Source organism: Lentzea cavernae (genome assembly GCF_014653695.1).
Classification (GTDB): Bacteria; Actinomycetota; Actinomycetes; order Mycobacteriales; family Pseudonocardiaceae; genus Lentzea; species Lentzea cavernae.
Window position 1 is genome coordinate 1 of the sequence record NZ_BNAR01000009.1, and the last position, 227,122, is coordinate 227,122.

General features: G+C 69.0%; 234 protein-coding genes, 6 tRNA genes and 1 other RNA gene (1 of these 241 cut by a window edge). 146 read left to right on the forward strand and 95 right to left on the reverse strand.

Annotation, left to right across the window (positions count from 1 at the left end; genetic code table 11):
* Positions 1–189 precede the first annotated feature (189 nt).
* On the reverse strand, positions 190–1,485 hold the full coding sequence (locus tag IE307_RS27055; RefSeq protein ID WP_191302201.1) for a D-arabinono-1,4-lactone oxidase: 1,296 nt from the start codon (positions 1,483–1,485) through the stop codon (positions 190–192).
* Positions 1,486–1,559: 74 nt separating this feature from the next.
* Here IE307_RS27055 and IE307_RS27060 point away from each other — a divergent pair, with 74 nt between their 5' ends.
* Positions 1,560–2,741 (forward strand): amino acid deaminase/aldolase, encoded by a 1,182-nt coding sequence (locus IE307_RS27060; protein ID WP_191302202.1) that lies wholly within the window; start codon positions 1,560–1,562, stop codon positions 2,739–2,741.
* Here IE307_RS27060 and IE307_RS27065 read toward each other — a convergent pair.
* Positions 2,738–3,382: a TetR/AcrR family transcriptional regulator gene (locus IE307_RS27065; RefSeq protein ID WP_373306042.1), complete on the reverse strand. Its 645-nt coding sequence runs from the start codon at positions 3,380–3,382 to the stop codon at positions 2,738–2,740. The genes IE307_RS27060 and IE307_RS27065 overlap by 4 nt on opposite strands.
* 82 nt (positions 3,383–3,464) lie before the next feature.
* On the opposite strand from IE307_RS27065, the gene IE307_RS27070 reads away from it, so the two are divergent.
* From IE307_RS27070 to IE307_RS27085, 4 genes are read left to right on the forward strand one after another with little or no spacing between them, the layout of a single operon-like run.
* A complete protein-coding gene (locus IE307_RS27070) occupies positions 3,465–4,712 on the forward strand; it encodes a GH1 family beta-glucosidase (RefSeq protein WP_191302203.1) in 1,248 nt (415 codons plus the stop codon).
* 40 nt (positions 4,713–4,752) lie between these two features.
* Positions 4,753–5,913, forward strand: a complete 1,161-nt coding sequence (locus IE307_RS27075) for an MFS transporter (protein ID WP_191302517.1) — start codon at positions 4,753–4,755, stop codon at positions 5,911–5,913.
* On the forward strand, positions 5,913–6,695 hold the full coding sequence (locus IE307_RS27080) for an SDR family NAD(P)-dependent oxidoreductase (RefSeq protein WP_191302204.1): 783 nt from the start codon (positions 5,913–5,915) through the stop codon (positions 6,693–6,695). Before IE307_RS27075 ends, IE307_RS27080 begins: the two co-directional genes overlap by 1 nt.
* Positions 6,696–6,735: 40 nt before the next feature.
* A complete protein-coding gene (locus IE307_RS27085; protein WP_191302205.1) occupies positions 6,736–6,981 on the forward strand; it encodes a three-helix bundle dimerization domain-containing protein in 246 nt (81 codons plus the stop codon).
* Between the two features lie 403 nt (positions 6,982–7,384).
* On the opposite strand, the gene IE307_RS46970 is transcribed toward IE307_RS27085, so the two are convergent.
* Both IE307_RS46970 and IE307_RS27090 read right to left on the reverse strand, forming a co-directional pair.
* Positions 7,385–7,744, reverse strand: coding sequence for a hypothetical protein (locus IE307_RS46970; protein ID WP_229905105.1), 360 nt, complete (start codon positions 7,742–7,744; stop codon positions 7,385–7,387).
* 13 nt (positions 7,745–7,757) lie between these two features.
* A complete protein-coding gene (locus tag IE307_RS27090; protein ID WP_229905106.1) occupies positions 7,758–8,033 on the reverse strand; it encodes a hypothetical protein in 276 nt (91 codons plus the stop codon).
* A gap of 207 nt (positions 8,034–8,240) precedes the next feature.
* Here IE307_RS27090 and IE307_RS27095 point away from each other — a divergent pair, with 207 nt between their 5' ends.
* Complete coding sequence (locus IE307_RS27095; protein WP_191302206.1) at positions 8,241–9,623, forward strand: helix-turn-helix domain-containing protein; 1,383 nt, start codon at positions 8,241–8,243, stop codon at positions 9,621–9,623.
* Between the two features lie 97 nt (positions 9,624–9,720).
* A complete protein-coding gene (locus IE307_RS27100) occupies positions 9,721–10,056 on the forward strand; it encodes a hypothetical protein (RefSeq protein ID WP_229905107.1) in 336 nt (111 codons plus the stop codon).
* A gap of 91 nt (positions 10,057–10,147) precedes the next feature.
* On the opposite strand, the gene IE307_RS27105 is transcribed toward IE307_RS27100, so the two are convergent.
* On the reverse strand, positions 10,148–10,867 hold the full coding sequence (locus IE307_RS27105) for an SDR family oxidoreductase (protein WP_191302207.1): 720 nt from the start codon (positions 10,865–10,867) through the stop codon (positions 10,148–10,150).
* Positions 10,868–10,954: 87 nt separating this feature from the next.
* Here IE307_RS27105 and IE307_RS27110 point away from each other — a divergent pair, with 87 nt between their 5' ends.
* Positions 10,955–11,797: a LysR family transcriptional regulator gene (locus tag IE307_RS27110; protein ID WP_191302208.1), complete on the forward strand. Its 843-nt coding sequence runs from the start codon at positions 10,955–10,957 to the stop codon at positions 11,795–11,797.
* On the opposite strand, the gene IE307_RS27115 is transcribed toward IE307_RS27110, so the two are convergent.
* Genes IE307_RS27115 through IE307_RS27130 form a run of 4 tightly spaced genes read right to left on the reverse strand, consistent with a single transcriptional unit; the run spans position 11,790 to position 14,634 of the window.
* Entirely contained in the window at positions 11,790–12,809 is a 1,020-nt protein-coding gene (locus IE307_RS27115; RefSeq protein WP_191302209.1) for a CopD family protein, read from the reverse strand. The genes IE307_RS27110 and IE307_RS27115 overlap by 8 nt on opposite strands.
* On the reverse strand, positions 12,806–13,336 hold the full coding sequence (locus tag IE307_RS27120; protein WP_191302210.1) for a copper resistance CopC family protein: 531 nt from the start codon (positions 13,334–13,336) through the stop codon (positions 12,806–12,808). Before IE307_RS27120 ends, IE307_RS27115 begins: the two co-directional genes overlap by 4 nt.
* Entirely contained in the window at positions 13,333–14,067 is a 735-nt protein-coding gene (locus IE307_RS27125; protein WP_191302211.1) for a YcnI family copper-binding membrane protein, read from the reverse strand. Before IE307_RS27125 ends, IE307_RS27120 begins: the two co-directional genes overlap by 4 nt.
* A 51-nt stretch (positions 14,068–14,118) precedes the next feature.
* Entirely contained in the window at positions 14,119–14,634 is a 516-nt protein-coding gene (locus tag IE307_RS27130; RefSeq protein WP_191302212.1) for a hypothetical protein, read from the reverse strand.
* A 59-nt stretch (positions 14,635–14,693) separates the two neighbouring features.
* Between IE307_RS27130 and IE307_RS27135 the strand changes: the two genes are divergently transcribed.
* Positions 14,694–16,343, forward strand: coding sequence for a BCCT family transporter (locus IE307_RS27135; protein ID WP_191302213.1), 1,650 nt, complete (start codon positions 14,694–14,696; stop codon positions 16,341–16,343).
* On the opposite strand, the gene IE307_RS27140 is transcribed toward IE307_RS27135, so the two are convergent.
* Positions 16,321–16,755: a DUF6474 family protein gene (locus IE307_RS27140; protein WP_191302214.1), complete on the reverse strand. Its 435-nt coding sequence runs from the start codon at positions 16,753–16,755 to the stop codon at positions 16,321–16,323. The two genes, IE307_RS27135 and IE307_RS27140, sit on opposite strands and share 23 nt — an antisense overlap.
* An 83-nt stretch (positions 16,756–16,838) precedes the next feature.
* Here IE307_RS27140 and IE307_RS27145 point away from each other — a divergent pair, with 83 nt between their 5' ends.
* Both IE307_RS27145 and IE307_RS27150 read left to right on the forward strand, forming a co-directional pair.
* A complete protein-coding gene (locus IE307_RS27145; RefSeq protein WP_191302215.1) occupies positions 16,839–18,482 on the forward strand; it encodes a TM0106 family RecB-like putative nuclease in 1,644 nt (547 codons plus the stop codon).
* Positions 18,483–18,495: 13 nt separating this feature from the next.
* Positions 18,496–20,124, forward strand: coding sequence for a cyclic nucleotide-binding domain-containing protein (locus IE307_RS27150; RefSeq protein ID WP_191302216.1), 1,629 nt, complete (start codon positions 18,496–18,498; stop codon positions 20,122–20,124).
* A gap of 28 nt (positions 20,125–20,152) precedes the next feature.
* Here the strand turns inward: IE307_RS27150 and IE307_RS27155 are convergent, their stop codons facing one another.
* The gene (locus tag IE307_RS27155; RefSeq protein ID WP_191302217.1) at positions 20,153–20,911 is read right to left on the reverse strand and encodes an SDR family NAD(P)-dependent oxidoreductase; all 759 of its coding nucleotides are present in this window, start codon (positions 20,909–20,911) and stop codon (positions 20,153–20,155) included.
* 336 nt (positions 20,912–21,247) lie between these two features.
* Here IE307_RS27155 and IE307_RS27160 point away from each other — a divergent pair, with 336 nt between their 5' ends.
* Complete coding sequence (locus IE307_RS27160; protein WP_191302218.1) at positions 21,248–23,029, forward strand: gamma-glutamyltransferase family protein; 1,782 nt, start codon at positions 21,248–21,250, stop codon at positions 23,027–23,029.
* On the opposite strand, the gene IE307_RS27165 is transcribed toward IE307_RS27160, so the two are convergent.
* From IE307_RS27165 to IE307_RS27175, 3 genes are all read right to left on the reverse strand, one after another.
* Positions 23,026–23,244 carry a hypothetical protein gene (locus tag IE307_RS27165; protein ID WP_191302219.1) on the reverse strand — a complete coding sequence of 73 codons (219 nt, stop codon included), beginning with the start codon at positions 23,242–23,244 and terminating at the stop codon, positions 23,026–23,028. The genes IE307_RS27160 and IE307_RS27165 overlap by 4 nt on opposite strands.
* 97 nt (positions 23,245–23,341) lie before the next feature.
* On the reverse strand, positions 23,342–23,686 hold the full coding sequence (locus tag IE307_RS27170) for a hypothetical protein (protein ID WP_191302220.1): 345 nt from the start codon (positions 23,684–23,686) through the stop codon (positions 23,342–23,344).
* A gap of 65 nt (positions 23,687–23,751) precedes the next feature.
* Positions 23,752–24,009 (reverse strand): hypothetical protein, encoded by a 258-nt coding sequence (locus IE307_RS27175; protein WP_191302221.1) that lies wholly within the window; start codon positions 24,007–24,009, stop codon positions 23,752–23,754.
* A gap of 73 nt (positions 24,010–24,082) precedes the next feature.
* Here IE307_RS27175 and IE307_RS27180 point away from each other — a divergent pair, with 73 nt between their 5' ends.
* Both IE307_RS27180 and IE307_RS27185 read left to right on the forward strand, forming a co-directional pair.
* On the forward strand, positions 24,083–24,895 hold the full coding sequence (locus IE307_RS27180; protein WP_268250410.1) for a helix-turn-helix domain-containing protein: 813 nt from the start codon (positions 24,083–24,085) through the stop codon (positions 24,893–24,895).
* Between the two features lie 2 nt (positions 24,896–24,897).
* Positions 24,898–25,077: a DUF397 domain-containing protein gene (locus IE307_RS27185; RefSeq protein WP_191302223.1), complete on the forward strand. Its 180-nt coding sequence runs from the start codon at positions 24,898–24,900 to the stop codon at positions 25,075–25,077.
* 120 nt (positions 25,078–25,197) lie between these two features.
* Here the strand turns inward: IE307_RS27185 and IE307_RS27190 are convergent, their stop codons facing one another.
* The 4 genes from IE307_RS27190 to IE307_RS27205 form a co-directional block, all read right to left on the reverse strand.
* Positions 25,198–25,572 carry a hypothetical protein gene (locus IE307_RS27190; RefSeq protein ID WP_191302224.1) on the reverse strand — a complete coding sequence of 125 codons (375 nt, stop codon included), beginning with the start codon at positions 25,570–25,572 and terminating at the stop codon, positions 25,198–25,200.
* Positions 25,573–25,911: 339 nt separating this feature from the next.
* A complete protein-coding gene (locus IE307_RS27195; protein ID WP_191302225.1) occupies positions 25,912–27,063 on the reverse strand; it encodes a methyltransferase domain-containing protein in 1,152 nt (383 codons plus the stop codon).
* Positions 27,060–29,768, reverse strand: coding sequence for a glycosyltransferase family 4 protein (locus IE307_RS27200; RefSeq protein WP_191302226.1), 2,709 nt, complete (start codon positions 29,766–29,768; stop codon positions 27,060–27,062). The genes IE307_RS27195 and IE307_RS27200 overlap by 4 nt, the downstream gene beginning before the upstream one ends.
* Positions 29,761–30,882 (reverse strand): SHOCT domain-containing protein, encoded by a 1,122-nt coding sequence (locus IE307_RS27205; protein ID WP_191302227.1) that lies wholly within the window; start codon positions 30,880–30,882, stop codon positions 29,761–29,763. Before IE307_RS27205 ends, IE307_RS27200 begins: the two co-directional genes overlap by 8 nt.
* A gap of 298 nt (positions 30,883–31,180) precedes the next feature.
* Here IE307_RS27205 and IE307_RS27210 point away from each other — a divergent pair, with 298 nt between their 5' ends.
* The 3 genes from IE307_RS27210 to IE307_RS27220 are packed head-to-tail and all read left to right on the forward strand — an operon-like array spanning position 31,181 to position 34,366.
* Complete coding sequence (locus IE307_RS27210) at positions 31,181–32,902, forward strand: hypothetical protein (protein ID WP_191302228.1); 1,722 nt, start codon at positions 31,181–31,183, stop codon at positions 32,900–32,902.
* 25 nt (positions 32,903–32,927) lie between these two features.
* Positions 32,928–33,896, forward strand: coding sequence for a hypothetical protein (locus tag IE307_RS27215; RefSeq protein ID WP_191302229.1), 969 nt, complete (start codon positions 32,928–32,930; stop codon positions 33,894–33,896).
* 20 nt (positions 33,897–33,916) lie between these two features.
* Positions 33,917–34,366: a hypothetical protein gene (locus tag IE307_RS27220; protein WP_191302230.1), complete on the forward strand. Its 450-nt coding sequence runs from the start codon at positions 33,917–33,919 to the stop codon at positions 34,364–34,366.
* Here IE307_RS27220 and IE307_RS27225 read toward each other — a convergent pair.
* Genes IE307_RS27225 through IE307_RS27240 form a run of 4 tightly spaced genes read right to left on the reverse strand, consistent with a single transcriptional unit; the run spans position 34,347 to position 38,628 of the window.
* Complete coding sequence (locus tag IE307_RS27225; protein WP_191302231.1) at positions 34,347–34,703, reverse strand: septal ring lytic transglycosylase RlpA family protein; 357 nt, start codon at positions 34,701–34,703, stop codon at positions 34,347–34,349. The genes IE307_RS27220 and IE307_RS27225 overlap by 20 nt on opposite strands.
* A gap of 45 nt (positions 34,704–34,748) precedes the next feature.
* Positions 34,749–35,141 (reverse strand): contact-dependent growth inhibition system immunity protein, encoded by a 393-nt coding sequence (locus IE307_RS27230; RefSeq protein WP_191302232.1) that lies wholly within the window; start codon positions 35,139–35,141, stop codon positions 34,749–34,751.
* A 28-nt stretch (positions 35,142–35,169) separates the two neighbouring features.
* On the reverse strand, positions 35,170–35,799 hold the full coding sequence (locus tag IE307_RS27235; RefSeq protein WP_191302233.1) for a hypothetical protein: 630 nt from the start codon (positions 35,797–35,799) through the stop codon (positions 35,170–35,172).
* Positions 35,800–35,838: 39 nt separating this feature from the next.
* Positions 35,839–38,628, reverse strand: coding sequence for an ATP-binding protein (locus IE307_RS27240; protein WP_191302234.1), 2,790 nt, complete (start codon positions 38,626–38,628; stop codon positions 35,839–35,841).
* 153 nt (positions 38,629–38,781) lie between these two features.
* Between IE307_RS27240 and IE307_RS27245 the strand changes: the two genes are divergently transcribed.
* Positions 38,782–39,732, forward strand: coding sequence for a cytochrome P450 (locus IE307_RS27245; protein WP_191302235.1), 951 nt, complete (start codon positions 38,782–38,784; stop codon positions 39,730–39,732).
* Here IE307_RS27245 and IE307_RS27250 read toward each other — a convergent pair.
* A complete protein-coding gene (locus IE307_RS27250) occupies positions 39,707–40,135 on the reverse strand; it encodes an OsmC family peroxiredoxin (protein ID WP_191302236.1) in 429 nt (142 codons plus the stop codon). The genes IE307_RS27245 and IE307_RS27250 overlap by 26 nt on opposite strands.
* A 176-nt stretch (positions 40,136–40,311) precedes the next feature.
* Here IE307_RS27250 and IE307_RS27255 point away from each other — a divergent pair, with 176 nt between their 5' ends.
* Entirely contained in the window at positions 40,312–41,166 is an 855-nt protein-coding gene (locus IE307_RS27255; protein WP_229905108.1) for a S66 peptidase family protein, read from the forward strand.
* Positions 41,167–41,212: 46 nt separating this feature from the next.
* On the opposite strand, the gene IE307_RS27260 is transcribed toward IE307_RS27255, so the two are convergent.
* Together IE307_RS27260 and IE307_RS27265 are read right to left on the reverse strand one after the other, a co-directional pair.
* Positions 41,213–41,285: transfer RNA gene (locus IE307_RS27260), tRNA-Gly, on the reverse strand.
* Positions 41,286–41,318: 33 nt separating this feature from the next.
* Positions 41,319–41,717: a DUF7674 family protein gene (locus tag IE307_RS27265; protein ID WP_191302238.1), complete on the reverse strand. Its 399-nt coding sequence runs from the start codon at positions 41,715–41,717 to the stop codon at positions 41,319–41,321.
* Between the two features lie 159 nt (positions 41,718–41,876).
* Here IE307_RS27265 and IE307_RS27270 point away from each other — a divergent pair, with 159 nt between their 5' ends.
* The 4 genes from IE307_RS27270 (at position 41,877) to IE307_RS27285 (ending at position 45,094) form a co-directional block, all read left to right on the forward strand.
* Positions 41,877–43,202 (forward strand): sigma-70 family RNA polymerase sigma factor, encoded by a 1,326-nt coding sequence (locus tag IE307_RS27270; protein WP_229905109.1) that lies wholly within the window; start codon positions 41,877–41,879, stop codon positions 43,200–43,202.
* A 94-nt stretch (positions 43,203–43,296) separates the two neighbouring features.
* Positions 43,297–43,734, forward strand: a complete 438-nt coding sequence (locus tag IE307_RS27275) for a DUF983 domain-containing protein (RefSeq protein WP_191302239.1) — start codon at positions 43,297–43,299, stop codon at positions 43,732–43,734.
* A gap of 15 nt (positions 43,735–43,749) precedes the next feature.
* The gene (locus IE307_RS27280) at positions 43,750–44,616 is read left to right on the forward strand and encodes an Fpg/Nei family DNA glycosylase (RefSeq protein WP_191302240.1); all 867 of its coding nucleotides are present in this window, start codon (positions 43,750–43,752) and stop codon (positions 44,614–44,616) included.
* Positions 44,617–44,650: 34 nt separating this feature from the next.
* The gene (locus IE307_RS27285; protein WP_191302241.1) at positions 44,651–45,094 is read left to right on the forward strand and encodes a hypothetical protein; all 444 of its coding nucleotides are present in this window, start codon (positions 44,651–44,653) and stop codon (positions 45,092–45,094) included.
* Here IE307_RS27285 and IE307_RS27290 read toward each other — a convergent pair.
* Genes IE307_RS27290 through IE307_RS27300 form a run of 3 tightly spaced genes read right to left on the reverse strand, consistent with a single transcriptional unit; the run spans position 45,091 to position 47,769 of the window.
* Positions 45,091–45,669: a LutC/YkgG family protein gene (locus IE307_RS27290; protein ID WP_191302242.1), complete on the reverse strand. Its 579-nt coding sequence runs from the start codon at positions 45,667–45,669 to the stop codon at positions 45,091–45,093. The genes IE307_RS27285 and IE307_RS27290 overlap by 4 nt on opposite strands.
* Positions 45,662–47,080, reverse strand: a complete 1,419-nt coding sequence (locus IE307_RS27295) for a LutB/LldF family L-lactate oxidation iron-sulfur protein (RefSeq protein ID WP_191302243.1) — start codon at positions 47,078–47,080, stop codon at positions 45,662–45,664. The genes IE307_RS27290 and IE307_RS27295 overlap by 8 nt, the downstream gene beginning before the upstream one ends.
* Positions 47,062–47,769, reverse strand: coding sequence for a (Fe-S)-binding protein (locus IE307_RS27300; RefSeq protein WP_191302519.1), 708 nt, complete (start codon positions 47,767–47,769; stop codon positions 47,062–47,064). Before IE307_RS27300 ends, IE307_RS27295 begins: the two co-directional genes overlap by 19 nt.
* Positions 47,770–47,880: 111 nt before the next feature.
* Between IE307_RS27300 and IE307_RS27305 the strand changes: the two genes are divergently transcribed.
* Together IE307_RS27305 and IE307_RS27310 are read left to right on the forward strand one after the other, a co-directional pair.
* Positions 47,881–49,143: a sensor histidine kinase gene (locus IE307_RS27305; RefSeq protein WP_191302244.1), complete on the forward strand. Its 1,263-nt coding sequence runs from the start codon at positions 47,881–47,883 to the stop codon at positions 49,141–49,143.
* Positions 49,144–49,247: 104 nt separating this feature from the next.
* Complete coding sequence (locus IE307_RS27310) at positions 49,248–49,586, forward strand: hypothetical protein (RefSeq protein ID WP_191302245.1); 339 nt, start codon at positions 49,248–49,250, stop codon at positions 49,584–49,586.
* A 254-nt stretch (positions 49,587–49,840) separates the two neighbouring features.
* On the opposite strand, the gene IE307_RS27315 is transcribed toward IE307_RS27310, so the two are convergent.
* Positions 49,841–50,008, reverse strand: a complete 168-nt coding sequence (locus IE307_RS27315) for a hypothetical protein (RefSeq protein ID WP_166048541.1) — start codon at positions 50,006–50,008, stop codon at positions 49,841–49,843.
* A gap of 98 nt (positions 50,009–50,106) precedes the next feature.
* Between IE307_RS27315 and IE307_RS27320 the strand changes: the two genes are divergently transcribed.
* The 13 genes from IE307_RS27320 (at position 50,107) to IE307_RS27380 (ending at position 61,124) form a co-directional block, all read left to right on the forward strand.
* The gene (locus IE307_RS27320) at positions 50,107–50,967 is read left to right on the forward strand and encodes a S49 family peptidase (RefSeq protein WP_191302246.1); all 861 of its coding nucleotides are present in this window, start codon (positions 50,107–50,109) and stop codon (positions 50,965–50,967) included.
* 63 nt (positions 50,968–51,030) lie between these two features.
* Positions 51,031–51,897, forward strand: coding sequence for a LytR/AlgR family response regulator transcription factor (locus IE307_RS27325; protein ID WP_191302247.1), 867 nt, complete (start codon positions 51,031–51,033; stop codon positions 51,895–51,897).
* Entirely contained in the window at positions 51,894–52,322 is a 429-nt protein-coding gene (locus IE307_RS27330; RefSeq protein WP_191302248.1) for a hypothetical protein, read from the forward strand. Before IE307_RS27325 ends, IE307_RS27330 begins: the two co-directional genes overlap by 4 nt.
* Before the next feature lies 1 nt (position 52,323).
* Entirely contained in the window at positions 52,324–54,123 is a 1,800-nt protein-coding gene (locus IE307_RS27335; protein WP_191302249.1) for a sodium/solute symporter, read from the forward strand.
* Positions 54,124–54,382: 259 nt separating this feature from the next.
* Entirely contained in the window at positions 54,383–54,733 is a 351-nt protein-coding gene (locus IE307_RS27340; RefSeq protein WP_191302250.1) for a DUF485 domain-containing protein, read from the forward strand.
* Positions 54,730–56,349, forward strand: coding sequence for a monocarboxylic acid transporter (locus tag IE307_RS27345; RefSeq protein WP_191302251.1), 1,620 nt, complete (start codon positions 54,730–54,732; stop codon positions 56,347–56,349). The genes IE307_RS27340 and IE307_RS27345 overlap by 4 nt, the downstream gene beginning before the upstream one ends.
* A gap of 116 nt (positions 56,350–56,465) precedes the next feature.
* Entirely contained in the window at positions 56,466–56,960 is a 495-nt protein-coding gene (locus IE307_RS27350) for a SigE family RNA polymerase sigma factor (protein ID WP_229905110.1), read from the forward strand.
* Positions 56,957–57,703 carry a hypothetical protein gene (locus IE307_RS27355; protein ID WP_191302253.1) on the forward strand — a complete coding sequence of 249 codons (747 nt, stop codon included), beginning with the start codon at positions 56,957–56,959 and terminating at the stop codon, positions 57,701–57,703. The genes IE307_RS27350 and IE307_RS27355 overlap by 4 nt, the downstream gene beginning before the upstream one ends.
* A gap of 59 nt (positions 57,704–57,762) precedes the next feature.
* The gene (locus IE307_RS27360) at positions 57,763–58,101 is read left to right on the forward strand and encodes a rhodanese-like domain-containing protein (protein ID WP_229905111.1); all 339 of its coding nucleotides are present in this window, start codon (positions 57,763–57,765) and stop codon (positions 58,099–58,101) included.
* 2 nt (positions 58,102–58,103) lie between these two features.
* The gene (locus IE307_RS27365; RefSeq protein ID WP_229905112.1) at positions 58,104–59,009 is read left to right on the forward strand and encodes a DUF4328 domain-containing protein; all 906 of its coding nucleotides are present in this window, start codon (positions 58,104–58,106) and stop codon (positions 59,007–59,009) included.
* Positions 59,010–59,071: 62 nt separating this feature from the next.
* Positions 59,072–59,887: a helix-turn-helix domain-containing protein gene (locus IE307_RS27370; RefSeq protein ID WP_191302254.1), complete on the forward strand. Its 816-nt coding sequence runs from the start codon at positions 59,072–59,074 to the stop codon at positions 59,885–59,887.
* Positions 59,884–60,087, forward strand: coding sequence for a DUF397 domain-containing protein (locus tag IE307_RS27375; protein ID WP_373306043.1), 204 nt, complete (start codon positions 59,884–59,886; stop codon positions 60,085–60,087). Before IE307_RS27370 ends, IE307_RS27375 begins: the two co-directional genes overlap by 4 nt.
* A 23-nt stretch (positions 60,088–60,110) precedes the next feature.
* The gene (locus IE307_RS27380; protein WP_191302255.1) at positions 60,111–61,124 is read left to right on the forward strand and encodes a glycerophosphodiester phosphodiesterase; all 1,014 of its coding nucleotides are present in this window, start codon (positions 60,111–60,113) and stop codon (positions 61,122–61,124) included.
* Here the strand turns inward: IE307_RS27380 and IE307_RS27385 are convergent.
* Complete coding sequence (locus tag IE307_RS27385; RefSeq protein ID WP_191302256.1) at positions 61,121–62,305, reverse strand: cytochrome P450; 1,185 nt, start codon at positions 62,303–62,305, stop codon at positions 61,121–61,123. The two genes, IE307_RS27380 and IE307_RS27385, sit on opposite strands and share 4 nt — an antisense overlap.
* A 90-nt stretch (positions 62,306–62,395) precedes the next feature.
* Between IE307_RS27385 and IE307_RS27390 the strand changes: the two genes are divergently transcribed.
* The 9 genes from IE307_RS27390 (at position 62,396) to IE307_RS27430 (ending at position 68,941) form a co-directional block, all read left to right on the forward strand.
* On the forward strand, positions 62,396–63,136 hold the full coding sequence (locus IE307_RS27390) for a glycerophosphodiester phosphodiesterase family protein (protein WP_229905113.1): 741 nt from the start codon (positions 62,396–62,398) through the stop codon (positions 63,134–63,136).
* Between the two features lie 28 nt (positions 63,137–63,164).
* Positions 63,165–64,100 (forward strand): DUF5926 family protein, encoded by a 936-nt coding sequence (locus tag IE307_RS27395; protein ID WP_191302258.1) that lies wholly within the window; start codon positions 63,165–63,167, stop codon positions 64,098–64,100.
* Between the two features lie 43 nt (positions 64,101–64,143).
* The gene (locus IE307_RS27400) at positions 64,144–64,482 is read left to right on the forward strand and encodes a DUF952 domain-containing protein (protein WP_191302259.1); all 339 of its coding nucleotides are present in this window, start codon (positions 64,144–64,146) and stop codon (positions 64,480–64,482) included.
* 85 nt (positions 64,483–64,567) lie between these two features.
* Positions 64,568–65,092 carry a SigE family RNA polymerase sigma factor gene (locus tag IE307_RS27405; RefSeq protein WP_268250417.1) on the forward strand — a complete coding sequence of 175 codons (525 nt, stop codon included), beginning with the start codon at positions 64,568–64,570 and terminating at the stop codon, positions 65,090–65,092.
* A 3-nt stretch (positions 65,093–65,095) separates the two neighbouring features.
* Positions 65,096–65,899 carry a hypothetical protein gene (locus IE307_RS27410; RefSeq protein WP_191302261.1) on the forward strand — a complete coding sequence of 268 codons (804 nt, stop codon included), beginning with the start codon at positions 65,096–65,098 and terminating at the stop codon, positions 65,897–65,899.
* Between the two features lie 180 nt (positions 65,900–66,079).
* Positions 66,080–66,628: a hypothetical protein gene (locus tag IE307_RS27415; RefSeq protein WP_191302262.1), complete on the forward strand. Its 549-nt coding sequence runs from the start codon at positions 66,080–66,082 to the stop codon at positions 66,626–66,628.
* An 88-nt stretch (positions 66,629–66,716) separates the two neighbouring features.
* A complete protein-coding gene (locus tag IE307_RS27420; RefSeq protein WP_191302263.1) occupies positions 66,717–67,295 on the forward strand; it encodes a hypothetical protein in 579 nt (192 codons plus the stop codon).
* Positions 67,296–67,400: 105 nt separating this feature from the next.
* Positions 67,401–67,808 (forward strand): YciI family protein, encoded by a 408-nt coding sequence (locus tag IE307_RS27425; protein WP_191302264.1) that lies wholly within the window; start codon positions 67,401–67,403, stop codon positions 67,806–67,808.
* Between the two features lie 2 nt (positions 67,809–67,810).
* The gene (locus IE307_RS27430) at positions 67,811–68,941 is read left to right on the forward strand and encodes an RNA polymerase sigma factor (RefSeq protein ID WP_191302265.1); all 1,131 of its coding nucleotides are present in this window, start codon (positions 67,811–67,813) and stop codon (positions 68,939–68,941) included.
* A 66-nt stretch (positions 68,942–69,007) separates the two neighbouring features.
* Here IE307_RS27430 and IE307_RS27435 read toward each other — a convergent pair whose 3' ends face one another.
* The 4 genes from IE307_RS27435 to IE307_RS27450 all read right to left on the reverse strand — a co-directional run bounded on the left by IE307_RS27435 (position 69,008) and on the right by IE307_RS27450 (position 72,557).
* Positions 69,008–69,568, reverse strand: coding sequence for a ferritin (locus IE307_RS27435; protein WP_191302266.1), 561 nt, complete (start codon positions 69,566–69,568; stop codon positions 69,008–69,010).
* A gap of 100 nt (positions 69,569–69,668) precedes the next feature.
* Positions 69,669–70,856 carry an arginine deiminase gene (locus IE307_RS27440; RefSeq protein ID WP_191302523.1) on the reverse strand — a complete coding sequence of 396 codons (1,188 nt, stop codon included), beginning with the start codon at positions 70,854–70,856 and terminating at the stop codon, positions 69,669–69,671.
* 147 nt (positions 70,857–71,003) lie between these two features.
* On the reverse strand, positions 71,004–71,702 hold the full coding sequence (locus IE307_RS27445) for a CPBP family intramembrane glutamic endopeptidase (protein WP_191302524.1): 699 nt from the start codon (positions 71,700–71,702) through the stop codon (positions 71,004–71,006).
* A gap of 90 nt (positions 71,703–71,792) precedes the next feature.
* On the reverse strand, positions 71,793–72,557 hold the full coding sequence (locus tag IE307_RS27450; RefSeq protein WP_191302267.1) for a DUF2470 domain-containing protein: 765 nt from the start codon (positions 72,555–72,557) through the stop codon (positions 71,793–71,795).
* A gap of 78 nt (positions 72,558–72,635) precedes the next feature.
* Here IE307_RS27450 and IE307_RS27455 point away from each other — a divergent pair, with 78 nt between their 5' ends.
* Together IE307_RS27455 and IE307_RS27460 are read left to right on the forward strand one after the other, a co-directional pair.
* Complete coding sequence (locus IE307_RS27455) at positions 72,636–73,100, forward strand: hypothetical protein (protein WP_229905114.1); 465 nt, start codon at positions 72,636–72,638, stop codon at positions 73,098–73,100.
* Positions 73,097–73,555 carry a hypothetical protein gene (locus tag IE307_RS27460; protein ID WP_191302268.1) on the forward strand — a complete coding sequence of 153 codons (459 nt, stop codon included), beginning with the start codon at positions 73,097–73,099 and terminating at the stop codon, positions 73,553–73,555. Before IE307_RS27455 ends, IE307_RS27460 begins: the two co-directional genes overlap by 4 nt.
* On the opposite strand, the gene IE307_RS27465 is transcribed toward IE307_RS27460, so the two are convergent.
* Both IE307_RS27465 and IE307_RS27470 read right to left on the reverse strand, forming a co-directional pair.
* Entirely contained in the window at positions 73,542–74,429 is an 888-nt protein-coding gene (locus IE307_RS27465; RefSeq protein WP_191302269.1) for an NAD-dependent epimerase/dehydratase family protein, read from the reverse strand. The two genes, IE307_RS27460 and IE307_RS27465, sit on opposite strands and share 14 nt — an antisense overlap.
* A 15-nt stretch (positions 74,430–74,444) precedes the next feature.
* The gene (locus IE307_RS27470; protein WP_191302270.1) at positions 74,445–75,290 is read right to left on the reverse strand and encodes an alpha/beta fold hydrolase; all 846 of its coding nucleotides are present in this window, start codon (positions 75,288–75,290) and stop codon (positions 74,445–74,447) included.
* A gap of 73 nt (positions 75,291–75,363) precedes the next feature.
* Here IE307_RS27470 and IE307_RS27475 point away from each other — a divergent pair, with 73 nt between their 5' ends.
* Entirely contained in the window at positions 75,364–75,813 is a 450-nt protein-coding gene (locus tag IE307_RS27475; RefSeq protein WP_229905115.1) for a MarR family winged helix-turn-helix transcriptional regulator, read from the forward strand.
* Here IE307_RS27475 and IE307_RS27480 read toward each other — a convergent pair.
* Genes IE307_RS27480 through IE307_RS27495 form a run of 4 tightly spaced genes read right to left on the reverse strand, consistent with a single transcriptional unit; the run spans position 75,810 to position 79,604 of the window.
* Entirely contained in the window at positions 75,810–76,952 is a 1,143-nt protein-coding gene (locus tag IE307_RS27480) for a VWA domain-containing protein (protein WP_191302271.1), read from the reverse strand. The genes IE307_RS27475 and IE307_RS27480 overlap by 4 nt on opposite strands.
* Entirely contained in the window at positions 76,949–77,581 is a 633-nt protein-coding gene (locus IE307_RS27485) for an IclR family transcriptional regulator (protein WP_191302272.1), read from the reverse strand. Before IE307_RS27485 ends, IE307_RS27480 begins: the two co-directional genes overlap by 4 nt.
* A complete protein-coding gene (locus IE307_RS27490; protein ID WP_191302273.1) occupies positions 77,581–78,744 on the reverse strand; it encodes a fumarylacetoacetate hydrolase family protein in 1,164 nt (387 codons plus the stop codon). The genes IE307_RS27485 and IE307_RS27490 overlap by 1 nt, the downstream gene beginning before the upstream one ends.
* Positions 78,741–79,604, reverse strand: coding sequence for a hypothetical protein (locus IE307_RS27495; protein WP_191302274.1), 864 nt, complete (start codon positions 79,602–79,604; stop codon positions 78,741–78,743). Before IE307_RS27495 ends, IE307_RS27490 begins: the two co-directional genes overlap by 4 nt.
* A 70-nt stretch (positions 79,605–79,674) precedes the next feature.
* Between IE307_RS27495 and IE307_RS27500 the strand changes: the two genes are divergently transcribed.
* From IE307_RS27500 to IE307_RS27525, 6 genes are all read left to right on the forward strand, one after another.
* A complete protein-coding gene (locus IE307_RS27500) occupies positions 79,675–80,847 on the forward strand; it encodes a homogentisate 1,2-dioxygenase (protein WP_191302275.1) in 1,173 nt (390 codons plus the stop codon).
* A gap of 33 nt (positions 80,848–80,880) precedes the next feature.
* Complete coding sequence (locus IE307_RS27505; RefSeq protein ID WP_191302276.1) at positions 80,881–82,044, forward strand: SWIM zinc finger family protein; 1,164 nt, start codon at positions 80,881–80,883, stop codon at positions 82,042–82,044.
* A 169-nt stretch (positions 82,045–82,213) separates the two neighbouring features.
* Entirely contained in the window at positions 82,214–83,644 is a 1,431-nt protein-coding gene (locus tag IE307_RS27510; RefSeq protein WP_191302277.1) for a DUF5691 domain-containing protein, read from the forward strand.
* Positions 83,641–84,726: an ATP-binding protein gene (locus tag IE307_RS27515; protein WP_229905116.1), complete on the forward strand. Its 1,086-nt coding sequence runs from the start codon at positions 83,641–83,643 to the stop codon at positions 84,724–84,726. Before IE307_RS27510 ends, IE307_RS27515 begins: the two co-directional genes overlap by 4 nt.
* Positions 84,719–86,899, forward strand: a complete 2,181-nt coding sequence (locus IE307_RS27520) for a DUF5682 family protein (protein ID WP_229905117.1) — start codon at positions 84,719–84,721, stop codon at positions 86,897–86,899. Before IE307_RS27515 ends, IE307_RS27520 begins: the two co-directional genes overlap by 8 nt.
* A complete protein-coding gene (locus tag IE307_RS27525) occupies positions 86,896–87,411 on the forward strand; it encodes a hypothetical protein (RefSeq protein WP_191302278.1) in 516 nt (171 codons plus the stop codon). The genes IE307_RS27520 and IE307_RS27525 overlap by 4 nt, the downstream gene beginning before the upstream one ends.
* A gap of 175 nt (positions 87,412–87,586) precedes the next feature.
* Here the strand turns inward: IE307_RS27525 and IE307_RS27530 are convergent, their stop codons facing one another.
* Positions 87,587–87,937, reverse strand: a complete 351-nt coding sequence (locus IE307_RS27530) for a cupin domain-containing protein (RefSeq protein ID WP_191302279.1) — start codon at positions 87,935–87,937, stop codon at positions 87,587–87,589.
* An 83-nt stretch (positions 87,938–88,020) separates the two neighbouring features.
* Between IE307_RS27530 and IE307_RS27535 the strand changes: the two genes are divergently transcribed.
* Positions 88,021–88,470 carry a MarR family winged helix-turn-helix transcriptional regulator gene (locus IE307_RS27535; RefSeq protein ID WP_191302280.1) on the forward strand — a complete coding sequence of 150 codons (450 nt, stop codon included), beginning with the start codon at positions 88,021–88,023 and terminating at the stop codon, positions 88,468–88,470.
* A 4-nt stretch (positions 88,471–88,474) separates the two neighbouring features.
* Here IE307_RS27535 and IE307_RS27540 read toward each other — a convergent pair whose 3' ends face one another.
* Complete coding sequence (locus IE307_RS27540) at positions 88,475–89,053, reverse strand: TMEM165/GDT1 family protein (RefSeq protein ID WP_191302529.1); 579 nt, start codon at positions 89,051–89,053, stop codon at positions 88,475–88,477.
* A gap of 328 nt (positions 89,054–89,381) precedes the next feature.
* Here IE307_RS27540 and IE307_RS27545 point away from each other — a divergent pair, with 328 nt between their 5' ends.
* The 4 genes from IE307_RS27545 to IE307_RS27560 are packed head-to-tail and all read left to right on the forward strand — an operon-like array spanning position 89,382 to position 95,925.
* Positions 89,382–90,836, forward strand: a complete 1,455-nt coding sequence (locus IE307_RS27545; protein ID WP_191302281.1) for a cytochrome ubiquinol oxidase subunit I — start codon at positions 89,382–89,384, stop codon at positions 90,834–90,836.
* A 12-nt stretch (positions 90,837–90,848) separates the two neighbouring features.
* Entirely contained in the window at positions 90,849–91,820 is a 972-nt protein-coding gene (gene cydB / locus IE307_RS27550; protein ID WP_191302282.1) for a cytochrome d ubiquinol oxidase subunit II, read from the forward strand.
* A complete protein-coding gene (cydD, locus tag IE307_RS47490) occupies positions 91,820–94,813 on the forward strand; it encodes a thiol reductant ABC exporter subunit CydD (RefSeq protein ID WP_191302283.1) in 2,994 nt (997 codons plus the stop codon). The genes cydB and cydD overlap by 1 nt, the downstream gene beginning before the upstream one ends.
* Positions 94,814–94,818: 5 nt before the next feature.
* Positions 94,819–95,925 (forward strand): GAF domain-containing sensor histidine kinase, encoded by a 1,107-nt coding sequence (locus tag IE307_RS27560; RefSeq protein ID WP_191302284.1) that lies wholly within the window; start codon positions 94,819–94,821, stop codon positions 95,923–95,925.
* On the opposite strand, the gene IE307_RS27565 is transcribed toward IE307_RS27560, so the two are convergent.
* Entirely contained in the window at positions 95,903–96,520 is a 618-nt protein-coding gene (locus IE307_RS27565) for a response regulator (RefSeq protein ID WP_191302285.1), read from the reverse strand. The two genes, IE307_RS27560 and IE307_RS27565, sit on opposite strands and share 23 nt — an antisense overlap.
* A gap of 61 nt (positions 96,521–96,581) precedes the next feature.
* Here IE307_RS27565 and IE307_RS27570 point away from each other — a divergent pair, with 61 nt between their 5' ends.
* On the forward strand, positions 96,582–97,076 hold the full coding sequence (locus IE307_RS27570) for a GNAT family N-acetyltransferase (RefSeq protein WP_191302286.1): 495 nt from the start codon (positions 96,582–96,584) through the stop codon (positions 97,074–97,076).
* 45 nt (positions 97,077–97,121) lie between these two features.
* Here the strand turns inward: IE307_RS27570 and IE307_RS27575 are convergent, their stop codons facing one another.
* On the reverse strand, positions 97,122–97,754 hold the full coding sequence (locus IE307_RS27575) for a macro domain-containing protein (protein ID WP_373306044.1): 633 nt from the start codon (positions 97,752–97,754) through the stop codon (positions 97,122–97,124).
* Positions 97,755–97,787: 33 nt separating this feature from the next.
* Between IE307_RS27575 and pheA the strand changes: the two genes are divergently transcribed.
* Together pheA and IE307_RS27585 are read left to right on the forward strand one after the other, a co-directional pair.
* Positions 97,788–98,678, forward strand: a complete 891-nt coding sequence (pheA, locus tag IE307_RS27580; RefSeq protein WP_191302287.1) for a prephenate dehydratase — start codon at positions 97,788–97,790, stop codon at positions 98,676–98,678.
* The gene (locus IE307_RS27585; protein WP_191302288.1) at positions 98,675–99,271 is read left to right on the forward strand and encodes a histidine phosphatase family protein; all 597 of its coding nucleotides are present in this window, start codon (positions 98,675–98,677) and stop codon (positions 99,269–99,271) included. Before pheA ends, IE307_RS27585 begins: the two co-directional genes overlap by 4 nt.
* On the opposite strand, the gene IE307_RS27590 is transcribed toward IE307_RS27585, so the two are convergent.
* The 3 genes from IE307_RS27590 to IE307_RS27600 form a co-directional block, all read right to left on the reverse strand.
* Entirely contained in the window at positions 99,268–99,528 is a 261-nt protein-coding gene (locus IE307_RS27590) for a hypothetical protein (protein ID WP_191302289.1), read from the reverse strand. The two genes, IE307_RS27585 and IE307_RS27590, sit on opposite strands and share 4 nt — an antisense overlap.
* Positions 99,529–99,616: 88 nt before the next feature.
* The gene (locus tag IE307_RS27595; protein WP_191302290.1) at positions 99,617–99,967 is read right to left on the reverse strand and encodes a metallopeptidase family protein; all 351 of its coding nucleotides are present in this window, start codon (positions 99,965–99,967) and stop codon (positions 99,617–99,619) included.
* Positions 99,964–100,989 (reverse strand): septum formation family protein, encoded by a 1,026-nt coding sequence (locus IE307_RS27600; RefSeq protein ID WP_191302291.1) that lies wholly within the window; start codon positions 100,987–100,989, stop codon positions 99,964–99,966. Before IE307_RS27600 ends, IE307_RS27595 begins: the two co-directional genes overlap by 4 nt.
* Before the next feature lie 194 nt (positions 100,990–101,183).
* Here IE307_RS27600 and IE307_RS27605 point away from each other — a divergent pair, with 194 nt between their 5' ends.
* The 3 genes from IE307_RS27605 to IE307_RS27615 are packed head-to-tail and all read left to right on the forward strand — an operon-like array spanning position 101,184 to position 103,512.
* Positions 101,184–101,864, forward strand: coding sequence for a hypothetical protein (locus IE307_RS27605; protein ID WP_308436406.1), 681 nt, complete (start codon positions 101,184–101,186; stop codon positions 101,862–101,864).
* Between the two features lie 6 nt (positions 101,865–101,870).
* On the forward strand, positions 101,871–103,034 hold the full coding sequence (locus tag IE307_RS27610) for a glutathionylspermidine synthase family protein (RefSeq protein ID WP_191302292.1): 1,164 nt from the start codon (positions 101,871–101,873) through the stop codon (positions 103,032–103,034).
* A gap of 22 nt (positions 103,035–103,056) precedes the next feature.
* The gene (locus tag IE307_RS27615; RefSeq protein WP_189156527.1) at positions 103,057–103,512 is read left to right on the forward strand and encodes a DUF350 domain-containing protein; all 456 of its coding nucleotides are present in this window, start codon (positions 103,057–103,059) and stop codon (positions 103,510–103,512) included.
* A 27-nt stretch (positions 103,513–103,539) separates the two neighbouring features.
* Here the strand turns inward: IE307_RS27615 and IE307_RS27620 are convergent, their stop codons facing one another.
* Positions 103,540–104,202, reverse strand: a complete 663-nt coding sequence (locus IE307_RS27620; protein WP_229905118.1) for a helix-turn-helix domain-containing protein — start codon at positions 104,200–104,202, stop codon at positions 103,540–103,542.
* A gap of 86 nt (positions 104,203–104,288) precedes the next feature.
* Here IE307_RS27620 and IE307_RS27625 point away from each other — a divergent pair, with 86 nt between their 5' ends.
* From IE307_RS27625 to IE307_RS27665, 9 genes are all read left to right on the forward strand, one after another.
* Entirely contained in the window at positions 104,289–105,116 is an 828-nt protein-coding gene (locus IE307_RS27625) for an NAD(P)H-binding protein (RefSeq protein ID WP_191302293.1), read from the forward strand.
* A gap of 33 nt (positions 105,117–105,149) precedes the next feature.
* A complete protein-coding gene (gene serS / locus IE307_RS27630) occupies positions 105,150–106,397 on the forward strand; it encodes a serine--tRNA ligase (RefSeq protein WP_191302294.1) in 1,248 nt (415 codons plus the stop codon).
* Between the two features lie 91 nt (positions 106,398–106,488).
* The gene (locus tag IE307_RS27635) at positions 106,489–107,859 is read left to right on the forward strand and encodes a hypothetical protein (protein ID WP_191302295.1); all 1,371 of its coding nucleotides are present in this window, start codon (positions 106,489–106,491) and stop codon (positions 107,857–107,859) included.
* 110 nt (positions 107,860–107,969) lie between these two features.
* Positions 107,970–108,668, forward strand: coding sequence for an acyl-ACP--UDP-N-acetylglucosamine O-acyltransferase family protein (locus tag IE307_RS27640; RefSeq protein WP_191302296.1), 699 nt, complete (start codon positions 107,970–107,972; stop codon positions 108,666–108,668).
* A gap of 32 nt (positions 108,669–108,700) precedes the next feature.
* Positions 108,701–108,940, forward strand: coding sequence for an acyl carrier protein (locus tag IE307_RS27645; RefSeq protein ID WP_191302297.1), 240 nt, complete (start codon positions 108,701–108,703; stop codon positions 108,938–108,940).
* A complete protein-coding gene (locus IE307_RS27650) occupies positions 108,933–109,667 on the forward strand; it encodes an SDR family NAD(P)-dependent oxidoreductase (RefSeq protein WP_191302298.1) in 735 nt (244 codons plus the stop codon). The genes IE307_RS27645 and IE307_RS27650 overlap by 8 nt, the downstream gene beginning before the upstream one ends.
* On the forward strand, positions 109,664–111,037 hold the full coding sequence (locus tag IE307_RS27655) for an AMP-binding protein (protein WP_191302299.1): 1,374 nt from the start codon (positions 109,664–109,666) through the stop codon (positions 111,035–111,037). The genes IE307_RS27650 and IE307_RS27655 overlap by 4 nt, the downstream gene beginning before the upstream one ends.
* Complete coding sequence (locus IE307_RS27660; protein WP_191302300.1) at positions 111,034–112,089, forward strand: LuxE/PaaK family acyltransferase; 1,056 nt, start codon at positions 111,034–111,036, stop codon at positions 112,087–112,089. The genes IE307_RS27655 and IE307_RS27660 overlap by 4 nt, the downstream gene beginning before the upstream one ends.
* Complete coding sequence (locus IE307_RS27665; protein ID WP_191302301.1) at positions 112,086–113,312, forward strand: acyl-CoA reductase; 1,227 nt, start codon at positions 112,086–112,088, stop codon at positions 113,310–113,312. The genes IE307_RS27660 and IE307_RS27665 overlap by 4 nt, the downstream gene beginning before the upstream one ends.
* 66 nt (positions 113,313–113,378) lie before the next feature.
* Here IE307_RS27665 and lhgD read toward each other — a convergent pair whose 3' ends face one another.
* Both lhgD and IE307_RS27675 read right to left on the reverse strand, forming a co-directional pair.
* The gene (gene lhgD / locus IE307_RS27670) at positions 113,379–114,551 is read right to left on the reverse strand and encodes an L-2-hydroxyglutarate dehydrogenase (protein ID WP_191302302.1); all 1,173 of its coding nucleotides are present in this window, start codon (positions 114,549–114,551) and stop codon (positions 113,379–113,381) included.
* A 118-nt stretch (positions 114,552–114,669) separates the two neighbouring features.
* Entirely contained in the window at positions 114,670–115,416 is a 747-nt protein-coding gene (locus IE307_RS27675; protein WP_191302303.1) for a glycosyltransferase, read from the reverse strand.
* A 191-nt stretch (positions 115,417–115,607) separates the two neighbouring features.
* Here IE307_RS27675 and IE307_RS27680 point away from each other — a divergent pair, with 191 nt between their 5' ends.
* Both IE307_RS27680 and IE307_RS27685 read left to right on the forward strand, forming a co-directional pair.
* On the forward strand, positions 115,608–117,797 hold the full coding sequence (locus IE307_RS27680) for a putative glycosyltransferase family protein (RefSeq protein ID WP_191302304.1): 2,190 nt from the start codon (positions 115,608–115,610) through the stop codon (positions 117,795–117,797).
* A 136-nt stretch (positions 117,798–117,933) separates the two neighbouring features.
* Entirely contained in the window at positions 117,934–120,171 is a 2,238-nt protein-coding gene (locus IE307_RS27685; RefSeq protein WP_191302305.1) for an alpha-N-acetylglucosaminidase, read from the forward strand.
* Between the two features lie 55 nt (positions 120,172–120,226).
* Here IE307_RS27685 and IE307_RS27690 read toward each other — a convergent pair whose 3' ends face one another.
* Together IE307_RS27690 and IE307_RS27695 are read right to left on the reverse strand one after the other, a co-directional pair.
* Positions 120,227–121,198, reverse strand: coding sequence for a Gfo/Idh/MocA family protein (locus IE307_RS27690; RefSeq protein ID WP_191302306.1), 972 nt, complete (start codon positions 121,196–121,198; stop codon positions 120,227–120,229).
* Positions 121,195–122,292: a DegT/DnrJ/EryC1/StrS family aminotransferase gene (locus tag IE307_RS27695; RefSeq protein WP_191302307.1), complete on the reverse strand. Its 1,098-nt coding sequence runs from the start codon at positions 122,290–122,292 to the stop codon at positions 121,195–121,197. The genes IE307_RS27690 and IE307_RS27695 overlap by 4 nt, the downstream gene beginning before the upstream one ends.
* A gap of 226 nt (positions 122,293–122,518) precedes the next feature.
* On the opposite strand from IE307_RS27695, the gene IE307_RS27700 reads away from it, so the two are divergent.
* Positions 122,519–123,532 (forward strand): lysylphosphatidylglycerol synthase transmembrane domain-containing protein, encoded by a 1,014-nt coding sequence (locus IE307_RS27700; RefSeq protein ID WP_191302308.1) that lies wholly within the window; start codon positions 122,519–122,521, stop codon positions 123,530–123,532.
* A gap of 4 nt (positions 123,533–123,536) precedes the next feature.
* Here IE307_RS27700 and IE307_RS27705 read toward each other — a convergent pair whose 3' ends face one another.
* Entirely contained in the window at positions 123,537–124,340 is an 804-nt protein-coding gene (locus IE307_RS27705) for an HAD family hydrolase (protein ID WP_191302309.1), read from the reverse strand.
* A gap of 66 nt (positions 124,341–124,406) precedes the next feature.
* On the opposite strand from IE307_RS27705, the gene IE307_RS27710 reads away from it, so the two are divergent.
* From IE307_RS27710 to IE307_RS27720, 3 genes are all read left to right on the forward strand, one after another.
* A complete protein-coding gene (locus IE307_RS27710) occupies positions 124,407–125,312 on the forward strand; it encodes an LLM class flavin-dependent oxidoreductase (protein ID WP_191302310.1) in 906 nt (301 codons plus the stop codon).
* 95 nt (positions 125,313–125,407) lie between these two features.
* Positions 125,408–126,592, forward strand: a complete 1,185-nt coding sequence (gene glf, locus IE307_RS27715; RefSeq protein WP_191302311.1) for a UDP-galactopyranose mutase — start codon at positions 125,408–125,410, stop codon at positions 126,590–126,592.
* 170 nt (positions 126,593–126,762) lie between these two features.
* Positions 126,763–128,667, forward strand: a complete 1,905-nt coding sequence (locus tag IE307_RS27720; RefSeq protein WP_268250411.1) for a glycosyltransferase — start codon at positions 126,763–126,765, stop codon at positions 128,665–128,667.
* A 54-nt stretch (positions 128,668–128,721) separates the two neighbouring features.
* Here the strand turns inward: IE307_RS27720 and IE307_RS27725 are convergent, their stop codons facing one another.
* The 8 genes from IE307_RS27725 to IE307_RS27760 form a co-directional block, all read right to left on the reverse strand.
* A complete protein-coding gene (locus IE307_RS27725) occupies positions 128,722–129,534 on the reverse strand; it encodes a carbohydrate ABC transporter permease (RefSeq protein WP_191302312.1) in 813 nt (270 codons plus the stop codon).
* A complete protein-coding gene (locus IE307_RS27730) occupies positions 129,531–130,409 on the reverse strand; it encodes a carbohydrate ABC transporter permease (RefSeq protein ID WP_191302313.1) in 879 nt (292 codons plus the stop codon). The genes IE307_RS27725 and IE307_RS27730 overlap by 4 nt, the downstream gene beginning before the upstream one ends.
* The gene (locus IE307_RS27735) at positions 130,406–131,635 is read right to left on the reverse strand and encodes an ABC transporter substrate-binding protein (RefSeq protein ID WP_191302314.1); all 1,230 of its coding nucleotides are present in this window, start codon (positions 131,633–131,635) and stop codon (positions 130,406–130,408) included. Before IE307_RS27735 ends, IE307_RS27730 begins: the two co-directional genes overlap by 4 nt.
* 99 nt (positions 131,636–131,734) lie before the next feature.
* Positions 131,735–132,637, reverse strand: coding sequence for a galactofuranosyltransferase GlfT1 (gene glfT1, locus IE307_RS27740; RefSeq protein WP_229905119.1), 903 nt, complete (start codon positions 132,635–132,637; stop codon positions 131,735–131,737).
* A 3-nt stretch (positions 132,638–132,640) separates the two neighbouring features.
* A complete protein-coding gene (wzt, locus tag IE307_RS27745; RefSeq protein ID WP_191302315.1) occupies positions 132,641–133,462 on the reverse strand; it encodes a galactan export ABC transporter ATP-binding subunit Wzt/RfbE in 822 nt (273 codons plus the stop codon).
* Positions 133,463–133,479: 17 nt separating this feature from the next.
* Positions 133,480–134,394, reverse strand: a complete 915-nt coding sequence (gene wzm, locus IE307_RS27750; RefSeq protein ID WP_191302316.1) for a galactan export ABC transporter permease subunit Wzm/RfbD — start codon at positions 134,392–134,394, stop codon at positions 133,480–133,482.
* Positions 134,395–134,453: 59 nt separating this feature from the next.
* Positions 134,454–135,305: a class I SAM-dependent methyltransferase gene (locus IE307_RS27755; RefSeq protein ID WP_191302317.1), complete on the reverse strand. Its 852-nt coding sequence runs from the start codon at positions 135,303–135,305 to the stop codon at positions 134,454–134,456.
* A 66-nt stretch (positions 135,306–135,371) separates the two neighbouring features.
* Positions 135,372–135,848, reverse strand: coding sequence for a bacterial proteasome activator family protein (locus IE307_RS27760; RefSeq protein WP_229905158.1), 477 nt, complete (start codon positions 135,846–135,848; stop codon positions 135,372–135,374).
* 92 nt (positions 135,849–135,940) lie between these two features.
* Between IE307_RS27760 and IE307_RS27765 the strand changes: the two genes are divergently transcribed.
* Together IE307_RS27765 and IE307_RS27770 are read left to right on the forward strand one after the other, a co-directional pair.
* Complete coding sequence (locus tag IE307_RS27765; protein ID WP_191302318.1) at positions 135,941–137,140, forward strand: cysteine desulfurase-like protein; 1,200 nt, start codon at positions 135,941–135,943, stop codon at positions 137,138–137,140.
* 20 nt (positions 137,141–137,160) lie between these two features.
* Positions 137,161–137,805 (forward strand): class I SAM-dependent methyltransferase, encoded by a 645-nt coding sequence (locus IE307_RS27770; RefSeq protein ID WP_191302319.1) that lies wholly within the window; start codon positions 137,161–137,163, stop codon positions 137,803–137,805.
* Here IE307_RS27770 and IE307_RS27775 read toward each other — a convergent pair.
* A complete protein-coding gene (locus tag IE307_RS27775; protein WP_191302320.1) occupies positions 137,789–138,754 on the reverse strand; it encodes an NAD(P)H-quinone oxidoreductase in 966 nt (321 codons plus the stop codon). The two genes, IE307_RS27770 and IE307_RS27775, sit on opposite strands and share 17 nt — an antisense overlap.
* Positions 138,755–138,799: 45 nt before the next feature.
* Here IE307_RS27775 and IE307_RS27780 point away from each other — a divergent pair, with 45 nt between their 5' ends.
* The 4 genes from IE307_RS27780 to IE307_RS27795 all read left to right on the forward strand — a co-directional run bounded on the left by IE307_RS27780 (position 138,800) and on the right by IE307_RS27795 (position 143,142).
* Complete coding sequence (locus tag IE307_RS27780; protein ID WP_191302321.1) at positions 138,800–139,432, forward strand: GNAT family N-acetyltransferase; 633 nt, start codon at positions 138,800–138,802, stop codon at positions 139,430–139,432.
* An 80-nt stretch (positions 139,433–139,512) separates the two neighbouring features.
* Positions 139,513–141,024 carry a M28 family metallopeptidase gene (locus IE307_RS27785; RefSeq protein WP_191302322.1) on the forward strand — a complete coding sequence of 504 codons (1,512 nt, stop codon included), beginning with the start codon at positions 139,513–139,515 and terminating at the stop codon, positions 141,022–141,024.
* A 706-nt stretch (positions 141,025–141,730) separates the two neighbouring features.
* On the forward strand, positions 141,731–142,759 hold the full coding sequence (locus IE307_RS27790; RefSeq protein ID WP_191302323.1) for a DUF6414 family protein: 1,029 nt from the start codon (positions 141,731–141,733) through the stop codon (positions 142,757–142,759).
* Between the two features lie 32 nt (positions 142,760–142,791).
* Positions 142,792–143,142 (forward strand): tyrosine-type recombinase/integrase, encoded by a 351-nt coding sequence (locus tag IE307_RS27795; RefSeq protein ID WP_229905120.1) that lies wholly within the window; start codon positions 142,792–142,794, stop codon positions 143,140–143,142.
* A 27-nt stretch (positions 143,143–143,169) separates the two neighbouring features.
* On the opposite strand, the gene IE307_RS27800 is transcribed toward IE307_RS27795, so the two are convergent.
* The 3 genes from IE307_RS27800 to IE307_RS27810 all read right to left on the reverse strand — a co-directional run bounded on the left by IE307_RS27800 (position 143,170) and on the right by IE307_RS27810 (position 146,143).
* Positions 143,170–144,252, reverse strand: coding sequence for a toll/interleukin-1 receptor domain-containing protein (locus tag IE307_RS27800; protein ID WP_191302324.1), 1,083 nt, complete (start codon positions 144,250–144,252; stop codon positions 143,170–143,172).
* A 515-nt stretch (positions 144,253–144,767) separates the two neighbouring features.
* On the reverse strand, positions 144,768–145,139 hold the full coding sequence (locus IE307_RS27805; protein ID WP_229905121.1) for a hypothetical protein: 372 nt from the start codon (positions 145,137–145,139) through the stop codon (positions 144,768–144,770).
* Positions 145,140–145,294: 155 nt separating this feature from the next.
* Positions 145,295–146,143, reverse strand: coding sequence for a GntR family transcriptional regulator (locus tag IE307_RS27810; RefSeq protein ID WP_191302326.1), 849 nt, complete (start codon positions 146,141–146,143; stop codon positions 145,295–145,297).
* A gap of 581 nt (positions 146,144–146,724) precedes the next feature.
* Between IE307_RS27810 and IE307_RS27815 the strand changes: the two genes are divergently transcribed.
* From IE307_RS27815 to IE307_RS27870, 12 genes are all read left to right on the forward strand, one after another.
* Positions 146,725–147,042, forward strand: a complete 318-nt coding sequence (locus IE307_RS27815; protein ID WP_191302327.1) for a hypothetical protein — start codon at positions 146,725–146,727, stop codon at positions 147,040–147,042.
* Positions 147,039–147,494 carry a DUF3307 domain-containing protein gene (locus IE307_RS27820; protein WP_191302328.1) on the forward strand — a complete coding sequence of 152 codons (456 nt, stop codon included), beginning with the start codon at positions 147,039–147,041 and terminating at the stop codon, positions 147,492–147,494. The genes IE307_RS27815 and IE307_RS27820 overlap by 4 nt, the downstream gene beginning before the upstream one ends.
* 23 nt (positions 147,495–147,517) lie before the next feature.
* Positions 147,518–147,922, forward strand: coding sequence for an RRQRL motif-containing zinc-binding protein (locus IE307_RS27825; RefSeq protein ID WP_229905122.1), 405 nt, complete (start codon positions 147,518–147,520; stop codon positions 147,920–147,922).
* A gap of 112 nt (positions 147,923–148,034) precedes the next feature.
* Positions 148,035–148,877, forward strand: coding sequence for a DUF4097 family beta strand repeat-containing protein (locus IE307_RS27830; RefSeq protein ID WP_191302329.1), 843 nt, complete (start codon positions 148,035–148,037; stop codon positions 148,875–148,877).
* A 6-nt stretch (positions 148,878–148,883) separates the two neighbouring features.
* Positions 148,884–149,054 (forward strand): hypothetical protein, encoded by a 171-nt coding sequence (locus tag IE307_RS27835; protein WP_191302330.1) that lies wholly within the window; start codon positions 148,884–148,886, stop codon positions 149,052–149,054.
* Between the two features lie 19 nt (positions 149,055–149,073).
* On the forward strand, positions 149,074–149,226 hold the full coding sequence (locus tag IE307_RS27840) for a hypothetical protein (protein WP_191302331.1): 153 nt from the start codon (positions 149,074–149,076) through the stop codon (positions 149,224–149,226).
* Positions 149,227–149,413: 187 nt separating this feature from the next.
* The gene (locus IE307_RS27845) at positions 149,414–150,169 is read left to right on the forward strand and encodes an NUDIX domain-containing protein (protein WP_191302332.1); all 756 of its coding nucleotides are present in this window, start codon (positions 149,414–149,416) and stop codon (positions 150,167–150,169) included.
* A gap of 356 nt (positions 150,170–150,525) precedes the next feature.
* The gene (locus IE307_RS27850; RefSeq protein ID WP_191302333.1) at positions 150,526–150,687 is read left to right on the forward strand and encodes a hypothetical protein; all 162 of its coding nucleotides are present in this window, start codon (positions 150,526–150,528) and stop codon (positions 150,685–150,687) included.
* A gap of 98 nt (positions 150,688–150,785) precedes the next feature.
* The gene (locus tag IE307_RS27855; RefSeq protein WP_191302334.1) at positions 150,786–151,037 is read left to right on the forward strand and encodes a hypothetical protein; all 252 of its coding nucleotides are present in this window, start codon (positions 150,786–150,788) and stop codon (positions 151,035–151,037) included.
* Positions 151,034–151,345, forward strand: a complete 312-nt coding sequence (locus tag IE307_RS27860; RefSeq protein ID WP_191302335.1) for a hypothetical protein — start codon at positions 151,034–151,036, stop codon at positions 151,343–151,345. Before IE307_RS27855 ends, IE307_RS27860 begins: the two co-directional genes overlap by 4 nt.
* A complete protein-coding gene (locus IE307_RS27865) occupies positions 151,342–152,460 on the forward strand; it encodes a DUF2637 domain-containing protein (protein ID WP_191302336.1) in 1,119 nt (372 codons plus the stop codon). Before IE307_RS27860 ends, IE307_RS27865 begins: the two co-directional genes overlap by 4 nt.
* Positions 152,457–154,733 carry an ATP-binding protein gene (locus IE307_RS27870; protein WP_191302337.1) on the forward strand — a complete coding sequence of 759 codons (2,277 nt, stop codon included), beginning with the start codon at positions 152,457–152,459 and terminating at the stop codon, positions 154,731–154,733. Before IE307_RS27865 ends, IE307_RS27870 begins: the two co-directional genes overlap by 4 nt.
* A gap of 263 nt (positions 154,734–154,996) precedes the next feature.
* Here the strand turns inward: IE307_RS27870 and IE307_RS27875 are convergent, their stop codons facing one another.
* The gene (locus IE307_RS27875) at positions 154,997–155,263 is read right to left on the reverse strand and encodes a hypothetical protein (RefSeq protein WP_191302338.1); all 267 of its coding nucleotides are present in this window, start codon (positions 155,261–155,263) and stop codon (positions 154,997–154,999) included.
* A 482-nt stretch (positions 155,264–155,745) separates the two neighbouring features.
* On the opposite strand from IE307_RS27875, the gene IE307_RS27880 reads away from it, so the two are divergent.
* The 6 genes from IE307_RS27880 to IE307_RS27905 all read left to right on the forward strand — a co-directional run bounded on the left by IE307_RS27880 (position 155,746) and on the right by IE307_RS27905 (position 161,654).
* On the forward strand, positions 155,746–155,985 hold the full coding sequence (locus IE307_RS27880; RefSeq protein WP_191302339.1) for a hypothetical protein: 240 nt from the start codon (positions 155,746–155,748) through the stop codon (positions 155,983–155,985).
* Positions 155,986–156,077: 92 nt separating this feature from the next.
* On the forward strand, positions 156,078–157,133 hold the full coding sequence (locus IE307_RS27885; RefSeq protein ID WP_191302340.1) for a bifunctional DNA primase/polymerase: 1,056 nt from the start codon (positions 156,078–156,080) through the stop codon (positions 157,131–157,133).
* On the forward strand, positions 157,130–158,008 hold the full coding sequence (locus tag IE307_RS27890) for a DNA cytosine methyltransferase (protein WP_191302341.1): 879 nt from the start codon (positions 157,130–157,132) through the stop codon (positions 158,006–158,008). Before IE307_RS27885 ends, IE307_RS27890 begins: the two co-directional genes overlap by 4 nt.
* Before the next feature lie 55 nt (positions 158,009–158,063).
* Positions 158,064–159,749, forward strand: coding sequence for a hypothetical protein (locus IE307_RS27895; protein WP_191302342.1), 1,686 nt, complete (start codon positions 158,064–158,066; stop codon positions 159,747–159,749).
* Between the two features lie 276 nt (positions 159,750–160,025).
* On the forward strand, positions 160,026–160,334 hold the full coding sequence (locus IE307_RS27900) for a helix-turn-helix domain-containing protein (protein WP_191302343.1): 309 nt from the start codon (positions 160,026–160,028) through the stop codon (positions 160,332–160,334).
* A gap of 9 nt (positions 160,335–160,343) precedes the next feature.
* Complete coding sequence (locus IE307_RS27905; RefSeq protein WP_229905123.1) at positions 160,344–161,654, forward strand: tyrosine-type recombinase/integrase; 1,311 nt, start codon at positions 160,344–160,346, stop codon at positions 161,652–161,654.
* 76 nt (positions 161,655–161,730) lie between these two features.
* On the opposite strand, the gene IE307_RS27910 is transcribed toward IE307_RS27905, so the two are convergent.
* Both IE307_RS27910 and IE307_RS27915 read right to left on the reverse strand, forming a co-directional pair.
* Positions 161,731–161,815: transfer RNA gene (locus IE307_RS27910), tRNA-Ser, on the reverse strand.
* A gap of 28 nt (positions 161,816–161,843) precedes the next feature.
* Positions 161,844–162,275 (reverse strand): MarR family winged helix-turn-helix transcriptional regulator, encoded by a 432-nt coding sequence (locus IE307_RS27915; protein WP_373306045.1) that lies wholly within the window; start codon positions 162,273–162,275, stop codon positions 161,844–161,846.
* Between the two features lie 165 nt (positions 162,276–162,440).
* Between IE307_RS27915 and IE307_RS27920 the strand changes: the two genes are divergently transcribed.
* The 4 genes from IE307_RS27920 (at position 162,441) to ypfJ (ending at position 167,116) form a co-directional block, all read left to right on the forward strand.
* On the forward strand, positions 162,441–164,156 hold the full coding sequence (locus tag IE307_RS27920) for a bifunctional metallophosphatase/5'-nucleotidase (protein WP_191302345.1): 1,716 nt from the start codon (positions 162,441–162,443) through the stop codon (positions 164,154–164,156).
* A gap of 96 nt (positions 164,157–164,252) precedes the next feature.
* Positions 164,253–164,822, forward strand: a complete 570-nt coding sequence (locus IE307_RS27925; RefSeq protein ID WP_191302346.1) for a hypothetical protein — start codon at positions 164,253–164,255, stop codon at positions 164,820–164,822.
* Between the two features lie 53 nt (positions 164,823–164,875).
* A complete protein-coding gene (locus IE307_RS27930; protein ID WP_191302347.1) occupies positions 164,876–165,649 on the forward strand; it encodes a hypothetical protein in 774 nt (257 codons plus the stop codon).
* Positions 165,650–166,219: 570 nt separating this feature from the next.
* Positions 166,220–167,116, forward strand: a complete 897-nt coding sequence (gene ypfJ, locus IE307_RS27935) for a KPN_02809 family neutral zinc metallopeptidase (RefSeq protein WP_191302348.1) — start codon at positions 166,220–166,222, stop codon at positions 167,114–167,116.
* Here ypfJ and IE307_RS27940 read toward each other — a convergent pair.
* The 4 genes from IE307_RS27940 to IE307_RS27955 all read right to left on the reverse strand — a co-directional run bounded on the left by IE307_RS27940 (position 167,113) and on the right by IE307_RS27955 (position 170,271).
* The gene (locus tag IE307_RS27940) at positions 167,113–168,507 is read right to left on the reverse strand and encodes a M28 family peptidase (protein WP_229905124.1); all 1,395 of its coding nucleotides are present in this window, start codon (positions 168,505–168,507) and stop codon (positions 167,113–167,115) included. The genes ypfJ and IE307_RS27940 overlap by 4 nt on opposite strands.
* A gap of 61 nt (positions 168,508–168,568) precedes the next feature.
* Positions 168,569–169,276, reverse strand: a complete 708-nt coding sequence (locus IE307_RS27945; RefSeq protein WP_229905125.1) for a class I SAM-dependent methyltransferase — start codon at positions 169,274–169,276, stop codon at positions 168,569–168,571.
* 160 nt (positions 169,277–169,436) lie between these two features.
* Positions 169,437–169,841 (reverse strand): VOC family protein, encoded by a 405-nt coding sequence (locus IE307_RS27950; protein ID WP_191302350.1) that lies wholly within the window; start codon positions 169,839–169,841, stop codon positions 169,437–169,439.
* Between the two features lie 10 nt (positions 169,842–169,851).
* Positions 169,852–170,271, reverse strand: coding sequence for a helix-turn-helix transcriptional regulator (locus IE307_RS27955; protein WP_191302351.1), 420 nt, complete (start codon positions 170,269–170,271; stop codon positions 169,852–169,854).
* Between the two features lie 258 nt (positions 170,272–170,529).
* Between IE307_RS27955 and IE307_RS27960 the strand changes: the two genes are divergently transcribed.
* Entirely contained in the window at positions 170,530–173,673 is a 3,144-nt protein-coding gene (locus IE307_RS27960; RefSeq protein WP_191302352.1) for a hypothetical protein, read from the forward strand.
* 124 nt (positions 173,674–173,797) lie between these two features.
* The gene (locus tag IE307_RS27965) at positions 173,798–174,550 is read left to right on the forward strand and encodes a sulfite exporter TauE/SafE family protein (RefSeq protein ID WP_191302353.1); all 753 of its coding nucleotides are present in this window, start codon (positions 173,798–173,800) and stop codon (positions 174,548–174,550) included.
* Between the two features lie 3 nt (positions 174,551–174,553).
* On the opposite strand, the gene hisC is transcribed toward IE307_RS27965, so the two are convergent.
* Positions 174,554–175,621 carry a histidinol-phosphate transaminase gene (gene hisC / locus IE307_RS27970; RefSeq protein WP_191302354.1) on the reverse strand — a complete coding sequence of 356 codons (1,068 nt, stop codon included), beginning with the start codon at positions 175,619–175,621 and terminating at the stop codon, positions 174,554–174,556.
* 76 nt (positions 175,622–175,697) lie between these two features.
* On the opposite strand from hisC, the gene IE307_RS27975 reads away from it, so the two are divergent.
* From IE307_RS27975 to IE307_RS28010, 8 genes are all read left to right on the forward strand, one after another.
* Positions 175,698–176,339, forward strand: coding sequence for a dienelactone hydrolase family protein (locus tag IE307_RS27975; protein WP_191302355.1), 642 nt, complete (start codon positions 175,698–175,700; stop codon positions 176,337–176,339).
* A gap of 208 nt (positions 176,340–176,547) precedes the next feature.
* Positions 176,548–177,021 carry a hypothetical protein gene (locus IE307_RS27980; protein ID WP_191302356.1) on the forward strand — a complete coding sequence of 158 codons (474 nt, stop codon included), beginning with the start codon at positions 176,548–176,550 and terminating at the stop codon, positions 177,019–177,021.
* Positions 177,018–178,352 (forward strand): PPE domain-containing protein, encoded by a 1,335-nt coding sequence (locus tag IE307_RS27985; protein ID WP_191302357.1) that lies wholly within the window; start codon positions 177,018–177,020, stop codon positions 178,350–178,352. Before IE307_RS27980 ends, IE307_RS27985 begins: the two co-directional genes overlap by 4 nt.
* Positions 178,349–179,104 carry an ESX secretion-associated protein EspG gene (locus IE307_RS27990; RefSeq protein ID WP_191302358.1) on the forward strand — a complete coding sequence of 252 codons (756 nt, stop codon included), beginning with the start codon at positions 178,349–178,351 and terminating at the stop codon, positions 179,102–179,104. Before IE307_RS27985 ends, IE307_RS27990 begins: the two co-directional genes overlap by 4 nt.
* Before the next feature lie 75 nt (positions 179,105–179,179).
* A complete protein-coding gene (locus tag IE307_RS27995) occupies positions 179,180–181,123 on the forward strand; it encodes an acetoacetate--CoA ligase (protein WP_191302359.1) in 1,944 nt (647 codons plus the stop codon).
* Positions 181,124–181,278: 155 nt separating this feature from the next.
* A tRNA-Ser gene (locus IE307_RS28000) sits at positions 181,279–181,368 on the forward strand.
* A 42-nt stretch (positions 181,369–181,410) separates the two neighbouring features.
* Positions 181,411–181,486, forward strand: a tRNA-Arg gene (locus IE307_RS28005).
* A gap of 113 nt (positions 181,487–181,599) precedes the next feature.
* A complete protein-coding gene (locus IE307_RS28010; RefSeq protein WP_191302360.1) occupies positions 181,600–182,088 on the forward strand; it encodes a hypothetical protein in 489 nt (162 codons plus the stop codon).
* Between the two features lie 35 nt (positions 182,089–182,123).
* Here the strand turns inward: IE307_RS28010 and IE307_RS28015 are convergent, their stop codons facing one another.
* Positions 182,124–182,684 (reverse strand): RDD family protein, encoded by a 561-nt coding sequence (locus IE307_RS28015; protein WP_191302361.1) that lies wholly within the window; start codon positions 182,682–182,684, stop codon positions 182,124–182,126.
* Positions 182,685–182,820: 136 nt separating this feature from the next.
* Here IE307_RS28015 and IE307_RS28020 point away from each other — a divergent pair, with 136 nt between their 5' ends.
* Positions 182,821–183,663 carry an SAM-dependent methyltransferase gene (locus IE307_RS28020; protein WP_191302362.1) on the forward strand — a complete coding sequence of 281 codons (843 nt, stop codon included), beginning with the start codon at positions 182,821–182,823 and terminating at the stop codon, positions 183,661–183,663.
* A 60-nt stretch (positions 183,664–183,723) separates the two neighbouring features.
* Positions 183,724–184,050: a hypothetical protein gene (locus IE307_RS28025; RefSeq protein ID WP_143091403.1), complete on the forward strand. Its 327-nt coding sequence runs from the start codon at positions 183,724–183,726 to the stop codon at positions 184,048–184,050.
* On the opposite strand, the gene IE307_RS28030 is transcribed toward IE307_RS28025, so the two are convergent.
* Complete coding sequence (locus IE307_RS28030; RefSeq protein ID WP_191302363.1) at positions 184,034–184,855, reverse strand: serine hydrolase domain-containing protein; 822 nt, start codon at positions 184,853–184,855, stop codon at positions 184,034–184,036. The two genes, IE307_RS28025 and IE307_RS28030, sit on opposite strands and share 17 nt — an antisense overlap.
* A gap of 23 nt (positions 184,856–184,878) precedes the next feature.
* On the opposite strand from IE307_RS28030, the gene IE307_RS28035 reads away from it, so the two are divergent.
* The gene (locus IE307_RS28035; RefSeq protein ID WP_191302364.1) at positions 184,879–185,790 is read left to right on the forward strand and encodes a ribonuclease Z; all 912 of its coding nucleotides are present in this window, start codon (positions 184,879–184,881) and stop codon (positions 185,788–185,790) included.
* On the opposite strand, the gene IE307_RS28040 is transcribed toward IE307_RS28035, so the two are convergent.
* Complete coding sequence (locus tag IE307_RS28040) at positions 185,735–186,592, reverse strand: NAD-dependent epimerase/dehydratase family protein (RefSeq protein WP_191302365.1); 858 nt, start codon at positions 186,590–186,592, stop codon at positions 185,735–185,737. The genes IE307_RS28035 and IE307_RS28040 overlap by 56 nt on opposite strands.
* A gap of 66 nt (positions 186,593–186,658) precedes the next feature.
* Between IE307_RS28040 and IE307_RS28045 the strand changes: the two genes are divergently transcribed.
* Complete coding sequence (locus IE307_RS28045; RefSeq protein WP_191302366.1) at positions 186,659–186,868, forward strand: hypothetical protein; 210 nt, start codon at positions 186,659–186,661, stop codon at positions 186,866–186,868.
* Positions 186,869–187,060: 192 nt separating this feature from the next.
* Here the strand turns inward: IE307_RS28045 and IE307_RS46975 are convergent, their stop codons facing one another.
* Complete coding sequence (locus IE307_RS46975) at positions 187,061–187,201, reverse strand: hypothetical protein (RefSeq protein WP_229905126.1); 141 nt, start codon at positions 187,199–187,201, stop codon at positions 187,061–187,063.
* Between IE307_RS46975 and IE307_RS28050 the strand changes: the two genes are divergently transcribed.
* Positions 187,181–188,473 carry an ATP-grasp domain-containing protein gene (locus tag IE307_RS28050; RefSeq protein WP_229905127.1) on the forward strand — a complete coding sequence of 431 codons (1,293 nt, stop codon included), beginning with the start codon at positions 187,181–187,183 and terminating at the stop codon, positions 188,471–188,473. The genes IE307_RS46975 and IE307_RS28050 overlap by 21 nt on opposite strands.
* A 7-nt stretch (positions 188,474–188,480) precedes the next feature.
* Here the strand turns inward: IE307_RS28050 and IE307_RS28055 are convergent, their stop codons facing one another.
* The gene (locus IE307_RS28055) at positions 188,481–189,239 is read right to left on the reverse strand and encodes a hypothetical protein (protein WP_191302368.1); all 759 of its coding nucleotides are present in this window, start codon (positions 189,237–189,239) and stop codon (positions 188,481–188,483) included.
* 62 nt (positions 189,240–189,301) lie between these two features.
* On the opposite strand from IE307_RS28055, the gene IE307_RS28060 reads away from it, so the two are divergent.
* The gene (locus tag IE307_RS28060) at positions 189,302–190,507 is read left to right on the forward strand and encodes a DNA cytosine methyltransferase (RefSeq protein ID WP_229905128.1); all 1,206 of its coding nucleotides are present in this window, start codon (positions 189,302–189,304) and stop codon (positions 190,505–190,507) included.
* 322 nt (positions 190,508–190,829) lie between these two features.
* The gene (locus IE307_RS28065) at positions 190,830–192,050 is read left to right on the forward strand and encodes a thioester domain-containing protein (RefSeq protein WP_191302541.1); all 1,221 of its coding nucleotides are present in this window, start codon (positions 190,830–190,832) and stop codon (positions 192,048–192,050) included.
* A 79-nt stretch (positions 192,051–192,129) separates the two neighbouring features.
* On the opposite strand, the gene IE307_RS28070 is transcribed toward IE307_RS28065, so the two are convergent.
* Positions 192,130–193,467, reverse strand: coding sequence for a BNR-4 repeat-containing protein (locus IE307_RS28070; protein ID WP_229905129.1), 1,338 nt, complete (start codon positions 193,465–193,467; stop codon positions 192,130–192,132).
* 162 nt (positions 193,468–193,629) lie between these two features.
* On the opposite strand from IE307_RS28070, the gene IE307_RS28075 reads away from it, so the two are divergent.
* The 4 genes from IE307_RS28075 (at position 193,630) to IE307_RS28090 (ending at position 195,525) form a co-directional block, all read left to right on the forward strand.
* The gene (locus IE307_RS28075) at positions 193,630–193,800 is read left to right on the forward strand and encodes an antitoxin (protein WP_191302369.1); all 171 of its coding nucleotides are present in this window, start codon (positions 193,630–193,632) and stop codon (positions 193,798–193,800) included.
* Positions 193,801–193,881: 81 nt separating this feature from the next.
* Complete coding sequence (locus IE307_RS28080) at positions 193,882–194,442, forward strand: putative glycolipid-binding domain-containing protein (protein WP_229905130.1); 561 nt, start codon at positions 193,882–193,884, stop codon at positions 194,440–194,442.
* An 83-nt stretch (positions 194,443–194,525) separates the two neighbouring features.
* Positions 194,526–195,356, forward strand: coding sequence for a Scr1 family TA system antitoxin-like transcriptional regulator (locus IE307_RS28085; protein WP_191302371.1), 831 nt, complete (start codon positions 194,526–194,528; stop codon positions 195,354–195,356).
* Positions 195,357–195,369: 13 nt separating this feature from the next.
* Positions 195,370–195,525, forward strand: coding sequence for a DUF397 domain-containing protein (locus IE307_RS28090; protein ID WP_191302372.1), 156 nt, complete (start codon positions 195,370–195,372; stop codon positions 195,523–195,525).
* On the opposite strand, the gene IE307_RS28095 is transcribed toward IE307_RS28090, so the two are convergent.
* Both IE307_RS28095 and IE307_RS28100 read right to left on the reverse strand, forming a co-directional pair.
* The gene (locus IE307_RS28095; protein ID WP_191302373.1) at positions 195,522–197,630 is read right to left on the reverse strand and encodes a S9 family peptidase; all 2,109 of its coding nucleotides are present in this window, start codon (positions 197,628–197,630) and stop codon (positions 195,522–195,524) included. The two genes, IE307_RS28090 and IE307_RS28095, sit on opposite strands and share 4 nt — an antisense overlap.
* Before the next feature lie 28 nt (positions 197,631–197,658).
* A complete protein-coding gene (locus tag IE307_RS28100) occupies positions 197,659–198,258 on the reverse strand; it encodes a DUF4097 family beta strand repeat-containing protein (protein ID WP_191302374.1) in 600 nt (199 codons plus the stop codon).
* Positions 198,259–198,445: 187 nt separating this feature from the next.
* On the opposite strand from IE307_RS28100, the gene IE307_RS28105 reads away from it, so the two are divergent.
* Complete coding sequence (locus IE307_RS28105) at positions 198,446–199,159, forward strand: GbsR/MarR family transcriptional regulator (RefSeq protein ID WP_191302375.1); 714 nt, start codon at positions 198,446–198,448, stop codon at positions 199,157–199,159.
* Positions 199,160–199,564: 405 nt separating this feature from the next.
* Here IE307_RS28105 and IE307_RS28110 read toward each other — a convergent pair whose 3' ends face one another.
* The 8 genes from IE307_RS28110 to IE307_RS28145 form a co-directional block, all read right to left on the reverse strand.
* A complete protein-coding gene (locus IE307_RS28110; protein ID WP_191302376.1) occupies positions 199,565–202,483 on the reverse strand; it encodes an AfsR/SARP family transcriptional regulator in 2,919 nt (972 codons plus the stop codon).
* 3 nt (positions 202,484–202,486) lie between these two features.
* Positions 202,487–202,753, reverse strand: a complete 267-nt coding sequence (locus IE307_RS28115) for a hypothetical protein (protein WP_191302377.1) — start codon at positions 202,751–202,753, stop codon at positions 202,487–202,489.
* Positions 202,750–203,028: a hypothetical protein gene (locus tag IE307_RS28120; protein ID WP_191302378.1), complete on the reverse strand. Its 279-nt coding sequence runs from the start codon at positions 203,026–203,028 to the stop codon at positions 202,750–202,752. Before IE307_RS28120 ends, IE307_RS28115 begins: the two co-directional genes overlap by 4 nt.
* Positions 203,029–203,517: 489 nt before the next feature.
* Positions 203,518–204,702, reverse strand: coding sequence for a thiolase family protein (locus IE307_RS28125; RefSeq protein WP_191302379.1), 1,185 nt, complete (start codon positions 204,700–204,702; stop codon positions 203,518–203,520).
* A 19-nt stretch (positions 204,703–204,721) separates the two neighbouring features.
* A complete protein-coding gene (locus tag IE307_RS28130) occupies positions 204,722–206,440 on the reverse strand; it encodes a phage tail protein (RefSeq protein ID WP_191302380.1) in 1,719 nt (572 codons plus the stop codon).
* Positions 206,441–206,459: 19 nt separating this feature from the next.
* Entirely contained in the window at positions 206,460–208,004 is a 1,545-nt protein-coding gene (locus IE307_RS28135; RefSeq protein WP_191302381.1) for a fibronectin type III domain-containing protein, read from the reverse strand.
* A gap of 9 nt (positions 208,005–208,013) precedes the next feature.
* The gene (locus IE307_RS28140; RefSeq protein ID WP_444543464.1) at positions 208,014–208,961 is read right to left on the reverse strand and encodes a prephenate dehydrogenase; all 948 of its coding nucleotides are present in this window, start codon (positions 208,959–208,961) and stop codon (positions 208,014–208,016) included.
* Positions 208,962–208,986: 25 nt separating this feature from the next.
* Positions 208,987–210,192 carry a M20 metallopeptidase family protein gene (locus tag IE307_RS28145; RefSeq protein WP_191302383.1) on the reverse strand — a complete coding sequence of 402 codons (1,206 nt, stop codon included), beginning with the start codon at positions 210,190–210,192 and terminating at the stop codon, positions 208,987–208,989.
* 60 nt (positions 210,193–210,252) lie between these two features.
* On the opposite strand from IE307_RS28145, the gene IE307_RS28150 reads away from it, so the two are divergent.
* From IE307_RS28150 to IE307_RS28165, 4 genes are all read left to right on the forward strand, one after another.
* On the forward strand, positions 210,253–210,741 hold the full coding sequence (locus IE307_RS28150) for a tRNA adenosine deaminase-associated protein (protein ID WP_191302384.1): 489 nt from the start codon (positions 210,253–210,255) through the stop codon (positions 210,739–210,741).
* Between the two features lie 14 nt (positions 210,742–210,755).
* Positions 210,756–211,187 (forward strand): nucleoside deaminase, encoded by a 432-nt coding sequence (locus tag IE307_RS28155; RefSeq protein ID WP_229905159.1) that lies wholly within the window; start codon positions 210,756–210,758, stop codon positions 211,185–211,187.
* A gap of 32 nt (positions 211,188–211,219) precedes the next feature.
* Positions 211,220–211,304: transfer RNA gene (locus tag IE307_RS28160), tRNA-Ser, on the forward strand.
* Positions 211,305–211,369: 65 nt separating this feature from the next.
* The gene (locus IE307_RS28165) at positions 211,370–211,825 is read left to right on the forward strand and encodes a hypothetical protein (protein ID WP_191302386.1); all 456 of its coding nucleotides are present in this window, start codon (positions 211,370–211,372) and stop codon (positions 211,823–211,825) included.
* 4 nt (positions 211,826–211,829) lie between these two features.
* Here the strand turns inward: IE307_RS28165 and IE307_RS28170 are convergent, their stop codons facing one another.
* The 3 genes from IE307_RS28170 to IE307_RS28180 are packed head-to-tail and all read right to left on the reverse strand — an operon-like array spanning position 211,830 to position 213,372.
* Positions 211,830–212,333 (reverse strand): maleylpyruvate isomerase mycothiol-dependent enzyme family protein, encoded by a 504-nt coding sequence (locus IE307_RS28170; RefSeq protein WP_191302387.1) that lies wholly within the window; start codon positions 212,331–212,333, stop codon positions 211,830–211,832.
* Positions 212,270–212,599 carry a maleylpyruvate isomerase N-terminal domain-containing protein gene (locus IE307_RS28175; RefSeq protein ID WP_191302388.1) on the reverse strand — a complete coding sequence of 110 codons (330 nt, stop codon included), beginning with the start codon at positions 212,597–212,599 and terminating at the stop codon, positions 212,270–212,272. Before IE307_RS28175 ends, IE307_RS28170 begins: the two co-directional genes overlap by 64 nt.
* Positions 212,600–212,601: 2 nt before the next feature.
* A complete protein-coding gene (locus IE307_RS28180) occupies positions 212,602–213,372 on the reverse strand; it encodes a maleylpyruvate isomerase family mycothiol-dependent enzyme (protein WP_191302389.1) in 771 nt (256 codons plus the stop codon).
* 200 nt (positions 213,373–213,572) lie between these two features.
* On the opposite strand from IE307_RS28180, the gene IE307_RS28185 reads away from it, so the two are divergent.
* Entirely contained in the window at positions 213,573–216,011 is a 2,439-nt protein-coding gene (locus tag IE307_RS28185; RefSeq protein WP_308436407.1) for a DUF8508 domain-containing protein, read from the forward strand.
* A gap of 27 nt (positions 216,012–216,038) precedes the next feature.
* Here the strand turns inward: IE307_RS28185 and IE307_RS28190 are convergent, their stop codons facing one another.
* Positions 216,039–216,686 (reverse strand): GOLPH3/VPS74 family protein, encoded by a 648-nt coding sequence (locus tag IE307_RS28190; protein WP_191302390.1) that lies wholly within the window; start codon positions 216,684–216,686, stop codon positions 216,039–216,041.
* A 60-nt stretch (positions 216,687–216,746) separates the two neighbouring features.
* Positions 216,747–216,831, reverse strand: a tRNA-Ser gene (locus IE307_RS28195).
* 130 nt (positions 216,832–216,961) lie between these two features.
* On the opposite strand from IE307_RS28195, the gene IE307_RS28200 reads away from it, so the two are divergent.
* From IE307_RS28200 to IE307_RS28235, 8 genes are all read left to right on the forward strand, one after another.
* Complete coding sequence (locus IE307_RS28200) at positions 216,962–217,294, forward strand: YciI family protein (protein ID WP_191302391.1); 333 nt, start codon at positions 216,962–216,964, stop codon at positions 217,292–217,294.
* Positions 217,295–217,301: 7 nt separating this feature from the next.
* Positions 217,302–218,480 (forward strand): RNA polymerase sigma factor, encoded by a 1,179-nt coding sequence (locus IE307_RS28205; RefSeq protein WP_229905131.1) that lies wholly within the window; start codon positions 217,302–217,304, stop codon positions 218,478–218,480.
* Positions 218,477–219,049, forward strand: a complete 573-nt coding sequence (locus IE307_RS28210; protein ID WP_191302392.1) for a maleylpyruvate isomerase family mycothiol-dependent enzyme — start codon at positions 218,477–218,479, stop codon at positions 219,047–219,049. Before IE307_RS28205 ends, IE307_RS28210 begins: the two co-directional genes overlap by 4 nt.
* A gap of 74 nt (positions 219,050–219,123) precedes the next feature.
* Positions 219,124–219,220, forward strand: an RNA gene (ffs, locus tag IE307_RS28215) — signal recognition particle sRNA small type.
* 30 nt (positions 219,221–219,250) lie between these two features.
* The gene (locus tag IE307_RS28220; protein WP_191302393.1) at positions 219,251–221,356 is read left to right on the forward strand and encodes a DNA polymerase III subunit gamma and tau; all 2,106 of its coding nucleotides are present in this window, start codon (positions 219,251–219,253) and stop codon (positions 221,354–221,356) included.
* A 779-nt stretch (positions 221,357–222,135) separates the two neighbouring features.
* Positions 222,136–222,438, forward strand: a complete 303-nt coding sequence (locus IE307_RS28225) for a YbaB/EbfC family nucleoid-associated protein (protein ID WP_177229572.1) — start codon at positions 222,136–222,138, stop codon at positions 222,436–222,438.
* Between the two features lie 25 nt (positions 222,439–222,463).
* Positions 222,464–223,072 (forward strand): recombination mediator RecR, encoded by a 609-nt coding sequence (recR, locus tag IE307_RS28230; protein WP_191302394.1) that lies wholly within the window; start codon positions 222,464–222,466, stop codon positions 223,070–223,072.
* Between the two features lie 41 nt (positions 223,073–223,113).
* On the forward strand, positions 223,114–223,590 hold the full coding sequence (locus IE307_RS28235; RefSeq protein WP_308436408.1) for a uridine kinase family protein: 477 nt from the start codon (positions 223,114–223,116) through the stop codon (positions 223,588–223,590).
* Here IE307_RS28235 and IE307_RS28240 read toward each other — a convergent pair.
* Complete coding sequence (locus IE307_RS28240; protein ID WP_191302395.1) at positions 223,566–226,847, reverse strand: AfsR/SARP family transcriptional regulator; 3,282 nt, start codon at positions 226,845–226,847, stop codon at positions 223,566–223,568. The two genes, IE307_RS28235 and IE307_RS28240, sit on opposite strands and share 25 nt — an antisense overlap.
* A gap of 216 nt (positions 226,848–227,063) precedes the next feature.
* Here IE307_RS28240 and IE307_RS28245 point away from each other — a divergent pair, with 216 nt between their 5' ends.
* Positions 227,064–227,122 carry the 5' portion of an ABC transporter substrate-binding protein gene (locus IE307_RS28245; RefSeq protein WP_191302396.1) on the forward strand. It continues 1,621 nt past the right edge of the window, so 59 of the gene's 1,680 nt are visible here — the first part of the coding sequence; its start codon is at positions 227,064–227,066; its stop codon lies off the right edge, out of view.

Consider the following 227,122-nt stretch of genomic DNA (forward strand, 5'->3'; position numbering starts at 1 on the left):
TACGCTGCGTGAACACCCCGTGTCCGGGAACCGGGGACAACTCCAGCGTGTCCGCTTGACACCCTTCCTCAGGTGCAGCAAGAGCTATGGCGCGACTCGTGATGGGACCCCACCGCCCAAGCCTCTTGGTAAAGACGGCTCGCCTGCGGCTTCGCGTGGGAGGACGGCTCGCCTTCGGCTTCGCGGTTGTCAGGTGCCCAGCACGCGGTCCAGGTAGGCGTTGCTGAACGTGCGGTTCGGGTCCACCTCGTCGCGCACCCGCAGGAAGTCGTCGAAGTGCGGGTACAAAGGGCGGAGGTCTGTGGCCGTGAGGTCGTGCATCTTGCCCCAGTGGGGGCGGCCGCCCACTGACGCGGCGATGCTGGCGTAGGCGTCGAAGAAGGTTTTGTACTGCATGCCCAGTGCCTGGTGCATGGAGATGTAGGCGGTGTCCCGGCCGTTCGCCGTGGAGAGCCAGATGTCGTCTGCCTGGGCCACGCGCACTTCGCAGGGGACGATCAGGTGGTCGCGGTCGCCCAGTTTGCTTGCCACTGCGCGGAGTTCGCCGATGACGTCGAGGAGGGTTTCGCGGGGGATGGAGAACTCGGTCTCCACGAAGCGGACTCGGCGGGGGGTCACGAAGACGTTGTGGGAGTAGTCCGAATAGGACCGTTCGGAGATCATGGAGCCGCAGAACTCGTTGAGGCGCTTGGTGTAGCGGGGGAACTTGCGGGCCACCTTGGTCACGGCGCCGAAGGCGGCGTTCTCCATGACCTCGTACTCCCAGGTCTGGCGGAGTTTTGAGAGCGGGCGGGCCTGGGAGGTGATCCTGTTGTTGCGCTTGAGGATCACGCGGTCTGAGTGGGTGAACCAGTGGAACTCGACGTGGTCTTCCACTGCGCAGAGGTCGTCGAACTGTTCCAGCACTGCGTCCAGGCGGCCTGGGGATTCCTGGGCCTGCAGGACGAAGGACGGGACGCAGCGCAGGGTCAGGGTGCTGATGACGCCGAGGGCGCCGAGGCCCACGCGGGCCGCGTTGAAGAGGTCTGGGCGTTCGGTTCGGGAGCAGGTGGTGAGGGAGCCGTCTGCCAGGACCAGGTCCAGGGATTCGATGGCGGTGGCGAGGACGCCGAGTTTGGCGCCTGTGCCGTGCGTTGAGGTGGAGACCGCGCCGGCGACCGTCTGGGCGTCGATGTCGCCCAGGTTCGGCATGGCCATGCCGAGGCGGTGGAGGTCTGCGTTGAACGACCACAGGGGAGTGCCCGCGCGGACGGTCACGAGGCCGGTTTCCGTGTCCGCGCGTACGATTCCGGTCCATCGGTCCAGGTCGAGCGCTGTTTCCGGGGCTACCGCGATGTCGTTGAACGAGTGGCCGCTGCCTCGGGCGCGGACGCGGCCTGCCGAGAGGACGGCTGCGGCGATCTCGTCCGTGCTGGACGGGTGGACGACGCGCACCGGCGTGCACGATGCGGTTCTAGCCCAGTTCGTCCACACGCGAACCTCCACGAGAGAGTGTGACCTGCGAGTAACGTAAGTGAAAGCTCTTCACGTTTCAAGGGTTGAGCACGTACCGTCAGTGCATGCGCAGAACTCGACTCGACGCTGCGACGAAGGACCTGGATCCTCCGTTCGCGATCGTCGACCTGGACGCCTTCGACCACAACGCGGCGGACCTCGTTCGTCGTGCTGCCGGTCATCCGATCCGGGTCGCGAGCAAGTCGATCCGGGTGCGCGAGCTGGTGAGCCGGGCGCTCGAGCGGCCGGGATACGCCGGGGTCATGTGCTACTCGCTGGCCGAGGCGTTGTGGTTGTCGGAGCAGAACGTCAGCGAGGACCTGCTCGTCGCGTACCCGACTGCTGATCGCGCCAGCTTGCAGAAGCTCGCGGCGAACGAGACCGCACGTCAGCGCGTCACCATCATGGTCGACTCCCTGGAGCACCTCGACTTCGTGGACGCGGCGATCGGGCCGCACGCCGACATCCGAGTTTGCCTGGAGCTCGACGTGTCGTGGCGGCCGTTGCCGGGTGTCCACATCGGTCCGCGCCGTTCGTCGATCCACACGCCGGTGCAGGCGAAGGCCCTCGCCGCGAAGATCGTGCAACGGCGCGGGTTCGCGCTCGTCGGTGTCATGGCGTACGAGGGGCAGATCGCCGGGCTGGGGGACAACCCGCCCGGTCAGCCGTTCCGGGCGATCGGGATCCGGTTCATCCAGTCGAAGTCCGGGCCGGAGCTGGTCGAGCGGCGGACGGCCGTGGTCGGTGCTGTGCGGCAGGTCGCCGACCTGGAGTTCGTCAACGGGGGTGGCACCGGCAGCCTGGAGCTGACCGGCTCCGACCCGTCGGTCACCGAGCTCGCGGCGGGGTCCGGGCTCTTCGGGCCCACGTTGTTCGACGCCTATCAGGCGTTCAGGCCGGAACCGGCCGCGCTCTTCGCGCTCTCGGTGGTGCGCAAGCCGACGAAGCGGGTCGCCACGCTCTTCGCCGGCGGGTACATCGCGTCCGGTACACCCACGCCCGACCGCCAGCCGTCGCCGTACCTGCCGGAAGGGCTCAAGACGCTCGGGCTCGAGGGCGCGGGCGAGGTGCAGACGCCGGTCACCGGCAAGGCGGCGGAGCAGCTGAAGATCGGCGACCGCGTCTGGATGCGGCACGCCAAGGCGGGCGAGCTGTTCGAGCGCTTCGACGAGGTGCACCTGGTGCACGGTGATCAGATCGAGCGCACCGTGCCCACGTACCGCGGTGAGCGCAGGAACTTCGGCTAGACGGGCAGGCGCGACGACAGGTAGCCCCTGACCAGCGTTCGCGCTTCGTCCAGGATCGCGTGGTCGCCCGTCGGGTTCTTGCGGAACGCCATCTTCATCACGGCGTCGGCCGCCTCGACGGCGATCGCGATCGGCAGGCCGACCTCGCCCATCGGGATGCCGAACTTGCCCGAGATCAGCTCCGAGATCTTGTCGGAGATGACGGCGTTGTTGTCGCGGCGGTCGTCGAGCAGGCGCATGTCCACGACGTCACCGAAGTGCAGCTTCCCGAACGCGGGGATCTCGCGGTGCATCGTCACGTAGACGTCGAACACCGTGTCCACGGCGTCCCACCAGTGCTCGAGCGTCGCCTGCTCGAGCCGCTCGGTGATGCCCTGGGAGAACTTGTCGACGTTGCGCAGCGTCAGCGCCTGCACGACGGCTCGCTTGTCGGGGAAGAACTGGTAGAGCGAACCGACTGCCACACCCGCTCTCTCCGCGATCAACGTCGTGGTGACGCCGTCGTAGCCCACCTCGTCGATGAGGGTCGCGCACGCCTCGAGCATGCGCTCGACTCTCTTGGCGCTGCGCTGCTGAACGGGCTGACGGCGAAGCGGGGTGGTGCTCGTCACGGCGACTCCCAGTAGTTCGGGTACTTCCATCTTGCCTGTTGCACGGCTCTTTCACTTCCCTGAACCTGTCAACACGCCTACGATCCGAACAAGTTTCACATTTGGAGGATCGATGAGCGACTTCCTCTGGGGAGTGTCGACGTCCGCGTTCCAGATCGAGGGCGCGTTCGACGTCGGCGGTCGAGGTCCCTCCGTGTGGGACGGGTTCACCCCGGTACACGACAACCAGAACGCTTCCGTTGCGTGCGACCACTACCACCGGTGGCGTGAGGACGTTGCGCTTATGGCGCAGCTCGGCGTGAACGCGTATCGGTTCTCGATCGCGTGGCCGCGCATCCAGCCGTCCGGCAAAGGACCTGTCAACGCCGAGGGCCTCGACTTCTACGACCGCCTGGTCGACGCGCTCGTCGATATCGGTATCGCCCCCGTGGTGACGTTGTACCACTGGGACACCCCGTTGGAGCTGGAAGCGGAAGGCGGATGGCTCAATCGGGACATCGCCGACCGGTTCGCCGACTACACGGCGCTGGTCGCGGACCGCCTGGCCGATCGCGTGAAGCTGTGGATCCCGGTCAACGAACCGGCGATGGTGACGTTGCAGGGCTATGCGATCGGTGAGCACGCCCCCGGCAAGACGCTGCTCTTCGACGCGTTGCCCACCGCCCACCACCTGAACCTCGCTCACGGCCGTGCGGTCGAAGTGCTCCGTTCCCACCACGCGCAAGCGGTTGGCACGGCCAACAACCACACCCCCGCGTGGCCGGTTGGGCCGAACGACGTAGCAGCGGCCGAGGCGTACGGCGAAATCCACAACTGGCTCTACGCGGATCCCATGTTGTCGGGCCGATATCCCGACGCAGTCGCCGAACTCCTGCCCATCGCCGATGGTGACCTGGCCACGATCCACCAGCCGCTCGACTTCTACGGCGTCAACTACTACAACCCGACGCGGCTCAAGGCGCCGTCCGAGGGCAACCCCCTGCCGTTCGAACTGGTCGAGATCGACGAGTACGAGCGCACCGGGTTCGGCTGGCCGATCGTGCCGGCCGGGCTGACCGAGATGATCACGACGTTGCGCGACCGGCACCCGGACCTGCCGCCGGTCCACGTGACCGAGAGCGGCTGCAGCTTTCCGGAAGGACTGCGGGACGCCGAGCGGATCTCCTACCTCGACGGACACCTCAAGGCCGCGCAGGCCGCCGACGTCTCCGGATACTTCGTGTGGTCGCTGCTCGACAACTTCGAGTGGGAGGCCGGGTACTCGCAGCGGTTCGGCCTGGTCGAGGTCGACTACGAGACCCAGGTCCGCACGCCGCGCGACTCGTTCCACTGGTACAGAAAGGTGATCAGCGGTGAGTGAAGCCCTCGCTGAGCCGGTGGTGCGGGTCCGCCGCGGCTGGATGACCTGGCTGTTCTTCGCGAACCTCGGGTTGTGGCTGGCGATCTACGCGCCGATCCAGGTCCTGCTGCCCCAGCAGGCCGAGATGCTGGACAAGGCGAACAAGGAGCTGGTGTTCGGCATCGTCACCGGCTTCGGCGGCCTGGTCTCGCTGCTCGTCGTGCCGTTGATCGGGTTCCTGTCCGACCGCACGACCTCGCGGTTCGGCCGCCGGCACCCGTGGACGCTGGGTGGCGCGGTCATCGGTGCCGCCGGTCTCGCCGTGCTGGCCACCGCGCCTTCCGTGGTCGTGATGACTATCGGCTGGTGCCTGGTGCAGGCCGGTATCGGCGGGATGCTCGCCGCGCTGACGTCCGCGGTGCCGGACCGGGTGCCGGTCGAGCAACGCGCGCAGGTCGGCGGGCTCATCGGCATCAGCCAGATGCTCGGCACGGTGCTGGGTGCGGTCGTGGTGACGTTGCTGGTCAGCGGCCTGACGAACGGCTATCTGGCGTGTGCGGTCATCGTGATCGTGGGGGCCCTCTTCTTCGTGTGGCGAACCCCGGACACGCAGCTCATCGCGAAGCCCGTGAAGCCGACTTTCTGGATCTCACCGCGCGAGCACCCCGACTTCGCCTGGGCCTGGCTCGGCCACCTCATGATCAACCTCGGCAACGCGTTCGGGACGCTCTACCTCCTCTACTTCCTCGGCGACGTCGTCCACCACCCGTCCCCGGAAGACGGTCTTCTGGTGTTGATGGCGCTCTACGGGGTGGCGCTCGCCGCAGGAGCGGTGCTGTTCGGCGCACGAAGTGATCGTTCCGGCCACCGGAAGCCGTACGTGTACCTCGCGTCGACGGTCATGGCGATCGCCGCGTTGTTGTTGGTCGCCTGGCCCACCTGGACCAGCGCGCTGGTCGCCGCGCCGCTGCTCGGCGTCGGCTTCGGCACGTACTGGGCGGTCGCGATCGCGCTGCTGACCCAGGTGCTGCCGGCCGCGTCCGACCGTGCGAAGGACCTGGGCGTCCTGAACGTGGCCAACGCTCTGCCCCAGGTCATCGCCCCCTTGCTGACCGCGTTGATCCTCGCGAACCTGGGTGGCTACCGCGGTCTGTTCGCGGTGTCGGCGCTGGCGACGACGCTGGCCGCGGTGTTGATGAGTCGAGTGCGATCGGTGGTCTGATGCGGGTCGAGGGCAAGACGGTTCTGGTCACGGGCGCGTCCCAGGGCATCGGCGCGGAGGCCGCTTTCCGGTTCGCCGCTCACGGCGCTCATGTGCACCTTGTGGCCCGGAGCGCCGAACTGCTGGATCAACAGGTCGAGCGGATTCGGGAGTTCGGTGGCTCGGCGACCGCTCACCAGGCCGATCTGGCGGACGCCGCGCAGATCCGCGCACTCGCCGAGGAGGTGCCGGCCCCGGACGTCCTGGTCAACAACGCGGGCGTCGGCCGCTGGCTGTTCCTCGACGACACGTCGGCCGACGAGCTGCAGGCGATGACCGCGGTCCCGTACCTGGCGGCGTTGCTGCTGACCAGGGAGTACCTGGGCGCCATGCGGTCGCGCGGCTCCGGCTGGATCGTCAACGTGAACTCGCCGGTGTCGCGCCTGCCGATCCCCGGCTGCGTCGGTTACCAGTCGTCGCGCTGGGCGTTGCGCGGGCTGACCGCCTCGTTGCGGCTCGACCTGCGGGGGACCGGCGTCGGGATCAGCGAGGTCGTGCCGGGCAAGGTGAGCAGCGAGTACTTCGTCAACAACCCCGGTGCCGAGGAGCGGATCCCGGCGATCGCGAGGATGGCGATCCCGACGGTCACACCGGCGCAGTGCGCGAAGGCGATCGTGGACGCGGTGGAGAAGGAACGCGCCGAGCACCTGTTCCCGTGGCAGCTCAAGGCGTTCGAGATCTCCGGCCGGCTGTTCCCCGGTCTGACCTCGTACCTCGCGTGGAAGACGGGTACGCACCGCTGAAAGTGGGAACTCCCAGGTCACAGACCCCAGGGAGGACACCATGACCGGAACTGTCGACGGCCACCAGGTCCGCGACCCGCACGGCCTGCACGCCGACGCCGAGGACCAGCTGCGCCAAGCGGCTTCCGAGGTGCACCGCCGCGTCGGCGACCAGTACGACGAACAGGCCGTGCGGAGCGCGGTGCAGGAGGCCTACGACGAGATCACCGACGGCGCGAAGATCGAGTCTTTCCTGCCGATCCTGGTCGCGCGGTCGGCGGAGCAGAAGCTCGGGCAACAGGCCTAGTCGGACGGCTTGCGAGTCCCGGCAGTGCGAGGTCGCCCACCTGTGTACAACTGCCCGTCAGCCTGTGGACAACTCGCGATCTTGGCACGGCGTTGTCGGTGTGTTCTGGAAGAATCAAATCAAGGGTTCCCCTTCACGGGGGGACCCTTGCGTGAGCGTGGAAACGGCCCCCTACCTGCGCGGGAGGTGCAGGCAAGGGGCCGGAGTTGGTGACCGCGGGCCGACGACGGTCGGGGAGGGTGGGTGCACGTCACCGGCCCGCGGGAATCTGTGGAGTTGTTGAAAAGCTGACCGGGGCTCGCGATGTCGCGGTCGGGGGTTCGCACATCGCGAGCCACCGGTCAGTAGGCGGTTTGCAGACCTGGTCGTGTCGGGGGGACGCCAGGTCGGTCGCAAACGCCCGTTAGTGGGCTCGAGCCACCGCGCGGCGGGACCGGGTGACAGGAGGAGTCACCGGGGCCTCGCGCAGGTGGCGAGCCGGGCGCGGGGCGAGTCCGCCCGCAACCAGGTGTTCGTACGCGGCGCGCCACACCGAGCAAGGTGACTTCGTCTGGCGCCAGCGGCCGGAACATTCGGGGCAGTTGCCCTTCTCGTCCGGCTCGTGCGCTGCCAGAAGTGCACGCCATCCCTCGGTCAGCCGAGGGAGCTCGGATCGAGCCACCGACAGGAGGGACGGGGCGTCAGCGCGGCTCGCCAGCTCTGTGAGCAGGTCGAGGCGTTCCCACACAGCGTTGCGAAGAACCTGTCCGAGGATCGCGTCCATCGAAACGTCACCGTCACCTTTCCGCCTGGTCGGCGGCTTCGCGTAGCGCAGCCCTGAGCTGTACGAGCTGGTCGTGGGACAAGACTGCCGTCTCCCCGGGAGGGCCTACCAGGACCACTTGGCCCTGAACGACCTTCACGGTGAGCTGGCGGTCCCGGTCGACCACGTCGCCGCAGCTGATCTGCCACGTCCGACGCTGCCCGGTCGTGCCGCGCCATGTGGAGTCGGTGTCACCCGTCTCCACAATGGAGGTGGAGTACGAGGAGGAGCTGTCCATCTGATTGGTCATTCCTCTCCGTGCTCACTCGCTTACCGGAATCCAGATTGCGATGATTCATCCCGGAACGGGACGTCACAGCGCCCACCGGTGGAAGTCTTACGGTGAGCGGTAAGCGGTGTTCGGCAGAGCCGATCAGCTCCGCCGAAGAGGACTTCTCGGGCTCGGGGACCTGCCCCTAGTCTGCCGATGACGCCCAACGGACTGTGAGGGTGCGCGATGAACACCATGAGTACCCAGGGCTCTCCCATCCCCACCGAGGTGTGGGACCACCAGGAGATGCGGGACGCACTGGCCCGACGAGAGATCAGCTCGGTCTACCGGCTGCTCCGAAGGCACGGCGTGTCCCAGCGCCAGATCGCGGCGCTCACCGGGCAATCGCAGTCCGAGGTCTCGGAGATCCTCAAAGGTCGTCAGGTCATGGCCTACGACGTCCTGACGAGGATCGCCATCGGCCTGGGTGTCCCACGTGGATACATGGGTCTCGCCTATGACGAGACAACGGCAGTACGGGTGGCCGCGACCGCGGACTCACCCCATCCTGAGGAGGACGAGTCGGTGAAGCGTCGGAAGTTCCTCGCGCACGCCGCCGCCGTGACAGTCGGCGCGGCCGTGTTCGGAGCGGACTCCGGGTCGTGGGTTTCACACCCCACACAGACTCCGGCTCCGGGACGCATCGGCATGACCGATGTGCGCCAGGTCGAAGCGGCCACTCGCGCGTTGCGTGCCCTGGACTACCAGTACGGCGGCGGTTCCTGCCGCGACGCGGTGGTCGCCCAGCTGTCCTGGGGACAGCAGATGCTGGGTGCGAGCTCTACGGACATCGTCCGCCAGCGGCTCTTCGTCGCCTTGGCGGACCTGCACAACCTCGCCGGCTGGACGTCGTTCGACACGGGCCTGATGGACTCCGCCCGCAACCACTTCGGTCAGGCGCTCGACCTCGCCAAGCAGGGCGAGAACGAGGCGCTGATGGCGAACATCCTGTACCGCATGGGTCGCGTCTACTTGCACCAGAACGCCCCGGACGACGCGCTGAAGGTGTTCCAGCTCGGTCAGCTGGCCGCGCAGAACTCCGGTTCCGAACTGGCCGTGGGCATCCTGTGCGCGAACGAGGCCTGGGCCTACGCGAAGATGGGCTCCGACGAGCAGGCGCTCAAGCTGCTCGGCCGCGCGCGTGACGAGTTCTCCCGCGCCAACGTCGCCGAAGCCCCCGCCTGGGCCAAGTTCTTCAACGAGATCGACCTCTCGTCCATGATCGGCACGGTGCACACGGAGCTGGCCCAGACGGTGGACGCCAAGTACACGAGGACCGCGATCCCCGCGCTGTCCAAGGCGATCAACAACTTCGGCGACGAGTACGCCCGCAGCCGCTCGTTCAACCTGACCTCGATGGCGATCAACCACCTGCTCGAGGGCGACATCGACCACGGCGCCAAGATCGGTCGCCAGGCCGTCGACCTGTCGGAAAGCCTCAAGTCGGTCCGCACGAAGCAGCGCATGGAGCCCCTTCGCCAGGAGGCAGACAAGCGCCGCAACAACCCCGAGGCCCGCGAGCTCGCGGACCGCGTCGCCCGCTTCACCGGCACCGAGTCGGCCGCCTGAGCCATCTCGTTTGGGTCCTATAGCACCCCTTTCGGATGGCGTGGGACACGAAGCGGTAACGCCAGGACCTTCGCACACGAATGCAGCATCGACGGGCGTGCAATCCACGCCTAAGGTGCGGCAGGTCGGGGCGAAGGACGAGGTGCGGCGCGTGAGCCTTACTCGGAGGTGGCGTTCCAGGAGAGCGCTGCGGTCCGCGCAGTTGCTCGACGAGGTGGTGGACACCCAGTTGCCGCTGCTCGCGGGCTTCGACGAGGAGCGCCGGCGCAGGTCCGCCGACTACCTCGCGGAGCTGGTGGCGCTGGCTCAGGACTACCGCTACTACGCCAACGGCTGGATCGACAGCCGCGAGCTGGACCGCCGCGGTCAGCGGACGATGAACCGGCTGGCGCGGATGCGCGAAGAATCTTCGGCCCGACTGATCACCGACTAGTCCGTTCGTGTGCAGCTCGTCGCGCCGATCGGACCACTCACCGAGTCCGGTCGAAGTCGTGGATGTTTCACGTTGAACATTCGCCCGGCCCTCACCAGGGCACGGACCCGGCGTCGTCGAACAGACCGCCGGTCGGACCGTCGTCGGGCAGCGTGGCCAGCTTGACGGCGATCTTGGCGCCGTCCGCAGGCGTGCTGGTGCCGCGGAAGCCGTTGAGGTCCGTCGCCACGTAGCCGGGGCACGCCAGGTTGATCTTGATGTCCGTGAGCTCCTTGGCGTACTGCACGGTCACCGCGTTCAGGAACGTCTTCGACGGCGTGTAGGTCCCGCTGACCTCGCCGAACTCCACTCCCGGCGTCGTCTGCAGCGTCAGCGACGCGAGGTGGCTCGACAGGTTGACGATCCGCGCCCTGTCCGAACGCCGCAGCAACGGCAGCAGCGCGTTGGTCACCCGGATCACGCCGATCACGTTGGTCTCCAGCACCTCCCGCATGCTCGCCGCCGTCACGATCGACGGCTCCGCGGGCCACGCCCCGGTGATGGCGGCGTTGTTGACCAGCGCGTCGAGGCGGCCGAACCGCTCCTCGACCAGGGACGCCGCCGAGGCGACGCTCTCGTCGCTGGTCACGTCGAGCGGCACGAAGAACGCGTCGACGCCCTCCGCTCGCAGCTTCGCCACCGCCTCCTCGCCCCGCTGTGAGTCCCGAGCGCCGACTCCGACGCTCGCCCCGAGCGCGCCGAGACCTGCCGCGATCGCGTATCCGATGCCCTTGTTCGCGCCGGTGACCAGCGCAATCGTGTTCTCGCTCATGAATTCGATCGTGGTCGTGAACGGCTTCAGGACCAACATCACCTCGGTGCGGCAGCGATACCCGGCCGGTATGGATACCGTGGTGGGGTGGAGACCCGAGAGCTTCGGTACTTCGTCGCGGTCGCCGAGGAACTGCACTTCGGCCGGGCAGCCGACCGGCTGGGCATCGCCCAGCCGCCGCTCTCGCGCACGATCGCCCAGCTCGAACACCGTCTCGGCGTCGCGCTGCTGACCCGCACCAGCCGCAAGGTCTCGCTCACGAACGCCGGCGCGGCGCTGCTGGACGAGGGGAGGGCCATCCTCGGTGCGGTCGCGGCGGCCGAACGGCGAGCCCGGGGTGCGGCGGACGACGAGCCCGGCCTGGTGCTGGCCGCCAAGGCCGGTGGGTCCGGTGAGCTGCTCGCGAAGCTGCTCGACGCGTACGCCGCCGAACCCGGTGCCGTGCCCGTCGAGGTGCTGCTCGTCGAGTCCAGGGTCCACGCCCCGCTGCTCGACGGCCGTGCCGACGTCGCGCTGATGCACCAGCCGTACGACCCGACGACCGGACTCGACGTGGAGGTGCTGCGCACCGAGGGGCAGGTCGCGGTCATGCCGAGCTCGCACCCGCTCGCCGGTGCGGCACAGCTGAGGCTGGCCGACGTCAGCTCGTTGCCGGAGCTCGCGCGGTGGCCCGAACCGGACGGCGGCTACCCGGACGGTTCCGGCGTCGAGGTGCGGAACCTGACCCAGCTGTTCCAGATGGTCTCGCTGGGCCGTGCCGTCGCGGTGCTGCCGGAGATCGCCAGGACCGCCCTGCTCGAAGGCATGACCGCGGTGCCGGTGGTGGACGCGGAGAGGGTGTCGACGGTGATCGCGTGGCCGCCGCACAGCAGGTCACGAGCGGTCGCGGACCTGGTCCGCGTGGCAACGGGGTTCGCCGAGGTCAGCTGACCGGAGCGCGGCTCAGCACCACGGCGAGGCCGAACGCGACGCCCATGATCGTCACTTCCAGGACCGCCCACTGCACGATCGCGGTGACCTTGTGCTGGGCGATCTTCGGCAGCAGCCGCCAGCGGACGTGCGCGCCGAGCAGTGCGATCAGTCCCGCGCACACGAGCTTGCCGAGGAACAGCAACCCGTAGCCGGTCGTGAACAGCGACCGCGGGAACGGCACGACCGGGTTGAGGACCAGCTCCAGCAACCCGTTGAACAGGCCCGTCACCGCGACGACGACCAGGCTGACGGTCGCGATCCTCGAGAACTTCGGCAACGCGATCGCGAGCAGGCCCTTGCGGTAGGCGACCAGCGCGATCAACGCGCCGAGGCCACCGGTCCACGCCGCGGCGCCCAGCACGTGCAACTCCATGGAGACCATCGAGTAGTCGTGGTACTTCCAGTTGGAGGCGTGCCCGGTCACCGGGATCGGCAGCAGTCCGAACATCGAGATGAGAATGCGCAGCTCAGCGGGCACGGACTCGCCACTGCGGACGGCCATCACGCCGATGACCACGTAGACGAACGCGCAGACGGCGCTGAACAGCAAGCCCTTGCCCGCGCCGACGGTCGCGATGTAGTCGATCGCGTTGCCGATGCTGACGTCGCTGCCCGGCCGCAGTTCGGCGGCCTGCAGCACGATCGCGAGCAGGGCGGCGACCACCCAGACCGCGGCGGCGACCACCGCGGCGGGCCGGGCGATCCGCATGACCGGTTCGGTGTGGGTGGGGCGGTCGAAGCCGAGCAGCTTCGGCAGGATCGACAGTCCGACGACGACCGTCGCCGAGATGTCGAGCAGCACGCGTGTGACCGGCAGGCCGTACCGGACCGCCGCCCCCGCGTCGAGGGCCCCGGCGACCACGGCGGGTGGTGCCAGCACGAGGCCGAGCGCGACGCCCGCGAGCGCGCCGGACACCAGTCCGGCGAGCACGCGGTAGTGGGTGGGGGCAGCGGTCCGGACGTCGCTCATGCCTTCGTGTTCCCGCCGCGCAGCGCGAAGAACACGCCACCGCCGAGGAGCACCACGGCACCGACGATCCACACCCAGACCGGCAGGCCGTCGTCCGAACCGGAGTTCCCGGTCGCGGCGTCGGCGTTCGCCGGTGCGGTGGGCGTGCCCGTGCCGTCCTTGGTGAGGGTGAACGTCAGCTCACCGGACACGGGGTGGCCGTCCGCGGACAGGATGCGGTAGCCGATCTTGTACTCGCCGGCCTTGCCGAGCGCGTTGACCTTGGCGGACACCGCGGTGTCCTTGATCGTCGGATCACCGGCGACCTCGTAGTGTCCGCCGTTCGAGTCGGTCACCGAGATCGCGTTGATGCCCTGGCCGCCCTGCACGTCCTGGTCGAACGTCAGGGTGATGCTCGAGGGACCGACCTCCAGCGAGGACTTGTCCTTCGGGTCGCTGCCGATGAGTGCGTTGTGCGCCGCCGCGGGGGCGGCCGTGGCGAGCACGGCCGCACCGGCGAACAGGAACGCGATCAGCGCGCGCTTCATGCCTTGCGCTTCGAACGCAGGATGGCGCCGACGCCGAAGCCCAGGCCGAGCGCGCCGACGGCCAGACCGGCGCCACCGAGGTAGCGGGCGGTCTTGTCGGAACCGGCCGCCGACGCCTCGTGCGTGTCACCGCTGGTGGCCGTGCTGGTGGCGCTGCCGTGGCCGTGGTCGTCCGCGCCGGCGGCCTTCGGGGCGAGCTTCAGCGCGGGCGCCGGGTGCTCCGGCTCCTTGCCGTCCGCACCGGTGGCCTGGGCCCAGTCGACGACCTCGCCGTTCTCGTAGGTCTGCTTGGTCGGGAGCTCGAGCTTGTCCTTGCCCTCCGGCAGCGTGCCGATGGCGACGAAGAACTCCTGGTACTCGTTCACGTTGATCTTGGTGCCGGGCTCGGCGGTCCACGTGATCGACGTGAACGCCTCGGTGATCTCCTTGCCGGCGACCGTCACGGGCTTGGCGAGCTTGCCCTTGACCGCCTCGGCCTTCCAGCCGGCCAGCGGCTTGGTGCGCACCGAGGTGAGCGGCGTGTCCTGCGGCAGCGTCACCTCGATCTTGGTGGTGCCGGCGTTGTCGCGCTCGTTCGGGACGCGGAACGCGAAGGTGGCGCGGCCGCCCTGCGTGAACTCCGCGGGCTGGGCGCTGACGTGCGCCGAGGCGATGGTCGGCGTGCCGAGGACGGCGATTCCTGCAACGGCGAGGACGGCGAGCGTGCGCACGCCGAATCGATTTGTCGACATGAAGTTGTGGCTCCTGATTGCCAAAGGGGGTTCGCTGGGGGATACGGATGATCAGGAGTCACAGGGCGGGCCGCGCCGCCGATTCGCACGCACGACGTCGAGGTACTGCGCGTTCTGGACGTACGGCGTGCTGGTGAACGTCCGCGCCGGAGTCGAGACCGGCAGCGGCGTGAGCCTGCGGGGGATCAGGCGGGTGACGGCGGCGAACAGCCTGAACAGGGCGTTCTCGGCGTGGAAGAGCAGCAGCCCGGTCAGCGTCGCGGCGACGAGGTGCGCCCCGAACATCTGCCAGGTCAGCGTGTCGGTGTGCTCGTGGTTGACCCAGGTGAGCAGCAGGTGCTGCGCGAGCTGGGCCGTGCCGAGCCCGGCGATGACGGAGAGCTTCCCGGTGCGCTTGTCGGCCAGCGACGCCGCCGCGAACGCGATCAGCACCACCAGTGGCAGCGCGTGGATGAACTCACCGATCTCGCCGCCGCCCAGCCCGTGGGCGGTGATCGTGAGCGCCGCAGAGGTCAGCGCGAGTGCGGCACCACGCAGGGTGCGCAACTCACTCGACCGTGTGCTCACGGGAGTTGAGGGTAATCGGAGGAGTTTGGACAGGTCTACCAGCGGGTAGTCCGGGCCGCATGACCGTTCAATGCGACAAGCCGGGCCGTACCGACCGGGTCGTCTTCGGCGTTGCCGCAGGTCTCACGCTTGCGTTCGTGACCTGGGGAATCGTCGGCACAGAGAGTTTGGCCTCCGCCTCGAAGGCGGCGCTGGGATGGATCATCCAGCATCTGGGATGGGCTTTCGTGCTCTCCGCCACCGGGTTCGTGGTCTTCGCGCTGTGGCTCGCGTTCAGCCGCTACGGCAAGATCCCGCTCGGCCAGGACGACGAGAAACCCGAGTTCAAGACCGTGTCCTGGGTCGCGATGATGTTCAGCGCCGGCATGGGCATCGGACTGATGTTCTACGGCGTCAACGAGCCGCTCACGCACTTCGTGAAGCCGCCGCCCGGCTCCGACGGGGATCCGCTGGAGACCGCGATGGCCACCACGCTGTTCCACTGGACGCTGCACCCGTGGGCGATCTACGCCATCGTCGGCATCGCAATCGCGTACAGCAGCTTCCGCCGCGGCCGGTCCTCGCTGATCAGCTCGGCCTTCGCACCGCTGCTCGGCAGGCGCGCCGCGTCCGGGTGGGGCAGGGCGATCGACGTCATGGCGATCTTCGCGACGTTGTTCGGCTCGGCGGCGTCGCTGGGTCTCGGCGCGCTGCAGATCGGGTCGGGCCTGCAGGCCGCCGGCTGGGCGGGTGAGGTCGGCAAGGGTGTGCTGGTCGCGATCATCGCGATCCTGACCGTGGCGTTCGTCGCGTCCGCCGTCTCGGGTGTCGCGAAGGGCATCCAGTGGCTGTCGAACATCAACATGGTGCTGGCCGTGACGCTGGCGCTGTTCCTGTTCATCGTCGGACCGACGATCTTCATCCTGAACCTGGTGCCCACGGCCCTCGGCGACTACTTCCGCGAGCTCGCGACGATGGCCGGCCGCACCGCCGCGTCCGGTGGCGACGCGACCGAGACCTGGCTGTCCGGCTGGACGATCTTCTACTGGGCGTGGTGGATCTCGTGGACGCCGTTCGTCGGCATGTTCATCGCGCGGATCTCGCGCGGCCGCACGATCAAGCAGTTCGTCGCCGGCGTGATCCTGGTGCCGTCCGCGGTGTCGCTGGTGTGGTTCGCGATCTTGGGTGGCACGGCCATCTTCGAGCAGCGCAACGGCGCTGACATCGCCGGTCAGTCCACTCCGGAGTCCCAGCTCTTCACGCTGCTGGACCAGTTCCCGCTCGCCGCGGTCGCCGGTGTCGTCGTGATGGTCCTCGTGGCGATCTTCTTCGTGTCCGGCGCCGACGCCGCGTCGATCGTGATGGGAACGCTCTCGCAGGAGGGCACGATCGCGCCGAAGAAGCCCGTGGTGATCTTCTGGGGCGTGCTGACCGGTGCCGTCGCGGCGGTGATGCTGCTGGTCGGCGGGTCGAACGCCCTGACGGGACTGCAGAACCTCACCATCATCGTGGCGCTGCCGTTCATGGTCGTGATGGTCGGTCTGTGCGTCTCCCTGGCCAAGGACCTGCGCTCGGACCCGATGATCAGGCGCGAGGAACGCGTGGCCGAGGTGATGGAGGAGGTCACCGCCCACCTCGACCCCGGTCAGGTGGTCGAGGAGGCGGCGGTCAAGGCCGTGGCCGAGGTGACCGGGAAGACCCCGGACGTCAGCGCACGTTCAGGCGCCTGAGCAGTTCCTGCTCCAACACCTCCAGATCGGTTCCGACGGCCCGGTGCGCTGCTTTGCGCCGGGCCGTCGGCATGCGTTCGGAAGCGCGAACGGCGGCGAGCAGCTGTGCGAGCCGGCTCTCCGTCTTCGAAACCCAATCGGAATCTGTTGCCCGCAGTGTCTCGAGCGACTCCGAAAAGCCGACAATTCGCGCGTGCAGCCGGGCTCCGTGACCGGAGTACTTCCCGATGTCCGCGACATCGATGCCGAGCCGGCGCGCCCGATAGCGGTCGTACTGCTCGCTCAAAACCCCAGCTCCGCGGGCGATCACCGGGGCGAGCACCGGAATCAGCGCGGGAGCCACCACCTTCGCGACTCCGACCAGGCTCTTCGCCCTGCTGGGCGTGAAACCGGCCTTCGCTTTGCGCGCCATTCGGGTACACCTCCTCCGTCACGTGAAACCTACTGCCCAGGTTGCCGACACAGCAGGTGGACGCGCGACATACCCTGCAACCTGTGACTTTCCAGGTGCAGCTAGACGCCGGCGTGGTCACTCGTTGTCGGCGGCGGGTGCACCTCGAAAACGATCCGGTCATGCGCGACGTCCCCAAGGCGGCGCCGGATCCGGCTTCGGAACAACGGAAAGCGGACGCGACGAACCACCGTCGTGCGGTGGCGGACGCTCTCGGCAGAATTGTCGGCTCGAATCTCTTCGAGGTGCCGAGCGGACCCGACGTGCGCAGTGCGGACCGGGAACGGGTGACGCTCGCGGCCATGGAGATGGGCGCGCCGTACATCTGGGGCGCCGCACTGCCCCGTGATCCGCGCGGTGGCCGCCGGGGCGGAATCGACCTGCTGGTCAAGGACTCCACCGGCTACGTGCCGGTGCTCGTCGTCCGGCACAAGATCACCGATCCCGGTCAGGGCGCCCGCACGAGCCCGTTGACGATGCCGTTGCCCGACGGCAGCCGCACCGACCCGCACCGCAAGGTCAGGCCCCAGCCCCGCGACCAGCTGCGGCTGGCCCACGCGCAACGGCAGCTGCAGGCGGCCGGCCACGCGCGCAACGGGCGCGCCACCGGCGGCGTGATCGGCATGGACGCCGACGTGGTGCTGTGGCACGACCTGGAGGCGCCGACGTGGCCGGGCGGCCGCAACGCGCTGGCCGAGTACGACGCTCGGTTCAGCGACCGGCTGGCGGTGGCGCTGGCGGCCGCGAACGAGAAGGACGCGCTGGCGAAGCCGTCTCGGATCGTCGACTGCAAGACCTGCCCGTGGTGGCCGAAGTGCGACAGCGACCTCAGGCGGGGCAGGGACGTCAGCCTCGTCGTGCGCGGCGAGGACGCCGTGGCGCTGCGGAAGATCGGTCTGTCCACTGTGGACGACCTGGCGGAGCTCGACCCCCGCGCCGACGGCCCGGTCCAGCTCGTCGGCATGCCGTTCGGCGACGCCGTGGTGCTGGCGCGGGCGTGGCTGCGCGACCTGACGCTGGTGCGCCGCGTGCCCGAGATGAACGTGCCGCGCGCCGACGTCGAGGTCGACGTCGACATGGAGAGCTTCGGCGACCTCGGCGCGTACATGTGGGGCTGCCTGCTGTCCGGAAAGGACATCGACGAACCGCACGGCTACCGCGCCTTCGTGACGTGGGACGCCCTGCCGTGCGACGACGAGGCCCGTTCGTTCGCCGAGTTCTGGACCTGGCTGACCGGCATCCGCCTGCGCGCCAAGGCACGCGGCCTGTCGTTCCGCGCCTACTGCTACAACGAGCTCGCGGAGAACCGCTGGCTGCTGGCGTCGGCGGAGCGGTTCGCCGGCAAGCCCGGCATCCCGACCGTCGCGCAGATCAAGGAGTTCATCAACTCCGACTCCTGGGTCGACCTGTTCGGCATCGTCCGCGAGCAGTTCCTGTGCGCGCACGGCAAGGGCCTGAAGGTCATCGCGCCGGTCGCGGGCTTCTCGTGGCGCGACCCGGAGGCCGGCGGCGAGAACTCGATGCGCTGGTACCGGGCGGCCGTGGGGCTGAACGGCGACGAGCTCGACATCGCGCAGCGGCAGCGGTTGCTGGAGTACAACGAGGACGACGTCCTGGCCACCCACCGCCTGCGCGAGTGGATGACCTCGGACGCCATGTCCCGCCTGCCGTACGCCGGAGATCTCTAGCGAGGAGGAAGCGGTGGAGACCGAGTCGTCTCTCGTCACCATCGTTTCGTGTGACGTCATCAGGCATTCGTCGGCGGACGAGCGCGACCAGCTGGCACGGGTCACGGCGATCAACGACATGGTCGCCGAGGCCGTCGCCGGGTCCGCCGAGGGCGATGTCGTGTGGGCGTCCGGCGGGGACGGCGGCCACGTCCTGTTCCGGCAGGAGGCGTGGGAGCAGGCAGCCCTGGACCTCGCCTTCCGGTGGAAGGGCTGGTCCCTGCGCGAACGCGTGCCGTTGCGCATCGTCTGCCACCGCGGCCCGGTCGCGCACATCACGGGCGCGGACGGCCGAAGCCAGCCCGTCGGCCACGGGATCAACGACGCCGGCAACCTCCTGGCGCACGTCGACGTCGGGATCGTGGCGTCGGACGCGTTCCGGAAGGCGATGGCGCACGTTCCCGAGGTCGACTTCCACGACCCGCGCCGGCTGCTGGCGAACGACGGTCGGTTGCACTGGATCCACCTGCTGTCCTGCGGGCACGACAGGTCGTCCTGGGGGACGTCGTTCCAGAACGACCACGCCGCTCTGGAAAGCGCTGTCACCCAGGGCCGCAGCTGGGACATCCTCTACCACGCCAAGAGGATCTGGCAGTCCAGCTCCGAGGACCGCGCCGTCGCACGCGGCATCGAGGCGATCGAGCAGTCGAAGCTCAAGTTCACCGACAGGCGCACGGGCAAGGACGAGCTCAACCCGTTCCTCGGGCAGTCCCACCTCGACGAGCTGGCCGCGATGCTGCGGCTGGGCAAGCTCGTCGAGCGCCGCCGCGGCGAGTTCATCTGCCACTACGGGGACTCCGGTGACTCGCTGTTCGTGATCCTGCGCGGCGAGGTGGGCGTCTTCAACTCCGAGGGCGAGGACCGCCCCGGAGTGCTGCACACGTTGCGGCAGGGCGAGATCGTGGGCGAGCTCGCCTACGCCCTGGCACGGGACCGGACCGCGGACCTGGTGGCTCTCACCGACGTCGCGTTGCTGTCGTTCAAGTACGAGGACGTCCACCTGCTCTCGACCGCGTCCATCGGGTCGGCCGCCGCGCGCAACGTCGCCCTGTTCATCAACTACCGGGCACTGCAGCACGTGAGCGACAACGCCCCCTACCTGCTCGGGCCGGACCGCGACGGCCCGCTGAACGCGGGTGAGCGGGGATGGGACGAGACGCTCGCCGCGGTGCGCAGGCACGCGGAGCTGATCACGTTGCGCAAGCTGCCCTTCGAGCTGACCGTGGACCTCGTGTCAGCCGAGGCGCCGAAGCGCAAGGGGATCTACGTCCTCGCCGGTGGCACGCTCGAAGCGGAGGGCGAGCTGCTGGAGGGGCGCGACTTCCCGGTGCTGTGGGTGGACCTGCCCCGGTTCCTGTCGACCCGGCCCAGGACGTACGGGGTGCGCAGCCAGGTGGTCAAGATCCTGTGGATCGGCGCGGGGGGAATCGCCGAGCTGGATCCGGGCCAGCGGGCGGCCCTGCACCGGGAGCTGGGTGCCGTGACGGCCGAACCGGCTCCGGGCGGCACGATCAACCAGGTCGGGACCAACTCGGGGATCGTGATCCAGGCCGGGCAGGTGGAGAACCTGCACGTGCACCGCGGCCCCGAGCCGCCCGGCTGACACCGCGCGGCCCGGAACTGCCGGAGTTCTAGCGGGGTGCCATGCGGAGAGCGCCGTCCATGCGGATGACCTCACCGTTGAGGTAGTCGTGCTCGACGATCGACAGCGCGAGCTGCGCGTACTCCGACGGCTGCGCCAGGCGCTTCGGGAACGGGATGCCGGCGGCGAGGCCCGCGCGGAACTCGTCCGAGACCGTGGCGAGCATCGGGGTGTCGACGATGCCGGGTGCGATGGTCAGCACGCGGATGCCGACGTTGCTCAGGTCGCGGGCGGCCGGGAGGGTCATGCCGACGACGCCACCCTTGGACGAGGCGTACGCGACCTGGCCGATCTGGCCGTCGAAAGCGGCGATGGACGCGGTGTTGATGATGACGCCGCGGGCGCCGTGCTCGAGCTCCTCGGTCTTGCCCATGGCGGCGGCCGCGAGGCGCAGCACGTTGAACGTGCCGATCAGGTTGACCTCGATGACCTTGCGGTACAGGTCGAGGTCGTGCGGGCCGGACTTGCCGACCGTGCGCGTCGACGGGCCGATGCCCGCGCAGTTCACCGTGATGCGCAACGGGGAACCGGAGCCCGCGGCGGTGTCGACAGCGGCCTGGACCTCTTCGCCCGACGTGACGTCGGCGGACAGGTACGTCACGTTCTCGACCGCGTCGGCCTTCTCGATGGCGCTGGGCAGGTCGAGCGCGAACACCTGCGCTCCACGCGCCGCCAGCGCACGTGCGGTCGCGCCGCCGAGACCGGACGCGCCACCGGTGACGATGGCCGCGGTACCCGAGATCTCCATGCCTTCACCCTCCTCGAAGCGAACTGCTCGCGAGGAGGTTAACGCTCGTTACCTGGTGGTCGTTCGGTCGGTCCAGTGCAGCAGCGCGACCAACGGCACCGCTGCCAGCAACGCGAGGCCGATGAAGATCGTCGCGAGCGTCAAAATACCCATGCACAGAACTGTGCCGTTCGAAGCTGTTCGAAACATCGGCCGCGCCGGTAGTCCTCTGGTGGGAGATGTGTCACGGTCAGCTACGACCAAAGTCGTACCGGTCTCAGGGTCTGCTCCGTTCGGTCGTGGGGTCTGCGTCACTCGGAGTCCTGCAAAATAGTTAGCCCCGCGTACCTTTATGGGGTGTTCACCACGCGCCCCGAACTCGTCGGCACCTTCGGCATGGTCGCTTCGACCCACTGGCTGGCCTCCGCATCGGCCATGGCCGTGCTCGAGGACGGCGGCAACGCCTTCGACGCCGCAGTGACAGCCGGATTCGTGTTGCAGCTGGTGGAACCGCACCTCAACGGCCCCGGCGGCGAGGTGCCGATCATCTTCTCGGCGGCCGGAGCGGCCCCTCAGGTGCTCTGCGGCCAGGGCGTGGCGCCCGCCGGAGCGTCGATCGAGCACTACACCGGCCTGGGCCTGGAACTGGTCCCCGGCAGCGGGTTGCTGGCCGCGACCGTGCCGGGCGCGTGGGACGGCTGGCTGACTCTTCTGCGTGACCACGGCACCAAGACGTTGCGCGAGGTGCTCGACCGCGCGATCGGGTACGCCCGTGACGGCTTCCCCCTGGTCGAACGTGCCGTGCACACGATCGGGATGGTCTCCGACCTCTTCCGCGACCACTGGCCGACGTCCGCCGCGCAGTGGATGCCCGACGGCGTCCTGCCGGCCCCCGGCGGCCGTTTCCGCAACCCGAAGCTCGCCGACACGTGGGAGTGGCTGCTCGCCGCCGCCGAGGCCGCGGGAGCCGATCGCGAGGCGCAGATCGAGGCCGCGCGCCGGGCCTGGTCGCAGGGCTTCGTCGCCGCGCAGGTCGACGAGTTCTGCCGCTCGTCGTTCCGCGACGACTCCGGCCGTGATCACGCGGGTGTGCTGACCGGTGCCGACATGGCGTCGTGGGAGGCGTCCTACGAGGACGCGGTCGTCGCCGACTTCGGCGAGTGGTCGCTCGTGAAGGCCGGCGCGTGGACGCAGGGACCCGTTCTGGCGCAGCAGCTGCGGTTGCTGGAGGGTTACGACCTGTCCTACGTGGACGGCAAGCCCACCGCCGAGACCCTGCACCTGGCCGTCGAGGCGGCGAAGCTCGCGTTCGCGGACCGCGAGGCCTGGTACGGCGACGTCCCGGACGTGCCGCTGGAGACCCTGCTGTCGCGTTCCTACGCCTCCGAGCGCCGTGCGCTGATCTCGGACACCGCGTCCTTCGAACTGCGCCCCGGCTCACCCGACGGCCGCGAACCGTTGCTGCCCAAGCACATCACCAGCGGCCCGTCCGCACTGGTCTCCGACCCGACCGGTGCGATCGGTGAACCGACCGTGGAACGCTCCGGCGTGACGCGCGGCGACACCGTGCACGTGGACGTCGTCGACCGCTGGGGCAACATGGTCTCCGCGACCCCGTCCGGCGGCTGGCTGCAGTCCTCGCCGACGATCCCGTCGCTCGGCTTCTGCCTGGGCAGCCGCGCCCAGATGTTCTGGCTCGACAAAGACTTGCCGAACTCGCTGGCCCCCGGCAAGCGCCCGCGGATCACGCTCTCCCCGTCGATGGCGCTGCGCGACGGCCGCCCGGCGCTCGCGTTCGGCACCCCCGGCGGCGACCAGCAGGACCAGTGGCAGCTCGGCTTCTGGCTGGCGCACCAGGCGGGCCTGAACCTGCAGGAGGCGATCGACTCGCCGATGTGGCACTCGAACGCGTTCCCGAGCTCGTTCTACCCGAGGGCCTGGACGCCGGGCGAACTCGTCATCGAGTCCCGCGTCGGCGCGGACGTCCTGGAAGCGTTGCGGCAGCGTGGCCACCAGGTCGTGGACGCCGGCGAGTGGACCCTGGGCCGCATGTCCGCCGTGGCGAGGAACGCCGCCGACGGACTCCTGCGCGCCGGGGCGAACCCGCGCGGCACGCAGGGCTACGCGGCAGGCCGCTAGCCGCCGAGGACCTTGGTGCCGTCGCGGACCACGTCCACGTTGCCACCGGAGTCGTGCAGCGTGCTGACACCGGCGGACCCGGCGACGTCGCTGACCTTCCCGATCGGATCGACCTGGGGGAGCGCCGGCAACGGGCTCGCGCTCGCGGTGCCCACCAGCGCGGCGAGCGCACCCGCGGCGAGGCCGGCGGAAGCGACGATCTTCTTGATGTTCAAGGCGTTCCGCTCCGCGCGAGGGTGGAGAAAGTGGAACGGCGTCCGATTCGAGGGGGAGGGAATCGGACGCCGCCCCGGCCAGGAAGTGCTGGTCAGATCAGATGTCGACGGACGCGGCGCCGGTCGGCACGCCGGCCGGCTCGTTCAGACCGAGCAGCGTGGCGGCCGGAAGACCGTTCGCGCCGGCGTCGACGTTCTTGACCAGCGCGTCGACGTTGAGGTCCTGCGCGTTGATCGCCTGGATCTTGCCCGCGGCGTCGGCGGTGTTCACGGACGCGAGGTCGCCGGCCTTGGCGATGTCGCCCAGCTGGCCACCGAGGTCGGGCGCGGTGTGAACGGCGGCGGACCCGGTGTCCGCGTGTGCGATACCACCCAGGCCGAGCATGACGGTGGCGCTGCCGAGGGCAACAGCGGCCCCCGTGACGGTCTTCCTGAGGTTCATGGGCGCGAACGTCCCTTGTTCGGACCCTCTACATCAAGCTCCGTAACTCAGGCGAGGGAAGTTCTTCATCCTTTGGAGGGACGCCACTCCATTCCGACCGTGCACACCCGGATGCCCTCCCGCCACACCGTGATCGCGTACGTGCCCGATTTCGTTTCGGTGCGCGCCAGGAAGTCGGCGGCGCATTCGAGGGTGTACCGGCGACGCCACTCCTCGCCTTTCCTTATGTACCAACCGTGGTCGAGAACTTCCTCGACCTGGTCGAGATCCAGCGCACCACCGGGCAGCCGGCGGTGGTACTCGATGCGGTGGAGGTGGTCCATGACCAGGACGTTCCTCACCGCACCCCAGGAGTGAGAATCTCACTCTCCGGATCCCGCCCGTAACGTTTGGACCGTGGCTGAACCCACGTTCCGGCAGAAGCGCCTGGGAGAGGCGCTCCAATTGCTGCGCGAACGCGCCGGTATGAGCCAGAAGGAAGCCGCGGACCGCCTCGACTACAACGTTCCCAAGCTCAGCCGCATCGAGAACGGCCAGGTTCCGGACATCCACGCCTTGCGGGCGATGCTCGACATCTACGGGGTCATCGGCGACGAAGAGGCGCCGTACGTCGAAATGTGGGAGCTGGCCAAGGAAAAGGGTTGGTGGCGGGCCTTCGGGCTCGACGCGCAGGGTTACATCAGCCTTGAGCACGATGCATCACGTGTCCGGGAGTTCTCGCTCGCGGTCATACCGGGACAGCTGCAGATCGAGCAGTACACGCGCAACGTGTTCGACGGCGCGGTGATCAAGCGGTCCAGGAAATCGATCGAGAACGACATCGCCGTGCGGCAACGCCGGCAGAGCAGGTTGATCGGCGACGACCCGCTCGAGTACCACGTGGTGCTCTTCGAAGCGGCGCTCTGGCACGTTGATCGAGCTCAACTGCTGCACCTCGTGGACATCGCCCGCCTGCCGAACATCGTCATTCAGGTCCTGCGGGGATCCCCGCGGCTGCACGACGGTCTGTTCGGCTCGTTCACCCTGCTCGACCTGCCGTTCGCGGGGAATCCGCGGATCCTCTACATCGAGCACATGGCCGGGTCGATCCACATCGAGGACCCGGAGCGGGTGGCGACCGCTAGCCTTGTCTTCAAACACGTCTCGAAGCTGGCGTTGACCCCCGAAGAGTCCGCCGCGTTCATCGAGAGGCTGGCTGCCGAGAGGTAGGTATGTGGCGCAAGAGCAGCCGTAGCAACAGTGGCAGTGACGGCAACTGCGTCGAGATCGCGCTGACCGGCTCAGCCGCGCGCGTGCGGGACTCGAAGAACCGGACGACCTCCGAAGTCCCCGCACCTCACTGGGCAGAGTTCATCAACGCCGTGAAACGCGGCGACCTCGAAAATAACTGACTGATCGATCTATAACCGATCGTCACTATTCTGGTCGTATTGGACACGCGTCCGGGTGGCCAAACGAGTTCGAGGCCGCCCCATTGCGGGGCGACCTCGAAAGAACTGGCGGGCCGGAACCTAGGCGATGGCCCCCGGCGGCAACTTCAGCTTGAACGGCAGCGTCGTCACGACAGCCAGATCCGAGGCCGTCGCCTTCATCAGCGTGGGAGCGTTGCGCGCGCCGGGCTCAGGCAGGTCCAGCAGCCTGTCCACGGCCTCGACCAACGGGCCCTCGTAGATCCACACGGCCTGAGCCGGACGGGCCGAGTCGCGGACCGCGGGCAAACGCCCCGCACGCGCCTCTGTCTCCGACCAGAACAGGATCGAGTCGATGAAGCCTCTTCGCTGCTTGAACGCCATGATCCGGTCGAGCTGCCCGGCGTCGTCCCTCAGGTGGAGGAACTGAAAGCCGCTCTCGCGCAACTCGATGACCTTGTTCAGTGCGTGGTCCATGGCGCACCTACCCCTGTGAGGTCCCCTTCGGGTGACTGATCAGTCATACGACCCGAAAGGATCGTACGGTAAGTCAACGTTCCGCCGTAAGACGTACTCCGAACGAGTATCTCAATTGGCGGGCGCTTGTGGCGCAGGGTAATCGTTGGCCTTCTTGGTAGAGGAAACGGCCTGGAGTGCCGTCACGGTTCGCACCAAGAACACCAAACCGCCCAATGTGACTAATGTCACGGTGATCAACATGTGCGCCTCCGAGTGGGTCCTACACCCGTACTAGACGTGTAGCACTCACCCGGGGTTGCAGGTGGGACCGACACGGGGTGCCGGTCCCCGGAAACGTCAGCTCCGCAGCTTCATCTCGTACTCGCCGACCTCGACGAGGTACAGGTAGCTGACCCACGTCTCGCCCGCCCGCTGGTCCGGAACCGCCTCCAGCACGGTGCAGCCCAGCTGGTCGAACAGACCGCGCACCAGGTCGGTGTGGACGCCGTGCATCTGCATGGTCTTGTTCGACTCGGGCTTCGCGGGGGCGACGGGCTCTGCCTCCGCAGTGGCCTCCTCGTCGGCGCCTGCTTCCGCGACGACCTCGGCCGCCGCAGCGACAGCGGTGCCCGTCACGGTCAGCGGGACGCGGACCGTCTGGTTGCCGAGCTGCTCCCACCAGGCCACGTGCTCCTGGACGAGGTCGAGCTCCAGCTCGTACTCGCCGGGTGCCGACGGGGTCATCACCCGCAGGGACAGCGTCGTGGACTCGCCCGGCTGCAGCGCCGGCACGGTGACCCGGCCGTCGTCGTGGCGGACCACCTCGCCGTCGCGGCGCCAGTGGTTCGCCGCGTTGAGCAGCTGGCCGTACGGCCACACGCCGTCGCTCGTGTTGCGCACCGAGAGCTCGACGTACTGCGACTCGCCGGGCCCGGCCGTCGCCGGTGAGCTGACCACGGCGATCTCGGCGTGGCAGAACTCCTCGGCGATGGGGGTCGGCATCGGCAGGTGGCTCGGCAGCTGGAACACCAGGTGCCCGCCGGGCCGGACGATGCGGATCATCTCGAGGAGGTAGCGCAGCGACAGGCGCGGCGGGATGTGCTGCAGGGTGATCAGGCTCAGCACGAAGTCGACCGTGTCGTCCTCGAACGGCAGTGTGCTCGCGTCGTTGTGGATGAACCGGACGCGGTCGCCGTGCGGGTTGTTCGCACGGGCCTCCTCCAGCATCGACGCCGCCACGTCGACGCCGGAGACCTCCTTGCACCGCTCGGCGAGCGCGATCGAGAGCCTGCCGACGCCGCAGCCGAAGTCGACGGCGACGTCACCGATCGACTTGCCGTGCCGGGCGAGGAAGTCCGCGACGGACTGGACCTCGTGCCTGCCGCTCTCGAAGAAGAGCGCCCGTGCGTCGCCCCCGGCGTGTTCGCGCTCGGTCAGCACGGCCCAGTAGGGGTCGGTCGAACCTAGGTGCTCCCACGTCTCGCGAACTTCGCCGAGTTCAGCGCTCACCGGGAATCCTCCGAGTTTCGTCGATCGAGCTTGTTCTCGAGCTTCCTGATCTGACGGGCCATGTCGTCGAGCCGCTTGTCGTGCGCCGTCACCGAACGCGAGACCGACTCGAACGCCTGCTGGGCGCTGCCGACCAGCTCGCCCATGATCTTGCGCTGGTGCACGTCGAAGTGGTCGACCGCGCGCAGCACCGCCCGGCGCAACGCGGGGGCCAGCGGCAGCTTCGAGGGGCTGCTGGTGTCCGCTCGCCACTTCAGCGCCTCACGAGCCCTGGTGAACGGGTCGTCCGGCGCGGCCGGGTCCTGCTGGCCGCCGTAGATCGCCTGCCAGCGGGCGTGTGCCGCGCGGAGCTCGTTGCGCATCCAGGACGCCGCGGCCTCCATGGACCGGGTGCGCAGGATGTGCTGACGTGCCGCGTCACCGCGGCGACGGGCCTCGGCGGGGTTGTCCGCCACCTCGCGCATCGCCTTCGCGGCCGCGTCGAGGTCGGGGTCCGCCCACAGCGCGTCGGCCGGGTACGGGTACCAGCCGTCGCCGACCTCGACCATCTTGTACGGGATGGCCCAGCCGACCGACGGGTCGAAGAACTCGGTGGTGCTCGAGTAGTCGGTCGAGATGACCGGCATGCCGCGGACCATCGCCTCGGCGACGGTGAGACCGAAACCCTCGCTGCGGTGCAGGGAGACGTAGCAGTCGCTGTCGCGGTAGAGCGCGTTCAGCTCCTCGACGCTGAGGTAGCGCTCCATCAGTTCGATGCGCGGGTCGGCGGCGACCAGCAGGCGCAGACGTTCCGCCGCGTTCGTGTGCAGCTGGCCGTTCGTCGCCTTGATGATCAGCCGCACGTCCTGCCGGTCCGGCGGGAAGGCGCGGCGGAACGCTTCGACGACGCCCCAGGGGTTCTTGCGCCCGCCGGTGCTGTTGAAGTCGAAGGCGAAGAAGAACTGGGTCGGTTTGCCGGGTGCGCGCGGGGTCCGCTGCGGGACACCGGGGTCGAGCACCGGCACCGGGATGACCTTGACCGGCACCGATCCGTGCTGCTGGAACGCCTCGCGGCAGAACTCGCTGACGGTCCAGATCTCGTCGACGAACTCGTAGCCCGCCTGCTGCCACGGCGGTACTTCCTCGAGCTCCCACGCCCACAGGCCGATGCGGTACCGGCGATGACCCACCTCGGGGAAGCTCGCCAGCAGCACCTCCGTCTGGTCGGAGTTCACCGCCATCACGCTGACCGGGAACTTCGGCCTGCCGGTCGTGTCCGGCTTGTCGAGGTCCGTGCGGCAGGCCAGCGAGTGCTCCTCGACGACCGAGACGACAGGGACCTTCGCCGCCTCGACGGCCTTGAGCACGATCCGGCCCATCTCACCGAGACCGAGCTCGGCGGTCAGGTAGCCGGCGATGTTCACGCCGAACTCGTCGAGCGGAGCCTCCGCGGCCCTCGGCTCACGCGGCAGCGCCCAGGTCGGGACGACCCCTTCGTCCACGCCGTACGTGCGGCACCACTCGCGGAACGCCGGTGCGTCGGAGGCGCACGGCCACGGGAACGCCTTCTGCAGGTCGGGACGCATCGCCCAGGCGAGCATGGTCATCCGGTTGAGGCCCGCGGCCTCCTCCGGGGGCGCTCCGGGGCTGCGCAGCCACTCGATGAACCGGTCGTCGCCGCCGGGACCGAACGGGTGCGGCGGGATCTCGGTGATCGCCCGCTTGAACAGCATCTGCTTCGCCTCGGGCCGTTCGGCCTCGATCCAGGCGTGCCGGAACATCCGGCGCATCTGGATGGACACCCTCGTGCCGTCCGCGAGCCAGTCGTATCGGTAAGTGCTCTTCTCTGGAGGCCTGCGCCAGCCGGCGGAGACGAGCTCGTCACCGTAGGCGAGGCACAGCTCCCGCAGCTCCGGGTGGTCGGAGAGCAGGATGCGCGGCCGGTGGTCGCAGTGCTGGCTCAGCAGCCAGGGCTGGTCCGGGCGGTATCCGGCGAAGTGGAAGAACCGCAGGCGCTCGCCACCCGCGTAGAGAGTCCCGTCCGGGCCGCGGGTGACCGACCGCTCGTGCGCGTTCCAGTAGCCGATGTTGAAACCGGGGTCGCGCAGGATCGTGTGCCGGAAGAGCGTCGGGATCTGGTCGGCCCAGCGCTGGTCGACGAAGAGCTGCGCGCCGGGGTCGATGATCGCGTCCTGGCGCAGGCGTTCCGCCCAGAACTCGAGGAACTTCTTCGACCCCTGGCCCACCGCGATGAAGCCGAGGTCGAACATCCCCATCGCCATCATGCCGAGGTCGCTGGGTTCGTAACCGTCCCGCGGCATCGGCTCGAGGAGCCGCGCGGTGAGCACGATGTCGTGCTGCACGGCCAGGTCGACCACTTCGGGGTACGGCGCGAAGACCCGGATGTCCGGGTGCAGGAAGATCGCGGCGGGAGCGCCCTGGCTCAGCAGCTTGCGCAGCACCAGGGGTTTGACCGCGCCCGCGAGCTCGCCCGCGTCGTACGCGGTCGCCATGCGCTGGAAGGTCGTCTCGTCGAGGTCGAGCCAGCCCGGCCCGACCTCCGTCCACTGCTCCCGCGCCACGACACCGTCGGGACCGTCGATCACCAGGATCACGAACTCGTGATCGGGGTGGTGCTCGCGGTACGAGGCCGCGAGCACCTTCGCGGCGGGAAGTCCCGATCGCGTCGCGACGGTGCACGCGACCGGGATTTTCGGCTCAGCCATTCGCTTCGAGGATCCTGAGCTGTTCGGCGACGATCCGCGAGAAGACGTCGCTGGCCTTCTGCAGGGAGTCCGTGCTCACGACCTGGATGCGCACGATGGTGTTCTTGCTCGAGTAGTGCGCGCGGATGAGCGCCGGCTTGTCACCGGACTTGTCCACCTGGCTCGCCTGCACCCCGACCGGGGCCGACGGGATCGCCGCCAGGCCGTAGATGATCTCCTGCTGGGCGAGCTCGTCGCGGCCGGTGTCCGCCTGCGCCTTCGACCCGGCCTCCGTGGTGAAGATCAGCACGTGCACGCCGTTGTTCGCCGCCGCCGAGAGACGGGCCTTGCCCGCGCCCGCGGTGTTGTAGTGCTTGATCTCGTCCGGGGCGAGGAAGTTGCTCTTCTCCGCGTCGCTGAACGCCTGGATGTTCTTGTGGTCCTCGACGGCACCAGGCAAGTCCATGATGGACAGTGAGTCCTTGGGCTTCGTCGTGGTGGTGGGCGTCTGCGAGGTCGACTGCGTCGTCGTGTTCGCGGTGCTGCTGCCCGAATCGCGCCCGACGAACCACCAGACGCCGCCACCGATCAGCGCCAGCACCAGCACGACGCCGATGATCGCGAAGATCCTGCCCTTGCCCTTGCCGCCGGCCTCGTCGAAGACCTCGGGACCGTGGCTCCAGCTCGCCGGCTGCTGGTTGAACTGGTCGTAGTCGCCGCTGACCCACGGCGGCGGCGCGGGCGCCTGCTGCTGCGGACCCTGCTGACCCCACGGCCCCTGCGGGCTGACGGGCGTCACGAACTGGGTCCGCTCGGCGTCCGCCGACTGGCGCTGGGTGTTCACCACCTGGGTGGCGTCCGGGTTGGGGTTCTGCTGCTGCGGCGGCTGCGGCTGCTGGCCGGGCTGCGGCTGGTTGTGCACGACCTGTGTGGCGTCGGGGGACTGCGAGGTGGGAGGTTTCGCCTCCCACTTGAACGGACGGGCGAACGCGGCCTGCTGAGGCTGCTGCTGGGCCTGACCGCCGCCCGCAGAACCGGCCAGCACCTCATCTCGGCGCCGACGGTAGTCGTCAGCGGAGATCCGACCAGAGGCGAGTTCGTCGTCGAGCTTCTTCAGCTCGTCCTGCCAGGTCACCCCTGGCACCCCCTTCCGCGAGTACATGTACTCGAACAGTGTGCCTGGGTCCGTCGGGGTGAACCCGCGGACCTCTCGAAGTCGTGACCTGGTTGTGGCGCGCCCCACCCGCGTTCGGTTCCACCACGGGGTCGCGAGCGGGATCTTGCCGACCGGTGGGCCACTTCGGTGAAGTGCCGACCGGCACGGGTACGTTTATCACAAGCGGCACTTGGGTGTTGCGAGTAGCCCGTACGGTTACTGCGGCGAGGGCGGAACGGGTGCCTCCCGCCCGGCAGACGTGCGGAGGGGTCAGTTCGTGGGGGAGTCAGCGACGAAGCCGGTCGTGCGGGGGAGGAGCGCCCTTCCTCTGGCCCGCACGTTCGAACGCGTCGCCAGGTCCGAGGTCACGCTCGCCTTCTACGTCGGTCTCGCCGTGTCCGTCGTCTTCAACCTCCCGATCGTGCTGCGGCCGAGCTCGATGGTCACGGGCGACCTGGGCGACCCGCTGCTGCAGACGTGGCAGCTCGCCTGGCTGCGCCGGTTCGTCAGCGAGGGCGGCGACCTCTGGACGTCGAACCAGTTCTACCCCGCCGTCGACAGCCTGGCGTTCAGCGACTCGTTGCTCGGGTACCTGCCGCTGAGCCTGCTCGGCGACGGTCCCGAGACCGCGGTCCTCCGCTACAACGTCGCGTTCGTGCTGGCCTTCGCGATCGCGTTCGCGGGGGGATACCTGCTGCTCAGGCAGCTGGGCAGCAACTGGCAGGGCGCCGCGCTCGCCGGTGCCGTCCTCGCCTGGTCGCCGTGGCGGCTGACGCACGTGCACCACCTCAACCTCCTGTCGATCGGCGGCATCGCGCTCGCGTTCTGCGCGCTCGCCCGCGGGCACGGCTTCTCGCTGCGGGGCAGGCGCGACCCCGCGCCGCTGTGGATCTTCGCGGGCTGGGTCGTCGCCGCGTGGCAGGTGACGATCGGGTTCGCCCTCGGCATCACGTTCGTCTACGTGATGGCGCTGGCCGGCATCGCCATCGCGGTGTTCGTGTGGCGTCAGCGGCCAGGACTGCGCACGATCATCGCGAACGCGTGGGGCATCGCCGTGTTCCTCGTGGTCACCCTGCTGATGGTGGCCCCGTACTTCCGGGTGCTCGACCGGTACGGCTTCGGGCGGACCTGGCGCGAGATCGAGCTGTTCTCACCACCCCCGAGCGGTCTGCTGACCACGACGTGGGACAGCTGGCTGTGGCAGGCCACCTCCCTCGCCGACAGCAGCTCGATCCCGCACGACGGCATCCTCGAGAAGCTGCTGTTCCCGGGACTGTTCGTCCTCGTGTTCGGGGTCGTGGGCCTGTTCCTCAGCGCGTGGGGGCGCACCACGCGGATCGTGCTGGCGGCACTGGTCGTCGTCCCGGCGGTGCTGGCGCTCGGCGCGGGGTTCCTCGACGGCGCTCTCTACCGGGTGATGTGGGACCTCGTGCCCGGCTGGGACGCCATGCGCGCTCCCGGCCGGCTGATCCTCTGGGCGATCCTGCCGCTGATCGTGCTGGCCGCCGGTGCGGTCACGGAGCTCGGCCGGCAGCTCGTCATCCGCACCCAGCTGCGGTCGCGCACCATCGCCGTGCTCCTGCTGGTCCCCGCACTGGGCGCGCTGCTGGAGGGGGTGCCGAGGTGGTCGCACGTACCGACCCCCGCAGTACCGGCCGGCGTGCAACGGGTCTTCACGCAGACGCAGGAACCGCTGCTCATGCTGCCGATGGACACCTACGACGAGTTCACATATCTGTTGTGGTCGACCGAGGGTTTCCCGAAGATGGCCAACGGCAACTCCGGCAACTTCCCGCCGCAGTACCGCGAGATCGCCGCGGCGACCACGAACTTCCCGGACCAGCGCAGCCTCCAGGCGCTCAAGAGCCACGGCATCTACAAGATCGTCGTGGTGAAGTCGCGGCCGGAGGGCGCCGACATCGCGGCACGGCCGGTCGGCGGCTTGCCGCTCGAGCGAGTCGAGACGGACGACGTCGTGGAGTACACGATCACCGGCTGACCGGTTCTCGGAGAGGAACGTGTTCGTGAGCGCCAAGGCCCGCTTCATCGCCGACGTGGTGCAGACCGGCACCGTCCTCGGGCTCGACGCCAACCTCGGCCCGGACGTCGCGGCCGAGGTCATGGGCGGCGTGGGCGGCGAGAACCGCGGCGGCCGCACGTACTGGCGGTCCTACGGGCTGGTCGAGGTCGGCTGGTACCACCGGCAACGCGGGCTGGGCTGGCAGGGCGAGCACCTCGCCGTGCAGGCGCATCGGCTGGAACACGGCGAGGACTGGCTGGACGACGCCGTGGCCGCGCGGTACGGCAGGTTCGGCGGGCTGTTGATGTTCGACGAGTTGCAGGCCGAGCTCGCGCTGCGCCGGGTCGAGCTGGTGCGGGTCGGTGGGCCGGAGTCCGGGAGTCAGCAGTACTGGCAGCCGGAGTCGCAGGTGACGCTCCACGTGGGTGTGGAGTTCCGGCCGGGCAGTGTGCAGAAGGTGTTCACGGCGTTCGGGCAGGACTTCACCATCTCGTTCGACGGTGACCACCGGGTCGTGTGGCAGCAGGTGAAAGCGCTTGCCGTGATGCCGGTGGAACGGCGGATTCGTTGGGCTGCTGAGGAAGCGCCAGAGGACTTCCGGTCGTGGTGGCGGTACTGCGCAAGGCTTGCGGCCGGGCGGACGGCGTCGCACGACGAGCTGCGGGAGCGGGCCGGGTTCGTGGACCTCGTGTTCTGGATGTGGGAGCACGGCTTGGCGGAAGGCGTGTACACGGCCAAGGAAATCGCTTACCTGCGTGCTGGGTTCGTGGCGCGGTTGGAGGAGCTTCATCCGGAACTGGTGCTGCCCAGCCACGACGAGGTGGTCGGCGCGTGTCTCGACCACGTCAGCGAAGCGATGACGCGGGACGACAAGAACCTTCTTGACGCGGCGCGGTTGTTGCGGCACGGGCTCACGGACGCCAGCAGGTTCGACGCGCTGTACGGGCGACGCCGTCTGATCAGCAGAAGATGATTCCGCACGGCCTTGTGGTCGTGGTCGTCGTGGTGGTTGTCGGCCTCGGCCGCGGGGTTGTCGTCGTCGTCACCGGGGGCAGCGCCTTGGTGGTCGTCGTCGTGGTGACGGCGGTGGTCGTGGTTGTCGTCGTAGTTGTTGTCTTGGAAGAAGAAGACGGCTTTGACGACGAACTGGACGCCACTGTCTGTGACGGAAGCTCGGGTTCCGTCGGGAGCAGCGACGGCGTGTTGATGAGCGAGACGCGGGCCGGTTCGCCGCCGCCGGGCCCTGCCGGATCGCTCGCCCCGAACGACCCGGCATACGTCGCGAGCACGCAAAACGCGGTGACGACCACACCGACGACAGCTCCTGTTGCGAGCCGTGCAGGGCCACTCATCGCCGCGAACACCCGGTTTGATTATCTCGTTCACTCGATTGGGTCAAGCAAACCGGTCTTTTTCTACTCGTTCACACCTTTGTCACGGTGACGCCGACTACGCCCTGTGACAGGGTTGCGATCGTCTTGAAGGCCTTGGGGGTCAGGTCCACGCAGCGGCCGGTGATGAACGGGCCCCGGTCGTTGATCCGCACGGTCACGGTCTTGCCGTTGGAGCGGTTCTTCACCTTGACCTTCGTGCCGAACGGCAGGGTCTTGTGCGCGGCCGTGAGCTTGTCGGGGTCGAAGCGTTCGCCGCTGGCGGTCGTGCCGCCGCCCGAGTAGTAGGAAGCCTTGCAGGTCTCGGCGGAGGCCGCGGGGGAGGAGAACACCGCGGTGGCGGCGAGGGAGGCCAGCGTGAGGCCGGCGGCCGCGAGGATCTTGGTCATGGTGCAAGCAACTCACCCGGCGGCAAAGGCGCGCCTAATGCGCGCCTAACCGGGGAACTGCTCGGCCGCGGACACCAGGAGCTGCCAGTCGCCGTCCGGCAAGGTGCGCAGCCTGTCCAGCAAAGCGGACATCCTGGACAGCAACTGAGGGTGATCGGACCAGAAGGAGTGATCTACTCTCAGTAGAGCCGCGAGCAGGTCGCCGGGGTAGAGCGCGAACGACCGGAGCGGGTCGCCCTCGACGTGTTCCAGGGCCAGCAGCACCGTCACGTCCAAGCCCACCTGGTGCGTCACGAGCAGGTGCAGCGAGGTCGGTGTCAGCTGCCCCACCGGCAGGTCGCGCAACGCGCACAGGTCCCGGTAGAGCTGGGTCGACGACGAGTCGGGGCTGCCCCAGTCGTCCTCGCTGAGGTGCGCCAGCGTTCTGTCGCGGTTCACGCACCCATGGTCCCCGCAAAGGGGCGCGCTAGCGGGCCGACGGAGGCAACGGTTCGGCATTGGGCGACTGCCAGCCCACACGGACGAGCACTTCGCCCTCGTGCAGCAGTGCTTGTGATGCCAGACCCCACACGGTCGATGCCAGCAGCACGGCGCTCACGGCCTCGCCCACGCTGAGCCAGTCGTGGCCGAGCAGCCGAAGCAACACCCCGCTGCGGCGCGCCACCAGTTCCAGTTCGCAGTTCTCGGCGCGGGCCGCGTGCAGCAGCCATGTCAGCGCCGAGTCCGGCACCTCGTCGGACAGGTACGGCCGCGGATCGGCCCTGCGCAACGAGATCGCCGCCGCCGAGGCCACCTCGCACTGGAACGCGTCGAGCTCCCAGCGCGGGTGCACCGACGCGACCTGGCCGTCCGGCTGAGGGGTGCGCAGCACGTGGCAGTCCCAGCCCATGGCCGACAACGCGACCCGCACGTGGTGAAGCACCGCACCACACGCGAGCAACGCCGTCTGGTCCGTGCGTGTCGTCACTAGCTCAAGGCACTCGTTGCCGTTGCGCCATCGCCATGGCGGAACGATGCCGAACGACGGTGCTCTCGTGGCGAGCTTCAGCACTTCTTCGACGGTTCCCGCGTCGGGTGTGCGCACGCTGGTCCTCATCCGGCCAGCCTGTTCCCGTCCGGTTGCACGGAACCTGCGTCACGACTGCGCGGCCGCGACCACCGAGGTCACGGTCATCGCCGCACCGCGCGAGAAGTGTTCCTCGTACGCTTCGGGGCCCAAGGCCTGACGGCACAAGGCGACGCATTGGTCGTGCGGCGCCGCGAAGTTCGCCGACCCGAACAACGGCAACCCGACCGACTGCCACACCCGGTCCGCGCCACCCAGCAGCACCGCGGCGTGCGACGCGGACCCGGTGACGACGGCGATCAACGCCAGCAGCTCCACGGACACCGCGATGCCCAGCAGGTCGTTGAAGCTCTCCTTGATGCGCAACGACGTGGTGGCCAGTTCGCGGGCCTCGGCGACGTCACCGCGCCCCATCGCGACGAAAGCCAGGACGTACAACGCGAACGCGCGCGCCCACAGCTCGCCGTTCTCCTCACACACGGCCCGAGCCTCGGAGCAGATCTCTGTCGCACGGTCGAGTTCGCCGCCGAACGCCGCGGTGATCGCCAGCGCCACCCGCGCCATGACCACGTTGCTGTCCAGGTGCCCGAGCTCGGCGTGCCTGCGGTCGGCCTCGGCCAGCAGACGCGCGCCCAGCGGCAGGTCGTCGTCGAACACGGCCGCGGCGCCCTGCACGTAGGTCGCGTAGACGTCGGCGTCCTCGTCGTCCAGCAGCGCGGCCTCCGTGCGGCACGTCTCCAGCAGTGCCGGCACCGCGGAGGTGTTGCCCTGCAACGTCGCCAGGTACCCGGTGACCCACAACGCCTTGCAGCGCGCCCGTGACGGCTCGGTCTCGAGCGACAACGCCCAGTTCAGCCAGTGCCGTCCCTCGGCGAACCGCCCGCAGCCGACCCAGTAGAACCACAGGGCCGCCGCCAGCCGCAGGCCCGACTCGGCCTCGCCCGGTGTGGTGAGCGAGTGCTCCAGCGCCGCCCGCAGGTTGCCGCGTTCGGCCGCCATCGCCCCGACGGTCGCCGCTTGCCGTGGCGTGAACCAGGCCCGTTCCCCTTGCAGGGCAATGTCTGCGTACCAATCGCGATGGCGCGTCTTCAGTCGTGGCTCTTCATCGGTCGCACGCAGTCGCGTCTGCCCGAACTGGCGCATGGTCTCCAGCAACCGATAGCGCGCCACGCCCGCGTGTTCTTCGCGCTGCAGCACGGACTTGTCGACCAGTCCGTCGACCGCGTCGAACATGTAGTCCGCGGTCAGCGAGTCGTCCGAGCACACCGCCTCGGCGGCGGCGAGGTCGAACCCGCCGGCGAAGACCGATGCCCGCGCCCACAGCAGCTGTTCGCGCGGGGAGCAGAGGTCGAAGCTCCACTCCATCGTCGCGAGCAGGGTCTGGTGCTGCGGCAACGCGGTGCGCCCGCCGTCGGTCAGCACCCGGAACCTGTTGTCCAGCCGTTCCAGCAGCTGCGCCGGGGTCAGCGCGCGGACCCGCAACGCGGCCATCTCGATGGCCAGGGGAATTCCGTCCAGCCGCCGGCACAGGTCCGTGACGGCCCGCTCGTTCGCCGCCGTGATGACGAACGAGCCGGGGATCGCCGCATCAGCGCGTTGGGCGAACAACGTCGCCGCCGGATACGGCACCGACAAGGGCGACACGGACAAGACCTGCTCTCCATAGACGCGGAGCGCGCGCCGGGACGTGGCGATGACACGGAGATCGGGCGCCACCCGCAGCAGCGTGTCCACCAGGACCGCGCAGTGGTCCACGAGGTGTTCGCAGTTGTCCAGCACCAGCAACGCGTTCTTGCCGGCCAGGAACTCCGTGAGCACCTTCAGCTGCCCGCGCCCGGTCTGGTCGACGACACCCAGCGCCTCGGCGACGGCGTGCGGGACCAGCGCCCGGTCGCGCAACGCCGCGAGCTCGACCAGCCACACGCCGTCCGGTGGCTGCTCGCCGCGCGCGACGTGCACCGCGAGCCGCGTCTTGCCCACGCCGCCGACACCGATGAGCGTGACCAGCCGGTGCCGCCGGATCAGGTCGGTGACGTGCTCGGTCTCCGGGCGGTCCACGAAGCTCGACCGGTCGGCCGGCAGATTGCCGCGCACCGGGACCGGAGCCCGTTCCGGCAGGTCCAGGCGGGGGTCGGCGGTCAGCACCGCCTGTTCGAGGTCGCGCAGCCGGGCGCCGGGTTCGAGGCCGAGTTCACCGATCAGGACGCCCCGCGCGCGGTGGAACGCGGCCAGCGACTCGGCCTTCCTGCCGCAGCGGTAGAGCGCGATCATCAGCTGCTCCCACAGCCGCTCGCGGAACGGGTGCTGCTCGACCAGCGCGTTCACCAGCGGCGCCACCGCGGCGTGCTCGCCCAACGCCAGCGACGCCTCCATCAGGTCCTCGGTCGCGTCCATCCGCAGGTCGGTGAGCCGCGCGGACTCCTGGCGGGTCCAGTCACCCGGCCGGCAGTCCGCGAGAGGGTCGCCCGTCCACAACGCGAGGGCTTCGCGCAGCATCTTCGCGGACTCCAACGGTTCATCGCTGTGCCTTGCTGCTGCGACGAGCGCCTCGAACCGTGCGGCGTCAACGGTGTCCGCGGAGGCGTTCAGGACGTAGCCCGGCTCGCGGGTCATGATCAGCTCGCCCAGTCCGGCGTCGCGGATCTGGCCGCGCAACCGCGCGAGCAGGCTGTGCAGGGTCTTCGTGGCGGTCGCCGGCGCCTCGTCCGACCAGAGCGCGTCCACGAGCGCGCTCCTCGGCACCGTCTCTCCCGGCTTCAGCGCCAGCCGGGCCACCAGAGTCCGCTGGCCCGCACCGCTGAGCTGAACTGCTCCGTTCGGACCGGTGAGTTCGAGCGGTCCGAGCAGCCGGATTATCACGTTTTTGGTCCTGTCGTCAGCCCCCGACAAAGGCCTTAACCGCGCAAAGATATCGCAATGGAATTCGACCCGAGAATCAACGCCCAGCGAGTGACCGCATATGCGGACGTGCGTGCGGTGCTGTCTGATCCGGTGACGTTCTCCTCCCGGAACATGGCTGGTCCGCAGGTCGCGGCCGTAGCGGCGTTGCTGCCGCCGGAGCAGCGGCGATTGCTCGAACTGATGTTCTCGCTCAACGCGGCGGACGGCACGAGACACGCCCGGATTCGTGCGGCGGCGAATCAGAAATTCACCCCAACGGCCGTGCGCCGAATGGCTGACTCAATTAGGGAACGCGCAAGGACTCTGCTCGGCGAACTACCGGAGGAAACCGACTTCGTCAGCGAGTTCGCGGCGCCGTTCGCGTTGGGCGTCGTCGGGGACCTGCTGGGAGTGCCGGAAGCGGACTTCCCGCTGTTCCGCGAGTTCGTGGCGCCGGTGCTGGAACTGACCAGCGGCGAGGAGGTCAGCGAGCGCGTGCTCGGCTCGTACTTCGCCGGGATGAACGAGTTCTGCGCCTACTTCGCGCGCTCGAACGCGTTCCGCGGCGGCCAGCTGTCGGAGCAGGAACGGCTGTCGTTGTGCCTCGCGGTCGTCGTGGCCGGCACCGACTCGACCACGAACCTGCTGGCCAGCACGGTGCTCAGACTCGACGCCCGGGAACGGCGACTGGGCGGAGTCGTCGAGGAGGTCGTGCGGCTCGACGCGCCGTTCACCGGCTTCTTCCGCACCGCGACGTGCCCGGTGACCGTGGGCGGCGTGAAGATCGCCGAGGGCGAGCACCTGTTCCTCGACTACGCGGCCGGCAACCGCGACCCGAAGGTGTTCACCGGGGACTTCGACCCCGGCAGACCGTCCGTGCCGGGCCACCTCGGCTTCGGGCACGGACCGCACTTCTGCCTCGGCGCCCAGCTCGCGCGGCTGGAGGGCCGGATCGTCGCCGAAGAGCTGCTCGACCGCTCGTTCGAGGTGGCCGAGCAGCCCGGCGACGTGCGCCGCCGCGAGCACCTGATCAGTCACGGGCCCGCGGCGCTGCGGTTCAGGCCAGGGCAGCGTCGAGGGTGATGTTCTCGACGGCCGCGAGCGCCTTGGAAACGGGGCAGTTCGCCTTGGCGCCCTCGGCGGCCGCGGCGAAGTCCTCCGCCGACAGGCCCGGCACGGTGGCGCGGACCGTCAGGTGGATGCCGGTGATGCCGACGCCCGCCTGGAAGCTCACCTCGGCCTTGGTGTCGATCGAGGTGGGCGGCGTGCCGGCACCGGTCAGGCCGTGCGAGAGCGCCATCGAGAAGCAGGCGGAGTGCGCGGCGGCGATGAGCTCCTCGGGGCTGGTCTTGCCACCGGCCTCCTCGGCGCGCGCCTTCCAGTCGATGTCGAAGCTGCCGGCGTTGGAGGTGGCGAGGCTGACGTTCCCCTTGCCCTCGACGAGGGAGCCTTCCCAGTGAGCGTTTGCCGTCTGCTTGATGGCCATGGTCTCCAGGTCCTTTGTCGAACGGGCTCGATCAGGATGATGCGAGCGGTCTGGGACCACCCTTTCACGGGTGCGCCCGGAGATCACGCCGAGAACCACGTGCCGGGACTGCGAGAGTCTGTCGTGTGAACGTCTTGCTGCCCCCACGTGTCGTTGCCGGAGACCGGGTCCGTCTCGTGTCACCCGCGAGCTTCCCCGACGAGGAGTCGCTCGCCGAGTCGGTGCGGGTGCTGGAGAGCTGGGGACTCGTCGTCGAGGTCGGCGCGCACGCCCTCGACCGCCACGGGTACATGGCGGGCCGCGACGCCGACCGGCTCGCCGACCTCGACGACGCCTACCGCGATCCCGGAGTGCGGGCGTTGTTCGCCACCCGAGGCGGTGCGGGCGCGTACCGCATCGCCCACGACCTCGACTTCGACGCCGTGCGCGCCGACCCCAAACCGCTGGTGGGGTTCAGCGACATCACCAACCTGCACCTGGCGCTGTGGCGGCACTGCCGCGTCGCCGGTGTGCACGGCTTCCTGTCCGGCGCCCGCTCGGCCGCCTCGACGAGGTCGTTGCTGATGGGGACCGGGCCCGCCGTGCTGCACCGGGACCCCGCGGCGCTCACCGCGGCCGTCCGGTTCGGCGGGGCGGCCACGGGCAACGTCGTCGGCGGACATCTCGGCACCCTCGCCTGGTCCGTGGGCACCGGAGTGCTCGACCTCGACGGCTCGATCCTGTTCCTGGAGGCCCCGCGGGCGGTCGGGCTGGGACACGTCGACCGGCAGTTGACGCAACTCATCCAGTCCGGGTCGCTGCACGGACTGCGCGGGGTCGCGCTCGGCCGGTTCCCGGGGTTCGAGGACTTCGCCGACCGCGACTGGACCGTTCTCGACGTGCTGCGCGACCGGCTGGAGACCCTCGGCGTGCCGGTGCTCGGCGGCCTCGACGTCGGGCACGGCGACCACCCGCTGTCGCTCGCTCTCGGACCAATGGCCGAGTTGGACGCCGACGCGGGCACGCTCACCGTCGGTCCGGCAGTGCGCTGAAAACGAAAGAAGTCCGGCACCCGAGGGGTACCGGACTTCTTACGAGAGCGGATGACGAGACTCGAACTCGCGACCCTCACCTTGGCAAGGTGATGCGCTACCAACTGCGCTACATCCGCACTGCCTTACGGGAGAGAACTATACAACAGGGCTTAAACAGCATCCTGCGAGGGGGGTGCCAAACCGGCCAGCAGTTGATCTACCTCGTCCAACTGCTCCTTCGGCCACCGCCACTCCCACAGCGCCCGGACCTTGGGCAGCACGTCGACCGGCAGCCACGCGGCCACCTCCTCGCGGAGGTCCCAGTCGTCGAACACGTGCTCGTAGAAGCTGATCAACGCCGCGTTCTCCAGGAACTGCTCCGGCTGGTGGAAGCACCAGTGCGCGAAGCCGTACGCGCGGCGCAGCACGTCGTCGTCCTGTTCGCGGTGCGCTTCCTGCGCCAGCTGGTAGAGCTCGGAGAAGAAGACGTGGCAGGACCATTCCTCGGTCTCGGCGACAGCCTGAAGTTCCGGCACGAGGGCCGAAGCGCGTTCTCGCCAGTCCACCACGTGCGTGACGATAGTCGCTCGATCTTGTCGCGCCGACGGTCCGACGCCCACCTGTGACCGTCCTGTCACCGATCACGTTGCGCTGATCAGCCCACTACTAACGGATGGTCTTGTGTATCGACCTGTACTCATCGAGGAGCAGTTCTGGCCCCTTGTGGCATGTTGAGGCCTGTGATGGTCGACGAGAACGAGGTCGACCGGGACCTGCTCGCCAGGGTGCGCGAGGGAGACGACTCGGCCTACGGCGAACTGTTCTCCCGGCATGCGGACGCGATCCGCCGCTTTTCCCTCAGGCACGTCCGCGAGGCGGCCGAAGCTGACGATCTCACCGCCGAGGCGTTCTTCCGCATGCTGCAGGCCATCCGCCGCGGCAGCGGGCCCACCGACCACGTCCGCACGTACCTGCTGACCGTCGCCCGCCGGGTCGCGTGGGAGTGGAGCGGACGCCGCCGGGACGTGCCGGTGGAGGACGAGGAGCTGGGCCGGCGCGTCGAGCCGGTGAGCGACAACGCGAACCGCCGGGTCGAGCACAACCTCATCACCAGGGCCTTCTCCAGCCTGCCGGAACGCTGGCGGGTCGTGTTGTGGCGCGTCGAGGTCGAGGGCGAACGCCCCGCCACCGTGGCGCCGCACTTCGGACTTTCGCCCAACGCCATGTCGGCGTTGGCCCGCCGTGCGCGCGAGGGGTTGCGTGCGGCGTACCTGCAGGCCCACCTCGCGGCCGACGACGGGCGTTCGTCGTGCGCGGCGATCCGGTCGAAGCTCGGCACCTACACCGCGGGCGGGGTCCAGGGCGTCGAGGAACGCCGGATCGGCGCCCACCTCGACACCTGTTCGTCCTGCTCGCAGCTCCACACCGAGCTGAACGAGGTCTGCGCGACGCTGCGCGCCAACGCGGGGTTCCTGGTCGTGCCGGCCTCGCTCGGGCTCGCGTTCGCCGGGAAGGTGTTCCTCACCAAGGCCAAGCTGGCGCTCACCGCGGCGAGCGTGGCCACGGTCGGCCTGTTCGGGACGATGGCGGCGGTGTTCAACGGCGGAGCGGGCGTCGCGGTGGTGCAGCCCGACCAGAACCCCGTGATCGCCATGGAGACGTCGGGCTCGGCGAGCGCCGAGCACAGCCAGGAGCTCGTGGCGGCCCCGCCGCCCGCCGCCGAGCAGCAGCGGGTGCAGCCGCAGGAGAACGTGGTCAACCCCGGTGGCGGTCAGCGCCACCAGGAGACCGTGCGCAGGACCGAGTCGTCCGTGCCCGCGCCCGAGAAGACGCAGGACAAGCCCCCGCCGGTGGAACGGGCGGAGGAGGTCGTGCCGTCGTCGGGCAAGTCCGGCCCGGTCAGCACGGTGCAGACCACGTCCCGCGACATCAGTTCGCTCGACGTGCAGTCGACGTCGTCCGAACCGCCGTCGCCGACCTCCGCGCCCTGCTCGTCGCCGCAGGCCACGACCACGACCATCACGCTCTACCCGAAACCGGCCTACGAGAACTGACGGTGACGATCAAGCTCGGCCGAGTTCACCCACAAGGCTCGGCCCGCGCCAGGTACGGTTTGTCCAAGACCGACCGAGCGTGGGAGACGGGTACATGACGCGGCTGGTGCGCGGTGCGGACGGGCGGATGTGGACGGTCCACAGCCGCATCGAGTGGCGCAACCCGGTGGAGTCCGACGACTTCGAGCACGACGTCAGCGGTGGTGCGCTGCCCGGGATCATGATGGCGGGCATGCTCGTCGTGATGGTGGTCGTGCTGATCGCCTGGACGCCGGAGCAGGTCGTCGTGCCCGCGTGGCTGATCCTCGCGCTGATCTTCCTGTTCGCGTTCTTCCCGGTCCGCTGGGCGCTGCGCCGCCCGCACACGCTGGTCGCGGAGAGCAAGGCCACGGCCGACGAGCTGCCGCCCGAGAGGTGGATCGGCTCGGTCCGCGGTCCGATGGCCGTGCGCCAGGAGGCCTCCCGGGTCGCCCGCACGATCGAGATGCACTCGCTGCCGGACGTCGAAGGCCCGTTGCAACCCGTCGACTGATGCGACACTGGACCGGTGCCCGAGCTACCCGAGGTAGAAGCACTGGTCCACCACCTGCGTGAGAACGCGGTGGGCCGGACGGTGCACCGCGTCGACGTGGCGTCGCTCCAGGTCCTCAAGACGTTCGACCCGCCGTGGACCGCGCTGCACGGCCAGGAGGTCGTGGCCGCGCACCGGCACGGCAAGCACCTCGACCTGGAAGTCGCGGACGGCCTGCACCTGGTCGTCCACCTCGCCCGCGCCGGCTGGCTGCGCTGGGCGGACACCATGTCCGCGCCGCCGCCCAAGCAGGGCCGCGGACCGCTGGCGTTGCGCGTGCACCTCGGTCCGCCCGGTCAGGGGCCGGGCTTCGACCTGACGGAAGCGGGCACCAAGAAGGGCCTCGCGGCGTGGATCGTGCGTGATCCTCAGGTGATCGCGAGCGTGGCCCGGCTGGGTCCCGACGCGCTGGGGATCACCCGCACGCAGCTCGAGGACCTGTTCGCGAAGCGCACCGAGCGGCTGAAGACGTCGCTGACGGACCAGAGCCTGATCGCGGGCATCGGCAACGCCTACTCCGACGAGATCATGCACATGGCCCGGCTCTCGCCCTACGCGACGACGGGCAAGCTCAACGACGAGCAGCTCGACCACCTGCACGAGGCGATGCTCACGACACTGACCGATGCGGTCGCACGGTCCGTCGGTCAGGACGCGGCGCGGCTCAAGGGCGAGAAGCGGTCGGGGCTGCGGGTGCACGCGCGCACGGGGTTGCCGTGTCCCATCTGCGGCGACACGGTCCGTGAGGTGTCGTTCGCCGACAAGGCGTTCCAGTACTGCCCGACGTGCCAGACGGGCGGCAAGCCGCTGGCCGACCGCCGGTTGTCCCGGCTGCTCAAATAACCACGGCTTAACCGGCCTTCCTCAGTCTGTGCGCATGACACGTCTGAGGAATGCCGTCGCCGTCGTGGTGGCCTCCGCCGCGGCCCTGATCCTCGCGCCGATGAACGCCCACGCGGCCGAGTACGGCTGCACCGGTTCGCTGATCGACACCTACAAGGTCATGTCGAGGGTGCCGAACCACCTGAGCACGATCCGGCTGTACTACAACTCGAGCACGGGCTACAACTGCGCGGCCAACGTGAAGACGGCCTACTACTCGCAGTTCAAGCACGAGGCCAGCATCTCCATGTACAACCAGGACTTCACCGAGGACAACAACCGCCCCGGCTACAACAACGACTTCGACTCCGGCAAGTTCCTGTACTACGCCGGGCCGGTCAAGGTGTACGCCAAGGGCAAGTGCGTGTCGATCCGCGCGATCACCTACTACTACGACGAGATGGCCATCAAGGACGCCACCAAGGTCCACTGCGGCTAGCCGACGATCAGGACCTCCAGGGTGCGAGGGCCGTGGACGCCCTCCACCCGGTTGAGCTCGATGTCGCTCGTCGCCGACGGGCCGCTGATGAACGTCAGCGGCCGCGTCGGTTCCAGTCGCTGCAACGCTTCCGGCACCGACGCCGCGATCTGGTCGACCCGCACCACGCACAGGTGGTAGTCGGGCAGCAGAGTGAGCGCACGGCGCCCTTGGCCCTCGCTGCCGTCCAGCACGATCGTGCCGGTGTCGGCGATCGCGACCGCGCATCCGGTCAGCACGCCGTCGGACTGGTCGAGCTCCTCGATGGTGAGGGGCTCGTGCAGCCAGGTGACGCCGTCGACCAGCCACTCGGCCGGAACGTCGTGGGGCGCAACGATCCTCTTGCCCTTCAACCGTTCCAGGGCCTCGGGCACGTCCGTGACGACGTGCACGATCGCGCGGTAGTCGGCGACCCGTTCGGCGAACAGCTCGACGCCGCCGGTGCCTTCGCGGTCGTACCCGCGCACGGTCGGCGCGACGGGCGGCACCTTCGCGTTCCGGATGCGCGCGAGGATCTCTTCTTTGGCGCTAGCCACGGTTCTTCCTCCACCAGGCGCGGAACGACTCGGACGGCGGCGCGGGCACGTCGCGGGAGGCCGTCCACTTCGAACCCGGCCACGGCAACGACGTGATCCTGCCGTCGCGAGCCAGGAACCGGGCCAGCGAACCGGCTTTCTGCGCCTTCTCGTAGCGGGAGGCCTCCCTGAACACCCACGCGGCGGCCGCCATCGCGACGGACTCCGCCGTGCGCCCCTTGGCTTCCACGGCCTCGGCGCGCAGGTGGGTGAGGACGGACGGGATGTCGATCCGCACCGGGCAGACCTCGAAGCAGGCACCGCACAGCGATGAGGCGAAAGGGAGTGACGCCGCCTGCGGGTCGTGCATGTCGCCGACCAGTTGCGGTGTCAGGATCGCGCCGATCGGGCCTGGGTAGACCGAGCCGTACGACTGGCCGCCGGTGCGTTCGTAGACCGGGCAGACGTTGAGGCACGCGGAGCACCGGATGCACCGGAGTGCCTGGCGCCCAACAGAGTCCTCGAGCGTCGCCGTGCGGCCGTTGTCGATCAGCACGAGGTGGAAGCGCTGCGGGCCGTCGCCGGGCGTCACGCCGGTCCACACGCTCGTGTACGGGTTCATCCGCTCCGCCGTGGACGAGCGGGGCAGCAGCTGCAGGAAGACCTCGAGGTCCTGCCAGGTCGGCACGAGCTTCTCGATGCCCATCACGGTGATCAGGGTCTCGGGCAGCGTCAGGCACATCCGGCCGTTGCCCTCGGACTCCAGCACCACGATCGACCCGCTGTCGGCGACGGCGAAGTTCGCCCCAGAGATGGCGACCTTGGCCGTCAGGAACTTCTCGCGCAGGTAGACGCGCGCGGCTTCGGCGAGGTCCGCGGGTTCGTCGCTCACCTCCACGCCCATGCGGCGCTGGAAGATCTCGCGGATCTCCGAGCGGTTGCGGTGGATCGCGGGCACCAGGATGTGCGACGGCCGGTCGTCGCCGAGCTGCACGATCAGCTCGGCGAGGTCGGTCTCGATCGCGTGCACGCCACCGGCTTCGAGGGCCTCGTTGAGCCCGATCTCGGCCGTGGCCATGGACTTGACCTTGACGACCTCCCGCGCGTTCTCCGCCCGGCAGAGGTCGAGCACGATCTTGTTGGCCTCTTCGGCGTCCCGCGCCCAGTGGACGACGCCGCCTCTCGCCGTGACCGACTCCTCGAGCTGCAGAAGGAGCGTGTCGAGGCGGGACAACACGTCGTCCTTGATCTGCTCGCCGGCGACCCTGAGCTGTTCCCAGTCGGTCATCTCCCCGACCGCGGCCGCCCTGCGCCCCCGGATGGTCCCGGTGGCCTTGCGCAGGTTCTGCCGCAGCTGGGTGTCGGCCAGCGCCTCGTGCGCGGCCTTGGGGAACGTCGGGCTCCCGAGCCACGTCACCGGGTTGCGAGCCACGGGTCCTCCTCCGTCGAAGCCAGGATCTCCGCCAGGTGCACCGGCCGCACGCCCGTGCGCAGCCGCGAAAGACCACCGCCGATGTGCATGAGGCACGAGTTGTCGCCCGCGCTCAGGACCTCGGCGCCGGTCGAGAGCACCGACGTCATCTTGTCCGCGAGCATCGCCGTGGACGTCTCGGCGTTCTTCACGGCGAACGTGCCGCCGAAGCCGCAGCAGTGCGTCGAGTCGGGCAACTCCACCAGATCGAGTGCCTTCACGGCCCTGAGCAGCGCCAACGGCTTGTCGCCGACGCCCAGCATGCGCAGCGAGTGGCACGTGGGGTGGTAGGTGACCCGGTGGGGGAACCACGCGCCGACGTCGGTCACGCCCAGCACGTCCACGAGGAACTCGGCGAGTTCGAACGTGCGCGGCGGGGACTCACCGAGGGTGGGGTGGACCTCCCGCACCATGCCGGCGCACGACCCGGATGGAGCAACCACGTGGTCGTAGTCGCCGAAGACGTCGGTGTACTTGCGCGCCAGCGGCTTCGAGTGCTCCCGGTAGCCGGTGTTGAAGTGCATCTGGCCGCAGCACGTCTGGTCGAGCGGGAACTCGACCGAACAGCCGAGCCTCTCCAGCAGCCGCACCACGGCACGGGCGGTCTCCGGGAAGAACGTGTCGGTCAGGCAGGTCGCGAACAGTGCCACTCTCACGCGCTCACCCTCTCCCCAAATTCATCGGATGTCTACCCGGATCGGTGGACCGTACGGGGGTACGCCGGGCGCGCCTCTTGCTATAGGGGTGCCCCACAGCACAGCATGTGCACCGTGGGCGACCTGTTGACCGAGCGCGCTGTGCTCGGCGTCATCGCGACCCTGGCCGTTCTGGGCCTCTTCGTGATGCTGTGCCGCGCTCGACGAGTCAGCACCTCCGTCGAGGATGCTGTGATGGACATGCTCGACCGGATGTCCAGGGCGTCGAGCGACCTCCGTGCGGGCCTGACCGAGGAGGCGGCGAACAAGGCCACGCCCCACCTGCGCGAGATGCTGCGGTGCGTCGCGGTCGCCATCACCGACGAAGAGGGCACCGTCCTCTCGTGGGACGGCGGCGCGAACGACCACTACGAGTACCTCCGCGACACCGTGGCCCGAGCCATCAACAACTGCCACAAGGAACACGTCGACCACCGCAAGCTCGGCTGCGAACTGCAGGGCCCGTGCTCACTGCACAGCGTCGTCGTAGTGCCCCTCGTCGTCGAGGGCGACGTCGCCGGCACGCTGATCGTCGTGTCCGGAGTCGCCTCGAAGCGCCAGATCCGCATGGCCGAGGAGACGGCCCGCTTCGTCTCGACCCAGCTCGAACTCGAGGTCGTCCAGAAGCAGCGCCAGGCGCTCGCCCAGGCCGAGGTGAAGGCGCTGCGGGCCCAGATCTCGCCGCACTTCGTCTACAACGCGCTGAACACGATCTCCTCGCTCATCCGCACCGACCCGTCGCACGCCCGTGAGCTGCTGCAGGAGTTCGCGGAGTTCACGCGCTACTCGTTCCGCACCGACGGCTTGTTCACGACCCTCGCCGACGAGTTGACCAACATCCACCGCTACCTGACCATCGAACAGGCCCGCTACGGCGCCCGCCTGAGCGTCCGGCTGCGCATCGCCCCCGAGGTCCTGCAGGTCGTCCTGCCGTTCCTCGTCCTGCAGCCCCTGGTCGAGAACGCCGTGCGCCACGGCCTGGCCAAGAAGCCCGGCGGCGGCATGCTCACCATCACCGCCGAGGACAACGGCAACGAGGCCCTGATCAGCGTCGAGGACGACGGCGTCGGCATGGACCCCGACCGGTTGGACGACATCAAGGACGCCCACCAGACGGGCGCGCACGTCGGCATCGGCAACATCAACGACCGCATGCGCACGGTGTTCGGGGCCGAGTACGCGCTGGTCGTGGAGACGGCTCCCAACGCCGGGACCAAGGTGATCCTGAAGGTGCCGAAGTTCGCGCGGAACGTGCTGCCGAACCTGAACATCGGGTCGCAGATGACGGATGAGCCGATGACGGCGGAGCAGCCGGCCATCCGGGCCTGAACAGCGGCGATCAGCCGTCTCGGTAACGCCTCGACGGCGAGGCGCGAAGTCCGTGTGCTCGACCGAACGCGTCGGCCGTGTGTGGACGGACGAGAGGCGCTCCCGTGTCCGATGAACCGCAGCCCGTGGCCGGTGAGCCCCAGGCCGAGCCCGAGTTCGGCCCGTTCGAGCCGCTCGTGCCGAAGGTGAGGCCCGGCCTGCCCCCGGACTGGGAGGGCTCCTGCCCGGCGGCGTCAGTGCGGCGCATCCGCAAGGCCGCGACGATCGAGGAAGCGGGCGTGCAGGCGACGACCGAGGCGGTGATCCTGCTGCACTCGATCCGCCGCATCCTGATGTGGGTGCTGGTGATCATCCCGCTGGTCTCGGCCGCGCTGGTCATCACGCTGGTCTCGGTGAACGAGGCCGCCGAACCTCCGTGCACGTCCATCTACGGGTGCCGCTGAGCGGGGCCGGCGATCCGGGCCTGAACTTTCCGAAAGTTGCAGGGTCAATCATGCTCAACCCGGCCGCGATCCGTGCCGATTGTGGTGGTGACCAACGAACAGCCGGTCGTTTGAGAAACCAGAGGCCGGCCATGAGCAAAGGCCATCACCCGTGCACGAAACTCCAGCACCCGAACGCGTCCGCGTCTGCATCAAGTGCACCGCCAAGGGGTTCAACAGCTGCAAGTGCTGAACGAGCACCCACCTGAACGAGCTCAGCGTGCTGCGACAGCCAGAGTCGTGATCAGCACGACGGCGCACACGCTCCAGCTCACCCACATCCAGTAGATGTGCATCGGCGTCGGCCCGGCGGCGTTCTGCCTGCCCCGGTCGTCCCACCACTCGACGTAGCGTTCGAGCCAGCGGATCGGGTTGAACGTCACAGCCCGAACCTAGCACCTTTGTGTTCCAGGTCACGCGGGAGCAACCGACCACCATCGAGGCTCCCGCGTGTCCGCGAAACGCACGTACTGTCGAGTACATGAGCGTCACGGACAAGATCGCGGCCCGGCTCCCCAGGGTGATGGACCGGGGCGAGCGGCCCCCGGTGGTCGCGGCGGTGCGGTTGCACGGGGTCATCACCCCGCAGTCCTCGCCTGTCGCGCGCAACACGATCAGCCTCCAGAACGTCGAGTCGGCCATCAACCGGGCGTTCGACAACGAGCGGCTGATCGCCGTGGCGCTGCTCATCAACTCGCCTGGTGGCGCGCCGACGCAGTCCGCGCTCATCGCGGAACGCATCCGTGAGCTCGCCACCAAGAAGCACGTGCCGGTGCTCGCTTTCTGCGAAGACGTGGCGGCGTCGGGTGGTTATTGGCTGGCGTGCGCGGGTGACGAGATCTACGCGCACGGCACGAGCCTCGTGGGGTCCATCGGTGTCGTGAGCGCCGGGTTCGGGCTCAACGGCCTGTTGGAGAAGGCCGGCGTCGAGCGCCGCGTCTACACGGCCGGTGAGAACAAGGTCCGGCTCGACCCGTTCCAGGCCGAGAAGCCCGAGGACGTCGAGTGGCTGAAGTCCCTCCACTCCGACCTGCACGACCAGTTCAAGGCGTGGGTGACCGAACGCCGCGGTGCCAAGCTCAGCGCCGACGCCGACCTCTTCAGCGGTGAGGTGTGGACCGGTGCGAAGGCGCAGCAGCTCGGCCTGGTCGACGGCATCGGCACGATCCGCAGCGTCATCGCCAAGCGCTTCCCCGACGCCGAGCTGACGGTGGCGGAGCCGCGCAAGCCTTTGCTGGCCAAGCTCGGGCTGGCCGGTGCGTCCACCCGATCGGGCGATCTCGTGACGCAGGTGCTCGCCGGTGTCGAGGAACGTGCTCGCTGGTCCCGATTCGGGCTCTGAGCATCAGTTCGGTTTCACAGGGCGTGTCGACACCTGCCCCGGCGTAGACATGACCGCACATTGATGGGCAAGATGCCCGACACAGTGAGTACCCAAGACAACGCCGGTCTCCTCGTCCTCGCAGTCGATGACGAGGCTCCTGGCCTGAGCGAGATCAAGTTCCTGCTCGAGAGCAGCCCTCACATCCGGCGCGTCCTCACGGCCTTCGACGCCGCCGAGGCACTGCGCATCCTCAGGGGCGACTACGAGCAGGAGGTCATGGCGAGGACCAGGGCCGGCCTGCCGCCGGTCGACGCGGTCTTCGCGGACATCAACATGCCCGGCCTGTCGGGCATGGACCTCGCCAGGGTGCTCAGCGCGTTCCGGTACCCGCCCGCACTCGTCTTCGTGACGGGCGTGGAGGAACGGGACGCGCTCGTCACGGCGTTCGACGTCGGCGCGCTCGACTTCATCAACAAGCCGATCAACGAGGAACGCGTCCTCAAGGCGATCTCGCGCGTCGCGGACCGGGTGGGTCGCACGGCGGCCCCGGCCGCGCAGTCGGCCCAGGCGGCGCAGAACCCCGCCGAACCGACCGACGACGAGGTCATCCCCGTCGAGCTCGGCGGCACCATCAAGCTCGTGCCGCGCGCGTCCGTGCGGTACGTCGAGGCGCAGGGCGACTACGCCCGCCTCCACACGCAGGACGGCAGCCACCTCGTGCGCATCCCGTTGGCGCAGCTCGAGGAACGCTGGGCGAACGCGGGTTTCGTGCGCATCCACCGCTCGTACCTGGTGGCGTTGCCGCTGGTGAGCGAGCTGCGGATGACGGCGAACGGGTACGCGGTCGTCATCGGCACCGGTGAGGGTGCCAAGGAGCTCCCGGTCAGCCGCCGGCACACCAAGGAGCTCAAGGAACGGATCGTGCGACCGCCGAAGAGCGGCTGGTGAGCAGGCACGACGCGGGGAAGCCCGAGCAGCCCGCACGTGAGGCCTGGCTCGGTGAGCAGGGCAGCAGGCCGCGTCGCCGCAGGGTCGTGCTCGCCGACTCCACGAAGAAGAGCGGCAAGGCGTTAAGAACGATCATCGAGCTGGAGGAGCAGACCAGCGTCGGTGAGAAGCTGGTCCGCGACCTCATCCGGCAGCAGCTCAAGTCCGCGTTCGGGCTCGCGTTCGCCGTCCTGATCGGCATGTGCCTGTTGCCGATCACCTTCTACCTGGTCCCGTCGATCGGGGACCTGAAGATCCTCGGCATCCCCGTCCCGTGGCTCGTGCTCGGCCTCGCGCCCTTCCCGATCCTCTACGGCGTCGGGTGGGTCTTCCGCAGGCAGGCCGAACGGCACGAGAAGGACTTCGTGAACATGGTCGACCGCTGACGTGAACGCCTCCATCTACAGCCTCAGCGCCATCGTCGCCGTGGCGGCCGTGACGTTCCTGCTCGGGTACGTCGGGTCGCGCAAGGCGAACACCACCCCGGACTTCCTGGTGGCGCGCCGCGCGATCCCCGCCACCCGCAACGCCGCCGCGATCTCCGGCGAGTACCTGTCCGCGGCGTCGTTCCTCGGTGTCGCCGGGCTCGTGCTCAAGGACGGCGTCGACGCCCTCTGGTACCCGGTCGGCTTCACGGCCGGCTACCTCGCGCTGCTGCTGTTCGTGGCCGCGCCGCTGCGCCGCTCCGGCGCCTACACGCTGCCGGACTTCGCCGAGGCACGGCTGGGGTCGGCGAACGTGCGGCACTTCAGCACGTTCTTCGTGGTGTGCATCGGCGTGCTGTACCTGGTGCCGCAGCTGCAGTCCGCCGGCCTGACGCTGACCACGATCACGGGCCTGCCCGCGTGGTTCGGCGGCATGATCGTCACGGCCATCGTCGTGGTCAACGTGCTGGGCGGCGGCATGCGCGCGATCACGCTGGTCCAGGCGTTCCAGTACTGGGGCAAGCTCTTCGCGATCGCCGCGCCCACGTTCGTGCTGTTCGTGGTGTTCCTGGCCTCGCCCGACCGCGGCACGCAGCCGATCAGCGACGACGGCGTGGTCCGGTTCCCGCAGGCCGAGAAGATCACCGTGGCCGAGCAGGTCGTGAAGGTCCGCGTCGACGAGCCGCTGACGTTGAAGGTGCAGGGCCAGATCGACGGCAGGAACGCGAACGGGCCGGTGTTCTGGGGCCGCGGCGTCTACGAGCTGAGCCCCGGCACGACCCTGGAGTTCGCCGCGGGCAGCCCGGTACCGGTGGTCGAGGGCTCGCCGACGACCAACTACGACTGGACGCGGCCGCAGACCGGCGGTCTCTCCGAGCTGATCAGGACGTACTCGCTGATCTTCGCGACGTTCCTCGGCACGATGGGCCTGCCGCACGTCCTGGTCCGCTTCTACACCAACCCGGACGGCAAGGCGGCCCGCCGCACGGCGTTGCACGTGCTCTACCTGCTGGGCCTGTTCTACATCTTCCCGACGGCCCTGGGCGTGCTGGCGCGGCTCTACCTGCCGCAGCTGCTGGTGACCGGGAGGACGGACGCGGCGGTGCTGATGCTGCCGGAGACGATGCTGCCGAACCTGGGCGGTCAGATCGTCGGCGCGATCGTCGCGGCGGGCGCGTTCGCGGCGTTCCTGTCGACCTCGTCGGGGCTCGTCGTGTCGGTCGCCGGGGTGGTCTCGACGGACATCATGCCGGGCAAGGTTCGTGACTTCAGGTGGGCAACTGTGTTCACCGGACTCGTCGCGATAGGCCTGGCACTGCTGCTTCCCCGCTCCGACGCGTCACTGACGGTGGCGATGTCCTTCGCGTTGGCGGCGTCGACGTTCTGCCCGCTTCTCGTCCTCGGCATCTGGTGGCGAGGCCTCACGTGGGTGGGCGCCGTCTGCGGCCTCGTGGTCGGCGGCGGCCTGGTGATCTCCGCCCAGGTCGTCAGCGTCGTGAGCTCCTACACCGGCCGCTGGGCGCCCGCGTTCATCACCCAACCTGCGCTGATCACGGTGCCGGTCGCGTTCATCACCATGATCGTGGTCAGCAAGGCGACCCGCAGGCGGGTGCCGGCCGACGTGAGCCAGATCCTGCTCAGGCTGCACGCCCCCGACCCGCTGGGCTTCATCCGCGACCGGGACATCGCCCGTTTCGGCACCGCCGAGGAGAAGGCCAGGATGGCGGACGACAAGCGCAGGGGAGCTGGCCGGACACGGTGAGTAGCCGTCGTTTCAAATGGGTGAAAATTAGTCACTCGAATCGGTGAACGGTGAACTAGGTCACGCAGAGTGCTGTTCGTCTACGCATACTGACCGTTCGTCGCATCACCCGACTGCTGGGCGCAACGGCACGAACGGGGTCTTACCTGAGTGACTCAAGTCTCCATACGGTTCCTGACCAAGAACAGGACCGCACCTGGAGGCACTACGTGCACGTCACGTTGCTGACACCTACGACGAGTACCGCGAGGAGGGGCCTGTGAGCACCGTCGATCACACCCCGTCTGAGTCGGCCCCAGACGCGCAGAAGTGGGCCGACGTCCAAGCGAGCGCTGACTTCACCGAGCTGAAGCACCGACTGCGAAAGTTCGTATTCCCCGTCTCCGGCCTGTTCCTCGCGTGGTACCTGCTGTACGTGCTGCTCGCGGACTACGCGCACGACTTCATGTCCACCAAGGTGTTCGGCAACATCAACGTCGGGCTCATCTTCGGCCTGCTGCAGTTCGTGTCGACGTTCGTCATCACGACGCTGTACGTGCGGCACGCGAACAAGAACCTCGACCCGCTCGCGGAGAAGCTCCGCAACGAGATCGAGGGAGACGGCAAGTGAACGAGTCCAGCCCGATCCTCAACATCAGCATCTTCGGTGTCTTCGTCCTGATCACGCTCGTCGTGGTCATCCGGGCGAGCCGCAACACCAAGACCGCTGCCGACTACCTCGCCGCCGGGCGCGCCTTCACCGGCCCGCAGAACGGCATCGCGATCGCCGGTGACTACCTGTCGGCCGCGTCGTTCCTCGGCATCGCGGGCGCCATCGCCCTCAACGGCTACGACGGCTTCCTGTACTCGATCGGCTTCCTGGTGGCGTGGCTCGTCGCGCTGCTGCTGGTCGCCGAGCTGCTGCGCAACACCGGCAAGTACACGATGGGCGACGTGCTCAGCTTCCGGATGCGCCAGCGTCCGGTCCGCGCGGCCGCCGCCACGTCGACCATGGCGGTGTCGTTCTTCTACCTGCTGGCCCAGATGGCCGGCGCGGGCGGTCTCGTCGCCCTGCTGCTCGGCATCACCGGCACCGGTGGCCAGGCCCTGGTCATCGCCGTCGTCGGCGCCCTGATGATCGCCTACGTCCTCATCGGCGGCATGAAGGGCACCACCTGGGTGCAGATCATCAAGGCCGTCCTGCTGATCGCCGGCGCGGGCATCATGACCGTCTGGGTGCTCGCCAAGTACGGCTTCAACCTCTCGTCCCTGCTCGGTGCCGCGGTCGACGCCGCCCCGAAGGCGGGCGAGAAGCTGCTCGGCCCCGGCCTGCAGTACGGCGCGACCGGCACCAGCAAGCTGGACTTCCTGTCGCTGGCCCTCGCACTGGTCCTCGGCACCGCGGGTCTGCCGCACATCCTGATGCGCTTCTACACCGTGCCCACGGCCAAGGAAGCCCGTCGTTCGGTCGTGTGGGCGATCTGGCTGATCGGCATCTTCTACCTGTTCACCCTGGTCCTGGGCTACGGCGCCGGTGCGCTCGTCGGTCCGGACAAGATCAACGCGGCTCCCGGCAAGGCCAACTCGGCCGCCCCGCTGCTCGCGCTGGAACTGGGTGGCCCGATCCTGCTCGGCCTGATCGCGGCCGTCGCCTTCGCGACGATCCTCGCGGTCGTGGCCGGCTTGACGATCACGGCGTCGGCGTCGTTCGCACATGACATCTACGCCAACATCATCAAGAAGGGCCGGGAGGAGAACGGCAACGGCAAGGCCTACGACGAGGACAAGACCGACGAGGTGAAGGTCGCCCGCATCACGGCGATCGTCATCGGTCTCGTGTCCATCGGTGGCGGCATCGTGGCCAACGGCCAGAACATCGCGTTCCTCGTGGCACTGGCCTTCGCGGTCGCCGCCTCGGCGAACCTGCCGACGATCCTCTACTCGCTGTTCTGGAAGAGGTTCAACACCTCGGGCGCGCTGTGGAGCATCTACGGCGGTCTGATCGTGACGATCACCCTGATCGTCCTGTCGCCCGCCGTCTCCGGCAAGCCGACCTCGATGTTCAAGAACGCCGACTTCGACCTGTTCCCGCTGTCGAACCCCGGCATCGTCTCGATCCCCGTCGCGTTCCTGCTCGGCTACATCGGCACGATCCTCTCGAAGGACAAGGCCGACCCCGCCAAGCAGGCCGAGATGGAGGTCCGCTCCCTCACCGGCGCGGGCGCCGAGAAGGCCATCGCGCACTAGTTCGCACCACCTGAGAACGGGCCGTCCCTCACGGGGGCGGCCCGTTCTTCGTGCGTGCAACCCTGAACCGGCTGACCGCGTATTGGATGCGAACGCGGCAGACTTGGGGGACCGGGTTGCGACGAGACGAAGAGTTCTCGGAGTTCTTCACGAACAGATTCGACTGGGCGCGGCGCACGGCGTACGCGCTGTGCGGTGACTGGTCGGAGGCGGAAGAGCTCGCGCAGAACGCATTCGTGAAGGCGTACGCGAAGTGGCCCGGCGTGCGTCGCGAAAGCGCGGACGCCTACGTGCGGACCATCCTGACGCGCCTGTTCCTGGACAGCAGGCGCCGGGTCCGCGGACGCGAGCACCCGGTCGCCGAGGTGCCGGAACACGGTGTGGCGGGCGGGTTCGGCGAGCACGACTCCGCCCTGCACGTCGCTCTGCAGCAGGTGCCGCCCAAACAACGGGCGGTGCTCGTGCTGCGCTACGTCCACGACCTGTCCATCGAGCAGACGGCCGCTGAGCTGGGCTGTTCGACGGGCAACGTGAAAAGCCAGTCAGCGAGGGGGTTGTCGACGCTCCGCGAGGCGTACGGCCGCCCGGTCGAATCGGAGAGTGCCTCATGAGGATCGAAGACGAGCTGCGCGGAGCTCTCGACGTGGCCGCGCCACCACCGGTCACCCGGCTCGAGGACGTGCTCGCGCGCGGCAGGCGCCGGGTCGCCGTCCGTCGGGCCAGGATCGCGGGGAGCGCGCTGGCGGTCGTCGCAGTGGTGGTGGCGGGCGTGATCGCCTGGCCGTCCGGGTCGCGGGGTGTGCTCGACCCGGTGAACTGGGCGCGGGCGACGCCGGCACCGGAGGTGGTGGCCGACCCGCCCCGCAACAGCCGGCTCTGCCGGGAGCAGACGATCCCGTCGCTCGTCCTCAGCCTCGAGGGCGAGGTCCTGGCGGAGGAGCAGATGAGCAAGTGGCGCGACCTGACGCAGGAGGCGGTCTCGGACCGGCGCGTCACGTCGGAGGACCTCAGGGGCCTCGCGAACGAGGTGCCCCGCGTCTTCAAGGTCGACATCGGGGACACCGACAGCGTGCGGTTCTCCCGCACGCGGTCCGACGACCGCCCGTCCGTCGCCGCGGACAGGGCGCTGTGGGCGACCGGTGCGTGCACCCCGCCCCGCCGGTGGACCAACGCCGACGGCACGGTGTTCCAGCTCTACGACGCCACGCAGACGGGGCAGGCCCTGTACGTCTTCCGCGCCGACGGCCGCGCGTTGCGGATGGAGCAGCTCAACGTCGCGGGGTCCCTCGGCCGGCTGCCCGTGAAGGAGTGGCAGTTCGTGAGGCTCGGAGCCGCCGTCGCGGAGGTGCTCTGAGGTGGACCCGTGCCGGAGGTTCACGTCCGTGCAACTTCCGGCATGGGAACATCTGGGACGTGACTGTTCCAAGCGTGGAGATCGCCGACGTTCCGGCGCAGCTGCCCGAGGGCGCCGTCCTGCTGGACGTGCGCGAGCAGGACGAGTGGGACGCTGGCCACGCGCCCGGCGCGCTGCACGTCCCCATGAGCGAGATCGGCGCCCGTCTCGGCGAGGTGCCGAACGACGTGCAGCTCTACGTCGTGTGCCGCGTCGGCGGCCGTTCCGCCCGCGTGACCCAGTACCTCAACGAGAACGGCTGGGAGGCCGTCAACGTCGAGGGCGGCATGCAGCACTGGGAGGCCGCCGGCCGTCCGCTCGAGGGCGGCACCGACGGCGCGGAACCCCAGGTCATCTGACCGTGCAGCCGCTGCAGCCGATGCGCGTGGACTGGGTGGCGACCCCGCCACCCGGTGCCTACCCACAGCCTCAGGGCCGGTCGCGGCGGCTGTCCTACGGCGGCCCGCCCCACTACCCGGTCCCCCCGCGCTGGGGCTTCCCGCTGCTCGCGTGGCGCTGGCCCACGGCCGTGCCCGGCACGGTCGAGCAGGCCGACTCGGTCGACGGCGTCCGCCGCCTCGGCCGCACCGCGCAGAACACCCTCTGGCTGCTCGCCGCCGTCGCCCTCTGGGGCGCGTTCTCCGAGAACTGGCGCTACGTGCTGGTCTCGCTGAGCCGGTTCGGCGCGTTGTCGGCCGGCGTCGTCAGCGCCTCCGACGCCATGGTCGTGTCCTCCTCGGCCATCACGATCACCGGCTGCTTCCTGGCACTGATCTTCGGACTGCTCTGGCTGCGCCGCGCCCGCAACGTCGCCGCCACCCTCGTGGGCTACGGCCCGTCCCGCTCGGACACCGCCGTGCTCGTCGGACTGATCGTGCCGGGCGTGAACCTCGTGGTGCCCGGCTCGGTCCTCGCCGAACTAGAACACGCCGTCGCCCGCAGGCCCGCCGACGAACGCCCCACCCCGTCGAAGCTCCTGCGCTGGTGGTGGGGCCTGTGGGCGGGCTCCGGGCTGACGGTCGTAGTGGTCGTCCTGTGGTCGTTCCGGTCCAGCACCCAAGCCCTCGCGGACGGCGTCCTGCTGCACGCGTTCGCCGACCTGGTGCTCACCGGGCTCGCGGTGACGTCGGCGCTGGTCGTCCGCCGCATCACCACGCTGCTGCTGCCGGTGGACGCCGCGTCCGTCCGGCTGATGCGCGTGGTGGAGGTCAAGGACGCCCCCGAGCCGCCGCTGCGTCCGGTCCGCGCGTCCGGCTCACCCCGGTAGCTCCTTCGGGTGATCCTCGGTGAGAATCTCACTTCCGGGATCTCGCTGACGATCATCAGGGGATGCGCAAGCGCCATCCGCCCTTCCGCCGCCGCAAGCTGGCCAAGAAGCTGCGGAAGCTGCGCCTGCGTGCCCGGATGAGCATTCAGGAGGCGGCCAGGGCGTTGGACAAGGACGTCCAGGCCCTCTATCGGATCGAGGCGGGCGAGACCCGAGTCGACGTGCACTTCGGCCGCTCGGTGATGGACGTCTACGACGCCTACGACCCTGAGCTGTTGGACGAGATCCGCGGGGCGGCCAAGCACGGGTGGTGGACCACCTACGGGATCAAGGACCAGGGCTACCTCGATGTCGAGACTGAAGCGACGACGGTCCGCGAGTTCGCATTGGCGCTGGTTCCCGGCTTGTTGCAGACCACTGAGTACATGCGGGCGGTGTTCGCGACGCACGGACTCACCGACAGCGTCGAGAACCAGGTCCGGGTGCGGCAGATCCGGCAGCAGCGGCTGACGAGCGATGACCCGCTGTCCCTCCACGTGATCATCGACGAGTACGCGCTGCGTCGTCTCGTCGGCAGTCCGGAGATCATGCGCGGCCAGCTCCGCCACGTCGTCGAGGCGGCTGCGCTTCCGACGGTGACGCTCCAGGTCATCACCTCCGCGCTGCACGTCGGGATGATGGGCACGTTCATCGTGCTGGGCTTTCCGGACCCCGATGACCCGGAGGTCTTCTACCTCGAACACGTCACCGGAGGTTCCTTCCACATCGAGGATCCCGAGCAGGTCCGTGCGGCTAACCTGGCTTTCGACAGGTTGGCTGCGGAGGCCCTCAGCCCTGAGGAGTCGGTTGCCTTGATCGAGCGGATCCTCGTCGAGTGAAGGTGGTGTCCACTGTGGACTTCTTCGGCGCGGTGTGGCGGAAGAGCAGCCGAAGTGGCGGCGGCAACAACGGCAGCTGCGTCGAGGTGGCGTTCTCCGGCCAAGCGGTGGGCGTCCGCGACTCCAAGAGCCCCGACTCGGGCACCCTGGTGTTCTCGTCTGTTCAGTGGGCGTTCTTCCTCAGGGGCTTCCAGGCCTGAACGGTCGGTGCCAGGTTGGGTGCATGCGGACACTCATCGGGGCACTGGTGATCGCGCTGGCAGCACCAGGTGCCGCCCAGGCGCACCCCAACCGGGACTTCGACCTCCAGGCACACCGCGGCGGCATCGGCCTCACCGTGGAGAGCACGCTCAAGGCGTTCGGCAAGGCGCTCGAACTCGGCGTGACGACCCTGGAGCTCGACATCCAGATCACGAAGGACGGCCGTGAGGTCATCACCCACGACCGCAAAACGAATTCTTCGAAGTGCCTCGACACGAAGCCCGCGTTCCCCGGCGACCCCGAGTTCCCCTACGCCGGCAAGTACGTGAAGGACCTGACGTTCGCCCAGGTCCGCACGCTCGACTGCGGCAGCACGCGGTGGTCGCAGTACCCGGAGCAGGAACTCTCGCCGGGCGCCCGCATGCCCACCCTCGCCGAGCTCTTCGACCTCGCGCGCAAGCACCGCGCGTGGGGCGTCCGCTTCAACATCGAGACCAAGGTCGAGGCCGCCGCCCCGCACGAGACCGCACCACGCGAGCAGTTCGTGCAGCGGGCTGTCCGGGAGATCCGGCGCTCGGGGTTCTTCCCGAACGTCACCGTCCAGTCGTTCGACTGGGGAACGTTGATGCGGCTGCGCGAGGTCGAGCCGCGCATCCCGCTGGTGGCGTTGACCCAGCCGGAGATGTTGCGGCCGGGTTCGCCGTGGACGGGTGGGCTGGAGCTGGCCGACTTCGGCGGCAGTGTCGCGAAGATGGTGAAGTCCTTCGGCGCCAAGGCTTTGTCGCCGGTGCACGGGAATCCGCAGAACGGCAAGGTCGGCGACCCGGACTACGTGCCGTTCACGACCCGCACGCTCGTCCAGGACGCGCATCGCCAGGGCATCAAGGTGGTCCCGTGGACCACCAACGACCCGGCCACCATGCACAAGCTGATCGACGACGGGGTGGACGGCATCATCACCGACTACCCCGACCGGCTCCGGACGGTGCTGAAGGAGCGCGGGTTCAAGCTGCCGAAGCGCTACGCCGAGCGTTAGTCGGTGCCCAGGGGCAGGGAGTGCAGGCCGCGGATCACGAACTCCGCGCGGCGGTTCGGTTCCTCGGCCAGCACCGCGCCGGGGAGCTTGCGGTGCAACGAGGACAGCGCCGCCTCCACCTCGATGCGGGCCAGCGGCGCGCCCAGGCAGTAGTGGATGCCCATGCCGAAGCCGAGGTGCTGGTTCTTCTCGCGGCCGACGTCGAGGACGTCCGGGTTCTCGAAGACCAGCGGGTCGCGGGCGGCGGCGCCGAGCAGGGCGGCGATCTTCTCGCCGGGCTCCAGGACGTGGCCGGCGATCTCCACGCGTTCGGTGGCGGTGCGTTCGAAGAGTTGCAGCGGTGAGTCGAAGCGGATGAGCTCCTCCACGGCCGTGGGCATCATCTCGGGCGAGAGGCGTTCCCACTGCGAGCGGTGCTGCATCAGGGCGTAGACGCCGTTGCCGATCACGTTGACTGTGGCCTCGTGGCCGGCCATCAGCAACAGAACAGCGGTGGCGACGAGTTCGTCCTCGGTGAGCCTCGCGCCGTCCGTGTCGGTGACGGCGACCAGGTCCGAGACGAGGTCGGAGCCGGGCGAGACGCGGCGCAACGCGATCAGCTCGCGCAGGTAGGCGACGAACTCGGTGGCGGCGCGCTCGGCGACGTCCTGCTGTTCGGCGGGGAGGCCGTATTCGTACATCTTCACGATGGCGTTCGACCACGGCTGCAGCAGGTAGCGGTCCTGCTGGGGGACGCCGAGCAGCTCCGCGATCACCTCGACCGGCAGCGGCGCGGCGACGTGGGCGAGCAGGTCGGCCTGGCCCTGGTCCTGCACCTTCGCGACCAGCTCGTCGACGAGCCGGTCGGCCAGGTCGGCGACCCACGGGCGCAGGCGCTCGACGTGGCCGCGGCCGAACGCGGCGGCGACCAGGCGGCGCAGGCGGGTGTGCGTGGGCGGTTCGTTCTCCAGCAGCGAGTTGCGGTGCAGGAGGTTGAAGGCCATGAAGCGCTCGACCGGCTTCACGTCCGACCAGATCCGGCCGACGGAGCGGTGCCGCAGGACGGCGGAGCACGCGGCGTGCGAGACGGCGACGGCGACACCCATCTGCTCGTGGTGATGCACCTCACCGGCTTCGCGCAGGGCGGCGAAGGCCGGGTAAGGGTCGGCGATGAACGCGGGATCTCGCTGGTCGAACGTCACAAGGCGGGACGGTAAGTCGCGATCGGCGTTTCGTCCACGTCCATTTGATTGATGACTCAAATTGTTGCGCAGACCGTATCGTTCGGGGTTGTGCAGCAGCCTGCGATCGTCGCGCACCGCGGCGCTTCCACAGACCGTCCCGAGCACACCATCGGGGCCTACGAACTCGCCCTGAAAGAGGGAGCGGACGGGCTCGAGTGCGACATCCGCCTGACGCGTGACGGCGAGATCGTGTGTGTGCATGACCGCACGCTCCTGCGCACGTCGAACGGTCGTGGCACGGTCAGCGCGCTCACGCTCGAAGAGCTGCGGAAGTTCGACTACGGCAGCTGGCACGGCTATCGCGAGCCGGCCGAACTGTTGCTGCTCGACCAGTTGCTGGAGCTGGTCAAGGGCACCGACGTGCAGCTCTTCGTCGAGACCAAGCACCCGGTCCGGTACCGCAACGAGGTCGAGCGCAAGCTCGCGGAGGCGTTGAAGAGGCACGGGCTGGCGAGCCAGATCGTCATGATGTCGTTCTCGGCGACCGCGGTGAAGGTGTTCCGCGAGCAGGTGCCGGACGTCCGCACGGTGCTGCTGCTCGACCGCCTCGGCAGGCTGAGGAGCGGTGCTCTGCCGTCGTTCGCCGACTACACCGGGCCGGGCGTGCACCTGCTGCGCAACGACCCCGGGTACGTCGATCGTGCGAGGCGCGCCGGCCACGAGACGTACGTGTGGACGGTGGACACCGCCGAGGACGTCGCCCTGTGCCGTGACCTGGGGGTCCGCTACCTCGCGACGAACGCCCCGGCGAACACCCGCCGCCTGCTGACGGCTAACTTGGCGACCTAGAAAACGCCTGAGCACGAGGAGGGCCAAGGTGGCCAAGCGGACCGCGGTCAAGGACGCACCGAAGGACGGGATCAACCCGAAGCAGCCCTGCCCGTGCGGGTCCGGCAAGCGCTACAAGGCCTGCCACGGCGCTCCCGGTGGCGCGACCGACGTGATCGTGTCCCGGCCGTTCGAGGGTCTCGCCGCCGAGTGCGAGCTGATCGCGCTGCGCGAGTTCGTGCCGTCGGCGGTCGTGAAGCTGCCGGTCAAGGACGGGCGCGAGGTCACGCTGGCCACCGTGCTGCCGATGGCCGCCGCCGGTCTGATCCGCGGCGACGACGTGCCGTTCGTGGGCCTGCAGGTGCAGACGCGCTCCGGCGACATCAGCCGCGACCTGGCGCGGGCGCTGCAGTGGGCGCAGAAGGCGAAGACCGGTGACGTGCTGCCGGTCGTGGGCCCGGACAACGGTGACGACCCCGCCCGCCTGCAGGACCTGCTGGACGTCGACGCCGAGATCACGCCGGTGCTGCACGCCGACTTCATCTGGTGGATGCCCGAGGGCACCGAGCCGACCGGTGACGTCGCCCTGTCGCTGGAGCGGGCGAACGCCGCGATCCTGCCGACCGAGCGCCTCGACGCCCCCGGCGTGAAGGCCGCGTACTGGGTCGACGCGGGCGACAAGGCGCACCTGCGCTGGGTCCGCCCGGAGCCCGAGGAGAAGTTGCTGGACGCGATGGCCCGCCTGGCCGCGCGCGGTGAGCTGGACCTCGGTGAGGGCTCGCGCTACGCCGGTTCGTTCCGCGCGCACGGCCTGCTCGTGCCCGTGTGGGACCTCGACCGCGAGATGCACGCCCGCGAGTGGGCGGAGCCGGCCGAGGCGCTGGGCAAGCGCTTGCTGGAGGCCCTGGCCTCCGACGAGCAGCTGTCCGACGCCGAGCGCCGGGCCCGCGAGGGCCTGCGGGGACGCCAGATCACCCTGCGCTAACGCCCGGTTGTCCACAAGGTTGTGCACAGGGAGCTGTGGATAAGTGCTGCTGCACATCATCACGACGGCCGGCTGGGCTGCTGCCCGGTCGGCCGGTTCGATCACGCCCGCAGAGGGTGAGGAGTTCGTGCACTGCTCCGACCGGGGAGTGGTGCACGTGACGGCCGGGAAGTTCTTCCACGGGCAGAGCGGGCTGCTGCTGCTCGTGATCGACCCGAAGCTGCTCGGCGTGCCCGTCCGGTGGGAGGCCGTGCCGGACTCGCCGCTGTGGTTCCCGCACGTCTACGGGCCGATCCCGGTCGCCGCGGTGGCCGAGGCGCACGAGTTCCCCGCGCAGCCGGACGGTTCGTTCGTCCTGCCGCGAGCCGTTGCCGTTCTGTGATCTGGTAGGGCAACCGATCGTCGCGCTCAGGCGTGAACCCCTCGAAGCCAGTGGGCTCTTGGGGGAGGGGCGTGCCGTGACGGCGGTGCTGCAGCTGGGGTCCGCCGTCGAACGCGGCGGGGGAAGAGCGGAAACCGTGGGGGATTTCGCTGAGTTCGTGCGCATGTCCATGCCTGGACTTCTGCGATACGGCCATGCCCTGACGGGCAATCCGCACGACTCCGCCGACCTGGTGCAGGCCGTGCTGGAGAAGGTCGGTTCGCGCTGGGGCACCGTGCAGGGCAAGGGCGACGACCCGCTCGCGTACGTGCGGCGGGCGATGGCGAACACGCACATCAGCATCTGGCGCCGGCGTCGCCGCGAAAGCCTCGTCGCCGACTTCCCGGACAACGGGGCCGTGGCGCCCGAACTGAGCAGGCTCGAGAACGAACCGCTCTGGCAGGCGCTGCGCGAACTGCCGCCGCGGCAGCGCGCGGTGATCGTGCTGCGCTACTACGAGAACCTCTCCGAGGCCGAGATCGCCCACGCGCTCGGGATCTCGTGCGGCACGGTGAAGAGCCAGAGCAGCAAGGCGATGGCCAGCCTCCGAACACGTCTCGGAAAGGAGTGACCCGTGGACGACCTCGACGACGAGCTGCGCAGGCTCTTCAACGACGATCGGCTCGACGTCCACTCCGAGCCGGTCGCGGTCGAAGCGGTGGTCAGCGGTGCCCGGCGCCGGCGGCGTCGGCGCACGGCCGTCACCGGAGCCGTCGCCGTGGTGGCCCTGGTCGGCGCCGGGATCGGACTGACCCACCTGACCACGTCGCGGCTGGAGGACACCACCGGCGCGCTGCTGACGACGGGGACCTCGGCCACCTCGACGCCCACGTCACCACCGCCGGTCAGCACGGTCGTCTCGACCGTGACCCAGACCGTGAACGCGCCGCCCGGTACTGGCACCCCCGACGACACGAGCACCGGGGACCCAGGCAAACCGAGCTCGAACCGCCCGTCGACGACGCTCGTGCCGGAGTCGCAGCCGGGCAGGTACGGGACGCTCGCGCTGGGCATGCCGGAGGCCGAGGCGCTGGAGACCGGGTCACTGGTCGAACCGAGCACTCCGGCGGACGCCGAACAGCGGTGCAAGGCCTACGCCACCAAGTCGGTGCCCGACGCCAACGCCGTGATCGTCTCGCCGGCCAAGGGAATCGTGCGGATCATGATGCCGAGCTACGCGAAGACACCGAAGAACGTCGGTGCGGGCTCCACGGTGGCCGACGTGAAAACCGCTTACGCCAATGCTGCCCAAAGCGGTTCGCACGTGACCGTGCAAATGGCCGCCTCGCCTCCGTGGACCTATGTCTTCGAAATCGACGGAACGACGGTCACCACTGTTTTCCTGCGTTTGGCCGCAGGCGACTGCACCACTGCTTGAACAAGTGAACCCGCGAGTTCCCGCCGCCCCTGTGAGTCCGGCGGGAATTTGGCATACCTGCTGTTCAAGGCGCTAGGACCGGTCCTGTTCGTGACTTTTCTGTGATGAACCGGTTTGCAACCATCGTTCCGGATCGGCGTCTTCATTGGTGTCGGGAAGCAAATCTCCGGGGGGAAGAAAATGAACCGATCTGCTGTCCTCATCGCCATTGTCGCCGCATTCGGTCTGTCCGCGTGCACGTCCACTTCTGCACCGGAGCAGAACTCCGCTCCCGCCGTCGAACAGCCGGCGGAGAACACCCCGCCGCCGGCGCGGAACGTGGCGGAGGTGGACAACCGCCTCGGGTACGGCGCCCTCAAGCTGGGCATGACGCTGGAGGAGGCCACGGCTGCCGGTTTGACCGACCTGACCTGGGACAGCGACGGCGACGGCCTCTGCGTGGGTGACGACGAGGTCGCCATCTCGAAGAAGTACGGCGTCGTGCGGATCACGCTGCCCAAGGAGGCGAAGACCTCGAAGGGGATCGGTGTCGGCTCGACCTTCGCCGAGGTGAAGCGCGCCTACCCGAGCTCCTCCGAGTACCGCGCCGGGTGGTCGTCGCCGATCGACTACACCGCCGGTTACGCGTTCATCGGCAGCAGCAGGACCGAGCACTTCACGGACACCGACGAGGTCGTCCAGATCACGATGGGCCTGAGCGGCGCCGACTGCGCCATGTACCTGCTCTGAGCCTCACCGAACAACCGCGGCCCGCCCCGCTGGGGGTGGGGCGGGCCGCGGTGACCGCAAAACCGAAGCATCCCTGGGGGGACCGGAAATGAACCGCTCGCTCGTCTTCGTCACCATCGCCGCCGCTCTCGGCCTGGCCGCGTGCACGTCCACGCCCGACAACACGCCCACTTCGTCGACCTCGTCCAGCACGACGCCGCCGCCCGCCCAGGTGGTCACCGAGTTCGTCACCGAGACCGTCACCAAGCCGGTCGCGCCGCCAACCAAGCCGGTGATCGGCTCGTTCGGCTACAGCACCCTCAAGCTGGGCATGACGCTGCAGCAGGCGCTCGGCACGAAGCTCCTCGGCTCCGACGACCTCGCCGGCGGACAGGGTGGGGGCTGCACCCTCCACGACATCGTCGGGACGGGCGGGAAGGCCTACGTCTCGAAGGCGAAGGGCGTCTCGTCGATCTTCTTCACGGTGGGAATGTCGTCCGACGGCGTCGGCGAGGGAGCGACCGAGGAGAAGCTCAAGGCCGAGTACACCAACCTGAAGGCCTCGTACGGCACCTCCTACACCGCCACTGCCGACGGCAACACGAACGCCTTCTTCCACTTCGGCCTGGCCGACGGCAAGGTCACCAACGCCGTCCTCAACCTCAACGGCCAGGACTGCCACAGCTGAGCGAAAAAATCTTCGGCGGGCATGTCGAGATCCGCGTTTCGGCTTCGTCCCCGCGGTGGAAGGCGACCAGGATGGGTCGCACCAGCACCGAGGGAGACACCCGAGATGGCGAAGTACCTGCTGCTCAAGCACTACCGCGGCGCCCCTGAGCCGGTGAACAACGTGATGATGGACCAGTGGTCCCAGGACGAGATCACCGCGCACATCAAGTACATGAACGACTTCGCGGACAAGCTCAGGGGCACCGGCGAGTTCGTCGACGAGCGGGCGCTCGCGCAGGAGGGCACGTGGGTCCGCTACGACGGTGAGGGACGGCCGCCGGTCACCGACGGCCCGTTCGCGGAGACCAAGGACCTCATCGCCGGCTGGATGATCATCGACACCGACACCTACGAGCGCGCGCTCGAGCTGGCGGGGGAGCTGTCGGCGGCGCCGGGCAAGGACGGCAAGCCGATCCACGAGTGGCTGGAGATCCGTCCGCTCTACGGCAACGCGCCGACGATCACGGAGTGACCGTGGACGGGGCACTGCTCAGGAGCCTCACACCGGCCGTGCTCGGCATCCTCGTCCGCCGCGGAGCAGACTTCGCGGCGGCCGAGGACGCCGTGCAGGACGCGCTGGTCGAGGCCGTCCGCGTGTGGCCGGACGACCCGCCGCGGGACCCGAAGGGCTGGCTGGTCACGGCCGCCTGGCGGAAGTTCCTCGACGCGACGAGGGCCGAGACCGCGCGCCGCAGGCGTGAGGACCTGGTCGACGCCGAACCCGAGCAGGGCCCCGCACACGACTCCGACGACACGTTGCAGCTCTACTTCCTGTGCGCGCACCCGTCGCTGACGCCGTCGTCGGCGGTCGCGCTCACGCTCCGGGCCGTCGGCGGGCTGACGACCCGCCAGATCGCCCAGGCCTACCTGGTGCCGGAGGCCACGATGGCCCAGCGCATCAGCCGGGCCAAGAAGACGGTCGGCGCCGTGCGGTTCGACCAGCCCGGTGACGTGGGCACCGTGCTGCGCGTGCTGTACCTGGTCTTCAACGAGGGCTACTCCGGCGACGTCGACCTCGCCGCCGAGGCCATCCGGCTCACCCGGCTGCTCGCGGCCGCGATCGACCACCCGGAGGTCGCCGGCCTGCTCGCGCTCATGCTCCTGCACCACGCCCGCCGCGCCTCCCGCACCGACGGCGGCAGGCTCGTCCCGCTGGCGGAGCAGGACCGCGGCCGGTGGGACACGACGCTGATCACCGAAGGTGTCGAGGTCCTGCAGGCGGCGCTCGCGCGGGACCGGCTGGGGGAGTTCCAGGCGCAGGCGGCCATCGCGGCGCTGCACGCGGACGCGCCCGTGGCCGAGGAGACCGACTGGGTGCAGATCGTGGAGTGGTACGACGAACTGCTGGCGCTCACCGACAGCCCCGTCGTCCGGCTCAACCGCGCGGTCGCCGTCGGGGAGGCCGACGGACCGCGCGCAGGGCTGAAAGCATTGGCGGAACTGGACGATTCTTTGCCCCGCTACTCGGCGGTGTCGGCATACCTCCACGAACGCGACGGCGACCGTCGAACGGCCGCGCGGCTCTACGTCGAGGCAGCGGAGAAAGCGACGAACCTCGCCGAGCGGGAATACCTCACCCGTCAGGCGGCTCGTCTCAACAACTGAAAGGCCCGCCTCCCCGATGGGAAGGCGGGCCTTTGTGATCAGGCACTCAATCGTGCGGAAGAAAAATCAGAGAGCGCCGCCCGCGGCGGTCGGGGCGTTGGAGTCGCCGCCCTCGTCGCCCACGCTTTCGCGGGTGAGGAACGTCTCCACGTAGAACATGTTGCCGTCGGCGCGGTCCATGATCGTGAGGAGCGTCTTCATCGAGGAGACCTCCTCGACCTGCTCCTTCAGGAACCACTGGATGAACTGCTCGCCGATGTAGTCCGACTCCTCGCGGGCGGCCTTCGCGAGCGCGACGATCTGGTCGGTGACCTGCTGCTCCTGGACCAGGGCCAGGGCGACGAGGTCACGCGGGGACTTGAACTCGTTGATCGGCGTCTCGACGCCGGGAACGGCGACCGCGATGTCGTTGTCCATGAGGAACTTGACGATCATCATCGCGTGGTTGCGCTCTTCGAGGGCCTGCTTGTAGAAGTGCGACGCGAGGCGCGGCAGGTCCTCGTTGTCGAACCACACCGCGAGCGCGATGTACTGCTGCGAGGCGGAGAACTCGTTGCCCACCTGAGCGCGCAGGAGCTCGTGGAAGCTCGACTTTCCGGTCAGGATCTTCTTCACGTTCGAGGCCATGAGGAGTACGTTAACCCAAAACAGTGATCTTCGCATTCCAGGAAAAGCTAACCTTTGTTTGGAAAGGCATTCCAAACAAAGGTTAGGCATTCCTAACGATCTACACCAATGGCGCGCGGTCGATCGGGCACGACATGCAGCGGGGCCCGCCGCGGCCGGAGCCCAGTTCCGAACCGGCGATCCGCAGCACCTCGACGCCCGCGTCCTCGAGGCGCGCGTTCGTCTCGACGTTGCGCTCGTAGGCCACCACGAGACCGGGGGCCACGGCGAGGGTGTTGTTGCCGTCGTCCCACTGCTCGCGCTCGGCGGTGACGACGTCGAGGCCCGTGTCGATCACGCGCAGCCGTTCGATGCCCATCGCCTCGGCCGCCGCCTCCAGGAACGGCACGGGGCCGTCCACGCGCACGCCGCCGTTGCCGTCGGAACGCAGCGGGTAGGCCGTCAGCACGTCGCTGATCGCCGGGTACATCACCACGGCGTCGCGGTCGACCATCGTGCAGACGGTGTCGAGGTGCATCGTGGCGCGCTCTTGCGCGATCGGCACCGCCAGCACCGTGTGCGCGAGGCCGTCCGCGAGAGCAGAGCGCGCGAACGACTCCGCACCCGCCGGGGTTGTGCGCTCGCCGACGCCGATGGCGATGACGCCCGGCGCGAGCAGCAGCACGTCGCCGCCCTCCAGCGGCGCCGAATGCGCGCCGTACGCGCGGCCCGTGCGGCGGAACCGGGGGTGGTAGGCGTAGATCAGGTCGGTCAGCGTCGTCTCGCGGTCGCGGGCGGGCAGCGCGAGCGACGTGATGGCCACGCGGTCGCCGACCCACACCGACGAGTCGCGGGTGAAGAGCAGGTTCGGCAGCGGGTCGACGGCGAAGTCGATCGGCAGGTGCATCTTGCGGACCAGCGACGCGCCCTCGGCGGCCGGCAGTTCCTCGAACGTCATGCCGGTCATCAGCACCTGGGCGAGCAGCGGCGCCTCGAGCGAGGTGAGGTGGCTGCGCAGCGCGTCGGCCAGGTCGATGCCCAGGCGGCGCTCGTTGACGGCGCTGTGGATGCCCGCGATGCGGGCGCGGTTGTCCTCCAGCGCCTGCACCAGCACGTCGGCCAGCAGCAGGACCTCCACGCCCTTCGAGGTCAGCGTCGCGGCGAACGCGTCGTGCTCCTCCTGGGCCCTGCCGACCCACGGCACGCCGTCGAACAGCAGCTGGTCGTTGTTGCGCGGGGTGAGCCTCTTGAGCTCGTTGCCCGGCCGGTGCAGCAGCACCGTGCGCAAAGGGCCGACCTCGCTGTCCACGCGGGGCGCGGCGTCCGGAAGTGCTTCGGTCTCAGCGATCGTGTGCGCAGTCACCGATCGAGCGTAACGCCGAACAGCACAAATCGCCGCCGCTGAGCCAGAAATCGCAACGAATGACGGGTAAAACCCAGTTCTACCGTTGGTTTGTTAGGGCAACCAGCTGACTTTGCCTCGCAACATTGTGTAGCCGACGAACGCGACCACGTCGAGGATGGTGTGGGCGATCACCAACGGCCACAACCGCTTGGTGCGCTGCCAGTAGAAGCCGAAGACCAGGCCCATGACCAGGTTGCCCACGAACCCGCCGAAGCCCTGGTAGAGGTGGTACGAACCGCGCAGCACGGCCGCCGCGAACAACGCCGTGTACTGCCGCCAGCCGAGCTGCTCCAGCCGCGTGATCAGGTACCCGACGACGAGCACCTCCTCGGCCCACGCGTTGCCGGCGGCGGCGAGGATGAGCGCCACGCTCATCCACCACTGGTTGTCCAGGGTGGACGGCTGGACGGCGAGGTTCAGCCCCAGCGCCCAGGCGGCGAAGTAGAACGCGAGCCCGGGGATGCCGATGATCGCGGCCAGCCCCAGCGCGCCGAGCGAGTCCGCGAGCTTGCGGGTGCCGTCCAGTCCGATGACGCGCAGCTTGATCCCGGTGCGCCACAACAGGTACAGCCCGATGCCGCCCCACGCGGCGAGCTGCAGCACGCCGAGCAGCTGCGCCACCAGGTCCAGCAGGTCGGCGCGCGCCTGCGGGACGTTGATCGCGACGGACTGCTGGTTGAGCGGCGTCGGCTGCAGCAGGCTGTCGACCAGCCGCACGAGGCTGCGCAGGCCGGACAGCCCGAGCGTCATGCTGAAGACGATCAGCAGTTCGAGCTGGTAACCGCGCTTCTCGTCAGCGGGGATCAAGGTCACCCGCGCGAGGCTACCTGCAGTTTTGGATCACCTCTGGGACAGGAACGGACAGCCCATCAACCGGCGGAGCTCCGCGGCGAGTTCCTGGGGAGTGCTGACCGGCTTGGAGAACGCGATCCGCACGTCGTGGTCGTCGCACTCGGCCTCGACCCGCAGGCGCAGCCCGAACCGGTCGAGCCCGAGCGGCCGGACGTGACCGCTCTGCAGCTCCTCAGGCAGGTGCCGGGCGAGCTGGCCTACGACGTCGCGGTGCGCGGCCTCCAGGTGCCGCAACCAGTGGTCCTCGTTGCCGTGGAACGGGTCCGGAGCCGCGCTCGCGAACTGCTCCGGCCTGATCGACGAGGTGCCCTCGGCGTCCGCGATCACCATCGACGCGGGCGTGAGCCGCAGCACCGTGGCGCCGTGGCCCGCGTCGAGCAGCCGGTGGTCGGGACGCACGTCGGCGACGGCGAGGACCTCCTCGCGCGCCTCCTCGCCGTCCAGCGCGGAGACCCAGCCGGTGAGCCACAGCAGGCCGCGGACGGGTTCGCGCAACGCCACCGGGGCCTGGTCGGCGATCTCCAGCATCGCCGTCACCTCGGTCCGCGGTGCCTGCCACAGCTGACCGACCAGCGGGTGCTCGTCGGCCAGCAGCAAGATCGTCGTGCCGCACGGGTGCACGTGGTGCAGCAACGGGCTCGTGCGGGAGCCGGACTGAGGAAGCAGCGCGGCGGAGCCGTGGCGGGCCGCGATCGTGCGGGCGCGCTCTGCGGCGTGCGGCGCCGGCGGGCGCTTGGTCTGGGTGTCGGTCACCGCTGCACCTCCTCGAAGGTTAGGCAAGCCTAACTTAGCTGCGCTCCAGAAGGGAATAGTCACCTGTACGGTGGACAGGTGGTCGTGCCCAACAAGCCGTCCACCGAGGTGACGGCGCTCGACGATCGGTGGACCCGGCACTGCGTGGACCGGGCGAGCCGGCGTGCGCTCGTCTGGACGGTGCTCGCGGGTGCGGCCTTCGTGCTCCAGTTCCTGCTGGTCCTGGTGTGGTCGTGGTCCTCACCGGTGGCGCTGGTGCTGCTCTTCTTCGCCGCCGCCGTGCTGTGGGTTGTCACCCGACGGCGTCCGGTGCGTTTACCGGAAGGCGAACCGTGGCATTTCGCTCATGTGCAGTGGGAGGGAGGGCGTCTGGTCGTGCTGTCTTCACCGCCTCTTTTGCTGACTTTGAGCGTCGGTCCTCTCCTGCGCGGACGGATCGCGCGTCATCGGCGCGTCTGGTTCGTGCGGCCGGACTCCGCGGGCAACACCTTCGTGACGTTCCGCGGTGTGCCGCGGCTGATCCCGGCGCGCGTGACCCGATGACGACGATGATCGAGAACTGGACGGACACCTGCCTCGCGCGGGCCGACCGCCGCGCCGTCGGCCACATCCTCTTCGCCCTCGCCGTGCTGTGCGTCGTGCTCCTGATCGGCTGGCTCTGGCTCACCGTGCTGTCCGTGCCGGTCGTGCTGGAACTGGCCGCGCCGGGTCTGCGGCACTTCCTGCAGCGGCGCGGCACCCAGCAGCTGATCGAGCGGTTCCCGTGGCGGCCCGTGTCGGTGAGCTTCGTGGCGGGCAGGCGGATCGGGCGTCAGGCGTACCTGCGCGTCGCCGACTCCGAGAACAACCTGCGCCTGCCCGAACTGCCGGAGCGGGCGCGCGTGCTGGTCCGGCACACCGGCAGGATCTGGATCGCCGGACCGGACGAACGCGGCCGCGTCGTCGCCATGACGCGCGGTCTCGCGTTCCTCACCCGTGGTCGGGTCATCGACCGTTAGCGCGCCACGCCCGGTAGTGCCGTTCGGGAGCGTCAGTGAACGAGACGTGCCGCGGCCGCCAGCCGAGCAGCCGGTGGGCCTTGGCGCTGGACACGAGCTCGTCCTGGTCCGCCGCCACCTGCATGATCCCGCCCGCTTCTGCCGTTTCCAGCCGGATCTCCCCGGTGAACCCCGCTGCGCGCACGGCGGCGCGTTGCACCTCCAACGCCGTCAGGCGCTGGTCGTCGGCGATCACGAACACCTCGCCCGAGGGTTCGCGGTCGAGGACGCGGACGTAGGCGTCGGCGAGGTCGTCGACGTGCACCCAGCTCCAGCGCTTCGAGACGTCGCCGAAGAACACCGGCGAGCCTTCGTCGGCCGCGGCGAACCACTGCGCCGTCATGGAGGTGGTGGCCGCCCCGCCGTAGATGAAACCGGGTCGCACCACCGTGTGCGCGAGTCCGCTCGCGGCGAGTTCGCCCTCCAGCGCGAAGCGGAACCCGATCGGGCTCTCCGGGTTGCCCGGCGTGTTCTCGTCCATCAGCGCCACGCCCGTGCGGCCGTAGGAGGAGATGCCGGTCGTGTAGACGAGGTGGCGGCGCCGGCCGTCCCGTTCCTCGGCCGCGGCGACCTCGGCGAACAACGTGCGGTCGGTGCCCGCGGGGTCGTTGAGGTCCATGACCAGGTGCACCACGGCGTCGGTGCCGTCGAGGTGGTCGCGCCACGTGTCCGGCTTCGCGAGGTCGCCCCGCACGGGAACGACCTCGTCGGCGACCAGGCCGGTCGCGGTCGTCGTGTCGCGGGTGAGGCCGAGGACGGTGTGCCCGGCGCGGGCGAGGGCGGCGGAGACGCGGCGTCCGGTGTAGCCCGTGGCGCCGGTGACGAGGATCTGCATGTTCTGACTCCGTGATCAGCTGGTGAAGAAGCGGGTGAGCACGTCGGCCGTGGCCCGCGGGTTGTCGGCGGCGAAGGTGTGGGCGGCGCCGGGGACGATCTCGGCGCGGACGTCGGTGGCGGCCTCGCGGGCGCCGTCGAGCAGCACCTGCTGCGGCAGGCCGTGTTCGCCGTTCAGCACGAGGACGGGCACCTCGACCTTGGCTCCGGCGCGCGCGTTGCGGCCGTCCTGCAGCACCGTGGCGTAGTGCTCGAACCCGCCGCGCATCCCGCCGGGCCGGGTGAGGGTGCGCAGCAGTTCGGCGTGGTCGTCCCCGGTGATGCCGCCGCGGATCATCTGCTCGTAGAACCAGGACAGGTACTGCTCCTCGCGGCCCTCGACGAGCTTCGCCGCGAACTCGCTCTCGGCGTGGAACCCGAAGTGCCACAGGCGGGACAGGTGCTCCTCCAGGCCGAAGCCGGGCAGGAAGCACTCGCTGAGCACGAGCTTCGCCACGTCCCGCGGATGCCGCTGGGCCCAGGCGTGGACGGTCATCGTGCCGACGTCGGTGCCGAGCACGAACGCGGTCTCGTGCCCGAGGTGGCGCAGGAGCGCGTGCAGGTCGTCGGCCTCGTCCTGCTTGGTCCAGTGCCCGTCCGGTATCGACGAGTCACCGGAGCCGCGCAGGTCCGGCGCGACGACCGTGAAGCCTTCCGCGGCCAGCAGCGGCAGCAAAGCGCGGAACTCGATCCAGCTGAACGGCCATCCGTGCACGAGCACGACCAGCGGACCTCCTCCGCCGCTCACGTAGTGCAGCCGCACGCCGTTGACCTCGGCGTACGCGTGTTCGAACCCCTCCGGTGCGGGTGCGGGAGACGTCATCGGCCACTCCTTAGCTTGCTTGCCTAAGCAAGGAATACTCCCTGTTGCTTGGTTAGGCAAGTAATCTGTGAGCGTGACCGCACTCTCCCCGATGTCGTCCGCCGAGACCGAGCTCTGGCAGAGCCTCGGCCGGCTGGTGCACTCGTTGCCCCGTGCGCTGGAGGACGACATGTCCCGCACCGGCGTGACGATGACCGAGTTCGCCGTCCTGTTGCTGTTGAGCGAGGCGCCCGGCCGCCGGCTGCGGATGTCCGCGCTCGCCGCGCAGGCGGGGCTCACCGCGTCCCGGATCACCAGGGTCGTCGACGGACTCGGCAAGCACGGCCTGGTGCAGAAGGAACGCCACGGCGAGGACGCACGCGGCAACGACGCGATCCTCACCGACGAGGGGCTGGAGGTGATGCGCGCGGCCCAGCCGGCTCACCTCGCCAGTGCGCGGAAGCGGGTTCTGGACAGCATTCCGGCCGAGCTGCTGCCGGACCTGGCGAGAACCATCACGGCACTCGCCGACGCGTTGGCCTAACGGCCCGTTGCGATGCCTTCGGCCTCGGCCCACTGCGTGAGGTCGTCCTTGCGCAGCGCGGCCGCCAGCAGTTCGGGGAACTTGTCCGGCGTGCAGGCGAACGCGGGTGCGCCCAGCGCGTGCAGCTTCGCGGCCAGTTCGTGGTCGTAGGCGGGTGTGCCGGAGTCGCTGAGCGCCAGCAGGTTCACGACCGTGACGCCGCTCGCGACCAGTTCGCGGACCCGGCGCTGCAGCTCGGTCTCCGAGCCGCCCTCGTAGAGGTCGCTGATGATCACGACGACCGTGTCGGTGGGCCTGCGGACGAGCGTCTGCGCGTAGGCGACCGCGCGGTTGATGTCCGTGCCGCCGCCGAGCTGGGCGCTGAACAGCAGGTCGACCGGGTCGCTGAGCTGGTCGGTCAGGTCCGCGACCTCGGTGTCGAACACGACGAGCTTCGTCGAGATCGACCGGATGCTCGCGAGCGCCGACCCGAGCACCGCCGCGTGCACCAGGGACTCCGCCATCGAGCCGGACTGGTCGACCAGCAGGACGACGTCCCGCATCGCCGAGGCCCGGCTGCGCCGGCGGTGGCCGATCAGGTCCTCGACGATCACGGTCTTGTGCTGCGGCTGGTAGTTCTTGAGGTTCGCCCTGATCGTGGTCGCCCAGTCGACGTCGGGCAGCTGCGGCCTGCGGGTGCGCTTCGACCTGTCGACGGCGCCGCGGACGGCCTCGACGAGCCGGTCCTGCAGACGCCGCTCGATGTCCTCGACCACCTTGCGCACCACGGCTTTCGCGGTGTCGCGGGTGCGGGCGGGGATGGCGCGGGAGAGCTGCAGCAGGGTGCTGACGAGGTTCACGTCGGGCTCGACCGACTGCAGCAGTTCGGGTTCGAGCAGCAGCTGCTTCAGGCCGAGCTTCTCGACCGCGTCCCGTTGCATGACCTGCACGACGGACGTGGGGAAGTACTTGCGGACGTCGCCGAGCCAGCGGTGCAGTTGCGGCGAGCTGGCGCCGAGACCGGCACCGCGATCACCACCACCGCCGTAGAGACCCGTGAGCGCGCCATCACGCCGTTGGTCGTCCTCGCCGAGATCGGACACGTCCTCCGCGCTCGGGCCCAGGAGCAGCCGCCAGCGCCGCAGCCGTTCGTCGCTCATTTGAGAGCTGCCGCCACTTCTTCGGCCGCACGCACGACGTGAGGGCCGACGATGTCCGCGTCGAGCTTCTCCAGCGCCACCACGCCCACGGACGCCCTGAGGCCGGGCACGCCGCGCACGGGTGCCGCGACGCCATAAGCGTTGGGCTGCAGCTCACCGGCCGAGACGACCCACGGTTCGTTCGGCTGCGAGATGGCCCTGCCGGCCGCCCCGCGGTGCACCGGGTGACGCGATCCCACCCGGTACGCCACGTGGAAAGCGGTCCACGACGGTTCGACGACGGCGACGGCCTGGGCCTCGCTGCCGTCCGCGACGGTGAGGTGCGCGGTGGCGCCGACCTTCTCGGCGAGCTCGCGCAACGCCGGGTTGGCCGCCATGCGCAGCTGGGGGAGGACGTTGGAGGCGAGGCGCAGCACGCCCAGGCCGAGCCGGACCTTCGAGCCCTCCCGGCGCACGAGACCGCGCGCCTGGAGGGGGACGAGGAGCCGGTACACGGCGGCCCTGGACGCGCCGATGGCCGCGGCGAGCTCCGAGATCGACGGTGCCTCGGACTCCGCCTCAGCGACAGCCTGCAGGAGCGCCAGACCCCGTTCCAGGGTCAGCGAGCTCTCCTTCGTCGCTCCGACCATCACGCACTCCGAACTGTGCCCACCACCTCGGCGAGACCGACCACGGAGCCGCCTTCACCGGGAGCCGTCGCGGTCAGCCTGACCGTGTCGCCGTCTTCCAGGAAGGACCTCGTGGAGCCGTCGTCGAGCTTGAACGGTTCCTTGCCGCCCCAGCTGAGTTCGAGCAACGAACCGCGCTCGTGCTTCTCCGGTCCGGAGACCGTGCCGGAGGCGAACAGATCACCTGGGCGCACCGTAGCGCCGTTCACCGTCATGTGCGCCAGCTGTTGCACAAATGACCACGACATCTCCCGGAACGGAGGCCGCGCGACGACCGTGTCGTTCAGCTCCACCGTGATGTTGATGTCGAGGCCCCAGGGCTGGTCGCACGTCAGGTAGTCGTGCAGCTTGTTCGGCAGCGGCGGCGTGGGGACGCGTGCAACTGAGAACGCCTCCAGCGGCGTGATCCACGCGCCGATCGACGTCGCGAACGACTTGGCCAGGAACGGGCCGAGCGGCTGGTACTCCCAGGCCTGGACGTCGCGCGCCGACCAGTCGTTGACCAGCGCGACGCCGAAGACGTGCTCGGCGGCCCGGCTGGTGCTGACGTTGGAGGCCTTCGGGCCGCCGCAGACGAAACCGACCTCGGCCTCGATGTCGAGGCGTTCGGACGGACCGAACTTCGGGCCCTCGCTGCCGCGCTTCTGGCCGTTCGGGCGCACGATGTCGGTGCCCGAGACGTACACCGTGCCCGCGCGGCCGTGGTAGCCGATCGGGAGGTGGGTCCAGTTCGGCGTGAGCGCGTCGCCGTCGGGGCGGAACATCCTGCCGACGTTCTCGGCGTGGTGCCTGCTCGAGTAGAAGTCCACGTAGTCGCCGACGGTGAACGGCAGCCGCGCGGTCTCGATCCCGACGAGCTCCGCGCCCTTGGGGGCCGAGCTCGCCGTGACGATCTCCCGCAGCTTGGCGCGCAGCACGCTCCAGACCGGGCGCCCGGCGGCGAGCAGCGGGTCCAGCGAGTCCGCCTGGACGTACTCGCTGCACTTGCCCAGCCCGAGGCTCCCCAGCAGCAGCGCCTGGTCGCCGACGCGGACCGCCACGCCCCCGTCGACGACGCCGTAGGGGAGGGTCTGCGGTCCGAACGGCTGGTCCTCGGTGAAGTTCGGGTCGCTGATCCAGCTCACAGCAGTCCAAGCCCCTCGAGGTCGGCGACAGGTTCGGCGAGCGAGCACGAGCCGTAGCTCGCGAACACACCGCGGACGGCGTGCGCCGCCTGGTCGCTCAGCGCCTTGGCCTCGGCGGTGAGCGCCTCGGCGTCGGTGCTCGCGAGCGCCTCGCGGACGTCGCGGCCGCTGAGGCTGCGCGCGGTGGCCACGAGGAGGTTCAGGAAGCCGTGGTGGGTGAAGCCCTGCTCGTCGGTGTAGCGGACGGCCTTGTGCAGGCCCGCCGTCGCCTTGAAAGCGACGCCGCCGCCGCTGACGACGGACAGGAAGTCGGCGACCTCCTGCACGCTCGGGAAGTTCTCCTGGGAGAGCCCTCCGCAGCGCAGCTTGGGCCAGCTGCCGTGCTCGATGACCCGGCGGACGCCGTCGAGCCACTCGGCACCGCCGCGGCGGGGTTCGACGACGCGGATGACGTCCTCGGGGACGAACTCCGACACGCGCTCGAGCCACTGCTCGTCCACATCGGACGGTGCGGGCATCTCGACCATGCGCAGTGCCAGGAGCTCACTTCGGCTCTCGACGATCGACACGGCCTTCGGCACACCGCCGAGGCCCGTGTCGATCACGAGGGAGAGCGCGATCGGTTTCGGGGGCTTGACCTTGATGAGCTCGGTGATCAGTTCGGCGAGACGGGAGGCGGGACACAGGAAAAGACCCATGACACCGGACCACTCGCCGACTCGTCCGTCGAGGTGGCCGCGCACCGCGTCGGACATCGACGCGCTCCCCGGAGGGAACAGCGCGGCATCGTCCACAAGCCTCGCGAGCAGGGGCGGAGTACCGCGCGGACCGGGCGCACGGAGTTCGACAGCGCTTGACACGGCTGACACGCTAGCCGTGTACCGCCAACTGAACAAAGATGTCCGATAGTCGAACGCCTCCGGAGACGTCATGGCCCACTACCGCCAGGTCGGGGAGATCCCCCGAAAGCGCCACACCCAGTTCCGCAAACCGGACGGTGGGCTCTACGCGGAAGAGCTCATGGGGGTCGAGGGCTTCTCGGCCGATTCGGCCCTCCTGTACCACCGGCACCTGCCGACCGCGATCGTGAACGCGGAGACGGTGAAGGACGAGCGCGGGACCGTGTCGCCGAACCTGCCGCTGAAGCCGCGGGCGTTCAAGACGCAGGACCTGACCTGGGCCTCCGACGAGGTCGACGCCGTGACCGGGCGCCGGAAGCTGTTCGGGAACCCGGACGTGACCATCGGTTTCGTGGTGGCCAACGTGCCGTCGCCGCTGTACCGCAACGCCTTCGGTGACGAGCTGCTGTACGTGCAGGGCGGTTCCGGGGTCATCGAGACGATCTACGGGGCGTTGGAGGTGGGGGACGGCGACTACGTCGTGATCCCGACCTCGTGCACGTACCGGGTGGTGCCGTCGTCGCCCATGTCGCTGCTGGTGCTGGAGGCGACCGGGCACGTCGGGCCGCCCCGCCGCTACCTGTCGAAGGCCGGCCAGTTCCTGGAGCACTCGCCCTACTGCGAACGCGACATCCGCGGTCCGGTCGAGCCGATGCTGGCCGACGGGACCGATGTCGACGTGCTCGTGCGGCACCGTGCCGGGCTCACTCGTTTCACCTACGCGAATCACCCGTTCGACGTCGTCGGCTGGGACGGCCACCTGTACCCGTGGGTGTTCAACATCCGCGACTTCGAGCCGATCACCGGCCGCGTGCACCAGCCGCCGCCCGTGCACCAGACGTTCGAGGGCCCGAACTTCGTCGTGTGCTCGTTCGTGCCGCGCAAGGTCGACTACCACCCGCTGGCCGTGCCGGTGCCGTACAACCACGCGAACGTCGACTCGGACGAGCTGATGTTCTACGTCGGCGGCAACTACGAGGCCCGCAAGGGCTCCGGCATCGGCGTCGGCTCGATGTCGCTGCACCCGTCCGGCTGCACGCACGGCCCGCAGCCGGGAGCGGTCGAGGCGTCGCTGGGCGTCGACTACTTCGACGAGACCGCGGTCATGGTGGACACGTTCCGCCCCTTGGAGTTGGGCGAGGCGGCGGACGCCTGCGAGGACCCGGCGTACGCCTGGACGTGGGCCCGACGCGGTCCGGCCTGATTTTCTGTCGGAGGTCCTCGCTACTTTGGTCTCGTGAGGACACGAGCCGTTCCGACGCGCTGGCAGGGCCTGGGCAAGGCCCTGCCGGTGCTGTGGGGCCTCTACACGGGCTCCGGTTCCACGCCGTACCGCGTGTGCGTCGACCTGGCCGCGGGCTCGGCCAAGTGCACGTGCCCGTCCCGCAAGTTCCCCTGCAAGCACGCCGTCAGCCTGCAGGAACTCGACCTCCCCGACGCCCTCCCGCCCGAGTGGGTCGAGGAGTGGACCACCCGCCGCGCCACCCGTGAGCTCGACGCGTCACCCGAGGCCGTGGCCCGCCGCCTGCGCGCCCGCGAGAAGACGGCGGCCAACCGCGCCTCCGCCATGTCCGCTGGCATCGACGGCCTGCGCGACTGGCTCCTCGACGTGGCCTCCGCCGGCATCGCCTCCCTGCCTGGCCGCCCCGTCTCGTGGTGGCAGGCGTTCACCGCCCGCATGATCGACGCCCAGGTCCCCGGCGTCGCCGCCGCGGTCTTCGAGATCCAGGAGATCGTCGCCCGCTCGGGCCCGCGCTGGACCTCCGACGTGGCCGACCGCCTCGGCGGCCTGCACCTGCTCTGCCACGTGCAACCCCGCTCCCGCCTCGGCGTCACCATCCCCGAGGAGACCGTGCGGGCCTCCCCGGGCATCTCCGACCGCTGGGTGGCTCTGCTCCGCCTGGAGACCGACGACGGCCGGGTCCGCACCGTCCGCCAGTGGTGCTGGGGCCGCCAGACCTCCCGCTGGGTCGTGGCGATCCGCCACTCCGCGGTGGGCGCCCCCGTACCCCTGCTGCCCCACGGCCTGGAGTCCTCCGCCCTGGTCCACCCCTACCCGGCCTCGGACCGCGTGGCCCTGGGCGAACTGGAGGGCTCCCGCACCCCCGGCCCGGTCCCGGCCCCGCAGTCGTGGCGCTCCGCCCTGGCCTCCCTCGAACCGATGCTGACCGCGGACCCGTGGCAGCGCCTGTTCCCCCTCGGCTGCACCGAGGTCCGCCTCCACGGCACCTCCCTGGTCGACACCTCGGGCGACGGCCTCCCCGTCCGCGACGACACGGGCCTCGACATGGCCCTCGCCCTGACCGGCGGCCTCCCGTTCGACGCCTGGGGCCTGTGGGACGGCCACGCCCTGCGGCTGGGCGCGGTGTCGATCGACGGCACCCTGGAGGTGGTCGCATGACCGCGACACAGCGGGTTCACCGCCGCGTCTCGCACACGAAGGCCACACCTTCCCGATCGGCTGCGCCGCCCACTCGCTTGGACCGCACCCCGCTCCCACCTCTCGCAGACCTGTGCGCGGCCCCGGCCGTGCCTCCTCTCACCCACCTCCTCACCCCGGAGGTGGCGGCGTGAAGGCCGACTGGTCCCAGACCGTCCAAGACCTCCTCATCGGCACGACCAGAGGCGGCGGCGACCCCACGACCCTCCTGTCCGACTGCGCCGCCCTGGGCGTGGCCGCCTTCGGCGCCACCCTCCCGCAGGAGTCGCAGACCGACCCCCTGCCACTGGCCCCACCCGAGCCCGCCAACTTTCCCAGACCGGCGGCCAAGGCCGTCCTCGAAGCGATCATGAGCCTCGACGACGAGGTCCTCCTGACCGAGTGGTGCGCCCTCGCCAAGGCCGGCGACGTCGTGGCCGAGCACCGCATGCTCCCCGCCCTGCTCGCCCTCGGCACGGCCCGCCCGGGCCTGCGCGCGGCGGTGGTCGAGGTCCTCGGCACGAGGGGCCGCTGGCTCGCGAACACCCGTCAGGGCTGGTCCTGGGCCAGCGGCGCCTCACCGCTCGTGGACGAGGTGCCGCTCGAAGAGGTCCTCGACCTGCCCAGCGCCCAACGCGTGCGCGCCCTGCGCCGCAAGCGCAAGGCCGACCCGGCTGCGGTCGGCGCGTTCATCGCGCGGGAGTTCGCCGACTCGCGCCGCTCCGCCGACCGCCAGGTGCTGGTCAGCGCTCTCGAGACCGGTCTGGGCCCGCAGGACGAGCGGCTGCTCGAAGCGGCGCTCGACGACAAGGCGGCGGCCGTCCACGACGAGGCCCTCCGCCTCCTGCGCAGGCTGCGGCCCACGCGCCTCGCCGCCCGCGCGGCACACCGCCTTCGTCACGGTCTGCGCCTGACCTCGGACGGGCTCGACGTCCGGCCGGACGAGCTGTGGACCGCGCCGCCCGACGCGGTGGAGGAGCGCGACCTCATGCGCGACGGCTCCGAGAAGGGCATCGCCGGGCGGATCCGGGCCGCGGCCGCGAGCGTTCCGCCGTCGTACTGGACGTCGACCCTCAAGGCCGACGACGCCAAGGCCGCCGACGTGCTCAGGAGGGGTCCGTGGGCCGGTGCCCTGCTCCGGGGCGTCGCCGACCAGCTCGCCGCGGCGAAGGACCCGAGGCCGTGGGCCGTCGCGGCCGCCGAGACGCTGACCGGCATGGAGCAGCTGGAGATGCTGGCGGCGCTGCCCGCCAAGGTCGCCGAGCTGGCGGTCGTGGCGGTGTCGAAGAACTGGCACTACGACCTGCTCGACCACGCCTGCGCCCAGCTCCCGGCGCCGTGGTCGCCCGAGACCACCCGCGCGCTGCTGCACCGGTACGCCGCGCTGCCCGACCCGCGCTGGCGGTCGGGGCGGCCGCCGTCCGTGCTGCTGGCCAGGGGTGACGCGGACCTGCTCGGGGCGAGCTGGGAGGCTCTGACCCGCCGCTGGCCGGAGAACTCACTGGAGCTCGAGGTCCTCCGCCTCCGCATCCGCCTGCGCGAATCGTTCGCACCACCGCAACCGCCCCAGGAGGCACAGTGACCGCCGTGCTCAGGCCGACGGCCGAACAGCAGTACGCCGCCGAGCTTGAGGCCGTCGCGGCCCAGGACGACCGGCAGCGGCCGCCGAACTGGCGCCTGTCCCCGCAGGCCGTCGTCACCTACGTGCTGGGCGGCACGCTGCCCGACGGCACCGTGATCTCGCCGAAGTACGTGGGCGCGCGCAGGCTCGTCGAGGTCGCGGTGGGCACGCTGGTCACGGACAGGGCGTTGCTGCTCGTCGGCGTCCCCGGCACGGCCAAGTCGTGGCTGTCCGAGCACCTCGCGGCGGCGATCAGCGGCGACTCGACGCTGGTGGTGCAGGGCACGGCGGGCACGAGCGAGGACCAGGTCCGCTACGGCTGGAACTACGCCCGCCTGATCGCCGAGGGCCCGAGCGAGAACGCGCTGGTGCCGAGCCCGGTCATGCGCGGGATGCAGCAGGGTTCGGTCGTGCGCGTCGAGGAGCTGACGCGCATGCCGTCCGAGGTGCAGGACTCCTTCATCACGGTGCTGAGCGAGAAGTCGCTGCCGGTGCCGGAGCTCAACACGCAGATCCAGGCCGTTCCGGGCTTCACGGTGATCGCCACGGCCAACGACCGCGACCGGGGCGTCAACCAGATGTCGTCGGCGCTCGCGCGGCGCTTCAACACCGTCGTGCTGCCGCCGCCCGCGACCGAGGACGCCGAGGTCGAGATCGTCATCACCCGCGCCCAGCAGCTCGGCAAGGCGCTGCAGCTGCCCGCGGAACCGCCCGCGCTCGACGAGGTGCGTCGCGTCGTGCGGATCTTCCGAGAGCTGCGCAACGGTTCCACCGTGGACGGTCGCACGCAGCTGAAGAAGCCGAGCGGCAGCCTGTCCACCGCGGAGGCGATCTCGGTCATCGCGAACGGCATGGCGCTCGCCGGCCACTTCGGCGACGGCACGCTCGGCGCCGACGAGCTGGCGAGCGGGCTGATCGGCTCGGTGATCAAGGACAGGGTGTCCGACGCGACGGTCTGGCAGGAGTACCTGGAGACGGTGCTGAAGGAGCGCGCCGAGTGGCGCGACCTCTACCGGGCCTGCCTGGACGCCAGCGGTGACTGACCAGGACGCCTCCGAGCCGGTCCTGCTGGGCATCCGGCACCACGGCCCCGGCTCGGCCCGGATGGTCAAGCGGGCGCTGGAGCAGACGCGACCGGCGTTGATCCTCATCGAGGGCCCGCCGGAAGCCGACGCGCTCCTCGACCACGTCCACGCCCTCACGCCGCCGGTCGCGATCCTGCTGCACGACGAGACAGAACCCGAGAACGCCGCGTTCTGGCCGTTCGCGGAGTTCTCCCCGGAGTGGCAGGCACTGCGCTACGCCGCCGAGAACGGCACCACAGCGCGTTTCTTCGACCTGCCGGCGGCGGCCTCGATCGGTGATGACGGCCCGAGCGACAACGTCGACCCCATCGGCCTGCTCGCCGAGGCCGCGGGCTTCGACGACCCGGAACGCTGGTGGGAGGACGTCGTCGAGCACAGCGCGTCCGACCCGCTCGACCTCGCGGACGCCATCGCCGAGGCCATGGTCGCGGTGCGCGAGGAGTTCGAGGCCGAGGTCGGCGAACGCACGCTCCGGCGAGAAGCGTTCATGCGCCAGACGATCCGCAAGGCGCGCAAGGAGACCGACGGCCCGATCGTCGTCGTCTGCGGCGCGTGGCACGTTCCGGCGCTGCTGACCAAACCGACGGTCGCGAGCGACACCGCGTTGCTGAAAGGCCTGCGCCGCCGCAAGATCTCCGGCACCTGGGTCCCGTGGAGCCACGGCCAGCTGGCCGCCGAGTCGGGCTACGGCGCCGGTGTCGACTCGCCGGGCTGGTACGCGCACCTCTGGCAGCACCAGGCCGACGTGGTCCCGCGCTGGTTCGCCAAAGCCGCCGCCGTGCTGCGCGAGGAAGACCTGCCCGCCTCGACGGCGAGCGCCGTCGAAGCCGTCCGACTCGCGGAAACCCTTGCGGCACTGAGGGAACGCCCCAGCGCCGGCCTGAACGAGGTCAACGAGGCGGCGCTGGCCGTCCTCTGCGGCGGCGAGGAGATCCACCTCCGGCTGGTCCACCGCAAGCTCGTCGTGGGGGAGCGCCTCGGCGAGGTGGGCGAGGCCGTCCCGCGCTCCCCGCTGGCGGCGGACCTCCAACGCCTGCAACGCAAACTCCGCCTGCCCGCGGACGTCCAGCCCAAGCAGCTCAAACTGGACCTGCGCAAGGACACCGACCGCGAACGCTCGAAACTCCTGCAGCGCCTCGAAGTCCTCGGCGTCCCGTGGGGCAAACCGGACCGCGCCAACTCCATCGGCACCTTCGCCGAGGTCTGGCAACTGCGCTGGGACCCGGTCTTCGCGGTCTCCGTCGCCGTGGCCGCCCGCCACGGCACCACCGTCCACACGGCGGCCGAGAACGTCCTGACCCAGGCCGCCGCGGACGCCAAGCGGGTCGCCGACGCCGCCGCGACCCTCACCAAGTCCGTGGGCTGCGAACTGCCCAAGGCCGTCGCCGAGGCCCGCAAGGCCCTCGACCGCTGCGCCGCCATGGCCACCGACGCCCTCGAACTGCTCGCCGCCCTCCCCGACCTGGCCAGAACGGTCCGCTACGGCTCGGTCCGCGGCACCGACCCGGAACTCCTGCGCGTGGCCCTGCACGGCCTCCTCACCCGAGGCGCCGTCGGCCTCCCGATCGCCTGCCGCAACGTCGACGACGAAACCGCCGAACACGCCCTGCAGGTCGTCGACGGAGCCCACGAGGCCACCCGGCTGGCAGCCGACGACGACCACCAGAAGACCTGGTGGCGAGCCCTGCACGCCCTGGTCAAGGCAGAGGCCCACGGCCTCCCGACCGGCAGGGCCACCCGCCTGCTCTGGGAAGCGGGCGAACTGACCAGCGACGACGTGGCCGCCCGCCTGCACAGAAGCGTCGCCACCGCCTTCGTGGCGGGCTTCCTGCGAGGCTCCGCCACCCTCCTGGCCGCAGACCCGCGCCTCTTCGGCCTCATCGACGAGTGGCTCAGCGGCCTGCGAGGCGACGCGTTCGACGACGCCCTGCCCCTGCTCCGCCGGGCCATCACCGACTTCACCCCGGCAGAACGCCGCCTGCTCGGCGAGCGAGTGGTAGCAGGCGAAACCCCCCAACCCGCCGCCGGCGACGAGTGGGACCTCGACATCGCCGAACGACTGGCAGCGCACGTCCGCGGCCTGCTGGCCGGAGTTTCACGACCGCCGGATCCGCCGATCCCAGAGGCGTGACCGCACCAGGAGAAGACCGCGCCCTGTTGGACGAAGAGCGCCCCGTCGCACGGGACGACGACCACGCCGTCGTGCCGGACGAGGACCGCCCGGTGTCGCTCGAGGACGAGCGCTCCACCGTGGTGGACGACGACGAGCCGGCCGCGCCGGGCGGAGTGCACGCCGTCGGTCCGGGCGAGGACCGCTCGGCCACGTCAGGCGAGGAGCCCTCGGGCGTGTCAGGCGAGGACCGCTCGGCCACAGCGAGCGAAGACCACTCGGCCACGTCAGTCGAGGATCGCTCGGCCGTGTCAGGCGAGGACCGCTCAGCGGTGTCGAGCGAAGAGCACGCCGCCGCACCGGACGGGCAGCGCCCGGCCGCCGGTGTCGACCTCACGCCGCCCGACGAGAGCCTCCTCGAGGAGTCCCAGCACCTCATCGACGAGGCCAAGAAGATCGCCCACGACCTCCGCGAAGAGACCCCGGACACCACCCCCGAGCCTCCCCGCGAGGAAGGCTCGCCGGCGAACTAGCGAGTCGCTCCGGCGTCGCCGGAACCGTCCTCAGCGGACGGCAGTGCGAACCACCGACCCGGCTCGACCACGAGCAGCTCGCCTCGGGCGGCGAGCTGCTCGCACGCGGCCTCGAATTCGTCGTCCGCCAGCCGTCCGTCCTCCGCACCGGCCTGTCCGCAGCACGATTCGCGAACTAGAGCGACCAGGGCGGCGTGATCGTCTGCCCGTCCGCCAAGGTCCCCCGGATCCCCACCGACGTGGCCACCAGCACCCGAGCCGGCCCTCCGGTCAACGCCAGCTCCGTGTCCGCCGGCACCACGATCGCGTCACCCACCCCGGCCGTCTCCCCGAGGATCGTCACCGACCCGGCCAGCACGTAGAACACCTCCTCCTTCGACGCGCGGTGAGGCGTCCCGTCACCACCCTCCGGCACGTCGACCGTCCACAGGGCGATCTCCGAACTCCCCCGCGACGGCACAGCCAGCGAACGGAACTCGAACCCACCGAACTCGTGCAGAGCCGCAGACTCACCCGTGACCAGCAAAACAACCTCCAAAGTAGTCAACCAAGTTGTCCAAGCCTAGAATAAGGTCAACCAAGTTGTCTACCCACCAGCGGAGAAGAGCGATGGAACCGGTGCCGATGCTGCTGGCGATGACGTACCGCGCCATGGGCGACCAGTTCCACGACCGCCTGAAGCAGATCGGCCTCGAGCCGCTCCGGCCAGCCCACGGTTACGTCTTCCGGTTCCTCAAGGAGAAGCGCGCCACCACCGTCGACATCGGACAGCACCTCGGCGTCACGAAGCAGGCGGCGGCGAAGATCGTCAACGAGCTCGACGAGTGGGGGTACGTGCTCAGGGAGCCGCATCCGACGGACAAGCGCGCGCAGTACGTCACGCTCACCACGAAGGGGCGCGACTACCTGAAGTTCGCCGACAACCTGTGGTCCGACCTCGAGGGCGAGATGGCCGAGGCGATCGGTGCGGACGTGCTCGCCACCATCAGGCAGGGCCTCGCCGGGTACCTGCGGCACGTCCACGGCGAGGACCAGCCAGGGCTGCGACCGGTGTGGTGACGTCCTAGAACACCTGGGTCAGGGCGATCACGCCGAACACGCCGAAGATCACCCCGGCCACGCGCTGGATCCAGTGCGTCGGCAGGCGGCCGGCGAGCTTGCGCCCCACCAGGACGGCCAGGCCGGCCACGGCGACCAGGGCGAGCCAGGCGCCGAGGCCGACGGCCAGGGGTTCGCCGTAGCGGGCGGTGATGCCGGCGGTCGCGAGCTGGGAGGCGTCGCCCCACTCGGCTGCGAACAGGACGCCGAACGAGGTCAGGGCCGCGCGCCAGAACGGCACGGTGGACCGGGTGCCGGCCTCGTCGGGGGAGTCCTCGTCGCGTGAGAAGCCCTCGCGGAGCAGGAGGAACGCGCCCACGCCGAACAGGAGGGCGACCACTGCGGCGACCACGCGGTCGGGGAGCAGGGTGAGGGCGGAGCCGAAGGCGGCGGCCACAACGCTCTGCACGGCGAAGGCGGCGACGACGCCGACGAACACGGGCCAGGCGCGGTAGCGCGTGGTCAGCACCAGGGTCGCGACCATGGTCTTGTCGGGCAGCTCGACGAGGAACACCACCGCGAAGGCGGTGATGAACGCGAGCAATGAAGTGGCCACGAGGTCCTCCACGTCCGAATGAAACCCGGACGGAGGCGCGACAGACCCCGACCAGGAACACAGCTACCTGGCCGGAGGTCTCGTTCGCCCGATCGAGATCGGGTGTGGGACCGGATCCACTCGAAGGCGGATCAGTATGTCGATCACCACGCCACCGGCTGCGAACTCCGGTGGGAACTACTCCCCTCTGGCGCGTCCATCGTATCCGATGCAGGTCATCCGATAGGCGTGACTTCGCGCACGGGACCTTGGTCCCGAGCCGGGACGGGACCGTCGTACCTGATAGTGGCCATGATCGGGACCTACGCTCGGAGACGTGGAAGTACTCGAACTCGCGCGGTGGCAGTTCGGCATCACCACCGTCTACCACTTTCTGATGGTGCCGCTGACGATCGGCCTTTCCCTGCTCGTGGCGGGGATGCAGACCGCGTGGGTGCGCACGGGCAACGAGCGCTACTACAAGATGACGAAGTTCTGGGGGAAGCTCCTCCTGATCAACTTCGCCATGGGCGTCGTGACGGGCATCGTGCAGGAGTTCCAGTTCGGCATGGCCTGGAGCGCCTACTCGAGGTTCGTCGGGGACGTGTTCGGCGCTCCGCTCGCGATGGAGGGGATCGTCGCCTTCTTCGTCGAGTCGACGTTCCTCGGGCTGTGGATCTTCGGCTGGGACAAGCTGCCGAAGAAGGTGCACCTCGCGTGCGCCTGGGCGTTCAGCCTCGCCACGATGGCCAGCGCGTACTTCATCCTCGCCGCCAACTCGTGGATGCAGCACCCGGTCGGCATCGAGATGCACGAGGGCCGCCCGCGGCTCACCTCGATCTGGGCCGTGCTGACCAACAACACGGTGCTCGCCGCCTTCCCGCACACCATCGCGGGCGCGTTCGCGGTCTCGGCCGCGTTTCTCGTGGGCATCGCCGCCTGGCACCTCTACCGCAAGTCGGAAGAGGAACGGGTCTGGCGCAGCTCGCTCAAGCTCGGCACGTGGGTCGGCGTGGTCGCGTTCGCGGCTCTGAGCATCAGCGGTGACCTGCAGGGCAAGCTCATGTTCGAGCAGCAGCCGATGAAGATGGCCGCCGCGGAAGCGTTGTGCCACACCGAACAACCGGCCAGCTTCAGCGTCTTCGCGGTCGGCGACGTCACCAGGCCCGACTGCGAGAACGTCAAGAGCATCACGGTGCCCGCACTGCTGAGCTTCTTGGCGCACAACGACTTCAGCAGCGAGGTCAAGGGCATTCAGGACCTGGTTCCCATGTACCAGGAGAAGTACGGGGAGTTCTACCCGGTCGACGAACGGCTGGGTGAGCTCAGCGGCAAGCCGATCGACTACGTGCCCGCGCTTCCCGTGACGTACTGGGGTTTCCGGTTGATGATCGGGTTCGGTGCCATCTCGGCCGGCCTCGGGGTCTTCATGCTCTGGCTGACGCGGAAGAACCGGACGCCCACCGGATGGTGGTTCCCGGTCCTCGGCCTCGCCGGCATCGCGACTCCGTTCCTGGCCAACAGCGCGGGCTGGATCTTCACCGAGATGGGCAGGCAGCCGTTCGTGGTCGTGCCCAACCCGTCCGGAGTGGACGGTGTCTGGATGTTCACCGCGCAGGCGGTCAGCCAGGCGACGGTCGGCGAGATCCTGACCTCGCTCATCGCGCTCACCACGGTCTACACGGTGCTGGCGGTCGTGGAGTTCTACCTGATCCGCAAGTACGTCCGGGGCGGGATACCCGGCGTGCTGCCCCAGAAGACCGACGACGGCGCCCTGGCGTTCGCGTACTAGGGGAGAGGCGACGTGGAAACGCTCTGGTTCGTGCTCATCGCCGTGCTGTGGCTCGGCTACCTGTTCCTCGAAGGTTTCGACTTCGGCGTCGGCATGCTGCTGCCCGTCCTGGGCCGCGACAACACCGAACGCCGGGTCATGATCAACACCATCGGGCCGGTCTGGGACGGCAACGAGGTGTGGCTCATCGTCGCGATCGGTGCCACGTTCGCGGCCTTCCCCGGCTGGTATGCGGCGCTGCTCAGCGCCGCGTACCTGCCACTAACGTTGTTCCTCATCGCGTTGATCGGGCGTGGGGTCGCGTTCGACTACCGCGGCAAGGTCGACAACCCGCGCTGGCGCAAGGCCTGGGACTTCACCATCGTCGCCGGCTCGTGGATCGCCACGCTCTGCGTCGGCCTGCTGATCTCGACGACGGTGCTGGGCCTGCCGATCGACGCGAACGGTGACCGCGTCGGCTCGCCCTTCGCGGCGATCCGGCTCGACACGGTCATCGGCGCGCTCGCCTTCGCGGGGTACGCGCTGGTGCACGGCGCCGTGTTCACGGCGTTGAAGACCGAGGGCGAGATCCGCGAACGGGCCCGCAGGGTCGCTTTGACCCTCGCGCCTGTCGCACTTCTGCCGCTCGTGGCGCTGCTCGCGATCGTCGCCGGGCTCTGGGCGGCCGTGGTCGTGGCGATCCTCGGCCTGGCGATGTGGCGGCTGGCCGCCGACCGCGACGGTCAGTCGTTCGCGTTGATGGGCCTCGCGATCGCGGCGACCGTCACGATCCTGTTCGGCTCGCTCTACCCGAACGTCCTGCCGTCGACGCTCAACGACGCGTGGTCGCTCACGGTCGCCAACACCGCGTCGAGCCCGTACACGCTGCAGGTGATCACGTGGGTGGCCGGGTTCGGCACCCCCGCCGTGCTCGTCTACCAGGGCTGGACCTACTGGGTGTTCCGCAAGCGCATCGGCGTCAAGCACATCCCGGCAGCGCACTGATGAAGCGAGGCCCGCTGGGAGCTCTGCCCCAGCTCTCCAGGAACGCCAGGCGCGCCCTCGTCGGGGTGGGCGCGCTGGCGTTCCTCAACTCACTGGCGCTCGTCGCCCAGGCCGTCGCGCTGGCGTCGGTGATCACGACCCGCGAGGGCCTCCCGCTGCTGGCCGTGGCGATCCTGGCCCGCGCGGGACTGTCGTGGGCGACCGAGAGCGCCGCCGCCCGTGCCGCCGCCGGTGCGAAGGAGGAGCTGCGGACCCAGCTGCTCGCGAAGGCGTTCGAACGCGGCCCCGGGTTCATCGCCGACCGCGGCACGGCCGAGCTGTCGGTGCTCGCCACCAAGGGCCTCGACGCGCTCGACGCCTACTTCACCCGCTACCTCCCCGCGCTGGTCACGGCCGTGATCGTGCCGCCGCTGGCCGGGGCGTGGATCCTCTTCACCGACTGGCCCTCGGCGGTGCTGATCGCGGTCACCGTGCCGCTGATCCCGGTCTTCGCCGCGTTGATCGGCTGGTACACCGAGAAGCGCGTCAAGAAGGCCGCCGACGTCACCGAACTGCTGTCGGCCCAGCTCATGGAGCTGCTGCGCGCCCTGCCGGTGCTGACCGTCTTCGGCCGCGCCGAGAAGCAGGCCGGTGCGGTCCGGCAGATCGGTGAGCAGCACCGCAAGGCCACGATGGGCACGCTGCGGATCGCGTTCCTCTCCGCGCTGGTGCTGGAGATCGCGGCCTCGTTGAGCGTTGCGCTGATCGCCGTCGGCGTCGGCATCCGGCTCGTGCACGGCGACATGACGCTGATGACCGCGCTGGTCGTGCTGATCCTGGCGCCCGAGTGCTACCTGCCGTTGCGCGCGGCCGGCGCCGCCCACCACGCCAGTGAGGACGGGCTGGAAGCCGTCCGGCGCGTCGCCGAGGTGGTCGAGCACGACGGTCCGCAGAGGCCGCGGCTGCCCGGCGGTTCGGTCCACGTCGACGACCTGCGCGTGCTCAGGCGCGGAGGGTTCGCGCCGGACGGGATCAGCTTCGACGTCCGCCCAGGGGAGATTCATCGACTCGAGGGTGCGAGCGGCAAGGGCAAGTCGACGACGTTCCAGGTGCTCCTCGGCTTCCTGGAGCCGACGGACGGCACCGCGTTCGTGGCCGGCGACATCGCCTACGTGCCGCAGAAGCCCGCGTTCGCCGCGGCCACCCCGCGCGCCGAACTGGAGCTGACGGTTCCGGATGCCGACGACATCGAGCAGGTCGCGGACGAGGTGGTGGCTCTGCATCTGCTCGACCGCCAGATCACCGACCTCTCGACCGGTGAACGCCAACGCGTCGCAGTCGCGCGCGCCCTGCTGAGGGTTCGCCACGGCGCAACGGTGCTGCTCCTCGACGAACCGACCGCGCACCTCGACCCGGTGACAAGTCGCAAAGTCGACAAAGCGATCAAGAAAGCCAGCGCCACGGCGGCCGTCGTCCTCGCCTCGCACCGCGAGAAGGAGACGACCGAGGACGAGACGTTCGACAGGGTCGTCACCGAGGAGACGCAGGCCGAACGCCCGAAGCGCCTGCCGGTCCCGTGGAAGGGCGCCGCACTGGGCGTGCTCGCGGCGATGGCCGGCATCGCGCTGACCGCGCTGGCGGCCCACCTGATCGCCCGCGCCGCCGAGATGCCGCCGATCCTGACGCTGTCGGTGCTGGTCGTGGGCGTGCGGACGTTCGCGTTGAGCAAGGGCGTGCTCCGCTACATCGAGCGGTTGGTCACCCACGACGAGACGTTCCGCCTCGCCACCAACCTGCGTGCGGAGCTGTGGCTCAGGCTCGTGCGGTCTCAACGTCGTGATGGGCTGCAACGGCTGGTCGACGACACCGACACGGTCCGCGACCTGATCCCGCGCGTGCTGCTCCCGCCGATCGTGGCGATCGGGGCGGGCATCGCGACCACGATCCTGTTCGCGTTCATCGACCCGGCCGCCGCGCTCACCCTGGGCGGCCTGCTGCTCGCGGCAGGTCTGGCGGCCCCGGCCGTCGCCGTCTGGACCGAGCGCCGGGCCAGCACGAAGCTCGCCAGAGGTCGCCGGAAGGTCGCCCGCGACACGATCAACGCACTCGCCGCCGCACCGGACCTCATCGCGCACGACGCCCACCACCGCCTGCTGGACCGGCTGCACGCCGAGGACGTCGAGCTCGCGGGCCAGACCCGCAGGCAGGCGTTCGGCACGGGCGCGGCCACGGCGATCGTCCTGCTCGCGACCGGTGCGGCGGCACTCGTCTGCGCCACGACCGGCAACCCGGTGCTGGGCCTGGTGCCGCTCGCCCTCGCCGAACCGCTGGCGGCGCTCCCGCTGGCCGCCCAGCAGCGCAGGGCGTTGCGCGAGGCGTCGGCCAGGCTCCAGTTCGACGCGCCGGAACGCCCCGAGCAGCCGAGGGGCAAGCGGATCCGGCTGGAGAACGTCGACGTCCGCTGGCCCGGTGCGACCGAACCGGCGCTGCGCGACCTCCACCTGAACATCGAGCCGGGCACGCACGTCGCGATCGTGGGACCGTCCGGCAGTGGCAAGTCGACGCTGTTCGCGCTGCTCCTGGGTTTCCTGCAGCCGGAACGGGGCATCGTGGAACTACCGCGCGCCACCTGGTGCCCGCAGGAGCCGATGCTCGTCAGCACGACCGTGAGGGAGAACCTGCGGATGTCGGGACAGCACGACGACGAGGCCCTTCGCGACGCCCTGCGCCAGGCCTGCCTGCCGGAGTGGGTCGATCGGCTCGACACGGTGATCAGGCCCGACCAGGTGTCGGGCGGCGAGGCGCAACGGCTGGCGCTGGCGCGGGCGTTGCTGCACGACGCCGACGTGGTGCTGCTCGACGAACCCACCGCGCACCTCGACGAGCCGACCGCGCGCAGGCTCCTCGAGCGGCTCAGGCAGGACGGCAGGACGGTCCTGCACATCACGCACCGCCCGGACGAGGCGGCGAGGGCGGACCTGGTGCTGGACCTCGGCACTCCCGCATACCGTTGAGGACCATGGACCCCTCTCTGGCGCGGCGCGTGCTCGTCGCGTCCACCGAGATCACGTCGGCGGCGCTGGAAGACCCGGAGAACGTGCTGCGGCTCGTGGTGGAGGCGGCCGCGGAGATCGCGGACGCCGACCTCGGCCTCGCCATGCTCGCCACGGAGGACGACGACGGCACGCTGACCGTCGAGGCGTCCTCCGGCGAGCCGGTCGTGGCGACGCTGAGCCCGCGCAGCGCCGCTGCCAAGGCCGCGCGCACGGGAGTCCCGGTGATGGCCGACGACGTCACGAACGACCCGCGCACGGCCCCGTACGTGCCGCAGGCGCTGCGGAGCTACGGGCCGTTCGCGGTGGCGCCGTTCGGCACCTCGGACCGCAAGATCGGCGCTCTGGCGGTCTACCGCCGCCGGGACAAGCCGCCGTTCACGCAGGAGACGGTGGACGTGCTGACGGCGTTCGCGGCCCAGGCGGGCCTTGCCGTGGTGCTGTCCGAGGGCTTCACCGCCCGGCAGCGCGTCGCGGTCTACGAGGAGCGCGAACGGATCGCCCGCGACCTGCACGACGTGATCATCCAGCGGCTCTACGGCGCCGGCGTGCAGCTCAGCCTGCTCGAACGGCGCCTGGGCAAGAAGCTCGACTCCGGTCAGCGCGCCCGGATCAACGAGGCCGTCGACCTGGTCGACGAGACGATCGCCGAGGTGCGCGCGACCGTCCGCAAGCTGCGCCACACCGACCCCGCCGACTCCACCGACCTGCTCGACTCGATCAAGGCCGAGGTCCGCACCGCCGGCGAGCTGCTCGGCTTCGCACCGCGCCTGCACGTGGCCGGCGACCTGGCGAACGTGCCGCGCGGGCACGCCGACGACGCACGGGCGGCGTTGCGTGAGGCGTTGTCGAACGTCGTGCGGCACTCCGGCGCCACGAACCTGCAGATCGACGTACGGCGCGATGAGAAGCACCTGCTGCTGCGCGTCGCGGACAACGGGTGTGGCATCCCGTCCGGCGTGACTCAGCGCGGGCTGCGGCACCTCGCCGAACGGGCGAAGTCCGCGGGCGGTGACTTCCGCGTGGTGAGTTCGCCGAACGGGACGACGCTCACCTGGTCCGTCCCCGTTTAGCCACCCATGCGGCGGCTTGCGTGCGCCGTTCCATGCCGAGTTTCGACAGAACGGACGTCACGTAGTTCTTCACGGTCTTCTCCGCGAGGAAGAGCCGTTCACCGATTTGGCGGTTCGTCAGGCCCTCGCCGATGAGTTCGAGCACGCGCTGTTCCTGGTCGGTGAGGCCGACCGGGGCAGGATTGCGCATCCGTTCGAGCACGCGACTCGTGGTGGCCGGGTCCAGCAGCGACCGTCCGGCCGCGACCTCGCGCACGGCCGTGACGACGTCCTGGCCGCGCACCTGTTTGAGCAGGTAGCCCGAGGCCCCGGCCATGATCGCGCCCACGAGCGCTTCTTCGTCGTCGAATGCGGTCAGCACGAGGCAACGAATGCCAAGGTCGCGCAACGACCGGCACAGGTCGACCCCGCTGCCGTCGGGCAGCTGGACGTCCACGACGGCCACGTCCGGCGGTATCGCCGCAGCTCTGGTCACCGCCTCGTCGACGGATCCGGCCTCCGCTATGACCGAGATGTCCGCCTCGTCGTCGAGCATCTCGCGCAGACCCCTGCGCACTACTTCGTGATCGTCAACCAACAGAACGCGCACTGGCACGAATCCACCGTACGTCGAATGGCTGTTCCTGAGTGTGACTCAAATTGGCACAGTTCTTGTCATGGCAGAAGGCTCGGTACGACCGGTCGAGGAAGCAGATCGCATAGTCGTCGCCCGACTGGTTCTCGAGCTATGGGGAGCGCACACCGGCGTCGCGCACGGCGAGGTGTTCTTCCCGGCGAGTCTGCCGGGCTTCCTCGTGGAGAAGCAGGGTCACGTGCTGGGTCTGCTGACCTACGCGGTGGCGAACCACCAGCTGGAGATCGTCACGATCGACGCCCTCCGGCGAGGCCGCGGCGTCGGCACCGCGCTGGTCGACGCCGCGGTCCGCCAGGCGCGCACGACCGGGTGCAACCGGGTGCGCCTGACGACCACCAACGACAACCTCGACGCGATCCGCTTCTTCCAGAGACGCGGGTTCAAACTGACCTCGCTGCGACCGGACGCGGTCCGCGAGGCGCGCAAGCTCAAGCCGGAGATCCCGGCTGTGGGGGAGTTCGGCATCCCCATCACAGATGAGGTGGACCTGGAACGATGGGTCGCACCGCGCCAGTAGTCCACAGCTGTCCACAGCCTTGTCCACAGGTTGTGCACATGCGTCTCAGACGTGCAGCGGGTTGAACGCCTCGTCCCACGCGGCGGCGACCTGGTGAGCGCACGTGGACGGCGTGACGCCTCCCACCCCGGTGCCGAGCCCCGGCATCGCGATGGTGCGGACGGCGTCACGCACCGGCGTGCCGTCCTCCAGGCGGCCCTCCAGCCACAGCATCAGCACGGCCCGGGCCGCCAGGTAGGGGTGGACGGTGTCGAGCGGCAGGCGTTCACCGGGCCGGCGCATCGTCGGGGCGCTGATGAGCCACGCCGGCTCGGTCTCGCCGGTCGCCACGATCTGCGCCTCGCCGACGGGGAGCTCACCGCCGTGCAGCGCGAGGACCGCGCTGCGGACGTTGTTCTCGACCTGGGGGAACGCCGTGGCGTAGACGGCGTCGATGCCACCGCGCATCCAGCCCTGCGAGTTCGCCGGGCTGACGATGGCCTGCGCGTGGATGTCCAGCACGGACCCGCGATGCACCCGCACCCCGGTGCGTCCGTCGGCGACGGCGAGCCAGGCGTTCGCCATCGGTTCGTCGACCGCGCACAACACGAGTTCTGGCGCTAGAGCGGGCACGCCCCAAGCATTCCAGTTCGAACGGCCCCGGCGGAACCCAGGTTTGGTGCCCGACACAGGCGTGATTTCCGCCTCCGGCCGCCGCACTACGCTGACCTGATGCCGCGCATTGCGTACTTCGGACCACAGGGCACCTTCACCGAGCAGGCAGCGATGCGGTTCGACGGCGAACTCGTCCCGGTCGAGACGATCCCGCTCGCGTTCGCCTCGGTGCGCTCCGGCGAGTCCGACTTCGCGTGCGTGCCGATCGAGAACTCCGTCGAAGGCGCGGTGCCCGCGACCCTCGACGCCCTGGTGCGCGACGAGCCGGTCGTGGCGGTGGCCGAGACCGTTCTGGACGTCCGGTTCAGCGTTCTGGTCAGGCCCGGGACCACCGAGATCAAGACCATCGCCTCGCACCCGCACGCGCTGGCGCAGGTCCGCGAGTGGATCGCCGCCTCGCTGCCGGGCGTCACCTCGATCGCCACCTCCTCGACCGCCGCGGCCGCCGCCGAGGTCGAGCGCGGCGAGTTCGACGCGGCCGTGACCGCCCCCGTGGCCGTGCACCACTACAAGCTCGACGAGTACGCCACGGACGTCCTGGACGTGCCCGACGCGCGCACGCGGTTCCTCCTGCTGCGCCGTCCGGGTCAGCTGCCGGAGCCGACCGGCGCAGACCGCACGAGCGTCGTCGTGACCACCCCCGACCGCGTGGGCGTGCTGTCCGAGCTGCTCACCGAGCTGGCGTTGCGTGGCATCAATCTCACCGGCCTCGAATCCCGCCCGCAGAAGGGCAAACTGGGGACGTACCGCTTCTACATCGACGTCGAGGGGCACATCGCAGAGCCGAGGATCGGTGACGCGCTGGCCGCGCTGCACCGACACTCGCGCGAGATCCGGTTCCTCGGGTCCTTCCCGAAGGCCGACCAGGAGCCCGTCGAGGCTCACAACGCCGAGTTCGCCGCAGCCGCCTCCTGGGTCGATGCTGTCAGAAAGGGCGAGCGCGGGTGAGGTTGCTGCTGGTCAGGCACGGTGAGACGGCGTCGAACACCGAACGCAGGCTGGACACGGCCATGCCAGGTCCCCCGCTCACCGAACTGGGCCACAAGCAGGCCCGCGAACTGGCCGACCTCCTCGCGGGCGAGGAGATCTCCGCGGTCTACGCGAGCATCGGCCTGCGGGCCCAGCAGACCGCCGCCCCCACCGCCGAACGCCTCGGCCTGCCCGTGCAGGTCCTGCAGGGCATCGAGGAGATCCAGGTCGGGTCCCTCGAGGGCCGCAACGACACCGAGGCGTACAAGACCTACCTCGAGACCGTGATCCAGTGGGCAGAGGGCGCGCTGGACGTGGCGTTCCCCGGCGGCGGCGAGAACGGGCAGCAGGTGCTGGACCGGTTCCTGGCCGCGATCTCGTCGATCCGGACCGAGGGCACCGTCATGGTCGTGACGCACGGCGGCGCCGGGCGGATGGGCGCGCTGGCGCTGGCGTCGAACGTGCCGGTGGAGCTGGCGGAGAACCTGCTGCCGAACACCGGGGTCGTGGTGCTAGAGACCGAGGGCGACGGCTGGGTGTGCCGGTCGTGGGCCGGCGTGGAGATCTCCTAGCTCCGGTCCCGCAGCCACGCGGTGCACTCGGCGTTCCAGCCGGTCAGGCACGCGGTCCCGGCCGCGGTGTCCACCGCGAGTCCCCCGATCCGCAGCAGACCGCGCGCGGTCAGGTGGACGGCGTCCAGCTCGGCGGCCGCGGCCTCCCAGTCGACGTGGGCCGTTCCGTCCACCGTTCGCGGGTGGCGGGTCACGAGGCGCAGGTAGTCCTCGACGTCGTCCAGGTGGTGAACGCGCACCGCGCTGGGGTCGAACACCACCTCGACCGCTGTCCTGCAAGTTCACTCGGTGAGAGATGCGGGCCCTCGGCTGCCGCTGTCGCCCAACGAGCTTGCAGGACAGCGCCTAACCCCAGCCCAGTTCGTGCAGCTTCGCGTCGTCCACCCCGAAGTGGTGCGCGATCTCGTGCACCACGGTGATGATCACTTCCTCCACCACGTCGTCCTCGGTCTGGCAGACGTCGAGGATCGCCTCGCGGTAGATGAAGATGTGGTCGGGCAGGGTGCCGCCGTAGTCGGTGTTGCGCTCGGTCAGCGCGATGCCCTGGTAGAGCCCGAGCAGGGACGGCTCGTCGGGGTTGCGGTCCTCGACGAGCACCACGACGTTGTTCATCGCGTGCATGAAGTCGGGCGGGACCAGGTCCAGGGCCTCCTCGACCAGTTCGTCGAAGCGTGCCCTGGTCATCTCGACGGTCATCGGTTCTCCGCGCTCGAGGAGGGCGCCGTGGACGACGGCTTGTCGGGCTTGCCGGAGTCCTCGGGCTTGCCGGACTCGCCCGAGGGGGGCTGGTTCGACTCCGAGGAGTGCAGCGGGGCGCCGGTGGGCTCGTCCTGGGGCCTGACCGAGGTGGTCTGCGGCGGGTTCGCGGTGGTCAGGGGTGCGCCGTTGGGGTTGCGGACGCTGCCCTCCCACGCCACGAGCTTCTCGCCCTGGGGGACGGCGCCGATCTTGCAGTTGGCCTTGCGGGAGCCGACGGCCCAGCTCTCCTCGGCGCGGGTGTCCCACGTGAAGAGCAGGTTCTTGCCCTTCAGGTCGGCGCCGCCGGTGTACTCGGCGGCCATCACGGCGCACCTCTCGGACATCAGCGTGTCCTGCGCCTCGAGCGCCACGAACGGGCCCTCGGGGTGCTGCACGACGCCGATGATCTCGAACGCGTGCGGCTTGGCGCACTCGATCGGGTCACCCACGGTGTTGTTCTCGGCGAGCGCGACGCAGACGCCGGGGTCGTAGACGTTCGACTGGTCCGCGGTCTTCGCACTGCCGAACGACGGCAGGGCGGCTCCGGAGGGTGCTGTGACCTGCAGACCGCACCTGAGCTGCCGGTATCCGCTCGACCAGCGGGTCTCGTCCGGGTTCAGGGTGCTGACGCCGTACTTGCCCTTCGGGTCGAGCTTGCCCGCCATGTACGTGGTGGAGGCCTGGGCGCAGTTCTCCTGCGCGATCTTCTCCCAGGCCTCGGCGTTCGGGAACGGCGCTTCCTTCGGGTACGCGCCGGTGATGTCCGCCGTGCCGGTGACCTCGAACTTGTGCGCGGCGGTGCAGTCGACCTTCTGCGCGTCGGACAGGTCGGTCTTCTCCCAGTTGAGACACTCGCCGACGGCGGCCTGGTAGGCCGCGTTCACCTGCTCACGCTTCGTGGTGAGAGGGCCTCCTGCCAGCACGGACGTGAACGCGGACAACATCAACAGGCCGAACGCGCCCACGAATGCGCCGACCATCACAAGCCGCGTGTCGCGGATGTGACCAGATCGACTCAACCAACCGGCGCTCGAAGACATCTCATCCATGATGCCCGTGCCGTGTGAGACCGCTGTGCGCCGGGGTTGGGGTCGAGTGTTGCTTTTAGGACACTCGTCACTGAATCGGCCGTGTTTTCACAGTCTCACTAGGTACCTTGCCCGCGGGAGTGGTGATGACTGACAACAACCTGCCAGGACCTGGCCAGCCGACGCCCCAGCCTGGGTCGCCGTCGGGACAGCCCGGCCAGCCGCAACAGCCCGGCCAGCCTCAGCAGCTGCCGCCGTACCAGCCTGCGCAGCAGCAGGCGGGTCCGAACCAACCCGGGCAGAGGCCTGCCAAGGGCCAGGTGCGCCAGCAGCAGGCAGGCGTGACGAAGCCGCGCCAGGCGTCGGTCGCCGAGCAACGCGCTCGTGCCGCCGCGCAGAAGGCGCAGCAGGAGCGGTTCGCCGCCGAGTCCGCCGCCTTCGAGAAGAAGCGCAAGACCCGCAAACGCCTGCTCATCGGCGGTGGCGTCACCGTGGGCGTGGTCGCGCTGGTCGCGATCTGGTACGCGGCCGCCAGCCCCAAGAACGTCACGGCGCAGTGCACCGACCAGAACAACGTCATCGTCGACGACGACTACTGCTCGGACAGCTACTACCGCAGTCACGGCGGGTACTCGAGCGGTGGCTTCATCTACATCGGCAGCAGCTCGTACCGCTACAACTACGGCGGCTCGGGCTCGGTCGGGCAGAAGGCGGTCGGCGGCAGCTACACGATCCCCAAGGGCGCGAACGTCTCGACGAAGTCGGGCACGTCGGTCCAGCGCGGCGGCTTCGGCGTCAGCAGCGGCTCGAAGAGCAGCGGAGGCTGAGCACAGTTGCGTCGTGAAGCCTCACACCCGCGGCCGAACTGGCAGCGGACGGTCTCTGACCAGGGGTTGGTCTTCGGCCTGCCCGCGAAGTACGCGAACGGGTCCGACCGCCCCTACTGGGACGAGTCGGTGCACTACGTGTTCGAGATGAGCGAGATCCTCTCGCTCGAAGCCGACGTCGAGCTGCTCCACTCCATGTGCCTCGACGCCGTCGACAACGTCGTCCTCACCGAGCGCTACCGCGACTTCGGCATCCCCGAGTGGGTGTGGCCGCACATCGCCGAGTCGTGGCGGCGCCGCGACCCGCACGTGTACGGCCGCTTCGACCTGCGCTACGACGGCTCGGGTCCCGCGAAGCTGCTCGAGTACAACGCGGACACCCCCACGTCGCTGCTCGAGGCCGCCTACATCCAGTGGTACTGGAAGACCGAGGTCTTCCCGGACGACGACCAGTGGAACTCGCTGCACGAGCGCCTCGTCGAGCAGTGGACCGAGATCGGTGCCAAGCTCCCGTCCGGTGAGCTGCACTTCAGCTGGTCGGGCGCCGACCCGTCCGGCGAGGACCACCTCACCACCGCCTGCCTGCAGGAGACGGCCGCCGAGGCCGGGCTCAACACCGTGGGCATCGCGATGGAGGACATCGGCTGGGACACGCTGCTCAACCGGTTCGTCGACCTCGAAGAAGCCCCGATGGGCACGGTCTTCAAGCTCTACCCGTGGGAGTGGGTGGTCGAGGAGGAGTTCGGCCGCCACGCCGTCGAGTCGCTGCCCGGCACCCTGTGGCTCGAGCCGCTGTGGAAGATGCTGCTGTCCAACAAGGCGCTGCTCGCCGTGCTGTGGGAGATGTACCCGGGCCACCCCAACCTGCTCCCCGCCTACCTCAACGACCCCGGCATGCTCACCGAGTACGTGCGCAAGCCGCTGCTCGGGCGCGAGGGGGCGAACATCCAGATCGTCGCTCCCGGCTACGAGACGCAGACCGGTGGCGTCTACGGCAAAGAGGGATTCGTCTACCAGCTGTTCGATCCGCTTCCGGAGTTCGACGGCTACCGCCCCGCGTTGGGTGCCTGGGTCGTCGGCGACACGTCGGCGGGCCTCGGCATCCGGGAAACAGTCGGTCTCGTGACCGACGATGGCGCGGCGTTCGTGCCGCATCGAATTGTTGAGTAAGACTCCGAAAGGGAACAGGTAAATGGACTACACGACGCTCGCGTTGGACCCCGGCTTCGGCTCGGCCATCGGCCGGGGCATCGGCGCGATCGCGCTGTACGCCGTCGTCGGTCTGGTCCTCATGGTGTTCGGCTTCTACGCGATCGACTGGACGACGCCGGGCAAGCTGTCGATCCTGGTCCGCAACGGCGCCCCGAACGCCGTGATCGTCACCGCCTCCGGTCTCGTCTCGATGGCGCTGATCGTCGTCGTCGCCATCTACAGTTCGGCGGGCAAGCTCGACGAGGGCCTGCTGTCCGCTCTCATCTACGGCCTTCTCGGCATCGTCGTGCAGGTGGCGGCCGTCCGACTGCTGGAGTGGGTGACCCGTCTGGACATCGGCTCGCTGATCGAGTCGGACCGATTCGCCCCTGCCTCCGTCGTCGTGGCCGCCGCGCACGTGGCGCTGGGCCTCGTGGTGGCTGTCGCGATCATCTAGTACCCGCTGTGCGAAGGGACCCGGTGCTCAGGCGCCGGGTCCTTTCGCGTGACAGGGGAGGGCGGCGGGCAGGTCGCCCCGGCGGAAAGCCGCGGGGGACACGCCCATGAGCCGGCGGAACTCGCCGGTCAGGTGCGCCTGGTCGTAGAAGCCGGTGCCGGCGGCGACCTCGGCCCACGGCCGGTCCTGCGCGAGCACGGCGCGCAGCCGGTCGATGCGGGCGAAGTGCTTGGGCGACACACCGACGCCGTCGAGGAACAGGGTGCGCAGGTGGCGCTCGCTGACGTGCAGCTCCCGCGCGACCGCCGCCACGGAACCCCCGGCCAGCAACGCGGTCGCCTCGCGCAGGAGCTCGTCGCGCCGCGGGTCCTCGTGCCCGCCCGGGAACTCGCCGAGGGGCACCACCCGGTCGACGAGCTCGTGAGCGGGACGGCCGAGCAGGCTCCGGACCCGTCCGGTGTGGATCCTGGCCCGGACGCACCACGGTCCCGGATCGCTGCGGTGGTAGCGGGCGCGGGTGCGCGGCCCCTCGACGACGAGTTCGCTGCCGTGATCCGGCACCACGCGCAGGACCAGGGTGGTGGCGTGGTCCGGTTCGGCGAGCACGGTCCGCTCGTCGCCGGCCGTCGCGACGCTGATCCCGGAGATCCACGCCCGCAGGTCCGCGGGCACCTCGACGCGCTCCTCCACGGCACCACCGTAGCCGCGCCGGTCACCCCGCGACCGTGCCGAAATCTCCAAGCCGCCGGGCGGATCGCGGTGACACCGTCGCCCGCATGATCCTGATCACCGGTGCCACCGGCACCGTCGGAAGCCACCTGGTCCGGCAGCTGACCGCGCGGGGTGAGGCGGTCCGCGCCCTGTCCCGCAAGCCAGGGGAAGGGCTGGTCCGGGCCGACTTCGACGACCCGGCCTCACTGGCGGCGGCGGTGGCCGGCGTGCGGGCGGTCTTCCTGCTCACCGCGCCCGTGACGCCCACCCCGGCTCACGACCTGGCGATGCTGGAAGCGGCGAGGTCAGCGGGCGTGACCGCCGTGGTGAAGCTGTCCGCGATCGGCACCGGCCAGACGTTCGAGGGCCGGACCGTCGGAGCCTGGCACCAGGAGGCCGAGCGGGCGGTGAAGGCGAGCGGCCTGGCCTGGACGGTCCTGCGGCCCTCCAGCTTCGCCTCGAACGTCCTGCGGCTCCCGCGTCCGATGCCCAACACGACCGGCACGGCCGCCCAGGGCGTCGTCGATCCCGGTGACGTGGCCGCGGTCGCCGCCGAGGTGCTGACGTCGCCGGGCCACGCCGGACGGACCTACACCCTGACCGGCCCGGAGCTGCTCAGCGTCCCCGAGCAGGCCGCGATCATGGAGTCCGTGCTGGGGACACCTGTTCCCACCGCCGACGTTCCCCTCGACGCCGCCCGCGAGCAGATGCTGCGCAGCGGAGCCCCGCCGGCGGCCGTGGACGCGGCGGTCACCGGGATGGCGTGGGCCCGCGCCGGGCACAACGCCGTGGTGACCGGCGACGTGCCGCGACTGCTCGGACGCCCCGCCACCGACTTCGCCACCTGGGTGCGCGCGAGTCCGTTGAACAGCGCGAACCGGATATCCGGATGAAGCGCGGATCGGGTGGGGACTACCCTTCTCCAGGTGATTGACCTCAAGGTGTTGCGCGAGAACCCGGAGATCGTGCGCGCGTCGCAGCGTGCCCGTGGCGAGGACGAGGCCGTCGTCGACAGCCTGCTGTCCGCGGACGAGCGCCGGCGTTCCGCCATCTCCCGCGCGGACACCCTGCGCGCCGAGCAGAAGGTGCTCGGCAAGGAGGTCGGCAAGGCCAAGGGCGACGACCGCGCGGCCCTGCTCACCAAGGCGAAGGACCTGGCCGCCGAGGTCAAGGCCGCCGAGGCCGAGCAGCACGCCACCAACGACGAGGTCCAGGAGCTCCTGGCGAAGATCCCGAACCTGGTGCACCCGGACGCGCCGGTCGGCGGCGAGGACGACTTCGTGGTCGTCAAGACGGTCGGCACGCCCCGCGAGTTCGACTTCGAGCCGCAGGACCACCTCGACCTGGGCACGAAGCTCGGCGCGATCGACATGGAGCGCGGCGCCAAGGTCGGCGGCAGCAGGTTCTACTTCCTCAAGGGCGTCGGCGCGCAGCTCGAGCTCGCGCTGCTCAACATGGCGGCGGCGCAGGCCACGGCCAACGGGTTCGAGCTCATGATCACGCCCACGCTGGTGCGGCCGGAGATCATGGCGGGCACCGGGTTCCTGGGCGCGCACTCGAGCGAGATCTACCACCTGCCGAACGACGACCTGTACCTCGTCGGCACGTCGGAGGTGCCGCTCGCCGGCTACCACGCCGACGAGATCCTCGACGGTGAGCGCCGGTACGCGGGCTGGTCGTCGTGCTACCGCCGCGAGGCAGGGTCGTACGGCAAGGACACCCGCGGCATCATCCGCGTGCACCAGTTCAACAAGGTCGAGATGTTCTCCTACGTCAAGCCAGAGGACGCCGAGGCGGAGCACGCCCGGCTGCTCGGCTGGGAGGAGGAGATGCTCGCCAAGATCGAGGTCCCCTACCGCGTCATCGACACGGCGACGGGCGACCTCGGCACGTCGGCGCACCGCAAGTTCGACTGCGAGGCCTGGGTGCCGACGCAGCAGAAGTACCGCGAGCTGACCTCGACGTCGAACTGCACCACGTTCCAGGCGCGCCGGCTCAACGTCCGCTACCGCGACGAGAACGGCAAGTCGCAGATCGCGGCCACGCTGAACGGCACGCTGGCCACCACCCGGTGGATCGTGGCGATCCTCGAGAACCACCAGCAGGCTGACGGATCGGTCGTCGTCCCCGAGGCGATGCGCCCGTTCATGGGCGGCCTGGAAGTCCTCAGGTAAAAGTTTCCCGAAACCTGTATTTCGACGGGCACGGCGGCGTCCTCCTTTCAGACACCACATGGGGGTGTGGTGCAGCACGCAGGGGGAAGTCATGTCTTTCGAAGCAGCGGTCGGCGAAGTCGACGTCACACCGGTGGCCCCGCCGTACCCGAGCCTGTGGATGGGCGGGTACGGCTGGGGGCCGCGGGGCAACCACGGGGCGGTGGCGCGGCGGTTGCGCGCCCAGTGCCTGGTCCTCTGGGACGGCGGAGTGCCGAAGGTGATGGTGCGCGCCGACCTGATCAGCGTGCCCAGGGACGTGCACCAGTCGATCAGGTCGACGCTCGTCGATGAGGGACTGGTCGCGACCGGCGACTTCATGCTGCTGGCGAGCCACACGCACTCCGGCGCCCTGTACGGGGACACCCGGCCCAGCCCGTTCGTGCTGATGAACCTCAGCCAGGCCGACGTCGACGCCGTCAACGGCACGACCTCGATGATCACCGACGCGCTGGTGCAGCTGGTCCGCGACACGCTGGAGCTGGAGCGGACCCCGGTCACGCTGGCCTACGCCGAGGGCGAGGCCAAGATCGGCCACAACCGGGTGGCGGACCACGGCGCCGTGCTCGACACCGTGCCGGTGCTGCGCCTGGACACGACCGGCGGCGACCTGTTCGCGGTGGTCTTCGGGGCGGCCTGCCACCCCGTGTCGCGCGGCAACGACGACGTGTTCGACGGCGAGTTCCCGGCCGTCGCGTCCGAGTTCGTGCAGGACGCGCTCGGCGTGCCCGCGCTGTTCGTCCAGGGCACGTGCGGCGACCAGGAGGCGGACGACCCGCACGGCCCGGCCACCACCGAGCACCTGGGCGTCGTCCTCGGCCAGGCGGTGCTCGACGTCCTCGGCGACGGCGGGTTCGACGCCGTCACGGGACCGGTCCAGACGGCGCTGACCGAGGTCGACCTGCCGTTCCACGCCGACACCTCGGACCCGGTCGTGCGCGCCTCCGTCCACGCGAAGTACAAGCTCCGCCGCAGGGTGATGGGCCCGCAGAGCCCGAACTGGCGGCACGCGGGCCTGATGCTGAAGCTGATGGACGCGGGCCAGCTGCCCACCTCCATGCCGATGCCGATCCAGCGCTGGCGGTTCGGCGGGCTGAGCATCCTCGCGCTCGCGCACGAGCCGCTGTCGAGCTACCACGTGAACCTCCGCGCGGCGTTCGACGGCAACCTCTGGGTCATGGGATACGCCAACGAGTGCGAGGGCTACGTCGCGGACAACGACACCCTGCGCTCGGGCGGTGACCTGCACTCGGGCTACGAGGCGGGGTGGAACCACCACGACCCCACCATCGCGGGGGAGGGCACCTTCTGCGTCTCCTACGCGTGGCCGGGACCGCTGAAGTTCTCCGACACCGCCACGCCGGCGGCCGGCACCACCGAACGGATCGTCATGGACACGAGCCTGGGCCTGCTCAGCTCGTAGCCGGTCGGTCCCCGTTCTGCCCGTCAAGTAGAGTGGCCCACCGGCCCCGTCGGGTGGAAGTGCCCTGGTGACGTGGGTTACACCTCAACTCACGGGCAGGACGGGGACCAGTGGCGAACCGCATTCACGAGACCGCGATCATCGGCGAGGACGTCGAGATCGGCGACGACAACGTGATCGGCCCGTACACGGTCATCGCCGGACCGACCCGCATCGGCGACGGCAACTTCATCGGCCCGCACGTCAGCATCGGCGGGCCCGCCGAGTTCCTGAGCGCGCCGCACCTGGCCGGCTGGGACGGCGAGAACGACGGCCCCGGCGTGGTGATCGGCGACCGCAACCGCATCCGCGAGTTCGTCACGATCAACCAGGGCGCCAAGGACGCGACCCGGCTCGGCAACGACAACTACGTCATGGGCCGCGCCCACATCGCGCACGACTGCGTCGTCGACAACAGCGTCGTCATCACCAGCGCCGTGCAGATCGCCGGCCACTGCCACGTGTGGAGCGGGTCCAACATCGGCCTCGGCACCGTGGTGCACCAGGGCACGCAGATCGGCCCCGGCGCGATGATCGGGCTCGGCTCGGCCATCCGCAAGGAGGTCGGTGCGTTCACCATCACCCTGGGCAACCCGGCCCGCACCACGGGCGTCAACGTGATCGGCCTGTCCCGTCGCGGGTGCGACGAGGCCGCGATCACCGCTCTCACCGGTTTCCTCACCGGCAAGGAGGCGGAGGTTCCCGCCGGCCTGCCGGAGGAGCTCGCCGCGCTGCTCAAGGCGTGGACCGAGCGTTCGAACGAGCACTGAGACCCAGACCCGTCCGAGAGAACGAGAGAACGATGTCCCTGAACGACCGTCTTCGTGGTGTCTTCGTGGACGCCCTCCAGCTCGACGACTCCGTGGACGTCGAGAACCTCAAGTACCGCGACATCGACGAGTGGGACTCGGTCGGCCACATGGCGCTCGTCGCCGCCATCGAGGACGAGTTCGACGTCCAGTTCGAGACCGAGCAGGTCATCGACATGAGCAGCTTCAAGGTCGCCGTCGACATGCTGAAGGGCCTCGGCGCGGGTGAGTGATCTCGCCGGCAAGGTAGCGGTCGTCACCGGCGGCACGCGCGGCATCGGCTTCGCCACCGCCGGGTTGCTGGCGCAGGCGGGCGCGACGGTGGTCATCACCGGCCGCGACCGCGAGACGGCCGAGAAGCGCGCCGCCGAGCTGGGCGAGCACGTCCACGGCGTGGCGCTCGACGTCGCCGACTCCGCCGCGATCAAGGACGTCTTCAAGGCGGTCGCGAAGGAGCACGGGCGCATCGACGTGCTCGTGGCCAGCGCGGGCGTGCTGGAGGGCGGCCTCATCGGCATGCTCACCGACGACCACGTGTCGAAGACGCTGACCACGAACGTCGCCGGCTCGATCAACTCCGTGCAGGCGGCGGCGCGGGCCATGATGCGCAAGCGCACCGGCTCGATCGTGCTGATCGGCTCGATCGTCGGCGAGCGCGGCAACGCGGGCCAGATGGTCTACGCGGCGTCCAAGGCGGCGCTGGTCGCGGCGGCGAAGTCCGCGGCGAAGGAGCTCGGCAGGCACGGGATCAGGGTCAACGCGGTCGCGCCCGGCGTGATCGCGACCGACCTGATCTCGGAGCAGTCCGACGAGGTGCTGGAGCGGATCAAGGGCGACACCGCCCTCGGCCGGCTCGGCACTGCGGAAGAGGTGGCCAAGGTGATCCGGTTCCTGGTCAGTGACGACGCGTCGTTCGTCACGGGTCAGGTGCTCGGGATCGACGGAGGTTTGGTGCTGTGACGCTGCTGCACGCTCAGGCCCGCCTGCGTGACGCCGCGACCGGTGAGCTGCTCGGCGGTGCCGAGCTCGCCGGTCGCGTGTCCGAGGCGGCGAAGGAACTCGCCGATCTGCCGTCCGGGGTGCTGTTCCTCCGGGTCGGCCTGGACCTGACGAGCGTGCTGCGGTACCTGGGTGCGTTCGAGGCGGGCCGCGCCGTCGCGCTGCTCGACCCGGCGCAGGACCGCGAGGTGCTGGACGGGCTCGTGGCCCGCTTCCGCCCCGCGGCCGTCCTGGGCATCGAGGACGAGCCCGCTCCGGGCTACACGCGGGACTGGGTGCGCGAGGACGCGGACGGCGTCGCCCCGCACCCCGACCTGGCCGTGATGCTCCCGACCAGCGGTTCGACCGGCAACCCGAAGTTCGTGCGACTGTCCCGCTCGGCGATCCTCGCGAACGCCGACGCGATCGCCGAGGTGCTCGGGATCACCTCCGACGAGGTCGCGCCGACCACCCTGCCGCTGCACTACAGCTACGGCATGTCCGTGCTCAACAGCCACCTGCGCCAGGGCGCGACGGTGCTGCTGGAGGGCTCCGGCGTGGTCGCCCGGCCGTTCTGGGACGCGGTCACGCAGTACGGCGTGACGTCGCTCGCCGGCGTGCCGTACCACTACGAGATGCTGCGCCGGCTGCGGTTCGACCCGGCCAAGTACCCGACGCTGCGCACGCTGACGCAGGCCGGCGGCAAGCTCCGCAGCGACCTGGTGAGCGAGTTCAACGACAAGATGCGCGCCGTCGGCGGGCAGATGTTCGTGATGTACGGCCAGACCGAGGCCGCGCCCCGGATGGCCACCGTGCCGTCGGACAGGCTCGCCGAGAAGGTCGGTTCCGCCGGACCCGCGCTGCCGGGCGGCACGTTCGCGATCCGCGACGAGGCCGGGAACGAAATCGCCGAGGCCGGTGTTGCCGGTGAGGTGGTGTACCGCGGGCCGAACGTGATGATGGGCTACGCCGAGTCCGAAGCCGAGCTCGCTCTCGGCGACGAGACCGGCGGCGTGCTCGTCACGGGTGACCTCGGGTACCTCGACTCCGACGGGTTCCTCTACATCACCGGCCGGCTCAAGCGGATCGGCAAGGTGTTCGGCAACCGGGTCAACCTGGACGACCTGGAGCAGATCGTGAAGGGCTTCGGCGCGGCCGCCGCCGTGCCCGCGGGCGACAAGGTCGTCGTCTTCCTCGACAGGGCCGAGAAGGACACCTGCAAGCAGGCCGCGAAGTTGCTGTCCGAGACGCTGCACCTGCACGTCACGGGCTTCGACGTGCGTCCGGCGGAGGGTTTCCCGCAGCTGCCCAGCGGCAAGATCGACTACCGGTCCTTGGAGGCACAGGTATGAGCGTCTTCGGACGCAGCCAGGCCGAGCGCGAGACCGCGCTGCTGGCGGAGCTGACCGAGCTGACCGAGCACCACCGCGCGAACTCCGAGCAGTACGACCGCATCCTGTCGTCGCTCGGCATCCGCTCCGGTGAGGGGTTCGGATCGCTGAACGACCTGCCGTGGCTTCCCGTGCGCATGTTCAAGACGCACGAGCTGAAGTCCATCCCGGACTCCGAGGTCTTCAAGGTCCTCACCTCGTCCGGCACGACCGGCGGTGGCGCCTCGCGGATCTACCTCGACAAGGAAGCCGCCGGGGTGCAGACCAAGCAGCTCGGCGCGACGCTGCAGGAAGTGCTGGGCGGCAAGCGGCTGCCGATGCTCATGGTCGACACCATCAGCATCATCAAGAACCGCCGCTCGTTCTCCGCCCGCGGCGCTGGCGTGCTGGGCATGGCCACGTTCGGCCGCGGTCACGTCTACGCGCTGGACGAGAACGACCAGCCCGACGTCGAGGCGGTCAAGGAGTTCCTCGCCAAGCACGGCGGCGAGCCGTTCCTGATCTTCGGCTTCACCTTCATGGTGTGGCAGTACCTCTACGAGGTCGCGCGTGAGCACAAGTTGGACCTGTCGAACGGCATCCTCATCCACTCCGGTGGCTGGAAGAAGCTCATCGACATCGCGGTCGACAACTCGGAGTTCCGCAAGCGCTTCGCCGAGGACACGGGTCTGACGCAGATCTACAACTACTACGGGATGATCGAGCAGATCGGCACGGTCTTCCTGGAGGGCCGCTCCGGCAACTCCCTGTACTGCCCGGACTTCGCGGACGTCATCATCCGCAACCCGGACACGTGGGAGGAGCAGCCGGTCGGCGAGCCCGGTGTCATCGAGGTCGTCTCGACGCTGCCGCGCAGCTACCCGGGCCACGTGCTGCTGACCGAGGACCTCGGTGTGGTGCACGGGATCGACGACGGCGACTGGCCGGGCAAGCGGTTCTCCGTGCTCGGCAGGCTCCCGCGCGCCGAGGCCCGCGGCTGTTCGGACACCTTCTCTGGAGCTGTTGCCTCATGAAGCGCCGTTTCCCGGCAGGACCCGACGTCTCCTCGGTCGACGAGCTCCTCGCGAGCATCTCCGGCGAGCCCACCGGCGGCCGGCTGAAGGTCGGCGACGAGCGGATCGTCGACTTCCTGGTGAAGTTCGCGCGCAAGCTGCTCGCCCCGCAGATGGCCCGCCGCTACCCGGAACTGGCCTCGCTGGGCTTCTTCCTGCGCCGCGGTGAGATCGGCAAGGTGCTCAAGCACCTGGAGACCCCGGCCGGTGTGCTGCGCTTCGGCCGCGGCCTCGTCTTCCACATCCCGCCCGCCAACGTGGACACGATCTTCGTGTACTCGTGGGCGCTGTCCGCTCTCGCCGGCAACAGCAACGTCGTGCGCATCTCGCCGCGTTCGGCCGGTGCGGCGGAGGCCGTCGTCGAGGCGCTGAACGACGCGCTGCGCGACGCCCACCCGGCCGTCGCGCAGACCCAGGTCATGGTCACCTACGACCGCGACGACAAGGTCACCGCGGCGCTGTCCGCCGCGTGCGACCTGCGCGTGATCTGGGGCGGCGACCGAGCGGTCAACGAGGTGCGCAAGCTGCCGCTCGCGCCGCACTCGCGCGACGTGACGTTCCCCGACCGCGCCTCGTTCGCGCTGATCTCCGTCGACGGCTGGACCAAGGCCACGCCGGAGAAGAAGCGTGAAGTGGCGGTCGGCTTCTACAACGACTCGTACTGGTTCGACCAGGCCGCCTGCTCGTCGCCGCGCGCGCTGTTCTGGGTCGGTGACGAGGTCGCGGGCCAGCAGGCGCGCACCGAGTTCCGCGCCGAGCTGAGCGCGGTCCTCGAGGCCAAGCACCACGTCGTCGAGCCGGCGATGGCCGTGCAGAAGCGCGTCTCCGCCTACGGGGTCGCGGCGGACGGCCACGCGAAGTCCATCTCGTTCGACGGCAACGCCGTGGCGACGCTGGAGCTGACGGAGGCGGCGGACGTGCCGCGCGAGTGGCTGGGCGCGGGCACCTTCCCGTTCGCCACGCTGCCGACGCTGTCCGCGCTGGTGCCCATGGTGCAGCGCAAGGACCAGACGCTGTCGGTGTTCGGCTTCTCGCAGGAGGAGCTGGAGGCGCTTGCGCACGACCTCGCCGGGCGCGGCATCGACCGCATCGTGCCGTTCGGCAACGCGCTGACGTTCTCCGACCACTGGGACGGCTTCGACCTGCCCGCGGAGTTCACGCGCCTGGTGACCGTCCAAGCCTGACAGTCCACGCACGACGAAGAGCGGCCTGCACCCCGGTGCCGGCCGCTCTTCCGCGTTCTCCGGAGTTCAGTCCTCGCTCAGGTCGGCGACGTGCTTCGCGATCTCCAGCGCACCCGTGGCGGCGGGCGACGGCGCGTTCAGGACGTGGATCTGGCGCGGCGCGGACTCGATCAGGAAGTCGTCGACCAGCGAGCCGTCCGGCAGCATCGCCTGGGCCCGCACACCCGCTTCGGCGCGCACCAGGTCGGCCTCGCCGACGGCGGGCACGAGCCGGGCGAGGCTGGCCGCGAAGCGCTTGCGGGACAACGACCTCAGCACTTCGTCGACACCGGTCCTCGCGAACCGCCTGGCCAGCTTCCAGGTACCGGGGAACCGGGCGACGCCGGCCACGTCGGCGAGGGAGAAGTCCCGCCACCGGTAGCCCTCGCGGCGCAGCGCCAGCACCGCGTTGGGGCCCGCGTGCACGCTGCCGTCGATCATGCGCGTGAGGTGCACGCCGAGGAACGGCAGCGCGGGGTCCGGGACCGGGTAGATGAGGCCGCGCACCAGGTTCCTGCGGTCGGGGCGCAGCTCGTAGTACTCGCCGCGGAACGGCACGATCGTCGCGGCCGGCCGGAGTCCGGCCAGGCGGGCGACCCGGTCGCTGTGCAGGCCTGCGCAGTTGACCAGCGCGTCACCGCGGACCACGCCCTGCGGTGTCGCGACCTCGACCTTCTCGCCGCGGGTGCGGATGGCCAGTGCGGGCGACGCCAGGCGCAGGTCGTGGCCGTCGAGGTCGCGGACGAGCGACGCGCAGACCGCCGGGTAGTCGACGATGCCGGTGCTCTCGACGCGCAGCGCGGCGACGCACGACACCTCGGGCTCGTGCTCGCGCGCCTCGGCGGCGGTGATCAGCTTGGCCGGGACGCCGTTCGCCTCCGCGCGCGACGCGAGCGCGTGCAGGCGGGGGACCTCCTCGGCGTCGGTGGCGACGACGAGCTTGCCGCAGATGTCGACGGGAACGCCGTTCTCCTCGGCGTAGCGGGCCATGGACGCGTTGCCCGCCACCGACATGCGGGCCTTCAACGACCCCGGCTTGTAGTACAGACCGGCGTGCAGCACGCCGCTGTTGTGGCCGGTCTGGTGCTCTGCCCAGCCGGTCTCCTTCTCGAGGACCGTGACCGCGTTGCCGCGCAGAGCGAGCTCACGGGCGACCGAGAGCCCTACGATCCCGCCACCGATGACGATCACCTGACGCACTCGGCACGCTCCTGTTCTCCGGCGGTCGCCTGAGAATAGCCAGCGTGACGGCCCCGCAGACGCGAATGCGCACGTGCCGACGAGTCCGGCACGTGCGCATTCGCGGTGGGGCGCTGGATCAGCGGCCGTGCGTCTTGCGGTGGAGCTTGCGGATCTTGAAGAGGCCGATGCCCATCGAGTAGGCGTCGTGGAACACGCGAATGGTGCTGCCCGCGCCGGTGTGGATGCGGCGCAGCTTCACCGGCACCTCGACGGGGTGGTTGCCCTCGAGCTCGGCGAGGTAGACCAGCTCCGTCGTGAGCAGGAAGCCCGGCGCCGTGAGCTTGCCGACGACACCGCGAGCCCACGTGCCGTCGAGCACGAACGTGCCCTGCGGGTCGCGGGTCTTCATGCCGAGGATCAGCCAGCGCAGGACCAGGAAGCCGGTGCTCAGCACCGCGCGCAGCAGCGTGCGGTCCATGTCCGACTTCGGGTGCGCCTTCGAGCCGATGATGACCTTGTGCTTGTTCAGGCCGATCTTCTGCGCCTCGTCCAGGTCGTCGAACCCGAACGGCAGGTCGTCCGCGCTGAGCACGACCGACGAGCCACGAGAAGAGCCGATGCCCTTCTTCAGCGCGTGGCCGAGACCCTTCTCCGAGGTCAGCACGCGCAGCTCGACGCCCTCGAACTGCCACTCGCGCTGGAGCTTGGCGAGCAGTTCGGGCGAGTCGTCGGTTGACCCGTTCTCCACCACGAGGATTTCGGAGTGGGTCCCATGGAGACGGTCACCCAGCTCCTTGAGCGTGGCCTCGATCGCGTCCGAGCTGTTGTACGCGGGAATGACGTAGCTGAGCGCGAGCTGATCGGTGGGCTCTGGTGTTCCCACGTTTTCTCCCTGGCAGACTGTGTCCGGGCGGTCTGACACGACCGTAACGGCGAGCAACTTTAACGTGACCCCGGAATGCTCATCGGCCCGGGCATGCCCGAAGCGGTGTGGCAGCTGAAAGGATCTTGATTGTGACTCTCACGGAACCCAGAGCCGCTGATCGATCTGGGTCGGCGGATCCGGGAGACGGCGTGCAGGCGGAGCTGCGGAGTCGCTGGTCAGGCATTTTCACGATCGCGGGGATTGTCGCATTCGTCGCGGTCGTCGCCCAGCTGCCGCTGATTCGCAACCGGATCTTCTACTACTGGGACGACTCGGCCGCGGCGTTCCTCCCGCACTGGTTCCGCATCGGTGAGCTGCTGCGCCAGGGCGACTGGCCCACGCTGGTCCCCGAGAGCTGGATGGGCGGCAACTACGCCAGCGAGGCCATGCTCGGCCTGTGGAACCCGGTGTCGCTGGGCAACTACGTGGTCGTCTCGCTGCTGCCGGACGTGGCCGTCGCCGCGACGTTCGTCAAGACCGAGTTCCTCGTGCTGCTCGCCGTCGGTGTGTACCTGCTGGCCAGGGAGTACGGCGCCAACCGGGGCGCCGCCGCCGTCGTCGCGACCGCCCTGCCGTTCTCCGGCTACACCCTCTTCTTCGACGCCTCCGCGTGGGTCGCCGGCCTGATGGCGTTCGCCTGGCTGCCGTGGGTCTGGTGGGCCGCCCGCCGCTTCGCCACCGGCAAGTCGAACCCGATCTGGCTGCTCGTCTTCGGTTACCTCGCCATGACCGTCGGCAACCCCTACGGCGCGCTCGGCGTCGTCTTCATCCTGCTCGGCGTCGCGCTCGAGCTCGCCGTCCGCAAGAACTGGCGCAAGCTCGGCCACCTGGTCGTCACCGGCGGTCTCGTCGGCGCCTCGTCGCTGGTCGTGTTCTTCCCGCTGCTCGGCAGCGCCGCCGTCACCTGGCGCACCGACAACTCGATCCGCAACGACGGCTTCCTGGTGCCGAACCTCGCCGACCTGCTCGGCATGAGCGCACCGACGTTCCAGGCGCAGTTCAACACCTGGACCGGCAGCTGGATCAGCTTCCCGATCACCTACCTGGCGTGGTTCGTGGTGCCGCTGGTGCCGTGGCTCGCCTGGTCGGTGCTGCGCGACCGCTGGCGCGACTACCTCGGCCTGTACGTGTTCGCGGGCATCTACCTGCTGCTGCTCATCGGCCCGTCGAACCTGTGGCTGTTCCGCTGGCCCGCGCGCCTGCTCGAGTACGTCTACCTGCCGCTGTCGGTGGTCGTCGCGCTGCTGCTGACCAAGGGCTTCCAGACGTCGAAGTGGCGTGCCCGGCTGACCCTGACCCTGGTCCTCGTCGGTCTCGGCTTCTACCTGTCCGTGGCGTCGACGCCCATGGCGTGGCGCTGGCACGGGCTGGCGACGGTCGTGGTGCTCGTGCTGCTCGGCGCCGTCCTGTACGCGGCCCGGTCCCGGCCCAAGTTCGTCGCGCTGGCACTGATCCTGGGCACGGCCGCCACACTGGGGCTGCAGGTCTCGCACTACCGGGGCAACCTCAACGTCAACCCGTGGAACTTCCCGCACAACGTTGCGGAGATGAAGAAGAACTTCGACGACCGCTACCAGGGCAACACCCTGCTCGTGGCGGACCTCGGGGCGCTCGAGAAGAACGCCGGCGGCGTCTCGCCCGAGACCTCGTGGCGGCACGCGCTGTTCGGCTCGCAGTGGGAGATCGCGGGTGTCGACGCGCTCAACTCCTACACCGGGCTCGGGTACTCCGCGTTCTCCGAGACGTTCTGCATGAACTACTTCGGCGGCACCTGTCCCGCCGCGTACAACGCCCTGTGGAAGAACGCCGGGTCGTTCTCCACGCCGCTGGCCGACGCCGTCCGGCTGCAGACCGTCGTGGTCGCGAACGGGTACGTCGAGGAGAACGGGCCCGAGCGCGTCCCCGCCGGGTGGTCGCTGCAGGAGCGCAACTCCGTGGTGACGGTGCTCAAGCGCGACGCGCCGCTGCCGTTCGCCGGGTCCCGCCTGTCGTACGCGTCGCCCGGCGTGCAGGTGTCCTCCGCGGCCTCCACCGGGTTCGAGGGCGAGCGGGTCTCCTACCGCGGGTCCGGCAAGGTCCTGTTCGCCGCGCTCGCGTGGCCGGGGTGGACGGCCACTGTGGACGGCAAGGACGTCAAGGTGGAGCAGGGTCCCGCGGGCTTGATCCAGCTCGACCTGCCGGCCTCGTCCGGTGAGTCCACTGTGGATCTCAAGTTCTCGCCGCCCGGGCTCGGGTTCGGGTGGAAGTTGTTGATCGGCGCACTGGCTCTGGGTCTGCTGCACGCCCTGTTCCTGGCCGTCGTCGACCGGCGGCGTTCGCGGGTGGCTGTCTCGGACTGATCCTCTTCTGCGAACACCGCGGGCCGGTCACCTGACCGGCCCGCGGTGTTTTTCGTCCGTCCACCTGGAAAACCGCTGATCAAGTAACGTGGACCAGGAGCAAGACGATCAAGACGGTGCGGGGACGGAGTAGGGCGTGCAGCGCAGAACCATCGTTGTGGTCGTGATCGTCGTGCTGCTGGCGGGTCTCGTCGTGGCGGACGTGCTCATCTCGTCCCGCAAGGCAGACGACCACACGGCGACCGACTCCCCCTCGGCTCGCGCCGCGATCACCCGCCTGCTCGGCGGTGACGAACGTCGTGCCGCGCAGTTCGAACTCCAGCGCGTCCCCGAGAAGCAGGGCCTCGCCGACTCGTTCGGCATCGGCGGCGAGGACGGGCGCGTGGTGCTGTCCGGCTCCAGCGACGTCGCGCTGATCTCCGGGTTCTCGTGGTGGCTCAAGTACGTGGCGGGTGGGCACCTGTCGACCAACGGCGACCGGATCGCGTTGCCGGAGACGTTGCCCGCACCCGACAAGCCCATCAGCAGGCGCACGACGCTCACCGACCGGTACGCCTACAACTTCACGGTCTTCGGCTACACGATGCCGTACTGGACGTGGACCGAGTGGGAACGCGAGATCGACTACCTCGCGGCGAGCGGCGTGAACCGCGCGCTCGTGCTCGTCGGGCAGGAAGCCGTCTGGTACGACACGTTCCAGTCGTTCGGGCTGTCCGAGTCCGAGGTGCGGGCGTGGATCGCGCAGCCGTCGTTCCAGCCGTGGCAGTGGTACGGCTCGACGACAGGCTTCGACCCCTCCGGCGGCGTGCACGCGGGACCGGTCAGCAAGGAGCTGATCGAGAAGCGCGCGGAGCTGGGCAGGAAGATCGCGGACCGCATGCGCAGCCTCGGCATCGCGCCGGTGTTCCCCGCGTTCATCGGCCACGTCCCGGACAAGGCGTTCGCCGACAGCAACCCGGACGCGCACCTGGTCCCGCAGGGCGGCTACTCCGGCCACCCGAGGCCGCTCTGGCTCGACCCCACCGACGAGCTGTACGACCGCGTCGCGGCCAAGTTCTACGAGGTGCAGACCGCCCGGTTCGGCGAGACCACCCACTACTCGAACGACCTGCTGCACGAGGGCGGTGAGCTGGGCGGCGTCGACCTCGGCGACGCGGGCCGCGCCGTGCAGACCGCGCTGAACAAGGCGCACCCCGACGCGATCTGGGTGCTGCAGGCGTGGCAGGACAACCCGATGCGCGAGCTGATCGAGGCGATCGACCGCAAGCGGGTGCTCGTGCTCGACCTCGACGCCGACGACGGCCCGTCGTGGAAGCGCAAGGACAAGTTCTGGGGCGCGCCCTGGGCGTGGGGGACGATCCAGAACTTCGGCGGCAGGCTCGGCACGTTCGGCAACCTGTACGAGCCGGGCCGGACGCTGCCGGAGGTCCGCAAGATGGGCAAGGGCGCGCGCGGCGACCTCGTCGGCACCGCGATGGTCATGGAGGGCACGTACCTCAACCCGGTGGTGCAGGACCTGTTCGGCGAGATGGTGTGGCGCGAGGAGCCGGTCGACCTCGACTCGTGGGTCACCGACTACGCGAAGCGCCGCTACGGCGTCGACGACCCGAACCTGCGCGAGGCGTGGAAGACGCTGCTCAAGACCGCGTACTCGTTCCGCGCCACCAACCACGAGAGCGGCGAGGGCCCGCACGAGAGCCCGTTCGTCGCGCTGCCGTCGCTGAAGATGACGTCGGCGTCGAACTGGGGCCCGAAGCAGCCCCGCTACCCGGCCGAGGAGTTCGAACCCGCGCTGCGGCAGCTCCTGAGGGCACCCGAGTCCGTGCGGCAGCTGGAGACCTACGAGTACGACCTCGTCGACGTGGCACGGCAGGTGCTCGCCGACCGCGGCCGCGCCAAGCTCGTGGAGATCGCCGAGGCCTACGGCGCCAAGGACATCGCCACCCTGGACACCACGACCGACGAGTTCCTGGCGTACATGACGCGCACCGACGAGCTGCTCGGCACGCAGAAGGACTGGCTGCTCGGCACGTGGCTCAACTCCGCGCGGTCGTGGGGCGGTGACGACGCCGAGAAGGCCCTGCTCGAACGCGACGCGCGCGGCATCATCACCATCTGGTCCGAGCCGGCCTGCGGGGTGCTGCGCGACTACGCCAACCGCGACTGGCAGGGCCTGGTCAGCGGCTACTACCAGCCCCGCTGGCAGCGCTACTTCGCCGAGCTCGCCGGCACCGTGGAGGCCGGGAAGCCGCCGAACATCGACTGGTGCGCGGTCGGGCGGGAGTTCACGTCGCAGACGACGGAGTACCCCGGCGCGCCCACCGGGGTGACTTACGACGTGGCGGCGCGGATCGCCGACGACCTCGGCCTCTAACTGCGAAAGGGGCCACCGGCCGCAAGGCCGGTGACCCCTTCCAGGAGCGACAGGGTCAGGCGAGAGCCGAGGCCGTGGCCTCGTGCACGACCTTGTGCGCGGGGAGGATCGCGTTGCGCTCAGCCAGGACCTCGTCCGAACCGGCGCCCAGCTCGAGCAGGTTCAGGAAGTGGTTCAGCTGCGCGGCCAGCGGCTCCGCGCTCTGCAGGATCGTCGGCAGCTCGATGACGGTCTGCGACTGGTAGCCGACGCCGTCCGCCGCGGGCGAGTCCGCCACGTGCTTGTAGATCGTGATGTCCCGGCGCAGCAGGTCGATCTCGATCAGGCGGTCGATCTCCAGCACCGAGATCTGCCGCACCTTGCGCTGGCTGATCCGCGACGCGGAGATCGTCGCGAGGGCGCCGCTCTCGAACGACATGGTGGCGTCGGCCGAGTCCTCGGACTGGTTGTCCTGCGACTGCTTGTGGAAGAAGCCGAAGGAGCCCTTGACCGCGGCCGGCGCGTTGCCGACGAAGCGGATCGCGAGGTCGACGTCGTGGATGAGCAGGTCGCCCGCGACACCGGTCTTGATCCGCGGCACGAACGGCGAGTGGCGCATCGCGTTGATCTGCACGACCTCGCCCACGAACTGCTTCGCGGTGAGGATCGCCGGGTTGAAGCGCTCGAGGAAGCCGCAGACGAGCGGCAGGCCGCGCTTCTCCGACTCGGCGACGAGCTCCTCGGCCTGCTCGTACGTGGCGGCCAGCGGCTTCTCGATGAGCAGCGGCTTGCCGAGCTCCAGCGCCTGCTTGGCGATGGCGTAGTGCGCCTCGGTGGCGGCCGCGATGACGACGGCGTCGACGTCCTTGAGCCCGTCCAGCGAGCTGGTGTGCTCGATGCCGAAGCGGTCGGCGATGGCCTGACCGGTCTGGGCGTTCTGCTCCACGACGAACTTGAAGTCGACGCGGTCGGACTGCGACAGCACGCGGGCGTGCAGCGAGCCCATCGTGCCGGCGCCGACGAGGGCGACCTTGGGACGCGCGGTCATGCGCCGAACACCTCTCGCACGGAGGAGACGATGGTCTCCAGCTCGGCCTCGGTCAGCTTCGGGTGCACAGGCAGCGACAGCGCCTGCTCGGCGACCTTCTTGGCCACCGGCACGTCGGAGGCGATGACCTGGGGGTTGTCCCGGTAGCAGTCGTAGTCGAACACGAGCTTCGGGTAGTAGATGCCGTTGCCGATGCCCTTCTCGGTGAGCTTCGCCGCGAGCTCGTCGCGGGTCACCGGGGCGTCGTCGCCGACCAGGATCGTGTACTGGTGCCACACGTGCTCGCGGCCCGGCAGCACGGCGGGGACGGTCAGGCCCGTCACGCCGTCGAGGCCCTTGGACAGCGCCTCGGCGTTGCGCCGGCGCGCGTCGGTGAGCTGCTGCAGCTTCTCGAGCTGCGGGATGCCCAGCGCCGCGTGCAGGTCCGTGAGGCGGTAGTTGTGGCCCGCCATCTCGTACTGGTAGCGGGCGCGCATGCCCTGGTTGCGCATGACGCGCAGCTTGTCCGCCAGCGCGTCGTCCGACGTCGTGATGACGCCGCCCTCCGCGGTGGTGATGTTCTTCGTCGCGTAGAGCGAGAAGCAGCCGATGCCGAACGAACCGGCGGGCTTGCCCTCGAACGTCGCGCCGACCGCCTGCGCCGAGTCCTCGACGATCGCCAGACCGTGCTGCTGCGCCAGCGGGACGAGACGGCCCATGTCGGCCATCTGGCCGTACAGGTGGACCGGCATGAGGACCTTCGTGCGGTCGGTGACCGCGGCGCTGACCTTCTCCGGGTCGATGTTGAAGTCGACCGAGTCGATGTCCGCGAACCGGGCGGTGGCGCCCGCCTCGAGGATCGCGTTCAGCGTGGCGACGAAGGTGAACGGCGTGGTGATGACCTCATCACCCGGCTGCAGGTCGAGCGCCTGGATGGACGCGACCAGCGCGGTCGTGCCGTTGTTGACGGCGACCGCGTGCGGCACACCGGCAACGGAGGCGAAAGCGTCCTCGAACCGCTTGACCATCGGTCCCTGTGCGATGACACCGGAGCGGAGCACTTCCAGCACGAGCGGCTCGGCGTCCTGGACGTCGACGACGGTAATCGGAATCATGCAGCAGACTTTCCACTTCCGGAGACGGTTGGATGCGTCCGGTACAGTTGCCCCGCGGTGTTACTGCCAGGCTCAGACCAGGCGCGGACCACAGGCTACCTGCCTGATGGAGTGATCCTCTTCAGGGTCCGTTGTGGATCCGCAGCGCAGGAGTACGACCCTCATGGACGCCCAGCCCGCCGTGCCCGGCCCGTCGCTGGGAAGCGAAGCAGGAAGCGGAGAACCGATGACCGTCGAGCCCGACGTGGCTGACACCGACGCCCAGCAGGTCGCCCCTCCGGCTCCGGCCAAGACGCGCAAGGCGGTCGTCATCGCCTGGGCGAAGCGGGTGCTCATCGTCGCCGTGCTGGCCGCCGCCGTCTACTCGGTCTACTCCCAGTGGGACGAGGTCTACCCGACGCTGACCGCGCTGCCGTGGCAGTCGCTCGTGCTCTCGCTCGTCGCCGTCTTCGCCGGCATCTTCCTCGGCCCGCTGGTCTGGAAGATCGTGCTGTCCGACCTGGGCGCTCCCGTCCGGTTCACCGCAGCGTCGAAGTTCTACCTCGTCGGCCAGCTCGGCAAGTACGTCCCCGGCGCCGTCTGGGCGGTCCTGCTCTCGATGGAGCTCGCCCGCGAGGCCGGCGTCAACCGCGCGCGCAGCTTCACCGCCGGTCTGGTCGCGACCGGCATGGGCGTGCTCGCCTCGCTGATCGCGGGCCTCGCCGCGCTGCCCGTGATGCTGAACGGCCGCCCCGAGGCGAACCAGCTGCTGTGGCTGTTCCTGCTGCTGCTCGTCGGCCTGCCGTTCCTGCACCCGCGCCTGCTGACGTGGTCGGTCAACCTGGTCCTGAAGGTGCTGCGCAAGGCGCCGCTCGAGAACCGCTTCACCGGCATCGAGATCCTCAAGGCGCTGGGCACGGCCATCGCCATCTACGCCTGCTACGGCGTGCACCTCTGGCTGCTGGTCGACTCGCTGGGCACGCCGCGCTGGGACACGCTGATCCTGTCCGCCGGCGCCATGGCGCTGTCGATGACGGCGGGCCTGCTGGCGTTCTTCCTGCCGTCCGGCCTCGGCGCCCGCGAGCTGGTCATCACCGCCACGATCGCGACCGTGCTGCCGTCGGGCCAGGCCATCGCCCTGGCGCTGGTCTCGCGCCTGATGTTCACCGTCGCCGACCTGGCCGCGGCCGGTGCCGCGGCGCTCGTCGCGTACGTGCAGAAGCGCCGCGGCGTCCCCATGCCGGTTCCGGCCGAGGACTGAGGGCTCAGAACCAGCGTTCGAGGACCTGGGCGACACCGTCCTGGTCGTTCGTGGCGGTGACCTCGTCGGCCACCGCCAGCAGTTCCCGGTGCGCGTTGGCCATGGCGACGCCGTGGCCGACCCACCGCAGCATCGGGATGTCGTTCGGCATGTCCCCGAACGCGATCACGTTCCCGGCGTCCACCCCGAGCCGCTGCGCCACGTCGGCCAGCCCGGTGGCCTTGGTCACGTCCTTCTCGGACACCTCGATCAGCCCGGAGTCGGTCGAGTAGGTGATGGCGAACTCGTCGCCCAGCACGGCCGTCGCGGCGGTCGCCATCTCGCCGCTGGTCATGCCCGTGTGCCGGACGAGCAGCTTGATCGCCGCGTGCCCGAGCACCTCCGCCCGCGAGGCGACGTCGTGGCTGTCCGGCCAGGCGTGCCGGTAGCGCTCCTCCGCGATGAACGTCTCGACGTCCGCCGCCCGTTCGCCCACCCGTTCCGCGGCCACCGCGCACCCCGGGAGGGCCGTGTCGAGGGCGTGCGCCAGGTCGTTCAGCCGGACCGGGCTGATCCCGCGCTGCCAGATCACGCGGTCCTCGCCGACGTCGTAGAGCGCCGCGCCGTTCGCGCAGACCGCGTATCCGGTGGCGCCGACGGCGTTCGCGATGCGCGGGATCCAGCGTGGAGGACGGCCGCTGACCAGCACGAACGGGGTCCCGTCCGTCAGCACCCTGCCCACGACCCCGATCGTGTGCTCGCTCACCTGCTCGTTCGTCCCGAGGATCGTGCCGTCCACGTCCGACGCCACCAGCGCTGGTTTCTCCACGAATCCATCCTCGCTGATGCCGGAAGCGATTCGTTGAGTTGCGGATCACGTCGCTACTGTCGGCTCGTGCGAGTAGGCGTGGTGATCCTGCCCGAGTACCGGTGGTGGGTGGCGGAACCCAAGTGGAGAGCGGCCGAGGAGCTCGGCTTCTCCCACGCGTGGACGTACGACCACCTGGGCTGGCGCACGCTGGTCGACGGCCCGTGGTTCTCGGCCGTGCCGACCCTCACGGCCGCCGCGGCGGTGACGTCCAAGATCCGGCTCGGCACCCTCGTCGCGTCACCCGTGTTCCGGCACCCCGTGCCGTTCGCCCGCGAGGTCCTCACGCTCGACGACCTGTCCGACGGCCGGCTCAACCTGGGCCTCGGCTCGGGCGGCACCGGTTCGTACGACACGACGGCGATCGGCGCTCAGGAGCTGACGGCCGCGCAGCGCACCCAGCGGTTCGGCGAGTTCGTCGAGCTGCTCGACCTGCTGCTCACCCGGGACAGGACCACGTACGAGGGCGAGCACTTCTCCGCGGAGGAGGCCCGCGGGCATCCCGGCTGCGTGCAGCGGCCGCGCGTGCCGTTCGTCGTGGCCGCCGACGGCCCGAAGGCGATGAACGTCGCCGCCCGGTACGGCACCGGCTGGATCACCACCGGCTCGCGGCGGCTCGAGAACCCCGGCCACGAGGACTGGTGGCGCGGTGTCGCCGCGGTGACCAGGCGGTTCAACGACGAGCTCGCGTCGATCAACCGGGCGAAGGGCACCATCGACCGCTACCTCAACCTCGACTCGGCGCCGGTCTACTCGCTGTCGAGCGTCGGGGCGTTCCAGGACGCGGCCGGCCGGGCCCGCGAGCTCGGGTTCACCGACCTGATCGTGCACTGGCCGCGCAGCGAGGGCGTCTACTTCGGCCACGAGACCGTGCTGGAGCAGGTGGCCGGGGACGTCCTGCCCGGCCTGACCGGGTCCGAGGCCAAGGGCTGACGGTCCGTCGCACGCGTTTTACCTGATCAAGGCTGTGCAACCGGGAGGAGGGGGCCTGCAGGCCGTGTCGTGCGGCACAGGTACCCTCCCCACTCGTGAGCTTCGCTGGCTATGACCTGATCGTCGTCGGATCTGGATTCTTCGGTCTCACGGTCGCCGAACGCGCCGCGACCCAGCTGAACAAGCGGGTGCTGGTGCTCGAGCGTCGTGCCCACATCGGCGGCAACGCCTACTCGGAGGCTGAGCCCGAGACAGGAATCGAGGTGCACCGCTACGGTGCACACCTCTTCCACACCTCGAACAAGCGGGTCTGGGAGTACTGCAACCAGTTCACCGAGTTCACCGGTTACCAGCACCGCGTCTTCGCGATGCACAAGGGCACCGCGTACCAGTTCCCGATGGGCCTGGGCCTCATCACCCAGTTCGTCGGCAAGTACCTGTCGCCCGACGAGGCTCGCGCGTGGGTCGCCGAGCAGGCGTCGGAGATCGACAGCGCGGACGTGACGAACCTCGAGGAGAAGGCGATCTCGCTGGTCGGCCGTCCCCTGTACGAGGCGTTCATCCGCGACTACACCGCGAAGCAGTGGCAGACCGACCCGAAGGAGCTGCCGGCCGCGGTCATCAGCCGCCTCCCGGTCCGCTACAACTTCGACAACCGCTACTTCAACGACACCTACGAGGGCCTGCCGGTCGACGGCTACACCGCGTGGCTCGAGAAGATGGCGGAGCACGAGAACATCGAGGTCCGCCTCGACACGGACTTCTTCGACGTGAAGGACGAGATCCCGGCGGGCACGCCGGTCGTCTACACCGGTCCGGTCGACCGCTACTTCGACTACTCCGAGGGCTGGCTCGGCTGGCGCACGCTCGACTTCGAGCAGGAGGTCGTGCAGACGGGCGACTACCAGGGCACGCCGGTCATGAACTACAACGACGCGGACGTCCCGTTCACCCGCATCCACGAGTTCCGCCACTTCCACCCGGAGCGGGACTACCCGAAGGACAAGACGGTCATCGTCCGCGAGTTCTCCCGCGCCGCGGAGAAGGACGACGAGCCGTACTACCCGATCAACACGGCCGAGGACCGCGAGAAGCTCGAGCGGTACCGCGTGCTGGCGAAGAAGGAAGCCGCCGAGAAGAACGTGCTGTTCGGCGGCCGTCTGGGCACCTACAAGTACCTCGACATGCACATGGCGATCGGCGCCGCGCTGAGCGCGTTCGACAACAAGATCGCGCCGCATCTGACCGAGGGCACGCCGATCAGCGGCGACCTCGACTGATGTCGTTCTAGTCGCATTATCGCCCGGCCGTACAACCTGTGCGGCCGGGCGTTCGTCATTGCACAGTGAGTACTATGGGCGCCTGACGCGCCGCGCCACGACTCTCTGTGGCGGTAGCCATCCATGAAGCTGACCCGAACCGCCCGAATTCGGTTCGCCGGAGGAAGCACGTGACCGAGCAGGCCAAAACCGCAAGCGCCACGAAGATCAACCCGACCCAGGTCCTGCAGCGGGTGATCATGCCTCGGGACGAGGACCCGCTGGACGTGCGTCCGCTGTACCTCGACGAGCCGGCCAACGTGCACAGCCACGTCTCCGGCCGCCGCGCGGTGACGATCCCGACCTCGGCCAAGGTGTCGTTCGCTTCGTACTTCAACGCGTTCCCCGCGAGCTACTGGAAGCGCTGGACGGTCGTCGAGGACGTCGTGCTGCGCATCCGCCTGCGCGGCGCCGGTCGCGTCGACGTCTACCGCTCCAAGGCCAACGGCGACATCGTGCACCTCGACGGCCACGTCGTGCGCACCCCGAAGGCGTTCTCCGACGTCGCCATCAAGGTGTCGCTCAAGCCGTTCGAGGACGGCGGCTGGATCTGGTTCGACGTCTTCACCGACGACACCACGATCGAGATCGAAGAGGCCGCCTGGACCACCGAGCAGGAGCTGCCGGCCCAGACCGTCGCCATCGGCATGACGACGATGCGCCCGGTCGACGCGGTCATCGCGCTGCGCACCCTCGGCGAGGACCCGGCCGTCCTGTCCGTGCTGAAGAAGGTCTTCGTCGCCGACCAGGGCACCGTCAAGGTCCGCGACACCGAGGGCTACGCCGAGGCCGTCGCGGCGCTGGGCGACAAGCTGGAGATCATCGAGCAGGACAACCTCGGTGGCTCCGGCGGCTTCACCCGCGGTCTGTACGAGGCGATCGAGCACACCGACGCCGACCAGATCATGCTGATGGACGACGACATCCGCCTCGAGCCGGACGCCGTCCTGCGCTCGAACGCGTTCGCGCGCGCCGCCGCCCAGCCGGTCATCGTCGGTTCGCACATGCTGAACCTCCAGGCCCGCGCCCGCCTGCACAGCATGGGCGAGGTCGTCGACCTGGGCACCTGCTACTGGCGCGCGGCGCCGGGCGCGCTCACCGACCACGACTTCGGCACCGAGTCGCTGCGCGAGACCGAGGAACTGCACGCCCGCATCGACTCCACCTACAACGGCTGGTGGATGTGCCTGTTCCCGCGCGAGGTCGTGCAGCGCACCGGCTACCCGCTGCCGCTGTTCATCAAGTGGGACGACGCGGAGTACTCGCTGCGCGCCCTGGAGCGCGGCTACCCGACGGTCTCGCTGCCCGGCTCGGCCGTGTGGCACATGCCGTGGACGGACAAGAACGATGCCACCGACTGGCAGGCGTACTTCCACACCCGCAACCGCCTCGTCCTCGCGGCGCTGCACAGCCCGTACGACGTCCGGTCCACGCTGCTCAAGCAGGGCCTGAAGCTGTCGCTGCGGCACCTGCTGTCCATGGAGTACTCGACGGTCGCCGTGCAGCAGAAGGCGATCGAGGACTTCCTGGCCGGCCCGTCGAAGCTGTTCGACTCGCTGCGCACGGCCCTCCCGGCCATCCGCGAGCTCCGCAAGGACTACTCGGACGCCCAGGTGCTCCCGTCCGCACGTGAGTTCCCGGCCCCGACGTTCGACATGGTCCGCGCCGAGCAGATGCTGACGCCGCCCACGAACCCGGTCACCATCGCCTCCGAGGCGGCCAAGGCGCTCATGCACAACCTGCGCGAGCCCCAGGCCGCCACCACGGAGCGCCCGCAGATCAACGTGCCGGCGACCAACGCCCGCTGGTTCCTGCTGGGCAACCTGGACAGCGCCACGGTCTCCAACGCCGACGGCAGCGGCGTCGCGTTCCGCAAGCGCGACCCGAAGGAGTTCCGCGCGCTGATGAAGCGAGCGGTCCGCAACTACCGCCGCCTGTCCGCCGAGTGGCCGCGGATGCAGCGGGTGTACCGCGACGCGCTGCCCGAGCTGACCTCGGTCGAGTCGTGGCGCAAGGTGTTCGAAGCCAACAGCTGATCTTCTGGTTGTGCGCGAAGGGCCCCCGGGATTTCCCGGGGGCCCTTTTCGTTTTCAGTCCTTGATCCCCGTCTCCGTCACCCCGCGCACCAGGAACCGTTGCAACGCAACGAACACCACCACCAACGGCGCAATCGACACGGCAGCAGCGAGGAACAGCTGCACAACATCGATCGACTGCGAAGTCAGGAACGTCGACAACGCCACCTGCACCGTCCAAGAATCCTGGTCCTGCGCGATCACCAACGGCCAGAGGAACTGGTTCCAGCTGGTCACGAACGCGATCACCCCGAGCGCGGCGAAGAACCCCTTCGAGTTCGGCACCACCACCCGCCAATAGGTCCCCCAATGCCCCAGGCCGTCGATCCGAGCGGCCTCCTCCAACTCCCGCGGGAAGTTCAGGAAGTACTGCCGGAACAGGAAAGTCGTGAACCCGCTGAACAACCCCGGGATCACCAGCCCCCGCAGGTCGGACACCCACCCCAGCGTCGACACGACCACGAACGTCGGCACGAACGTGACCGCCGCCGGAATCATCAGGGTCGCGATCACCAGGTACAGCACCACGTTCGAGTACCGATGAGGAATGCGCGCAAGCCCGTACCCGGCCAGTCCGCACAAGAACAACTGGCCGACCGTCTGCAACACCGCGACGACCAGCGAGTTCACCATGCTCCGCACCATCGGCACGGCGGGGTTCGAGAACAACGCGGCGAAGTTCTCCCACCGGATCTCCTGCGGCCATAACGTCCAGGAAGGCGCGGTGATCTCCTGCTCGGTCGCCAACCCGTTGCGCAGCACCAGGTAGAACGGGATCAGGAACAACACCGCCGCCACCGACAGGGCGGCATAACGCAGGACCTTCATCGCGTGATCACCCGCCCCTGCAACAACGTCACGCCGGCGATCAGCAACGTCAGGATCACCGCGCCCGCGCTGCCGTGCCCGAAGTCCTGCCCGCCGGAGCCCAGCGCCGTGTAGTAGAGGTAGATCAACGGCGGCCGTGCGAACGGTGGGTAGCCGCGGTCGGTGCCCAGCACGTTGTAGAACTCGTCGAACGCCTGGTACGCCGCGATGAGCAGCAACAGCAGCACGGCGACCGACGTCGTTCGCAGCTGTGGGAGCGTGATGTACCTCAGCGTCTGCCAGCCCCGACCGGCGCCGTCGATCCACGCCGCCTCGTAGAGGTGCTGCGGGATCCGTTGCAGGCCGGCGAGGAACAGGATCAGGTAGAAGCCGAGCTGCAGCCACAGCCGCAACGTCACGAGCACCAGCCAGTACCAGGGCGGCGACGTCGACACCGTCCACGCGACCGGCTCGGCGCCGAACCAGCCCAGCACCGTGTTCGCGAGGCCGAAGCGCACGCCGTTGAAGATCGACAGCTTCCACACCAGGGACGCCACGACGTACGAGCAGGCCGTCGGCAGGAAGAACACCGAGCGGAAGAACGCCTTCATGAAGCTGATCTGGTTCACCAGCAACGCCAGGGCCAGCGCGAGCACGAACGTCAGCGGCACGATGAACAGCGCGAACAGGCTGAACGTGCCGAGGCTGCGCAAGAAGGGAGCGTCGGTCAGCATGTCGGCGTAGTTGCGCAGCCCCACGAACTCCGTCGGCGTCACCGTGTTGCGGGCGTCGAAGAACGACAGCAGGAGGCTCCACCCGATCGGCACGTACACGAACACGAGCAGTCCTGCCGCGAACGGTCCGACGAACAACCAGAACGCGCGTCCGTGCCTCATCCGTACAGGCGCTTCAGCTCGTCACGTGCTTTGCCCGCGGCGGCCTTGATCTCGGCGTCGGCGGGGGCGCCGTCCCGCACGACCCGCGACACGGCGTCGTTGAACGCGGTCCGCATGACCGAGGTCCAGTCCGGCGGGTTGGACGCCTTCGCGTTGTCCCGCACGAACTTCACCGCGTCCGCCGCCGCACCGGAAGTCAGCTTGGACGCCTTCTCCGAGATGCTCCTGCGCGGCGGGATGTGGAAGCCGTAGCTGAGGTTGAAGTCCTCCTGGTAGTCGGTGCGGTCGATCCACAGGAACTTGACGAACTCCTTGGCCTCGTCGATCCGCTTCGACTTGGCGTTCACCATCGCGCCGAACGCCCCGACCGGCACGCTCGCCTTGCCGTCACCGGAGAACCGGGGGAACGGCAGCACGCCGAAGTCGTCGCCCAGCGCCTTCTGCACGGCGGGCACCGCCCACAACCCGGTCCACTGCATGGCGGCGAGACCCTGCGTGAACGCGTCCGGCTCCGCCCAGTCCTTCACCGCGCCGAGCAGCAGGCCGCCGCTCGCGTAGAGCTCGCGCAGCTTGCCGATCGCCTGCGCCGCAAGGGGGTCGTCGAACCCGACCTGGTGGTCGCGCACGTAGTCGAGACCGGCCGACCACAGCGCGGGCCCGCCGAGCACGCCGCCGCCCCCGTCGTTGCCGGCGAAGAGGCCCTTCACGCCGTCCCTCGTCAACCGCCGGGACGCGTCGATCAGCTCGTCCACAGTGGACGGAGGCTGCACGCCTGCCTTCTCCAGCAGGCTCTTGCGGTAGAACAGCATCTGCATGTCCACCGCCTGCGGGACGCCGTAGATCTTCCCGTCGACGGTGTGCGTGGCGAGGATCGACTCGGTGAAGTCGCCGCGCGCGTCACCGAAGACGTCGTCGAGCGGCACGAGCTGGCCCGCCCGGACGGAACTGATCTGCGGGGTGGACTCGAAGACGTCCGGTCCGTCACCGGACAGCAGGCTCGTCGCGAGCTTGGAGTCGTAGTCGCCGGGGTTCCACTGCACGGTCACCGGGACCTTCGCGTACGAGTCGGCGTAGCGCACCACCGCCTGCTGGACGCCGGGCTCGCCGTACGCGTGGTACCACTGCCTGAGGGGCTGGCCGTCGCCACCGCGGCCGGTGTTCGAACCGCACGCCGCCAGCAGAGCGCTCGCACCGGCCAGGGAAAGGAGTCTGCGTCGGGAAATCACTCGTCCCGTCTTACTCCGATCACGTCGCGTGCGCGAGCGGCTACCCGAAGTTGCCAAAGGGCGGGATCGCCGTCAGCGACCCCGCCCCCTGTGCCGAACTCACTTGCGGAAGAAGCGCTCCCGCTGACCCTGGCGCACGAGCTTGATCCACTCGACGAACGCCTTCGGGTCCCGCTTCACGCCGAGGAAGTACAGGCCGAACCGGAACACCTCCAGCGCGCCCAGCTTGCGCATGCCCGGCTGCGAGAGCAGGTACCCGCGGTTGCGGTAGGTGTAGTAGCGCTTGATCTGGTTCTCGGGGTCCTGCGCGTGGAACCGGCCGCCGAGCATCGGCTTGAACTCGTCCGAGCCGTCCGGGTGCACGTAGGCGACCCGCAGCGACGTGCCGAACGGCAGCCCGCTGCGGACCAGGCGGCGGTGGATCTCCACCTCGTCGCCGCGGAAGAACAGCCGGTAGTCCGGCACGCCCACCACGTCGAGCGTCGAGGCGCGGAACAGCGCGCCGTTGAACAGCGACGCGATGCCCGGCAGGAAGTCGGTGCCGAGGTCGGCGGCCGAGCGCTTCCACGTGAGGCCGCGGCGCATCGGGAACGCGAGCTTGTCCGGGCTCTCGATGTTCGTGACCACGGGGGAGATCTCGGCGAGCTTGCGGCGCTCCGCCTCCTCCAGCAGCACGGCCAGCACGTTCTCGTCGGCCGGGCGGCCGTCGTCGTCCGCGAGCCACACCCAGTCCGCGCCCAGCGAGAGCGCGTGCAGGATGCCCAGCGCGAACCCGCCGGCGCCACCGAGGTTGCGGTGCGACGGCAGGTAGGTCGTGGGGAGCGGGCACTGCTCGACCAGGTCGTCGACCGGCTGGTCGGGACCGTTGTCGACGACGACCAGGTGGTCGGGGACGCGCGTCTGGGTGGCGAGCGCCTTGAGCGACTCGGCCAGCAGCTCCCTGCGGTGGCGGGTGACCACCACCGCGACCACGGAGCCCTTGGGCAGTGCCTCGAGGTTCACTGTCTATTCGCCGCCGTTTCCGCTGAGGACGGTGGAGGAGGAGTAGCCGAGCCTCTCCAACTGCTCGGTGCTCATCCGGTCGAACGGGTCGAAGCCCTTGTACTCGGTGAGCACCTCGCGCAGGCCTCCGTGCATCTTGACACGGCCCTCGTCCATCCAGATCGCGGTGTCGCAGAAGTCCAGCAGCGTCTCGTCCGAGTGGTTCGCGAACACCAGCAGACCGGAGCGCTTCACCAGGTCCTTGAGGCGGTCGCGGGCCTTCGCCATGAACGCCGCGTCGACCGCGCCGATGCCCTCGTCGAGCAGCAGGATCTCGGGGTCGATCGAGGTGACCACGCCGAGTGCGAGCCGCACGCGCATGCCGGTGGAGTACGTGCGCAGCGGCATCTGCAAGTAGTCACCGAGCTCGGTGAACTCCGAGATGTCGTCGACGCGCTTTTCCATCTGCTTGCGGCTCATGCCGAGGAACAGGCCCCGGATCATGATGTTCTCGTACCCGGAGATCTCCGGGTCCATGCCGACGCCGAGGTCGAAGACGGGCGCGACCTTGCCGACGATGCGCGACTGGCCGCGCGTCGGCTCGTAGATGCCCGCCAGCAGGCGCAGCAGCGTGGACTTGCCGGCGCCGTTGTGGCCGACCAGTCCGACGCGCGCGCCGTCCTTGAGCGACAGCGAGATGTCGTGCAGCGCCTCGATGATCGGGACGCGGCCCTCGGAGCCGATCTTGCCGCCGACCTTGCCGAGCGCGAGCTTCTTCAGCGACCTCGACTTGGCGTCGAAGATCGGGAAGTCGACCGAGGCGTTCCAGACGTCGATGCTGACCATGGTTTTGTCGACCTCCTCTAGACCCAGTAGGAAACGCGGGCGCGGTAGTTGCGCAGGATGACCATCGCGAGTGCCCAGCCGCCCACGGTGAAGCCGCCGACGACCGCCCAGTGGTGCCAGTCGACCGTGTGGCCGAGCAGCGGCGCGCGGACGACCTCGACGAAGTGGTACACGGGGTTGAGCTCGGCGATCAGCATGCGCCAGTCGCCGTCGCCACCACCGGTGACCCGGCTCAGCACGCCGGCGTCCCAGACGATCGGCGTCATGAAGAACACCAGGTTGATGAAGCTGTTCACGACCGGCGGGATGTCGCGGAAGCGGGTGCTGATGACGCCGAACAGCAGCGAGACCCACACGGCGTTGACCGCGAGCAGCACGAAGCCGGGGATCGCGAGCAGGATCGTCCAGCTCAGGCCGGGCTGCAGCGGGCTGCTCTCGCCGATCCGGTACTCGTGGTTGAGCGACGTGAAGAAGATCGCGAGCACGATGCCGTAGACGACGAGGTTGTGCAGCAGGAACAGCACCTGGCGCCACACCATGCGCATCACGTGCACCGAGATCGGCGCGGGGAGGTGCTTGATGAGCCCCTCGTTCGCGATGAACACGTCGGTGCCTTCGGTGACGCAGCCGACGATGAAGTTCCAGACGATGAAGCCGACCGTCACGTACGGCAGGAACGTCGCGACTTCCGTTTTGAACAGCACCGAGTACAGCAGGCCGAGCGCGAGGGCTGTCGTGCCCATCGAGATCGTGATCCACAGCGGGCCTATGACCGACCGGCGGTAGCGCTGCTTGATGTCCTGCCAGCCGAGGTGGCCCCACAGCTCGCGGTGGTCCCACGCCTCACGCACGTCGGCGAACGCGCGCTTGAAGCTGCGCGACTTGACGGCAGGCGGCGCCTCGGGGCTGTCGAGGGTACTGGGTGCTTGCACGAGGACTGAGAGTACCGGCGTCCATTCACCGACCTGGACGCCGGTACGTCACGGAGTGGTCAACGGGCGGGGATCTTGGTCACCCGCATGGTGACCTGCTCGTTGTCGTAGGTGAACGCTTCGTAGCTGAACTCGATGCCCGTCTGCTCGACGTACTCGGTCCACGCCTTGTGCTCGTGGTCCATCCAGCCGGGGAAGTTGAAGTACTCGTCGAAGTGCACGACGCTGCCCTCGACCAGCCGCGGCCCGACCAGCTCCAGCACGGTCTTCGTGGAGGAGTACAGGTCGCAGTCGACGTGCAGGAACGTGACCGGACCCTCGTGCTCCGCGAGGAAGCCCGGCAGCACCTCGTCGAACCAGCCGACGACGAGCTCGGCGCCCGGCACCTCGGGCAGGCCGTCGACGTTGAACGCGCCGGCGGGGAAGCCGTTGCGCCAGTTCTCCGGCAGGCCCTCGAACGAGTCGAAGCCGAAGACGCCCTCGCCCTCGCGGGCGGTCGCGATGATCTTCAGCGTGGTGCCCTGGTAGACGCCGAACTCCAGCGCGAGCCCGCCCGCGGGAGCGAGCGACAGCGCATGCTCCAGCGTCTCGTGCGGGTGACCGAACTGAGGCGCGTGCGGCATGTTGTCGCGCACGAAGTTCGCGCTCTCCAGCGCGGCCTCCTGCTCACCCGCGAACACCAGGTCCCGGCGTGTGCGGATCTCCAGCTGGCGGGTCTGGTCGACGGCCCGGTCACCCTGGTGGCGGATCTCGTCGGCCACCTTCCTGCCCAGGTCGTCCACCTGACGTTGCAGGTCGTCGACCTGCGCGCGGATCGGGGCCACGGCGTCCGCCACGATCTCGATCGCCTTGATCCGCAGCTTGTGGCGCAGTTGCTTCGCCGACAGGGCGCGGCGCACCTGCTCGAGCACGATGTGCTCCTCTCCAGGAAGTTCAGCGCATAGTAGAGCCACTTCCCGGTGTCACGACTAGCGCCACTAGAGGTACTGACCGGTGCCCTTGCCCGTGATGCCGCCCTCGGTGCTCTCGCCGCCGCTGCCCGCGGGCAGTGCCCTGCCGCGCATCTGCTCCAGCTGTGCGCGGGCGGCCATCTGCTGGGCGAACAGCGCCGTCTGGATGCCGTGGAACAGGCCCTCCAGCCAGCCGACCAGCTGGGCCTGCGCGATCCGCAGCTCGGCGTCGGACGGGGTGCCGTCCTCGGTGAACGGCAGCGACAGCCTCTCCAGCTCGTCGCGCAGCTCCGGCGCCAGGCCGTCCTCGAGCTCCTCGATCGAGCGCTTGTGGATCTCCTTGAGGCGGTTGCGGCTGGCCTCGTCGAGCGGAGCCGCCCGCACCTCCTCCAGCAGCTGCTTGATCATCGTGCCGATCCGCATCACCTTGGCCGGCTGTTCGACGAGGTCGGCGATGTCGCCGTCCTGGCCGCCGACGATTACGACGGGCTGCTCCTGGTTCATGGTCTCCATCCTCGCGTGATTCACGTTTTCGAAACTAATCGGGGGTGGGGCTGGTCGTCGCGGTGTTTGCTCGCATACGTACGGTGTGTGTCATGGCGTTCGACGTCGCACGGGTACGAGGGCTCTTCCCCGCGCTCGGCGACGGCTGGGTACACCTCGACGCACCCGCCGGCATGCAGGTGCCCGAACAGGTCGCCACCGCCGTCTCCACCGCGCTGCGCGCCCCGGTCTCCGGGCCCGGTGGCATCTTCCCGGCCTCCCAGCGGGCCCAGGGCATCGTGGACGCCGCCCGCAGGTCCGTCGCGGACCTCGTCGGGGGCGATCCCGCCGGTGTCGTTCTCGGTCCTTCCTCCGCCGTGTTGTTGCAACGCCTCGCCGACGCCATGACCGACGACTGGTTCATGGGCGACGAGGTCCTGGTTTCCCGGCTCGACCACCCCGCGAACATCGCACCGTGGTTGCGGGCGACACAGCGCACCGGCAGCGCGGTCAAGTGGGCGGAGATCGACATCGAGACGTGCGAGCTGCCGAGCTGGCAGTTCGACGAGCTCGTCACCGACCGCACGAAGCTGATCGCCATCACGGCGGCGTCCGGCGTCGTCGGCACCAGGCCCGACCTGGCCAAGATCTCCGCGGTGGCCCGCGCGCACGGCTCGCTGATGGTCGTCGACGCCTCGTCCGCGGCTCCCTTCGTGCCTTTGGACATCGTTGGCATGGGCGCCGACGTCGTGGCGCTGTCCGCCGGTCAGTGGGGCGGTCCGCCGGTCGGCGCGCTGGTGTTCCGCGACCCGTCGGTGCTGGAGCGGCTGCCGTCGGTCTCGGTCGACCCGATGGCGCGCGGTCCCGAGCGGCTGGAGCTCGGCCCGCACGCGTATCCGATGCTCGCCGGGCTCGTTGCGTCGGTGGAGTACCTCGCGGAGCTCGACGACGCGGCATCGGGCACTCGCCGTGAACGGCTGCTCACGTCGTTGGGATCGGTGAAGGCCTACCAGGCGGGGCTGCTCGCTAATCTCATCAACGAACTGCGGTCGCTGCGGCACGTGATGGTGATCGGCGACGCCATGCGGCGGGTGCCGGCGCTGGCGTTCTCGATCGCCGGGGTCAAGGCGGAGGACGGCGTCGAACACCTCGCGTCGCGCGGTGTCTGCGCGTTCGCCGACCCCGGTCAGTACGGGGTGTTCTCGGTGCTGGGCGTCGGTGAGATCGGCGGCGCCATCCGCATCGGGCTCGCGCACTACACGAACGCCGTGGAGATGGACGACCTCGTTCGGGCGGTGGCCGAACTGGGCTGAGGGATTCGGGAGAGCATTCGTTGGACGACTCGCTGGCTCGCGAGCTCGCGGATCTCTCGGCCCTGCAGCGCATCGGTTCGTTGAACACCGAGTACCTGCCCCAGCTGTCCGGCGACCTCAGACCCGCCGCGCTGGTGGCGGTGATGGACGAGATCGTCCTGGGCGCCCGCACCGTTCTGGTGGAACTGGGCTGCGGGTCCTCCTCGGTCCTGCTGGCGCGTTTGTTGCAGCAGCGCGGTTTCGGGCACCTGCTGGCGATCGAGCACGACGAGCGCACGGCTGCTTTCGTTGCCTCACAACTACGACGTGAAGGCCTCGGCTCGGTGGCCCGCGTCGTGCACGCGCCGTTGTCACGGCATCCGGCGGCGTTGTCGCGGCACGGCCAGTGGTACGCGCCGCAGCAGGTGCACGACGAAGTGCTCGCGTACGTCGAGAGGTTCGGTCTGGTGGACCTGCTGCTCGCCGACGGGCCGGGGTTCGGCGACTCGCGCTACCCGGCGTTGCCCGTGCTGCGCGCCGTGCTGGCGCCGGGCGCGACCGTGCTGGCCGACGACGTCGACCGGCCGGACGAGCAGGCGGTGCTGACGCGGTGGTCCGAGGAGTTCGGGCTGGAGTTCCGCACGGCTCCCCGGACCTCGCTCGCGACGGCTACCGTTCCCGCTTGAGCACGACCTTGCCGAAGACGTCGCCCCCGTCCAGCAGCCGGTGCGCCTCCGCGGCGTTCGACATCGGCACGACCTGGCCGACGATCGGCTTCACCGCACCGCTCTCGATCAGCGGCCACAGGTGTTCGCGGACCTGCGCCACGATCGCGCCCTTGCTCTCGACGCTGCGGCCGCGCAGACCCGCCGCCATCACCGACGCGCGCTTCGCGAGCAGCTTGCCGATCGGCAGCTCGCCCTTCACACCGCCCTGCATGCCGATGATCACCAGCCGGCCGTCCGGCGCGAGGACGTCGATGTTGCGGGGCAGGTAGGAGGCGCCCATGTTGTCGAGGACGACGTCGGCCTTCCCGACCTCGGCCACGAAGTCCTGGGTCTTGTAGTTGACCGTGATGTCGGCGCCGAGCTCGGCGCACTTCTTCAGCCGCTCGTCCGATCCCGCGGTGACCGCGACGGTCGCGCCGAGCGCCTTGGCCACCTGGATGGCGTGCGTGCCGATGCCGCCCGCGCCGCCGTGCACGAGGAACGTCTCACCGAGCTTGAGGCGGCCGTCCATCACGACGTTCGACCACACCGTGCACGCGACCTCGGGCAGTGAGGCGGCCGTGACGACGTCGACGCCCCGGGGGACGGGCAGGAGCTGTGGCGCGGGAACCACGACCTTCTCCGCGTAACCACCGCCGGCCAGCAGCGCGCACACCTCGTCGCCGACGTTCCAGCCGGTGACGCCCTCGCCGAGCGCCGCGATCGTGCCGGAGCACTCCAGCCCGATGATCTCCGACGCGCCCTTCGGCGGCGGGTAGAGACCCTGGCGCTGCAACAGGTCCGCGCGGTTGACCGCACTCGCCGCGACGTCGATCAGCACCTCGCCCCTGCCGGGAGCGGGATCCTCGGTCTCGGTCCACTCGAGCACGTCCGGGCCGCCGGGTTCGCGAACAGTGATGGCACGCATACAGTCGACCGTAATACCGTTCGACAGCTCCGGCACCATCGAACCATGGACGCCTGGCCCCTGCGGCACCTCGTTCTCCGCACCCCGCGCCTGGAGCTGCGCCCGGACGACGACGAGGGCCTGTTCGAGCTCGTCCGCGTGGCCCAGGCGGGCGTGCACGGGCCGGACGAGATGCCGTTCGCGGTGCCGTGGACCGACGTGCTCGCGGACGACGGCGGGTTCGGGATGGTCCAGCACTTCTGGGGCGTGCGGGCCCGGTTCGCGGCGGGGGACTGGGCGATCTGCTTCCTCGTGCGGCACGAGGGCAGGGTCGTCGGCGTGCAGGAGGTGAACGCGCAGAACTTCGGCGTGCTGCGCGAGGTGAACACCGGCTCGTGGCTCGGCCAGGAGTTCCAGGGCAACGGGTTCGGTACTGAGATGCGTGTCGCCGTGCTGCAGTTCGCGTTCGACCACCTGGGCGCGAGCATCGCTCGTTCGGCGGCTTGGCAGGGCAACCGGTCGTCGAACCGCGTCAGCGCGAAGCTCGGCTACGTCCACGACGGCACGATGGCCGCCGCACCGCGTGGAGAACGCCTTGAACACGTGCGACTGCGTCTGGACGAGGCGAACTTCGTCCGCCCGGAGTGGAAAGTCGCGGTGGAAGGGCTAGCGGAGTGTGTTCACCTGATCACCAGGTGAACTCCCGCCGACCGACGGATTGTGGCCCGCGTCTCCTTTTTGTGAGGGTTCAGCCATCTCGAACGAAGGGGAACGTTCTTATGTCCGGCAGAACCAAGCTGGCGACCCTCTTAGCCGTCACGGCACTGGTCGCAGCCCCTACCGCCACGGCGTCCGCCGCCGCTGAACCCGCGGGCCCCGCACTCGCCAAGAAGCTCGCGAAGAAGGTGACCGTTGAGGGCGTCAACCGGCACCTCATCGCGTTCCAGCGCATCGCCGACCGCAACGGCGGCAACCGCGCCGCCCTCACCCCCGGCTACGACGCCAGCGTCGAGTACGTGGCGGGCAAGCTCCGCGCCGAGGGCTTCATCGTCACGACGCCGAACTTCAGCTTCGACGTCCCCGTCACCGACGCCGAAACCGCCCGCGTCGACGGCGTGAACTACCAGGCCCTGATCCTGACCGCCTCACCCCAGACCCCGGCCGGCGGCGTCACGGGCCCGCTGCGCGTGGTCCCGGAGGACGCCACCACGGGCTGCGAGGCCACCGACTTCGCGGGCCAGGACTTCACCGGCAGCGTCGCCCTCATCCGCCGAGGCGGCTGCACGTTCGAGCAGAAGCACCTCAACGCGGCCGCGGCAGGCGCCATCGCCGTGCTCGTCTCGAACAACACCGCGGGCCCCCTGTCCAACGTGACGCTGACCAACCCCGGCGTCATCCCGACCGGCGGCATCTCCCAGGCCGACGGCACCACCCTCGCCGGCAAGGCGGGCGCCTCGGTCACCGTGGACATGCGCTTCCACACCGAGACCCGCACCCAGCGCAACGTCATCGCCGAGACCCGCACCGGCCGCAAGAACAACGTGGTCATGGCAGGCGCCCACCTCGACAGCGTCGAACTCGGCGCCGGCATCAACGACAACGGCACCGGCTCCGCCTCCCTGCTGGAGACCGCCCTCCAGCTCGGCTCCCGCCCGAAGGTCGACAACGCCATCCGCTTCGCCTGGTGGGGCGCGGAGGAGCGAGGCCTCATCGGCTCCGAGGAATGGGTCCGCTCGCTGACGTTCGAACAGCAGCTGGACATCGCCCTCTACCTGAACTTCGACATGGTCGGCTCCCCGAACGCCGCGTACTTCATCTACGACGGCGACGACTCCGACGCCGTCGGCGCGGGCGCCGGCCCCTACGGCTCCGCCCAGATCGAAAAGGCCTTCGCCGACTACTTCGCCACCAAGGGCGTTCCGACCGAAGGCACGGACTTCTCCGGACGTTCGGACTACGGCGAGTTCATCGCCCAGGGCATCCCGGCCGGCGGCCTGTTCACCGGCGCCGAAGGGGTCAAGACCGCGGCCCAGGCGGCCAAGTGGGGTGGTACGGCCGGAGTCGCCTACGACCCCTGCTACCACTCCGCCTGTGACAACCTCGGGAACGTGGACCGGGTCGCGCTCGGTCGCAACGCCGGGGCCATCGCGTTCGTGACGGCTGCCTACGGCGTGTCCACTGAGGACGTCAACGGCGTGCCGCCGCGTTCGAAGCGGGCCGAGGCTCGTTCTTCGGCGGCGCTTTCGAAGACGGCCGCTGCGCACGACCACAACCACCTGGCTGTTTCGTAGTCGCTTTGTTCTGGCCGGCGGCGGTGTCCTTCGGGATGCCGCCGCTCGCCTTACATGCGGCAATGGGGCACCAGCCCCTGGAAATATCTGGAGCGAGCGTGGGTCGGCGCTTTCCGCCGACACACTTCACCCACTCGCGGAAGCGGAGGGATTTGAACCCCCGGACGGTTGCCCGTCTCCCGCTTTCAAGGCTGCATCCGGCTGTCCAGGCTCGTTCGGGCTAGTCTGCGGTTGTCGGTATTGCCTGGTCAGGGGTGCTGTCCCGTCCCAACCCGTCCCGGACCGTTGCTACATCCGTCGTTACACCTCGTCCTGGTGGCTCACCTGGTAGCTGTCCCGTCCCGCTGGTCCACGGTGGGGCGGCTTTGGCGTGTCCGGTGGCCGATGACGCGGAGCGTTGGCGGGCGTCGATCGCCGTGCCCGGCTCGGTCGGGTCTTGGATCGCGCGATCGTCCTGACGCCTGGGTGCTCGGGGCTCCTGCGCGTCGCCGTCGGTGGCGTGCCGCCGCGATGGACGCCGGCCGCGCCGCACGGCCGACGGGCGGAGCGAAGCGGGAGCCCGGCGTGCCGGGATGGATGGGGAGCCGGTGTCAACGTGACAGGCCCCGTGCGCGCCGCCGACGGCGGCGCGCCTTGATCCCCTAGAGCCAAGTTCGGCAGTACAATCGTTCGCCTATTTATTGATCAAACTTTGGGAGGGGGCGCCATGGTCATGTATCTGCGTGAGTACCTCTACGCTGACATTGACCGAATTCGCTCACTAGCCGGGCAGTTGATGGAGGGGATACCGGAAGAATCGAGATTGACAGAAAAGCGCGCAAAGCAACTGTCGCTAGGAATGAAAGCGATAGCAGGATCAACGGGGGATTGGTCTTCGGAAGAATACACAAATAGATCTATGGCGGACTCTCTTTTTGGTGCACTAGAGGAGATCTTGGAAAGTGACGGATGGCTAAATGATCTTTCCGATACTCTCCAGTCGCATGATACCGACTACTCAACCTTGCCAGACGAGCATCCCCCAGGAACGATCGTACGAATTACATGTCCCGGCGTAATCTTTGATGCGCGATTTGTTGCACGCGTATTTAGCGGCCTTGCAGCCGCTTCAGATGCGCTGGTTGCAATGAACAAATTCAGCAATCCTGTCGACGAGCCCAGTCAAGGCAAGGCGAAACCCCGACAAGGTCAGCAGAAAAAGCGAACTGGTAAAGATGATCAGACTCCGAATCCAAATTCACTCGAATCTGAAATCGAGGATTTTGACCCGGCTATGCTGGGTATAGACGCGGCGATGCTTCGATCGATGGTAAAGCTATCACGCGGAGTTTTTGCGCCTGGGATTCACCTCATGCTAACTCCGCGCTCAGATGATATGGCGATCACTGCACGCCTTCAGGAGGGACGTAAGTATCTAGAGTCGGATCCAGAAGTCCTTTTTTCGCGTTACGGTACCGCTCGGCAAACCTGGACGATGGTCGGGTCGATTGGAACATATTCCGAGGCAGCTTACGCAGACCAAGTCGGGACGATCAGTATTCTAGAAGAGGGCAACACGATCAATCGATCAAAGTTCGCCAGCTTGGTCAATTACTTCATGCAGTTTGTTGGCCACCAGGGATTGGCTGATGTTCCGCAGCACCCAGGATTCTCGATCGTTCCGCTCGCGGTGTACCGCTCGACCGTTCGAGCCAAGGGGAGCGCGATCCAGCCATCAGACGGAGCAGTTATCTAAGGCGCTGTTCATATTTTTCCCACTCAGTCAGAGTGCTCGTCGCCTGGGCGCTCGTCGATCACTGGGACCTTCAGGACGACGAAGCGGAGGCTGCGGGGGACAGGTGGGAGGAGTCGGGGCTGATCTTCACGACGATCCTCGGCGGGCCGATCGATCCGACCTACCTCCGGTCGAGCTGGCACCCGATCCGGAAGCGCGCCGGCCTCGATGAGGTGCGCTTCCACGACATCCGGCATTCGTGCGTGACGCTGCTGCTCAGGCTTGGTGTTCCGCCGCACATCGTCCGGGACATCGTCGGCCATTCGAACATCGAAGTGACGATGATGATTTACGCCGCTGTCTCCCTTGAGGATAAGCGGGGAGGCGTTGACGAGGCTAACTGAAAAGCTTGATGGACGGCCCGAAGGTGACTACTGAAACCCAAGGCTTCTCATGATGCGTTCGCGCTCTGTTGCATACTGTCCGGAAACTGCTTCATCGATACTCAAAACGAAATCGATCTGAACCCCGACTTCGCCCTCTTCGCTAGCTGCCTTCGCTGTTACATCCGCGAGTTGAGAAACATAGAAGTCAATGAAATCGCCTACCTGTTGAATGGGTTGATCCATAAAACGGGCGCCGAGTTCATAAAGTTCCTTTAGCTCGTCGTCCACGCTAGTGCCGCGCAGGTCAGCGGACCAGTCGAGGAAATCCTCGTAGGAGTCTGTGAATCGATTCCCGAGATGGATAATGTTGTCGGAGTTTCCGGGTTCTCCTCGCGGACCGAATGCCCACTCTTGAGCTTCGACGGAGAAGATCTTCATAAAGTCTTCTGCGATTCCGAGAGCGCCGTCCATGCGGTCAGCCATGTAGTCGACTGCTTCGACTTTGTCGGATATTTTGCGGACCCTCCTGGCGTACCTGATTCTGTGGTCTCTGAGTTTAGGTTGGAGCTTGATCTTGCCGCGAGAAATCACTCCGGCAAAGAGAATATACTCCCAGGCGGTAGGTCGGAGTGAGAGAAGTGCGGCTTGCTCGATATCAGATACTGGGGCTAGTGAGTAGTTAGCTGGCGCAAGAGCTTCTGGTGTGGCCGACTGGGATCCAGTCAGCTTCTCCTCAAACATCTTGGCTAGCTGCTCTGGTGTGGTGGTGCGAAGATCGATGTAGCCGACGGTGGGTCGAAGGCCAGGAATTTCCGTGTCATCAAAGCGCGTGGGGAGAATGTACTCCGCGTTCTCGATTAGTGCTCGCGATTGGGCGCTCTTTCTTTCATGTGATGTCCACACCTTCTCTGCATATTGCTCTGATGCGAAGATAATGCAGTACCGAGCCTGCTCTCGATATACCGAATCAAGGTGCTCGTACAGATCCTTGCCCCACAAGTTGACCTGCTCATACCGGTCATAAAATACCTTTATCTTGTTCTGTCTGAGCAGTCTGGCTACCTCATCAACATACGCTCGCTGCTCGTCTGCAAATGAGAGACAGACATCGTATTCGGGGTCGGTCATGGTCAGTCTGGCCTCCGCTTGTGCCCCGCAGCGATGATCGACCAGCTGAGGGCGTTGCTACACCCGTTGCTACACCAGAGGGGTTGTGAAGGCTCTCGACAACCTTCACAACCCCTCTGAACTGCGGAAGCGGAGGGATTTGAACCCCCGGACGGTTGCCCGTCTCCCGCTTTCAAGGGAGTGGCACGGCCGTTCATGCGTGTTCGCGCAGGTACTTTTGCCTGGTCACGACCTTCGCGCGAACCTAGTTGTACCGCGTTGAACGGGCATGAATGAGACTGGGCCTGAGACTGGGTTACTCCACTTTGGACAGTTGAACGAGTCGGTTCGAGAGCGCGAAAAGACCCCTGTGACGACCAAGGCCGGCCACAGGGGTCCTGAGGTTGAAGCGCTGCTCTCTGACTGTTGTGGACGCGACGGACGTAGCCGATGGAGCTGCTGGGGGTCCACTGCACCGTGGCGGTTCTCCAGGTCTGCGGTTCCTGGCCCGCGCGGAAGCTTGCTGGCGCGCCTCTTCACATCGATCGCGCCGCGCGGTCGATCAGTGCGGCTGCCTCACTCGGCTGCATGACTGCCGTGTCGATAGACAGGTCAGCGTCGACCATCGGAGCTGTCTCATCCCAAGCTTGGAGTCGGGCCTCTACATCACCCGTACCTCGCTCGATAATCCTTCTCTCCGCGACTCTGCGAGAGCACCAGAGATAGACAATGAGCCAATCAGCATCGACAGAATCCACGATCGCCTTGATTGCCTCCAGTTGTCCCGCGTGAACGACAGGAAAATGTCTGCTCAAATCACTTTCAAGTGACGGTCGGTCGATCACGTATAGCGACTCGTAACGTCGATTCTCCCATATGATATCGCCGGAACTTCTCAATCGCTCCACGTGTTGGCTCGTTGAGATTCGGTAGCCGTCGATTCTCCCTGGGCCTACCTTCAGGCGTTTGAAAATCTTATACCGCTCATCTATCGATGACAGTGCGTGCGTGACAGTGTCCTTTCCGGCGGCTGGGGGTCCGTACAAGATGATGCCTTGCATTTCTATTCTTTCCCGGTAATGTCCGCGACCAGCTTCCTTGCCTGCGCTTGAAGCGGTACTCCGGAAGCACTGTTGTCCATTACGACGTGTGGTACTGGAGGACGAAATTCCACATCAATGGCCTGTAGATATGCGCTCCAGTTCTCCAGCTTGGACGTATCGCGCGCCGCACCACGGTGGCGGATATACGTGTTCATGGTGGATGCGTCACAGTAGACCCACACTACGCTTACCGCTGCCCCCATGGCGTCACAGCTTGCCTGAATTCGATTCAGCCAAGCTGGATCTTTAAATTCCTTGATGAATGGAGCGGTAACAATGGCGCTGTTTCCGCACTGAACGTTTTCGCTCATGGCGTTCATGAGCGCTTCGTATTCACGGGGCCGAACGTTAGTCAGATATTCTTCAGATTCACGATCATTCGGAGACAGGTCCAGAAGCTCTAGCGCCGCCTCGACAACCGGGCGAGTGAGCGTGTCCTTATCAAGCATCGGCCAGCCAGTCTCACGCGCAATGATGCGGCCAAGCTCTGTCTTTCCGCTTCCCGCATAACCGCCGATCAAGACCACGCGTGGTGCAGCCGTGCGCACTTCACGATGGAAAGCCTGGTCGGGTGCGTGGACGAATCGCCCGGCGCGGGACTTGCTCACCACAACGCCCTCGTCAATGAGGTCCTGCATCGCTTCACTGATCGTGAAGACGCTGACCTCCCATTGCTGGGCCAACTCGCGCGTCGACGGGAGCGCTTGGCCGTCACGCAGCACGCCTGCGGCTATCTGGTTGCGGATGTTGCGCGCCACCTGCTGGCGGAGTGACTCCTTACGTGCGATGCGTGGTCCTTCGCCTGTCATCTGGCCTCCAGCCGTCGGTAACGACGTGCAGCCTACCAGTGCCATAACAGTCGACCTACCAGCGTTTCCGCAGGTAGAAGGCCAGTTATGGTCCAGTTTTGCCTAACTGTTGACCAGGTCACATATCAACTGTTAGCTTCTGTCTTGTCGCCAACGCGACCCGGATCACATCGGGGGAGCGGGGCGGCGCAACTCAATGACACGACGCGCAGGGCCGGACTTCACGTCGGACACCGCCGCCGCAGGTCTCGCTCTTTGACAACTGAACAGGGTCAGCAAAACCCGCACCCCTGGCAGCACGTCGGGCCTCACGGCCTGGCGCTAGCCCGCGATGACCTGCGCAGCTTCTGCGTAGTGAGCGAGGACGTGTGGCATTGGACGCCAATGCCGGGAGATCCACGGCCGAGGCTGACCCCTTGAGAGCACTCAAGCCCGTTCTTGTGTGCCGGTTCCTCATCGTTCGCGCCTTAGCCGGCCGATGAGGTTCCGGGACCCAACGGTCTACAGCCCTACTGCGGAGACGGCCTGTTTCCGCAGGTAGGCGCTTCCCTCAGATGTTTGCAAAAGTAAAGGATTCCACCATGTCCGAGGTCAAGAACTTCTCTGTCCCGCTCGCCGCTTTCCGCCAGGCCGAAGAGCGGGCGTGCGGGGGCTACCTGGTGGCCCGCAAGGCGATGATCCGGCTCGCCGCACGGGCCGCTTCCATCAGTCAGCTGGTGCGGGAGCACCCGACCCGAGCCGACTACCGCGCCGCGCTGCACCACGTGAAGGCCCTGCACCACGACGCGGTGGAACGCACGCGGCTGGCCTGGCAGCGCTGGAACCAGGCGCAGATCCGCTCCGATGCGTTCTGGGCCGCGACGAACCAGGCTGCTGCGCCGGTCGCGGTGGCGGTGTGAGCGCGTCGGCGGTGACGTTCGCGGTGGTGCTGCCCGCTCTGCTGGTGGCGCACAACGTGGCCGATCACTGGGGTCAGACCACTCACCAGGCCGCGCGCAAGGGACAGCGTGGAAAGGCCGGCCGCCAGGCATGTGCGGCGCACGTCGCGTCCTACACCGCGGTGACCGCCACAGTCGTGGCCCTGTTGTGGCTGGTACTCGACCTGAACATCAACCCGGCCGCGTTCGTGGTCGGGCAGCTGGTGTCCGCGCTCACCCACTACTGGGCGGATCGCCGCTTCACCCTGGCCGCCCTGGCCCGCCTGACCGGGCACACCTCGTTCTACGTGCTGGGCGCACCCCGCACGGGTCGTGATGACAATCCGAGCCTGGGCACGGGCGCGTACGCGCTCGATCAGGCCTGGCACTGGTTGTGGTTGCTGGTGGCCGCGCTGCTGACGGCGGTGTTGTGACCGTGGCCCGCCGGTACCCGTGGGTGCTGGCCACGGTGTCGTGGTCGAACGCCCAGCAGTTCACTCGCGGCACTCACGAGGGGTTGCCGCTGCTCTCGCACGGCTGCGCACCCCGCGATGTGCTGGCCACTCGCCGCCAGCTGCGTGCGCTGGGCCTGCGCCCTGGCGGGGCTGACCCGGTGGCGGTGCTCTACGGCCGTCACAACCATTCCAAGGCCCAGTGGCTGGCCAGCCTCTACCTCATCGCCACGGCGGTGCCGGTGCGGCCGATGACGCCGGCCAAACACACGGCACTGGCCAAAGCCAACCTCGCGCGTCGCATCTGCCGCAGCTGTGGGCGTGACCCGCTCTACGTGCTGCCCACCAGCACCCGGCAGTGCTGGCCGTGTTTCGAGGCAGACGCCGCAGCCACGGGCACCGCCGCCTGAGTGACGCAAGCGGCTCGAGTCCCCGTGACGCAACTGTCCAGGACGGAAACGTCACGCCATCTGCACGTTGTTGTCCCCCTTCGGTTTCGCCCTGATGAGAGGTGTGTTCGTCATGCGTTCTGAGTCTTTCGAGGTGTCCGGTCCGGTACGGGCGTCGGTGAAGGTCGAGCACGGTCACGTGTTCGTCCAGCACGGTGCGGGAGTCGAGCAGGCGCGGGTGACGCTGTCGCCGATGATCGCCGGTGACGAGGTCGCCGCCGACCTCATCGCCCGTGCCACGGTCGAGTTCGCCGACGGGGTCCTGCTGGTGATCGTGCCGCCTACCCCGGCCGGTGCGGGTGGCAGCACGGTGGTGACCTCGCGCGGCGGCATGACCGTGACGCAGAACTTCGGTCACGTGAGCGTGGGCAGCAACGTTGTGGGCATGACCATCGTCAACGGCCGCGTGGTCTGCGGCGGTGGCCTCAACGTCTCCGGTGCGATCGTGGCCGGTGGGGTGCTGGGCGGTGGCGGGGTGCGGGTCAACGTGCTGGTGCCCGAGCAGTCCAGCGTCACCGCGCGGACGGTGTCGGCGGATCTGGACACGGGCAGTTTCGGTGAGAAGTCCCTGGACACCGTGGACTTCCACACGCTCTCGGGTGGCTTGCACGTGGGCAAGGCGCTCACGGTGCTCGCGTCCACGATCTCCGGTGACGTCGTGGTGGACGCCGCCTCCCAGGTGCAGGTGACCTCGACGTCCGGTGATGTGGAGCTGGAGGTGGGCACCCGCGCGGAGGTGTCCACTGTGTCCGGTGATGTCGCGGTGCTGGCGGTGCACGAGGGCGTGCGGGTGTCGGTGGCCACGGTCTCCGGAGACATCCGCGTCACTCCGATCGCACCCGGCATGAGCATCGAGGTGTCCACCTCGACCGTTAACGGCAAGGTCCGCGGACCCCGCGCCGTGCAGGGCCGGTGAGCGGCGATGACGGCCGCGTTCGTCCGCGCCCTGCCGCACACCGTGAAGGCGTGCCCGCAGGGCTGTGACCTGCCCACGGTGCAGGTCGATCCCGGTTTCGGTGACCCGGTCTGGGTCCACGCCGGCACCTACGAATACCGCTGCCCGCCCACCTACGCGAACGAGCAGAAGTCCTGACACAGAAGGAGAAACGACCATGGCACTCACCGAGAAGAAGTGTTCCGTCTGCGGCAAGTTCAGCTGGGACAGCGACTTCGGTTCCTACAACGAGACGCACGAGACCAAGGACGGCAAGACCGTCAAGTGCGACACCAACGGTGCCGTGTACGTCGACGGCGACCGGCAGTAGCCCGGCACTCTCCGCGCGTTGCCCTGGTCCGGCGGCTCGAACCGCCAAGCACGCACCGCCGGACCAGGTTGCACCACCACACACACGGTCAGCCAGAACCGGGCGCGGGCCGCGTCAGTGTCCCGCACCCGCCCCGCGCACGCACACCCACACCCACTCACCTCACCCCTGGAAGGGGTTGTTCGTCATGCCCAAGAACAAGCACACGCCCGCCGGTATCCAGGTCCCCGAGGACCTGCGGCCGTGGTCAGCGCCGTGGCCCTACTACGCCCCGGTGGACATCACCCCGGCCGAGTTGACCCGCAAGGGCCTGCCCGCCAGCGTCGCCGAGGGCTGGGCCGAGCCCGCTGTGACCCCGGAGGACGTGCGCGACTGGCCCGCCCGCGCGGCGATGGCGCTGGTGCCGTTCACGTTCGACGCCTGGCGGTGGCCGCTCAACCCGACCGGCCGCACCGGCAAGACCGGCCGCAACCTGGGCAAGTGGGGCGAGAACTGCGCCGCAGATCCGATCGTGGTGGCCGGTGACCTCGACCGCGACGGTGAGCGCTACGTGCTGCTGATCCAGCGCAGCGACACCCGCCAGTGGGCCATCCCCGGCGGCATGGTCGACCCCGGCGAGACCGCCCCGGCCGCGCTGGTGCGGGAGCTGCGCGAGGAGACCGGCGTCAACCTCGCCGGCCATACCCCGACGGTGCTGTTCACCGGCTACGTCGACGACCCGCGCAACTCCGATCACGCCTGGATCTGCACCGTGGCCGCCCTCTACCAGCTCGACCACACCGTGCTCGCCACCGGCGCCGATGACGCCCTGGCCGCCGCCTGGTTCCCCTTCACCGACCTCGACACCCTGACCAGCGCCGTCACCGACGCCGGCGGGCAGCTCTACGCCGCGCACCTGCCGCTGTTCACCGCGGCTCTGGCCCGCCTCGACGGCTGCTGCTGACCCGCTCTCGACACCCGCCAGGCGGGCGTCTCGAACCGCCCTGGCCCTCACGCCCCGCCACACCGCGAGAGGCAGACCCAATGTTCGGCCAAAAGAGCTCGAAGACCACGCAGGACGACTCCTCTTACACCTGTCGCCACTGCGGAAAGACCCGCCACTTCCTGAACAGGCACAAGGGCGACGATGTCCGGTGCCTGGAGTGCGGCAAGTGGGGCAAGGAATAGCGCGGGTTGTAGCGCTTTCCCCGCTCCCGCAACGCCTTCGCTCTGTCTGGTCCGGCGGCTCGAACCGCCAACCACGCACCGCCGGACCAGGCCCCGCCACCACCTCACCCCGTTCACCACACCGAGAAAGGCATGCCCATGTTCGGGATCAAGAACGCCGGAACCAAGTCCAGCGCCACCCACTGCCCCGCGCCGACCGGCCGAGGCGGCAAGCACTGCGGCAGGAAGCTGCGCCAGAGCGACGGCGCGGTATGCAGCAACTACAACTGCCAGCTCTACGCCGCGTGCCGGTAACCGTCCACACCAACCCCCTTGGCGGGCGGCTCGAACCGCCCCGCACGCACCGCCCGCCGTGGTTCGCGCATCACCTCACAGACAGGACCCCATGTGTCATGCCCTCCACCACAAGGACTCTCGCGCCGACGAGGGTGTCGCTGCGCGCTGTTGTCACCGCGATGTCGCAGGACTGCCCGTCCATGACCGCGACGCCGGATGAGGTCGCCGCCTGGTTCGCCCACGGCGTCACGATGCTGGCCCTGATCACCCGCGACCGCTCGCACCCCGAGCACGACGACGCGTGCGTGCTGGCCGCGAAGTACTCCGCCGACGCCCGCGCCGCCCGCACGAACGGAGCGGCGCGATGACCGATGAGCCGATGCTGCTGTTGCTGCTGGGCTCCGGCCTGGCGTTCGCCGCCGCGGTGCTGCTGTGGAAGCTGCTCATGCTCACCGCCGGTATCGCCGCCACACAGTGGCTGCTGGTGACCGGTTTCGCCGACCAGCCCCTCATCCAGGCCGCTGTGTTCGCGGTGCCCGCACTGCTCGCGGCGTGCCTGCTGCTGTACCTGCCGGGCAACGCCGGCCTTTCCCTGCGGACCCGCTCCGGTCTCGCGTTCAGCCCGTTCAACCCGCGCCGCCGTGCGCGCCGTAACCGTTGGGAGGCAATGGCATGAGCAACTGGGCCGACACTCGCCGCGCTGACCGCGTGGCCGCCGCCGAGCAGGCACGCGAGAACCAGCGCATGGTGTTCGAGCAGCGCCGCGCCGACAAGGCCGCCGACGCGCAGCTGCGCCAGGCCGCCGCCGACAAGGCCCGCGCCGACCGCGCCGCCACGCTCAAGAAGCTGACCGGCTGGATCCGGGATCACGTCTTGGACCTGATGTTCCTGCCGGTGATCCTGGTTCCGGCGGTGCTGGCCTGGAAGGCGATGGCCGACTACGGGCACAGCATCTTCGGTGGCCCCGGTGTGCTGCTGCCCCTGTTCAGTGAGGGCGCGATGTGGGTGTTCGCGTTCGCCGTTGCGATCGCTGCCCGCGTCGACCGCCCCACCGGTTGGCTCAAGACCGGCACGTGGGTGTTCGCCGCTGTGGCCGCCGCCCTGAACTTCACCCACGGCCTGGACGTGCCCGGCGGCGGTATCGGGCACGGCGTGGTCATGGCGCTGGTGTCGGTCGGCGGTGTCGTGGTCCACCAGCTCGTGCACGCCAACCCGCGCCGCACCCGCCGCACCCGCGCGGAGCGGGCCGCCGCGAAGGTCGACCGTGACGCGGACAAGCGGCTGCACAGGGTGCGCCGCGCCGCCGTGCGCCAGGCCGCCGCGCAGGTCGCCCCGGACGGCACCGCCACCCTGCTCTACCGGCCCGGCACCTTCACCCTGCGCGGCGGCTTCGGTCGCCCGCGCCTGAGTTCCGCGACCGTTCCCGGCCTTCCCGTCGACCAGCCCGGAGACGAGCTGCGCGAGGGCCTGGCCGACGAAGTGACCGCCTACCTCGCCGCCCTTCCGGCCCCGGACGTCACCGCGGCTGGGAAGACCTCACACCCCTCGGGAAGAGGGCAAACGCCCGCCGCCACCCCGGCCGTGGAGGTCCCGGCGGAGATCGCCGACAAGTTCGGCGGCTACGTCGCCCGTGTCCGCGCGGCGATCGACTCCGGCCGTCTTCCGGCCGAGCCGAGCAAGGACGCGGTGCGCAAGTTCCTGCGCATCCGCGCCACCTACGCAGCCGCCGTGTGGCAGGCCGCGACCCACGACGACGGCCCCGACGACGGCCGCCAGGAGGTGACAGCATGACCACCCTCGACAACACCCAGACCGACCGCGACGGTGAGCCCGCAGACGAGTCCGGCGCGCGGGTGTACGACTTCTCCGCGCACCACCCGAGCCCGCTCGCGCTGCCCGCAGGGCAGGGTGGCGCGGTCGAGCAGGACGAGGCGCTCGACGGCGAGTTGATGACGCCGGAGCAGTCCGCCGCGCTCGATCGGCGCTTGGCCGAGCAGGCCCGCGCCAAGGCCACGGCCGCCGCCGTGGCGGTGCGGCGGGGCGGCACCGCGGCCGTGCGGTGGTCGCGCGAGGAGCGCACCCGCGTGGTCGCCAAGGCGATCGGGCGCAACGTGCTGCTCTACGTCCCGGCCGGTGCCTACAAGGTCAGTAAGCGGGTGTGGGAGTCGCAGACCTCTTCCCGTTACGAGCGGATGATGCGTCAGGCCGAGTTGGCCGGCGACTTCGCCCGCGTCGCGGAGTGGGAGGCACGCAAGGAGGCCGAGCGGGAGCGCCGTCACCGCCGCCACCAGGCCCTCATGCACGCGCCCGTGCAGATCGCCCGCGCCACGGCTATCAGCCTGGTCACCGTGACGGTGCTGCTGCTGATCCTCGGGATCATCCTGGCCGTCTCCACCGGCGAGTTCGCGCAGGTCATCGGCCCTATCCGTGCGGTGATCGACGCGATCGCGTGGCTGGTGTGGCTGGCGTCGGTGCTGTTCGTGCCGGTCGCCGTCATCGTGCCCGCCGTGGGCCTAGGGGTGCTGTGGAACATCGGCCGCACCACCGAGGTCCCGACCTGGCTCGCATCCGCCCGCCAGGCCCGCGACGACGCCCCGCCGATCACCCCCTCGATCGTCGTCAAGGCCCTGCGTGACCTGGGCATCAAGGAGCTGCGCAAGGCCATCAACGACATGGACGACGCCGGAGCGGGCATGCTCTCGCCGATCGTCATCGCCGGATGCGGTGTCGAGCTGGAGGTCTCGCTCCCCTCGGGTGTGTCCACAAAGGAGGTGATGGACAAGCATCTGCGGCTGGCGGAGAACCTCAACCGCCATGAGCACGAGGTGTTCATCACCGTGCCGCAGGCCGCGCGCACCGTGCGGCTGTGGATCGCCGACCCCGGCGCGCTCGATGAGCCGATCGGCCCGTCTCCGCTGGTCCTGGACGACACGATGACCGCGGACTACTACACCGGCCGCGCCCCGTGGGGCCAAGACCTGCGCGGTGATCTGGTCGCGATTTCGTTGATGCAGCGGCATTTGCTGCTCACGGGTCTGTCCAATCAGGGCAAGACCGCCGCGCTGCGATCGCTGGCGCTGTGGCTGGCACTGGACCGCACGGTCGAGTTCCGCATCGCCGATCTCAAGGGCATCGGTGACTGGCACATGTTCACCGGCCTGGCCACGGTGATGATCGCCGGTCCTGCCGATGAGCACGTCATCGCCGCGACGCACATGGTGGAGGACGGTGTGGCGGAGATGGAACGCCGCCTGGCCGCCGTCGACCCGGAGGTGCACAAGAACGGCGTGACCCGCGACCTGGCCCGCTCTGGTGAGGGGTTCCACCCGCTGATCCTCATCGTGGACGAGGCACAGCAGGCGTTCATGTCGCCCGTGGTCGGCGACGACAAGCGCCCCTACGGCGGGAAAAAGGCCACGTCGCGGTACTTCATGGCCGCCCGGAAGATCCACAACCAGGGCCGCGCGGTGAACGTGGTGCTGTGGCAGGGCACGCAGAACCCGACCGATGAGAACCTGCCCAAGCTCGTGCGCGAGGGTGCGCACATCCGCGGCTCGCTCGTGCTCGGTACCGAGTCGGAATCGAAGATGGCGTTGGGAGACAAGGCAGTCAACGCCGGAGCGGCACCGCACAAGCTGCGCCAGGGCCTGGACAAGGGAACGCTGGTCATCACCGGTGACGGCGTGCAGCTGCCCACCGGCCAGCCCTCCATCACCGTGCGCACCAACTTCATCGACGGTGAGGCCGCCACGGCGATCGCCGACCGGGCCAAGGCCCTGCGCTCCCCGGTCACCACCAGCACCGGCGAGACCGAACCGGAGCGGGACTTCCTCGCCGACCTCACCGCCGTCATGGGCACCGAGACCCGCGTACGCACCGAGGTCATCCGCCAGCGGCTACGCGAACTGCACCCCGGCACCTACGAGGGCATGAGCGCAGGCGACCTCACCAGCAGGCTCACCGCCGCCGGCATCACCCCCTACAAGAGCGACGGCGTCATGAGCGTCCGCACCGCCGCAGTCCACGAAGCAGTCGCACAGCGTGACGAAAACGAAGAGGAGTAGGGCAGGGAGCCCCCGCTTCAAGATCAGGGAGTCACGCACCGCACAGGGAGAACTCCCTACCCGCCTCCCTGCCCCTGTCTCCCTGCCCTGAGCAGCATCAACGCTGATCCAGGGAGTCAGGGAGGTGCACGGCTCCGACCAGCGAAAACCCCGGAAAACAGGGTCCCGCACAGGGTGGTTCCGCCTCCCTGTATCGCTCCCGCACACCCACACGTAGTCACCCACAGTGACAGGAACGAGGTTCTGATGAGCGACGACATCCTTCACATCGAGGCGTCCCGATCGATGTGGAACGGCAAAGCCAAGACCCTGTGCGGGATCACGATCCCCAAGCCGGAGACCGTGTGGTTCGCGTGGTTGTCGAGCAAACCCAGGTGCCAGGCGTGCGAGAGCGCGAACCGGGGCCGGTGACCCGTGGCCGCGCACCCGCTCACCGGCCAGCGCTCGAACCGCCGGCCGATCCGCGCACTGGTGCGGTTCGTCGCGACCTGCCCGACCTGCGGCGGCCGGATCAATCCGGACCAGGTCATGTGCACCTGGTGCGCGCTGTCGAACGCGGCGCACGCCTAACTACAACAACCCCCCTCTTCAGAGTCGAAAACAAACCCGTAAACCCGGTCCCGCACCACCAGACAAGCTCTGAACTGCGCAAACGCTGACCGGGTTTACGGGAGCGCCAAACCCGGCCCGGGAACGCCAAACCCGCAAACCCGGCCCAAACCCGGCACCGTCTCGGCACCCTCCAGCCGCCCGGCTCACCGGCAGGCCCTACTACCCCGCGCGGTTAGCAGGGCCTGCCCTTGAGCTGCGGCGACCTTTCCGCAGCGCACCACACGAACGGAGAACACATGTCCACATCGGACCAGCAGCCGCGATGCTCGCTGGCGGAGGACTGCGGCGCTCAGACGCACTTCGCGAACTGCCCTCGATTCGAGCTGGTGATCGAGCTGGCGGTGACCCGCTGCCCTTGCTGCGCGCCGGCCAACACCTCTGACCCGCAGGGAGAGCAGGCATGAGAATCCGATTGGAAGGCACCCGTGACGAGGTCGACACCGCAGCGCAAGCACTCGCGCTCGGGTTCGACGTCCAAGAGGTCAGCGGCTTCTACCCCAACCGGGGCGCGTCGGTGCTGGGCCGCGTGTACGTCACCGCCACGGTGCTGCCCGCCCACATCGTCCGCGCACGAGCCACCCGCCTGGACACCACGGCGCAGCGGCTGGACGGCGACCCGCCGCCGCAGCTGACCAGCTGACCCACCACCCGCACGCGGGGCACGGCCACGCCAGGTCGTGCCCCGCTCCCGTTGCACCCCAACCACAGCACGGCTGAAAGGGACCCGCGATCATGACCACGAATCGGACTGTTCAGACCGCCGCCGATGCCGCGCTGTGGCTGGCGGTGCACCGCGGCTGGCACGTCCTGCCCCTCAACTACGGCACCAAACGCCCGCTGGGCGGGTGCGTGGGCTGCCGCGCCGACAACAAACCCGACCACACCCCGCAGACCTGCCCGTGCCTGGCACGCGGAGACGGTGCGCTGTGCCACGCCGTGTGGGCCGCGACCACCGACCCCGAGGTGATCCGCCGGTGGGCGCAGCGCTGGCACACCAGCGTCTGGGCCGTCCACCTGGGAGTGTCCGGGCTGCTGGCGGTCGACCTCGACACCCGCCCCGACCCGCCACCACACCAGCCACTCAACGGCCTGCCCTGGCCCGCCGACGAACCGCCGCCGGCCGATGGGCTCGACACCTACGCCACCCTCGCCGCGCTGTCCGGTGGCACGGTCGGCACCGACACCTTCACCACCGACACCCCCTCAGGTGGCCTGCACCTGCTCTACGAGGCCGAAGCGTTGCGGTGGAAAGGAAGCCACGGCAAACCGCGCCCTGGTGACGACACCGTGCGCACCGGCCTAGGCTGGCAGATCGACATCAAGGCCTACGGCGGGTACGTCGTGCTTCCCGGCTCCACCAGCAAGGCCGGCCTTTACCGGCGCAGCTCGACCACCACCACTCCCCGGCCGCTCGACCCGTGGCTTGCCGACGCCCTCACCCGCACCGGCCACGACCGCACCGCCGCCCCGGACGCAAGGCCAGCCGCGCCCGTGCCCGTGCTCGACGCACAGACCGGCCCGGCCCGCTACGCCGCCAGCGCGTTGCGGTCGGCGTGCGCGGAGCTGGCGGAGATGGAGCCCGACACCGGCCGCAACCGCAAGCTGTTCCGCTCGACCACCCGCCTGGCCGGTATGGCCCTGGCCGGATGGATCGACCGCACCACCGTGGAAACCGCGCTGGCCGAGGCCGCCCGTCACGCCGGACTCCCGGCCGCAGAGATCCGCTACGTCCTCGCGTCCGGATTCGGCCGGCCGCTTGCCGTTCCCGACATCCGGAGTGCCGCATGAGCCGTCCGCGTCTGCTCGACCTGTTCTGCCGTGCGGGCGGTGCGTCCGCCGGGTACCACGCCGCCGGGTTCGACGTGACCGGCGTCGACATCGACCCCCAGCCGCACTACCCGTTCCCGTTCATCCAGGCCGACGCCCTCACCGTGGACCTGTCCGGCTACGACGTCGTCACGGCATCCCCGCCGTGCCAGAAGTTCTGCAGAGCCACCCCGCGCGCCCGCCGGGCCAACCATCAAGACCTGCTCGGCCCGACGCGTCTGCGGCTGCGTGAGGCCGTCGCACGCGGCGAAATCTGGGGCTACGTCATCGAAAACGTGCCCGGCGCACCGATGCAGGACCCCATCACCATCTGCGGCGAGACGCTGCGACTGGGCGTGCAACGGCACCGGCTGTTCGAGTCGAACCTGGACCTGCACGGCACCCCGTGCCACCACGACAGGGGAGTGCCCGCGGTTCCGGTGTACGGCCGGCCGCGCTGGCAGACCTCACCCGTGCACACCGAGGTGGCCCGCCAGGCGATGGGTATCGACTGGATGCCGTGGTCCGATCTGACCCAAGCCATCCCGCCCGCCTACACGGCGTGGATCGGCGTTCAGCTCATCGGCCACGCACGCCAGCAGGTGACGCAAGCGGCTCGAAGGTGTGTGACGCAAGCGTCCAGGACGGAAACGTCACGCACCTTCGAGCCACAAACGTCACCCGATGACGCAACCGGTGAGCTCGACGGCCACGCGCTCACCGGTTGCGTCACGACCCGCACATGCCGTTGCGGCGCACCGCTTCACCGGCCGGCCACCGGCCGATGGCCCCGGCACTGCTCGCACGCGTGCCGACAAGCGGCCTACCGAGAACGCACCAAGGGAACCGCCGCATGAGCACCACCACGCCCGACACCCACACCAGCGGCACGACGGAAAGGAGGACCCGCACATGAGCGTCACCGCCGACCACAGCCCCGACACCAGCAACGGCGACCAGGCCACGCCCGCCGACCGTCCCGCCATCCAGATCGGCGGGGAAGCCGAGACGATCCGTGTCCTGACCACCGCGCTGGGACAGGGCGCGCTGCCCGACGTCTACGTCTCCGGCGGGCAGCTGGTGCACCTGGCGCGGGTGTCGGGCAAGGCCGCCAGCGCCGCCGAGCACGCCCACCAGGCCGACGCCGGGGCGCTGCCCGTGCAGGCCGACCCGATCACCGCACCGTCGCTCACGTGGCTGCTCGCGCACCACACGTTCGTCTACCGCAACAAGTTCAACAAAGCCACCGAGCAGTGGGAGGACGTGGAGGCCAGCCCCACCAAAGCCGCCCTGTCCGCGGTGCTGTCGTCGCGGTACTGGCCCGACGTCCGCCCGCTGGTCGGTGTGGTCACCTCACCGGTGCTGCGCCCGGACGGCACCCTGTTGCAGACCGCCGGATACGACACCGCCACCGGCCTGTACTACGCGCCCACCGTGGCCATGCCGCCCATCCCCGCCCAACCGTCCACACAGGAGGTATCCGAGGCACTGGAGTTCGTCACGCGCACGCTGCTGCGTGACTTCCCGTTCGTCGCCGACGCGGACAAGGCCAACCACATCGGTCTCATGATCGCGCCGATCCTGCGTCCGTACCTGGGGTGCCTGACTCCGTTCGGGCTGATCTCGGCTACCACGCAGTCGAGCGGTAAGACGCTGCTGGCGGAGATTCCCGGCTACATCTACGGACTCAAGCACCTGGTGTGGCGCAAGAACGACGAGGACGAGCTACAGAAGTCCATCACCAGCGCCCTGCACAGCACCGCCGCTGTGATGCTGTGGGACAACCTGGCGGAGGGGACCGAGGTGTCCTCAGCGGTGCTGGCCAAGTTGCTCACCGGACCCAAGTGGGACGACCGCAATCTTGGCTCGAACTCCGCTGGGTTCGAGGCGGTCAACGATCGGCTGTGGCTGGCCACGGGCAACAACATCCGGCTGGGCGGGGACATGGCTACCCGCACCGCGCTGGTGCGGCTAGATCCCAACGATCCGCATCCCGACCAGCGCGACCAGACCGGGTTCGGCATCCCGCACCTGGACCAGTGGCTCAAGAAGCCGGCTAACCGCGTCACAGTACTGCGGCACCTGCTCATCCTGGTCATGGACTGGATCAACGCCGGAGCCCCGCGTTCCGGCCACACCATGCGTCAGTTCACGACCTGGGCGGGCGCGGCCGGCGGGTTCCTCGCCCACCACGGCGTGGACGGGTTCCTCGACAACGTCGCGGAGATGCGCGAGGCCGACGACGAGAACACCACCTGGACCGCGTTCCTCGCGAAGTGGCACGAGCTGCACGACGACAACCCACTCCGGGCACGGGTGCTGTGCCACAGTGCCGAACCCGAGGTCATCGGGAACCAGGTCGTGGACCGCTGGGACGGCACGTTCCTCACCGACGACCGCGACCGCATCCCCTCGTCCAAGAGCCTGGGCAAACTCCTCACCGGCCACATCGGACGCTGGCACGGCCCGCACGTCCTGCGCAGCCGCCATGACAAGAGCGCCAACTCCCTCGTGTTCTGGGTCGAGACCAACCCCGACCACGACAAGGCCGACCACGACCAGACGCCGGCCGCCGACGAACAGACCGCCCTGATCTAGCTGCGGCTAGCAGGGCCACCATCCCCGCCAGACCGGGTTTAGACCCGCCGCCGGGTTTGAGCCGGGTTTGCACCGGGTTTAGCCCCGAGCCAAACCCGGCCCATATCACCGCAGGTCAAAGCCCTGCCAGCCTGCGTAACCGGGTTTCCGGGTTTGTTTCGCCGATCCCCGCACACCCACGTTCGCCAACCCCTCACACGACGTCCGGACGGCTCGAACCGCCAACCACGCACCGCTCGGACCCGCACACCACCACCTCATAGAACGGGTTCAACCATGACCAACAACGCCGTAGAAGTGGCTGCCCTGATTGCGCGGCTGACCGAATTGCTGACCAGTAGCCCTCTTGACGCCGCTCCAGCAGCTCAACCGGAGCCAGCGCAAAAGACGCACGAGCGCGTGCTGCTAACGCCCGAAGAAGCGGCGGCACGCATCGGCGTTGGACGGACCACCATGTATCGCCTGATCAGGACGAAAGAAGTCGAGTCCGTTCAAATTGGGCGCCTGCGACGGATCGCAGCAAGTGAAGTTGATGAGTACGCCGCGCGTCTGGTCGCGGGCCAGTCCAACCAAGCCGCTGCCTAGGAGACGAACGTGCCACGTACCAAGAACACACGGCAGGCCAACAACACGTCATCCGTCTATCTCGGAGCAGACGAGTACTGGCACGGTCGCGTAACGGTCGGAACGAAAGACGACGGAACGCCTGACCGTCGCCACATCATGCGGCGAGACGAAACCGAGTGCCGCGAAGCTGTGCGGCAGCTTGAGAACCAGCGAGACGGCGGGCAGATACAGAAGGCTGGAGTTAAGCGCTGGCGGGTAAGCGAGTGGCTTACTCACTGGGTTGAAAACATTGCTGCTCCGAGCGTGCGGTTCAAGACCCTTGAGGGCTACAAAACCGCCGTCTACAACCACCTCATTCCCGCGTTGGGCAACAACTGGATGCGCAAGGTGGAACCGGAGTTCTTCGAACGGCTCTACGCAGATATGCGAGCGAAAGGGCTCAAGCCTGGCACTGTGCATCAGGTGCACCGCACAGCGCGAACGGCGTGGCGTGAGGGTCGTCGTCGGAAAGTCGTTATGGAAAACATCTTCGACATCGTGAAGGCACCGCGACTGGACGAAGAAGAGGTAGAGCCATTCGAGCCGGACGAGGTTCAAGCGCTGATGGCTGCTGCTCTGGCTAGGCCGCGAAACGGTGTGCGATTCGTCCTCGCTCTGGCGCTGGGTACCCGGAAGGGCGAGACGATCGGCTTTCGTTGGTCGCGCTTGAACAAGCGCACGAAGGTGCTCGCGGTGAAAAAGCAGCGTCAACGCCAGACCTACAAGCACGGGTGTAGCGATCCGGTTGCATGTGTCGCGACCCGTCACAAGACCGAGCCGTGCAAAACGTCCTGCAAGAAACACAAGAAGTGCCCGGTGCCGTGCCCGCCAGGTTGTACGGGGCATGCGCGCTACTGCCCGAAGAGGATCGGCGGCATCGTGGAAGTGGACGTGAAGTCGAAGAAGGGCAGGCGGGCGTTGCCGTTGCCCGATCAGCTCTTCGACCTGCTGATCGCACACGAGGAGGTGCAGGCCAAGGAACGGGAAGCCGCGGGCTCGGAGTGGCAGGGCGATGACTGGATGTTCACGCAGCCCAACGGGAAGCCGATCGACCCGCGTGCGGATCACGACGACTGGAAAGCGCTGCTCGCGGAAGCGGATGTGCGGGACGCGCGCCTGCACGACGCACGCCACACGGCTGCGACGGTCCTGCTGCTGCTGAACGTGCCGCAGCGCGTCGTGCAGGAGTTCATGGGCTGGACCAACGCGAAGGTGGCAGAGCGGTACATGCACGTCACCGAGTCCATGCGGCAGGACGTCGCGGGGAGGCTCAACGGCTTCCTCTGGACCCCCGAATGAGACTGGAAATGAGACTGGACGCAAAAGGGGTGGCTCACCGACTGATGAGCCACCCCTGTTTGTGCTGGTCACACTGCGGAAGCGGAGGGATTTGAACCCCCGGACGGTTGCCCGTCTCCCGCTTTCAAGGCGGGTGCATTCGGCCGCTCTGCCACGCTTCCCAAGACACCGAGGTGTCGACGCAGAAGCCTAGCCGTTCGACTCCCGGAGGTGTGTCGTGACCCGGTCGAACACCTTGGCCAGCACCTCCCCCTCCTCGGGCGTCAGCAGATCCACGATGTGCTCCCGCACCCCGCGCAGGTGCGTGGGGGCGGCCGCGACCAACTGCGCCATCCCCGCAGCAGTCAACTCGGCCAGCACCCCCCGCCCGTCCTCGGTGCACTCGCGGCGGGACACGAGCCCGGCCTTCTCCATGCGGGCGACCTGGTGGGAGACGCGTGACTTCGAAGAGGCGACGTCCTCGGCGAGTTGGGTCATGCGCATGCACCGGTTGGGCTGTTCCGACAGTCTGACCAAGATCTCGTAGTCCGCCAGTGACACTCCGTGGGTGTCCTGCAGCTCTCGGTGCAGGCGGTCCATGAGCATGGAGGAACCGTTCACGTAGGTGCGCCATGCGCGCATCTCGCCCTCGTCGAGCCAGTGCGGCTCCTGCTCACTTGGTGTCACGAGAACAAGACTAAGCCTGAGCATGACGATCCTGTCGCACCTCTGGAAAACGCGGCGTCCGGAAGGCAGACTCCCGGGCCGTACACGCGCGTTAACCACGCCTTGGAAAGGCTCCAATCCATGAGTTCGTTCAGACGGCTTTCCGTTCTGGCGATCACCGCCGCCGCGGCCACAGTCATCAGCGCCACCGGGCCTGCCCAGGCCGATGTCCAGTCACTGCGCGGCCGGGGCACGGTTGACGTGCGCCTGATCGGCATCAACGACCTGCACGGCAACATCGAGCCGCCCACCGGGTCGTCCGGGCGCGTCATCCTGCCGGACGGCACGACCGTCGACGCGGGTGGCGCGGCTTTCAACGCCACGCACATCAAGAACCTCCAGAAGGAGGTCAAGAACTCCGTCATCGTCGGGCAGGGCGACCTGATCGGGGCCAGCCCCATCGTGTCCGCGCTCTTCCACGACGAGCCGACGATCGAGGTGCTCAACAAGGTCGGCATGGACACGACCGCGGCGGGCAACCACGAGTTCGACGAGGGGTACAAGGAGCTGCTGCGCATGCAGCGCGGCGGGTGCCACCCGGTGGACGGGTGTCAGTTCAGCGAGAAGTACGAGGGCGCGAAGTTCCCGATCCTCGGTGCGAACGTCACGGACGCGAAGCACGGGCTGCCGGCGCTGCCGCCGTTCTGGGTGGAGATCCGCGACGGGATCCCGATCGGCTTCATCGGCATGCCGCTCAAGGACGTGCCGATCCTGGTCGACCCGAACGGCATCAAGGAGCTCAAGTTCGGTGACGAGGTGAAGGCGGCCAACAAGTACGCCAACCTCCTCGACGCCATCGGCATCAAGTCGATCGTGCTGCTCGTGCACCAGGGCGACCAGGTCACGTCGACCGGTGGCGGGCCCAACGCGTGCAACGTGGCCGCCAACAACCCCGGCAGCGTCATCGCCACGTCGGTGAGCCCGAAGATCGACGCGGTCTTCTCCGGCCACAGCCACCAGCACTACAACTGCGTGGTGAAGGACCCGGCCGGCAACCCGCGGCCGTTCATCGAGGGCCTGGCCTTCGGGCGTGAGCTCAGCGTCGTCGACCTGAAGATCGACCGCCGGACGCGCGACGTGATCCGCGGCGAGACCAAGGCCGACAACAAGATCGTCACCCGCACGGTCACGCCGGACCCGGCCGTCCAGGCGATCATCGACCTGGCCAAGACCAAGTCGGCCCCCATCGCGAACGAGGAGGTCGGCACGATCAGCGCGGACATCCTCCGCGCGCAGAACGTCGCCGGCGAGTCGCCGCTCGGCAACCTGATCGCCGACTCGCAGCTCGACGCCACCAAGGGCAACGGCGCGGTGCTCGCGCTGATGAACCCCGGTGGTGTGCGTGCGGACCTCACCTACGCCAGCTCGCCCGTGAACGAGGGCAACGGTGTGGTCACCTACGGCGAGATGTTCACCGTCCAGCCGTTCGGCAACATCCTGCAGACGGTCACGTTGACCGGTGCGAACATCCAGGCCGTGCTGGAGCAGCAGTTCACCGCGGCCAGGCAGTTCGTGCTCCAGCCGTCCTCCGGCCTGAAGTACAGCTGGTCGAAGGCAGCGCCGTTCGGCTCGAAGGTCTCGAACGTCACGCTCAACGGTGTGCCGCTCGACCCGAACGCGAGCTACCGCGTGACGATCAACAGCTTCCTGCAGGGCGGCGGTGACGGCTTCAGCGAGTTCACCAAGGGCACCAGCATCACCGGTGGTGGCATCGACCTGGACGCGTTCTCCGCGTACCTGGAGGCGCACCCCAACCAGGCGCCTCCCGCGCTCGACCGCATCACGCAGCTGCCGTAGTCGCAGACCGCAGCTGAAGGCCATCCCGGTGACGGAAGTCGCCGGGATGGCCTTTTCGCGTGCCCCACTGCTCCATTTGATCTAGGGTGAGGGCCGATGTCGTGGTTGCGTCGGCTCCTCCTGCTCGCCGGTCTGGTGACCGGTGCCTGGCTGCTGGGCGGCTGCGGTCAGGCGAACGCCGACGTCCGGGTCGAGATCGACCAGTTCGAACTGCACGTCGAGCTCCCCGTCGTCGACATCGGCCTCGAGATCGAGACCGCGCCGCCGCTGCCGGACGTGCCGGTCCCGCCGAAGCCGGATCCGCGCGTCGAGCCGCCGGCGCCACCGCCCGTACCGGAGCAAGCGCTCCCACCGGTAGAAGCGCCCGCACGGCCAGAGGTGTCGCAACAGCAACAAGTGCGGCACACACCACCGCAGGTCTCGGTGCCGATCACCCACGCTGACCCCGAACCCGCTCCACAACCGTCGCCGCAGCAGGCCGAGCAGCCGGTCCCCGGCACGCTCCCGCAGAGCGGCGCGGGTTCGAGCACGAGCAACCAGATCCCGGCGGGCACGCTGCCGCACGTGCTGCGGCCTCCCGCCACCACAGCGTCAGAGATCAGCACTCAACAGCAGGACGTGCCGCACGCCGTGCGCGCGGAGGAGCCGACGTTCTCTCCCGACTGATCCCCGGTGCCACGAACAGCACAGGGATCCGTCACCTTCCAGGGAGAACAGTCATGCGCAAGATCGTCAACCGCTCCATGTCCGCCGCGCTGCTCACCGGCGGCCTGCTGGTCGCGACCGCCGGGTGGGCCCAGGCCGTCCCCGTGCCGCTGAACGTCGACGACGAGGTCCGCGTCGGCAACCTCGTGAGCGTCCCGGTCAAGGTCTGCGGCAACGCGATCAACGTGCTGGGCAACAGCGACGCCACCTGCGACGAGAAGCCGGCCGCGCGCACGCAGGCCGACAAGGCCCTCGTCTCCGCGCCCGTCACGGTGTGCGGCAACTCGGTCGGCGTCGCCGGCAGCGGCACGGGCAGCTGCGGCGAGACCAAGCCGGAGCAGGCCAACGGCACCGTCGAGGCCCCCATCACGGTCTGCGGCACCGCCGCGGGCGTGCTCGGCACCGCGAGCGGCGACTGCGGCAAGACCGAGGCCCCCGAGCAGCCGGAACAGCCCGAGCAGCCGGAGCAGCCGGGCGAGAACCCCGGCGAGAACCCGGGGCAGAACCCCGGCAACGGCACCCCCGGCAACGAGGCCCCGGGCAACGGCGACAACGGCGACAACGGCGGCGGCGACAACGGCGACAACTCCGGTGGCGGCGACACGGGCGACGACTCGGGTGCGGCCACCCCGCAGACCGGGAACAAGGCCTCGCAGCAGGCCGCGGCCGTCATCCCGGGCTTGTCGAGGACCGGCGCCGACCCGCTCGAGTTCCTGCTGGTGGGCCTCGGCCTGATGACCGCGGGCGTGATGGCCCGCCGCGGAGCACGCCGTTCGACGAACGCCTGATCAATTCCTGAACGTTTTTCTCAAATCGCCCGGTGAGAGATCCTCTCACCGGGCGATTGCTGTCTGCAGTGTCGATCTCCGCAGGTCACCCGTCTGACTTCACCAATTCAGGTTTGGCGTGAACTGTTGAGAAATGCGGCGATCAAGCGCATAGTCGATAACGAGCTGGCAACCGGAAGGTGAATGAACTGACCACCCGGAGGCCACGCCCAGAAGGGGTAGGTGGTGCTGTGCAGGTATCTCCTCGCTGTGGCGAAACGCGGTCTGTCGCATCCCCGCGAACGGATCGGACGTGACCGGTCCGGTCGCGACTGTGTAGCGATGGACACGAGGTTTCGGGTGCCCAGGCGCCGTCAGGCGTCGCTCGGTGCACTTCGACGCTGTTGAGCTCGGCTTCGGTGTCGTCTCATGGCGTCACCGGCTGAGCGCCACGCCAACCTTCGTGGGCCGTAGTCGTCACTTCCAAATGGGAAAGCCTTGGTGCGGTGCCCCGACGTCGGGCTCCGCACCAAGGCATGTTTCGTGCTTTATCGTTTGCGGCACCCATGGGGTCCTTGGCAGGAGGATGCGGTGCAGTTCAACGAAGGCGCGGAACTAGACAGTTCTCAGGTTTCGGACCAACGCGGCTCGGGTGGCAGGGTCGCGGGCGTCGGCGGTGGCCTCGGCGTGGTCGGCCTGATCATCTACTTCCTGTTCCAGCAGTTCACCGGTATCCAGCTGCCCGCGGGCGGCCTGGAGGGCCTGGGCAACAACACCCAGGTCGAGGCCGGCCAGCTGGGCGACAAGTGCAAGACGGGCGCCGACGCGAACCGCGACAGCGACTGCAGGGTCCTGGCCACGATCAACTCGATCCAGAGCTTCTGGACCGACCAGTTCGCCCGCTCGGGCAACACCTACCAGGTCACCAAGACCAACTTCTTCCGCGGCAGCGTGAACACCCGCTGCGGCAACGCCACCTCCGCGACCGGGCCGTTCTACTGCCCCGCGGACTCCCAGGTGTACATCGACCTGGACTTCTTCAACGAGCTGCGCACCAAGTTCGGTGCGACCGGCGGCCCGTTCGTCGAGGCCTACGTGCTCGCCCACGAGTACGGCCACCACGTGCAGAACCTGCTCGGCACCTCGGACCGGGTCGGCCGGGAGACCGGCCCGACCTCGGGTTCCGTGCGCCTCGAACTGCAGGCCGACTGCTACGCGGGTGCCTGGGGCAAGGCCGCGACGACGGTCCCGTCGGCCAACGGCCAGCCCCTCATCTCGAACATCACCCAGGAGGACGTGAACGCCGCCCTCGACGCGGCGGCGCGCATCGGTGACGACTTCATCCAGAGCGAGCTCGGCGGCGGGCGGGTCGACACGACCCAGTTCAGCCACGGCAGCTCGCAGCAGCGGCAGAAGTGGTTCACGACCGGCCTGGAGACGGGCGACCCCGCCCGCTGCAACACGTTCGACACGAACAACCTGGGTTAACGCAGCGCCGCCCGTTCCACTCGGGACGGGACGCCGTTCACGCCCTCGGTGGTGACGGCGTAGGAGGCGATGACGTGGGCCGCGGCGGAAACGTTGCGGCCCAACGCCTCGCGGTTGATGTTGCCGAGGTTGTCACAGGCCTTGTGGTAGCAGGGATCCATCTCCATCCCCGCAGTGCCGCCCCACTTCGCGGCCTGCGCGACGGTCTTGACCTCGCCGCCGCCGGAGATGATGCCGCCCGCCGGGATGCCGAGGGCGGTGAACGAGCCGTAGTCGCTCGCGCCCCGCACGTTCAGGCCCTCAGGCCCCAGGTTCCGGGCCGTGTAGAAGTCGCTGAACGCCTTCTCGATGTGCTTCGACCCGTACGGCAGACCGGGGTCGTTGTAGACGTAGTAGCCGGGGTTGGGCGAGCCGACCATGTCGAAGTTCAGGTACAGCGCGATGTCGAGCTGCTGCTCGAACGACAGCGCCGACGCGTAGGCGCGCGACCCGATCAGCCCGGCCTCTTCGGCACCCCACCACGTGAACCGCACGGCGTTGGGCAGCTTGGGCCGAGCGCCCATCTTCAGCGCCACCTCGAGCAGTGCCGCGGATCCCGAACCGTTGTCGTTCATGCCCGGACCGGCGTCGACGCTGTCGAGGTGCGCGCCGGCCATGACGACGTTGTCAGCGCGACCGGTGCGGGTCTGCGCGACGACGTTGCGGTCCAGGTGCACCTCGTCGTGGTGGCGCAGGTCGACAGTGACGGACTGACCCGCCAGCGCCGCGAGCGCCGTGCCGTCGGCCCGCGAGGCGCTGCCGCCGGGGACCGCGCCGGGGATGCGCAGGTCGAGGTGGCCCTCGACGTTGTTGGAGATGATCACGGCCGCCGCGCCCGCGTTCACCGCGTTGGCGTACTTGGCGACGAACGTGCAGGTGCCGCGCCGGATCAGCGCGACGGAACCCCGGAAGTCCTGTCCGGCGAAGTCGCTCGCCTCGCACCCCGGCGTGCCGTCCTCCGGCACCGCCCGCAGCGGCGCGGTCAGGCCACCGTCCGGCGTGTTCGGGGTGTCGCCGAACGGCACGAGCGCGTGCGACGCCGTGCCGACCACGGCCCGTCCCGCGTCGTCGACCTTCTGCTTCACCTCGAACTCCGGTGTGGTCACGTCGAAACCGGCGTCGCGCAGCCGCCCGGCCACGTAGTCGACGCTGGCCGAGTAACCGCTGGTCGTGGCGGCCCGGTTGCCGCCGTGGGTGTCGGCGATGCGCTGGAACGCGATCAGGTGGCGATGAGCGCCGTCCGCGCTCACCCGTGCGGCGAGGTCGCGGGCGGGGTCGGTTGCTGCGCTCGCTGTGGAGCCGAGCAGCACCAGGGACGAGGCCAGGGCTGTTACCGCGGTGATGGCACGCATGGGTTCGAGACTGGCCCAGGTGGCCATGAGAGCGCTACCACCTGAGCCAGTCGATACGCGATCAGCGGCGCGCGACCGCCAGCAACCTGTGGCTGCCCACGCGGAAAGCGCTGCCGTCGACGTCACCGAACAGCGACACCGAACCGAACCCGGCGTCCTGCAGCATCCGGGTCAGCTCACCCGCCGTGTAGACGTGCTGCACGCAGGTCGACCGCTGGGTCCGCTCACCGTCGGAGAAGGTGAAGTCGATCAGCAACCGCGCCGTCGCCACGTCGTAGGTGTTCACGGCGACCATGTCGACGCCGCCCGCGGACATGCGGATCTCGCCCGGGAGCGAGGGCAGCAACGCCTCAGCCGCACAGCCGTAGTCGACGACCAGAACCGGTGCCGCTTCGGCCAGATCGCGCAGCAACCGCTGCGAACCGGCGTGGTCGAGGTAGCCGAAGCTGTTGCCCATGCACAGCGCCAAGTCGGCCGTCACGCCGAACGAGCCGAGCGACGCCAGGTCGCCCTGCCGCCAGTCGAGATCAGGGGCCAGCGCACGGGCGTGCGCGATGGCCTCGTCGGAGATGTCGATGCCGGTGATCTTGAAGCCGCGCCGGGCCAGCTCGATGCTGTGCCTGCCGCTGCCGCACGGTGCGTCCAGCACCCGCGGGCCGGCACCGAGGCCGGCCACGAAGTCGATCTCGGCCGAGGTCTGCGAGGGCTGAACGGCGCCGCGCCAGAACCCGTTGGCGAGATCGGTGAAGAAAGACGTGTACCACTGCAAGGTAGAACTCCTGGTGATCGCGAAGAAGTGAACGCGAGAGTCACCGGGTACTGCGAAGGCACCCGGTGTGTCCGGGGCTGCCCATGGCATCGACCTTGTCTGCGAGAACGCCTTGTGAGGGCACCACTGAACCACACCAGGCGCCGGACCGAGAAGCGATTTACGACCGCGGCGAGGAGAAGCGGACCATGTTGCCGGACGGGTCGCGGAACGCGCAGTCCCGCACGCCGTAGTACTGGTCGACGGGCTCCTGCTGCACCTCGCCACCGGCCGCCCGCACCTGCTCGAACTTCGCGTCCACGTCGGGGACCTCGAAGATGATCCCCTGCAGCGATCCTTTGGCCAGCAACGCTTCCAGCGCCTCGTGGTCGGTCGGTGGCACGGGCGGACCGATGCGCGCCAGACCGATCTCGACGCCGGGCTGCTCGGGAGACCCGACGGTGAGCCAGCGGTACCCGTTCTCGATGGTGGCGTCGGTGCGCACTTCGAGACCCAGGACGTCGCGGTAGAACTTCAGCGCGCTGTCCTGGTCGTGGACGAAGAGGAACGTGTGCGAGAGCTTCATGGGCGGAACCCTAGGTACGCCGTGCCCGAGTCGCTTCTCGAAACCTGCTCGGTCTCGTCAGCCCCTTCAGGTGGCATCCCGGCACCGCGGCGAACTCGTCGTGGGCACGGGCCCGGTAGGCCGACGGCGTCTCCCCGACCAGCTCGGTGAACCGCGCCGAGAACGAGCCGAGCGAGGTGCAGCCGACCTCCACGCAGACCTCGGTGACCGACAGCTTCCCCAGGCGCAGCAACGCTTTCGCCCGCTCGATCCGCCGGGTCATCAGGTAGCCGTACGGGGTCTCGCCGTACGCCGCGCGGAACTGGCGGGCGAAGTGCGACGGCGACATCAGCGCGGCACGGGCCATGGCGGGCACGTCCAGCGGGCTCGCGTACTCGCGGTCCATCAGGTCACGTGCCCGGCGCAGGTGAGCCAGGTCCTCGGGCGTCACCCGCACAGCATCCCACCCGTGACCGTTTCGTCTCTTCCGCAGGTGGTGGACTTGCGGTACTTTCCGGTCGTCTTGCGGACGCGTGCGGGGGTATGACGTCGGCGGACATGACCATGGGGGTCTTGGGGGATCCGGTGCACCGCGGTGGAGCCGTGCTGTGCGCCTCTTCGGTTGCCTCAGCACGTCCAACCTGCCTTGAGACCTGGGGAACCGATGTCGGATAGACCTGCCAGAAGAGGCCTGCTCAGAATCGCGGCCGTGACCACCGCCGCACTGCTGGCGTTCGGTGGCGCCACCACGGGTGCGTTCGCCCAGGACGACCCGGCGAGCACCAACCCGGCCTCGACGGAGACGGTGACCCCGTCTCCGTCGTCGACCGAGCCGGCGGAGCCGCCCGCGTCCACCTCCCCGTCAGTTCCGCCACCGTCCGGCGACCCGGCTCCGCCGTCCACCTCGACTCCTCCTCAGGAGAACCCGCAGTCGTCGGTTCCGAGCACCCCTGCCACGCCGCCCGCCCCGCCCAGCGAGTCCGCGAAGCCGGACGAGCAGAAGCAGGCCGCGCAGCAGCAGACCGCGCCGGACCTCAAGATCTCCGTGAAGTTCGACCGCGCCGAGTACGCCTTGGGTGAGCCGCTGGGCATCACGCTGACCGTGCGCAACGAGGGTGACGCGCCCGCGGACCAGATCCGGTTCGCCAGCGAGGTCATGCAGCTGAACCTGACCACGGGCGTCGACGAGTTGGTCTCCCGCCCGAGTCTGGCACCGGGCGCGGAGAAGGTGATCAAACTCGGCGCCAAGGCGCAGTGGGGCGTTCCGAACGCGGCGATCACCGTCCGCGCCTGGACCGAGGGGGCGACCGACAAGACGCCGAACGACAACCAGTCGCGCGCCGAGACGAAGATCGTCAGCAGCGGCGGCAAGTTGACCGGTGTCCTCTTCGAGGACCGTGACGGCAACGGTGCCGCGGGACCCGGTGAGGGCATCGACTGGCAGACGCTGAAGCTGGTCGGCGGCCCCGAGTTCCCCGGCTCCGCCGGGACCTACAACGGCGGTCAGTTCGAGTTCCGCGACGTTCCGGCCGGCACCTACCGGGTGCTCTGGAACGGCAGGAACTCGAACGGCACCGAGCTGACGATCAAGCCCGGCCAGCTCGTCACCGTCAAGTCGGGTGAGACCACCCAGGTCGCGCTGCAGGCAGCGCCGCCGCTCTCGCGTTCGCTGCAGATCACCGGGTACTCGTTCGACAAACCGAGGTACGCCAAGGGCGGTCCGATCTCGGTGAGCGTCACCCTGTACAACACCGGCTCGACCCCGATCACCAACATCGTCACCGTCTGCGACCCCGAGAACGACCCGGCGACGCTCGACGGCACCGGCGACGGCTGGGGAGACCTGCGACCGGACCGCGGCGGCGTCACGATCGGCGCCGGGGAGACCAAGACGTTCACCGTCACCGACACCGTGCCCGACGTCGACTACCCGACCGGCAAGGTCTACTTCGCCTGCGCCTTCAGCGCCGACGGCCGCAACAGCGACGGCTTCGTCGGCGGCCCCGGCGCCGCGAACCCCGGCCTCACCGTCGGTGCGGACGTCGCCGGCACCCGCGGCACCGTGGTCGGCCACCTCCGTGCCGGCGGCACCGGCATCGACTCGGTCAAGGTCGTCGCGAGCAACCCCGCCACCAACAGGATCCTCGGGTGGGCCACGAGCGACTGGTCCGGCGCCTGGCGGATCGAGAACCTGCCGCAGGGCAAGGTCGCGCTGCAGGTCGTGGGCGCCTACAAGCTCGAGGACGGCAGCGCACACCGGCTCGTCGACGTCATCGCCGAGCAGGATGTCGTCGCCGACCTCGCCGTCGTGCAGGGGCCCCAGGTGAAGGACCCGACGGTCTTCGCACCGGACCTCAAGGTCTCCGTCTCGTTCGACAAGCCCAGCTACGACCTCTCCGACCTGGTGCGCATGACGCTCAAGGTCGAGAACATCGGCACCGGTGCCACCCCTGCCCAGGGCAACTGGCAGGGCACGCCGTACAACGAGCAGGAGCCGTACTTCGACTACCAGGAGCTCCGCAGGTTCCTGGACCCGCAGATCGTGCTGTACCCCGGTGAGAGCAGGCAGGCCACTTTCACCGGCCGGCTCAAGGACGGTGGCGACGACCCGGCGAAGCTGAGCAAGACGAGCTACGTGGCCCAGATCGGCACCCAGACCAGTGAACCGAACAACGACAACAACAAGGCCGAGGCGCGGGCGGACGTCAGCTGGGGCACCGGTTCCGCCTCGGTCGTCGTGTACGGAGACCTCAACCTGAACGGGCAGCTGGACGCGGGTGAAGAGCTCGTGAACCACGAGGTGGGCGTCGGCGGCGGCAAGCCGTTCATGAGGAAGAGCGGCAAGACCGATGCTTCCGGCCGGATCCGCTTCACCGACCTGTCCGCCGGCACCTACTACGCCCAGTACGGCTACGACCCCAAGTCCGACTGGGTCGACCAGACCCCCGAAGCCCAGCGCATCGCCGTGGTGAACCCCGGTGACGAGGGCACGGCCCAGGTGCGGATGGTCCGGCCTCTGTCGGACGAGCTGAAGACCTGGATCGAGTTCGACAAGCCGGAGTACGCGCCGGGCGACGCCGTTGGAGTCAACGTGTCGATCAAGAACGGCACCGGCAGGTCGTTGCAGGTCAAGGCGGAGTGCAGCAGCGGCGGTTATGGCCCCTACCTCGGCAACGAGGGCGCGGAGTGGGGTCAGCTGGCCCGCAACGGCGCCGGCGTGCAGATCGCGGCGGGCCAGACGTTCACCGTCCACCTCAGCACGCCCATGCCCGAGGCGTCGCCGGACTACGGCTACGTCACGATCGGCTGCTCGTTCGGCCCGGAGCCGGGTGCCGGCCTCCCGTGGTCGACCGCCACGAGCAAGGTGCCCGGCGCGACGCAGACGTTCACCGGTTTTGTGGTCAAGGGCGACTGGATGGCCCCGGAGAAGGTGCCGAACGTCAAGTTCGTGCTGCTCGACCCGACCACCCGCAAACCGGTCGCGAGCACCACGACGGACGCCCAGGGCGCCTGGACCTTCCCGGACCTGCCGGTCGGCGTGTACGTGCCGCTCGTGGTGGGCCCGTGGAAGGTCATCGAGTTCGGTGAGGGCGAGCCCTTCGGCAACGTCCGCGGTCGCGACTACCCGGCGTACGTGTGGCTCGAGGCCGGTCCCGAGGTCACCGACCCGACCGTCGTCACCCCTGTTGGCGCGGGCGGGAGCAGCGGTGGCTCGAACGTGACCACGAGCCCGGTGCTGGCGGTCAAGAACCCCGGCGCGCTGGCGAACACCGGCGTCGGCGTCCTCGGCCTCGTGCTCTTCGGCGCGCTGCTCGTGATGACGGGCGCGGCGATGAGGCGCAAGGTCGCGTAACCGAACGCTCGACCAGACAGGCCCGGTGCTCACGCTGAGTGCCGGGCCTGTTGTCATGAGCGCCACACTTCGCTGGTCCGAACGGAGTGTTAGCGTCGCGAACCATCGGGTACCTGGGGGTGACATGACGGTCTGGGAAGCAATCGCGGTGGTCATCGCGGGTGTGTTCGCAGGCGGCATCAACACCGTCGTCGGCAGCGGCACACTGGTGACGTTCCCGGTGCTGCTCGCCGTCGGTTACCCGCCCGTGGTGGCGAACGTGTCCAACAGCCTCGGCCTCGTGCCCGGTTCGCTGTCCGGCGCGTGGGGCTACCGCGAGGAGCTCAAGGGGCAGTCGAGCCGCATCAAGCGGTTGCTGCCCGCGTCGATCATCGGTGGCGTCATCGGTGCGATCCTGCTGGTCACGTTGCCGGACAAGGCGTTCACCGCGATCGTTCCGGTGCTGATCGTGATCGCGCTGGTGCTCGTGGTGGCGCAGCCGTGGCTCAACCGCAAGCTCTCCCACCGGCGCAACGCCGACAACGACGGCGGTCTGCTGCTGTGGTTCGGCGTCTTCGCCGCGGGCATCTACGGCGGCTACTTCGGTGCCGCGCAGGGCGTGCTCGTCATGGGGATCATGGGTGTCCTCGTCAGCGAGCACCTGCAGCGGATGAACGCGCTGAAGAACGTCCTCACCGCGTTCGTGAACCTCGTCGCGGGTGTTCTGTTCATCTTCATCGCCGACGTGGCGTGGCTGGTCGTGCTGCTGCTGGCCGTCGGGTCCGTGGTCGGTGGCCAGATCGGCGCCAAGATCGGCCGCAAACTCCCACCCGCCGTGTTGCGCGGCGTCATCGTGGTGGTGGGAGTCGCGGCGATCGTCCAGCTGCTCACCAAGTAGTTCTCAGAGGGTGAACGCGCGGGCGGCGGCCAGGAAGGCGTCGTTCTCGTCCGGTTCGCCGATGGTCACGCGGGCGCCCTCCTCCACGAACGCGCGCACGACGACCTTGTGCTCAAGGCAGTGCGCGTTGAACGCGGCCGTGCGCTCGCCCAGGGGCAGCCACACGAAGTTCGCCTGCGTCTCCGGCACGTCGAAGCCCATGGCGAGCAGTTCGCCGCGCACGCGGGTGCGTTCCGCGACGATCGCGCGGCAGCGGACCATCAGCTCGTCCTCGGCGTCCAGCGAGGCCATCGCGGCCACCTGCGCCAGGGCGTTCACGGAGAACGGCACGTAGACCTTGCGCAGCACGTCGGCGACGACCGGCGGCGCGACCGCGTAGCCGATCCGCAGGCCGGCGAGGCCGTACGCCTTCGAGAACGTGCGCAGCACGGCGACGTTGTTGTGGCCCGCCGCCCACTGCTGCTTCGCGAGCTCGACGCCGTCCGGGACGTGGGCGTCGTCCACGAACTCCTTGTAGGCCTCGTCGAGCACCACCAGCACGTCACGGGGGACGCGGGCGATGAACGCCTCGATCTCCTCGGTGCGCAGCGCGGTGCCGGTCGGGTTGTTCGGGTTGCAGACGAAGACCATGCGCGTGTTCGGCGTGATCGCCGCGAGCATCGCGTCCAGGTCGTGCGTGTGCTCCGAGTTCAACGGCACGCGGATCTGCCGTGCGCCCGCCACGTGCGTGACGATCGGGTAGGCCTCGAACGACCTCCACGCGAACAGCACCTCGTCCTGCTCGGCGCAGGTGGCCTGGACGAGCTGCTGGCACAAGGTCACCGAGCCGCAGCCGATGGCCAGGTGGTCGGCGGGCACGCCGAGCTTGTCCGAGAGGCGGTTCGTGAGTTCGACGGAGCCCGAGTCGGGGTACCTGTTGATGCCGGTGGCCGCTTCGGCGATCGCCTTCACGACGCTCGGCAGCGGTCCGGCGGACACCTCGTTGCTCGCGAGCTTGATGGCGCCGGGGATGGTCCTGCCAGGCACGTAGGACGGCAGGGACGCCAGGTCAGCACGGGTTCGCACGGTCATGTCACCGATCCTCGCATTGCTCCGTCCGATTGGTCACGTTGACTGGAGTTCACCCCGTCGTGGAAGGGTGGGAAACATGACCACACCCCGCATCGAGACGCTCTCCCTCACCGACGGCCGTGAGCTGCGGGTGACGATCGCCGAACCCGACTCCGCCGTCCGGGGCGGACTCGTGGTGCTGCACGAGGCACGCGGTATCACCCGGGGTGTGCGCACGCTGGTCAGCAGCCTGGCGGACGAGGGCTGGCTCGCGATCGCGCCGCACCTCTACGACGCCGACCGCGTGCACGGCGACGACATCCGGGACCAGGTCAGCAAGCTCAACGGCGACCGGCTGCTCGCGGACACCGACGTCGCGTTCGTCTGGCTGGGCCAGCAGGGCGTGAGCGCCGACCGGATGGGCGTCGTCGGCTTCGACATCGGCGGCACCGTCGCCATGGTGGTCGCCGCCAGCCGCACGATCGGCGCCGCCGTCACCGTGCAGGCCCCCGGCATCCTCGAGCCGCTCTCGGACGGGCTTCCAGCGCTCGTGGACGTGGCCGCGGATCTGTCGTGCCCGTGGCTTGGAATCTTCAGCGACGAGGACTCGGAAGAAGTGAGCAAGCTTCGTGATGCTGTGATCAGCTCCGAAACCGCGTCAGATCTGGTCAGGTTCAACGTTTCGAGTGACGAAGCGTGGACTCGTGCGTTGAACTGGTTTGACGCTCACATGAGGTAAGGGTCTTTCCGGCGGATTGGAACCGAACCGTCCTCCGGGTACATCTAAGGAGTGCTTCGGACGGCTGACTGGGTGTAGCTGCGAGTAACGCCCAGTGCTGCGGTGACGAGTTATGCAGTGCAGGGGGTTGTGAGGGATGGCTGAAGTCACGGGGACAGGCACTACTGGTGGCACCAAGACTGGCACTACTGGCGCGGACACACCGCCGGTGACTCCCGACGTCACCACGTCGGTCACCGCGCCGATCACGGCTGAACAACTGGCGGCGGCGAAACCCGTCCTCCAGCAGCAGATGCTGGTGGACAAGGCCGAGGCGAGCAACGCCGCGGCCAAGCTCGACCAGGCGGCGGACAGCGGCAAGCTGACGCTCGACGTCGACGCCGCGGACGCGCTGATCAAGGCGGTCGACAGCGCGCGCGACCAGGTCATGGACCTGTGGAAGCGCGCGACCGACCAGCTGGCCACACCGCTGCAGCTGGGGGAGAACCCGGTCGCCAAGGCGATCAGCGCGCGGTTCTCCGACCTGGCCGTCGGCGAGGACTCGGGCGCCGCGAAGGCGTTGCTCGACCTCTTCAAGGTCCTCGACGACATCAGCAACGCCCTCAGCCGCAACCGCGACACGATCCGCGATGCCGACGAAGATGCCGAACGGTCGATGAAGAACGCCGGGGGGTCGTGGTGAGCCACGGATCGCACGACAACAAGGGCAACGACAACAAGGGCGGCGACAACCGCGGTCACGACAACCGTGGTCACGACAACCGTGGTCACGACGACCGCGGCAACGACGGCCGCGGTCACGGCGGTGACAAGGACGGCGGGTACGACCGCAACGACCTGCACGAGCCGGTCGACTGGATGACGTACACGCACGAGCAGCTCTACAACATGGTGCACACGGGCGTGAACCTCGCCGGCGCCCAGGCCGCCGCCACCAACTGGCAGAAGATCGGCGAGGACATCGCCGGCGTCCGCACGAGCCTGCTCAAGGCCGTCGAGGACTCCTCCGTCGGCTGGGACAGCGAGTCCGCGCGGCTCGCGCGCGACGGCCTGACCGAGGTCACCAACTGGGTCGACGACACCGCGAACTACGCCGTCAAGGTGTCGGCCGCGATCACGACCGAGACCAGCAACGTCGAGGCCGCGCGCGCCGCGATGCCGCCGCCTCCCGCGGCCCCCGCGCCACCGGTGCCCACGGACGCCGCGCTGGCGAACAGGGCGGTCCTGCAGGACCGGCTCACGCAGGTCGACGGTTTCGGCGCCCTGCAGAACGAGCGCCTGATCGCGCAGCAGCCCCAGACCGACTTCGCGGGCTTCGAGACCATCGGCACGAGCCCGGTCGACGCGCTCGCGGCCAACGACGCCTCGCACCGCCTCGCGGCGGACGTGATGGCGACGTTCCAGAAGAACTCGGCCGCGGTCGACCAGACCGTGCCGCAGCAGTTCACGCCTCCGGTCAACCCGATCAACCCGACGCCGACCGGCACCGACCTCACCAACCGCTCGCACACCGGCGGCACGCCGGACGGCGGCGCGGGTGGCGCCGGTGGTGCTCCGGTCGCGACCAGCGGCACGCAGAACCAGAACCGCGGCACCACGAACGCCTCCTCGCGCTTCGGCGGCGGGGGTGGCGGCGGTGGCGGTGGCCGTGGCGCCGGAGGGTTCGGCGGCTTCGGCGGCATGGCCCGTCCGTTCGGCTCCGGCAACCAGAGCGGTTCCGGTGGCGGCGGTGGCGGCGGTGGTGCCGTGTCCGGTGGCAACGTCGCCGGTGTGAACGACGGCGCGCGCGGTGGTGGCGCCGGCGGTGCCGCGGCCGCTGCCTCGGCCGCACCCGGCAACACGACCAAGGCGTTCCAGAACCCGCTCGCGATGGGCGGCGCGCCGATGGCCGGTGCCCCCGCGGGCGGTGGCCAGAACGACTCCAAGGAACACAAGACGGCGAGCTACCTGGAAGAGGACGACAACGTCTTCGGCCTGGACCGCAAGGCGGCCCCGCCGGTGATCGGTCAATGACCCAACGCCAGTTCACGGTGAGCTCGCAGGAGTTCTTCCTGCTGTGGCAAGCCGTGCACGGTGAAGACCGCGTCGTGCCGCTCGGCACGCCCCACGCCGGGGCCACCCGAGCGGCGCGGCAGCGTCTCGTCGAGGAGAGCTCGCGGTCGTTGCAGGCCCGCAGGCTCGGCACGATCCAGCGCCCGGACCCCGACCTCCGCGCGCTGGTCAGCGGCCTCGGCGAGTTCGACCGCGCGTTGGAGATCGCGTACTTCAAGGGCGCCGAACTGGCCCGCGGCGTCGCGTGCGCCGGCTGGGGCGGCGCCTTCGCGGCCCGTGTGAACGGCGAGGTGCACCTGTACGCGTTCCACCCGACGTCGCTGGCCTCGGCCACGGTGTCATCGTTGCCAGGCCTCGCGCCGGGCTCCGGCCGTGCCGTGAACGTGCGCTGGGACGACTACGTCCGCGCGGGCAGGGCGGGCCAGCAGGAGGGCAAGCAGGCGTTCCTGGACGTCCTGCGCGACGCCGGCATCCGCGAGCCGGAGGCGCACAACCTGGTGCGGATCGTCACGTCCCGCATCGGTGGCGGCGAGCTCGGCCTGACCGCCCGCAACCGCGACGGCGTGCCCCGCCCGACCGGCCGATCGGTGTCGTGGCTCGACACGCGCGAGGGCCGCTACCTCCTGCGCAAGCAGGACGGCTGGCTGGTGCTCGCCCCGGCCGACGCCTCACGGCTGACCAGCGCGGTCGACGAACTGATCGCGGCAGGATAGTTCCACACAGGTGGGCTACCGCAAGTCCGCCAATCACACATGGACGTTCGGTTGTGCCTGGGTTAGACAGGGGGCATGACCGACACCGACGTCGAACTGCTGTGGCGCCCGGACCCCACGAGGGACAACGGGATGACCGAGTTCCGCACCTGGCTGGCAGGCCGCGGGCACGACTTCCCCGACTACGAGTCGCTGTGGGAGTGGTCCGTCTCCGACCTCGAGGGGTTCTGGGGCGCCGTAGCCGAGTACTTCGACGTCCGGTTCCACTCCGCTGCCGAGCGCGTGCTGGGCTCCGCGGAGATGCCCGGCGTCCAGTGGTTCCCCGGCGCCACGCTGAACTACGCCGAACACGCGTTGCGCCGCGGTGCCGACGACGACCTCGCCGTGATCTTCCATCGCGAAGATGGCGTCGCCTCTTCTTTGACGTTCGCCGCGCTGCGTGCGCGCGTGGCCGCTTTCCGGGCCGCATTGGCCTCTCTGGGCGTCTCGCAGGGCGACCGGGTGGTGGCACTCGTCCCGAACACCCCCGAAGCCCTCATCGCCTTCCTGGCGGCCGCGTCCCTGGGCGCCACGTGGTCGTCCTGCTCCCCGGACTTCGGCGCCAGGGCCGTCGCCGACCGCTTCACCCAGATCGAGCCCGCGGTGTTCGTCGCGGTCTCCGGCTACGTCTACAACGGACGGTCCTTCGACTGCCGCCCGGTCGTCGAGGAGATCCGCGCGCAGCTGCCCGGCCTGCGCGCCACGGTCTTGATCGACTACCTCGACAACGGCTCCACCCTGCCGGACACGCACTCGTTCTCGGAGCTGATCGCTGCGAACGAGGGTGCCGCCCTCGAGTTCACACCGGTGCCGTTCGACCACCCGCTGTGGGTGCTCTACTCGTCCGGCACCACGGGCCTGCCCAAGGGCATCGTGCAGGGCCACGGCGGCATCGTCCTGGAACACCTCAAGATGCTCGGCCTGCACAGCGACCTGGGCCCCGGCGACCGCTTCTTCTGGTTCACCACCACCGGCTGGATGATGTGGAACTACCTGGTGGGCGCCCTCATGGTCGGCACCACCATCGTCCTGTACGACGGCAGCCCGGCCTACCCGTCGCTGAACACGTTGTGGCACTTGGCCGAACAACACCGCGTGACCTACTTCGGCACCTCGGCCCCGTACGTCCAGTCGTGCCTGAAGGAAGGCCTCGACCCGTCGGCGACCTACGACCTGACGGGCCTGCGCGTGGTCGGCTCCACCGGCGCACCCCTGACCCCCGAAGGCTTCCGCTGGATCGCCGACGCCGTGGGCAAGGACGTCCAGATCGCCTCGGTCTCCGGCGGCACCGACGTCTGCACCGCCTTCGTGGCGGCGTCCCCGGACCGCCCGGTCTGGCTGGGCGAACTCTCCTGCCGCGCCCTCGGCGCCGCCGTCCACGCCTACGACGAGGCCGGCACCGAACTGACCGACGCCGTCGGCGAACTCGTGATCACGGCACCGATGCCGTCCATGCCGGTCTTCTTCTGGGGCGACGAGGACGGCAGCCGCCTGCGCGACGCGTACTTCGACACATATCCCGGAATCTGGCGCCACGGCGACTGGATCCGCATCACCCCGCGAGGCTCGGCGGTGATCTACGGCCGCTCCGACTCCACCCTCAACCGCGGCGGCGTCCGCATGGGCACCTCGGAGTTCTACCGCGTCGTCGAGTCCGTCAACGGCGTCGCCGACTCCCTGGTGATCGACACCTCCGGCGTCGCAGAAGGCGAACTGCTCTGCTTCGTCGTCCTCGACGGCGTAACCCTCGCCGAAGTAGAACCCTTGCTGCGTCGCGAATTGCGCGCTTCTCTCTCCCCGCGCCACGTCCCGAACCGCTTCGTGGCCGTCACCGAGATCCCGCGAACCCTGAACGGCAAGAAGTGCGAGGTCCCGGTCAAGAAGATCCTCGCCGGCATGGCCCCGGACCAAGCCGTCAGCAGGGGCGCGCTCCGCAATCCCGAGTCACTCCAACCGTTCCTGGAACTCGCTTCGGAATGATCTAGGTCACTCCGCTCGCGCCGACCAGGCGTTTAACGCCCCTCGACCGCCCTCTGAACGTGCTCTGACCAGCACGTTCAGGTGTAGGAGGGGGGCGTTTTGCAACTCGGTTGAGGACCTGTGTAACCTATGTCCCGTGGCCAAGGATGGTCCCGGGAGGCTTCGCCTAGTCTGGTCTATGGCGCCGCACTGCTAATGCGGTTTGGGGTAACCCCCCATCCCGGGTTCAAATCCCGGAGCCTCCGCAAGGCCGAGCCTCTAGGGGATCGGTTACAATTGAATAGCTCGCGCTCGTAGCTCAACGGATAGAGCATCTGACTACGGATCAGAAGGTTGCAGGTTCGAATCCTGCCGAGCGCACCACTTCAAGCCCCAGCTGGACTTCGGTCCAGCTGGGGCTTTGTCGTGTGCCGGTCATTTCCCCACCTCCGGCACCAGGTCCGTCGACATCACAAAACCCAGATCGTGAGTTGCAGATGCTGCTGTGGGACTACGAGATGCGAGAAGTGCGGCCCCTGATCGACGCCCTGTCGCCGAGGCAGTGCTTCGCGCTCTCCGTGCGAGCGATCCGGCACGTCCTGGCGTTCGACCGGGGCGTGCTGGGAGAGGTGAATCCCGCGACCGCCGATTTCGTGCGGCGATCTCTCGAACTCGCCGACGAGGCAGTCGCGGCTGGTCGCAGCACGATCGGCGAGCCTGATGGGTACCTGGAGGAGATCGGTGAGCTCCTCGAGGACGACACGACGGACAGCGCCGGACCGTTGATCATGGCTCTGCTCAACCTCTACGGGGAGGTGGACACGGAGCCAGTACATGCGCTCGAGACGTTGTCCTCCACGTACGAAGTGGTGCTGGCGAGGCAGAGGATCGAGGTGGTCACCCCCGAGACCGAACGGCAGCACACCGCACTGGTCCAGGTCATCGCGGAGCAGAAGGAACTGGTGAGGTCGGCCTCCGCGACGTGATCACCGACGCCTGAACCGCCAGAGCGAACGCGCGATCAGGGCAGCCGGATCGAGTCGCGGTTCCGCAACCCCGCTTCGTGCAGCCGCCGGGTGGCCTCGTCGTCGATGCTCACCCTGCTGAGCGAACCGGGACCGACACCGCTGTACACGAAGGCGACGAGCAGCAACGGGAACAGCAGGGTGCGCACGAGCATGGCCCAGCAGGCCGCGAACCCGATGCGGCCACCGTCGCTGAGGCGGACGAGGCGGGTCCCGGTGAGCGCGGCGCCGACCGCGCGGCCGTTGCCGAAGAACAGGCCGTAGAGGACCGGCGCGCCGGCCAGCAGGCCGAGCATCAAGAACACCACCGTGCCCTCGGAGAACCCGAACTCGCGGTCGGCGAACGCGAAGGCGACGAAGCCGGCGCCCGCGAGGAGGAGGTAGACGACGAAGTCCACGAACCAGGCCAGCAGCCGCACCAACTCGCCCGCCGTGATGTAGAGGGTGCCGTCCTCGAACGTGTCGAGGCGTTTCGCGAGCCTCGGGCCGAACGCCTGCTCGACGTGCTGCTTGGCGATGTCCAGCCGGGTCGGCCGGCCGGAGCTGTCGACGGTCATTCGGTGTGCCCCCCGCGGCAGTGGAACGTGAAGATCCGAAAGTAGCCGATCCGTCCGCTTGGCGGACCGGGATCGTGGACAACTGGTTGAACCGGCTACTACGTTGGCCGCGAGCTCAACACGAAAGGCCGGACTGGTGAACACCTCCGTCGAGCAACAGGTTCGCGAGTACTACGACCACGCCGGACCCGCCTACCACGCGCTCATGGGGCAGTTCTGGCACCACGGGGACCTGGCGGCCGAGCAGGCGGGGCTGTCTCCCGAGGACGCGGCCAAGGCGTTGGCGCGCAAGCAGGTCGAGGCGGCGGGGCTGCGGCCCGGCGGGACCGGGCTCGACTTCGGCAGCGGGGTCGGTGGCACGGCGGTCTACATGGCCGAGGTCGCCGGTGCGAACGTCGTCGGGATCTCCAACAACGAGTGGCTTTCCGCGCAGGCGCGCAAGTACGCGGCTGAACAGAACCTCGCGGACCGGGCCGCGTTCCTGACGGTCGGCGACGAGGACTACAAGTCGCTCGTCGCGTGGCCCGGCGGGTCGCTGGACATGGTCAGCTTCTACGAGTCGGTGTGCCACCTCCCCGAGAAGGCCGCCTTCTTCGCGGCGGCGTTCCGGGTGCTGAAGCCCGGTGCGGCCCTGGTCGGGGTCGACTGGATCCGGCGGCCGTTCGGCGAGCACGTGACCGAGGAGCAGATCGCGCCGTTCATCGAGCCCGTGCAGGAGGTCATCTCCATCCCGCGGCTCGGCACGCTGGACGAGTACAGCGAGATGATGGCGGGCGCCGGCTTCGTCGTCGAGGTCGCCGAAGACTTGTACCCGGACGTGGAGTGCTGGGGCAGCACGCCGCCGGACGACGGCCAGGGCTGGGGCGAGTACGCCGGCGAGCAGGACACCGTGATCCACGACGGCAAGCGCGTGCTCGACGCCGCCCGTGCCGCCGGGGTGTTCTCGGTCGCGCGGTGGGTCGCGCGCAAGCCCGGCTGACGAACGCCCCACCGGGTGTCGGAGGGTGACGCACGCCCGAGCAGAAGGCAGAGTGGCGGCGTGGAGCAGCGGGAGATCATGCAGCGGGCGCTCGGCGTCCTGACGCTCAGCTACGACGGCGCCGGATCCAACGACTACCTGCGCATGGCGCTCAAGTCGTTGCAGGAGGGCGTGTTCAGCTACGAGGTCAAGGTCGACGGCGAGCTGAACGAGGCCGGCGCCCAGGCCCTCAAGCAGGCGATGGACCAGGTGCTGTCGCAGTTCGGCTGGTTCACCGCGGGGCTGCTCTACGCCTTCCACGGCGTTGCACAGGCGTACGAGAACGACTACGAGGACGCCGACGTGCAGGAGATCCTCCGGCAGCTCGCGCTCAGGCTCGCCGACTGAGGAGTTCCGCGCGGACGCCGTCGGAGAACGGCGTCCACGCCTGCACCGCCCACGGCCCGAAGCGCAGGTCGGTCAACGCGACGCAGGCGGCGGAGATCTCCGGGTCGACCCACAGGAACGTGCCGGACTGGCCGAAGTGGCCGAAGGTGCGCGGGGAGTGCGAGGTCCCCGTCCAGTGCGGCGACTTCGAGTCGCGGATCTCGAAACCGAGGCCCCAGTCGTTCGGCTTCTGCATGCCGTAACCGGGCAGCACGCCGTTCAGGCCTTCGAAGACGACAGACGTCGCCTCGCTCACCAGAGCAGCCGAGACCAGGCGCGGCGACAACAGCTCAAGAGCGAACAACGCCAGGTCAGCGGCACAGGACTCGGCCCCGGCGCCCGCCGAGCCGGTCAAAGCGGAAGAGCTCATCCCCAACGGCGCGAAAACGGCCTCGTGCAGATAAGTGGCGAACGGCATTTCGCACGCCTCGCCCACGAAAGACGCCAGCACGTCGAACCCGGCGTTCGAGTAGATCCGGCGCGTGCCGGGAGCGGCCTGCACCTCGGGCTTGTCGAACGCGTACCCGGCGGTGTGCGAGATCAGGTGCCGCACCGTCGCACCCTCGGGGCCGCAGGGCTGGTCCCACTCGACCGCGCCCTCCTCGACGGCCACGAGCACGGCGTACGACGTGAGCAGCTTCGTCACCGACGCGAGCGGGAACACGTGCTGTTGATCACCCAACGAGCCCACGACGGCCCCGTCCGCGACGACGGCGACCGCCACGTTCCCGACAGGCCAGGACGCTGCTGCTTCCACGCTCCGCATAGGACGCACGTTAACGTCAGGGGGTGACAGTCCGGGAACTGATCGTCCTGGGAACGGCCAGCCAGGTCCCGACCCGCCAGCGCAACCACAACGGCTATCTGCTCAGGTGGGACGGCGAGGGCCTCCTGTTCGACCCCGGTGACGGCAGCCAGAGACAGCTCCTGCGATCAGGCGCCGCTGCGAGCGACATCACCCGGATCTGCATCACCCACTTCCACGGCGACCACTGCCTGGGCGTGCCCGGCATCGTGCAGAGGCTCAGCCTGGACCGGGTCCCGCACACCGTCCACGCCCACTACCCGAAGTCGGGCGCCCACTTCTTCGAACGCCTCCGGTACGCCAGCGCCTTCTACGACGCGGCGGAGATCGACGAGGTGCCGGTCGAGGAGGACGGCGAGATCGCCAGGGGCAAGTTCGGCCGGCTGGAGGCCTACCGCCTCGACCACGGCATCGACAGCTTCGGCTACCGGCTCGTCGAACCGGACGGGCACCGCATGCTGCCCGAGAAGCTCAGGGAGCACGGCATCGGGGGCCCGCAGGTCCGCACGCTGCAGACCGAGGGCGAGTTCAACGGCGTCAAGCTCCAGGACGTCAGCGAGCCCCGCAAGGGCCAGCGGTTCGCGTTCGTCATGGACACCAGGCTCTGCGACAACGTCTTCGAGCTCGCCGACAACGCCGACATGCTGGTGATCGAGTCGACCTACCTCGCGCGCGACACCAAGCTCGCCGGCGACCACGGCCACCTCACCGCCCAGCAGGCCGCCCGCGTCGCCCAGGACTGCCGGGTCCGCAAGCTCGTCCTCACGCACTTCTCCCAGCGCTACGACGACCCGGCCGAGTTCCACGCCGAGGCCGCCGCCGAGTTCGACGGCGAGATCGTCATCGCGAAGGACCTGGACCGGGTGCCGGTGCCAAAGCGAGCCACTGGTCGGTGACGATCTCGTCCAGCGCTGAGGACCGGGGCTCCCAGCCCAGCGCCCGCAGCCGTGACGCGTCGGCCCGCAGCGACCGGGCCTCGCCGGGGACGGCGGGCTTCCAGCTCACGTCCACGGCCCGCCCGGTCACCGAGGCGACGGAGTCCAGCACGTCCCGCACCGAGGCGGGCGTGCAGCCGACGTTGTAGACCGACGACGTGCCCACCTCGCAGGCCTCCAGGGCCACGACGAAGGCGGCGGCAACGTCCCGCACGTGCACGAAGTCGCGCACGGCCGTCCCGTCGCCGTAGACCTCCATGCCGGGCGCTGTCCCGGCGGCGCACGCCACGGCCCGCGTGATCACCCGTGTGGTGTCCTTGTCACCACCTCCAGCGACGTTGAACAAACGGAGAGTGGTCGCCCCGATGCGTCCGGACCGCGCCGTCCACGCCACCACGTCCTCCGCTGCGGCCTTGGAGGCGGAGTACGGGGAGGACGGTTCCCTGGCCGACTCCTCGGTCAGCGGGGCCTCCGAGGGCCGGTACACCGTGCCAGTCGAAGCGAGCAGGAAACGTTGCCCTTGAAGACCTTTCAGGAGGTTCAGCGTCCCGCCGACGTTCGTCTCCCAGTAGGAAAGTGGATCATGAAAAGACTCGCGGACTCGTGCCGCGGCGGCCAGGTGGATCACGGCGTCCACGTCTCGCAACTCGAACGGCTCCGAGAGCCGCTGACAGGACGGAACAGGTTCATGTCCACGAACCCGCAGCTCACGCACCACGGCACTGCCGACGTACCCAGTGGCGCCGGTCACCAGAACTCGCACGAGTTGACCCTAAAGGTCGACGGTGACACGACCGATAACACTCGAGTGAGTTACCCCCATCGCGCTGTGCACACAAGCATCGCCGGGCTCCTGCACGATCACGCCGTGCACGAGTTCAAGCGGCAGGAGTTCCTGCGCAACGTGGCTGACATCGTGGGCGCCGCACCCGCACCGCAGCCAGCAGAGCTCACGGCGCCGTTGCCGTCGATCAACCCGAAGCGCAGCTTCCTCAACCGCGTTGACCAGGTCCTCCGGGACGCGGCACGCTCCCTGTGAGCAGCTAGATCATCGACTGATCACCTTGCTTCGAGGCTTGAGCCGACAGGCCCGTCGCAAGATTCATCCGGCCGTTGCCGGACCGTGCTTCGACACACATACCGGGTGGCTCTACGCTACGCGCTACCCGGCACTCGCCGGTCACGTCCTCCGCTTCTCTTAAGCGAGTTTTCGGCGATGAATCATGTCCTCTCAGCGCTCAACGAGCGCCTCGGCAAGTTGTTCGGTGACCGGCTGGTAGTCCTGGCCGGTGGCACCCGTCTGGCGAAGCGCGCGCATGAGCTCCATGCGCTCGGCGCTCGCCATACGCTCGTGCTCGATACCGACGATCACGCGCCGCTGCATGATTCGCAGATCGCCCGCTGGGTCTCGCTCGGCATCAAGGGCAGCCTGGTCGCGGTCGAGCAGCGCCGTCTCGGCAAGCTGCTGACCAAGCCGGGCGCCGAGGTCAAGGCGATCCTGGGCGACTTCGACCCCGAGGCCGAAGCGGTCGTGATCAGCACGCCGTACAACGAGATCAGCGAGTTCCAGGGCCGTCCGGTGCTCAACGCCCGGCAGCACGACTGGGTCGAGCTCGAGAACAAGACCACCATCGACGCGCTCTGGGACGAGCTCTCCGCCCGCCGCGCGCCCGCCATGGTGTTCGACCTCGACTTCGAACGCCTCTGGGGCGCCTCGGAGATCCTGGACCGCGGCGCGGGCGTCGTCTGGTCCGGTGACGGCCCGGCGATCAACGGCGGTGCCAACTTCGTGCGCCGCGTGCGGTCGTACGAGGAGGCCAAGGAGGCCTTCGACGTCCTCGCGCCCAAGTGCGACCAGGTCCGGGTCATGCCGTTCCTGGAGGGGATCCCGGTCAGCGTGCACGGCATCGTCTTCCCGGACGGCACCGCGGTGCTCCGTCCGATCGAGATGGTCGTGCCGCGCCGCCAGGGCCAGGCCAAGTTCCTCTACGCGGGCTGCGCGTCGTTCTACGACCCGCCCGTGTGGATCCGCGACGAGATGCGCAACCTGGCCCGCCGCGTCGGCGAGCACCTGCGCGAGACCGTCGGCTACCGCGGCACGTTCACGCTGGACGGCATCGCGACCGAGGACGGCTTCCTGCCGACCGAGATCAACACCCGCTACGGCGGCGCGATGGTGTGCTTCGAGGACGCCGTCCCGACGCTGCCGCTCGCGCTGGTCCAGGTCGCGCTCGTCGCCGGCTGGGACCTCGACGTCTCCTCGATGGAGTTCGAGGAGCTCGTCCTGCAGGCAGCGGACAACCACCGCGCCGGTGCCGTGGGCGCCAACGTGCGCGCCGTGCAGCCGGCCGAAGTGGACGAACGCCGCGTGATCTTCACGGGCTGGGCCTGCCGCCTCGCGCACGCCGACGAGCCCGCGCACGCCACGCTGCGGCTGAGCCCGTCGCCCATCGGCGGCAGGCTCGACCTCGACCTGCACCGCGAGAACATGCCCGTGGGCGCACCGGTGGCCGCGCTGACGGTCGCCGCGTTCGCGCTGGCGGACCAGGAGTGGGGGACGGGCCTCGGCGCCCTGGAACCCGCCATCGCGGTCGAGGACGAGGCTCAGGTCGAGCAGGCCGTCGAAGAAGCGGTCACCGCGTAGGAACGGCTCACCAGGCGCCCTCGTCCCCGTACGCGGAGATGAGGGCGAACCGGTAGCCCATCAGGGCCGCGGCGACCTCACGGGGCTGGTGCACCGGACGCACCAGCCCTTCGCCGAGCACCTTCGGCAGGTCCACGCCCAGCAGTTCGGGCGAGCCCTTCAGCAGCGCCACGGCGATCTCGGCGGCGTCCGCGAGCATCTCCTCGCCCGGCAGGTCGACCATGTCGGTCATCAGGCCGTGCACGAACGACGGCAGCTTGTCCGGCACCGCGCAGGCGAGCGCCACGAGGCACGCGACCCGTTCGGACGCCAGCGCCTCGAAGATCTTCGGCGCGCCCTGGGCGACGGCGTGGCGGGTCTGCGTCAGCCAGTCCGGAGCCGTGCGCGGCAGCTCGCGCCCGAGGGCGTTCCATCGGCGGTGCGTGCGCCGTCCGTCCTCCGTGAAGCCCTTGCCCGCCAACGCCATGGCGGCCAGCAGGAAGATCACCCGGTCCCGCACGTCGCCGGCGACCTTGTAGGACGCCCCCAGTTCCACCAGGAACGGCACGGCGCAGAACGAGGCCTCGGACACCGTGTCGTCGGTCAGCAGGCGCTCAGCGAGCTGTGAGAGCGCGTTCTGCCGCACGTCGGAGCTGGGGTCCATCAGGGAGCGCAGCAGGCGGGGCACGCGACCGGCGCCACCCCGGCCGTCGTAGACCTCGGCCCAGGAAATCCTGTCGAGCCCGCGCAACGGGTCAGGCCGTTGCCAGGCGCGCGGCAGCTCCATAGGCGGGAAAGGTACGGGATGTCACGGAAAGGTCTTCGGAGCCTCGCCCGTACGATCTCGCCGTGTCCTTCTCGGTGGCCGACATCTTCTCGGGTGCGGGCGGCATGAGCTACGGCTTCCACGCCCACCGCGACTTCCGGGTCGTCGGTGCCGCCGACGCGCAGATCGGCAAGCCGAGCTCGAAGCTGGGTTCGTTGCGGTGCAACGACACCTACCGCGTGAACATCGGCGTCGACCCGCTGGAGGTCGACCTCGGGAGGGTCTCGCCGGCGGCGTTGCGCGAGGTCTGGGGCCTGCGGCGCGGCGAACTGGACGTGCTGCTGGCGTGCCCGCCGTGCTCGGGCTTCAGCCGCATCACCTCGCAGAACCACCTGCGCGACGACCCCCGCAACTCCCTCGTGGGCCGGATCGCGGTCTACGCGCAGGAGCTGCGGCCGAAGGTCGTGCTGATGGAGAACGCCCGCGAGCTCGTCAAGGGAAAGCAGCGCCACCACTTCGACAGCCTCGCCGAGGAGCTCACCCGAATCGGGTACTCCGTCTGGGGTGGCACGCACATGTTGTCCAGGTTCGGCCTGCCGCAGCTGCGCGAGCGGACGTTGATGGTCGCCGTGGACGGCGGGTTACCGCTGCTCACGCTGGACGACCTGTGGGAGGGCCGGGTCGTCCGCCCGTCCGCGATCACGGTCCGGCGCGCCATCGGCAAGCTCCCGGTCCTCGCCGCCGGCGTCGCCGACTCCGAAGACCCCATTCACGTCTCGCCCACCTTTTCCCAGGACCGCAGTCTCGAAAGAATGCGCGCGATTCCCGCGAACGGCGGATCGTGGGCTGATCTGCTCCGCTCACCGGAGACCGCGGAGTTGTTGAATCCTGCACAACGCAAGATCGTCGAACAGCAGAACTGGGGTTCGCACCCCGATGTCTACGGTCGCATGTGGTGGGACGAACCGGCCAGGACGATCAAACGGGAATGCGGGCACGTCGGCAACGGGCGCTATGCCCACCCCGTCCAGCACCGGCTCTGCACGGTGCGCGAGATGGCGCTCCTGCAAGGGTTTCCGCGCCAGTTCCGGTTCGACGTCTCGATTCTCGGGAACGCCTACCGCCATGTGGGTGACGCCGTTCCGCCGCTCATCGCCTACCAGTTGGCCGGGCTGACCCGGTGGATTCTCACCGGTGACCGTCCTGAGCCCAGGGAGATGTGCCTGCGCGGCACCTCACTGCGTCCCGGCGACATTCGGCCGGTGGAAGTCGCCGAAATGGTGGCCTAGGTCTCCCAAGATCTTTGAACCGCGGCCGCCGATCATCCGTAGCGGTACGCGGCAATTGATAACTGTTCGGCAACGGATTTAACGTCACCTGACAAATCGAATGCATCACAGCCCTATCCACTGTGGACGCTGTGGGTGTGTTTCCGCTGATCACCCGTAGTGGGTGATGGTCTCCTCACCTCACTCTTACGTGTGTCACCCCATCGGATACCGTCCCGGTCGATTCCTGTCGGTTCAGTGTCGATGACGACGTGCCGACCGTCCGACGGATGACTGACTTCCCGCCGCGTTCGGGCTAACTTCAGTGAGCAAGAGGAGACCCATGGCTTCCCGGTTCAGGATCGGTGCCGCGCTGCTCGGCGCTGTCACCGCCCTCACCTTCTCGGCCCTTCCGGCCCACGCCGAGGTGAAGATCAAGCGGATCGACGAGGGCGAGTCCGGTCACGCCGTCTTCCTGAAGCCTGCCAAGGACAAGAAGGACCCGGTCCGGCAGGAAACCTCGGTGATGGCGCTGCAGATCGACGACGACAAGAACGGGACCACCAAGGTCCAGACGTACTGCGTCGAGCTGCCGACGCCCCTGCGCAAGGGCGACGTCCTCAAGGAGGTGCCGTGGGACAAGCACCCGAACCCGAACACCAAGTTCAAGGAGAACTCGGGCAAGGTGCTCTGGATCCTGAAGAACTCCTACCCGGCGAAGTCGGTCAAGGCGGTCAGCGACGCCTTCCCGATCCCGCACCTGGACAAGCAGGACATCATCGCAGCCACGCAGGCCGCGATCTGGCACTTCTCCGACGGTGCGGAGCTCGCTGACACCAAGGAGAACGACGGCGAGATGGTCGCGCTCTACAAGCGCTTCGTCGCCGACGCCAAGCCCGAGGCCGAGCCGAAGCCGACCCTGGTGATCGAGCCCGAGTCGCAGTCCGGCAAGTCCGGCGACAAGATCGGCCCGTTCAAGGTCACGACCACGGCCTCCGAGGTCAAGCTGACCGCGAACCTCCCCGAGGGCGTCACCATCACCGACGCGCAGGGCAACCCGCTTGCGGTGCAGAAGAAGGGCGACAAGCTCGCCGTTCAGGGCACGGGCGACAAGGTCTCCGAGTTCTTCGTGAACGTTCCGAAGGACGCGAAGGACGGCGAGGCCACGTTCAACCTCTCCGCTGAGGCCACGCTGTCGGAGGGTCGCCTCTTCATCGCCAAGGACAAGGCGTCCGCCGGTGAAGACGGTGTCGCCCAGACGCTCGTCGTCGCGCAGCCGCAGAAGGTCAAGGTCGAGAAGGAGGCCAAGGCCAACTGGAAGCTCGGCTCCGTGCCGACGCAGCCGACCACGACCACCACGACGGCTCCGGCCACCACGACCCCGGAGACCACCACCCCGGTGACCACCTCCACCACCCCGGCCAACCCGGCTCCGGGTGGCGGCGAGGACAACCTGGCCTCGACCGGTGCCTCGATCATGTGGCCGCTGCTCGGCGGTCTGGTCCTCGTCGGCGCCGGTGCCGGTGCGCTGTTCGTGGTCCGTCGCAAGAAGGCCGGCGCCTGATCTGAGGTAGCCGCCCCCAAGACGAACGCCCCCTGGTTCCGCGCCGGAGCAGGGGGCGTTTGCCTGTTCTCACAAGGGTTTACCGGCGGCTGATGCCCGCCACGTAGATGTCCCCGTCGGCGATCGCGACGTCCCGGTTCGTCGAGGCCCCCGAGAAGATCGCGCGGGCCGGGTCGCGGAAGTTCTCCACGATCTCGACGCGCTGCACCGGCTTGGCCGTCGGGATGACGGTCTCCGGCGACCAGAATCGACCCAGGCGCACCAGGTACGTGTTCACGTTCGGCTTGCCGTCCTCGGTCGCGTACACGCGCCACGTCAGCAGGTCCACCGGCTCGACCTCACGCGTGCGCAGGCCCCGTGCCACCTCCTTGGTCTCCCACTTGCGACCGTTCCAGGTCGACAGGTAGTTGCGCAGCGGGCCGCCCGCCTCGTCGCCGGAGAACCACAGCAGGAACGGCTGGCCGAGCGTCGTGCCGACCTGCTGGATGTAGTCGGGCGACTTGACGCCGTTCGGCAGGGTCAGCGGGGTCTCCGCGACCTTGAGGTGCTTCTCCTGGTCGGCGTCGTCGATCTGGGTGCCCAGGTCCTTGCCGGCGGCCGAGTAGAAGTGCCGGTTCTGCGGGTCGAACCACGTGTAGTAGATGTTGCGGTGGTAGCGGTCGTGCTTGTTGCCCTCGGGGCCACCGCCCGCGAGCGTGTAGACGATCCGCACGCGGCCGTTGTCCTCCTGGCGGAGCTGGCCGATGTAGATCTCGTTCATGTTGTCCGCACGGGCGGTCGAGCCGATCGCGAACCGGTCCCCGGTCAGGTCCGTGGAGGTCTTCCACGTCTTGCCGTTGTCCTTCGACACCACGTAGAGCATCGGACGCGTGTCCGTGGGCGTGGTGCCGTCGAGGTCGCGGGTCGTCTCGCGGTAGAAGACGTAGATCGTGCCGTCGCGCGTGACGAACGGCATCGGGTACGTGGCCGCGTTCTTCGAGATCAGCGTCTCTTCCCAGACGCCGTCGGCCGAGTGCGGCTGGGGCGAGCGGGACATGCGCAACTCGATGTTGTGCATGCCGCGGAAGATCAGCAGGTGCCCGTCCCTGGCCTGGACCATGGTCGGGTAGTTGTGGGCGTCCGAGGCACCGTCCGCGATCCGGTTCGGAGTGGACCAAGTGGACTTGCGGTGGTCGTACGACTGGACGTAGCTGTCCTCGTACTGGCCGGCCCACGAGATGAACGTCTTGTTCACCTTCTTGTCGAAGACCCCACCAGCGACCGGGCGCCGGTCACTGCGGGCCGCGACGTTCGTGGCCGTGGTCGTCACCGCGAACTCCGCTTTCCCCTGGAGATCGGCCGTGGCGTTGGCCGAGGGGACCGCGACGAGCGGCAACAGCAGCACTGCGGACATAACTCCACGCAGGAGTCGTGTCATCGAGCATCCTCCTGGTTCTGACCGCGAAGGCGGCCGACCAGGCGGCGGTAGCGACATCTTCGTTTCACAGAGCCGACTTGTCCAGGCGCAGTTAGCGTGATCGCGGCTATCAACACGCGGGGCCCACTCGGGTACCCTGCGTCAGGGACGAAGGAGCACCACATGAACTTCGACGAGATCAAGAACAAGGCCCTGGACCTCGCTGAGCAGAACCACGAGAAGGTCGACCAGGGCGTGGACGCCGCGGCGGGCTTCATCGCGGGCAAGTTCGGTCACGAACAGCAGGTCGACTCGGTCGCCGAGAAGATCAAGGACATCCTTCCAGGTGGATGAGTGAACTCCTTCAAAGCCACTGACGCTGGGCGGGTCACCTCCTCCGGAGAGACCCGCTCTCCTTCTGCCCGCAGGCCAGAGATGATCACCTGGCAGGGCCTCCACGAGCCACGGCTCGAGCAGGTCCGGCTGCTGCTGTCGAGCGACCAGCGCCTCCGTGCGTCCGGCCGCCTCGTCGCCGCCGGCCCCGACGAGCAGTTCAACGCCTCCTTCGAGGTGTCCGTGGGCGAGAGCGGCCAGGTCAACCGGCTGCTGCTGCGCACGGCGACGGTCCTCGAGGAACGCCAGTGCTCCCTGTCGCGGACCGAGGACGGCGCCTGGCTCGTCGACCACGGCCAGGGCAGCAAGCGCGAGACGTTCAACGACGCGTTGGACGTCGACGTCCAGTTCGCCGTGCTGTTCAACGCCATCCCGATCAGGCGTCTGGGGTTGCACCGCGAACCGAGCGAGCACGCGCTGCCCGTCGTGCGGGTGTCGCTGCCTGACCTGTCCGTCCGTGCCGTCACCCAGACCTACAAGACGGTGTCCGTGGGGGACGACGTCTCGGTGGTGCGGTTCAAGAGCGGCGGGTTCGAACAGAACATCAAGGTCGACCCCAACGGCCTGGTGCTCGAGTACCCGCTGATCTCGAAGCGGATTTAGAGCAGCTCCAAGAAGTACTTCCTTCGTGGCGAGTCGTGTCCGAACGATGGAAGAGCGAGGTCCTGGGGTTCTAGCTTCCGACCATGCCGAAACGATTCTCGAGCGTGGTCGGTCGCTCGTTCGGTGATGCCGTCCGTGACGTCATCCAGGCCACCGGCATGTCCCAGCGCAGGATCGCCGAGATGCTCGACTGGGAGCAGGCCAAGGTCTCCGACCTGGTCAACGGCAAGGGTGGGGTCACAGAGGTCGAGCTCGCGATGCTGCTCGGCCTTTGCAGGGTCCTGCCGGACGAGGCCCGCCACCTGCTCGCGCTCCACCGGGAGTCGAGGGAGAAGGGCTACCTGGTCTTCCCCGAAGACGGGATCCCCGACCAGGTGCGGTCGTTGATCGATCAGGAGCGCCTCGCCAACAAGATCACCATGTGGTCGATGAACCTGATCCCGGGCCCGCTGCAGATCCCCGAGTACATCAGCGCTCTCATCGAACGGTCCGTTCGCGCCAAGACGGTGAAGGCCGAAGAGGTCATCGCTGCGAAAACGGCGCGCCAGGGGATCTTCCACTACAGCAGGGACTTCATCTTCTACCTCCACGAGCAGGCTCTGCGACTGCCGGTGGGAGGTCCCGAGGTGATGCGGAACCAGTTGCTCCACCTCCTCTGCATGGGCAACCGGAACTACGTCACCATGAGAGTCGTGCCCACCGCCTTCGGAGCACACGCAGGACTCTCCGGCTCGTTCCGGCTGCTCAACTACGACAAGTTCGAGCCGGTCGTGTTCACCGAGACCGAGAACTCCAGCCTCTTCGTCGAGGACAAGGCATCTCTCACCACCTATGTCGACGTGCTCAGATTGCTCGACGGTCAAGCTTTGTGTGCGGGACAATCGAGGGAGCTGATCACCAGCATCCTGGCTTGAGGAGGCCCTCGGCATGTCGATGTGGCGCAAGAGCAGCTACAGCCCGGTGGACAACTGCGTCGAGGTGGGCCACGGCGTCGGCATCCGGGACAGCAAGGCGCCGACCACGCACCTGCCCGTGTCGGACGAGGCGTGGTCAGCGTTCCTGGCTGACGTGAAGGCCCGCTAGACCATCTCTCCCAGCACCTCGGGGTCGATCAGGATCGGCGCCGGTCGGTACGCGGGCGGCTCCACCCCCATCAGCGCGCGCACGAGGAAGTCCCAGGACTTCGTCCGCACGAACGCCATCCGGTCGAGGTACAGGTGCTCGGCGCCCGGCACGATCACCAGCTCGAACTCCTTGCCGGCGGTGATCAGCGCGTCCGCGAGCCGCAGCGAGTGGTCGGGGTGCACGGTGTCGTCGAGTTCGCCGTGCACCAGCAGGAGCTTGCCCTGCAACCGGTCCGCGATCTCGACGTTGGAGGCGCGCAGCCAGGCCTGCGGGTTGTCGGCGCCGTCGACGTTCTCGGCCCAGCCCAGTCCGATGCACCGGGCGTCGTGCGAACCCGAGAGCGCCACGGCGGCCTTGAAGGTCTCCGGGAAGGCGAGCACCGCCCGTCCCGCGGCGAACCCGCCACCGGAGTGGCCCATCACGCCGACGCGCGAGAGGTCCATCCACGGCCGCGACTCGGCCAGCTGGTGCAGCGCGGCGACGTGGTCCTCCAGGCTGCCCGCGTCGGCCAACCGGCCGTACGACACGTCGTGGAAGGCCCTCGAGCGGCCCGGCGTGCCGCGTCCGTCCAGTGCGACCACCACGAAACCGAGTGCTGCCAACGGTTCGGCGTCCATTCCCATGCCGCCGGGGTCGAAGCACGGCTCGACGCGGTTGACCTGCGGGCCGGGGTAGACGCTGTCCACCACCGCGTAGCTGCCGGACGGGTCGAACCCGCGGGGCTTGTAGAGCACGCCGTAGATGTCGGTGGTGCCGTCGGCCGCCTTGACGCGGAAGCGTTCCGGCGCGGTCCAGCCCGTGGCGAGCAGGCGGGTGATGTCGGCCTGCTCCAACGAGACCAGCACTTCCCCTGACCACGAACGCACGGTCGTCACCGGAGGGGTGTCCACAGTGGACGCTGAGTCGACGAAGCATTCGCCGTTCGGGGACGCGGTGACGACGTGGTCAAGCGAGTCGTCCGTGACGACGGCGAACCCGGTGCCGTCCAGCCCGACCCGGCAGACCGTGCGCCGGTACGGGTCCTCGGCGATGAGCCCGGACGCGGTGAAGTACACGATTCCGTCGCTGACGTGCAGGATCTCGCGGACCAGCCACTGACCCGAGGTGACCTGGCCTAGCAGGTCGCCGCTGTGCAGGTCGTAGCGGTAGAGGTGGCCCCAGCCGTCGCGCTGCGAGAACCACAGCACCTCGTCGTCCACGACCCGGACCAGGGGCGCGCCGTAGATCAGCTGGTTGGGGCCGACGCGGTTCGCACCCGTCTCGCTCACCACGACGCGCACCTCGCCCGTCGAGGCGTCCATCCGGTTCAAGGTCAGCGTGTGCTGGTCGCGGGGGCGGGAGAGGAAGTAGACCGCCGCGCTGTCGTCCGACCACCACGCCCAGCCCGCCGTGATCGGCGAGAACTCCGGCATGAGCAGCGGTGCGCACTGCGCGAAGACCGTCGTGCCGGCCTCCACGTCGAACACGACGAACTCGGCCAGCGGCACGGCGGCGTCGCCGGGGTAGGCGTAGTGCTGGGTGTGGGTGACCGGGGCGCCGCCGCCGGCCGGGCGTGACTCGATGAGGTGGGTCTTGCGGACGTCGCGCTGGTCGGTGCGGTGGGCGAGCACCTTGGACGAGTCCGGCGACCAGGCCAGAGCGGGCGGCATGTGCGGCAGGCCGAACTTGCGCATCAGCGTGCCGTAGCTCATGGCGTCCGGGCCGTAGCCGTACCCATGACCCTCGACGCCGTCGGTGGTGAGCGCCCGTTCGTTGTCGCCGGAACGGGCCCACAGGTCGTGTCCGCGCCGCGACACCGCCGTCTTGCCGTCGGGCGACGACACCTCCAGGGGGTTGCCCGGCGCCGCGATGAACGGCATCGGGTCGAAGTTCGGGGTGCGCGTGCCGGCGGCCGGGTCAACGACGACGAACTGCCGGTCGGCGCCGTCGCGGACCTGGTACCAGAAGCGACGGCCGTCTTCGATCCACTGTGGACGGACCTTGTCGCCGACGACGAGCTCGCCGGGAGCGGCGGGGCGACGGAGGAGTTGTTCTGCGGCTTGGTAATGAGCGTCGGTGATCACGGTTTTCTCCCCAGTGAGTTTCGGAAGGTCAGAGGCTGCGAGCGGTGATGTCGCCGTGGGACGTGGTGGCGCGGATGGTGATGGCGTCCGTGCCGTCGTTGCGCAGCGAGTTGCTGATGCGGCCGTGGGCGGTGCCGGCGTCGAGCGAGGCGGAACGTGCGGTGGCGACGGTGATGTCGCCCTTCAGCGTGCTGATCTCAGCGGATCCGGTGAGGCGGCCGACGGTGACGTTTCCGGCCTGCGTCGTGAGCCGGACGTTGGCGGCCTCGTCGATCTTGATGTCGCTCTGCGCGGCCTCGAACGCGATGTCGCCGAGGCGGCCCACGCCGCGGAACTCCGCGGCCGCCGCCTTGGCCTCAACCCGTGACCCGGCGGGCAGCTGGACGGTGACCTCGACAGCGCCTGAGGAACCGAGGACTTCGTTGCCCGGCAAGGACTTGATGTGCAGGACGCCGTCGGTGAAGTCGACCGAGATCCTTCCGGCGGCCTTGACGTCGCGGCTCTGGGAGGCGTTGGCGGGCAGGACCTCGACAGCGGTGTCGGCGCGGTCGGCGGCGATGAACTGGACCCGGCCGGCGGGGATGTCGAGAACGGCGGCGATGGGGGCGGGGGTGGCGAAGGTCTGCATCTCTGACTCCTGCGGCTCGGTGTTTCTGATGGGCGAAACGCTACGTTGCGTTTCCAGATCGAACCAACATCCTCGTTGCGACGAGACTGAGTAATAGCAGCTAGAAGTGCTGATTTCGTTGCAACGGGATGTAGAACTAATGCAACGCACGTTGCAATGACATGTAGCTGAACGCTATGCTCCGCGCATGCCAGGAGGCCGACTCACCCAGCAGGACCGCCGCCAGATCGCCCTCGGCCTGGCCGACGGCCTCGCGTACGCGGAGATCGCGAGAGGCCTCGACCGGCCGACCTCGACGATCACGCGCGAGGTCATGCGCAACGGAGGCCCGGCGGGGTACAAGCCCGACATCGCCCACCTCGCCACCGAACACCGCGCCCAGCGCCGCAAGCAGGCGGCGCCCAAGGGCAGGCAGGCCCCGGAACGCGCCGACGGCCGCGACCCGGAGGCGGTGCGGGAGTTCGAGGAGGTGTTCTCGGGCATCTTCGTGAGCCAGGGCCTGCCGAAGATGACGGCGAGGGCGCTCGCGAGCCTCTACGCCACCGACTCCGGCAGCCTGACGGCGTCAGAACTGGTGGGACACCTGCAGGTCAGCCCCGCGTCCGTCTCGAAAGCCATGGCGTACCTGGAAAGCCAGGGCCTGATCGCCCGCGTGCGCGACGAACGCCGCCGCGAACGCTACGTCGTCGACGAGGGCGACATCTGGTACCAGTCGATGATCGCCAGCGCGGCCGGCACTACCAGCCTCGCCGAGGCCGCGCGCCAGGGCGTCAGCAGCCTCGGCCCCGGCACGCCCGCGGCCACCAGGCTGGAGAACATCGCGCGGTTCCTCGACTTCGTCAGCGAGGCCATCGTGCGCGCAGCTGAGCAGGCACGCGAAATCCTGCACCCCAAGGACTAACGCGGTCCTGCGGGTCGTTGATCTGGGGTATTTGCCTTCTCCGCAGTGGTTGCGGTGAGCTAGGGGATCGTGCTCTGGCTGTCAATGACAGTGAACGGATCGCCGCGGAACGCCTGCTGTCGTCGTACGATGGACAGCGCCTGGCTGAATGATCAGTCGGGTTGAGTTCGTGGGTGCACGCCGCGGACGAGTTCGTCTCCGCGATCCACATCGTGTCCACATCTCGTCCACACCGGCATGCAATCATCGGCAGCAAGCCTGAGCTTGACTGTTGATCGCGGTGAGCGTGGGCGCGGCAGACATCGCTGGACACGATGTCTGCCCCTAGCGAGAAAGTGCCCCCGGACAGGTGATGTTCGGGGGCACTTGTCATCGTTGATTCGCGCACTAGCACTTCAATTGTGTTTATAAGCCCCAAGTGGCGGTGAAGGCTGCGCGTTCGTTGAGGACCTGTTCGGATTTGGGTAGACCCAGTTCTGTGAGCCTGATCTGAGCTGCGTCTTCGTGGAGCGTTGCGTGGCCGAAGCGTCCGAGCTCTCGCAAGCTTTTCGCGAGACCTTGGTGTGCACGGAGTTCGTGGTCGCGATTGTCCGCAGCGGCGGCCAGGTCCAGCGCGGTTTGGTAGTGGCGGTGCGCCTCGGCGTGCGCCCCCTGGGACAACGCTGTTCTGCCGCAGTCGAGGTGGAGGCGAGTGCGTAATCGCACTTGAAAGCTGGTCGTCAGCTGCTTCTCGGCTCGTTCGTGGTGGTGGGCCGCATCGGAAGGCTGACCGGACCGCAGGTACACGTTGCCGATGTCGTTCAGTGCATACGCGGCTGCGCACTGGTCACCGGCTTCGGTCGCGTACTGATACGCCAGCCTGTGACTTGTGAGGGCGTCATCGAGCTGTCCGAGCAACTGCTGCACCGAGCCGAGGCCGTTCAAGATGTGCGCCTCTGCTCGCATGTCTCCGGCTGTGTGCGTCATCTGGAGTGCAGATCGGAAGTTTCGACGTGCGATGTCGAGATTGCCTTGCGAACCGTTGAGGAAGCCGAGTAGACCTAGTGCTCGAGCTTGGCCACGCGAGTCATCGAGCTGCTCATAACGTGCCAGAGCCTGATCGAGGTGTGCGATCGCTTCTGTGTTCCTGTCTTGTTCTATTGCGGGGATCGCGAGCACACTCAACGCATCGGCTTCTCCCCTTGCATCCCCCAGTTTGGCCCACAACGTGCGTGATCGGGTGGCGATGGGTAAGGACTCCGCGAGCTTTCCTTGCTGGGCAAGTGTTACCGCGACCAAGAGCGACAGCTGAGCTTGGCTGTAATCGTCTCCCGAAACGATCGTGGCTTGCCATGCGAGCTTCAAACTTTCAAGGCAATCCTCTGCCCGGCTCATCGCGTTGAGGTGCCGCCAGGTCAAGACTGCGAGCCGCCAGCTGTGCTCAGGTAGTCCATGCGTGGCCGCGTAACGGATCGCGGCTGTCAGGTTGTCGCGCTCGGCGGTGATCCACCCCCGTGCTTCGACTTCCCTCGAGAACTGCAGCGCAAGTGGGCTCACCTGGCCTTCCGATGGAGAGACCATGCGGTCGAACGGGTATCCGACGCTCACCGCACCTGCGAGCGTCACGAGGTAGAAGTCGAGCAAGCGCTTCAGAGCATCAGCGGGGGGTTTGTCGACGGCAGCGAACTCCTTGACGGAATCCAGCATCTGGTAGCGGTGCGGTGCGATCTCTTCGAGCAGACAGACCTCGTGCAGGTCGTGGAGCAGTAGACGAGTGTGTCCGATGCCGAGACCCGCCAGAGCTGCCGCACCGATGATGTCGACGTCAGGGCCCGGCAGGTGCCCGAAGAGGTGGAAGACCTGCTGCAGCTGATCGTCGAGCTGCTGATAAGAGGCGCGGATGGCGGTGGTGTTCTCCCGCCATGATCTGCTGTCGTCCATCAGATCGAGCAGGTGGTCGAGTGACCACCTGTCGTGCTTGCGTAGCAGTGCGGCCGCGACGGTGATAGACACGGGTAGGTATCCGCAGCGCTTCACCACGCGGGCGACGTCCTCCGGCCTGCTACGCCTGCGATTCGGGTCGGTCAACGTCAGAAACAGTGACTCGGCTTCGTCCGATGGCATCGGGGTCAGCCGGATGTGCTCGCTGATGTCCGGCTCACCCATCTTGCGGCTGGTGATGACGGCCAAGCAGTCGGGTGCTTCGGGCAGCAGTGGCCGGATCTGCTCTGGTGAGGCCGCGTTGTCCAATATCACCAGTGTTCTCGTGCCGTAGAGCTGGGCTTGGTAGAGCGTTGCCTTCCGCCCGACGGTGTTCGGGATCTGCTCGGCCGGCACACCTAGTTCCGTGAGCAGTTGGGTCAATGCCTCAGACAGGGACAACGGCATCACGCCCGGCGTGAATCCGTTAAGGCGCACCAGTACTTGGCCATCCGGGAAGCGGTGCCGCAGGCGGTGCGCGGCCTCGACGGCCAGTCCGGTCTTGCCGACACCAGGGGCGCCGCTGATCCACACCGCGCGCCGTTCCCTCACCCCGGCCGCGGCGCGTGCTGCCGCCTCGATCGTGTCGAGTTCGTTCGAGCGTCCGGTGAACCCGCCTGGGCGTGACGGGAGTGAATTGGCCGGCTCTCCTCGACGGGCGCGTTCCGCGAGCTTGCGCAGCGTCGTTCCGAGTCCGAGTCCCAGATCGGCCAGAGTCTCCGAGACAGTCTCGAACGCCTTGAGCGCGCCAACTCGGTCGCCGTTGGCGATCAGCGCGCGGATCAGGAGTTCGGCGTACTTCTGGTTGTCCGGGTTGGTGCGGAGGGCGCGGCGCATCCGGTCGCGGGCCGAGCGGTGGTCACCGGAGAGCAGTTCGAGTTCGGCGAGGTCACCGAGCGCGTCGAAGTACGCCTCATCCGGCGGGATGACCTCGGCACCACCGACCCTGTCGATGTCGATGTCCTCCAGGAACTGCCCACGCCACAACGACACCGCCATGCGCAGCAGGCCGACGGCGAGCTGCTGCTCGTTGTCCTGCAATGCCTGCGCGGCTTGAGCACGCAGCCGCTCGAAGCGGACCGCGTCGATCAGGTCTTCGTTGACGCGCAGCACGTAGCCAGTGGCCGTGCGCTCGATTTCCACGCCGGTGCCGTCGAAAGTCTTGCGCAACTTGTTGACATATCCGCGCACGAGGGCCTTGCGCTCATGCTCCGGCCACACGATCTCGGCGATCCGTTCAGGTGAAACGGGTTTGTTCGCGTTCAACAGCAGGACGACGAGGATGAAGCGTTGTTGCTGATCACCCAAGGGAACGGCGGTGTGGTCGTGCCACGCCTCGAACGGACCAAGAAGATGGAACTCCATGGTTCACTCGCCACGACGTTGTAGATGGCGCAAGTGGTCCCACAGGGCGAGGACGGCTGCGGCCTCGTCCGCCGACGGATCACACGCCTCGATGAGAGCTTGGACTTGAGACCGGCTGCGCGGTATTCTTTTCCGCTCTTTCATGATCAGCGCGTGGATCTGGCTTCGTGCTATTCCGGTTTTGCAGTGCACCTGACCGAAGCTGAGGTTGGCGTCTTTCCAGATCAAGCGGAGTAGCCGATAGAACTCCGCATCAGCCGGCTCGGTCACAAGAACTTCTCCGCATTGGGAAGCTCGGCGATATCGCGCACGATCCGGAGCCTCAAGAAGTCCATCAGGCGATGAGGGGTGGTGATCGCGAAGGTCAGGACGGCCACCGCAGCGCCGCTTTTGATGATGGCGGTGTCGATGTCGAAGCCGTTGAGCCACTGGAGGTTGAACGAGATCAAACCAGCGGTCACCAGAAGGGACTCGGGCAAGGTTATGCGGGCGCTCGCCCAGGTTGTGTTCCCGCGTGCAGGAACACGCTTCGTCTGGTCAGGCACGTACGGCCTCTCCGTGCAGCGGGGTCACCCCCGTGGGCTTGGGCTTGACTGCATGATCGCGGTGAGCGGTGGTTGCTGTGCCGCCGGTCAGGCTGGACCCCGATTCGACGTTGGCCCACAGAGTGCCCTAGCCAGTGGACCTTCGGAAGTCACATGGTCGACAAAGTGTCCACATACGGACCATTGCATGACCCGTTTCTTCTTCATGGATCCGGGAAACTGGTCAGCCATGGGACTATCCGATGTCTGAGTCCGGCGGAGTCGCGGCGCTCGCTCGCCAGGCGGTTGCTCAATGGATCGTATGAGCAGTAGAGCGTCGGCAGTTCCAAGTATTGCGTCCGTGAGCTGCGGCTATAAGCCGTTTGTCGGTCTCTCAGGTCCTGAGGATTCAACTTGGCATGGAATGTAGTTCGTCGTAGACGCCCGGCTGATGGGGTTTCCTGAAGGTCATCGAAGGTGGCCAGAACAACGGCTCACGAGGAAGAGGGGCTAAACGCGCACCGCCACGGCCACGCCCTGCCCGACACCCACACACGCCGCCGCAACCCCGACGCCGCCACCCCGAGCCCGCAGGTGGCGGCACAGGTCGATGATCACGCGCGGCATCGAGGCACCGAGCGGGTGTCCGTAAGCGATCGCGCCGCCGTGGACGTTCACCTTCTCCTTGTCGATCTCGGGCAAGTGGTGCACGACCGACAGGGCCATCGCGGCGAAAGCCTCGTTGATCTCCCACAGGTCGACGTGCTCGGCCTGCAGGTGCAGGCGCTTCAGCAACTTCCGGATCGCCGACACGGGCGCGATCGTGAACCGGTGCGGTTCCTCGCCGGTGGTCGCCGACCCGAGCACCTCGCCCAGCGGCTCGACCCCCAGCTCCGAGGCGATCGCCTCCGTGCCGAGCAACGCGGCGAGAGCGCCGTCGTTCAGGGGTGACGCGTTGCCGGCCGTCACCGACCCGCTCTCCGAGAACGCGGGCTTGAGCTTCGCGAGCTTCTCGAGGCTCGTGTCGGCGCGGACGTTCTCGTCGCGACGGATCGCCGTCCCGTCCGGGAGTTGCACGGGGAACGCGAAGCCCTCGTGCACGCCCGCGTCCCACGCTGCGGCGGCGCGGCGGTGCGAGCGGAGTGCGAAGTTGTCCATCTGCTCGCGCGTGATCCCGAGCTCGTGGGCCACGTTCTCGGCGGCCAGCCCCAGCGGCACGGTGAAGTGCTTGGGCATGCGCGGGTTCACGAGCCGCCAGCCCAGCGCCGTCGACACGGTCTCGAGGCGGTCCGGGAAGGCCTTGTCCGGGCGCGCGGTCACGAACGGCGCCCGCGACATGCCCTCCACACCGCCGGCGACGACCAGGTCGGCGTCCCCGGTGATCAGCGCACGGGCGCCCTGGATGATCGACTCGCCGCCGGACGCGCACAGCCGGTTCAGCGTCACGCCCGGCACGGAGACCGGCAGGCCGGCCAGCAGCGCGGCCATGCGGGCGACGTTGCGGTTGTCCTCGCCGGCGCCGTTCGCGTCGCCCAGCAGCACGTCGTCGATGCGCGCCAGGTCGAGCGACGGGTAGCGGCGCAGCAGGTCGACGATGGGCAGTGCGGCGAGGTCGTCCACCCGGATCCCGGACAGCCCTCCCCGGTACTTCCCGAACGGCGTGCGGGCGGCGTCGATGATCAGTGCGCGTGCCATGCCCCCCATCTTGGGGCAATCACGGCTTGAGCAAAAAGGGAACGTAACCCGTTTCGGGGTGCACGTCCGACTCGGTGCTGAAGGCCTTCACCTCGATGGCGTGCGCTCCGGCGCTCATCGCCCCCGTGTTGAGTGAAATCCGCCACCGGCCCGCCGCGGCCGGTCCGTCGGCGGTCGTCGGCACGGTCGCGACGTGGTTGCCGTCGAGCCTGATCTCGAACCCGGCGAGGCCCGCGACGGCCGCGTCGAGGGCGTTGATCCGGACCTCCAGGACCACGCGGCCGCGGTTGAACGCGGCGCCGTTCTCGATGGGCTGGCCGCTCGCGTCGAGGATCTCGGGGATCGGGTCTGCCAGCGTCGGCTCGGCGTCCACCAGCGGCGTGCCGGCCACGCGTTGCGCGATGGGCTTCGAGCCGGTCAGCTCGACGTCGGTGTGGGTGACCTGGATGCGTTCCTGCGTGACCAGCTGGACGTTCACGTTGTCGGTGAAGGCCTCCTTCGGCAGGTCGGCGACGGCCGGGTACTCCGCGCCTGGCTTCCAGGGCGTGCCCTCGACCGCCGGGCGCAGGGGCACCTCGATGCCGTTGACCTTCACGGCGGTGACGGGTGGGCTCTCGCGTGACGGGATCAGGGCGATGCGCAGCTGACCTGCGGTGACGTCCGCGATGGGCTGGGCGCCGGTGCTCGCCGGGCCGTCCACGCGCACCTGCGGCGTCGGGCCCGCGAGCGGGGCGTCGGCCTTGGCGGTCCGGTAGCCGATCAGGTCGATCCCGGCGCGGACCCGGTCGCCCGCGAGCGCCGCGACGCCGACCAGCGCCGTCGCCTCCCGCCACTGCGGCACGAACGGCGAGGTGGCGACGACCTCCCCGTTGCGCTCGACCTGTACGCCTTGAGGAGTCAGCACGACCTCCCAGCGCACGGTCACGCCCGGCACCGCGGCCGGGACGGGCTTGACCGCCGTGCCGTCCGGGACGAGCTCGACGATCGAGTTGCCGGAGTTGTCCGTGGAGACCGTGGCGCGGACGGTGTTCGGCGGCACCGGCTCGCCCTGCACGCTGACCGGGCCGGGGACGAGGTCGAGCAGCAGCTTGCCGCCGGTGCTCGGGGCGTCCGTCTCGACCACGAGCCGGCTCTCACCGTCGCCGCGGACGAACGGCGTGCGCGACCGCAGCGTCACCGCGCGGGTGCCGCAGCTGCTGCTGATCACGAGCCGGTCGTGGTCCTCCCCGTCGCCGCTGGTGGCGCGGGCGCAGTCGGTGCGCTTGGAGAGCCTCCAACGCTGGAGGTCGGGTTCGTCGGCGCCGTCGAAGCGGTCGGCGAAGGTGTAGGGGGCGTTGTCGGCGTTCGGGGTCGCCTTGGCCCTGGCCGGTTCCGAGCGCTGGCCGAACGCATCGACCGCGCGGATCTCGACCTGCTGCTCGCGGCCGTTCTCCAGGCCGTTGAGCTGCGTGCCGGGGCGGGTGACGAGCTTCGAGCTCTCACCCCACCGCACCTCGAACGCGGGCGCGTCGCCGGTCCAGCTGAGCTGGACCTTGTGGTTGCCACCGGACGCGACCACCTTGGACGGCGTGGCCGGACGCCCCTGCGGGCCCGGTACCAGCACCTGTTCGCCCGAGTACGCCTTGAGCTTCGTCGGCGGCGGGGGAGCGGTGGGCAGGTCGCTCCCGCCGGTGTCGCGCAGCACGATCACGCCCGCCACCAGCGCGAGTCCCGCGACGACGAGGACGACCCGCTTCATAGCGGTCACGCTAAGGCGTTCACCCCAGCTGGAAAACGGTTTCTGCGATAACGGGTTCGCCACCGTTCGCCGGAAGGACGCTGAGCTTGAGCCGAGCGTGCGATGCCGGGGCCAGCGCGCGGGTGTCGAGCCAGAACTCGTGCCTACCGGGGACCGAGGTGCCCTGTTCGTTCGTGGGCAGCGCGACGATCCGCTTGCCGTCGAGTTCGAGCTCGATGCCCTTGTGCCCGATCGCGTTGACCTCGGCCGTGACGAGCACACGGCCCTTGGCGGGCAACGGCTGTGGCGGCTTGGTGCCGTCCTCGTGCATGACGTGCAGTCTCGGCCCGCCGGTCTTGATGCCGCCGGGGCGGTCCGCGAGCCGGGGGAGCGCGCCGGGGCGGCTCTCGGGCTTGCGGATGACCACGAGCTGCGCCTCCTGGGCCGCGACCCTCACCGAGCTCAGCGGCACGTCGGTGATCGTCACCTGACCGGCCTCCGGCTTCACGAGCTTCACGGCGACGACGTCCTGCGGCAGCGCGACGTCCTGGTCGAGCGGGATGACCTCGGTGGGCACGACCCGTTCCGCCACGCCCCCGACGCCGAACGCGTCCAGGAACCCGCCGCCGTCGATGCGGATCCGCGGGTGCACGACCTGTTCCCTGATCGCGACGGGCTCGTAGGCGACCACGACGCCGTCCCGCAACGCCACCACGGCGTCCGGCAGCACCCGCATCTCCCACCGGTGCCGCACACCCGCGACGAGCCCGGTCATCGGCGCGTCGCCGAGGGTGACCTGCTTGCCGGTGCGGGGGAGCTCAGGGTCGGCGACGATCCGCGTGCCCTGCGTCGTGATGTCGAGGCTGACCGCGCCCCTGGGCTGCGCGTCGGTCTCCTTCAGGTACTGCCACGGGTCTGTGAGCAGCGTCAGCCGCACGTGGCTCGACTCGACCGCGCCCGCGACGCTGATGATCGCCCGGCCGGTGGCGCCGTCGTTCGCCGGCATCCCGAAGCGGATGGGAGTGTTCGACTGGAAGGCCGCCATCGGGCAGTCGACGTCGATGCGCTTGCTCTGCCCGAACGGGCGCAGCCCGAGGCACTCCGGTTCCGCCTCGACCCGCCACTTGCGCGGGTCGAGCGACTCGGGGCCGTCGAACCTGTCGGGCTGGCCGACGAGCTGGTCGTCCCACTTGCCGTTGTAGAGGTCCTTGGGCTTCGCGGCGATCTTGAGCGGATCGCTGCGCTTGCCGGTCGCGCTGACCGCCCGGACCTCGACCTGCGTCTCCTCGTCGGGGTTGAGCCCCGGCAGTTCGACCTCGGGCGTCGGCACGAGCTGCTCGTTGCCGTTCCAGCGCACCTCGTAGGCCGACGCCGAGCCGTTCCACGAGATCTGCAGCGCGTCGACGTCCAGCGCCTGGGCCCTGGGGTTCGCGGGCCTCATCGGCTCCTGCGACGCCACGACCTCGACGCCGTCGGCGATCTCCTTCTTCAGCGTGTCCGGCGCGTCCCCGGCGCGGAGCGCCACGACAGCGGCGACGACGAGCGCGAGACCACCGAGTCCGCCGGCGAGCGTCCGTCGATCCACCCGGCGACCTTACGACGTTTCCGCTGAAGCAGTACTGCCGTTCAGCCCAACCACGCGCCCGCCACGGGACCCGAGGTTGCGCAACGCGGCGAGCGCGCCGGGCTTGGTGAGGTCGATCGTGATCGGCGTCCTGACGGGCTGGCTGACCAGCGCGTTCCTGCCTTCGTGCCCGGCCTCGATGGTCTTCGCGAGACCCCCGGTGGACGCCAGCGACCCCCGCGCCGCACCCAGCCTGCCCAGCGCGTCGTCGACGGCCATGAGCAGCGCGTCCCGGTTCCCCTCGCACATCGCCCGCACGAGCTCGGGCCTGCTGCCCGCGACCCTCGTGCCGTCCCCGAAACTGCCGGCCGCGAGCGCCATGGCCAGAGGACCGCCGTCGGCCCCGACCGCGGCCAGCACCGACGCCATGATGTGCGGCAGGTGGCTGATCCGCGCGACCGCCTCGTCGTGCTCCTCCGGCGTCGTCGGCACCACGTGGGCCTTCAGGTCGAGCGCGAGCCGGATGACGTCGTTGAGGTGGTCGTCGGCCTCCTCGGGCGTGACGACCCAGGCGGCGTTCTCGAAGAGGCTCGCGCTCCCCGCGTCCCACCCGCTCCTGCTCGTCCCGGCCATGGGGTGCCCGCCGACGAACCTCGCCTTGGGCGCGTACCGGTGCACGGCGTCGTGCACCGGACCTTTGACGCTCGTGACGTCCGTGAGCCGGGTGCCCTCGGGGACCTTGCGCAGCAGGTCAGGCAGTGCGGGCAGCGGCACGGCGAGGACGACGAGCGCCTCGGGGTTCCGCCCGAGGGCCTCGTCCACCGTCGTGATGTCGAAGCCCTCGGCGCGTGCCTTGTCCGCGTCCTCTTTGCTCGCCGTCGCACCCCACACCGTGCGCCCGGCAGCCTTGGCGGCCCGCAGCACGGAGCCGCCGATCAGTCCCAGTCCGATCACGCACACGTCTCGCACGGCGCCCATCATTCCGTGTGACGCGTACCTGGAACTAGCGGAGGGCGTCCAGCGCGAACGCCGCGTACATCGCCACCCCGTGCTCCATCGCGGCCTCGTCGAACAGCACCCGGTTCGAGTGGTTCGGCGCGGCCTCCTCCAGGTCGATCCCACGCGGGCACGCCCCGAGGAACGCCAACGCGCCCGGCACCCGCTGCAGCACGTAGGAGAAGTCCTCCGCCCCCATCAGCGGGTCCTGCATGGGCTCGCTCCAGGACGCGCCCATCGCCTGCGCGGCCAGGTCCACCACGTGCTGCCCGACGACGTCGTCGTTCACCGTCACCGGGTATCCGGGCACGATGCTGACCTCGGCGTGGCACCCGTAGGCGGCGGCCGTGTGCTTGACGGCCTGCTTGAGCTCCTTGTGGACCAGGGCGCGGGTCTCCTCGGACAACGTCCTGATCGTCCCGTCGAGCGTCGCCACCTCGGGGATGATGTTCGTCGTCGTGCCGGCGTTGATCTGCGCGACCGTCACCACCGCGGGCTGGTGGACGCTGACCCGGCGGCCGAGCATCGTCTGGATCGCCCCGACCATCGCGGCCGCGGCGGGCACCGGGTCCAGGGCGTTGTGCGGCATCGCGCCGTGGCCGCCGCGACCCTTCACGTGCACGTGGAACGTGTCCGCGGAGGCCATCATCGGCCCTGGCCGGCACGTCACCACGCCCGACTTCATGGTCGACGTGATGTGCAGCGCGAACGCCTTCTCCACGCCGTCGTCGAGCAGACCCTCCTCGATCATGTACCGGGCGCCGTGGTGGCCCTCCTCGCCCGGCTGGAACATGAAGAGCACGCGCCCCTTGAGGGCGTCGCGCCGGTCCGCGAGCAGGCGGGCGGAGGAGGCCAGCATCGCCACGTGCGTGTCGTGCCCGCAGGCGTGCATGTTGCCGTCCACTTCGGACGCGAACGGCAGGCCCGTCTCCTCCTGGAGCGGCAGGCCGTCCATGTCGCCGCGCAGCAGCACCGTCGGGCCCGGCTGGTCGCCCTCGAGCACCGCCACGACCGAGGTCGTGGACTCGCCCTTCGTGACCTTGACGGGCAGCCCCTCCAGCGCGTGCAGGATCGCAGCCTGCGTCCTGGGGTTCTGAAGTCCCTGCTCAGGGTGTTTGTGAACCTGACGGCGCAGCGACACCGTGCGGGGCTGGAGCGCACGCGCCCCTTCGAGCAGTCCGGCGAGACGCGGGTCCGGCGTAGTTGTGCTCATCTACCGATGGTGCCACCACCTCGGCTACCGGGAAGGTCGTCTGGGCCCTACGGTGTGCACATGACACAGCAGGAGCCGGTCAACGGCTTCGCGGTCGCGGTGGTCCGGGAGGACGGCCGCTGGCGGTGCAACAGGATGGACAGCTCCGCGCTGTCGGAGCTGGACGCGGCGATCACGGAGCTGCGCCAACTGAGGTCGACCGGAGCCGTGTTCGGGCTCCTCGCCGTCGACGACGAGTTCTTCATCATCCTCCGGCCCGTGCCGGGCGGCGTGGCGCTGCTGCTGTCCGACGCGGCCGCCGCCCTCGACTACGACATCGCCGCGGACGTCCTCGACCTCCTGCGCGTCGACCCCCCGGACGAGGAGGACAACGAGCTCTGGCCGGAAGGCGACCTGGGCGTCCTGACCGACCTCGGCATGCCCTCGCACGAGCTCCAGATCATCGTCGACGAGGTCGACCTCTACCCCGACGAGCAGCTCCAGATGATCGCCCAGCGCATCGGCTTCATCGACGAGTTCACGAAGCTGCTCGACACGATCCAAGCGTGATCCCCGCGGAGGACATGGTCCGAGCCGCCCTGCGCGTGGCCGCGACCTCGGGCCCGGACGTCCCGATCGGCGCCGTCGTCTACGCCCCGGACGGCTCCGTCCTCGCCGAAGCCTGCAACGCCCGCGAGAGGCTGGGCGACCCGACCGCCCACGCCGAGATCCTGGCCCTGCGCGAGGCTGCTTCTCGCTTCGGCGACGGCTGGCGCCTCGACGGCTGCACCCTCGCCGTGACCTTGGAGCCCTGCACGATGTGCGCCGGCGCCCTCGTCCTCGCCCGCGTCTCACGTCTGGTGTTCGGTGCGTGGGAGCCGAAAACCGGTGCCGTCGCCTCTTTGTGGGACGTCGTGCGCGACCGCCGGCTCAACCACAGACCGCAGGTGCAGGGCGGCGTGCTGGAGCAGGAGTGTGCTGACCTGCTCGAACGCTTCTTCCGGACCCAGCGTTAAACCGGTCGCGGCGGCTGTGTATTGTTCTTATCGGTGGCGTGTCCGAGCGGCCGAAGGAGCACGCCTCGAAAGCGTGTGAGGTGCAAGCCTCCGTGGGTTCAAATCCCACCGCCACCGCTGCTCAGAGCCCCGGTAACCGATCTTGGTTACCGGGGCTCTGACGTTTGGTATGAATTCGCGCCATGCAGACACAGGTGTGGGTCGCGATCCTGTCCCTGACCGGCGTGCTGCTCGGCGGCGGCCTGTCCTCCCTGGTGCAGAACAGCGTGGCGCGGCGCGTCGAACGCAACGACGTCCGCCGGCAGACCACCGAACGCGCCGAGGCCCGCAGAACTGAGCGGCTGGAGCTGTTGCGGGAGTTCATCAAGGTCGCGCAGCAGGCCGAACGCGCCGCCGAGGGCCGTGACGGCTCGCCTGCCTGGAAGACGTCGGCGTTGGACGTCGTCGACGAGCTGTGGGTGTGCGAACGGATGATCCACGTCCTGTTCGCCTCCTCCCTGCACGAGCTGGCGCGCGCCTACGTGAAGGCGCTCGAGCACGTGCTGTGGGAGGAGCTCGACGGGAAGCCGTTGTGGGACCACCTCCGCGGCCCCAAGGTCGCGTTCCTCAACGCGGCGCGGGACGAGCTGAGCCGGTAGGCCGTCAGAACCTCATCGCGTCGAGGAACTGCTCCATCAGCCCAGCCTTGCCGCTCACCCGCAGCCCCTCGGTCCCGCGCCGCTGGTACAGCGCGAGCACCAGGTCGAACGCCGGGCCGCGCAGCTTCGCCACCGCCTTCTTGCGGTCCTGCAGCACCATCGGCGCGCTTCCCCTGAGGTCGACCGTCCACTCCTGCCCGGTGTCGGTCGCCTCGAAGTAGAAGCGGCCGGACCCGAGGAGTTCCGAAGCGGCGGGCCGGAGGTCGAAGATGATGTGCACGATGGCGGTCATCCACTCGTGCAACGCGTCGTAGGCGACTCTCTCGTCGACCTCGAACGGCAGGCCGAGCGCCTCGAAGGCGTCGTGGCGGTGCATGACCGTCTCGTGGGCCATCCGCCTCGACCAGAAGTCCGGCCCCGGCCAGCCTGGGCGCAGGACCGCGATCATCGCGCGGCGGTCGACGGGCAGCATCGTCTCCGCGAGCAGTGCCGCGCCTCGACCAGCCACGGTGAGAGCTCGGCAGCCGTCTCGCCGGCGTACGAGTCGACGGAGTGCGCCTTGCTGAGCGACCTGTCGATCTCCGGGAACCGCTCGCCGACCATCTGCGCGACCCAGCGGTGCGCGTGGCCGACGTGGCGCAGCAGCTGGTTCAGCGTCCACTTCGGAGTGGCCGGGACCGGGACCGACAGGTCGGCGCCGTCGAGCCCGGCCACCAGCAGCGACGTCTCGGACACGACGACGGCCAGACGTTCCTGGTAGCTCAGCGACCCCATGGTCAAAAACGTACGCGTTCCAGCATCAGCGCGAGCAGGTCCGCGTTCCCGAACACCTCCAGACCCTCCAGCGACCGCCGCCGGTACACGGCCAGCACCAGGTCGACGACGGGCCCGCGCACGGCCACGTCAGCCTTCGCGTGACCCTCCGACACCACTGGCGCGTCGCCGGTGAGATCGATCACGAACTCCGCCTCGACGTCCGTCGCGTGCAGGTGCACGGTGCCGGAACGGACGAGGGGAGCGGTCTGGTCGGGCCACCGCGTGAACGAGTACGGCAGGGCCAGACCGGTCCACTCGCGCAGTGTGTCCTGGGCGATCTCGGGGTCCAGCGCGTACGGCACGCCGAGGGTGTCGCACGCGTCCCACCTGTGGATCACGGTCTCGTGCGTCATCCGCCGTGACCACACACGCGGGCCCGGGAAACCGCCGAGCGGGGCGATCATCTCGTCCGGGTCGACCTCCCGCAGCACCTCGGCGAGCGATGCGGCGCCCTCCCGCAGCCACGGGATCAGGACGGCGGGCGACTCACCCACATATGAGGACAGGAGTTGGGCGCCGTTGCGGGAGTAGTCGATCTCCGGAAGTCTGTCGCGGAGCATCGAGTCGGCCCAGCGGTGGGCGTGGCCGATGTGGCGGAGCAGTTGGTTGAGGGTCCAGTCCGGTGTGGACGGGACCTGAACGCCCAGGTCAGCGTCGGTCAGAGACGACGTGAGCAGCTCGGTCTGGTTGATGATCTCGGCGCAGCGGCGCTCGTAGCTCGGAATCCCCACGCAGCTCAATGTAGGGACGCCGGCCGGTGCCTGGGAGGGGCCCACTGGCCGGCGTTCCGAGAGTGAGCATACACCATGATCGAACACTTGTTCGAGTGATCATTGATGGGCCAACCGGTTAACCGTTAGTAACAACGGCTACCAAAGCTCACTCGATCGGGGAAAGATGCGTCGGTCCGCCGCATCCCCTGGAGGAAGTTTTGAGACCCACCCTGCCCGTCGTCGGGACAGCGGTGGCGGCACTCGTGCTCGCCGCCGTTCCCGCTGTCGCCGCACCGAGCGCCGACGCGCTGATCTCCGAGGTCTACGGAGGCGGCGGCAACTCCGGCGCCACGCTGACGCAGGACTTCGTCGAGCTCGCCAACAAGGGCACGACCCCGGTGAGCCTGGACGGCTACAGCGTCCAGTACATCTCGGCCAGCCCCGGCGCCTCCACGCAGTGGGGCGTCACCCCGCTGACCGGCTCGATCGCGCCCGGCAAGACGTACCTCGTCGCCGAGGCCAAGGGCGCGGGCGGCACCGTCGAGCTGCCGGCTCCGGACGCCACCGGCACCATCGCCATGAGCGGGACCAACGGCACGATCGCGCTGGTCAACGGCACCGCGGCGCTGACGTGCAAGACGGCCGCCGACTGCGCCGCCGACGCGCGGGTCAAGGACCTCGTCGGCTACGGCACGGCGGCGGTCCGCGAGGGCACCGCGACGGCCGCCCTGAGCAACACCACCTCGGTGTCGCGCAAGACCGGCCTCCCGGACACCGACGACAACTCCGCCGACTTCACCGCCGGCGACCCCACCCCGACCAACTCCAAGGGCGAGACGACTCCGGGCGGCGGCGACCCGGATCCCGACCCGGACCCCACCCCCGGCGACAAGCGCATCCACGACATCCAGGGCGTCACGCGCATCTCGCCGCTCAACGGCCAGAAGGTCACCAACGTCCCCGGCGTCGTCACCGGCACGCGCGCCTCGGGTGACCGCGGCTTCTGGATCCAGGACGTCACCGGCCAGGACGCCGACCCGCGCACCAGCGAGGGCGTCTTCGTCTACACCGCGGGCGGCGCGCTGACCGTCGCGGTCGGCGACAGCGTGCTCGTCAGCGGCACGATCGCCGAGTACCGGCCGGGCGGTGAGACGGGGTCCAACCAGACCCTCACCGAGATCACCGCGCCCACCACGATCACCGTGTCCAAGGGCAACCCCGTCCCGGCGCCGATCGTCGTGAAGAACATCCCCGCGGGCTACCTCCCCGCGCCGGGCGGCAGCATCGAGCAGCTCCCGCTCGAGCCGGCGAAGTACGGCCTCGACTACTTCGAGTCCCTCGAGGGCACGCTCGTCCAGGTCGACGACGCCCGCGTCGTGGGCCCGAGCAACACGTTCGGCGAGGTATGGGTGACGGTCAACCCCGACCAGAACCGCAACCAGCGCGGCGGCACCACGTACACGAGCTACGACCAGCCGAACAGCGGCCGCCTGAAGATCAAGACCGCCGGTACGCTGCCCGCCGCCAACGTCGGTGACGTGTTCGCCGGCGCGACCGTCGGTGCCATCGAGTACACGAACTTCGGCGGCTACACGCTGGCGGCGCTGAACCTCGGCGCCCACACGTCGTCCAACCTGCAGCGCGAGATCACGGCGCAGCAGAAGGAGTCCGAGCTTTCGGTCGCGACCTACAACGTCGAGAACCTCGACCCGTCCGACCCGCAGGAGAAGTTCGACCGGCTCGCGGACGGCGTCACGACCAACCTCCGCAGCCCGGACGTCGTTGTGCTGGAAGAGATCCAGGACAACAACGGCGCGACCAACGACGGTGTCGTCGCGGCGGACCAGACGCTGCAGAAGTTCTCGGACGCGATCGTCGCCAAGGGCGGCCCGCGCTACCAGTGGCGTCAGGTCGACCCGGAGAACCTCAAGGACGGCGGCGAACCCGGCGGCAACATCCGCGTCGGTTTCTTCTTCAACCCGCAGCGCGTGTCCTTCGTGGACCGTCCGGGCGGCGACTTCAAGACGCCCGTCCAGGTCGTGAAGAAGAACGGCCGCGCGACGCTTTCCGTGTCACCGGGCCGCATCGACCCGCTCAACGACGCGTGGGCCAGCAGCCGCAAGCCGCTCGCCGGTGAGTTCAAGTTCCGCGGCCGCACGGTCTTCGTCGTCGCGAACCACTTCAACTCCAAGGGCGGCGACGAGGCGATCCACGGCCGCAACCAGCCGCCGAACCGCACGTCCGAGGTGCAGCGCGCCAAGCAGGCCGCGTCGCTGAAGGCGTTCACGGAGCAGATCCGCGCGATCGACAAGGGCGCCAACGTCGTGCTCGCGGGCGACCTGAACGACTACCAGTTCTCGCCCGCGCTCAAGACGCTGACCGGTGACGGCAACCTCAAGGCGCTGATCGAGACGCTGCCCGCCAACGAGCGGTACAGCTACCTCTTCGAGGGCAACTCGCAGACGCTCGACCACCTCGTGATGAGCAAGAACATCACGCGCTTCAGCTACGACGTGGTCCACATCAACGCGGAGTTCGCCGACCAGGCGAGCGACCACGACCCGCAGATCGTCCGCGCCCGCCCGTCCACGGGTGACGCGAACGTCGACAGGCTCGTGTTCGCCCTCGAGGACATCCTCGACTGCCTGAAGAAGTAACCGGCTCGAACTGCTGCCGTCATCGCGTCATCCACCACTGGACGACGCGGCGGCGGCAGCTGTCGTTGCGGCCATGACCCCGGCCTGGATCGCCTCGACGGCCCTGCGCACGGCGTCACCTGCCCAGTTGCCGGCGGAGATGTCCTTGGCGCGCTTGGTCAGTTCCTTCTTGTCGCCGTCGAACACCTTGTGCACGGCCTTCACCGCGTGCAGCAACGTGATCAGCGACCCCGTGCGCGCGTCGGCACCGCGATACCCGGCGGCGACCTCTCCCACGGCCCTCCGCACGTCGATCACCTTGGCCTCATTGGTGATCACGTAGCTCTTGGCGGGGAAGAGCCCGAGCACCTTCCGCGATTCCACGCGCACGATCCCCTGGGCTTCGAGCTGTGCGGCGACGATGTCGCGCACGTTCTTCCGCAGGCGCTCCACGGCCCGTTGCGGCTTCATCGGCTTGTCGAACCTGCCGATCGACTCCTGCAGAACAGGGTCCCTCAACGGCGTCGGGTCGACGATCTGGAGCTTCTTGCCGTTGGGCTCGAACGCGATGCGGCCCGAGTTCGCCAGCTCGATGAGCACGGCGCCGGCCAGCGCGTTCTCCGCCGACGAACCGTCGACGCGCAGCTTGTCGTTCTCCTGGTTGATGAGCAGCACCATCAGGTCCTCGGGCAGCATCATGCAACCGTAACGCGCGAAGGGCGCCGAACGTTGAAGTTCGGCGCCCTTCGGAGCGAGCGGAGGATACGGGATTTGAACCCGTGAGGGGGTGAACCCAACACGATTTCCAGTCGTGCGCACTAGGCCGCTATGCGAATCCTCCGTGGAGAACCTTACCGGACGGGTGTTCCGCGGCCCAAAACGGGGGTCTCCGGAAAAAGTCCGGGCGCCCTGTCGATCTGGCGGCAGCCCGCTCGTCGTGATCCCGTAGGACCGGACCGAGGAGGGCAACCTTGAAGTACATGCTGATGATCTACGCGGCCGCTGACCAGCAGGCGAACTGCACGGTCGAGGACTGGATCGCGTACGAGAAGGAGATGAAGGACGCGGGCGTCCTGGTGTCGGGGCACTCGCTGGCCGACCTCGTCACCGCCACCACCGTCCAGGTCGGACAGGACGGGAGGCGCACCGTCACGGACGGGCCGTTCGCCGAGACCCGCGAGGTGCTGGGCGGCTACGACGTCATCGACGTGCCGGACCTCGACGCGGCGCTGGAGTGGGCCGCGAAGTGTCCCGGCTCGCGTGACGGCGGGGCTGTCGTCGTCAGGCCGATCGCCGAGTTCTGAGTTCGCGGTGAACGTCGAGCAGGTGTTCCGGGAGGAACGCGGCAGGCTGCTCGCCACCCTGGTCAAGCGCTTCGGCGACCTCGACCTGGCCGAGGAGGTCACCTCCGACGCGATCGAGGCGGCGCTGGAGCACTGGCCGGTGGACGGGGTGCCGGACCGGCCCGGCGCGTGGTTGCTCACGACCGCGCGCCGCAAGGCCGTCGACCGCCTGCGGCGCGACCGCGTCCACGCGGCGCGGCTCGCGTTGCTGCAGGTGGAGGTCGACCGGGCGGATCCGCGGGTCGCCGACGGCCTGCCGGACGAGCGGCTGGAGCTGTTCTTCACGTGCGCGCACCCCGCGCTCGCCGAGGAGGACAGGGGAGCGCTGGTGCTGCGCTGCCTGGCCGGCTTCACGACGCCGGAGGTCGCGCGGGCCTACCTGGTGCCGGTCACGACCATGCAGCAACGGATCGTGCGCGCGAAGAAGAAGATCAAGGAAGCGCGCATCCCGTTCCGCGTGCCGGATCCGCACGAGCTCCCGGAACGCCTGCCCGGCGTGCTGCAGGCCGTCTACTCGATCTTCACCGAGGGGTACGCGGCCCGGCGCGACGACCTCGCGGAGGAGGCCATCAGGCTGGCCAGGATCCTCCAGTCGCTGCTGCCCGACCGCGAGGTCACGGGCCTGCTGGCGCTGATGCTGCTGGTCCACGCCCGTCGCGAGGCCCGCGCCGAACTGCTCGAGGACCAGGACCGCACGCTCTGGGACCGCGACCTGGTCACGGAGGGCAGCGCGCTCGCGGAACGGGCGCTGACCGGCGGGTTCGGCCCGTACGGGGTGCAGGCGGCGATCAACGCGCTGCACGACGAGGCGCCGGACTTTGCGAGCACCGACTGGCCGCAGATCGTCGCGCTCTACGACGTGCTGCGGAAGCTCAGCCCGTCGCCGGTGGTCGCGCTGAACAGGGCCGCCGCGGTCGCCATGCGCGACGGGGCGGCGGCCGGGCTCGCGCTGCTCGACGCGCTGGCGGACGAACCCCGGCTGCGCGACTACCACCCGTACCGGGCGGCCCGCGCCGACCTGCTGCACCGCCTGGGCCGCACCGACGAGGCAGCCAGGGCCTGCCGCGAGGCGATCGCGCTCGCGGGCACCGAAGCCGAACAGGACCTCCTGCGCCGCAGGCTGGCCGTCATCGAGGGGCGATCATGATCATGAAGTGGCTGGAGGCGGAACGGCTGGGCGTCGCCGACCTCCTCGAGGACCTGACCGACGACGAGTGGCGGCGCGAGACCCTCTGCGCAGGCTGGACGATGCAGACGATGGCCGCCCACCTGACCACGTCGACGCGCACAGGCTGGCGGGACGTGCTCACCGGCGTCGTGAAGGCGCGGTTCGACTGGGAGCGGATGGAGGACGACCGGGCCCGCGCGCTGGCCGCGAAGTTCACCCGATCCGAGTTGATCGCGCAGATCCGCGAGACGGCCGGCTCGCCGAAGCGCGCGCCCATGGCCGCGCCGATCGACCCGTTGGTCGACTTCCTCGTGCACGGCCAGGACATCGCACGGCCGTTGGGACGCGTCCGGCCGATGCCCCTCGAACCGGCTCAAGCAGCGCTGGAGCACGTGTTGAAGAGCCCGTTCTGGGGAGCGCGCAAGCGTTTTCGCGAGACCGGAATCCCCGACCTGCCCACCCCTGACCTGCTGATGCTCGCCACGGGACGGAAGTTGCCCACAGGTGGGGACAACTCTGTGGGCAACTCGAACACATGTTCGATCTAGGGGTTGTCCACAGCTGTGGACAGTATTGTGAGCAACTCGAACGTGTGTTCGATCAAAGGGGTTCGCTACACTTGCGTCGGACCTCGTGCGGCACACATCTCGCGAACCTCCCCAGGGCCGGAAGGCAGCAAGGATAAGCGGGCTCTGGTGGGTGCACGGGGTCCCCTTTTTGTGTCGGTGGCCCCCGGTACTGTTCCGAGCGTGGCGCTCGCTCTGTATCGCAAGTACCGTCCGGCCACGTTCTCCGAGGTCGTAGGCCAGGAGCACGTGACCGACCCGCTGCGTGTCGCGTTGTCGGCGGGCCGGGTGAACCACGCGTACCTGTTCAGCGGTCCGCGCGGCTGCGGCAAGACGTCGTCGGCCCGCATCCTCGCCCGCTCGCTCAACTGCGCGAAGGGCCCGACGCCCGACCCGTGCGGCGAGTGCAACAGCTGCATCGGCCTGGCCCCCAACGGCACCGGCAGCGTCGACGTGGTCGAGCTCGACGCGGCGTCGCACGGTGGTGTCGAAGACGCCCGCGACCTCCGGGACAAGGCCTTCTACGCCCCGGCCGAGTCCAAGTACCGCGTCTTCATCATCGACGAGGCGCACATGGTCACCACGCAGGGCTTCAACGCCCTGCTGAAGATCGTGGAGGAGCCGCCGGAGCACCTGATCTTCATCTTCGCCACCACCGAGCCGGACAAGGTCCTCCCGACCATCCGCTCGCGCACGCACCACTACCCGTTCCGCCTCATCCCGCCCGGCGTGATGCGCACCCTGCTCGAACGCAACTGCGCCGCCGAAGGCGTGGCGGTCGAACCCTCCGTCTTCCCCCTGGTGATCCGCGCGGGCGGCGGCTCGGCCCGCGACACCCAGTCCGTCATGGACCAGCTCCTCTCCGGCGCGGGCCCGGACGGCGTGAAGTACGAGCGAGCCATCACGCTCCTCGGCGTCACCGACTCGGCCCTGATCAACGACGTGGTCGACGGCCTCTCCGCAGGCGACGGCGCCTCCGTCTACAGCACCATCGACCGCCTGGTGGACGCAGGCCACGACCCCCGCCGCTTCGCGTCGGACCTCCTGGACAGACTCCGCGACCTGGTCCTGCTCTGCGCAGTCCCGGACGCGGCGGACCGCAACCTCGTCAGCGCCCCTGAAGACGAAGTGGCCACCATGGCCGCCCAGGCAGAACGAATCGGCCCGGCCGCCCTCACCCGCTACGCCGAGATCGTCCACCAGGGCCTGGTCGACATGCGCGGAGCCACGTCCCCCCGCCTCCTGCTGGAACTCCTCGTCTCCCGCATGCTCCTCCCGTCCGCCAGCCAGTCGGAAGCAGCACTCCTGCAACGCCTCGAACAACTCGAACGCCGCCCCCCGGCGGCAATCGCAGCCCCAGGCGACGCAACCGCCGCAGCAGGCGGCCCCGTCTTCACCCGCAGGTCCCAGCAGTCAGCAGAACCCGCAGCAGAACCGCCCCGCGCAACTCCGGCCCCCCAACCGGCAGCGGCCGCAGCCGCACCGCAACCCGCTGCAGCCCCCCAGACAGTGGCCGCACCCCAGCCGACGGTCGCCCCAGCTCAGGCGCCGGTCGCAGCGTCGACTCCGGTACCCGCGCAGCCGCAGCCCACGGCCCCAGCCCCAGTGGCCCCAGCCCCAGTGGCCCCAGCCCCGGTGGCCGCCGCACCAACGCCACAACCCACAGCCCCCGCGCCAGCCGAAGGCCCCGGCGCAGGCGCCATGGACGCGACCGCAGTCCGCCGAATCTGGTCCGAGCTCCTGGCGGCAGTCCGAGCGACCAGCCGCAGCACCGAGGCAATGCTGACCAACGCGGTGGTCAGCGAGGTCGACGGCAACATCGTCACGATCACCCACACCTCGGCCCCCCTGGCCCGCCGCCTGGCAGAGCCCCGCAACACCGAGGCCATCGCCACGGCCCTGTCCTCAGTGCTGGGCGGCACCTGGCAGGTCCGCTGCACCCACGGCGCCCCAGGAGCCACCGCACAGCAAGCAGTCCAGGCAAAGGCGAGCCGCCCGGCCCCCACCCGCCCAAGCCAGGCGCAGAACCAACAGTCCCGCCCCCAGCCGGCACCACAACAGTCCGCACCTCAACGCCCACAAGCGGACGACGTCCCACCCCCACCAGAACCCCCAGAGCCCGACGACCCCCTCCCGCCGGAACCGGACGACGAAGAGGCGATGCTGGCCGAGGCCGCCCGCCCGGTCGACCAGGACGCGATGAACGAGGCACAAGCCAAGGACCCGGAGTCCGTCATGCTCCAACTCCTGGCCGACGAACTGGGCGCCCGCCCGCTCAAGAAGGCGTAGCCACCCGCTCCCAAGCAGGAAATGCCGAAGCCAGGCGCACCAACGGGATTCGCCCACGAAGCCACGGACGAACGAGGGCCCGGCTCGCGAGGTCGTGGGCGAGTGAGGGCCCGGCTCGCGAAGCCATGGTCGAACGAGGGCACGGCTCGCGACGTAGTAGGCGAATGAGGGCATGGCTCGCGAAGTTGTGGGCGAACGAGGGCATGGCCCGCGAAGCCAGGGAGAACAAGCGCACGGTAGGGCGGGCAGCAACAGACCACGAAGTGGGCGAGCACCTAACCGAAGTGGGGCGCGCACCCAATCGACCCACGATGCCGCAGGCGAGCTGCCTGATCGGTGCGACGCCGCAGGCGAGCCGTCTTTACCAAGAGGCTTGGGCGGTGGGGTCCCATCACGAGTCGCGCCACAGCACTTGCTGCACCTGAGTAGGGGTGTCAACTCGACACGCTTTTCGTCGAGTTGACACCCCTACTCAGGTGTGGCCCGCTCTTGGTGCGACTCGTGATGGGACCCCACCGCCGACCGCACCCGACTAAGCAACAGGCAGCCGCCCAACGCAACAGGCGTGCCATCAACCTGCCCAAGGCGCCGGCCCCCATCTCAGATTGCCGGGGTCTGGGGCAGAGCCCCAGGGGAAGCACGCAACCGCACGGGCCGCCCGCAACAGGGGAACGCGACCAACAACGCAACAGGGGAACGCAACGGACCAGGAACACCCCCGTACCCTGAAGACCACACCCAACCGAAAGGACCCCGCGGTGCAACCCGGTCAGTTCGACATGCAGGCCCTGCTCCAGCAGGCCCAGAACATGCAGCAGCAGATGGCAGAAGCCCAGCAGCAGCTGGCCGAAACCGAGATCACCGGCAACGCGGGCAACGGCCTCGTCACCGCGACGGTCACCGGCGGCGGCGAGCTGGTCAACCTGGCCATCGACCCCAAGATCGTGGACCCGGAGGACGTCGACACCCTCCAGGACCTGGTGATCGCCGCGATCAAGGACGCGAACACCAAGGCGCAGCAGCTCGTGGAGCAGAAGCTCGGCCCGCTGGCCCAGGGCGGCCTCGGCGGACTGCTGGGCTGAGCGACCAAGGCGATCGGCTAACCACATGTACGAGGGCCCGGTACAGGACCTGATCGACGAGCTGGGCAGGCTCCCGGGCGTCGGCCCGAAGAGCGCCCAGCGCATCGCCTTCCACCTCCTGGCAACGGAATCCGCCGACATCGAGCGGCTCCAGCACGCACTCCAGAAGGTCAAGGAGGGCGTCGTCTTCTGCGACGTCTGCGGCAACGTGTCGGCGGAGACCAGGTGCCGCATCTGCCGCGACCCGAAGCGGGACCTCGCTCTCGTGTGCGTGGTCGAGGAGCCGAAGGACGTCCAGGCGATCGAGCGCACCAGGGAGTTCAAGGGGCGCTACCACGTCCTGGGCGGCGCCTTGGACCCGCTGAGCGGGGTGGGTCCGGACCAGCTGCGGATCCGGCAGTTGCTCAACCGGATCGGCACGGCCACCGACGGTGTGGACATCTCCGAGGTCATCATCGCCACGGATCCGAACACCGAGGGCGAGGCCACGGCGACCTACCTCGTGCGGATGTTGAGGGACTTCCCGGGTCTCACCGTCACGCGGCTCGCCAGCGGGCTGCCGATGGGCGGCGACCTGGAGTTCGCGGACGAGCTCACGCTGGGACGTGCGCTATCTGGTCGCCGGAGCATGTGACGACGGCTCCACCGCGGCTGGGCGGCACCCGCCTGGTCGCGGTGGACGGTCCGTCGGGCGCCGGAAAGACCACGTTCGCCCAAGAACTCGCGGCTCAGCTAGACGCCCAGCTCATCAGCACCGACCACTTCGCCACCTGGGACGACCCGACGACGAGGTGGTGGCCACGGCTCGTCCGTGCACTCGACCAGGTCGAACAGGGCCGCGAGGGCCGGTACCGGAAAACCGACTGGTCCCAAGGCTTCCCGTGCATCGGAGAAGGCGACGAGGTCGTCATAACTCCACAAAGGACGATCGTCCTGGAGGGCTTCTCCTCGGCCAGGAAGTCGAACACCCGCCTCAGCCTCGCGATCTTCGTTGACCACCCGAACCAACAAGAACGCCTGGAACGCGCCACCAAGCGAGACGGCGAACACCAACGAGAGCACTTCATCCGTTGGCAGCACTACGAAAGAGGCTGGTTCGCAGTCGACGAGACCAGGGCCAGAGCTGACTACGTTGTCACGTCAAGCAGTTGAGCCCGGACCACGGAAGCCTCAGGCGTCCCGATCGCGCTGAACACGTCCAGTGCGGAAGACCAGTGCGACCGAGCCGCAGCGGAGTCGCCCAGCGCGAAAGAAGCGTCGCCGGCCAACTGCAGGGCACGCCCGACCACCCACCGGTGACCGGAGTCGGAGCCGACAGAAGCCGCGCGCAACGCGCATTCCAGTGCGCCGGAGGCATCTGACGTGTCGAGGTGGGTGCGGCCGAGCACGAGCAGCACCTCCATCTCGGCCTGGCGGAACTGCGACCGGCCGGCCTCGGCCAGCGCCGACGTGGCCATCTCCAGCGCCTCGGCGAAACGGCCCGCCGCGCGGTAGGAGGACGCCAGGCCGCGCCGCGCCGAGCACAGGCCCCACGAGTAGCCGGTCTCCACCGCGATGGCGAGGGCCGACGAGAACTGCTCCAGCGCCTCGGAGTACCGGCCGGCGCCCTCCAGCGCGCGGCCGAGCAGGTTCTGGGCGTCGCACACGCTCTTGACGTTCTCCAGGTCCTGCGCGATCCGCATGGCGGCGGAGGCCTCCACGGCGGCTTCCTCGAACCGGCCGCGCATGATCAGCGTGATCGCCAGGCCCTCGTGCTGGGTGTGGCCGAAGTTGCGGGCCGCGGCGCGGTCGTAGAGCTCGCTCGCGCTCACGAAGTACGACGCGCCGAGTTCGGGTTGACCGCGCAACGCGTAGACCTCGCCCAGCGCGCGCATCGAGTTCGCCTGGGTGATCCACGAGTCGATGCGCGTGCCGACCTCCAGCGCCTCCTCGAACGTCGTCGCCGCGCGGTCGAGGTGGCCGAGCTGCATGTAGACGCCGCCGAGGTTGAACAACGCGTTGGCCTGCACCTGGAACGCGTCGATCCGGCGCGTGATCACCAGCGCCCGCTCCAGGTGGTCGGCGGCGTGCTCCAGCTCGCCCAGGTCGATGTAGACGCTGCCGGCGTTGGACAGCACGGCGGCCTCGGCCTCGGGCAGGACGATGTGCTCCTGCAGCGCGATGGCCTGCTGGTAGTGGCCGAGCGCGTTGCGGTGCTGCCCGGTCACCCAGTACAGCGTGCCCAGGGAGGACAGCATCGCGAGCTGGCCGAGTTCGTCGCGCGGCGCGCGGGCGCCCAGAAGGCCCGCCCTGGCCGTCTCGCGCCACTCCGCCGTCAAGCCCTGCGTGTAGAAGTAGCCGCGGAGCGCGTCGGCCAGCTGCCACGGCGAGTTCTCCGGGTCGCGTTCGACGGCGTGCGCCACCAGCGCCACCAGGTTCGCGCGTTCGACGTCGAGCCACGTCAGGGCCTCGGTGGAGGTGCTGAACGTCCGCGGCACCACACCGTCGCGCGGCGCCGGGCGCGGGAAGCGGAACAACGTCGACTTCATCGCCGAGGTGGCGTTGTCGACCGAGCGCACCGCCCAGTCCACCAACCGCCGCAGCGCGACCCGCGAGTCCGCGCGCCCCTCCTCGAACGCCAGGCGCTCGGCCGCGTAGTCGCGCAGCAGGTCGTGGAACTGGTAGCGGGACGGCGCGTGGTTCGAGATCAGGTTCGCGGTGGCCAGCCGGTCCAGCCGGCGGCGGGCGTCCTGAGTGGTCAGCCCGGCCAGTGCGGCGGCCATCTCGGGGGTGAAGTCCGTGCCGGGGACCAGCGACAGCACCCGGAACATCTGCGCGAGCTCGGGCTTCAGTGCCGTGTAGGACAGGTCGAACGCCGCGTGCACCGCGACCCGTTCGTCGCCTTCCACGGCCAGTGCGGCGAGCCTGTTGCCCGCGCGGAGCTCCTCCACGTAGTCCGCAATGGACAGCTCAGGACGCGACACCAGGTTCGCGGCTGCGATACGCAAAGCCAATGGCAGGTGGGCGCACAGGGTCGCCAGTTCCAGTGCCGCGTCCTCTTGGGACGCCACCTCGTCCGCGCCCAGGATGCCTGCGAGGAGTGACCGCGTCTCGTGCCAGTCGAGCACGTCGAGCCGCACGTTCGACGCCGCGTGCGAGACGGCCAGGCCGCGCAACGTGTCGCGCGAGGTCACCAGCACCGCGCACCCCGGCGAACCGGGCAGCAGGGGCCGGATCTGCTCGGCCGAGGAAGCGTTGTCCAGCAACAACAGCACGCGCTGACCGGTCAGGGTGGACCGGAACATCGCCTCCTGCTCGTCCTGGTCCAGCGGCACCTGGTCGGACTCCGTGCCCAGCGCCCGCAGGAAGCGGGGGAGCACGTCGACCGCGCTCAGCGGCGGTCCGGGGGCGTATCCGCGCAGGTTGACGTACAGCTGGCCGTCCGGGAAGTCCGCGCGCATCCGGTGCGCCGCGTGCACGGCCAGCGCCGTCTTGCCCACGCCCGGCGGCCCGGCCAGCGTGACGACCGGCACACCCTGGGCGGTCCGCAGCAACGCGATGATCAGCGACACGGCCTCGTCGCGGCCCACGAAGTCCGGGATGTCCGCAGGCAGCTGCGACGGCACGACCCGTTCCGGCTTCGCGGCGACCGCGGACGCGCCGGGCGACATCGGGGCCACCGCGTCGATCGAGCCCGACAGCACCTGGCTGTGCACGCGCCGCAGCTCGTCGCCGGGGTCGATGCCCAGCTCGTCGCCCAGCAACCGCGACACGCGCTGGTAGGCGGCCAGGGCCTCGCTCTGCCGGCCGGAGCGGTACAGCGCCACCATCAGCTGCGCCCAGAACCGTTCGCGCAACGGGTGATCGCTGGTCAGACGGGACAGCTCGGCGACCAGCTCGCCGTGGCGGCCCAGCTCGAGGTCGACCTCGACGCGGCGTTCCAGCACGTGCAGGCGGCGTTCGTCGAGCCGGGGGACCTCGTCGCGGTGCAGGACCTCCGAGGGCACGTCCACCAGGGCCGGGCCACGCCAGAGCCCCAGCGCTGCGGCGAACGCGGCCGAGGCGGCCTGCAGGTTGCCGGCCGCGCGCGCCTGCTCACCCTGTTCGATCAGGGGTTCGAAGCGCATCAGGTCGATGGTCTTCTCGTCGACGTCGATCAGGTAACCGTCGGGCACGGTCTTGATCGGCACGGACGGACCGAGCAACTGGCGGAGCCTCATCACGTACGTTTGCAGAGTTGCGCGCGCACGGGCGGGTGGATCTTCGCCCCAGACGTTCGCGGCGAGTTCGTCCACGGACACCGAGGTGCCCGCACGCAGCAGCAACGACACCAGCAGCGCCCGTTGCCGACCGGCTCTGACCAGCAGCGGTTCGGCGTCGAGGAGAACTTGGAGGGGGCCGAGCACGCGGAACTCGACCATTCTGCTCATGCGACCTCCTCCGCGTGTCGTTGTTGTTTCTACAGCCTAAGAGAGCGTCCGACGCATCTGCCGTGCTCACGTTGGGTCAGCGGCCGTGCGCCGGACGTATCAGAATGCCTGGTCTAGTGGCCGGATCGTGACCTGAGATGCCCCGGAGGGGGTATCTGCAAAGGTTATGGTCGGCGACCACACCGTGAGATGTGCGGATTGTCCAAGGGGTGTTTGATGGTCCACTCAGTAACGGCTCGCCGCCGTTGGGTTGCCGCGATCGGCTTCCTCAGCGT

Coding starts and splice junctions, on each gene's coding strand:
- IE307_RS27090 (WP_229905106.1), bottom strand. CDS start 8,033: ATGACCAATCAGATGGACAGCTCCTCCTCGTACTCCACCTCCATTGTG.
- IE307_RS27990 (WP_191302358.1), top strand. CDS start 178,349: ATGACCCAACGCCAGTTCACGGTGAGCTCGCAGGAGTTCTTCCTGCTG.
- IE307_RS27600 (WP_191302291.1), bottom strand. CDS start 100,989: ATGGTCGGCGCATTCGTGGGCGCGTTCGGCCTGTTGATGTTGTCCGCG.
- IE307_RS27185 (WP_191302223.1), top strand. CDS start 24,898: ATGTGGCGCAAGAGCAGCCGTAGCAACAGTGGCAGTGACGGCAACTGC.
- IE307_RS27245 (WP_191302235.1), top strand. CDS start 38,782: ATGGCTGGTCCGCAGGTCGCGGCCGTAGCGGCGTTGCTGCCGCCGGAG.
- IE307_RS27700 (WP_191302308.1), top strand. CDS start 122,519: ATGACCGTCGAGCCCGACGTGGCTGACACCGACGCCCAGCAGGTCGCC.
- IE307_RS27285 (WP_191302241.1), top strand. CDS start 44,651: ATGACACGTCTGAGGAATGCCGTCGCCGTCGTGGTGGCCTCCGCCGCG.
- IE307_RS27355 (WP_191302253.1), top strand. CDS start 56,957: ATGAGGATCGAAGACGAGCTGCGCGGAGCTCTCGACGTGGCCGCGCCA.
- IE307_RS27105 (WP_191302207.1), bottom strand. CDS start 10,867: ATGAGCGAGAACACGATTGCGCTGGTCACCGGCGCGAACAAGGGCATC.
- IE307_RS28190 (WP_191302390.1), bottom strand. CDS start 216,686: ATGCTGCCCGAGGACCTGATGGTGCTGCTCATCAACCAGGAGAACGAC.
- IE307_RS27830 (WP_191302329.1), top strand. CDS start 148,035: ATGCGTTCTGAGTCTTTCGAGGTGTCCGGTCCGGTACGGGCGTCGGTG.
- IE307_RS27120 (WP_191302210.1), bottom strand. CDS start 13,336: ATGAAGCGCGCGCTGATCGCGTTCCTGTTCGCCGGTGCGGCCGTGCTC.
- IE307_RS27790 (WP_191302323.1), top strand. CDS start 141,731: ATGGTCATGTATCTGCGTGAGTACCTCTACGCTGACATTGACCGAATT.
- IE307_RS27560 (WP_191302284.1), top strand. CDS start 94,819: ATGGACCCCTCTCTGGCGCGGCGCGTGCTCGTCGCGTCCACCGAGATC.
- IE307_RS27070 (WP_191302203.1), top strand. CDS start 3,465: ATGAGCGACTTCCTCTGGGGAGTGTCGACGTCCGCGTTCCAGATCGAG.
- IE307_RS27895 (WP_191302342.1), top strand. CDS start 158,064: ATGAGCGTCACCGCCGACCACAGCCCCGACACCAGCAACGGCGACCAG.
- IE307_RS27435 (WP_191302266.1), bottom strand. CDS start 69,568: ATGGCCTCGAACGTGAAGAAGATCCTGACCGGAAAGTCGAGCTTCCAC.
- IE307_RS27605 (WP_308436406.1), top strand. CDS start 101,184: ATGACTGACAACAACCTGCCAGGACCTGGCCAGCCGACGCCCCAGCCT.
- IE307_RS27635 (WP_191302295.1), top strand. CDS start 106,489: ATGTCTTTCGAAGCAGCGGTCGGCGAAGTCGACGTCACACCGGTGGCC.
- IE307_RS28175 (WP_191302388.1), bottom strand. CDS start 212,599: ATGGGGTCGCTGAGCTACCAGGAACGTCTGGCCGTCGTCGTGTCCGAG.
- IE307_RS27500 (WP_191302275.1), top strand. CDS start 79,675: ATGGCCCACTACCGCCAGGTCGGGGAGATCCCCCGAAAGCGCCACACC.
- IE307_RS27665 (WP_191302301.1), top strand. CDS start 112,086: ATGAAGCGCCGTTTCCCGGCAGGACCCGACGTCTCCTCGGTCGACGAG.
- IE307_RS27615 (WP_189156527.1), top strand. CDS start 103,057: ATGGACTACACGACGCTCGCGTTGGACCCCGGCTTCGGCTCGGCCATC.
- IE307_RS27920 (WP_191302345.1), top strand. CDS start 162,441: ATGAGTTCGTTCAGACGGCTTTCCGTTCTGGCGATCACCGCCGCCGCG.
- IE307_RS28110 (WP_191302376.1), bottom strand. CDS start 202,483: ATGGAGTTCCATCTTCTTGGTCCGTTCGAGGCGTGGCACGACCACACC.
- IE307_RS27730 (WP_191302313.1), bottom strand. CDS start 130,409: ATGAGGCACGGACGCGCGTTCTGGTTGTTCGTCGGACCGTTCGCGGCA.
- IE307_RS27760 (WP_229905158.1), bottom strand. CDS start 135,848: ATGAACCAGGAGCAGCCCGTCGTAATCGTCGGCGGCCAGGACGGCGAC.
- IE307_RS27855 (WP_191302334.1), top strand. CDS start 150,786: ATGCCCTCCACCACAAGGACTCTCGCGCCGACGAGGGTGTCGCTGCGC.
- IE307_RS28065 (WP_191302541.1), top strand. CDS start 190,830: ATGGCTTCCCGGTTCAGGATCGGTGCCGCGCTGCTCGGCGCTGTCACC.
- IE307_RS28165 (WP_191302386.1), top strand. CDS start 211,370: ATGCAGACACAGGTGTGGGTCGCGATCCTGTCCCTGACCGGCGTGCTG.
- IE307_RS27885 (WP_191302340.1), top strand. CDS start 156,078: ATGACCACGAATCGGACTGTTCAGACCGCCGCCGATGCCGCGCTGTGG.
- IE307_RS27155 (WP_191302217.1), bottom strand. CDS start 20,911: ATGGAGATCTCGGGTACCGCGGCCATCGTCACCGGTGGCGCGTCCGGT.
- IE307_RS28030 (WP_191302363.1), bottom strand. CDS start 184,855: ATGCGGAGCGTGGAAGCAGCAGCGTCCTGGCCTGTCGGGAACGTGGCG.
- IE307_RS27625 (WP_191302293.1), top strand. CDS start 104,289: ATGATCCTGATCACCGGTGCCACCGGCACCGTCGGAAGCCACCTGGTC.
- cydD (WP_191302283.1), top strand. CDS start 91,820: ATGAAGCGAGGCCCGCTGGGAGCTCTGCCCCAGCTCTCCAGGAACGCC.
- IE307_RS27425 (WP_191302264.1), top strand. CDS start 67,401: ATGGCGAAGTACCTGCTGCTCAAGCACTACCGCGGCGCCCCTGAGCCG.
- IE307_RS28130 (WP_191302380.1), bottom strand. CDS start 206,440: ATGAAGCGGGTCGTCCTCGTCGTCGCGGGACTCGCGCTGGTGGCGGGC.
- IE307_RS27225 (WP_191302231.1), bottom strand. CDS start 34,703: ATGACCAAGATCCTCGCGGCCGCCGGCCTCACGCTGGCCTCCCTCGCC.
- IE307_RS28210 (WP_191302392.1), top strand. CDS start 218,477: ATGATCATGAAGTGGCTGGAGGCGGAACGGCTGGGCGTCGCCGACCTC.
- IE307_RS27140 (WP_191302214.1), bottom strand. CDS start 16,755: ATGGCGCGCAAAGCGAAGGCCGGTTTCACGCCCAGCAGGGCGAAGAGC.
- IE307_RS28090 (WP_191302372.1), top strand. CDS start 195,370: ATGTCGATGTGGCGCAAGAGCAGCTACAGCCCGGTGGACAACTGCGTC.
- IE307_RS27875 (WP_191302338.1), bottom strand. CDS start 155,263: ATGACCTGGTCCGGATTGATCCGGCCGCCGCAGGTCGGGCAGGTCGCG.
- IE307_RS28015 (WP_191302361.1), bottom strand. CDS start 182,684: ATGACCGTCGACAGCTCCGGCCGGCCGACCCGGCTGGACATCGCCAAG.
- IE307_RS27135 (WP_191302213.1), top strand. CDS start 14,694: ATGACCGTTCAATGCGACAAGCCGGGCCGTACCGACCGGGTCGTCTTC.
- IE307_RS27815 (WP_191302327.1), top strand. CDS start 146,725: ATGTCCGAGGTCAAGAACTTCTCTGTCCCGCTCGCCGCTTTCCGCCAG.
- IE307_RS27470 (WP_191302270.1), bottom strand. CDS start 75,290: ATGACGTCTCCCGCACCCGCACCGGAGGGGTTCGAACACGCGTACGCC.
- IE307_RS28085 (WP_191302371.1), top strand. CDS start 194,526: ATGCCGAAACGATTCTCGAGCGTGGTCGGTCGCTCGTTCGGTGATGCC.
- IE307_RS28105 (WP_191302375.1), top strand. CDS start 198,446: ATGCCAGGAGGCCGACTCACCCAGCAGGACCGCCGCCAGATCGCCCTC.
- IE307_RS27845 (WP_191302332.1), top strand. CDS start 149,414: ATGCCCAAGAACAAGCACACGCCCGCCGGTATCCAGGTCCCCGAGGAC.
- IE307_RS28080 (WP_229905130.1), top strand. CDS start 193,882: ATGATCACCTGGCAGGGCCTCCACGAGCCACGGCTCGAGCAGGTCCGG.
- IE307_RS27995 (WP_191302359.1), top strand. CDS start 179,180: ATGACCGACACCGACGTCGAACTGCTGTGGCGCCCGGACCCCACGAGG.
- IE307_RS28155 (WP_229905159.1), top strand. CDS start 210,756: ATGGTCCGAGCCGCCCTGCGCGTGGCCGCGACCTCGGGCCCGGACGTC.
- IE307_RS27810 (WP_191302326.1), bottom strand. CDS start 146,143: ATGACAGGCGAAGGACCACGCATCGCACGTAAGGAGTCACTCCGCCAG.
- IE307_RS46970 (WP_229905105.1), bottom strand. CDS start 7,744: ATGGACGCGATCCTCGGACAGGTTCTTCGCAACGCTGTGTGGGAACGC.
- IE307_RS27950 (WP_191302350.1), bottom strand. CDS start 169,841: ATGAAGCTCTCGCACACGTTCCTCTTCGTCCACGACCAGGACAGCGCG.
- IE307_RS27695 (WP_191302307.1), bottom strand. CDS start 122,292: ATGATTCCGATTACCGTCGTCGACGTCCAGGACGCCGAGCCGCTCGTG.
- IE307_RS27085 (WP_191302205.1), top strand. CDS start 6,736: ATGACCGGAACTGTCGACGGCCACCAGGTCCGCGACCCGCACGGCCTG.
- IE307_RS27080 (WP_191302204.1), top strand. CDS start 5,913: ATGCGGGTCGAGGGCAAGACGGTTCTGGTCACGGGCGCGTCCCAGGGC.
- IE307_RS27380 (WP_191302255.1), top strand. CDS start 60,111: ATGCGGACACTCATCGGGGCACTGGTGATCGCGCTGGCAGCACCAGGT.
- IE307_RS27420 (WP_191302263.1), top strand. CDS start 66,717: ATGAACCGCTCGCTCGTCTTCGTCACCATCGCCGCCGCTCTCGGCCTG.
- IE307_RS27880 (WP_191302339.1), top strand. CDS start 155,746: ATGAGAATCCGATTGGAAGGCACCCGTGACGAGGTCGACACCGCAGCG.
- hisC (WP_191302354.1), bottom strand. CDS start 175,621: ATGACCGTGCGAACCCGTGCTGACCTGGCGTCCCTGCCGTCCTACGTG.
- IE307_RS27200 (WP_191302226.1), bottom strand. CDS start 29,768: ATGGCTGAGCCGAAAATCCCGGTCGCGTGCACCGTCGCGACGCGATCG.
- IE307_RS27865 (WP_191302336.1), top strand. CDS start 151,342: ATGAGCAACTGGGCCGACACTCGCCGCGCTGACCGCGTGGCCGCCGCC.
- IE307_RS27765 (WP_191302318.1), top strand. CDS start 135,941: ATGGCGTTCGACGTCGCACGGGTACGAGGGCTCTTCCCCGCGCTCGGC.
- IE307_RS27595 (WP_191302290.1), bottom strand. CDS start 99,967: ATGACCGTCGAGATGACCAGGGCACGCTTCGACGAACTGGTCGAGGAG.
- IE307_RS27060 (WP_191302202.1), top strand. CDS start 1,560: ATGCGCAGAACTCGACTCGACGCTGCGACGAAGGACCTGGATCCTCCG.
- IE307_RS27270 (WP_229905109.1), top strand. CDS start 41,877: ATGTTGAGGCCTGTGATGGTCGACGAGAACGAGGTCGACCGGGACCTG.
- IE307_RS27870 (WP_191302337.1), top strand. CDS start 152,457: ATGACCACCCTCGACAACACCCAGACCGACCGCGACGGTGAGCCCGCA.
- IE307_RS27570 (WP_191302286.1), top strand. CDS start 96,582: ATGGCAGAAGGCTCGGTACGACCGGTCGAGGAAGCAGATCGCATAGTC.
- IE307_RS27275 (WP_191302239.1), top strand. CDS start 43,297: ATGACGCGGCTGGTGCGCGGTGCGGACGGGCGGATGTGGACGGTCCAC.
- IE307_RS27780 (WP_191302321.1), top strand. CDS start 138,800: ATGGACGCCTGGCCCCTGCGGCACCTCGTTCTCCGCACCCCGCGCCTG.
- IE307_RS27965 (WP_191302353.1), top strand. CDS start 173,798: ATGACGGTCTGGGAAGCAATCGCGGTGGTCATCGCGGGTGTGTTCGCA.
- IE307_RS27175 (WP_191302221.1), bottom strand. CDS start 24,009: ATGGACCACCTCCACCGCATCGAGTACCACCGCCGGCTGCCCGGTGGT.
- IE307_RS27370 (WP_191302254.1), top strand. CDS start 59,072: ATGCGCAAGCGCCATCCGCCCTTCCGCCGCCGCAAGCTGGCCAAGAAG.
- IE307_RS27690 (WP_191302306.1), bottom strand. CDS start 121,198: ATGACCGCGCGTCCCAAGGTCGCCCTCGTCGGCGCCGGCACGATGGGC.
- IE307_RS27095 (WP_191302206.1), top strand. CDS start 8,241: ATGAACACCATGAGTACCCAGGGCTCTCCCATCCCCACCGAGGTGTGG.
- IE307_RS28150 (WP_191302384.1), top strand. CDS start 210,253: ATGACACAGCAGGAGCCGGTCAACGGCTTCGCGGTCGCGGTGGTCCGG.
- IE307_RS27660 (WP_191302300.1), top strand. CDS start 111,034: ATGAGCGTCTTCGGACGCAGCCAGGCCGAGCGCGAGACCGCGCTGCTG.
- IE307_RS27460 (WP_191302268.1), top strand. CDS start 73,097: ATGACGACGATGATCGAGAACTGGACGGACACCTGCCTCGCGCGGGCC.
- IE307_RS27190 (WP_191302224.1), bottom strand. CDS start 25,572: ATGGACCACGCACTGAACAAGGTCATCGAGTTGCGCGAGAGCGGCTTT.
- IE307_RS28070 (WP_229905129.1), bottom strand. CDS start 193,467: ATGACACGACTCCTGCGTGGAGTTATGTCCGCAGTGCTGCTGTTGCCG.
- IE307_RS27065 (WP_373306042.1), bottom strand. CDS start 3,382: ATGGAAGTACCCGAACTACTGGGAGTCGCCGTGACGAGCACCACCCCG.
- IE307_RS27465 (WP_191302269.1), bottom strand. CDS start 74,429: ATGCAGATCCTCGTCACCGGCGCCACGGGCTACACCGGACGCCGCGTC.
- IE307_RS27725 (WP_191302312.1), bottom strand. CDS start 129,534: ATGAAGGTCCTGCGTTATGCCGCCCTGTCGGTGGCGGCGGTGTTGTTC.
- IE307_RS28125 (WP_191302379.1), bottom strand. CDS start 204,702: ATGGCACGCGCACTGATCATCGACGCCGCCCGCACGCCGTTCGGGAAG.
- IE307_RS28240 (WP_191302395.1), bottom strand. CDS start 226,847: ATGAGCAGAATGGTCGAGTTCCGCGTGCTCGGCCCCCTCCAAGTTCTC.
- IE307_RS27940 (WP_229905124.1), bottom strand. CDS start 168,507: ATGCGTGCCATCACCGCGGTAACAGCCCTGGCCTCGTCCCTGGTGCTG.
- IE307_RS28225 (WP_177229572.1), top strand. CDS start 222,136: ATGCAGGCCCTGCTCCAGCAGGCCCAGAACATGCAGCAGCAGATGGCA.
- IE307_RS27645 (WP_191302297.1), top strand. CDS start 108,701: ATGTCCCTGAACGACCGTCTTCGTGGTGTCTTCGTGGACGCCCTCCAG.
- IE307_RS28140 (WP_444543464.1), bottom strand. CDS start 208,961: ATGGGCGCCGTGCGAGACGTGTGCGTGATCGGACTGGGACTGATCGGC.
- IE307_RS27975 (WP_191302355.1), top strand. CDS start 175,698: ATGACCACACCCCGCATCGAGACGCTCTCCCTCACCGACGGCCGTGAG.
- IE307_RS27075 (WP_191302517.1), top strand. CDS start 4,753: ATGACCTGGCTGTTCTTCGCGAACCTCGGGTTGTGGCTGGCGATCTAC.
- IE307_RS27785 (WP_191302322.1), top strand. CDS start 139,513: ATGTCCGGCAGAACCAAGCTGGCGACCCTCTTAGCCGTCACGGCACTG.
- IE307_RS27890 (WP_191302341.1), top strand. CDS start 157,130: ATGAGCCGTCCGCGTCTGCTCGACCTGTTCTGCCGTGCGGGCGGTGCG.
- IE307_RS28055 (WP_191302368.1), bottom strand. CDS start 189,239: ATGGAGCTGCCGCGCGCCTGGCAACGGCCTGACCCGTTGCGCGGGCTC.
- IE307_RS27850 (WP_191302333.1), top strand. CDS start 150,526: ATGCCCATGTTCGGGATCAAGAACGCCGGAACCAAGTCCAGCGCCACC.
- IE307_RS27925 (WP_191302346.1), top strand. CDS start 164,253: ATGTCGTGGTTGCGTCGGCTCCTCCTGCTCGCCGGTCTGGTGACCGGT.
- IE307_RS28100 (WP_191302374.1), bottom strand. CDS start 198,258: ATGCAGACCTTCGCCACCCCCGCCCCCATCGCCGCCGTTCTCGACATC.
- IE307_RS27840 (WP_191302331.1), top strand. CDS start 149,074: ATGGCACTCACCGAGAAGAAGTGTTCCGTCTGCGGCAAGTTCAGCTGG.
- IE307_RS28075 (WP_191302369.1), top strand. CDS start 193,630: ATGAACTTCGACGAGATCAAGAACAAGGCCCTGGACCTCGCTGAGCAG.
- IE307_RS27320 (WP_191302246.1), top strand. CDS start 50,107: ATGAGCGTCACGGACAAGATCGCGGCCCGGCTCCCCAGGGTGATGGAC.
- IE307_RS28145 (WP_191302383.1), bottom strand. CDS start 210,192: ATGAGCACAACTACGCCGGACCCGCGTCTCGCCGGACTGCTCGAAGGG.
- IE307_RS27835 (WP_191302330.1), top strand. CDS start 148,884: ATGACGGCCGCGTTCGTCCGCGCCCTGCCGCACACCGTGAAGGCGTGC.
- IE307_RS27235 (WP_191302233.1), bottom strand. CDS start 35,799: ATGAGGACCAGCGTGCGCACACCCGACGCGGGAACCGTCGAAGAAGTG.
- IE307_RS27900 (WP_191302343.1), top strand. CDS start 160,026: ATGACCAACAACGCCGTAGAAGTGGCTGCCCTGATTGCGCGGCTGACC.
- IE307_RS27485 (WP_191302272.1), bottom strand. CDS start 77,581: ATGGTCGGAGCGACGAAGGAGAGCTCGCTGACCCTGGAACGGGGTCTG.
- IE307_RS27930 (WP_191302347.1), top strand. CDS start 164,876: ATGCGCAAGATCGTCAACCGCTCCATGTCCGCCGCGCTGCTCACCGGC.
- IE307_RS27775 (WP_191302320.1), bottom strand. CDS start 138,754: ATGCGTGCCATCACTGTTCGCGAACCCGGCGGCCCGGACGTGCTCGAG.
- wzt (WP_191302315.1), bottom strand. CDS start 133,462: ATGGTCAGCATCGACGTCTGGAACGCCTCGGTCGACTTCCCGATCTTC.
- IE307_RS27445 (WP_191302524.1), bottom strand. CDS start 71,702: ATGACGCTCGGGCTGTCCGGCCTGCGCAGCCTCGTGCGGCTGGTCGAC.
- IE307_RS27115 (WP_191302209.1), bottom strand. CDS start 12,809: ATGAGCGACGTCCGGACCGCTGCCCCCACCCACTACCGCGTGCTCGCC.
- IE307_RS27325 (WP_191302247.1), top strand. CDS start 51,031: ATGGGCAAGATGCCCGACACAGTGAGTACCCAAGACAACGCCGGTCTC.
- IE307_RS27535 (WP_191302280.1), top strand. CDS start 88,021: ATGGAACCGGTGCCGATGCTGCTGGCGATGACGTACCGCGCCATGGGC.
- IE307_RS27250 (WP_191302236.1), bottom strand. CDS start 40,135: ATGGCCATCAAGCAGACGGCAAACGCTCACTGGGAAGGCTCCCTCGTC.
- IE307_RS27415 (WP_191302262.1), top strand. CDS start 66,080: ATGAACCGATCTGCTGTCCTCATCGCCATTGTCGCCGCATTCGGTCTG.
- IE307_RS27305 (WP_191302244.1), top strand. CDS start 47,881: ATGTGCACCGTGGGCGACCTGTTGACCGAGCGCGCTGTGCTCGGCGTC.
- IE307_RS28010 (WP_191302360.1), top strand. CDS start 181,600: ATGCTGCTGTGGGACTACGAGATGCGAGAAGTGCGGCCCCTGATCGAC.
- IE307_RS27480 (WP_191302271.1), bottom strand. CDS start 76,952: ATGAGCGACGAACGGCTGCGGCGCTGGCGGCTGCTCCTGGGCCCGAGC.
- IE307_RS27125 (WP_191302211.1), bottom strand. CDS start 14,067: ATGTCGACAAATCGATTCGGCGTGCGCACGCTCGCCGTCCTCGCCGTT.
- IE307_RS27170 (WP_191302220.1), bottom strand. CDS start 23,686: ATGAACCTCAGGAAGACCGTCACGGGGGCCGCTGTTGCCCTCGGCAGC.
- IE307_RS27915 (WP_373306045.1), bottom strand. CDS start 162,275: ATGCGCGCATGGCGCACCTACGTGAACGGTTCCTCCATGCTCATGGAC.
- pheA (WP_191302287.1), top strand. CDS start 97,788: ATGCCGCGCATTGCGTACTTCGGACCACAGGGCACCTTCACCGAGCAG.
- IE307_RS27860 (WP_191302335.1), top strand. CDS start 151,034: ATGACCGATGAGCCGATGCTGCTGTTGCTGCTGGGCTCCGGCCTGGCG.
- recR (WP_191302394.1), top strand. CDS start 222,464: ATGTACGAGGGCCCGGTACAGGACCTGATCGACGAGCTGGGCAGGCTC.
- IE307_RS27800 (WP_191302324.1), bottom strand. CDS start 144,252: ATGACCGACCCCGAATACGATGTCTGTCTCTCATTTGCAGACGAGCAG.